Below are 230,686 nucleotides of genomic sequence, written 5' to 3' on the forward strand. Positions count from 1 at the left end.
ATTACGTTTACGCCAGGTTCTGATGCGATCAGCACGATTGTGTTCTCAACGGATGTGAGTAATCTCAGCGGCGGTCTGACTTGGGTACGTGTGTCTGATACACAAATTACAGGTTCCGATGGCGGGGACACGATTGTGACGCTTGATCTGAGCGTTGTGGGTGATGTTGCGACGGTGACCGCAACCTTGAACGACAATTATGATAGCCACCCCAGCTTTACCGCCGATGATCTTCAGGCGTTGGGCAGCGTGACCGTTGTGGCGACCGATACAGATGGGGACGAAGCCGAGGGCACTGTTAATCTGAGCGTATCTGACGATGTACCATCGTCATTCAACCCGCAGAGCGGCACGTTGCTCAACGAAAACGGTGCCACCTATGTTGGTGCGCTCGATTTTGATGGCAATGTTGATAACAATGTGGGTGCGGATCAGAATGGGGCAATCAGTTTCGCAGCGGCGCTAGATGGTGCGGATAGCGGCCTAACATCTGGTGGTTTGGCGATTACATACTACTTGACTGATGGCGGCGCCACGCTGGTTGGCACAACCGGAGGTGATGCGAGTACGGGAATCGTGTTCACTGTTGAACTAAATCACGACACCAGCGATGCAACAGATGATAGCTATACTGTCACAATGTCTGGCACAGTTGATGGTGGCCAAACTGACATCGTTTTTGATGCGAATTCTGGTTATGCATTTGTTGGTGGTAATGATCCTTGGTCTGGCTTTACTGATGGCAGCGGCAATAATCTAGACTTGCTTTTGACGCCTATGGATGGCGGTGTGAGCGACGGAACCACCAACACGAACGCAAACTCTGGCGGTGTTAATGACAGCTTCATTGACGCGGGCGAAGCAATGCGTCTGGACTTTGTGAATGATCTTAGCGGAAACCCAGCCAACTCAGGCGGCGGTTCTGCTGACTATAGTGATGGTTTCAATCAGGACCACACATTTACAGGACATTACAACGTGAATGGTGCAACAGCGACATTTACCGGAATTAGCGGTGGTGGGTCGAACCCAATAAGCGAAATTCGGATAAAAGCATTTGATGATCCAGATGGCGATACAACGGTTGGCGATGGCACGAAAGAGTCCATTACTGCAGTGTCGATTATGTATAACGCCGCTGTGGGTACGCTAACATTTGACGCGATCGGAACAACGGCGACAAACATTACCGTCGGGGGCGTCACTTTTACCGTGCAATTTGTAATGACGGCTGGCACCTATGATGTTTTGATTGACGGTGTTGTTTCCGATACCCAAATCGCCACCTTCACGGCAGATGGGTACAACAGCGTCGAATTTCACCACGAGTCAGGCCAGGATTTCCAAATTGGTGAGTTCGGCACAACTGTGACTGACCCAGGTGAGCCAGTGCAAATTGCATTGGATCTGGAATTGACGGATGCTGATGGTGACAGTTCAACCGGCACCTTGGACATCAACTTGCTGCCGGAAGCACCCGCGACAGTGGATGCGAACTCAGTTTCGGTTACGTCGCCCTATATTTTAGGCACGAACAGTGCGGCAGAGACGCATTTCCTTGGTTCCGGGGCGAATGAGGACATCACCGGCACAGCGGAAACAAACATCATGTTCGGCGGCGGGGGGAATGACACGCTAAACGGTCTTGATGGTCTCGACTTCTTGTCTGGCGGTGATGGTGATGACGTTCTTATTGGTGGCCTTGGCTCCGACACAATGGAAGGTGGTCTCGGCGCTGATACATTCAAGGTGGACAGTGACTCAGCTGGATTGACCATTGAGGATGTGATTGCTGACTACAATTATGGCGAAGGTGACGTTGTCGATCTGTCCGACTTGTTCGGCGCCATAGGTGCTGTGGATTTGGATGATGACGGCTTTGTTTCCATTGCAAGCACTGGCAATCCAAATGAATATACCATCAAAGTTGATACTGATGGCGGTGGAGATTCATATGTCGATGTGGCCATCATCACAATTGACGATGGCAATAAAATCAACATTCTATTTGATACTGGCCAAGATCAAGACGTAGATGTGATTTAAACTTGAAAAGGCTGGTGGCTGCAATGTCGCCAGCCTTTTAGTTTGAGGCGACCAATTGAACTTTTGCAGTGTTTGGTTTGCTGCGGCCATGAATATAGGCAACGTCTGCAACGAATGAGAAAATCGGCATATAGTTTGGAAATGCAGATTGCTCGGCGATATTATTGCTCAAATTATCAAGAATAAATGTGTTGCCGCCAACATGAACTGCCAACACAGCGTGATATAGATTGCGACGGGTGTCTTTCAGAACAATCAACTGAAGCTGAGATTGGTCGTAGCCCAGAGCGCGCAACGCCCAATACTTTGCAATTGCAAAATCTTCACAATCGCCGGCACCGCGTAATGCAAGTTCGGCAGGCGTTGCCCAATAATCGCTTTTGCCAAATGCCTTTATATCATCGCGATAGGTGATGGCTTTATTTACTGTGCGGTTGATTTGGCTAAGCTGCTGAAACGAACTCGCGCGTTGTAGTGCTGGCAAAAGATTCTGCATCTTTTTGGCGAATGGCGTATTGCACGCGCCAGAGGCAAAATTACAACCGTCACCATAAAGCGCCGAAAAGTCGCTGCTAGAGATTGCTTGCCAGCTTTTATTGCTTGGCAGGTTAGGCGCCAATACCGCCACAGAATTGAGCACATCATAAGCAGGAATGTCGAATTCTTGCCGCACAACGGGTGTGGATTTGCGTTGATCAACCAACATCCGAACGCGCTGTGCAAGTTTATGATTGTCATTTGCTTTTGCGCGATCTGCAGCTGTAGTTATAAAATCTTGCATGAAGTTTTGCGCCGCACGGTTCAATAACTCAAAACTTCTCCGTTCTACTTGATTCAAATCGGCGAATTCTGGTGTTTTCGCAGATAGGTTAAAAGTAGAAATAATTAAAAATATAAAGCAAGACGCTGTTTTTATAGCAATTGTTATTTTACTCATGACGCTCTCCATTGAGATTATCATGAGGGTTATTTAATAAATATAGGTCAATTAGTTAGGTTTATTTATATTTACTTAAAATGATAAAATTTTATGCAAATTCAGGTCGGTTGTGTGGTTTTGCCTTTGGGATGGCTTTTGCGGGTGTGATTTCTCCCAGCTTTGGGCTAGGCGAATGTGTTATCGCGGGTGTAACCTGAAGGTATGTGATCTGGTGCATTTGCCGGATGGGGAGCTTTGGAGGAGGCTTTTTGTCGGACGCAGGGAAGTTTGTTGCTGATATTGTTCGGGCGTTAAAGGCTGGGAATGTTCAAGGGGCCGAACGGCTGGTGCTGGAGGCAGGTGGGCCGTTTTTTGCGTTTACTTTAGGCTATGAAACGCTTGACGAAATTTTCTCGTCGGCACCCGAGGGGATTGCTCAAGAAAGCGAAATCTTTTTGGTGGCCATGTGTTTGAGCCTTGTGAAGCACGGGCGGGCACGACGCGCCAAGGCTTTGCTGTATGATGAAGAGCGAAGTTTTGCGCCATCCTATATCTTTGTGCTGACGGAGCTGATGGTGCATATCCATTTGGGCGAGCGGGTGAGCAAAAAGCAACTCAGAGCGTGGGAGCAATTGGAGGGGCGGTTGCCCTTGGGCGAGCATCTGTTCAGCGGGCTCTATTACAATTCAATGCTTGTTGTGTATGGGCGCCTAAACATGATCTCGGAAGCGCGGATGATCGGGGCGCAGGCGCTCGAGACATATGAAAAGGCGAAGCAGCCTTATCTTCAATTTTTCATACATTTGCATTTGGCTGATTTGGCAATAATTGAAGGTAAACTGCGTCAGGCTAAGCAGCATTTAAAGGCAGCCGAGCGATTTTTTAAGATCGCGAATATTTGTATTTCAAGTGAGAAAGAGCTTATCGAGGCGCTGTGGCTGACGATTGATTTCGAGGCAGGGGAGTTTGCCCACATTCCTGAGCGTGCTGCGAAAATCAGGCAAGCTCTTGTTGATGGCGACAGTTGGTCAGAAATCTTTATCGAAGTAAGCCGTATCGGTGCACTGAGCATTTATTTTCTGGAAGGCCGGAAAAAGGCAATTGCGTTTTTGCAGGAATGCCAAGTCGATTTTCACCGTCGCCATGGAGATTTTTCGCTGGCGATTGAGGCGATCCAAGCCCATATCGAGCATATTGACGGGCTGCAAGATCAGGCCAATTACTTTCTGTATGATCTCGATAAAGCGGCAATGTATAGCCCGACCGGGATTGTGATTTCTGAGACCATGTCCCTCAAGCTGAACCCGGAAAAGGTGTTGGACAAATTCTCTATCGATGAACGCAATGTGCGCAGCAACGTCATGTCTGAATTGGCACGCGCTGCAGTTGCTCAATCAGAAAAACAACGGTCGAAAATGCGGCAGCATGTAGAAAATGCCATGCGTATTGCGGCCCATGAGAATTTGGCGTCGATCTTTTTGGAATATCGCGAAGTGGTGTCCAAAGTTTCCTCCCAACTCGCAACAGGCAAATTTGCGCGCGGTCATAAGCGGCTCGCCTACTTCGCGAAGCAGGTGCACCGGATTATTCGCAAAAGCTATATCGCGCCAAAAGAATTCCAGAAATACAATATGTCAGCCCAACAATTGCGCATTTTGAATGCGTTGCAAGATGGCGGATCAAACAAGAAAATCGCAGTAAATCTGGGGCTTACAGAGGCTGCAGTGAAATATCACCTCACCAATTTGTTTAAGATTTTTAACGCAAGGTCGAGAGGTGAATTAATTGAAATTATTGATAAAATTTCCAATAATGAAAAAAGCTATACTTTTAAGAGTTAAACTAGACTGATTAGCGCCTTCCGTTTTGGGTGAGATGCCGCAACCATACCTGTGAGGGAGGATTGCGGTGTTTTATTATTTGCTGAAAAGGGCGGCTTCGCTTTTTCTTGTACTGGTTGGCTTAGCCATTCTCATATTTGTTATTGCACGAATTGTGCCGGGTGATCCTGCGCGGATTGCGCTTGGCCCGCTGGCATCTGCCGAGCAGGTGGCGCAAATGCGCGAGCAAATGGGGCTGGACCTGCCATTCCATACTCAATTGTGGAACTATCTGGTGGGGCTTACCCATGGTGATTTCGGCAAATCCTTGCTGACCAGCCGACCAGTTTCGGCAGATATTATGCAAGCCTTGCCCGCAACGCTTGAATTGGTGCTCTTCACCATCGTCATTCAAATCGTACTGTCCATTCCGCTTGGCGTGTTGGCCGCGATCTATCGTGACACTTGGGTGGACAATGTTTCCCGGATTATTTCGCTGATCGGGGTGGTGACACCGGGCTTTGTGCTCGCGATCATCCTGCAGCTGATGGCGAGCTATGTATTCACCTTTTTCCCTGTGACCGGACGCCTCGATGGCGGGTTGGATTTCAGCGCAGATGTAACGGGCCTTCTGCTGATCGACTCTATTTTAGCTGGTCGGCCAGATGTGTTCGGCGATGCCTTCATGCATCTGATTTTGCCCGCAACGGCACTGGCGGCGGCAGGCATTGGGCAAGTGATGCGGATCACGCGGTCTTCAATGATTGAATTGAGCGGCCGAGACTTTGTGGAAGCGTCGCGGGCCTATGGCGTGCCAGAGCGCGTGGTGACGTTCAAATATATACTGCGGCTCGCCTGTGTGGCACCCTTGACCATCTTGGGCTTGGAATTCGCTTCCCTGATCGGCAACGCCTTTATCGTTGAATTTGTGTTCAGTTGGCCGGGCATTGCCAGCTATGGCGTGCGCACAATCTTGCAGAAAGATTTGAACGCAGTGATCGGCGTGGTGCTGGTATCTGGCCTGTTCTTCGTGATTGCCAATCTGGTGATTGATATTTTGCTGGGCATTTTAGATCCCCGCCATCGGTTAAGAGAGGGGGCGTCCAAATGAGTGTCGACAGCACAACCACCACCCAAGGCACTGCACACCGCAATATGACCAGTGGGCAAATGGCGTGGTATCGCTTCACGCGCAACCCAGCAGCCATGATCGGTGCCTTTATTGTCATCTCCGTGATTGTCGCCGCGATCTTTGCGCCATTTCTTGCGCCATCGCCACAATCTGCCGGGTCATTCGTCGACTTTAGAAATCGGCACACGGCACCCAATGCAGAATTTTGGTTCGGCACCGACAATGTGGGACGTGACATTTTCTCCCGCGTGCTTTTCGGCTACCGCGTTTCGCTGGGCATGGTGATTGGCGTGTTGGGCTTTGCCGTGCCATTCGGGGTGGTGCTTGGCCTTGCCGCGGGCTATTTCGGAGGCTGGATCGAATTTGCCATTATGCGCTTTACAGACGTGATGCTGGCCATTCCGCCTTTGGCGATGGCCCTTGCGATCACGGCGGTGCTTTCACCCAATTTGATCAATGCGATGATCGCCATCACCATGCTGTGGTGGACCTGGCACACGCGCCTGATCTACCGCATCGTAAAGGCGCAAATGAGCGAAGATTATGTGGAAGCCGCGAAAGTGGCGGGCGCAAGCCACACGCACATTATGTTCCGCGAATTGCTGCCTAATTGTGTGTCTGCCATTTCGGTGAAAATCTCACTGGACGCTGGCTTTGTGATCCTGTTCGGCGCAGCGCTCTCTTTCCTTGGTCTTGGCGTGCAACCGCCAACCCCAGATTTGGGCACAATGGTGAGCACCGGCTCCGAATATTTGCCTGAATATTGGTGGGAAGCGCTGATGCCGGGCCTCGCCATTCTGTACGCCATTCTCGGGTTCAACCTGCTGGGCGATGGGCTGCGCGACATGATGGATGTGGAGGTGTGATGATGACGACAACTCCAATTCTCGACATCGACAAGCTCAATATCAGCTTTTCAACTTACGGCCACAAATCTCACACTCTTTTTGATGTGTCGATGACCATCAATGAAGGCGAGCGGGTTGCGCTTATCGGTCAATCTGGTTCCGGCAAAACAGTGACCATGCGCACCATTATCGGCACCTTGCCGATGCCGCCGGCAACCATTGAGAGTGGCTCAATCAAATATAAAGGCAAGGAACTTCTAAGCCTTTCGAAGCGTGAGCGCGACGGATTGAAGGGGGCGGGGATCTCGATCATCTTGCAAGATCCACTACTTTCCTTCAATCCGGTTCTGACCATCGGCAAGCAGATGGACGATATTGTTCGTTTTGCAGACATTCGTTATGGGCAAAACCGCTCTGCCGACGCGCGCAAAAAGCACATCATTGAAACTTTGGCGAAAGTGCAACTGGCCGATGGGGCGCAGATTATGGGGTCTTATCCCATGATGCTTTCTGGCGGGATGCGCCAAAGGGTGTTGATCGCCATGGCGCTGCTGAACAAGCCCAAACTGCTCATCGCCGATGAGCCGGGCACGGCGCTTGATGTGACAACACAACAAGAAATTTTGGACCTGCTGAATGCGCTGGTGCGCGATGAGGGGCTGTCGCTACTGTTGATCACGCACAATTTGGGCGTGGTGCGCGAAATGGCAGACCGGGTCTATGTGATGGAGCGGGGACATATTGTTGAAACGGGCACACTTGAAGAAGTGTTCTCGGCTCCCAAACATCCATACACGATCAAGCTGATGGAAGCAGTGCCACCGCTTTATGGCTCGCGGGTACGCGACATTGAAAACAAGGCGGACAAAAACACAGAAATCAAAATTTCGAACATCAGTAAAACCTTTGTCCGGCGCGGCGGTTTGCTCAATCGGCCAATTGGCGAAGTGCAGGCGGTGAAAAACGTTTCGCTGGAGATCAATCGCGGCGACATTTTTGGCATCGCGGGAGAGTCCGGCTCGGGTAAAACCACCTTAGCCAAAATGCTGCTGGGCCTTTATGGACCGACGTCGGGCGATATTCAGTTCAATGGCAAAAGCCTGAATGAACTACGGGGTACCGTTGAGTTCAGAAAATTGGTGCAGATCGTTTATCAAAATCCCGGTTCGTCTTTGAACCCGAAGAGAACGATTGCCGACCAACTGGCCGTGCCATTGCACTTCACAGGTTACGACAAAGCTCAAATCAAAGGCAGGGTTGCGCAGCTGCTGGATATGGTGGATTTGCCCGCGCATTACGCCTCCATGTATCCGCATGAGCTGAGCGGTGGGCAAAAACAACGGGTCGCCATCGCGCGTGCGCTTTCCGTGGAGCCTGAAATTCTGGTGTTGGACGAGCCAACGTCCGCTTTGGATGTGTTGGTGCAAAACACGGTGATCGAGTTACTACACCGTCTGCGTGAAGAACTCAATCTCACCTATGTGTTCATCTCTCACGATTTGTCGCTGATGCGCAATTTCTGCAACAAAATTGCCGTGATGTTCCGCGGCGAAATGTGTGAGCTTGGCGCCACCAAAGATGTGTTTGCCAACCCGCAGCACAATTACACCCAGGCCCTGATCAGCTCCATTCCGGTGATCAGCGCTGAAGAAGAAAATCTCAAACCAAAACTAACAAAACAAGAACGCGCGGCGGTGCTGGCCACCTCAACCGCGCTTGGTAAGTAAAGCGAGGGGACAATGTACCGAATTGGCATAGATGTAGGCGGCACAAACACCGATGCGGTGATTATGCACGGCGATAAGGTGCTTGTGGGCGTGAAATCGCCAACCACTTCAGATGTGATGTCCGGCGTGGTCAACAGCATCAAAAAAGCCTTGGACGACACACAAATCAGCGCAGACCAAATTTCAGCGGTGATGATCGGCACAACCCACTTCACCAACGCAGTGGTGGAGCGGCGCAATATGTCTGAAACCGCAGCGGTGCGCCTTTGCTTGCCCGCAGCGCAATGCTTGCCGCCTATGGTGGATTGGCCAGATGATATTCGCGAGGCAGTGGGCGGCCATTATTGGATGGCTGCCGGCGGCAATGAATTTGACGGCCGCGAGATTTCGAAAATCGACGAAGATGAACTGACCAAAATCGCTGATGAGATTGCGGCGAAGAACATCGAAACAATTGCCATTTGCTCCGTGTTCAGCCCGGTCAATGACGATATGGAAAAACGCGCAGCTGCGATCATGAAAAAGCGCCTGCCAAATGCCAATTTCACGCTATCGAGCGAGATTGGTCGCTTGGGCATCTTGGAGCGCGAAAACGCGGCCATCATGAATGCATCCTTGCGCAATTTGAGCACGCACACAGTGGATGCATTCCGCCGGGCGCTGCAATCGTTGAAGCTGACATGCCCATATTTCATTACGCAAAATGATGGCACGTTGATGGGCTCAGATTTCGTGCAAGCCTATCCGGTCTTGACCTTTGCCAGTGGTCCAACAAACTCTATGCGCGGCGCGTCGTTCCTGACCGGCGAGCAAAATGCCATCGTGGCGGATGTGGGCGGCACTTCTACTGACGTGGGCGCACTTGTTAAAGGCTTTCCACGGCCAGCCAGCACGTCAGTTGATGTGGGCGGCGTGCGCACAAACTTCCGTATGCCAGATGTGTTTTCCATCGCCTTGGGCGGCGGCACAATTATTGAGCCAACTGATCCAGCGAAAATTGGGCCTAAATCTGTGGGCTATCGCATCCATGAAGAAGGCAAATTGTTTGGCGGCAACACGCTGACCTCTACCGATATTGCTGTTGGCTTGGGCATTGCCGACATCGGTGACGCAGGCCCTGCACGCGAGCTAGGCGAAGAAAAGCTGAAACAGATCAAAGCCCAGATCGACGATATGATCACCAACGCCGTGGAGCGCATGCGTGTTTCACCAGATCCAATCCCAGTTTTGGCAGTGGGCGGCGGTTCAATTCTGATCCCAGATCAAATTGGCGATCTGCCTGTGAAGCGACCTGAAAACTTTGCAGTGGCCAATGCGGTTGGCGCGGCCATTGGCCAGATTAGCGGTGAAGTTGACCGGATTTACAGCCTGTCCGAGATTTCACGCGATCAAGCACTCAGCGAAGCGCGGAAAGAAGCGACAGACAAAGCGATTGCTGCTGGCGCGAAGCCGGATAGCATTGAATTGCTGGACCAAGAAGATGTGCCATTGGCTTATTTGCCAGGCAACGCCACCCGCATTCGCCTCAAAGTTGTGGGGGACCTCAATGGATAAGGTGCGGAAAATTGAAGACAGCGATTTGGACGCTGTTGAAATTGGCGCAGCCATTTTGGGCACGGGCGGCGGCGGCAACCCATATATCGGGAAGTGGCGCTGTCGGCAGGAATTGCGCAAAGGCAATAAGATTGACGTGATCCCGCTCGATGAACTGCCGGATGATGCCTTGGTGGTGTCTCTTGGTGGCATCGGCGCTCCAGTGGTCGGCGTTGAAAAGATCGAACGTGGCGACGAATGTTTGCGCGCCCTGCGGGCTATCGAGCAGGAACTCGATTGCAAGGTGGATGCGCTGATTTCATCGGAAATTGGCGGCGCAAATGCCATGGAGCCGATGTTGACGGCAGCGCAAGCTGGCATTCCCGTTGTAGATGGCGACGGCATGGGCCGGGCATTCCCGGAAATGCAGATGTGCACCTGGTCAATCTATGGCCACAAATCCACACCTGCCGCCATGGCAGATGAGAAGGACAATGTGGTGGTGATCCGCAACACACGCGATGAAGTGTGGGTGGAAACCATTGCGCGGGCCACGGTTGTGTCGATGGGCGCGGCGGCGGCAATCGCCATGGCGCCAATGCGTGGCGAGTTCGTGAAGAAGGCTGCAGTGCCGAACACGATCACACAGGCCTTATCTTTGGGGCAGGCGGTTCTAGACGCGCAAGCGCGCAATCTCGACCCGATTGCCACTGTGCTCAAGCAAGAAACCGGCAAGCTGCTGATGACGGGCAAGATTGTTGATCTTGAACGCCATCTGAAGGGCGGGTTTGCCCGCGGGCATATCCATTTGGAAGGCTTTGGCAACAACCAGGGCGAACGCGGCGAAATTGCCATTCAGAACGAATTTCTGGTGTTTTGGCGTGATGGCGAAATGGAAGTCTGCGTGCCAGACCTGATTGTGGTGCTGGATGCAGATACTGGCCTGCCGATCACAACGGAAGTGCTGCGCTATGGCCAGCGGATCGCTGTGTTGGCGCTGCCTTGCCATGATTTGCTGCGCACGCCACGCGCACTTGAAGTGATCGGGCCAGCCGCTTTTGGCTATCCAGAATTGAGCTTTACACCGCTCGATCGCGCAGAATTGGGAGGAGCATAATGTCCGCTGATATTTTGAAAAAGATCGACCTTGAGGACATGAAAAATATCGCCCTTGGTGGTGCCTTTCTGGGCACTGGCGGCGGCGGTGATCCTTACATCGGGCGGTTGATGGCAGAACAGGCCATACGTGCCAACGGACCAGTAGATGTGGTGGATGTAGACAGCTTGGCAGATGATGCCTTGGTGATCCCCGTTGCCATGATGGGCGCGCCGACAGTTATGTTGGAAAAACTACCCCGTGGCGATGAAGCCAATAATGCATTGAAATCACTGGAAGATTATCTCGGCAAAAAAGCGGATGCGATCTTCTGCATTGAAGCGGGTGGTTTGAATTCCACTATCCCCATCGCAGTTGCCGCAGGCGTAGGCCTGCCCATTGTCGATGGCGATGGCATGGGGCGGGCTTTCCCAGAGTTGCAAATGGTGTCCATGACCATGCACGACATTACGGCATGTCCCATGGTGATGGCCGATGAGAAGGGCAACTCGCTGGTGCTGAACACAGTCGATAATTTGTCGACCGAAAAGTTCGCGCGGGTGATCACCATTGAAATGGGCGGGGCAGGGCTAATCGCCCTTTACCCGATGACAGGTGCGCAGGCCAAAAAGGCGATTTTGCGTGGCTCTATGTCACTGATCAATTCCATTGGCCGCATTATCCATGAGGAACAGGCCGCCAATCGCAACCCAGTGCACAAGCTTTCAAACGACCTTAATGGGGTTTCGCTGTTTGAAGGCCGCGTGATGGATGTGGACCGCAGAACCGAAGGCGGATTTGCACGCGGCTCATGCACCATTGAAGGCTTGGGCTCATATGATGGCGAGAGCATTTCGCTGGAATTTCAAAATGAATTCCTGCTGGCCAAAACGGCTGACGGAAAACCAAAGGCGATCACGCCAGATTTGATCTGCTTGCTGGATTTGGAAACCGGACAACCCATCACGACCGAGCAAATTCGATATGGCTTCCGCGTGATTGTGTTTGGCCTGCCGTGCGACCCGCAATGGCGCACGGACCATGGCATTGAACTCGCGGGGCCACGCTACTTTGGCTACGACCTCGATTATCAAAAATTAGAAGCCCTCAACTAGAGGGACGGGGATAGAACTTAATTTCAAAAGGAGGACTAATATGCGGATTGCAAAGAAACTACTGCTGGGACTGGCAGCGAGTACTGCTATTTCTAGCTATGCCTTACCCTCATTTGCCGACAATGTGGCAACGGTCAATGTGGTGCAGATTTTCGGCACCATCGACCCGGCAAAAATCAACGACTACACAGAATATATGGCTGGCGTGAACCTTTATGACGCGCTGACCACGCTCGATTCAGAGGGCAACATCCTGCCCAATCTGGCAGAGAGCTGGACAGTATCTGAAGACACGCTCACCTACACCTTCACGCTAAAAGAAGGCGCCACTTTCCAAGATGGGTCGCCAGTAGAAGCGAAAGACGTGGCTTATTCTGTGGGCCGTCTGCTGGCACTAAACGAAGGCCCTGCCTATTTGTTCGAAGGCGTGCTGGATGAAAATTCAGTCAAGGCGCTGGATGAACGCACCGTCGAGTTCAAACTGAACAAGGTCTACACACCGTTCTTGACCAACACACCGATCCTGTTTGTGGTCAACTCCGACGTGGCAGACGCCAACAAAACCGATAGCGATCCGTGGGCACAGGATTATTTGGCCAATAACAGCATTGGCGCTGGCGCATACATGATGACCAATTGGGATCGTGGCGCCACCATGACCATCAAGAAATATGATGGCTATCATTTGGGTTGGAGCGATCAACCCGTTGATGAAGTGCGCTTTGTGGTGACCAATGAAGAGGCCACCGTGAAAGCGCTGGCCGCTTCTGGCGAACTGTCTATGTCATCAGACGGGCAGGCGCAGGAAACCTATGACGCGATCAGCAAAATCGAAGGTTATCGCATTGAATCGTTCCCAACGGCGACCAACTTCTATTTGAAACTGAACCACCAAGTTGCGCCAACGGACGATGTGCACATCCGCAAGGCCATTGCCTATGCAACAGACTATGAAACCATCCGGTCTCAATTGTTGCCTGGTGAACCACTTGCCGGCCCAATGCCGAAAGTGTTCGCCGCGGCCTATCTCGATGATCTGGCCATGCCAGAATATAATCTTGAAAAGGCAAAAGAGCATGTGGCCATGAGCAAATATGCCAATGCGGGTGCAATCCCGATTGAGATCATGTTTGTGGCTGGTCTGGCCTTTGAAGAAGAAATCGCGCTGCTGATGAAGTCGAATTTGGACCAAGTTGGGTTCAATACGATCATGAAGCCAGAGCCATGGAACCGGATGACAGAGTTGGCCAGCTCCGCTGAAACAACGCCAGCCATCAACGAAGTGTTCTATGGCGCGACCTATCCATCGCCCGATAGCTTCTTCTATCCCCAATATCACTCACGCGCCCAAGGCACTTGGACCTCCATGGAATGGGTGTTGGACGATAAGGTGGATGAGTTGATCGAACAAGCCCGCGGCGAGGGCGATATCGACGCTCAAAACGAAATCTACAAAGAATTGCAGCGTTATCTGGTGGATCAACAATCAGACGTGTTCTTGCTGACCCAAACCAGCCAAGTGGCCTTCTCAAAATGTCTTGAAGGTTTCTCTTGGGTGCCAATGCAAAGCTTTGAATACAATTTCCACACCATGCGGTGGGTTTGCGAATAAGCTCCTCTTGACCCTAGACGAGCAACTTGGCCCGCTCCTCGGAGCGGGCTTTTTTGTGCGCAGGTAGCTAGGTCGCCTAACTTGTTACGATATTAGTATAAATCGTTAGTACCGTAACGCTCACCTCGACACAACCAGATGCCAGCTGAACAAGTGATGCAGCACTAAAGCTAATGCAAATGATTTGGATAGAAGCTTGACTGATAAATTTTGTAGGTAGTAGTTGTTTGTTGTATTTTGACTTAAAATTTCAGCCAAACTTTGGAACGCTAAGTTCTAGCATAGTTTTTTAATTGAAATAAATTTTGACGGTAATGTTTGTATATGAAGGTTAGACTTAAGAGAACTGGTGAGGAGTTTTTGGTGTTGGCGATAACATGGCCTATCAATGCACCAAAATTCATAGGTTCGAAAAACCAAACACAACTTTCAGGTTATGATGGTAATGGATTGTTTGAGTTTTATTGGGATGAGTGTGAAATCCTCATCGCCGGTCTGAATGATTTTATAATCGTACAAGACGTGGAGCATGATGATCACCTTACAATGCGTTGGCGACCAATATCGGACGTTGAATTTTGGACTTTGGTTAGAGAATTTGACAGAAAAGCACTGTCTAAACTGAAGCAAATGGTTGAAAGTGCTCCGGAATTGATAGGTGAGTATTCGAACGTCCACGACATGTTCGAAACAAGGTTCTCTGCCGCTAATCAGCTGCGTGTTTTGGTTTGCCAATGCAAAATTTTGTCAACTGATCATATCGCCGACGTGCTAAATTTGCTGAATAACGACGAAGTTGAGTTGGCTGGAGAAACATTAGTTGATGCATTTTCTCAGGCGAAATTTAAAATTCCAGCACCGCTGATATTCAGACTTCACCAAGTTATGGATAGTTTAGGTGCGAGACGGTATTTCAAAGATCATTTGCAGTTACCGGAAACCGCCGAGACCTAAGATTTGGGGTGGAGAGTGCGCCTATGAAAAGCGGTAACTTCTCAAAGCCTCATTCAGCTTAAAATGTAACCCGAGCCCATGTAGAAGTCGGTCCGCTTCGTTGGAAACCCAAACGGCCCAATTTACGCGGCATTTGGTAGGTACACCTTTAGGTCCATTGCAATATGTATTGTATTCTCGCGTATCAACTTTTGATTGCTGCCTGAAACTGATGACTTCGCCAACCAAATAAATTAGGAAAAACTAGTGGCCACCAAGGTAAAGAAGCTCGCAGAGGGCGTTTTTTTTACATTGCTTTATATACTGATGTTGGTGTTGCTCTTTCGAACAGCCATTGCCCATCTCCCACGCCCAAGAGGGGCGCCATTTACGCTGACGCTAAGGTTTCTCTTGCATATGTTTTTTGGGCTGGGGCTGGTTGCGTTTTTTACTTTGTTGGTTTCAAGTTTTAAACACGCAGCGGTTTTAACAGCCTTAGCGTCAGCTGCAATATTTGCTTTCGCATTACCGGGAAGGTCGGGGTTGGCACTATATACAACCATTGTTTTCGGCGCGGTTGGATTAATTTTCCTGATTATGGGATTAAGGGCGGTTGCTAAAATATGTTGGAAAAATTGGCGCAAATCGCATGCAAGATAATAGCAAAAATAAACTAGAAGACGTTGAGGCCTAATGCTTTCCGACGCCTACTTGTTGGATGATTGGACTTCCGCCTCTGACATCAGCGAAAGATATTCGCTCACAGCTGAGGACTATCTTGCTCAAGAAGATGCATAATGGGAGGCGGCTAGGGAAATTTTTAGTCGGCTGCAAATTACGAGCTTGACGATATCTGAGGTTGAAATCGAACTCCCGCTGAGACGGTCAGGTATTCCCCGACTTGAAAAGTTATCTGACCATCCGGTTTTGAGGAAACTATCTGAAGGCTCCAATGTCGATATTCTGGAATTTGAAGTGCTTTTTCGATTGAGTTTGCGAGAAATGCTTTGGGTGCGCGCCAACGCCGATAAGAATACCTATGTCCATTTTGGCTATGATTTATATGTATATATTGGATCAGAACAGGAATTTACGGTGCCAGATGTAGAAGGTGTGTTTATCGAACCTTTTGCGTCGCCTTACCATACTGATTGCTTGAATTGATTTTAGAATGTTAAGCGGGCTGACGCTCCAAATGTGCCGTGAATTTGCTTTTGCGATAGATAAACTGAACATCCTCATACTAAATCGTAATCCCACCATCAATATTGATAGCTTGGCCTGTGATGAGCGCGCTTTCATTTGAGGCTAGGAAGGCGCAGATGCCTGCGATTTCTTCGCTGGTGCCGAAGCGGCCTGTGGGTTGGCGGTCTATGAAGAACTGTAGGGCTTGCTCTTCGCTGCCCATCTGCGCGGCCAATTCTGAAATGCGATCACGTAGGCTGGGGCTGTCTACGGTGCCAGGGCACACGCTGTTGCACCGGATGCCGATGCCGACATAGTCAGCGGCGATGGCCTTGGTGAGGCCGATTATGCCGCCTTTGGCTGCGCCATAGGCTACGCGTTTGGGGAAGCCCTTGATGGAGCTGGCGACTGAGCCGATGGTGATGATAGAGCCGCCTCGGGCTTTCATCTTCGGAATTGCGGCGCCAATGACATTATAGGCGCTGGTGAGGGTGATGTCGATAGACCGTTGCCATGCATCCGCATTTGTTTCTTCAATCGTGCCTTGGTGCACGTAGCCCACTGCGTGCACCAAGACGTCAATCTGCTTAAACTGCGCGACATAATCGGCAATCGCAGATTGATCCGTTGCGTCCAAGACATTGTTGGTTGTGCCGTTCAAATCCGTCAGCAAGTCACCATTGATATCGGACGCAAAAACGTCAGCCCCTTCATCCCGCAATCGCTCGGCAATGGCGCGGCCAATACCTTGGCCTGCGGCTGTAACAAGTGCAGTTTTACCTTCTAGTCGGTTTGGCACAATATCCATTTTTCTCTCCGCTAAATCGCCACAACACGCTGGGACTGTGTGCCCAGCTTATCGATGCTGAGTTCAACCTGATCGCCCGGCTTAAGATAAAGCGGCGGGGTTTTGCCCATGCCGACGCCTGGCGGAGTGCCAGTGCAGATCAAATCGCCCGGTTCGAGACGCATAAATTCTGAAAGATAGGCCACGATAAAAGCAGGGTCGAAAATCATGGTGTTGGTGTTGCCGGTTTGCATGCGCTCACCATTCACATCAAGCCACATGGCGAGATTGTCCGCGCCGCCCAACTCGTCTGTCGTTAAGACAAGCGGCCCAGTGGGGCAAAAGTTCGGGAAGCCTTTGCCCTTTGCCCATTGGCCGCCCCGATCCAGCTGCCAAGCACGCTCCGACACATCATTGACCACGGTGTAGCCCAGAATGTGCTCCAACGCCTGATCTTGTGAAATGTTTAGCGCTTGCTTGCCGATCACAATGCCCAGCTCAACTTCCCAATCCAATTTGGTCATTTTGTCTGAAAACAAAATGGGATCATTGGGGCCACAATAGGTGCCGGAAGATTTGTTGAACAAAATCGGTTCTTTCGGCGGCTCCATGCCCGCTTCTTTGGCGTGGTCAGAATAGTTGAGGCCAATACAATAGATGTTTTTCGGCTGTGCCACGGGCGCGCCGATGCGCACATTTTCGAGTGAAACAACGGGCAGGGCGGACAAGTCAAAATCGGCCAATGCCTGCTGCAACCCAGCAATTGTTTCCGGTGTAAAATCGCGCGCAAGGCGTGATACATCGCGTGCTTTACCGTCTTGATCCAGAATGCAGGGCACTTCCTGCCCAATGTCGCCAACGCGCATTAATTTCATGTCTATTGCCCTTTCTGAGCCCAAAATGTGTTGTGAAGCGGCGCGCCTTGCACGAAGGCACCTGCGCCAAGTTGATCTTGAATGCGTAAAACCTCGTTCCACTTCGCCATGCGCTCGGAACGGGTGAAGGAGCCAACCTTGAGTTGGCCAGCACCCAGCCCAACGGCCAAACGGCTGATGGATACATCTTCAGTTTCGCCAGAACGGGCCGACACAATCGATTGCCAACCCTGTTGCGATGCGGCTTCAAATGCCGCGATGGCTTCGCTGACAGTGCCCGCCTGATTGACCTTGATGAGCACGGCGTTGCAAGCGCCCATCTGCTGCGCATCTTTAACCAACTTAGCGTTGGTCACGAGAAAATCGTCGCCAATGATTTGGACCCGGTCGCCAAATCTTTTGGTAAACTCGATCATGCCTTCAGGGTCGTCTTCGCCCAGCGGATCCTCAATGCTGGCGATGGGATAATCGGCAATCCATTGGCCCAACAACTCAATCAGTTGAGCGCTGGACAGGTCGCGATCTTCTAGGGCCAATTTATATTGGCCGTCTTTCCCAAACTCGCTGGCGGCGACATCAAGTGAAATGACCACGCGGTCGCCGGGCTTTTCGCCAGCTTTCTCAATGGCGCGCACCAGAGTTTCTAACGCTTCTTCATTGCTATCGAAGTTGGGCCACCAGCCGCCTTCATCGGCAACACCTGCCAATTGGCCTTTCGCTTTCATCAAATCGCCAGCGGCGAAATAAATCTCATTAGTGATTTCCATCACTTCGTCGAAGCTTTTTGCGCCGGGTACCATCACCATGAAATCTTGAATGTCGACCCGTCGTCCTGCATGGGCACCACCGCCAAAAATTTGAATTTCAGGGAGCGGTAAGCTTGGTGTGCGGCCATAAAGTTTTGATACGCGCTGCCAAAGCGGCTGATCTAAATTTGCGGCGCTGGCGTGCAAAAAGGCGAGGGAGGTTGCCACCATGGCGTTGCCACCCAACTTGGATTTGAGCGGCGAGGGATCTAGCTGCAGCAAAAGCTGATCTAGGTCGGCTTGGTCCTCGATGTTTTTGCCCACAAATTCGGGTGCAATTTGATGATTGAGATGATGCAGCGCCTTTTGCACATCCATGCCGCGCAAATGTTTGCCGCCATCGCGTAGGTCAATGGCTTCGCGCGTGCCACGAGACGCGCCCGCTGGCGCAATGGCGCGACCCAATTTGCCATTCTCTAAGGTGATCTCCACCTCAATGGTGGGGTTGCCGCGAGAATCCCAAACGCGTCGACCCTTAATGTTTTCAATTGCGGTCAAAGTCCGGCTCCCTCGCTAAAGTCGCCTGCTGCAAAAATCTCGCTAAGCTGGCTGGTGTTTTGTTTCAACAGGGAGATTGCGAGTGCGCGTACATATTCCCGTTGAGTGCGGCCCAAATATTCGACGGGCGATTTGCCATCTACACGGGCCAGCATGAGCGCCGGTAAAAGGCGGGCAACGCGACGTTCTAAGTCTCGGCCCGGTTCCCAATTGGCTTGAATGGCATAAAAATCCCAAAACCGATGGGCTTCTTGCACATATTCACGCTGCATCGCTGGCACATGAATAGCCTTCAAAATCAGATGGTTTAGGCAAAAGGCCGCATCAAAAGCAGGATCACCAAAAGTGGCGCATTCAGCGTCTAGAATAATGGGCTGACCATCTCGAAACAGAATATTCTTTGGACTGATGTCCCCATGGATGAGCGCTTTTCGATTGGCACGCACCATGTCAATTACATCGTCCAAATCCGCTTCGAGATTAGGGTGAACCGTTTTGAGGTGCTGCAGATAGGGTTCAATCCGCAGCGCTTCAAAGTCACCCTGATTGTCAAAATCTGCCTTGTTGAAATTTGCCTGGCTGCTGAAAAGATGAAGTTTGGCCAGCAAGGCGCCCAATTTCCCCGCTTCACCGCGCGGCGGTGCGCTGTTGAGAAGGTTAGACTTCCAAACAAACACATCATCGCCTTCAATAAACTCCATGACGAAACCACCCAATTCTTCGGAGTGGCCGTAAAGTTGAGCGCAATTTTCTGGTGCAATTTGGGCGAGAGACTGCAACCACAAATATTCCGCTTTATTGCGGTGAATAGGGGCCTGCCAGTCCTCCGTAACCTTCATTTTAGCAAGCGCAAATTTTGCGCACAGCTTTTGGGTTGGTGTTTCAATAACCGCGATATCAGACGCAACGCCCCCGGTGAGCGGCGTAACGGACAAGATGTCGTTCTTGTCCATCAAACCCAAAGTGCTCACCAAATCTATGCACCGTGTGCTGATATCGCCTTGCATGATCGTGCCGCCTTACATCACGCCAAAGCGTTCATAGGCTTCAACGGTACTCATGCCACCTTCGATCGCCAACCGAACTTTATTTTCGGTGCTGGTCTTTTCAAAGGCGCGCGCAATGGCTTCTTCTTCAGCCGCTTGCGGGATCACCAAAACGCCGTCACGGTCACCAAACATCAAATCACCGGGGTTGATGCGGATTTTGCCGATTTCAATGGGGACGCGATAATCAATCACTTTGCCGCGCGGGCCTTGATCTTGCGCATAGGTGCCATGGCTGAAGGTTGGGAAGTTCAACTTCAAAATGCCTTCACTGTCGCGACAATATCCGTCGCAAATCGCGCCATTGGCTTTTAGATGTATGGCGCGGGTCGACATAAGTTCACCCCAAACTGCATAGTTGGGTGATGCGCCAGCGCAAACATAAACTTCGTTTGGCTTAAGATCATCAAGCGCATGGAACATCAGGCCAAAGCCTTGATGGCTGAACGGACCATTGCCCTGCGAAGGCTCAGGCTCAAAATAATCAGCTTCCAAAACGGTCATGGCACGACCAAGCACCACCATATCGTCGCGAAGCGGCTTAATGTGAGGCGGCAAGAATTGGTGGCGATAGCCCATCACGTCTAAAATGTCGCCGACAACAGCAGTGAAAAGCTTTTCGCGAATAGCGGCGAACAATTCATCATCATTTTTATAGCTGGTCATCCCTATCGCTCCTTGATTTGCATCCGTTGGGCACTGGCGATGCCGTGCATAGCGCCCCGCAATTCGGCCAGGCCGCGCAAACGACCAATGAGCGAATAGCCCGGATAAGTTTCGTCTTTATCGATGTCATCGGCCAACAAGTGCCCATGGTCCGGACGAACAGGAATTTGCCAGTCGGCCCGGCCTTCGGCTTGGCGGCGCTTTTGTTCGTCCAAAAGCGTGTAAAGCACAGCAACAATGTCGCTTGAGCCAGCCAAATGATCTGCCTCATGGAATGAACCATCTTGCTCGCGCTGCACATTGCGCAAATGCGCGAAATGAATGCGAGGGGCAAACTCAGTGGCCATCGCCACCAAATCATTGTCTTCGCGTGTGCCAAACGAACCTGTGCAAAAGGTAAGTCCATTTGCATGATCGTCCACCGCGCCCAAAATTCGACGGGCGTCATCTGCGGTGGAAACAATGCGGGGCAGGCCATATAGCGAGAAAGAGGGGTCATCCGGGTGAATGCACATGCGGAGACCCAATTCTTTTGCAACCGGTATGATTTCATTCAAGAAATGCGCAAGGTTGCTGTGCAAATCCTCATGGCTGACCCCGTCATATTCCTCAACCGCCTGTAAAAAGCTCTCGCGATTGTATTGGCGCTCTGTGGCGGGGAGCCCTGCGATCAAATTGCGCTCAATGCGTTCGATCTTTTCAGGTGTTAGCGCGTTGAACCGCGCTTCGGCGATGGCAATGCCTGTCGGTGCATAGCTGGCTTCCGCATTACGCCGTTTCAAAACAAACAAGTCGTATGCGGCAAAATCGACGGCATCGAACCGTAGCGCAAATGCGCCATTTTCTAACGGATGGGTGAGTTCGGTGCGGGTCCAGTCCACAACGGGCATGAAGTTGTAGCAAATAACCTCTAGGCCGCTTTGGGCCAGATTGCGCATCGTGTCTTTATACCAGCCGATATAGGTATCGCGGGCTTTGGTGCCCAGCTTAATGGAATTATGCACCGGAATGCTTTCGACAACGCTCCACCGCAATCCAGCGTTCTGAATCATGGCGTTGCGCTTTTCAATTTCCTCAGTCGGCCACACGGAACCATCGTAAATATGATGCAGTGCAGAAACCACGCCAGTGGCACCAGTGTGGCGCACGTCGCGCAGTGAAACAGGATCCTCTGGCCCGTACCATCGAAAACACTCTTCCATAAAATTCATGCCGCACTCCCAATTTTCTTTTTGTTGGACCAGATTGAGGCAATAATGGATAAAAAGTTGAAATTTGCAAGATTTAATCAGAAAAAAAGTGTAAATTTGACGAAAATTACAAAAATTTTCATTTTTTCTTGACATATTTTTTCATGTGGTCCAACAAATAAATAAGCGTGGGAGGAAATTTTGAGCGCAATTGATCAAAAGCCAAATCAGGATGCCGTTTCGGAAGAGGGGGCTTCAAAAACCTCTGCTGTTGACCGTGCGGTTGAACAGATTAGAGGGCTTATTGCTGAGCGTGAGTTGACCATTGGCGATGCCTTGCCAACGGAGCGCGAGCTCAGCGAGCAATTTCAGATCGGCCGTAACACAGTGCGCGAAGCCATGCAGGTTTTGCGAGCCTTTGGTATCATCGAAACACGCCCCAAAGTCGGCGCGGTGATCTGTGGCGGTCAATCAGAAGCGCTGAAGCGTCTTTTCTCTTTTCATCAAGGTATCTCGCCTGAATCGTTCCGCGATTTGCAGGACTATCGCCGGATTATTGAAATCGGGGTAGGGGATCGGATTTTGATGAAGGCGAAGGATGAGGACATTGATCATCTCAGCACCATCAATGCTCGCATGTTGAGCTCAAAAACTGCAGAAGATGCGGCGCGTCACGATTTTGAGTTTCATGAAGCGTTGGTCGCGCTATCTGGCAATCGCACCACAGTGGCGGCCTATCGCATGATGCGGCCAGTGATCGAAGAAATCATGCTCATCGGTAAAACTGAGCGTCCCACACAATCGGCAACCTACGAGGCACATGAGGAAATTATTGGCGCGCTGCGCGAGCGCGACAGAATTGCCTATGCCTATTTGGTAAGCCGTCATTTGGAATTTGGTTTGCGGTTTGTTGTGAAAACATAGGACTGAGCCGCAATCAAAAACAGCAGGTGTTTTGCATCTGCAATCACGTGCCAAGCCGGAGGAAGCCCGACACGCCGGTGACAACTATAAAGGGCGTTGTACAAGGAGATTGGAAATGGACAAATCAAAAAGAAACTTTCTTGTCATGGCCGCTTTGGCCGCTGGCGTCAGCTTAACGGGTACTTCTGCTTATGCTGAAGGCAAGTCAATCGCGGGTATTGTGTTCCAGCAGGACCAATATATGCGTGGCGTGCAAATTGGCATGGAGAAAGCAACCGCTGAATCTGACGACCAATTGCTTTCGGCCAACAGCGACAGCAAGCTAGAAAAAGAAGCTCAGTTGATCGACACATATATCGCACGCGGTGTTGATGCGATTGCTGTGACCCCATTGTCAGCCGATGCGTCAATGACAGCCCTGAAAAAGGCGCGTGATGCAGGCGTGATCGTGGTGACATTCGGCACCACAGTAAATGGCGACATTGCACAAGCCAGCGTAACCAGCTCAAACACCGATATCGGTATTGGCACAGGTAAAGCAGCTGTTGAGTTCTTGAAAGAACTGGGTGGTGGCGAGAAAGTGAAAATCGGCACATTGGCCTTTAAGTCACTGTTGCCAGAACAATCAGATGGCCGCGTAAACGGCTTCTTGAGCCAAGTTGAAGACTATGTGGACGTGGTCTCGGCGCAAGATGCGTGGTTGGCTGAAAAAGCGGTGGCGGTAGCCAGCGATATGTTGACCGCTAACCCAGACATTCAAGTGCTTTATGCAGCGAATGAGGGCGGCACAGTTGGTGCGGTGCAAGCCGTGAAACGTGCGGGCCTTGAGGGCAAAGTGTTTGTGTTCGGTACAGACGGTTCTGAGCAATTGGCAAACATGCTGCTTGATGACGACAATGTGTTGCAAGCGGTGACTGCACAGCAACCTCTTGAAGTGGGCCGTTTGGCGATCGACGCTGCAATCAAATTGATTGATGGCGAAGAGGTCGAGAAAGACATTTCTGTGCCTGTATTGCCATTGCAGCGCATCGATCCTGAAGGCGTAAACGCCTTTAAAGAAGGCTTGAAAGCCCTAACCAACTAAAATGAGAATTGGGGCGATTTAACTCGCCCCATTCAACTCTTCTCTGGGCGATGATTATGCAAAAACTCGCGACAAAAACCGACGAAGATGGTGTGCTCGAATTCCACGATGTCACCAAGCTTTATGGTCCAACAAAAGCACTCTCATCCTTTACCCATCGTTTTGATAAGGGGCGTGTACACGCCTTGATGGGAAAGAACGGCTCCGGCAAATCCACTCTTGTGAAGCTGCTGGCGGGTGTTATTCAACCTACATTGGGCACCATGTTCGTAAATGGTGAGCAACGCCAATTTACATCGCCTCACGATTCATTCGCCGCCGGCATTGTGACGGTGCACCAAGAACTGTCTTTGGTGCCAGAGCTGACCGTGGGTGAGAACATCTATTTGGGCCGATTGCCCCAGCGAAATGTGGGCGGCTTATCATTTGTGCATTGGAAAAAACTGCACGCGCAGGCTGATGCCTTGCTGCAAGATATGGGCGTGAACATTAAATCACGCCAAGCTGTTTCCACGCTGAGCGTTGGGCAGCAGCAAGTCGTCGAGATCGCGAAAGCCATGTCCTTCAACCCGTCAATTTTGTTACTTGATGAGCCGACTTCGGCACTCGCAACAAAAGAAGTGAACATGCTGTTTGGTCTGGTGCGCCGCTTGAAAGAGCAGGGCGTGACCATGATTTACATCACCCACCGCATGAGCGAACTGTTTGACATTGCTGACACCTGCACGGTGATCCGCGATGGCCATTATATTGGCAGCGTTGAAATGAAAGACGCTGACCATGCCGACATTGTGGGCATGATGTTTGGCGATGAAGCCCATGCAACCCGGCCGCCGCGTCGCGCCATTGAGCGCAGTAACCCCGTGTTGCAGGTGAAAAATATCTCCCGTACCCACGCCTTCAAAGACATTTCGTTTGAACTGTATCCCGGCGAAATTCTCGGCATTGCGGGGCTGCTCGGCGCGGGCCGCACGGAAGTGATGCGCGCGATCTTTGGCGCTGATCCATTGAATGCGGGCAGTGTGACGCTGAACGGCAAAGATGTGACAGGCTATACGCCACGGCAGATGAGCCAGGCGGGCCTAGGCTATACGCCGGAGAACCGCAAAGAAGTCGGTTTGGTGCAAATGGCGGCGATCACGGACAATTTGTGCATGGCGAGTTTGGACGCAGTGGCAAAGGGCGGCGTCATCACCCGCGCGCAGGAAAAGCCATTTGTCGACAAGCAAATCAAGGATTTGTCGATCAAAACTGACGATCCGGAATTGCCCGTTTCATCCCTTTCTGGCGGCAACCAGCAAAAAGTTGTGATCGGCAAATGGCTGAACACCAAGCCGAACGTAATGTTTTTTGACGAGCCGAGCCGGGGCGTGGACGTACACGCGAAACGGCAGATCTTCGATATTATTTGGGAAGGTGCCGAACATGGTTTGTCGAGCATCTTTGTATCTACGGAATTGGAAGAAGTGTTGGAAGTTGCTGACCGTGTTTTGGTGATGCGGCAGGGTGAAATTGTCACCGAGGTGGACCCAACAAAAACAAATCTTTCTGAGCTTTATGGCTTGTGCATGGAAGGAGCCAAAAATTGACCACAACAACTGAACATGTTGAGCGCAAAGAAAACTTTGCCATTGGCATTCTTCGAAATTACCCGATGGAAATCATCCTCGGGGCGTTGATTGTCTTTTTGATTTTTATGGCGCCAGGCTTCGCCTCAACCCATAATTTGCTGAACGTTTTGCGCACAGTATCCATGCTCGGCATCATCGCCTTTGGCATGACGGCGGTGATCATTTCAGGCGAAATTGACCTTTCCGTTGGTGCGGGCGTTGCGCTCGCGGGCTGTATCGTAGCTTGGTTTGCCGGGGCAATTGGCGGCTGGGGCGGCGTGGCCGTTGGGTTTGCTGTTGCCGTATCGGTCGGCTTCAGCGTTGGCTTTCTCACTGGGCAATTCCGCCGCTGGTTCGACGTGCCAACCTTCATCACCACCTTGGCGCTGTTTGCAGCGCTGCGCGGCGTGGCAAACTTGATCACGGGCGGCTTTCCGCTCACCAACTTCCCATCTGGCTTCGACTTTTTGGGCGGCGGCTATCTGTTTGGCATTCCGTTCCCTGTCTATGTGTTTGCCTTCACTTTCGTGGCGATGCATTTCATCATGAACAACACCAGCTTTGGCCGTGCGGTTTATGCCGTGGGCGGCAATCTGGAAGCTGCACGGCTTTCCGGCATCAATGTGTGGTTGGTGAAAAGCATGACACTGGCCATCACCGGCGTGCTGACAGCTATTTCAGGCACATTGATTGCCTCGCAAATCGGGTCAGGCACCGGCACAACCGCCACAGGCATGGAGTTGGATGTGATCGCCGCGGTGATCATTGGCGGCACCTCGCTGTTTGGTGGCAAAGGCCGGATTTGGGGCACACTGATCGGCGTGCTTTTCCTCGGCTGTATTTCAAACGGCATGACGCTGATGAATGTGAGCGAATATTGGCAATATGTGGTGCGTGGCGGGATCATCCTCGGCGCCGTGCTGCTGAACCAAGTGCTAGAGCGTGTGCGCTAAGGAGGGCGATATGACTGAATTTGAAGGAAAAATTGCACTTGTTACAGGCACGTCCGGCATTGGGCTAACCTCAGCAGTGCGCATGGCGAGTGCCGGGGCGACCGTTGTTGCCTGCGGCATTGACCCGGACGCAAATGCGAAATTCGACGCCATAGCTAAAGAGCAAGGGCTAAACATGTCCGTGCGGCAAGCGGATGTTTCCGATGAGAAAGCGGTGCAGGATGCTGTCGCGGCCATTGTGGCAGCACATGGCGGGCTGGACATTATTGTCAATGCGGCAGCCGTGCATCCGTTTGGCACCGTGACCACCACGGATTGGGCCACATGGCAAAAATGCCTGACGGTCAATGTGGGATCTATCTATCTCACGGCCCATTTTGGCATTCCAGAAATGGAGAAACGCGGCGGTGGTGCCATCGTCAATATTTCTTCCGTGCAAGGTCATAATTGCCAGCAAAATGTTGCGGCTTATGTAGCGTCAAAAGGGGCAATCCACGCGGTAACTCGCGCCATGGCGTTGGATCATGCAGAAGCTGGCATTCGCGTGAATTCCGTGAGCCCAGGTTCAGTGCGCACGCCCATCCTTTCACTTGCAGCTGCCAAATATGGCGGTGAAGGGGTGAGCGAAGAGGAGGCCTTCGCCCGTTTTGGCGCAGCCCACCCAATTGGCCGCATTGGCGAGCCAGAAGAAGTGGCCGAATTGGTGGCCTATCTCGCTTCTGATCGTGCAGGCTTTATCACCGGATCTGACTATAAAATCGATGGGGGGCTCACCGCAGCTATTGGCGTTAAATAGCTGCTGGGCAAAATTTATGAAAATTGGTTTAGGCCTTTATAGAGAACAACTTACGCCTGATAATCTGCAATTCGCAGTGCAGGCAGGGGCCACCCATATTGTGGCGCACCTCACCAATTATTTCCGTGGGGTCGATCCGCGCATTGCGAGCGGAGATGATAGCGGATGGGGCGATTGCTCGGACGATACGCTGTGGACCTATGAAGAATTGCGCGATTTGGTGGAAATGGTGCGCGAAGCCGGGTTGGAACTGGCAGCCATTGAAAACTTCTCGCCGAAATTTTGGCATGACATCCTTCTCGATGGACCAAAGCGCGACGAGCAAATTGAAGATTTAAAGCAACTTGTGCGCGATGCTGGGCGCGCGGGTGTTCCCTGCATTGGCTACAACTTTTCGTTGGCAGGCGTTTATGGGTGGACACGCGGACCTTATGCACGCGGCGGTGCGGAATCTGTTGGCTTTGGCGTGAAGGAAGATCAACACAAACGTCCTGATCCAGATGCGCCCATTTCAGATGGCATGGTGTGGAACATGCGCTATCGCAAACCAGAACCGAACGCGCCGCAAATCACAGCAACATCAGACGAGATGTGGGACCGCTTATCCCGCTTTCTGAATGATCTGGTGCCTGTGGCTGAAGAGGCCGGGGTGGTTTTAGCAGCACACCCGGACGATCCGCCAGCCGAACAATTGCGCGGCACGGCCCGCTTGGTCAATCGACCGGAAAAATATGATCGGTTGATGGGCGTGATCGACTCGCCATCCAACGGGTTAGAACTTTGCCTTGGTTCACTGCAGGAAATGCCGGGCGGTGAGATTTACGAACATGTGCGCCGTTATGCGCGGGCCAACCGCATTGGCTATATCCACTTCAGAAATGTGAAGGGCAAAATTCCACACTATGTGGAGACCTTCGTCGATGAGGGCGATATTGATATGGCGGAAATTGTGCGGGTGCTGCGCGACGAAAATTATCAGGGCGTTTTGATACCAGACCATACGCCAGCCATGCAATGCGCTGCATCCTGGCACGCCGGCAAGGCATTCGCTCTTGGTTATATGAAAGCGCTTGTGCAGAATATGGATGCTCTGGGTCCGTCAAGATCTCGGTCATAGGAGGAGATGATGTCGCAAGAAATTCAATGTGTTGTGCCTGCGGGCGACAAAACCGGCGAAGGCGCTGTTTGGTCTGCAGAGGAGCAGGCTGTTTATTGGTGCGATATCAATCGATTTCTTGTGCATCGTTACGATGAGAAAACCCAAAGCACCCAAAGCTGGCTGTTTGATGAGCCTGTGGTGGCTGTATCACTGACCAGCGAAGCAGGGCGGTTTTTACTGGCGCTTGCGTCCAAACTGATCTGGTGGTGGCCAGAAACGGATCGGCGCGAAGATCATGGCTTCAAGTTAAAAGGCTTTCCGCAGGTGCGCCTGAATGATGGCCGAGCCGACCCGCTGGGCAACTTCTGGGTAGGCTCCATGAAAAACAATGTCTTACCGGATGGCGAACTGGGTGATGCGGGCCCGGGCGAGGGCGTTCTGTTCCGCATCACGCCTTCAGGCGAGGTAACGGAATGGCGCGATAATCTCGGGATTTCGAATACGCTATGTTGGAGTCCTGATCACACCAAGTTCTATTTTGGCGACACGCTGGAAAATCAAATCTATGCCTATGATTACGACAAGGCAGATGGCTCAATTTCGAATGAACGGGTATTCTTTGATGGCTTTGATCGGGGCGGGCCAGATGGGTCGGCTATGGATGCTGAGGGCTATTTGTGGAATTGCCGCTTTGGCGGGGATTGTATCGTGCGCGTCGCACCGGATGGGGCGATTGACAGATTGATCGAAATGCCAATCTCAAATGTCACCACCTGCACGTTTGGCGGTGCAGACTTGCAAACGCTCTACATCACCAGCGCGAGCATATTGTGCCCACCGGGGCAGCGACTGGCGGGGAGCTTGTTCTCTTTGCGTGTCGACGAAAAAGGCATGGCAGAAAATCGATTTAAAGTGCAGGCCTGATGGAAAAGACGTTTGAATGGCGCCACGGTCAATTGAGTGTTCAAGCACTCGGCGGCATGATTGGTCCCGTCGAGTTCAAACTGCCCAATGGTCGACGCGTTTCGCCCTTTCAAGTTGCCCCTTGGGGAGAGGATGATCGGCGGACCGAACTGCCTGGCATTTTGCAGCGCTTGCGGGGCGAATGGCCTTGTGTGCCTTTTGGCACAGACGCATTGCGCGAATTGCCAGAAAACTGGCCAGCGGTCGGCGTCGATAAGAATTTTGCCACTGATCCGCATGGCTTTAGCGCCAATCATAATTGGCAATTTGATCAGGTCAGTTCTGATATGATCAGCATGTCGATCCGTTATCCGGATGAACACCCGATTGAGATGTTGCGCCGGACAATTACACCAGACCCAACTGCGCCAGCCTTGGACTTCGAGCTGGAGGTGATTGTCCGTGAAGCTTGTGACCTGTCATTTGGATTGCATCCGACATTCAAGGTCTTAGGTCGCCCCGGCGATATGCGGATTGATGCCAAACATTATGATTTCGTGCATAGTTTTCCCGGCGATGTAGAGCCTGGAGCAGCACTGTTCGCGCCAAACCAAACATTTGAAAAATTGGAAAATGCAGCAGGCCGAAATGGGCAGCAGATTGACGCCTCGCAGTTGCCATTGCCGGAGGAATGCGAGGACTTGTTGCAGATCGTCGGGATCAACGGTGAGGTTGGCCTAGAATACACCGCAGAAAAATATGCTGTGAATCTGAACTGGCAAAAAGAGCATTTTGGCAGCTTGCTGCTTTGGTATTCCAATAAGGGGCGCAAAGCCTATCCGTGGAATGGCCGACACCAAGCGTTGGGCATGGAGCCAATTTGTGGGGCCTTCGATCTGGGACCAAGCCAATCGAAAGCGGGCAATCCCATCAGTGAGAGCGGCACGCCCACCACAATGAGATTTAAGCCGGGCATTCCGTTTAAAACAAAATATCGAATTGCTGCCGCGCCACTTTAGGCTCAGTCAGCGCAAAGCTCGCCCAACCGTTTGCCAAAATGGTGCGCGGCGGCGCCGATTAACTCATCGGCATTATGTTTGTCGCCAGCGATAATGTGGGGGCGCATATCTTTAGTGATCAGCGAATTTGGGGGCAGAGCTTTATCAAACGCAGCCAGCAGTCGTTTGAAGATCGCTTCATTGTGGGTGAAGGGGCCGGTGAGCACAATTTCGTCAGGGGTGAGCGTGAGCACCACATTGCGCAAGGTGAGGGCCATCAACTCGATTTGCCGCGCGTAATCTTGTTCATTGTCCTTTTGATCAAGATAGGTTTGAAACCGACGCTCATCGATGGGCATATCCGGGTCTGACGATTTTTGCTTGAGTGCCCACAGGCCAGCTTCGGCTTCGACGCAGCCGACCATGCCGCATTTGCAAATGGCTGTGCTGGCCTGATCCACACAGCAATGGCCGATCTCGCCCAAGCTGGAGCGGCGACCATTTTCTTGCGCGCAAACATAGGCGGCGCCGATGCCCAAACCCCAGTGCACGAGCACCATGCTTTGAGTTTTCTGGCTTGATCGCTTGTCAAAGCGCGCATGCAATTCGCAATTCAGGTTTTTGCGCACACCAACTGGGGTTTGCAGCTTTTGTTCGAGAACATTGAGGTCTAGCCCAAGTAGCTTTGGCCAATAGATAGAGTAAACCCATTTCTTCTCGGCCTCATTCACAATGCCGGGCAGGGAGATGGAATAGCCTGCAAACTGTGCGCCTTTGGGTAAATTGGCCATGCACTCGCGATAGAGGGATTCCATGATCGTGATAAAACGGTCCGGGTCGACGCTATCAGCCACGGTTTTTTCACTCGCCACATGCAAAACTTCGCCCGCCAAATTGACTGCGGCGCAATGAATGGTGCGCGAAACAGTGTAGCCAACAAGCGCGACCAACCGATTCACATTTGGGGATAAAACAATCTCCGGACGACCCTTTTGGCTGATTTCTTCAGGGCGTGATTCTTCCACGAGGCCTGTTTCAATCAAATCGAGAACCAGCTTGGAAACCGTGGCAGGTCGAATGCCCGTATCTTCTGCAATTTTCTTTCGGGTTTGGAACGGCTGGGCGCAAATCATTGAAAAAATTCGGCCTTTTCGGCCCGCGGGCATGTCATGCCCGTCAAAATTAAACTGCTTAGAATATTGGCTAAGCATCGGAATAATCGTCATAAATTTAGTCCCATCTCCATCATGCTCACTATGCAGCGAAAATTTTCAAAAAAAAACTCATGAGCGCGATTTTTATTTATTGACAAAAATGTATTTAATTACGAAGATGGAAATAAATAAGGAGTAGCCATGAAAATTTCAATATCTGACACCAAAAAACAAAATGGCGCATTGGCAGCAGAGGCGGGGGTGAAAGCCATCCGCGCAGCGATTGCCGAAAAAGGCCATGCTCGGATTATTTTGGCGACCGGTGCAAGCCAATTCGAAATGCTGGAAGCATTGGTGCAGACGCCAGATATTGATTGGGCCAAATGCGACATCTTCCATTTGGATGAATATGTCGGCGTTGGCGAAGATCATGGCGCAAGCTTTGTGCGCTATTTGCGCGAGCGCTTTATTGCCAAGGTGCCTGCGGTAGCAACATTCCACGCAATTGATGGTCAAGCTGCAGATATGGACCGGCAGATCGAGGCGCTTAACGCCGCGATCTCCGAGGCGCCGATTGATGTTGCCTTTGTTGGCATTGGTGAAAATGGCCATCTTGCCTTCAATGATCCGCCAGCAGATTTCGAAACCGAAGTGCCATATATGATCGTGACGCTTGATGAGGCGTGTCGCCAGCAACAGGCTGGAGAGGGCTGGTTCGAAAATCTTGCCGCTGTGCCAGAGCAGGCGATTTCTATGAGCGTGCGTCAAATTTTGAAATCGAAAGTGATCATCTGCACCGTGCCAGATGAACGTAAATCGGACGCAGTGAAGGGCGCTGTGGAAGGACCTGTGAGCAATCTATGTCCAGCATCAATCATGCAGACGCATGATCAGACCTATGTGTTTTTGGATGCGGCTGCGGCCAGCAAACTGAGCGAAAGCGCAGCATAAGTGGCTGATCAAATGGTTCATATGCCCCAAATCGCGCCCCATAATGCTGATCTGGCACTACTGCAAAAGCAGGCGGAACAGGCTTGTGCGGCTTCAGTGGACGAAGCCGTGCTCAGCTATGGCCTGATTGATCTGCAAGTGAATGGGTTTGCGGGTGTGGATTTCAACCGCGCGCCGATCACAGCGGAACAGCTAGATTTGGCGTTGGCGCAACTGGCGCTGACAGGGGTGACATCGGTTTTGCCAACCCTGATCACCGGGGCAGACGAACATTTGGAGCAAACACTGGTTGCGCTTGAACAGGCAGTGAACCAATCAAAACTTGGCCCTCATATGGTGCTGGGCTATCACATTGAAGGGCCATTCCTTTCCCCACAAGATGGTTTTTCAGGTGCCCATAATGCCAACCATATGGGGCCAGCCCGCATCGCGCTTTATGAGCGGTTGCAAATGGCTGCCAATGGTAAAATCAAACTGGTGACGGTAGCCCCTGAGGTGACAGGCGTGTTGACCCTGATCCCCCAATTGGTGGCGCAAAATATCTGCGTGTCGCTGGGGCATACGGCCGCCAATGGCAAGCAGGTGAGCGATGCAGCGTCTGCCGGGGCAATGCTCTGTACCCATTTGGGCAATGGTTTGCCGCAGCAAATGCACAAAACGGAAAATCCACTCTTTTGGCAACTGGCTGAAGATCGGCTGTTTGCAATGTTCATTGCAGACGGCATCCATGTGACCAAAAGCGCATTGCAAACCATGTTGCGGGCCAAAGGCGTGGAGCGGTCAATTCTATCGACTGACGCTGTGTCAGCGGCAGGGGCGGAAATGCCAACTGGGCTTTACACGCTCGGCGAAGCTGAGGTGGAGCGCGATGCAGGTGGCACAGTGCGCATTCCGGGTTCCAAATATCTTGCCGGTTCATCCACCACAATGGATCAAATGGTGCGCAATGTGATGGATTGGTATGGCTATTCCTTCGCGAATGTGCTGACAATGACCAGAACCAACCCTTTGAAAGTGCTCGGCAAACAGCCGGAGAACTTAAGCTCAAAAACAGAACAGAATTTTGTGGAATGGCAGCGCCATTCGACGGGCCTTGCGGTGAAACGCGCCTATGTGGGCCCCTACAAAATTGAACGTGAATTATCGTGATTGTGAGGAGGAAACTATGTCAAAAATGATCACAAAAAGCAGCCTAATGATGGCGGCAACATTGCTGTTCAGCAGCGCCACATTGGCAAATGCACAAACCGTTTTGCGCTTGGCAGAAAACCAGCCAGAATCCAACCCTGTAACCGTGGCGATGCACCATTTCGCCAAATTGGTGGACGAATATTCTGACGGTAGCGTGAAAGTTGAAGTCTATTCAGGTGCGCAGCTCGGCCAGGAAGTGGAAACCATTGAGCAAACTCAATTGGGCATCATCGATATGGCGCGGGTAAACACTGTGCCGTTGGCCAATGTGTCACCATCTGTCGGCGTGTTCACCTTGCCTTACATTTTTAAAGGCAAAGAGCATAAATATGCGGTGTTGGACGGTGAAATCGGCCAACAAGTGCGCAAAGACATGGAAGCAACAGGCATTGTTGGCTTTGACTTTATGGAAGCGGGCTCACGCAGCTTCTATACCCGCGAAGGTTCACCGATCAATTCAATCGATGATTTGAAGGGCTTGAAAATTCGGGTGCAAAGCTCCCCAATTTCAATCCGCATGGTTGAACTGCTTGGCGGCGTGCCAACACCAATGAACTATGGTGAAGTTTATTCAAGCCTGCAAACTGGCGTGATTGACGGTGCGGAAAACGACTTTGTGAGCTTCCTGACCTCTGGTCATTATGAAGTGACGGCCAACTATGTGATTGATGGTCACTTGAGCCCACCAGCCATTTTGATCATGAACAAAGCCAAGTTCGACAGCTTGTCACAAGAAGATCAGGACGCGATTTCAAAAGCGGCGAAAGATGCAGCTGTTTATGAGCGTGACTTGATGTTCACCGCCAATGACGAAGCGCGGGCGAAAGTTGAAGAAGCGGGCGTAACCGTATCAGAAATTGACAATGGCCCATTCCAAGAAGCCATTTTGCCAATCTATGATGAATTCCCGCATCTTTCTGACTTGATTGAAAAAATTCGCGCAGTTGACGCTGAATAATTCATGGTAAAATGAGTGAGGGCAGGCCTGTGCTTGCCCTCATTTTATGCGGAGGGGAGGCAAATCAATGATCATGATTGCAAAAACAATAGATGGCATAAATGCTGTGGCCGAATTTGTGTGCCACCGTTTGCTTGAATTGATCGTGTGCGTCACCTTTTTGCAGGTGGTGATGCGCTATGTATTCAGCAATCCCACAAAATGGTCTGAAGAAACGGCCATGATCTGCTTGGTTTGGTATGGCATGATCGCCGCAGCAATTTGCGTGCGTCGCCACCAACATATCGCCATCACATTTTTCCGGGATTTAGCCGGACCGCGCATAGCGCGCTTCCTCGATATTGCCGCGCAAGTGGCGGCATTTATCTTCGCGCTGGTGCTGATCTATTCCGGTCTGAAACTAACAGAGCTGACAGGGGCGGTGAAGCTGCCTGCGTCTGGTTTCCCGAAATCTACCCTTTACATGAGTGCGCTTGCAGGCGGTGCTCTGATCTGCCTCAACGTGATTGCAAATCTGATCACAAATTCACTCGATTTGCCTGGTTTTCAAGAGGGGAGCACAAGCGCGTGACCCAACAAACTATCGGTATTTTTCTATTGCTGGGCAGCTTTTTGGGCCTGTTGTTTGCGCGGGTGCCGGTGGCCTTCTCCCTTGGGCTATCCTCGGTGATCACCGCGACATATTTGGGCCTGCCATTGATGATGATCGGCCAACGCATGGTCAATGGCCTGTTCAGCTTTACCTTCCTTGCCGTGCCGTTCTTCATTCTTGTCGGCAACATCATGACCGAAGGCGGCATCTCCGACAGGTTGGTGAAATTTGCCGATGTGCTGGTAGGCCGTTTCCGAGGCGGCTTGGCGCAAGGCAATGTGGTGGCCAGCACCTTCTTTGGCGGCATTTCTGGCTCGTCCGTGGCGGACGTGGCCTCCATCGGATCGTTTTTGATCCCAGCCATGAAAAAGCGAGGCTATAGCTCAGAATATTCCGTGGCAGTTACTGTGACCTCATCGGTGCAGGGCGTGCTGATCCCGCCCAGCCAAAACATGATTTATTATGCCTTGGCCGCTGGGGGCATTCCGATTGGCCAGCTTTTTATCGCTGGCTATGTGCCAGGCATCTTGCTGTCCGTTTCGTTGATGGTGCTGTGCTGGATTGCGGCGATCCGCCATAATCACCCAAAAGGCGACAAATATGGCTTTAAAGAAAGCATCGGCATTATGAGCCGTGCATCCATTGGCCTGTTCACCATTGTGATCATCATTGGCGGCATCATTGCGGGCATTTTCACCGCTACTGAATCTGCTGCTGTGGCCGTGGTTTATGCGCTGTTGGTGACAGTGTTTATTTATCGCACCATGGATCGCACAAAAATGCGCCGCATCATGTCCTCAACACTGTCATCGCTGGGCATGGTCGTGTCGATCATCATGACATCATCCGCATTTGGTTTCTTGCTGTCTTACCTAAAAGTGCCGACCATTTTGGCCGAATTCATTTTGGGCATGTCGTCAAACCCAATCGTGATTTTGCTGTTGATCAATCTGTTGCTGCTGGTGCTGGGCATGTTGATGGATATGGGTGTTCTGATCTTGATCATGACTCCAATCTTATTACCAATCGTGCTGAAAATTGGCGTCGACCCGATCCATTTCGGCATCATCATGATTTTGAATTTGGGGATAGGCGTGTGCACGCCGCCAGTCGGCACCTCGCTCATGGTCGGGTGCGGGATCGGCAAGGTGAAGATTGAAAACACCATCAAAAGCCTGATGCCTTTCTACATGGCCATGGTGATCGTATTGTTGTTGGTCACCTTTATTCCCGCATTTTCCTTGGGCTTATTGTCCATTCTCAACAATTAGCCGCGAGTGAGTGGAGCATTGATATGTTAGAAGCATGGCGCTGGTATGGACCAGCTGACCCGGTTCCGTTGCCCCATATTCAGCAGGCGGGGGCCACTGAAATTGTATCTGCCTTGCACCATGTGCCAGCAGGGCAGGTGTGGACCGATGCGGAGATTGAAAAGCATCAAAGTCACGTGGCGCAGTTTAGCCATCCAGAGGCACCGTTGCGCTGGAGCGTGGTGGAAAGCGTGCCAGTCTCTGACGCGATCAAAGTGGGCAGCGCTGAGGCAGGCGCACATATCGCTGCCTATAAAGACACGCTGCGCAACTTGGCCAAAGCTGGCATCAAAACCATCTGTTATAATTTTATGCCGCTTTTGGACTGGACACGTACCGATTTGGATTTCGCGCTGGCGAACGGCGCAAAAGCACTGCGGTTTGATGCAACTGCGTTCGCCGCGTTTGATTTTTTTATCCTGAAAAGAGATGGCGCTGCAGATGATTATGACTCGGATCGGATTGAAGCGGCTGAAGCCTATTTCCAAAGTTTGTCCCCTGATGAAGCCGAAGCGATTTCCCTCAACATCGTGGCGGGGCTTCCAGGGGGCACTTCTGGCGGACACACGCTCGAAAGTTTCAAAGCCCAACTGGCGCAATATAAGGGCATCACGTCAGCCGATCTGTTTGATCATTTTGTGAGCTTTTTGCGCGAAGTGATTCCCGTTGCTGACGAATTGGGGATGCGCATGGCGGTGCATCCAGACGATCCGCCACGGCCATTGCTCGGCTTGCCGCGTATTGTTTCTACTGCCGCTGACCTTGAAGTACTGTTCAAAGCGGTGCCAAGCGAAGCCAATGGATTGACTTTCTGTACGGGAAGTTTTGGCGTGCGTGCAGACAATGATTTGGTGGCAATGGCGAAAACATTTGCAGACAGAATTTACTTCGCCCATTTGCGCGGCACGGTGCGTGAGCAGGATGCTGAGAGCTTTTATGAAGGCAATCATTTGCAATCTGATGTGGATATGCCGGGCGTGATTACGCAATTGCTGAATGAAGAAACGCGCAGAAAACAGGCAGAATTCAGCGATTTTGCTGAGATCCCGTTCCGACCTGACCACGGCCACCAGATGCTGGATGATTTGGACAAGCAAGGCGTAAACGCAGGCTATACCGCCATTGGCCGCTTGAAGGGGCTAGCCGAATTGCGGGGTGTGATCGCGGGACTTGATCACAGCCGTTCATTTGGAGCGCGATAAATGAAACTCACTCAATCAAATTTTGCGACGCTGAAAAATGTGCAGACGCCAAATTATGATCGCGATGCCATCAGAAGCGGCATTGTGCATCTGGGCGTTGGCGCGTTTCACCGTGGGCACCAAGCTGCCTTTATCGATGATATTTTGACGGATGAGCCCACCTGGGGCATTGTCGGCGCGTCTCTGCGCAGTGCCAGCACGGCAGACGCGCTTAACCCGCAAGACGGGCTTTATAGCCTGATGGTGAAAGAGGGGAATTCGACCCACATTCGTGTGATGGGTAGCCTTTCCCGCGTGCTTGTTGCGCCAGTGGAGCGCGAAGCATTGTTGGCAACAATGGCAGACCCGCAGATTAAAATCGTGTCGCTCACCATCACCGAAAAAGGCTATTGCTATGATGCCGCGCAGGATCGGTTGAACAAGAGCCATCCGGACATTGTGAAAGACCTCGCAAATTCGCGTGAACCGATCAGCGCGCCGGGCTTGATTGTTGAAGCACTGCGGCGGCGCATGGAAAGCGGAGCAGGGCCATTCACAGTGCTATCTTGCGATAATCTGCCCTCAAATGGTCGGGTGGTCCAAAAGATCATTATTGAATTCGCCCATCTGCTTGATGAAAAATTGGCACCGTGGATCGAGGAAAACGTAACTTGCCCAACCACGATGGTGGATCGCATTGTGCCCGCTACAACGGATGCTGACCGCGCATTGTTGAAGTCCACGACCGATATTGAAGACCAATGGCCGATTGTCACGGAACCCTTCCGCCAATGGGTGATTGAAGACAATTTCTGTGCGGGTCGTCCCTCCTTTGAAAGCGTGGGCGTTGAGATGGTGGCTGATGTGACGCCGTTCGAACACATGAAGTTGCGCATGCTCAATGGTAGCCATTCTTTCTTGGCCTATGCCGGACTGCTCAAGGGACATGAATTTGTGGCTGAAGCCATCGCCGATGATGAATTGCGAACCCATGTCCTCATCATGATGACTGATGAAATTATGCCAACGCTTGATTTGCCGGATTCATTTGATTTGCATGCCTATCGCGACGAGTTAATCGAACGGTTTGAAAACCCCGGCATGGCGCACAAGTTGGCGCAAATTGCGATGGATGGCAGCCAAAAACTGCCGCAAAGATTGCTGAACACAATCAGAGATCGCATGGCTGCCAATCAGCCCTTTGGCCATTTGATCAAAGCGGTTGCCGCTTGGGTCAAATTTGTAAGCCAATCAGGTGAGGGGCAAACCTTCGGCCCATTGAATGATCCGATGCGTCAGGCGTTGGAGCAAGATGTACGCACTGCCAATGGCGATCTGCAGCATCTCGCTGAGCTGGTGCTGGCGCGGCAGGAGATTTTTGGCGCTGACCTGTCGCAGTCGGACATCTTTCGCAACGCTCTTCTCGAGAAAATAAAAGCCTAGGACCTATCATGAGAATTTCTCAAAAATTGATGCCGCTCGGCGACGGGCTGGGCATTGCTTTAGCGCGCATTGAAAAAGGTGAGCCATTGACCGCTGATCTAAATGCGGTGGATCGGATTTTGAAGGGGCACAAAGTTGCGCTGCTGCCATTTAAGGCGGGCGAAGTGATCAAGAAGTTTCAGCGGCCAATCGGTGTGGCCAGTGCTGATATTGTCCCCGGACAATGGGTGCACGATCATAATTTGGCGTTTGACGACAGCTTGGCCAGCGCAATGGGCGAAATTGCGCCGTCAACAAGCCAAAAGATGCAATCACAAAAACACAGTTTTCAAGGCTTTGATCGGGGAAAAGGCCGCGTGGGCACCCGCAACTATGTGGGCATCATATCTACGGTCAATTGCTCTGGCACCGTGTGCCGCATTGTGGCGGAACGGGCGAACAAAGAGCTATTAGCTGAATTCCCGAATATCGATGGCTTCGTGCCAATTGTGCATCAGTCTGGCTGTGGCATGGCCAATTACGACATGTCATTTGATCTGCTACAGCGGACACTGAAAGGATATATCGACCACCCAAACTTTGGCGCCGTGATGGTGATCGGGTTGGGCTGTGAAGTGAACCAGATTGGTGCTTATGCTAAGGCGGGCCAAAATGGCGAACAGCTAACTTATTTCAATATGCAGCAGACGGGTGGCACCGCGCAAACAGTTGAATCAGCACTCAAAGCTTTGCAGCCAATTTGTTCTAATCTCAATCAAAATTCAAACCGCACCCCATGCGATGCATCACACTTAATGCTTGGCTTACAATGTGGTGGCTCAGATGGATTTTCCGGCATCAGTGCCAATCCGGCACTTGGAAAAGCCGTTGATCTATTGGTGCAAGCAGGAGGCACGGCTATCCTTTCCGAAACACCTGAGATTTTGGGTGCAGAGCCGCTGCTGCTCGGCGGCGCAAGTGCGGAAACCAAAACGAAGTTAATGGGATGCGTGAAGTGGTGGCAAGACCATGCCCGGGAAAACAGCATCAGTTTGGACAACAACCCATCGCCCGGCAACAAAGCCGGGGGATTGACCACAATTTTGGAGAAATCACTCGGCGCAGTTAGCAAGGCAGGCACGACACCGCTAAACGCATATTATGATTATGCGCAGCAGATCACCCACAAGGGATTGGTGTTTATGGATAGCCCGGGTTATGACCCCGTGTCAGCCACCGGACAAATCGCTGCTGGCGCTAACCTGATCGCCTTCACCACAGGACGTGGCTCATGCTTCGGCGCAAAACCCGCCCCAAGCTTCAAACTTGCCTCCACTTCAGAGCTCTTCACCACCATGGAAGGCGACATGGACTTAGATTGCGGAACGGTCTTAGACGGGCGCCAAGACTTTGACGAGCTAGGCGAAGAGATATTCAACGCCATCCTAGCCTATGCCTCCGGCCAACGCACCAAAAGCGAACTATTAGGTTATGGCGACGATGAATTTATCCCCTGGCGGTTTGGGGCAGTGCTTTAAGCTGCACACTCCAGCCGCAATCCGTCCATTTTTGGCGAAATAGTTGAAATTGATATCGCAATTACTGCGGTCAAATTGTAACTTATGGGCAATTCAAGCTCATAAGATTAAATTGGATAGCCTATGTCTGTTGTGGCGCAGCTCAAGAATATTGTTGGCAATCGCCATGTGAAAACCAGCCCACGCGCCACCAAGCGATTTCGCAAAGGCTTTCGCTCGGGTGAGGGCGAGGTTGAGGCGGTGGTGATCCCCGGTAGTTTGTTGGAACTTTGGCAGATTTTGCAAGTTGCCGTGGCGGCTGATCGGATCATCATCATGCAAGCGGCCAACACCGGATTGACAGAAGGGTCGACGCCAAAAGGTCAATATGATCGCAACGTTATTCTGGTGAGCACGCGGCGGATGAACCAACTGCAATTTATTCAAAATGGCGATCAGGTGATCAGCTTTCCCGGCGCATCCTTATTTGATCTTGAAAAGCAGCTTGGTGAGATGGGGCGGCAACCGCATTCGGTGATTGGCTCATCCTGCATCGGTGCCTCCATTGTTGGCGGCGTGTGCAACAGCTCTGGCGGATCGCTGGTTGAGCGCGGCCCGGCTTACACGGAGCTATCGCTCTACGCGCAAATTGATGAGAATGGGCAACTTAGTTTGGTCAATGAGTTGGGCGTTGAGCTGGGCGATAGCCCGGAAGACATTCTCACCCGTTTGCAGCAGGGCAAATTTGATGAGACCGACGTGGTTGCGGATCACCGTAGCGCGTCTGCCAGCGATTATGTGAAGATTGTCCGTGATGTGGACGCAGATACGCCTGCGCGTTTTAATGCGGATAAATCAAGGCTTTATGGTGCATCCGGCTGTGCGGGTAAACTCGCGGTTTTTGCGGTGCGCGTGGATACATTTCCAAGCTATGCGCGCGAGAAGACATTCTATGTTGGCACCAAGGATGAAGATGTTTTCACCGATCTGCGGCGTGCGATTTTGAGTGAATTCAAAACCTTGCCTGTAAGTGCAGAATATATGCATGCCGAGGCATATGACATCGCGGCCGACTATGGCAAAGACACAATGGTGATGATCGATAAGCTGGGCACAGCACGCTTGCCACAATTCTTTGCGCTTAAAGGCACTGTTGATGCATGGTTGGAAAACATTCCGTTTCTCTCCAAATTTACCGATCAGTTTTTGCAGTTTGCCATGCGGTTCTGGCCAGAAATTTTGCCCAAAAGATCACGCGAATTTCGGCAGAAATATCCGCACCATTTGATCTTGAAAATGCATGATGGCGGAATTGAAGAGGCACAAACTTTGCTGGAAAGTTTGAAGGCACAAGGCAAGCTGGATTTCTTCGAATGTAACCCGCGTGAAGCCAAAATGGTCGGCTTGCATCGATTTGCAGCCGCGGGAGCAGCAATCCGCTATCTGAATGTGCACCCTAAAGAGGCGGGTGACATAATCGCACTTGATATTGCCCTGCGCCGAAATGACAAACATTGGTTTGAGAAACTACCTGCGGACATTAGCAAGCAGATTGTTGCTAAGCTCTATTATGGTCACTTTATGTGCCACGTGCTTCATCAAGATTACATCGTGAAAAAGGGCGCTGACCCTGCGAAAATCAAGGCCGCAATGTTGGATATTCTAGATCAACGCGGCTCGGAATATCCGGCTGAGCACAATGTTGGGCATCTTTATAAGGCAAAACCGGATTTGGCCAATTTCTATAAAGAGTTAGATCCAACAAACTCCATGAATCCCGGCATCGGCAAAATGTCCCGTAATAAACATTATGCGGAGCATTGAAATCAGGCGTCCGGGGGACCTTTCAGGGCTATCTCAACTGTTTTGATGGCACCGTCTAGGGCGTCGCCATTTTCGTCCATTAATGCCGCATCACGCCAACGGCGAACCCAATCTGCAGCATCCGGTAAGTTAGCGACCAGCGGCAAATGTTCGAAGATACGGGCAAACTTGCTCAATGAGCGATGGTGCGTGTCGCTATAACCTTTGATTAGACGGCGGCATTTGATGAGCTCGAGCGCAAGATCAGGATGATCAGCAAGGTGCCGTTCAATCTCTGCCAGCCACGCGGCGCAGTGATCGCGCTCGATCTGATCGCGTAGTGTATGCTTGCGCCACCATTTTAGGCCACCCAGCAGATAAAGCGTGCTGAACCCCCAGAACCCGTTGCTGCGGATGCGGCGGCCTTTATTGACGCGGCGGTCCAGCCAGGCGAAGCGCTTGGGACTGTCCTCAAACCAGCGACCCAACTTTGGCGGCATCAGGCCGCAAATCTCTTCGGCGCGCGGGTGAAAATATTCCGTCAACTTTAACCCGTCCGCCGATTGCAACTGCACTTCGCTTTCAATGCGGGTGAGGCGTTGCCGCCTGGTTTTCAGATCGGCCACGCGGATCAGATCATCATAAGCCATGGCGTTGGCTAAATGTTTTGCCAGTTCGGTCAGAATATCGGGGTGCTTGGCGGGCACTTTTCGCGCGAACCGCTCGAGCGTTGTCAGATAATGCTCGCCATAAGCCACGTCTTGAAATTCAATGGACTTTTTGAGGCCTGCCAGCGCCATATCTTGGCATTCGTTCGGTAATTGCGCGATGCGCTGCTGCAGGGCATCCCATTGGGCCATCAGCTTTTGCGGACCTTGCGCTTTGGCAGCAGTGGAGGTTTGCTCTGACAGTTCCGGTGCGGTAAGTGGTTCGGCCTTTAGCGCCGCCTTGAAGGCAGCGATGCTTCGGGCTGCGGCGCGACCAGATAGTTCGAGGATGGCTTCAAATTGTGTGGGCGTGAACGGTAGTGCTTCGGAGGCGGCGAGGGCGCCGAACAGGCTGGCCGAGATATAGGAGCCATTCTGAATGGCTAGACGATCATAATTGTGCAGCAGCACGGACTGTGCCGATTTGTGGGCAGCATCAAAGATCACTTGATCCTCAGCACGCCCGTCGCCTGGGTTGATTTTTTCGGACACAGCGTGCAGCCGATGGCTGGAGCCGATCAGGCAGGTGCGGTTGGGACTGACAAAGCCACGTTGAATGGCGCGGCCGACTTCCATCAGCTCTGCCGCGATCAGAATATCGACATCGCCGACGCTGGGGGCGAGAGAGAAGATGGGGCGCTTTTCTTGCTGCGGGGCCATTTCCACATAATAGATGGTGGCGCCAGTGCGTTGGGCGACGCCAGCCACAGCGGTGGATTGGGCGACCCATCCGTTCTGCTCGGCCAGATCAACAATCCAATTGGTGAGCACGCCGCCGCCTTGGCCGCCTACGGCGAGAATGGCTAATTTTATGATTTGATCCTGCGCCATAAATTATGCCTCAAAACGCAGTGATTTGCGGTCGCGTCGCGCCTGCAACCAGCTCATAAAACTACTGGAGAGCGTGCGCCAGATTTTGTGGGCTGTGCCCGGATTATGGATGCGCTCGGCTTTATAGAATGAGGGGCACAGAATGGCCGCGTCTGCCACTTCGCCGCAATTGCCGCAACCGACGCAGGATTGGTCAATATAGGCGACGGGATCGTCGCGCAGCGGATCATCAAGCTTCTTGACAGTAAGCGATGGACAACCGGATAGGCGCATACAGGCATGGTCGCCGGTGCAAATGTCCTCATCGACGCCGAATTTTGGCTGGGTGATGGTTTGCCCTTCGGCGATGGCTTTTGCCTTGAGTGGACGTTCGCGCCGTTGACGGTTCAGCATACATTCTGAGGAGGCGACGATGACCTTTGGTCCCGTCTCATCTGTGGTGAGTGCCTCTTTCAACGTCTCGCGCATTTTGACCACATCATAAGTGTTGTCGATTTCGCGCACCCATTTTACGCCCATGCCTTTGACGGCTTTGGCGATGGGGTTGTTGGTGTTGCGGGATTTATTGTTGGCGCGGGACGACAAAATATCCTGCCCACCAGTGGCGGCGGAATAGTAATTGTCAACGATCACCGTCACCCCATCATGATTATTGAATGAGGCATTGCCGATAGAGGAGGTGAGGCCATTGTGCCAAAAGCCGCCATCCCCAACAAAGCTGATCGAGCGGCGCGCGCCTTTGGCATTGAGTGCAGAGGACGACGCAGGGCCGAGGCCGTAGCCCATCGTGGTGCCGCCAATTTCAAAGGGCGGCATAATGGAAAAGAGGTGGCAGCCAATATCTGATGAAATGTGGTGCGGACCGAGTTCTTCTTCTACCAGTTTGGTGGCTGCGAAAATGGGACGTTCGGGACAGCCCGTGCAAAAGCCCGGAGGGCGTGCGGGCACCGTGTCGTCCAACTCCGGCTGTGGTCGGAGTTGTGGCTCGTTTGGTGCGCGGTCTTGATCCTTGACCAGGTGCGGGGCGTGGGTGGTGATAAAGCTGCGCAGGCCGTCTAGCATCACCTGGCCCGTCAACTCGCCCGCCAGTGGTAGCACGCCTTTACCCGACAAATCGGTTTTGATTTTATGTTTGAACAACAGGGCCGCAACGGCTTCTTCAAGGCAAGCGGGGTGCCCTTCTTCCACCATCAGCACCGCCTTTTTGTCGGCGCAGAAGTCCACCACTTCGTCCGGCACCAGCGGGTAGGTGACATTCATGACATAGAGCGGCACTTTGCTGTCGCCGTAAAGATCGGCCAGCCCCATGCGCTGCAAGGCCCGCATCACATTGTTATACATGCCGCCCTGCATGATGATGCCGATGTCGCCCTGGTCCGGGCCAAAATGCTCGTTGAGCTTGTGCTCTTGTATATAGTCGATGGCGGCAGGCAGGCGCTGCTCTACCTTTTCCTTCTCATGCAGATAGGAGGCGGGGGGCAGCACAATCCGGTCCGTTTTGCGCTTAGGGTTTTCCAACGCATCGCGTACGGTGAAGGACGGCGGCACATTGTCTTTGGTGTCAAAATGCCCATGCACATGGCATGCGCGAATGCGCACTTCCAGCATCACCGGGGTGTTGCTGGCCTCGGACAGCGCAAAGCCATGGCCCACCGCATCAACGATTGACGGGAGGTTGGGGCGAGGGTCGAGCAGCCAGATCTGACTTTTTTGCGCAAAGGGATGGCTGCGCTCCTGCATGATGGAGGAGCCTTCACCATAATCTTCGCCAACAATGATCAGCGCGCCGCCTGTGACCCCGCCTGAAGCGAGATTGGCCAAAGCGTCTGACGCCACATTGGTACCAACAGTTGACTTAAAGGAGACTGCGCCGCGAATGGGATAATGCACCGAAGCGGCAAGCATGGCGGCGGCAGTGGCTTCAGAAGCACTGGCTTCGAAACGAACGCCGAGTTCGCTGAGCAAATCTTCCGCGTCGGCAAACACATCCATCAAATGGCTGATGGGGGCGCCTTGATAGCCGCCCACATAACCCACACCATTTTCCAGCAACGCCTTGGTGATCGCCAAAATGCCTTCACCGCGAAATGTATCGCCATTTCCAAGGCGCAGTTTCTCAACTTCTTTGGCAAAGCTCCGTTCAGCCATGGCTTTTCACATTCAGTTTCGGCGCTTTTTCCGGGAACAGTCCGGCGCGGAAGCGTTGCAGTACAAATTGCAGGAACAGCCCGATCAGCAACATGCGGATATAGGATGAACGGGTGGCCCAATCTGGTGGCAATTGCTGGGTGATGATTTCGGTCATCGACCAGATGGCCCAAATGATCAGTGCGCCCGCAACAGCGCCCTTATTATTGCCGCTGCCGCCTGCAATCAGCATGACCCACGCAAGGAAGGTAATGAGCAGTGGTTCGGTGGCATCCGGGCTGAAGAATTTGAAATAATGTGCACTCAACGCCCCGGCGACGCCCATAAAGATCGCGCCGATTACAAAGCTTTGGATGCGGAAAGATTGCACGTCTTTGCCCACGGATTCCGCCGCGGCTTCATTGTCGCGGATAGCGCGCATGACGCGGCCCCAAGGGCTTTTATACAGGCGATGGGCGACCCAGAAGGTGATTGCGACGATGATCCAGACGAAAATGAAAAACACTAGTTCGCTCTCGCGGCCCGTGAAGAAATCTTCCAGTGGACGCGGAATGCGCGACACGCCAAGGCTGCCATTGGTGAGCCATTCTTCATTGATCACGGCCAGGCGGATAATCTCAGCAATGCCGATGGAGGCCATGGCCAGATAGTCTGCTTTTAAGCGCACGCAGATGCGGGCGATGGCCCAGCCGACAATGCCTGATAGGATGCCGGCGACAATGAGGCCGACGACGATTGGCAGGTCAAACCCGCCCACATGGTTGGCTGAATTGGCGGAGGTGATGATGGCGGCTGAATAGGCGCCGACAGCGTAAAAGCCTGCGATGCCTGCGTTGAACAGGCCGCCAAAGCCCCATTGCATATTGAGGGCCAGGCAGATCACCGAATAAATGCCGCCCATGATCAAGAAAGAGACCAGGTAAAAAAGCATACCACTCAGTTCCATTAGAGGAGCCTCCCTTTAAATAGGCCACGGGGGCGGAAAATCAGGATCAACAGCATGATCACGAACGCAACCGCGCTCTTGTAGCTTGGCGAAATCAGGCTCTCGCCCAAAATGGGGTAGGTACAGATTTCTTCGGCGATGCCGATGATCAGGCCGCCCGCGATGGCACCCAAGGGCTTGCCGATGCCGCCCAGCAGCGCGGCGGCGAACATGGGCAGCAACAGGTTCCACCCCATCATGGTGTGCACATCTGTATCGAGGCCAACAAATACGCCTGCGATGGCGGCAAGGCCCGCACCGATGATCCATGTCCAGCGGATGGTCTTTTCCGGATCAAGCCCGGCGACGCTGGCTAGCGCTGGATCGTCTGACACGGCGCGCATGGTTTTACCCATTTGCGTATGGTGTAAAAACCAGTTGAGCGCGACGGTGATGACTGCCGTGGCTGCGATGATTTGAATGTGGCGGGTGGCGATGCGCAAGCTATCGAACAGCACAATCGGCTTTTGGAACCCGACGGAATAGACTTGGCTTTCCGTGCCCCACAAAAGTTGGATTACGGAACGGAAAATGAGCGCCACGCCGAACGAGGCGATCACCGTGTATATGGTCGGCAATTGCCGCAGGGGCTTATAAAAGGCACGATCCGCGAAAAGGGCGACCAAGCAGGTTAGTGCCATCGCAATCGGAATGGCGGCGAGGGCGGGAATGCCCAACAGCCAAACGGCGGAGAGAGCGAAATAGGCCCCAACGGTCATCAAATCGCCATGGGCAAAATGGGCAAAACGCAAAATGCCGAAGATCATGGAAACGCCAACAGCGCCCAAAGCATAAATAGAGCCAAGCGTGATGCCGGGAATGAGATAGAAATTGATGAAATCCATCATTGTGGCGCACCTCCGCCCAAGAATGATTTGCGCACTTCGTCGTCCTGCAGCAATTTTGCGCCTGTGCCTTCATAGGCATTTTTGCCGTTCACCAGCACATAGGCATAGTCGGCAATGCGCAGCGCCTGTTTGGCGTTTTGCTCCACCATCAAAATGGCCACGCCGCTATCGCGCACTTGCAGCAGCAAATCGAAAATGACTTCCAAATAGGCGGGCGACAGGCCCGCTGTTGGTTCGTCGAGCAGGATCAGTTTCGGCTCGCTCATCAGCGCGCGGCCCACAGCCACCATTTGCCGTTGTCCGCCAGAGAGTTCGCCTGCTTGCTGGCCGAGCTTGTCTTTTAGGTCCGGAAACAGGTCGAGTATTTTTGATTTGGTTGCTTTTTTATCCTGCGGCGGGGCAGCGAATGTGCCGACATCAAGATTTTCCTCCACCGTAAGGGTGGGAAACACATTGTGCGATTGCGGCACGGCGGAAATGCCCATGGGCACCAGCTCGGATGTTTTGGCTGTGAAAATCGACTGGCCGTGAAATGTTATATCCCCGTCCATGCGGTTATTGAGCCCAAAAACGGATTTCAGCAAAGTCGATTTGCCCGCACCGTTAGGGCCAACAATCACAACGATTTGCTGGTCGCTCACATTGGTATTGATGTTTTCAATGATCGCTTGCTTGCCATAGCCCGCAGTGAGGTTTTGCACATCGAGAATTTTGTTGCTCATACGGCTTCCTGATATTTTCCGCCACCGAAATAGGCTTCAATGACGCGCTCATCTTTGCGCACTTCATCAACGGTGCCTGTGGTGAGCAGGGTGCCTTGCGCCATCACAATCACGGTGTCGCAGAGGCGAGAAACATAGTCCAAATCATGCTCTATCAAGCAGAATGTGTAGCCATGCTCTTTGTTGAGTTGGATGATCTTTTCGGCAATTTTGCCCAAAAGGGTGCGATTTACGCCCGCGCCAATCTCATCTAGCAAAATGATTTTCGGGTGCTGCATCAGCGCACGGCCAAGTTCCAGCAGCTTCTTTTGTCCGCCGGAAAGGTCGCCAGCCAGCTGGTTTTTCAACTGTTCAATTTCGAGGAATTTCAGCGTTTCCATGGCGCGGTCATAGGCAGCTTGTTCTTGCGCCTTGCATTGGCCCGGGCGGAAGATGGCATTTAAGATGTTTTCGCCCAACTCGTTTTTGGCCGCCACCATCAGATTTTCAACCACGGTCATGCGGTGAAATTCGTGCGCCAATTGAAAGGTGCGGGCAATGCCCTTGGCTTGCCGTTTATGCGCTGGAAGGGCGGTTATGTCTTCGCCTTCCAAAAGGATGCGGCCGGAAGTGGGCTGCAAGTGCCCGGCGATCACATTGAAGGCGGTGGTTTTGCCTGCGCCGTTGGGGCCGATTAGCCCGGTGATCTTGCCGCTTGGTATTTCAAAGCTGCATTGATCCACCGCGGCAACGCCGCCAAAGCGCATGGTGATGTTCTCAAAAGCGATCATGGATTTGTCCTGACCTTAGTGTGCCCGCAGCAGAGGGGGCTGCGAGCACCAAAGCGTTTGACTATTCGAAGATGGCGATTTGCTTGTAGCTATCACCTTCAACTACGAACTTGCCGATGAAGCCGGCGACGTCACCGTTATCGTCAAATTCATGGCTACCAGCGGCGCCTTCATAGTTGATGTCTTTGCCTTCAGCCAAAAGCTTCACAGCTTTTTCCCATTCACCCGGGCCAACAATTTCGCCCGGCGCATTGGCCACAAAGCGCAGCGCGTCTTTAATCGCGGTACGATCTGTGCTGCCTGCTTTTTCAATCGCCAAAGCGATCAGCATGGTGGCATCATAAGATTGATCAACAAATGGCTTGTCTGAGCCTTCGCCATAGACCTCATCAAAGCGCTTATGCAGTGCGTCGCCCGCTGGGTTTTCAGCAGGTGATGTTGGCGCTGAGAAGAAGGAGGTGGCCAATGCTTCGGCGCCCACTTGCTCGATCAAAAGATCGTCGCGCAAACCATCGGTGCCGATGAAGCGGTCAAACAGACCTGCTTCTAGCGATTGCTTTACAATCTTCGCGCCACTGCCGCCCGCATAAGCAATCAAAACCAGCGCTTCTGGATCGCCATTGGCCAAAGTTGCCAATTCACCGCGATAAGAGTTTTTCTTATCTTCGTGCTTTTCATAGCCTGTGATGGTGCCACCGAGCTTTTCAAAGTTTTCTTTGAAGGTGCCCGCAATGCCCACTCCATAATCATTGTTCACATAAGCAACTGCAACTTTGTTGATGCCTTCATCCAGCACGATCCTGGCGAGCACTTCGCCCTGATAATTGTCGCTCGGTACGATGCGATAAAGGAAATCGCCATCGTCCATATCGGTCATGGCAGGTGAGGTGGCAGTGGGTGACACTTGCAACACGCCATTTGGAATGGTGACCGCGTTGGCCGCCGCGATGGTGGCCCCAGATGAAAGGGCACCCATAACGGCCGCCACATTTTCAAGGTTCACAAGCTTGGTGGCCGCATCAACTGATGGCTGCGCCGCCGCTTGGCCGTCTGCAACAACAAGTTCGAATTTGCCACCGCCCAAAATGCCGCCGCCGGCATTCACATCGGCTTCAGCCAATTTGGCAGCGTTCAGAATAGGTGGAATAAAGTTAGCCAATGGGCCAGTGATGCCCATAACAGTGCCAACTTTTACGTCTTCAGCCGCGGCAAAGCCCGCCTGAGCTGCAAGTAGAGCCGATAAAGCAACGGCTAAAATTGGTTTTTTCAATGTCCTTCTCCCTTTTGATGTTCTCCCACAATCCTGCGCTTTAGTCTTTTTATTGCAGTGCGCGCGGATTAAACGGAGACATTTGCGTATTTCGGATCTCGCCAGATCTCCTCTTTGAGGATTTTTTGAAGCCGGCCCACTGCCTCCACAACTTGTGCGTGGGTAAGTGAAACCGGGCTCAAACCAAATCGAATAGCGTCGGGCTTGCGGAAGGAAGAGACGACTTTCGCGTCAATCAACGCTTCCACCACATGGCCTGCGCCGGGGGCCTTAAAGGTCACGTGACCACCCCGTTGATTATAATTGAGCGGTGAGGCGATTTCGACACCAAGATCACCGCAAGATTGTTGCAGCGCCTCAATAAAGAAATTGCTCAGGCTTTCATGCCGGGCCCAAATGTCTTTTGGAGCAAATTTTTGATAAATCTGGGCGGCGCAATGAGCGATCTGATTGGCACCTACCATCGGTGTTCCAGATATGAAACGCCTGATGCCGCCGTGCGGCTCATAATCACCCGCAAAAGCATAAATATCTGCATGTCCCATCCAGCCACAAACGGGTGGCCAAGCTTTCTCGCTCAAGTCTGGACGTACATAAATAAAGGCAGGGCCGCCTGGGCCAGTGCTGAGATATTTGTAGCCACAGCCAACAATGTAATCTGCATTGCTTTCGCGTGCCAAAACCGGTACAGCTCCCGCGGAGTGAGAAACATCCCAAATGGTGAGTACGCCCAATGCCTGCGCGGCGCGGTTGAATTTTTCCATGTTCCAGCGTTGGCCAGACTTGTAGCCAACATGGCTAAAGGTGCACACAGCAACATCTGAAGAGAGGGCGGCAAGCGCTTCTTCTTCCGTTTCTACATAGCGCACTTCCAAGCTGGGGTTGGCGCGCTCAAAGCCCTGCACAACATGAATATCAGTTGGGAAATTGTCTTTTTGCGTCAGAATAATCGTGCGTTCTTGATTAACTGCCAGCGCATGACCCGTCGCCTTATAGAGATTGATGGTCGTGTTGTCGCAAACAACTGTAGTGCCTTTTTCCGCGCCAATCATAGGAGAAAGCAAATCACCCAAAATGGCAGGCATATCCACCCAATCACGTTCCGCCCATCCGCGGCGACGCAAGGCAATCCAATCGTCAATTAAAGCATTGGCTGCAGGGCGCGCTGTTTTAGGCACGGGGCCGACAGAATTAGAGTCAAAGAAGATCCAACCCTCAGGCCGCTCATATTCTTCAACAATGTGCGCGATTGGGTCGTTTCCGTCCAACTCTGATGCGCGTTGTGTCAATTCAGACAAATCTTGCATTTCTCTCGCTCCCCTTGCTTAAAAAAGTTTCATACTTGAAATAACCTGTCAACCGAATTTCACATATGAAGCAAATAATTTTAAACATAAAATACATGGAGGTAAAAATTATTAATATATTTCAATGCTTTATATATTGACAAATTGTCGCATATGAATGTGAACAACGTTAATCTGCCAAATTTACAGTTGCAATTGCAAAATCTTTCAAATATGAAATAAATAGATTTTGTGGGGCGGGTGACTGCATTTGATGTGGTTGCTCAGGAGGAAGAGGCGCATATGCGAGGCGAAGAATCTGTCCGACTGGCGGTAGATATTGGCGGCACTTTTACGGATGTGGTGCTGGAGCTGGGGGACGTGCGCCATAGCGCTAAAGTGTTGACCAATGTGCAAAATCCAGAGCTTGGCCTTTTGGATGGTGTGCGCGTGGTGCTGAAAGAAGCCGCTGTCGCCCCACGAGATATTGATGTTTTTGTGCATGGGACAACCTTGGCCACCAACGCGCTGATTGAACGCAAGGTGGCAAAAACGGCGCTGATCACCACAAAAGGCTTCGAAGATATTTTGGAACTGGGTTATGAAAAGCGCTTCGACCATTATGATTTGATGATCGATATGCCGCCCGCCATTGTGCCCGCTGACTTGCGGTTTGGCGTGACGGAACGTTTGGCGCAAGATGGGTCAATTCTCTCTGCGTTGGACGAAGATGAGCTGGTGGCAATCTGTGCCGAATTGCGTGCTGTCAAAGTTGAGGCCGTTGCTATCGGCTTTTTGCATGCCTATGCCCATAGTGATCACGAAAAGCGTGCGCGAGACATCGTGCTGCGTGAACTGGGCGAGGGGGTGACTATCTGTGTCTCCCATGAAGTTTGCCCGGAAATCCGCGAATATGAGCGCTTTTCAACCACATGCGCCAACGCCTCGGTGCGGCCGCTGATCGAAGGCTATCTCACGCGGTTGGCGAAAGAGCTTTCTGACCTTGGTATTGATGCGCCACTATTTTTGATGATGTCCGGTGGTGGCCTGACAACTCTGGAGAGTGCTTCACGATTTCCCATTCGGTTGGTCGAATCTGGCCCGGCGGGTGGCGCGATTTTGGCCAGCCATATCGCCAAGCAATGTGATTTGGACAATGTCTTGTCGTTCGATATGGGCGGCACAACGGCCAAGATTTGCCTGATCGCTGGCGCTGTCCCCGAACGGGCGCGACATTTTGAGATTGCCCGTACCTATCGCGACACGAAAGGGTCCGGTTGGCCTGTGCGCATTCCGGTGATTGAAATGGTGGAGATTGGCGCGGGTGGCGGTTCCATTGCGCGAATTGACGCGATGCAGCGGATCAAGGTGGGGCCGGATAGCGCCGGGTCTGAACCCGGGCCGGTCAGCTATGGCCGTGGCGGCGAATTAGCGACGGTGACGGATGCCAATTTGGTGCTCGGCAAAATCGATCCTGCCTATTTCGCAGGCGGCAAGTTGCCGCTTTATCCAGACGCAGCGAAGGACGTGTTGGGCCAACAGATTGGTGCACCCCTCGGGTTGGACGAATTTTGGCCAGCTGCTGGTGTGGTGGAAATTGTAGAAGAGAATATGGCCAATGCGGCGCGGGTGCACGCCATTGAGCGTGGCCGCGATATTGCCGCCAGTACCATGATTGCCTTTGGCGGCGGGGCACCGCTGCACCTTTGCCGACTGGCGGAAAAGCTGTCGATCGACAAAATGATTGTGCCTGCCGGGGCCGGGGTTGGCTCGGCCATCGGCTTTTTGCGGGCGCCGATTTCCTATGAAGTGACGCGCAGCTTTCCGATGGTGCTGGACCATCCGGATATGAAGCGGGTCAATCAGATGCTTGACGATATGGCGCGCGAGGCGGGTGATATTGTGCGCCCTGCCGCAGGTGATCGCAAAGTGCAGGTGCAACGCGTCGTAGATATTCGCTATCAGGGGCAGGGGCACGAGCTTCAAGTTGTGCTGCCCGAAGGCACGCTAGATGCTGCCGATGCGCAATGGATTCATGATCAGTTCGAAACACAATATCGCGCCATCTATGGCGTGACCTTGGACAATGTGCCGAGCGAGATTGTTACCTGGTCGGTGACCGTGTTGTGTGAAATTGACGATGGGGTATCGCCCACATTTGGTGAAGGCGAGGCGACTGAGATCGCGCCGCGCAGCCATCGCGAATTATTTGACGGGGCGCAGGGCACGATGTTGGAAACACCTGTATATTGGCGATTTGATTTGCCAGTGGGTGCAAAGATTTCCGGTCCGGCCATCATCGCAGAGCATGAGACGTCGACCATTGTCACCTCGCAATTTGATGCAGAGATTGACGCCCATAGCTACATCATTTTGACCCGCAAGGAGGCTGTCTAATGCGCCAGAATGCTCATGACGCTATTCGCACCCAAGTGATGTGGAACCGCCTGATTTCTGTGGTGGAAGAACAGGCGCAGTCCTTGCTACGCACGGCCTTTGGCGCTGTGGCGCGCGAGGCGGGCGACCTGTCTGCCGGGGTTTATGATTTGAACGGGGCGATGTTGGCGCAGGCGGTGACGGGCACGCCGGGGCATGTGAACACCATGGCCAATGCGGTCGTACATTTCTTGGAACGCTATCCTGTGGAAACGCTAAAGCCGGGCGATGTGTTGGTAAGCAATGACCCATGGATGGGCACCGGGCATTTGTTTGACTTTGTGGTGGTCACACCAGCCTTTTACGACGGCAAAGCGATCGGGCTTTTTGCCTCCACCTGCCACGTTATCGATGTGGGCGGCGTCGGTTTTTCGGCAGACGCGACCTCGATTTATGAAGAGGGCACTTTGGTGCCGCATATGTATTTGCGGCGCGAAGGGCAGCTCAATGAAGATTTGCTCAGTGTGATTTTGGCGAACACGCGCAATCCAGTGGAAGTGCGCGGCGATTTGATGTCGCTGATCAGCGCCAATGATACGGGTGTCAATCGACTGGTCGAGATGATGGAAGAGTTCCAGATCGATGGGCTGGACGATTTGGCCGCACATATTTTGGAAACCTCCAAAGCGGCGACACAAAAGGCGATCCGTGAGGTGCCGGATGGTGTCTATCATTATGATTTGCCATTGGATGGCTATGAAAGCCCGATCACCATCAAAACCGAATTGCGGGTGGAAGGCGATCAGATCACCATCGACCTGTCGGGCAGTTCGCCTGCCTCTAATTATGGAATAAATTCGCCGCGCACCTATAGCCAAGCCTATGTGGTGTTTGGCCTGAAAGCCGTGATCGCGCCAGATGTGCCGAACAATGCAGGCTCGCTGGGCTGTTTTGATCTTATTAGCGAACCGGGGACTTGCGTCGACCCGGTATCTCCCAGTCCGGTTACGGCCCGTCATGTGATCGGCCAAATGCTGCCTGATGCAGTGTTTGGTTGCCTCGCACAGGCGTTGCCGAACCGGGTTCAGGCGGAAAGCGCGGGCAGCATTTGGGTGTTGGCAATGGCCTCTGCCCATGGCCATGCACTGCCAAGCGAGTTGAAAGACACAAGCCGCTTCAACGTGATGAATGTGGCTATTGGCGGCATTGGCGGACGGCCGGGTAAGGACGGGTTGAACGCTATGGCGTTTCCTTCTGGCGTGGGGTCCATTCCGGTGGAGATCACCGAAAGCCAATGTCCATTGTGGTTCAAGCGCAAGCGGATTTTGCGCGACAGTGGCGGCAAGGGCAAATATCGCGGCGGCCATGGGCAGGTCATTGAAGTGGCGAACCGCGAAGCAGCACCCTTTACCATTTCGGCAGCCACGTTTGATCGGTTGCAGAACGCGGCCTCGGGCCGCGAAGGCGGCGAGCCAGGGGCGTTGGGTAAGGCCTACTTGGGTTCAGGGCCAGCTTTGAAGGGCAAAGGCATTCACCTAGTTCCCGCAGGCGACAGCCTGGTGGTAGAATTGCCCGGCGGTGGCGGATTCGGCCACCCGGACGAGAAGGAGCAAAAGAATGGCGACTGACCCCTCACGTAAGCCAAATTTTGAAGATTTAAAGGTTGGCGCACAGGTGAAAGCCTTCCGCAAAGCCAAGAAATATTCGCTGAGCGAATTGGCGCGGATTACCAGCATTTCCGAGGCGACTTTGTCGCGGGTGGAAAATGAGCAGACGCCTGTGAGTGCCCACAATCTTTATATACTTAGCCAGGCGTTGGATGTGGACATAACAGCCTTTTTTGAGGCGGCGGCACAACCGATGCGCACGGGCGTACGCTCGATTTCGCGGGCAGGCGAGCAACCGCCCATCGAGACCGCGCGCTATGTGGCGGAGGTGTTGTCTACGGATCTGGCCAACAAGAAGATGCACCCGGCCGTCAACACGGTGACCAAAAAGTCGTTGGAAGAGGCTGGCGGATTGGCCAGCCATGCGGGCGAGGAATTTCTATATGTACTGGAAGGTCAGTTGATCTTTTATACGGACTTTTATTCGCCGACTTTGCTCAATGAGGGCGACAGCATTTATTTTGATGGCAGCATGGCCCACGCCTATGTGGCGGGGGGCGATGGCCCGGCGAAGATTTTGGTGGTGACCAATATTGATGGCAAATCAGAAGGCTTTATCAATGAGCATTCTTGATAGCCATATCACCTCCATCGTGATTGATGTGCCCCATGACAAGGTGGTGGATTTTGTGGCGTCGCCGCAAAATCTGGACCAATGGACCTTTGGCACATGGGAAATCGAAACGCTTGGCGATGGCGTGACCAAAGGCAAAAGCCTATTTGATCGCAGCGAAATCTACGTCAAAGTCGCCTACGAGCCAGCGTTTCATATGGTGCATTACTTGCTATCTGCCACGGAAGCCGGGCCTTTTGAAGCCCGGATCAGTGCCCGCATTTTGCCCGGCCGGACCATGGGCCTTGGCGCTGACCAGAGCGTTTTTTCGCTGATGGTTTGGCGACAGGCTGACATGGACGATTTCCGCTGGCACAAGCTCAAAACATGCCATGAGACCGAGGTGATGCTGGTGAAAGCGCGCCTTGAACATCAATAGGGAGGAGATGGTCATGGATCCACAAAATGCAGAATTGCAAACCAAGCCGGATTTGGTGAAGGGTGCGGAAATCGTGCTGTCGACGCCGGATTTGAAAAAGGATTTGCCATTTTTCTTGAAGCGGTTGGGTTTTCGGCTGGATAAGATTTTTCCGGCAGATGATCCAAGCGTTGCGGTGATCTCTGGCCATGGCGTCTCTATCCGGCTAGATCGCGATGCGACCAGCACGGTGCATAGTTTGCGCTTGAATTGTGATGATCCTGACAAGTTTGCGGCAGGCGAAACTAGGCTAACCGCACCGAACGGCACCCATATCGAAATTATCGATGCCAACCCACCCTTGGTGCAGCCTGAAACGCAACATAGCTTTTTGGTGCGCCGCTTGAAGGATAGCGACAGCTGGGTGATCGGCCGCGCCGGGATGCGTTATCGCGATTTGATTCCGGATCGGCTGGGCGGCTCTATCATTGCCTCCCACATCCGCATTCCGGATGGTGGCCCTGTGCCGGATATGGTGCACTATCATACGGTTGGGTTTCAGTTGATCTTTTGCTATCGCGGTTGGGTCGACGTGCTTTATGAGGATCAGGGTGACAAAATTCGTCTGACAGCAGGCGACTGCGTGATCCAACCGCCAGAAATCCGGCATCGTGTTATGGAAGCCTCGGACAATGTTGAAGTGGTGGAGATCGGCGTGCCTGCCGACCATGTGACCACCATTGATCATGAGATGACCTTGCCCAATGGCAAAGGCGACCCGGACCGTGAATGGCAGGGTACTAAATTTATTTATGACAAAGTGGCCGAAGCTACTTGGAAGCCGTGGCGCATTCCCGGGTTTGAAGCGCGGGATACGGGTATCGGCACGGCCACCAAAGGTGTTGCGGGCGTGCAAGTTGCGCGGCCGATCAAAGGCGAAGTGGCACCGCGCACCAGCCACAACACCGATATTTTATTCACCTTCGTCAAGGAGGGCAGCATGACCCTGATGGTGGATGGCGAGGAGCCTTATGATTTGGTGGCAGGCGATGCGTTTGTGGTGCCGCCGTTTATGAAGGCGGCCTATCGCAATTGTTCTGACGATTGCGAGTTGCTGGAAATAACCCTGCCGTCAGAGTTTGAAACCGAAGTGGCGGATGATTAGTGCTCGATATTTAGCTCTGCGATAAAATCGTACCGGTCGCCGCGATAGGCGGACATGGTGACTTCAATTGGGCGGCCATTGGCGAGGAAGGAGTGGCGCTCGGTGTGGAAAATTGGTGAGCCAATTTCTATGCCGAGCAGACGGGATTCCTCTTCATTGGCGATGGCCGCATGCATGCGCTGCACCGCGCGAACGGGCATATTGCCACTCTGCCGAAGCGCCTCATAGAGCGAAGCCTCAATAGTTTCAGGCGGGGCGGCATAAAGCGGCACGGTGGCATTTTCAATGCCCAGTGGCTCGCCTTCCGCAAGACGTACACGCGAGAGGCGAACAACTTGTTCGCTGGGCGAAATGCCAAGTTTCAGCGCTTCATTGGCGGTCGGCAAGCCAACTGATTTGTCTAAAAGAATGGAGCTGGATTGCTGCCCACGTCGCTGCATGTCTGCGGTGAAGCCCAAAAGGATAGACAGCGGCTGATCAATCTGGGGCTTCACAAAAGTGCCAGCCCCATGGCGCTTGGAAATCAATCCGTCATTCAAAAGGCTTTCAATGGCTTTGCGTACAGTGATGCGGGAAAAACCAGTGGCTTTGACCAACTCACGCTCGGATGGCAAAGCTTCACCACCGCGCAACGCGCCGCGCTCAATAAGCTCGCGCAAAACGCCTGCCAGCTGGCGATAAAAGGTCTCGTTGCGCTTTTGACTATGCTGAAGTTTCAGCAAAATTTCTTCCATGACGGGATTTCCCGACAAAGCAGAAACAGTTTCCCCGTCAGGCTGTTGTTGGCTTTTATCGGATTTTCCGGTCACTGAAACATTCCTAATTATCAGAGCGTAGACGCGGGTCTAACGTGTCGCGCAGGGCGTCGCCCAAAAGGTTGAAGCCAAACGACAAAAACAAAATAGCAAAGCCAGCAAATATAGCAGGCCATGGCGATAGCAATAAAAAATTGCGGCCTTCGGATAACATCAAACCCAAAGAAGGTATAGGCGGCTGTGCGCCGAGGCCGAGGAAGGACAGGGAGGCCTCCACCAAGATAGCGGCAGAAAGCAACAGGCTGGCCTGCACCAAAATCACAGATGAGAGGTTGGGCAGCAGGTGCGAAAAGATAATCCGCAGGTCTGATGCGCCGATGGCTTTCGCCCCCATCACATATTCGCTTTCAACAATCACAAGGGAAGGGCCGCGCAACAGCCGTGCGAAAATAGGCGTGTAGACAATGGCAATCGCAATGGCAGCGCCCCATGTGCTTGGCCCGATCACAGCGATAACACCGATGGCAAGCAGCAGGATGGGGAAGGCAAAAAGAATATCCATCAATCGCATCACAATGCGATCAAACCAGCCGCGATAATAAGCGGCGAGCATGCCCAACATGCCGCCGACCAACAAAGCCAAGCCCACCGCAGTGAGGCATGTCACCAATGACGTGCGGTAGCCATAAACAATACGCGCCAGCACATCGCGGCCTAGTTGGTCTGTGCCCAGAAAATTGACAGCATTTGGCGCTTTCATCCGCTGGATCATGACCTGCTGATAGGGGTCTTGAAAGCCTAGAATGGGAGCGAAAAGCGCCAGCCCGATCTGCAACGCCACAAACCCAATAGCAAAGCTAAGTAGCTTATTTTGTTTGATAAACTGTCTCATTGGGACACCCGCGGATCAATATATGCGTAAAGCAGGTCGACAAAGAAATTCACCATCACGAAGGAGGCGGTCATCACTAGAATGGATGCCTGTACCAGCGGGTAATTTCGTTCTGCAATGGCCCCAAGCACCAAGCGGCCCAAGCCAGGGATAGCGAACACTTGCTCAACCACAATGGCACCGCCCAGCAAATAGCCCGTGGCCACGCCGACGCTGGTGATGAAGGGGATCAGCGCATTGCGCAACGCATGTTTATAAACAAGGCCCCGTTGCGGCACGCCTTTGGCGCGCGCGGTGCGAATGTAATCCTGGCTAAGCGCATCCAACATTGCGGAGCGGACAAGACGGGATAAATTTGCCAGCATGGGCAAGCCGAGGGCGATCACGGGCAAAATCATGCGCTGCAAATTGCCCAATGGATCTTCGCTAAAGGGCACATAGCCAAGCGCCGACACGCCGGGGAGCAGCTTTGACACCATGAAAATTGAAACAATGCCAAGCCAGAAAGACGGAATGGTGAGGCCAGCAATCGCGCCGATGCGCACAGCGACTTCCGCTCCTTTGCCACGCGCTTCGGCCATAAAACAGCCGATGGGGATGGAAAGACCAGCGCCAAACAGCACGGAAAGAAAAGTGAGTTCTAGAGTAGGCCACAGATTGGCGCTGATTTCGGACATAACCGGACGACCCGTCCAGATCGAGGTGCCGAAATCTCCGCGAACCGCGCCCCAAATCCAATCGAAATATTGCACATATATGGGCTTATCCAACCCAATACGGGCTTCCAATTCGGCGATCCGCTCCGGTGTAATTTCAGTGTTTGCGCCCAACATGATCGCCACGGCGTCGCCGGGGATCAGCCGGATCATCATAAAGACGATGATCGACACACCGAAAAGAACAACGGCAAGATCAATCAATCTGCCAACAATAAATCGAGAAGAAGTGCGCATCTTATGACCCAAAGTAAAAGCGCGGCATCACAAAATGACGCCGCGCTTGCTTATTGGTTATTTCATTGTGGCGTTGACCAAGCTGGTCAAACGGCCCGTTGGGTAAATTTCAAAGCCTTCAACCTTGTTGTTTACCGCAGTGAACAAATTGCCATAGGCAAGGTGCGCAACTGGACCTTCACAAGCAAGCATGCGCTGTACGTCATCGTAAATTTCTTTACGTGCAGCTTGGTCTGTCTCGCTGCGGCCTTTGTCCAACAGATCATTCAGCTCAGGATTGTCATATTGGAACACGTTGGTTGAACCACCTGAATAGAAGGTGCGGTAGAAATATTGGTCGGGGTCTGGATTGCCGCCATTGGCAGAAACGAACATGTCGAAATCTGAATTGCGCCAATCTTGCACAAACTCACCAATTTCCTTGTTCACCAACTCCACTTCAATGCCGCCAGCAGCCAGCTGTTGTTGGATGACCTGCGAGATGTCGCGGGCATCTTGCCGTGGCAACACAAGAATGGAGAGCTTGATTGGCATATCTACGCCAGCTTCTTCCAGCAATGCTTTTGCGCCATCAACATCTGGCGTGTAGCAATCGAACTCAGACGTATCGAGCGCCCATGAGCTGAGAGCAGGGGAAAGCGGGCCGCCTGGCACACCCGCGCCAAACAAAGCGCCATCAATGATTTCCTGCCGGTTCAGCAGCATATTGATCGCACGACGCACTTTAGGCTCCGCCAAAGGACCACGGGTCACATTCATGCCCAGCAGTGTGTAGGCCACGTCCCGTGTATCAAAAACGGAGACGTTAGGCTGCGCATGCAATTGCAATGCAGTTGCCGGGTCAATGCCTGGCAAAATGTCATAATCGCCGCTGGTGAGGCCAACTTGGCGGGTTGCCGCTTCTGGCACAAAGTTCACCCGCACACCATCCAATTTCGGCAAGCCATCTTCGCGATAACCGTCAAATTTGGTCAGGGCGATATAGCCATTGGGCTGCCATTCGTCGAACTTGAAAGGGCCAGTGCCGATTGGTGTTTGCTGAAGCTTCTCAATGTCGTTTTCCAACTCTTCCGGCACGATGGCGATGCCAGCGAGTGCAGATAGAATTGGCGCAAATGGTGCGTCCAATGTCAGCTTAACAGTGGTTGCATCAACAACTTCAATGCCGGTGATCGGCGAAACGCGGCTGGCCAAAGGTGAGCCTGTAGCTTCTGCCTGTACCCGGCGGATAGAGGCCGCCACATCATTGGCATCCATGGTTGAGCCATCATGGAAGGTTACGCCATCATGCAATTTGAATGTGTACGAAAGGCCGTCCTCAGAAACGTCCCATGATTTGGCCAAATCTGGCACAACATCAAGGTCAGCATTGATGTCGGTCAGGCCTTCATAAATATTGCCCTGTACAACTACAACAGAGTTGAACGCAGTGATCAAATGCGGATCAAGGCCCGCAGGCGATGAATCAATTGCCACATTTAAACTGGCCGCAGATGCGCCTGTGGCGAGCATGCTGGATGCAAATAATGCAATCCCGAATTTTTGAATAGACATGGTTCCTCCTAAATCTAAGACTTGCGTTTCAGCGCAAGCATATGTCCGATTTCATGGTTCATCTCTCAGCCATGCCGCGATATATCCACTATAGAACCACTCTGGACAATTTCGACGTTATGGTATTATTCTTTGCTATGCAAGTGGGTCTATAATCGAAAGAAAGCTGCTTTTCTTTTGAGCTATACCCATTCAAAATTGGTCATCAATCGTGACCATTTTCAACGGGAGGAACTATGACCCAATCGCCACTACTCACAATCGATGATTTGTGGATTGATGTTGGGTCGAATCCCGTTATCGAAGGCGTTTCTTTATCGATTAAACCGGGCGAAATGCTAGGATTAGTGGGCGAGTCCGGCTGCGGGAAGTCAGTAACTGCGCTTTCTATCATGCGCCTCTTGGCAGAGCCACCTATGCGCATCAGACAGGGCGCAATTCACTATGACGGTCAGGATATTTTGGCCATGTCTAACGCTGAATTAGAACGGCTGCGCGGCAATCAAATCGCGATGATTTTCCAAGAGCCGATGACCTCGCTAAACCCGGTTTTCACCATCGGTGATCAAATCGCCGAAGTGGTATTGCTTCATAAGACCAGTGATAAGGCGGAAGCAGCGCGACGTGCGGTTGAACTGCTCGAAAGGGTTGGTATTCCAGCCCCGGAAAAAGCGGCGCAAAAATATCCACATGAAATGTCTGGCGGGCAACGACAGCGCGCAATGATTGCCATCGCCTTGGCGTGTGACCCGAAACTGCTGATCGCCGATGAACCTACCACCGCGCTGGATGTTACAGTGCAGGCGCAAATTCTCGAACTGATCGAAGATTTGCGGCGTGAAATGGGGATGGCTGTGCTGTTGATCACCCACGATTTGGGCGTGGTGTCTCAATATTGTGGTCGCGTCGCGGTGATGTATGGCGGACGCGTGGTGGAGGAGGCGCCAGCAGAAGAGCTGTTTGCCAATCCGCGCCATCGCTACACTGAGGCGTTGTTGCGTACAATTCCGGCGGCGAACCCGCCCGGGGTGGAGCTTCCGGCTATTCCCGGGACGGTGCCGCCACCCGGTGCGCGGCCAAGCGGATGTGCTTTCCATCCGCGTTGTTCTGCTTGTCTGGACATCTGCACAGAGGAAATGCCCGAGTTAACCGGGGATGATCACCATCGTTTACGTTGTTGGAATGCGGCCTAATGACTTTGCTTGAAATCAAAAATCTTTCGAAAATCTATCACGGCAAAAATGGCGCGAAAGTGCAGGCCTTGTCAGATGTGTCACTGGACATTACCGCGGGCGAAGTGGTTGGCGTCGTGGGGGAATCCGGTTGTGGTAAATCGACATTGGGACGCTCATTGCTGCGGCTGATTGAACCCAGCGGCGGCCAGTTGCTGTTTGAAGGGCAAGACATTGTGCCGCTGAAAAAATCGGCTCTCAAGCCGATGCGGCGCGATTTGCAGATTATCTTTCAGGATCCGTTCGGATCGCTCAACCCGCGCCATAAAGTGGGCAAGGTGATTGGAGAACCGTTGGAGGTGCATGGCATTGGCACAAAACAGCAGCGGCAGGAGAAAGTGCGCGAATTGCTGGATTTGGTGGGCTTGCCACAAAATGCCATTGATCGGCATCCGCACGAATTTTCCGGCGGCCAGCGGCAACGGATTGCCATTGCCCGCGCGCTGGCGCTTGATCCCAAGCTGATTGTTGCTGACGAAGCAGTGTCGGCATTGGACGTGTCGATCCAAAGCCAGATCATCAATTTGATCGCCAAGCTGCAAAAACAGCTCAACATCTCCATTCTGTTTATCAGTCATGATTTATCTGTCATTCGCCATGTGAGCGACCGGATCGCGATTATGTATCTCGGGCGGATTGTGGAAATGGGCGAAACCGAAGAGGTGATGCAAAACCCGCAGCACCCTTATACGCAGTCGCTTTTGTCTGCCATTCCTCGCGTTGGCGAGAAGCGGGCGCGTACCGTTTTGGCGGGGGAAGTGCCTGATCCGGCAAATCCGCCATCGGGCTGCGCCTTCAACACAAGATGTCCCAAGGTGATGGATGTTTGCAAACAAACCCGTCCTGAGTTGAAGGCGCAAGCACAGGGAGCTGTGGCATGTCATCTCTTTCCGCAATAAGTGATGTTGAATCCATCGCTGAACGGGCGTTTGAACCCGTTCAAGCCGCAATAGATACTGGCAAAATCCCCGGCGGCGTTCTGGGTATTGTGACCGCAGATGGCGCACGCGCCATTTTAAATGCCGGGAACGCGCAGACGGTGCCGAACCAGCGACCTATGGAAAAAGACACCTGGTTCGATCTCGCGTCACTTACCAAGGTGATTTTCACGACCTCGCGCATTCTAGATTATGCCCTTGAGGGGCAGATTGATTTGGATGCGCCCTTGATCAGCGTGTTACCGGATTTGCGGCAATACAATGCCGATGCATGGGAGCGTAAGGTGACGTTCCGCGAATGTTTGGGACACCAAACGCCATTTCCAGCGGTCGAGCCGATCTACACCTATGGCCGCGATCCGGAACTGCTGCGGGCCTTTATCCTGCAACGTGAATGGCGCAAAGGGCCTCCGGTCTATTCTGACATCAATTTCATCCTGCTCGGCTTTGCTTTGGAGCGTATTGAAGGCTGCAAATTGCGCGAGATGGTACCGCCAGAGGGGTTCGCGTTCAGCGCGCCTAAACATGTGAGCGCGGCAACAGAGGATTGCACATGGCGCTCGAAAATCATATGCGGCGAAGTGCATGATGATAATTGCTATGCGTTGCAAGGGGCAGGGCATGCAGGCTTGTTTGGCACGGCGGACGCGGTGCTAAATTTTGCATCTGATCTGCTGGAAAACGCAGACAGCCCAAAAGTAGAGCTGATGCGCACCAAATTGAGTGAGAAGCGCAGCCACGGTTTTGAACATCGCCATGACGGATGGCCCGGCGGCGATAATTGCAGCGATGGAACAATTGGCCATACCGGGTTTACAGGAACGGGTGTGTGGGTGGATTTTGACCGGAAAATCGGGTGGACCTTGCTGACCAACCGTATTCACCCAACGCGACATTTCGATAGCGGTATCGCTGAACTGCGCCGCGCTGTGGGCGATCTAGTCGTGCAATCTTAAGGGGAAACATGATGAGTGCAATTTGGTCTGTTGGCCTGATGACCGGAACGGTTTTGGACGGCTTTATCGATGTGGCTTTGCTGCGCACAGACGGCGAGGAAATTGTTGAGTTCGGCCCCTATGAGCTGATGCCTTATCCCGAACATATCAATGAAATGCTGGTGCAAGCCTTGGCAGAGGCGCGCGAATGGCAGTTTGCTGACGAAGACCCAAAAATCTTTGCTGAAGCCGAAGCCGCGCTGACTGACGCACAGTCAGACGCGGTGAAGGCACTGGTGGCGCAAGCGGGCTTGAAAATGTCTGATATCGGTGCTGTGGGTTTTCACGGACAGACCGTTTTGCACCGCGCCCCGCAGCCAGAAAGGATCGGACAAACCCGCCAGCTTGGGGATGGCCAACGGATGCATGAGCGATTGGGTGTGCCAGTTGTCTATGATTTCCGCAGCGCGGATATGGCCGAAGGCGGGCAGGGCGCGCCACTATCGGCGATCTATCACGCGGCTTTGCTGAAACGCATAAATACGGGTGCAGAAAGTGCGGTGCTCAATCTGGGTGGAGTGGCCAATATTTCATGGATGTCTGCCGCCGGCGATCTGATTGCCTTTGACACCGGGCCAGCCAACGCCCCCACGAATGATTTTATGAAGGCGCGTGGCTTGGGCAAAATGGACGAGGATGGAAAGCTGGCCCTGTCTGGCACAGTGGACGAAGAGCGGCTTGCATCGCTTTTGACCCATCAATACTTGGCGGCAGCCTATCCTAAATCGCTCGACCGCTTTGATTTCGGCCCGGAAATGGCAGACGGGTTAAGCAACGCAGATGGGGCGGCAACTTTGGCGGCGTTCACAGCGGGTGCGGTGGGCAAAGCACTGGATTTGCTGCCAGCAAGACCTGAAAGATTGATCGTTTGTGGCGGTGGCCGCAAAAACCCTGCCATTATGAAAGCACTGGAAGTGCGTACGGGCTGTACCATCGATCGGGCGGAAGATCATGGCTGGCGCGGTGATGCGGTAGAAGCAGAATGTTTTGCTCATCTTGCAGCCCGCACATTGCGCGGACTGCCGATCAGTTTCCCAAAAACAACGGGTGCGCCAAAACCGCTGACCGGAGGCCGGATCGCGCGTTAGAAAGCTAAAGGATTGATTGTCCTGTTGATTTCCAGTCTTTGACGAACGCGTCCAAGCCCTTGTCGGTCAATGGATGTTCAGCCAATTTGCGGATCACCGCTGGTGGAATTGTCGCCACATCAGCACCCGCCAGCGCGCTGTCGCTCACATGGTTGGCAGAGCGGATAGAGGCCGCAAGAATTTCGGTTTCAAAGCCGTAATTGTCATAAACGGTGCGGATATCTTCAATCAGCTGCATGCCATCAAGATTGATGTCGTCTAGGCGACCAATAAATGGTGACACATAAGTTGCGCCAGCTTTGGCGGCCAACAGCGCTTGGTTCACGGAGAAGCACAAGGTGACGTTGGTTTTCACGCCTTTATTGGTGAAATAGCGGCAGGCTTTCAGGCCTTCCATGGTCAAAGGCAATTTGATCACCACATTGTCAGCCAGTGAGGCGAGGTAATCGCCTTCTTTCACCATGCCATCATAATCTGTGGCAGCCACTTCAGCAGAAACTGGACCTTCAATCAGGTCGCAGATTTCTTTCACCACTTCAATAAAGTCACGGCCAGATTTAGCAATAAGGCTTGGATTGGTGGTCACACCATCCAAAAGGCCAGATTCATTGAGTTCTTTAATGTCAGCAACTTCGGCTGTATCGACAAAAAATTTCATGATTTCCTTCCTTAGCGCTGAGTATATTCAGCCAATATTTGGCGCGACCGTTCAACATCGCGCATGGTTTGTTCTTTAAGGGCGTCGACTGATGGAAACACCACCATCTCGCGCAAAAGCGCCACAAAACTCACTTGGATGGCGAAATCATAAAGATCACGATCAAAATCGTGAATATAGGCTTCGAAGCGCCGTTCTTTCACATCATCAAATGTGGGATTGTCGCCAATGCTCATTGTAGCATGATAAATTTGATGCTCGTCTTCAATTGTCACTAAACAGGCATAAACACCATCCGGTGGGGTGGGGGCATCTGCGGCAACAGAAATGTTGGCCGTGGGAAAGCCCAGCACTTGCCCGCGGCCGTGGCCGGAAACCACATGGCCGGATAAGATGATCTCTTGCAATGATAGGGCAGGAGCGGCGGAAATCATGCGTCGTCCATCAATTCGCGGAATTGGCTTTGATGAAACACCAAAGGTGCCTTTGCGGGAAACAGCTCTGCATCGTGTACATCGAGAATGATGATTTCGTGATCACCAGCAGTCACAGCTGCGCTTTGGCTGCATTCGAGCCACAAGGCCCCCCCATTGATCAACACTGCACCATTGTCTTTTTCAGTCCATTCAGCCCCATCAAAGCGATCAGCCGTGCGCGACGCTAATTTGCGGCAGAGTTCGCTGTGCTGCGCGCCCAACACTGTTAGGCCCAACCGCTCTGCCTTTGCCAAAAGGGGCCAAGTGGAGGAGCCATTGCCCACACAGATCGATACAAGTGGCGGATCGAGCGACACCGAATTGAATGAGTTGACCGCAAAACCAACGGGCTTGCCCTCAATCAGCGCACAAACGGCAACGACACCGGTGGGGAAAACGGAAAAGGCGCGGCGCAATTCGCTGGGCGAAATTGCATTTGCTATTTGAGTTTGTGCTGACATTAAATTCTCCCGGACCGTTTGGTGGCCCCTAAACTAAATTTGGTCTTATTTCGTTTGAACTATTCTATCTTGAATGTTCAAAAATGATCACGTAAACATAAGCTTATGTCGAACCTTACACGCCTCATGGTGCTTGGCGCCGTTCATCAATTTCAGCCTGTGCATGGATATTTTCTGCGCCAGGAACTGATCACTTGGCACGTTGACGAATGGGCCAACGTCAACCCCGGTTCCATTTACAATGCGCTGTCGTCGCTCAAAAAAGATGGCTATGTTGAAGAGCATTGCATCGAGACTCAGGGCAAGCGCCCCGAGCGCACGGTTTACAAAATGACGCCCGAGGGCAATGTCGAATTTATTCGCTTGCTGCGGAAAGTCATTTGGACCGTGGATGCGTTCGACACGAAATCCGGCATGGTGCTGACCTCGTTCATGTTCGCTTTGAGCCGACAGGAAGTCATCGAGGTGCTTGAACATCGCGTGCGCGAAATCGACGCGCGTGTGAAAGCCAATGGCTATCATGTTGAAGATGTGGCGCAATCGGAAACCACGCCGCTCTATGTGCGCGAAATTTTTGAGCTGTCCACCACGCGCTTGAAAGGCGAGAAAGAGTGGACCGAGACGCTTCTTCAGCGGCTGCATGATGGCGAATATAGTTTTGCTGGTGAAGAACCCAGCAAGCGCGGACGACATCAGCCGTAACGATTTGACGGCAATCTTAGTCATAAGATCACCTGTTTCGTTTGCGGTGATTTGCTGATCATCGCGTGAATTTTCTCTAGCGACAAGTTGTCGGTTTGTGCGCCCATCGCCATGGCGGTGAGTGCCCCTGCAGCTGACGCATGGCCAATCGCATCTTCAATTGAATGACCTGAGGCTAGAGCCGCAGCAAAGGCCCCACAAAAGGCATCGCCAGAACCTGTTGTATCAACGACATTTATGGGGAATGCAGAGGCAGTCTGCGCCGGAGCATCCTGTTCTGCCCACATTACACCATTGGCCCCCAGCGTCATCACGATGAGGGAAGGGCCGGCTTGCCGCAAGGCATCAAAGCCGCCCAAATCCTCTGCCTCGGTTTCATTTACCACCAAAATATCAGCCAATGCCAAATGCTCGGGGCCAACATCGCGGGACGGGGCTGCATTCAGCAAAGTCAGCACACCAAGATGCTGGCTAATGGCCATGGCGGTTTTTGCTGCCTGAGGGCCAATTTCCATTTGCACCATCATTAAATCAGCATTGCTGAGGGCATGTGGCAGTTGGGTTAGGTCCAACTGTTCATTGGCGCCAGGAACCACAATGATGGAGTTTTCGCCGCCGGATTGGCAGGAAATATAGGCCGTGCCAGTGGGTGCTTGCGGGTTGGTACGCAGATAACGGTCACTTAGGCCGATTTGCGCACAGACCTTGCGCAGATGCTGCGCCTCGTTGTCGGCACCAACTTGCCCCACAAATTGGGTGGAAGCGCCGCAGCGGTGGGCGGCAACGGCTTGGTTGAAGCCCTTGCCACCGGGCATTTTGCCCAGCATTTGCCCCATAATGGTCTCGCCCGGCGCGGGGGCATGATCAACCTGCACCATAAGGTCCAGATTGATGCTGCCCACAACACAGACTTTTCCCAAAGCACCCATGATGGACTAGCCCTTCGCGCTAGCGCGATAGCTCGCGCCCGGGTGATCATCGCGCAATTGTGGTGTGGACGTGCCCACCAAACGCTCGCGCAATGTTGCTTCAGGATAACCTTCACGCGCATAGCCACGTTCACGCAAGATCGGCAACACTTTGGTCGCGAAATCCAAAGTTGAACCGGGCTGCGTGACCGGGGTCAGCAAGAAGCCATCTAGATCGGTGGCGTCGGCCAGCTCGCAAATATGATCCGCAATTTCTTCGGCAGTGCCAACCAATGGTGCTGGTTTTACGCCATGGGCATGCCAATCTGCCAATACATCAGCGACGGTTTTATCGCCAAAACGTGCAATCTGCGTTTGCGACAGTTCGGTGTGCAACGAGCTCATTTTTGTTTCTGGTGCGTAAGACGACAGGTCTAGCCCCGTGAACATGGCATAAGACGCGACAGCAACTTCTGGGTTTTGTGCATCCAAAACCTCTTTATATTTGCGTTCGGCTTCTTCCTTGGTGTCGCCAATCACACATGAAAAGGCGCTCATCAATTTGATGGAATTAGCATCACGCCCAGCTTTTACAGCCTCATCGCGGATGGACTTGACCTGTTCAGCCAATTTTTCTGCCGTGCCACCACCAAGGAAAATACATTCCCCGTGGGTGCCGCCAAATTGGCGACCCCGTGGGGAGGAACCAGCTTGGAACAGAACAGGCGTGCCCTGCGGCGAATAGGACGTGTTGGCATAGCCATCAGAATTGAAGTGTGTGCCCTTATGCTTGACGCGGTGCACTTTTTCAGGATTGGCGAAATGGCCATCCTTATTGCGCTCAATTGCATCTGGCTCCCAAGAACCTTCAAACAATTTATAGGAGAGTTCCATAAATTCATCGGCCATGTCATAGCGATCATCATGGGCGACCATTGGCACACCGAAGGCTTTGACTGCGGTTTCAGCTGTGCCAGTTGTCACCACATTCCAGCCCAAACGGCCCTCGGAGAAATGGTCCAAGCTCGCCATGCGCCGGGCGAACGAATAGGGCTGTTCCAGAAGCGTTGACCCCGTTACCACCAACCCAAGATTTTTGGTTTGGCTGATCAGCGCGGCAGCGACAATAAACGGGTCCATACGCGGTAGATCCAAAGATTCAGTTGAGCAGATATCTGGCCGCTCACCATTCACTTCAGACCACCCCCATGCGTCCGCTAGGAACAGAAAGTCAAGTCCACCTTCTTCGCAAATGCGAGCGACTTCCTGCCAATATTCTAGCCGATCAAAATGATCGCGTTTATTGCCTTTATGGCGCCATGTGGCGGTGCCGGAATCGTTAGCCTGTGCGTTCTCAAACACACCAAAACGGAGTTGTTTCATCTTAAAACTCTTTCATTATTAGGGACGGTGGGCGCAAAAGGAACATTCGTCCTAGCGCCCAACAGCATTCTCGTCGCTCCACCACAGAACCCGCTTGCGGATTATGGCGAGGGCCGCGATCAACACGATGCCCAAAAGGCAAAGCAGTGCGATAGATGCCCAGATCACCGGCAAATTGGCCTGCGCCGCGGCAATGGTGAGCAGGGAGCCAAGGCCCGCTTGCTGACCCGCAGCCACAAATTCCGCCACAGCTGCACCCACCACTGAAAGGGGAAGGGCAATGCGCAAACCGGCAAAGAAGAACGGCATGGAGACAGGGAAGCGCAGATCACGGAAGATCTCCCAACGGCTGGCGTGAAGCGTGCGCAACACGTCCAATGCGCGTGGATCAGCTTCTTTTAACCCTGCAAGCGAGTTCACCAGCATTGGGAAAAAGACAACCAAACCCGTCACAATATATTTGGGCAACATGCCAAAGCCGAACGCCACCACCAGAGCAGGGGCAATCGCCACAACCGGCGTGACCATAATCACCACCATAAGCGGCATAACGGCGCGTTCAATCAGAGGAAATTCGCACATAATGACGGCGAGGATAAATCCGGCAAATATGCCCATACTCGCGCCAATGGCAATTTCTTGCGCGGTGACCAGAAGGTTTGCCCAATACATTTGCGGCGAACTCATCAGGCTGTTGCCGATCGCATCCAATGTGGGGATCACATAAGGATTGGAATAGGCCACAAGCTGCCACAACACGGCAACCGCAATGAAGGTGACAATGGTGGGGAGGGACGAGAGCGCCATGGCCACCAACTTATAGTCTCGCAACGGCCGCAGAGCTGACCCATCCAATTTTGTATCTGTCGGTGTTGTATTAGCCATGAGCTTCCCTCATCACTTTTTTCAAACTATTACGCACATAGCCTTCCAAATCGCGGAACGCGTCCGTTGCATAAGCGGCTTCCTGACGTGGCCGGGGCAGGTCAACTGGAATAATTTCAGCAATGCGTCCGGGATGCGCCGCCATCAAAATAATCCGATCGGACAACATGATTGCTTCTGGCACCGAGTGGGTGACAAACATCACCGACTTCCGGTTGGACTGCCAAAATTCGAGTAAGCCCATGCGCTGTTGATCGCGGTTCATCTCATCAAGTGCTGAAAACGGTTCGTCCATCAGCATAACAGCGGGGTCAAAAACAAAGGCGCGCGCAATCGCAACACGTTGCTGCATCCCGCCAGACAATTGACCGGGAAATTTGTGCATGGCATTGCCCAGCCCAAACGAGCGCAACAAGGCTTCCGGGTCGCGCAAATCGCGACCCTTATTGGCACCTTTGTTGATCAAGAGCGGTAAGCGCACATTGTCCAGCACCGTGCGCCAAGGCAACAATGCCGGGGATTGCGGCACCAAGCCAATTGATTTGGCTTCAGCTGCCGCCTTAACGGGGCTGCCATTGATCTCAACTTGACCGGCATCGGCCTTGGAAAGCCCTGCCACAAGTTTCAACAATGTTGATTTGCCACACCCACTTGGTCCGATAACTGAAACAAATTCGCCCTTTTTGATATCAAAGCTGACATCATCAAGAACCGTGATTTTTGCGCCTTCAGGGCCAAACCCTTTAGACACATTTCTCACCATCACGCCAACATCATCATCCTTAGGAAGTGATGATGCTGGCTGGCTGCTAACATCTTGCATCAACATCACCGATTAGCGTGGCCACTGAAGCTGGCCGTCCTTATACAGGTTGGCCACAAGGTCCGCGTCCATCATTTCGTCAATGGCTGGGAGTTCAGCAAGTTCGCCATATTTGGCGACCATGGCGTGCTCATTTTCCCAATCGGCTGGGGAGTGGGCGCCTGGTGCTTTATTGCTGTTGCGCACCCAAGAGGATTCAACAGCCCAAGTGCGGGCTTGCTGATCAGCAGGGAAGGCTGACCCTTGGTTGTTTGCCGCAGCAAGTGCGCTGATTTGCTCAACACAATCTTGTTCGTTCGCCAAACAATATTCCAATGCACGCAGTGAAGCCCGCATGAAATCAGCCGCAACTTCACGGTTTTCTTCCAAGAACTGCGAGTTGACTTCCATCACATTATAGGTGCCTTGCAGGCCATAATCTTCTGGGCGGAACTCATTGAATGGCATGCCGAGCGAACGCAGTTTCTCAGGCTGGTTTGACGCGTAACCAACAATGGCATCCACTTGGCCGCGTGGCACAACAGTGGGGTCATAATTGGTCATTTTGATCAGGCTGACTTTTGACATATCAACGCCAGCAGCGTCCAACATGGCTTTTGCGATTGGCGTAATATTGATGAAATAGCCAAGCGTGCCGCCTTCCAAATCTTTCAAAGATTTGATTTTCTCATTCGCAAAAATCGAAAAGGGCGAGTTGTTGCCATAAGTGGCAACGGCTTTCAAATTCCGGCTATTTGCAGCCGCCAACATCACATCTGAGGCGGAGCCAAGTGCGGTGAACTGGGCTTGGCCAGATGCCACCAATAATTGGCCATTTGCACCGCCTGCATTGATTTCAACATCAAGGCAAAGCGCATCAAAAAAGCCAAATTCTTTCGCCAAAAACACATCCAGCTGGCCAGCGCTGGCTGAATAACCATAGCCGGATACATAGGTAATAGTGCCTACAGATTGGTTGCGCTCGCACTCTTCAGCGCTGATCGCCACATTGTCTTGCGCCAATGCGCTGCTGGCCATCAAGCTGGCGGGCAGGGACGCAGCCGCCGCAAGAGCAATCGTTCCAAATGTAGACGCAAAGGCACGACCTTTGTGTCCTAAATTACGCGAATCCATTCTCATGATTCATCTCCTCTCCTCGCAATTCATGCAAAAAGTTACATATTTAAATTCAATTAGTCAACTTTGAATAATATGATTGTGAATAATGAGGGTACGCGCACTTGATCTGCAGATTAATCGATAAACTTCAATGAGATATACGCGCGGGAACGCCGAGCGAATGCTCGTCGCTACATGTTCGTATAAATATTTTTGAATGTAAAGCTTGGAGATTTTTTGACAGAATGTCGCAGCGGAAAGTGCGCGTCTAAGTGCAAATTGAAGCCAAAAAAACGGCGCCCAAAATCAATTTGGACGCCGAGAGGAGGAGAAGGGAAATTAGCCCAATGTTGGCATGGAGAATTGCGCATCAGCACGCATACCAGTTGGCCAGCGACTGGTGGTGGTTTTCATGCGGGTATAGAACCGCACGCCTTCCATGCCATGCATGTGATGGTCGCCGAATAGGGAGGCTTTCCAGCCACCAAAGCTGTAAAACGCCATCGGCACAGGGATCGGCACATTGACGCCAACCATGCCTACTTCAATTTCCTCGCTAAAGGAGCGCGCCACATCGCCATCGCGGGTGAAGATGGAAACGCCATTGGCATATTGATGACCATGGATCAGCTCAACAGCATCTTGATAGGAATTGCGGCGGATCATGGTGAGCACCGGACCAAAAATCTCCTCTTTGGAAATGGTCATGTCCGGTTCTGCATGGTCAAACAGCGAGCCGCCAATAAAGAAACCATCTTCATGGCCTTGCGGCTTTTTGAATGTGCGCCCATCCACAACCAGCTTTGCGCCTTCTTCAACGCCCTTATCGATATAAGAGGTGACTTTGGCCAAATGTTCGCCAGTGACAAGTGGACCCATTTCCATGCCTTGTTCAAGCGAAGGGCCAACTTTCAAGGCTTCAATTTTTGGAACTAGTTTTTCCACCAACGCATCTGCAACCGAGTCAGTAACGGGTACGGCCACAGAGATGGCCATGCACCGTTCGCCTGCCGAACCATAGGCTGCGCCCATCAAGGCATTGGCTGCCATGTCCAAATCAGCATCCGGCATGATCACCATATGGTTCTTTGCGCCGCCGAGGGCTTGCACCCGCTTGCCATTGGCCGTGCCTTTTTGGTGGATATATTGCGCGATGGGGGTAGAGCCAACAAAGCTAATGGCTTTCACATCTGGATGCTCAAGCAAGGCATCTACAGCCACTTTATCGCCATTGACCACATTGAACACACCATCAGGCAATCCTGCCTCTTTTAGCAACTCAGCAATCAACATAGGTGCTGATGGATCGCGCTCACTCGGCTTTAGGATGAAGCAATTGCCTGTGGCCAGCGCGACGGGGAACATCCACATTGGCACCATGGCGGGGAAGTTAAACGGGGTGATGCCTGCCACCACGCCCAATGCCTGGCGCACCATATGGCTGTCTACGCCTGTACCAACATTTTCAGAAAACTCACCTTTCAAAAGATGGGGCATTCCAGTTGCAAATTCTACCACTTCAAGCCCACGGGTAACCTCGCCCTGCGCATCGTCAAACGTCTTGCCATGTTCAAGCGACACAACACGAGCGAGTTCATCCAGCCGATCCCATAGAATGGTTTTGAACTTGTCTAGAATACGTACTCGACGCAGGGCAGGCGTTTTAGACCATGCGGGCCATGCAGCTTTGGCTGCTGCAACCGCTTGATCAACTTCCTGCGTGCCGGCCAGCGCGACTTGCGCGCTGATTTCGCCAGTTGATGGGTTGAACACATCCTTTGCCAGGCTCGATGTGCCCGCCACTTGCTGATTAGAAATGAAATGTCCAATAGACGCCATGATAATCGCTCCTTTGCCTTTGGATCACCATATACATTGCAAAAATGGAACTAAACGCGCATAATTGCGTAACTGAATTGCAAAAAACGAAATAAGATATGAATTGGGACGACGCGCGAATGTTCCTCGCGGTGGGGCGCCATGGTCAATTTTTGGCCGCATCCCGCACGCTGGGCATCAACCAGGCCACGTTAAGTCGCCGGATTTCGGCATTGGAAGCTGATGTCGGCAGCAAATTGCTGGTGCGCCGCACCAACGGCTGTGAGCTAACCGAAGCGGGGCGTAAAATGTTGACGGCATTGGAACAGGCCGAAAGTAACATTATGGACGGGCTCGAAAGTGTTTCGCATCAAGATTCTGATGTGAGTGGCACCGTTCGGATCGGTGCCCCAGATGGCTTCGGCATTGGCTTTTTTGCGTCACGACTTGGGGCGCTGGATGCAAAGCACCCCAATTTAAAAATTGAACTGGTGCCCGTGCCGCGCAGTTTTTCACTTTCCCAGCGCGAAGCAGATATCGCGGTGATGGTGGGCCGGCCAGATAAGGGCCGACTGGTGGTCCGCAAGTTAGTTGACTATAGTTTGGGGCTTTATGCTGCCAAGAGCTATTTGGACCAAGCAGGTCGCCCGCATTCGCGCAATGATCTGGCTGATCACAAATTGATCGGCTTTGTAGATGACCTCATTTATGCACCATCACTGGACTATGTGCAGGAATTTTATCGCGGGTGGCGATCTAGCGTCGCCGTGTCGAGTGCGACGGGGCAGGTTGAAGCAGCAAAAGGTGGCGCGGGCATTGCCATTTTACACGATTATCTTGTTTTGCCAGAAAGTGGCCTAGAGCCTGTGTTACCCGATTTGAAGATCAGTCGATCCTATTGGCTGGCGGTGCATGAAAGCCAGCGCAATTTGGCCCGCATTGCTGCGGTGAATGACTTTTTGATTGAGATTGTAGGCAAAGAACGAAATCTATTTGCGTAAATTTTGCATGTAAAAACATATTTGACATTTAAAAATACCTGCCTAGTTTGTGCGGGCTGGATCAAAATGTTGCAAAGGTGCGCCAACGATGAAGCTGATCGATACACATCAACATCTCATTTATCCTAATGATTTGCATTATAGCTGGACCGATGATGTTCCTGTCTTGGCGGGGAAAGCGTTTCAAATAGAAGACTATCAAGCGCTTGTTGGCGAGGCGATTATGGGTACAGTTTTTATGGAGGCCGCGGTGGACGTGGAGCTCTACCAAGATGAAGTGGCGTTTATATCGCAGCTTAGCGCGAAATCAGGAAGTGGAATTTTGGGAATTGTTGCGGCGGCCTATCCGGAGCTGGATGGTTTTGATACATGGTTCCAGCAATCACTCGCCAATACTGACATTGTTGGTTATCGTCGCATATTGCATGTAGTCGACAATGAGATGTCTCAAAGTGAAAGGTTTCGGCAAAATATACGCAAACTAGGAGAGGCGAATAAAAGCTTTGATATGTGCTTCTTACAAAGCCAATTGAGCTTCGCAATCGAGTTTGCGAAGGCTTGCGATAATACTCAATTGATCCTTGATCATTGCGGTAACCCAGTTTTGGAAGCTGAGCAATGGGATGATTGGTATCAGCACATGTTTGAACTCGCGCAGATGGAGCATGTCGCAATCAAAATTTCTGGCATAACTTCAAGTTGCCCGTCAAATGTGGATATGAAGAAAAAAATTACGCCTTATATTGAAGCCTGTATCCAATTGTTTGGTTGGGACCGCTGTGTGTGGGGGGGCGATTGGCCAGTAGTAAATTTGGGACAAGGCTTATCGCATTGGATTGATTTGACACATGAGATATTCGCTGCGGAATGTAGCGATAATCGCAAAAAGCTTTATCAATCCAATGCGAAGCAAATTTATGGTCTTGCCTAAAGCGGTGCGGTGCTTTGCCGGGGGATGAGTTTCACATCTACTTGCTGCACAGGCGTAGTTTGCGGCGGTAAGCGATTAGCGAGTTGGTCCAGAAGATAAGAGGCGGCCAAAACGCCGATTTGTGTGCGGTTCTGCCGGATTGTGGTGAGCGACGGAATAAAACTGCCCGCAATTTCAATATCATCAAAGCCGATCACAGAAATATCATCCGGCACTTTCAGGCCACGACGCGATATTTCGGAAATAAAGCCCATGGCAATCAGGTCGGAGCCGCAGGTAATTGCCGTCGGGCGTTCTGTCATCTCCATAAAGGACCGGGCGGCCTGTGCGCCCGCATCAAGAGAGAATGCGCCGCCATCAATAAAGAAATCGCGGTTGATGGTCAGGTCTAGCTGTTCCATCGCGCTTTCAACGCCGCGCAAACGCTCTTTTGTCAGCACATTGTTGCGCGGGCCTGATATATGGCCGATTTTACGGTGGCCTAAACTGTGCAAATGCTCAACTGCCTGAACAGCGCCACCAAAATTGTCACTGCGGACAGAGGGGAATTCAAACTCAGGTTTCCATTCGCACGCAAAGATAATGCGATTGCCAAAAGCGGAATTTTGCATCTGTGTAAGAACATCACGCGGAATAGCGCCATCGAGAATGATCATGCCATCCGCGCGCATATCCATGAAGTAATCCAAGAGATTGTCTTCACGTATGCCCTTGGTGTCTGACACCAGCAAGCTCAAATCTGAGGTGGTGAAAACACTCTCAATGCCAGATAGAATTTGCGAAAAGAAGGGGTTGCCCAAATCAGGGAGCAGGGCAAGGATCGCATCCGACTGCCGCTTACGAAGGTTTTTCGCAGCGCGATTCACGCGATATCCAGTGCGCTTAACCGCGTCCAAAACCAGTTCGCGGGTTTTCTCGGAGACCAAATCCGGGTTGGAAAGGGCGCGGCTTACCGTGGCTGTGGATACGCCAGCAACGGTTGCAACATCTTGAATTTTGGGGCTTTTCCCGTCCATAAGTTGCGGTCCTTTTCCTCACCTTCTTCCAGTCATAAACAAATTCTTGACAAAATCAAATCTTTGATTGATCGTTTGTAATCGATTACAGAAAACGATTGCAGTTTAATGTAATCGATTGCACAAACTTTGCTGGTAGGAGGCCAGAAAAGCGGGTGCGAACGGTCGATTTTAGGGAGGAACAAATGGACCAATTGAAGAAAATTCTAATCGCAACCTCAGCAATGGGCGCGATGAGCTTAGGCAGCGCAGCGCTGGCCGCTGATCTGGAAGTTACACACTGGTGGACATCGGGCGGTGAAGCAGCAGCTGTGGCTGAATTCGCCAAAGCCTTTAACGAGAAAACAGACCATAATTGGGTGGATGGTGCCATTGCAGGCTCTGGTGGCACAGCGCGGCCAATCATCATCAGCCGTATTTTGGGCGGGGACCCAATGGCGGCAACCCAGTTGAACCACGGTCGTCAGGCGGAAGAGCTGATCGAAGCCGGATTGATGCTGGATTTGACCGATGTGGCTGAAGCTGAAGGCTGGCGTGATGTGGTGCACCCAGTATCATTGCTTGATAGCTGCACCGTTGATGGGCGTGTTTATTGCGTGCCGGTGAACATTCACTCTTGGCAATGGCTGTGGTTGAGCCATCAGGCATATGCCGATGCGGGCGTTGATGTGCCAACAAACTGGAGCGAATTCGTTGCAGCAGCGCCAGCATTGGAAGCCGCAGACAAAGTGCCATTGGCGATGGGCCAGCAAGGGTGGCAAACCTCAGGCGCATTTGGCGTGATCAATGTGGCCATTGGTGGGCTTGATCTGTGGCGCAAAATCAATGTGGACAAAGACGCGGCGGCAGCAGCGAGCCCTGAAATGTTGGAAGTGTTCCAAGCCTTTGCTGAGGCACGTTCATTGTCGTCTGGCTCGAATGTTCAAGATTGGAACTTGGCCACCAACATGGTGATCACTGGACAAGCCGGTGGACAAATCATGGGTGACTGGGCGCAAGGTGAGTTCCAAGTAGCAGGCCAAACTGCAGGCGAAGACTACACCTGTTTGCCAGGTCTGGGCGTGAACGAAATCATCTCAACCGGTGGTGACGCATTCTACTTCCCGAAAACGGATGACCCCGAAACCACCGCTGCACAAAAAGAATTGGCGAGCCTGATGCTCTCTAAAGAAGTGCAGGTGGCGTTCAACTTGAAAAAAGGCTCTCTGCCTGTGCGGGGCGACGTTGACCTGCAAGCAGCAAACGACTGCATGCGTAAAGGCCTCGATATCTTGGCCAAAGGCAACATTATGCCAAGTGGTGACCAGCTGTTGACTGCGGATACCTCGTCGCAAATCGAAGATTTGCTGGTCGAGTTCTGGAGTGACACCAGCATGACGGCAGAAATGGCGCAGGAACGCTACGCCGACATTATCGCCAACGCTGACTAATTGCTCCCGCGACCGGGGCTGGTTCTTCGCCTAATAGGCATAAGAGCCAGCTCTGTGCTCAAGGTTCGCGCGTCGATTAAACGTGCGAACCCTTTCGCAAGACTTGAGAGGCATTTCACATGGCGGGCGCAAAACAACCCGTGCGCATTTTGCGCAATTTGAATGCGAAAATCGCAGCGCTGCCCATGATCGCCACGGCATTGGTGATTTTTGTGGGCTGCACAGTCTGGACGATTGTACATTCATTCACAAAATCCAGATTGCTGCCGAAACTCGAATTTGTAGGCTTCGATCAATATGAACGGCTTTGGAGCACGCGCCGCTGGCTGATCTCCATTGAGAATTTGGCTTATTATGGTATTGGCTCACTTGTGTTCTCGCTCACCATCGGCTTTTTACTCGCAGCTTTGCTTGATCAAAAAATCCGGTTCGAAAACACATTTCGCACAATCATCCTCTATCCATTTGCCTTGAGCTTCATTGTGACTGGCCTTGTTTGGCAGTGGATACTCAACCCTGAATTTGGCATACAGCACATTGTGCGCTCGCTCGGTTTCGAAAGCTTTGTGTTCGATCCGCTTTATACGCCAGACATTGTGATCTTCGGCGTTTTGATTGCTGGGCTTTGGCAGGGGACAGGGTTCATCATGGTGATCATGCTTTCCGGCTTGAGGGGCATTGATGGTGAAATTTGGAAAGCGGCGCGCATCGACGGCATTCCGAAATGGAAAACCTATCTTTTCATCGTCATCCCGATGATGCGCCCAACCTTCGTGACCGCGCTCGTGTTGATCTCGGCCGGCATCATCAAAGTTTATGACCTTGTTGTGGCGCAAACCAATGGCGGGCCGGGCATCGCTTCTGAAGTGCCAGCTAAATATGTTTATGACGCCATGTTTAGAAGCCAGAATTTGGGGCAGGGCTTTGCTGCTTCCACCATGATGCTGCTTAGCGTGCTGGTGGTGCTGATCCCCTGGGCATATCTAGAATTTGGGGGCCGCAAAAATGGCAAATAACGCAAAAACAATAAGCGCATCAGGCGTAGAGCCACGCGGGCCGAAACCACGCCCCATGCTATCGCCGCGCAACATCATGATTTACGGCACCTTGTTCATCGTCGCGATCTACTACGCATTGCCACTTTATGTGATGGTGGTCACCAGCCTGAAAGGCATGCCCGAAATCCGCCTAGGCAACATATTCGCGCCACCAGTTGAGGTGACGTTTGAACCTTGGGTAAAGGCGTGGGCTGAAGCTTGCACAGGCCTAAACTGTAATGGGCTGAGCCAAGGCTTTTGGAATTCAGTAAAAATTCTCATCCCATCGGCAGCACTTTCGATCCTGATCGCTTCGATCAATGGCTACGCTTTGGCCAATTGGAAGTTCAAAGGCTCGGAGGTGTTTTTCACTATCCTGATTTTTGGTGCTTTTGTGCCTTATCAGGTGATCATCTATCCAATCGTGATCATTTTGCGGGAACTGAACCTGTTCGGCAAATTGGGTGGCCTTGTTATGGTGCACGTGATTTTCGGCATGCCAATCCTCACCTTGCTGTTCCGCAATTATTTCACTTCACTCCCCGAAGAGCTGTTTAAAGCAGCGCGCGTGGATGGGGCAGGGTTCTGGGGCATCTATTTCCGGATCATGCTGCCTATGTCTTTGCCCATCTTTGTAGTGGCGCTGATTTTGCAGGTCACTGGGATTTGGAACGACTTTCTGTTTGGCGTGATCTACACCAAGCCAGACAATTACCCGATGACAGTGCAACTCAACAATATCGTCAATTCGGTGCAGGGCGTGAAGGAATATAACGTCAATATGGCCGCGACCATGCTCACGGGCATTGTGCCGCTCATTATCTATTTCGCATCAGGCAAACTATTCGTGCGCGGCATCGCTGCTGGCGCGGTGAAAGGTTGATCATGACCAGTGTTTCTATTCAAAATCTTGATCTTAATTTCGGCAGCGTAAACGTGCTGAAACAGTTGAACCTCTCCATCGAAGAAGGAGAGTTTCTGGTGCTGCTTGGCGCTTCAGGCTGCGGCAAATCCACTTTGCTCAATTGCATCGCTGGCTTGTTAGATGTGAGTGACGGGCAGATATTCATCAATGGCAAAAACGTAACTTGGGCCGAACCAAGCGAGCGTGGCATCGGCATGGTGTTTCAATCCTATGCACTTTATCCGCAAATGACGGTGAAGGGTAATCTCAGCTTTGGATTGAAAAATGCCCGTATGCCGAAGCAGGAGATTGAAGCGCGTGTGGCACGTGCTGCTGAAATTTTACAGATTGAACCCTTGCTAGATCGCAAGCCCGGCGCGCTTTCCGGCGGGCAACGACAGCGGGTCGCCATTGGCCGTGCCTTGGTCCGCGATGTGGATGTATTTCTATTTGATGAGCCGCTCTCAAACCTGGATGCCAAGCTGAGGGCTGAACTACGGGTGGAAATCAAACGACTTCACCAGAAGCTTGGCAACACCATGATCTATGTGACCCATGATCAGGTGGAGGCGATGACGTTGGCTGATCGCATTGCCATCATGCGCGGAGGGCTAGTGCAGCAGTTGGCCAGCCCGGACGAGATCTATAATCGCCCAGCCAACAAATATGTCGCCGATTTTATCGGGTCGCCCGCCATGAATTTCTTTGAGGGGCAAATTGATGCGGATGGCAAATTCAATGTCGGTAAACTGACGATAGACCTCAAAAACTATGATTTCGCTGATGGTACGGCCAAAGGCGAGCATTGGCTGGGATATCGACCGGAACATGTTGTGCTGGGCGAAGCAGCGCTGAGCATGCCTGTGCATGTGGAAGCTGTGGCAGACATTGTAGAGCCAATGGGATCTGATACGTTGATCTGGACCAAGATCGAAGGGCATGATTTCCGCATTCGCACAGACGGACAGCAAAAAGTGGCCGCAGGTGATCGGCTTGTCGTGGGCATGGACCCGCGCTTTGCCTCAATTTTTGATAAAACAACCGAAGAACGCGTTTAGGACGAATAAAATGGATTTGAGTTTTCAATTATATAGCGCCCGCAATTTTCAACCTTGGAGCAAGGTTTTTGCAGCTTTGGCGGATTATGGCTATGCCCAGGTTGAGGGTTTTGGCGGGATGTTTGACCAGCCGGATCAATTGGCGGAACTGCTAAAAGCCACGGGTCTGCGCATGGATTCCGCGCATTTTGGCCTAGACCAACTGGAAGATGATTTCGACAATAGTCTCGCCATCATCAAACAACTTGGCATCAAATCTGTCTTTTGCCCGTATCTGGATGAAGCAGAGCGCCCGAATAGCGCCGCGGGTTGGGAAACATTTGCCCAACGGTTGGCCTCAATCGGCGACAAACTGGCCTCCAACCACATTGCTTTTGGCTGGCACAATCACGATTTTGAGTTCAAGGCGCTGGATGATGGGCAATTGCCGATGGACATCATCTTGCAAAGTGCGCCCACTTTAGAGTGGGAGGCAGATATTGCTTGGGTGCATGTGGGCGGACACAACCCACTAGACTGGATTGAAAAATATAAAGACCGCATGACCGCCATCCACGTGAAAGACCGGGCGCCCGAGGGTGAAAATCTTGACCAAGATGGCTGGTGCGATGTGGGTGACGGTGTGTTGAACTGGCAGGAGATTTTGGATGCGGTACGCAGCAAAACCAATGTCAAAATTTTCTGCGTCGAGCACGATAATCCGGCAGATGCATTTGCCTTTGCACAAAACTCATTCAACAATATTCAGAAATTTTAGGGGGCAATATGGCCAATAAACTTGGTGTCGGCATCATCGGATGCGGCAATATCTCTGCAGCCTATATGCGCCTTGCGCCCATGTTCAACTCCATTGAAGTGCGCGCATGTGCCGATTTGAACCGTGAGGCAAGCGCCGCGCGTGCGGCCGAATTTGGTTTGCGTGACCTATCAATTGATGAGCTTCTCGCCGCAGACGATATCGATATTATCGTCAACCTAACAGTGCCCGCGGCGCACTTTGAGGTGAGTAAAAGCATTTTGGAGGCAGGCAAACACGCCTATTCCGAAAAACCATTTGTGTTGAGCGTGGAAGAGGGCAAAGAACTTGCGGCAATCGCCAAAGCGCGAAACCTCTATGTTGGCAGCGCGCCAGATACTTTTATGGGCGGGGCCCATCAATTGGCGCGACATCTGATTGATAAAGGTGAAATTGGCAAGGTGATTGCTGGGTCTTGCCATGTGATGAGCCACGGCATGGAGGATTGGCACCCCAATCCGGATTTCTTTTTCCAGCCGGGTGGTGGCCCCGTTTTGGACCTCGCACCATATTACATCACCAATTTGGTGAATATGATTGGGCCAGTGAAACGCGTTGCGGCATTGGCTACTAAGGGGTCGGATACCCGCACCATCGGCAATGGGCCACGCGATGGCGAGAAAATTCCAGTGGACACGCCAACCAATATCCATGCGCTACTTGAATTTGAGAATGGTGCCACCATCACCATGTCCAATTCGTGGGACGTGTGGGCGCACCGCCACGCAGAAATGGAAATCTATGGGGCTGAAGGCAGCCTGTTTGTGCCGGACCCGAACTTCTTTGGCGGCGATGTGGAACTGGCCAAATCTGACGGTCAAATCAACAAGGTGCCCATGTGGGACCATGCATTTGCGAAGCCAAATGAAGAAGATGGCGCGAACTACCGCACCGTAGGACTTGCAGATATGGCCGACGCAATCATCCACAACCGACCATTCCGGTGCTCAATCGACTTGGCATTGCATGTGGTCGATGTGATGCTAGGGATCTTGAAATCTGGCGAAACAGGCGAGTTTGTCGCCATGACAACAAGTTGCACGCGACCAGCAGCGTTTAACCCCGAACAGGCTAAATCGCTTTTGGCTGATTGAAGGGAACAATAATGACAAAGAATATGAAGGGGCCGGGCATCTTTCTGGCTCAATTTCTAGGTGACGAAGCCCCCTTTAACAGCCTTGAAGGCATGACCAAATGGGCTGCCAATTATGGCTATAAAGGCGTGCAAATTCCCGTTTGGGACAAGCGTGTTTTTGATTTGGATAGAGCGGCGACGTCTCAAGCCTATTGCGACGAAATTAACGGCATTTGCGCGGATAATGGGGTCGAGATTACCGAGCTTTCAACCCATATGTTAGGGCAGCTGGTTGCAGTGCACCCGGCCTATGATCTCCAGTTTGATGGTCTTGTGCCAGAAGAGATGCAGAACAACCCAAAGGCGCGGCAACAATGGGCCATTGATGGGGTGAAGAAAGCCGCGAAGGCGTCTCGCAATTTAGGGTTAGATGTCACCGTGTCCTTTACCGGTTCGCTGGCATTTCCTTACATCTATCCTTGGCCGCAGCGCCCAGATGGGCTGATTGATGAGGCCTTCACCGAACTGGCGAAACGCTGGCACCCCATATTTGATGAATATGAGGAGCAGGGTGTCGACATTGGCTTTGAGCTACACCCCGGCGAAGATGTGTTCGACGGCATTACCTTTGAAATGTTTTTGGACAAGGTGAAGGGCCATAAGCGCTGCACCATCAATTACGACCCGTCACACTTTTTGCTGCAACAGCTCGACTATCTCGACTTCATTGACATCTATCACGAGCGGATCACCGCCTTTCATGTGAAGGATGCTGAATTCACTCCATCGGGTCGCCAAGGCGTTTATTCCGGCTATCAGCCATGGTTGAACCGGGCAGGGCGTTTCCGCTCGCTTGGTGACGGCCATGTGGATTTCAGCGGCATCTTTTCACGCTTGGCCACCCATGGCTATGAGGGCTGGGCTGTGTTGGAATGGGAATGCTGTTTGAAGCACCCTGAAGATGGCGCGCGCGAAGGTGCGCCTTTCATTGCCGACCATATGATCCGCTTGACTGAACAAGCGTTTGATGACTTTGCGGGTGGTGAAACTGACCGCGCCGCGCTCAAAAAAATGATGGGCATAGACTAGGAGCATCGCGATGCACAAAAGATTGAAACTTGGCATGGTGGGCGGCGGCCAAGGCGCCTTTATTGGTGCAGTGCATCGCATTGCAGCCCGCATTGATGACGAATTTGAGCTGGTGGCAGGGGCATTGTCTTCCAAGCCAGAGGTCGCGCAACAATCCGCTGCCCAGCTCGGCATCGCGCCAGATCGCGCCTATGCAGACTTCAAAGAAATGGCCAAGGCTGAAGCCGCGCGAGCTGACGGCATCGATGCGGTGTCGGTTGTCACGCCCAACCATATGCACTTTCCGGTCGCCAAAGCTTTTCTGGAACAGGGCATCCACGTCGTCTGCGACAAGCCGCTCACCGCCAATTTGGATGAGGCCAAGCAATTGGCCGAAATCGGCAAAGCCAGCAAAGTAGAATTTGTGCTGACCCATAATTACTCTGGCTATCCCATGGTGCGGGAAGCAAGGCATTTGGTGCAAAGTGGCGCGCTGGGCAAATTGCGGCGGGTCAATGTGGAATATGCACAAGATTGGCTAAGCGAGGCAATCACCGATCCGGAGAACAAGCAGGCCAGTTGGCGGGCAGACCCAAAACAAGCAGGCAAAGGCGGTGCAATTGCCGACATCGGCACCCATGCCATGCAATTGGCAAACTTTATAACGTTGCAAACGCCTGAAATCCTTGCGGCGGATCTAACCAGCTTTGTTAAGGGACGTTTGGTGGATGATGATGCCCATATGATGTTGCGCTATGCCAGTGGTGCAAAAGGTTATCTGCTCGCCACACAGGTGGCACCGGGCAATGAAAACAATCTCCGCATCCAAATCTATGGCGAAAAGGCAGGACTGACTTGGGCGCAGGAAAACCCAAACCAACTTTGGTTTGCACCGCTCAATGCGCCAAAGCAATTGCTGACCAGAGGTGGGCATGGCACATCTGCGCAAACACAAGGCCAAATACGCGTGCCACCGGGACATCCAGAAGGCTACCTTGAAGGCTTCGCCACCATTTACCGAGATGCGGCAGATTTAATCCGAAACGGACGTTGCGAAAATTGCCTGTTACCGACGCTGGAAGATGGCCTGCTGGGAATGCAGTTTATTGAAGCCGCGATCCAATCATCTGCACACGATTCAGCTTGGACAAGAATTGGCGATTGATATGCCAACGGAAAAGGCGGCCCCTTAGGGCCGCCAGTTTTTTACGGCATTGGTGTGAATTGGCGCCCAGCAATATGCGTGGTCAACAAATCTAAATTCAGCTCCAGGGCGGAGAATGAATAGCCAAATGCGGCGTAAGGGAAAAAGATCATCTGATCATTTTCGCAAGCGTGTAGCTGAGCGCACCAGTTTGGCAGGAACTTCTCCAAACCAGCTCGGACTTCTTCCGGGCCAGCGCTCGCTTCGTTGCCATAGAAATTAATGATGAAATCGCCATCGATCAGCTGGATTTGCTCAGGGCTAACGCTAAAGCTGCGCTTTTCTTCGTCAAGGATTGGCTGTGGAAGATTTAGCCCCAAATCATCAAGCGCCACGGTGAGCGCGCCTAAATCGGTGTAGGCGTAAAGTGTTTCACCTGCTGGGAAGGAGAAGCTGACGCTAACTGTGATGTCCTGCTCCTTAGGAAAGTGATTTTGAACTGTGGTGAGTTTATTCTCGTAATTCTCCAACAACCGCTCATATTCGTCCATACGGCCAGCCGCGTCGGCCAGTTTTTTCATGCCGTCTTTGACAGGATAGTTGTTTGGATCAATGTAAAGCGTAGGCGCAATGCGGGACAATGGCTCCACAAATTCATCGCGTTGTGTGAAGATCAGATCAGGCTTTAGTCCGGCGATCTTTTCATAATCCAAATCATTGTAAGTGCCCAAAAACTCAATATCCGAATTGGCCAAGCTGATGCCCAACAAATCTGGGACGGTGCGCAAAAATGGGGTACCATTGCCAGCCAATCGACCAGCGCTGCCCACAATAGGCACGCCTAGCTCCAACAGAGGCAGGGTGAGGCGGTTGTCATTTTGAGAGATAACGCGCTCAGCCTGTACAGGCACTTCGACCTGCCGACCTGCATCATCAGTAAAAATTCTCGTCTCCGTGGCAGAAGCTGTATGCACCACCAAGCTCAGCAAAATGGTGAGCGGTAAGAGTAATGTTCGCATGATTTTTTTCCCTATTGTTGTGCGACCTAATTGAAAATTTAAAGTTCGGTGCGGGCCTGCTGGCGCATGATGAGCCAAACGAAAAGCGGCACGCCAATAATGGCCGTGACCAAGCCCGCAGGGATTTGCACCGGAGCGAATGCGGTGCGTCCAAACAAATCGGCAACCGCGACCAAAAGGCCGCCAATTGCTGCCGTGATGAGAAGATGCACACCAACACCAGAATGGGTGAGGCGGCGCGTAACATGCGGTGCAACCAGCCCGACAAAGCCGAGAGGTCCCACGGCTGCTACGGCGAAAGCCGCCAACGCCACGGACAGCATGATCAAGCCCCAGCGCGCAATTGAAACATTCACGCCCAAACCAGTGGCGGTATCCGGCCCCATGCGCATGGCAGCCATTGGGCGGCTTGCCCACATCAAGATGGGCAGCAAGGCGAACAGACAGGCACTAGTGAGCCAAACATCTTGCCAGTTTGAAGCATGCACCGAACCGGCGAGCCAACCCAACGCGGCTGTGGCGCGGTTGATGTCGCCATAGGTCAAAAGGGCTGATGTGCCAGCGGAAATGAACGCCGCGACGCCTACGCCGGTGAGAATAAACCGCATGGTGGAGCTGCCCGTGCGACCAGCAGAAATCCATTGGATGATAATCGCGACAACCAACGCGCCGCCAAAGGCGTAAAGCGGGCGATAATAATAGCCAAGCTCCGGCATCAACACGGTGAGAGCAACAACGGCAAATCCAGCACCTTGGCTGACGCCGACCAAAGATGGATCCGCCAAGGGGTTGCGGGTTATATTTTGCAAGGTTGCGCCAGAAAGACCCAATAGTGCGCCGACCATGATCGATACCAGCACTCGAGGGAACCGAAACTCCCAGACAATAGTGGTGCCTGTTTCGTCGGCGGGGCGTTGCCACAGAATATCCAAAACCTGACTGGCACTTAGCGGATAGCTGCCGAGCATCAGCGATAGGCCGATAATGAACAGCAACGCGATCATCATGCCGAGCAGCACCCATAAAGCGCGGACCGGCAGGCGCAATGCGAGTTTTTGGCTTGGTGTGCGAACAATAATATCCGGCTTCATAATTTTGCCCTCACCAGCCACACGAAGAAGGGGGCGCCCAAAAGGGACGTGACCAGCCCGGTCGAAATTTCAATCGGTGCCAAAGCAATGCGGGCGACAATATCGACGAACAATAAATAGGCTGCGCCTACCAGAGCGGAATAGGGCACAACGAAACGATAGTCGGTGCCGACAAACAAGCGCACAGCATGGGGAATGACTAGCCCGATAAAACCCAAAGGGCCGGACAGAGTGACCGCTGATGCGGTGAGAGCAACAACTGCAATTAAGCTTAAGATTTTCACCTGAGCCACGTTCACGCCCAAACCGATTGCCACCTCATCGCCCATCGCCAGAGATGTGATCTGCCGTGCAACAGCGAAAGAAACAAGAAAGCCAACCAACAGCCAGGGCAGACACCACATCATGTAAGACATACGGTTGCCATTGATGGTACCTGTCAACCAAACCCGTAATTGGTCAAAATTATCTTGGTCAAGCAACTGCACCGCAGCAATGATGGCGCCAAGAAACGCAGTGATGGCGGCACCTGCCAAAATCAAGGTGAGGGGACGTGCGCCGCCGGGCGCGGAAGACGCAATCCAAAACACCAGCGCAGAGGCCGCCAAGGCGCCCCCAGCAGCAACCAAAGGCATGATAGGTACAATGGCGCTTCCCCAAATGCCGAAGCCGACAACAACGGCGAATGACGCGCCTGCCAAAAGCCCCAATAGGCCGGGGTCGGCGAGTGGGTTGCGCGTAAGGCCTTGCATCAAAGCCCCGGAGACAGCCAAGGCGGCACCCACCACCATGGCGATCAGCGCACGTGGCATACGCAAATTCCATACAACGATGTGATCAAACACAGTTTCATCTCGTGCGATCAGCGCCGTGAACACATCAGATAGCGGGATAGCCTTGGCACCGATTGAAATGTGTAAGGCAAAGAACAGGGATATGACCACAGCCATCAAGCCGAGGCGTCCAACTTCGCCAAATTTTTGAATTGTCATTATTTCGCGGCGTCCATCAGCCATTCAGATTGGGCATGCACACCGGACGGCCCGCTTCTGCGTCAAAGATAACGCGTGCATCTAGGCCGAAAACGGCGCGTAAATTTTCGCGTGTGAAAATGTCATTCACATCGCCTTGCGCAATGATTTCACCACTGCGCATCATCACCAAGTTATCAGCGTAAGCAGCTGCGATGTTCAGTTCATGCAATACAATGACCATGGTTTTGCCTGCCTCTTTGGCAGTCTTGGTCAGCAAGTTCATCACATCGACCTGGACCTTCAAATCCAAAAAGGTCGTGGGTTCGTCCAGAAGCACCAAATCCGTTTCCTGCGCCAAGGCCATGGCGATCCAGCAACGTTGACGCTGCCCGCCGGACAGGGCGTCGATGGGGCGTTCAGCAAACTGCGAAATGTTGGTCACTTCCATTGCCCAATCAACTGCGACGCTATCATCCTTCGTCCATTGTTTCAGCAATGTTTGGTGGGGGAAACGCCCTTGCGCCACCAATTCACGCACCTTTAAGCCTTCCGGCGCAATCGGCCCCTGGGCGAGTAATGCCATTTGCTGCGCAACTTGGCGCGTGGGCAATTGGTGCACATTTTGCCCGTTAAGGCTGACGCTCCCTTCGCTAGGCGTCAGAATGCGGGCCATGGTTTTCAGTAAGGTAGATTTGCCACACCCATTTGGTCCCACAAGGATGGTGATTTCACCCTCTGGGACATCCAAATCGATATGCTTCAGAATTGGTGTTTCACCATAGCCCGCGCTGATATTTTGCGCCCGCAAACTGATTGGCTTTTGCGTCGCTGGTTTTTGCGCCAGCGGCAAGACCTTCACTTTTTCATTGTGATAAAAATCTTTCGCCATTTGGGCCATGTGAAACTCCAATTCAAAAGGGGTGGGCCATTGGCCCACTAATTGCGCGTAACGTGCCTTACGGACGGTCGTCTTCATGTGTGTTTGGGTCACCATCAAGAGCCATCTCAATGGCTGCTTCCAGCCGATCAATGGTGTAGGGCAGGCTCAACAAAGAGGCATGGGAGAATGCGCCTGTGACCTCTTTGCCCAAAAACACTTCCCGACCGTCTTTCACCACATTAAGGAAAGGCCGTGCTGCCAACTCTTCGATAGGGCCAAACTCGCCAGTTGAGGAAAGCCAGATCAAAACGTCAGTATCCAGCGGCGTTAAATCTTCGGGAGACAATTCCGCCCAGAATGCATCGCCAACCGCATCATCAATTTTTTGCGGAGTGCCGAGCCCCATATTGGCCAGCAGAAGCGGGCGAATATCGTTGGAGGCATAAACGCCGGGCGTGCCATCCCATGCCGTCGCCACAGCAACATTTTTGCCTTGCCATTCAGGGTGATTTGCTTTCACGTCCGCCAATTGGTCGCGGATTTTTTGCACCTTTTCTTGGCCAAGTTCTTCCATTCCTGCCGCACGCGCGGCGATCATCGCGCGTTCGTCCCACGGCAAGGCATAGTCGCCAACGCCATCAGGCACAGCCACAACAGGCGCAATAAGGCTGAGGCGCTCATAATCTTCAGCGCTAATGCCGGACCAAAGGCCGATGATCACGTCAGGCCGTGCCGCCGCAATGGCTTCAAAATCCAACTCGCCCCGTAAAATGGTTGGCTCCGTTGTGAGCGAGGGGGCCGCCCATGGCCAAACCACACTGTCATAATCGCCATACCAATAGCGTATGGTGACGGGCTGGATACCCAGCGCCAGCAAATCATCTGCCCCGGCATAATCGATGGACGCCACGCGTTCGGGCTTTTCTTCAATGATAGTGGTGCCAAATTTGTGCTCTATTGAGAGAGGGAACTCTTGGGCCATCGCTGTGGTGCAGGAGACAACCAGCATGGCAGCGACACCAAGATATCGAATTGCTTTTTGCATTGTGAAATTCCTATTTGCTTACGACAATTGTCGCAGGGTCGCCATCGATCGCCGCTTCAATCTGCGGCACCAACGCATCAATCGCAGCGTCAAGGCTAATCAAAGAGCCATGCGAAAGGGCGCCATTGGTGATGGAGTTTGTAGACATCATAATTTCGCGTCCCTCTTGCGCGGCTTTAAGCGTGGGGCGCAGCGGCAAGTTTTTGATCTGCTCTTCAGACTCTGGCGTGGTGAACCAAAACAACACATCAGCATCGAGAATGGGCAGCTCTTCTTCAGAGATAGTGATGTAGAACTCGCCCTTTTTGGAGATGTTCTGCACGCTAGGCGCAACCGTGAGGCCCAAGCCTTCGATAAATTTCACGCTTGAATCATAGGCGGAATACACGCCAACACTGCCGTTCCAATAGGTGGCCATGGCGAAGGTCTTACCGTCCCATTCAGGATGTGAGGCTGAGACAGACTTAATTTTCGCGCGTATCTCATCAATCTTGGCGAGCGCTTCATCTTCTTTGCCCAGCACGCGGCCTGCTAATTGTGCCTGCTCATGCCATTGCAATTCATAATCGCCATAGCCCGGCGGTACTGCGACAACAGGCGCAATTTCGCTTAGCTTTTTATATTCTTCTGCGCTGATGCCAGATCGAATAGCCATAATCACATCTGGATTGGTTTTGGCAATTTGCTCGAAATTCAACTGGCCGCTCAACACCTCCGGTTCGACGGAAAGCAGGTCTTGCGCCCACGGCCACACTGCATTTGGATAATTGCCAAACCACAGTCGTGTCGTCAGCGGCTGCTCGCCAAGCGCCAAAATATTGTCATGCCCCGCATAATCAACGGTTGCAATTTGCTCAGGTTGCGCCTCAAGCACCGTTGTGCCGAATTTATGGTCGATTGTGAGCGGATATGTCTGCGCAAAAGTGGGCACAACCAGTGCCAAAAAAGCGCCCAAAATCGCAATATTCTTATTCATTATTTTCCTTTCGGCTGCCGCTGCAGCGCTGGTTATGCGACCTTTGAACTGTGGGATTAGGCGGCGTGTTCTTCTGCATATTTATCGCGCAAATGTGTTTGCAGCCGCGTGATCATGCTGTCTTCATCACGCAGCACGCAGGTGGAGCAATATTCACCGCCATCTGAAGTGTAATAGCGGCAGCAACCGCCACGCTTGCGAAACCATTCTGAGATTTCAGGCCGTTCGGGCAGTTTGATTTGAATAAATCCGCTCTGTTTGGCGAAAAGCTTGCTGCCTTTGGTTTTTAAGATCTGCTCTGCAATCCGCATTGCAGGCATCATGCTGTTGAAATTGTCGCCCTGCACCAGAAAGGCAGTTGCCAAACTGTCGCCCACAAGCCGCCACAGCGCAGGCTTCGCGAGGCCGGACGCTGCATGATGTGCCTCAACAAGCGGGGTGAACAATTGCTCAAGCAATTGCGTGAAGCGGGCGACGACGTCCTCATCAGATGTCGCCAAGCGCCAAGCGGTTTGCGCGCTGTCTAGACTGATATCGGCTGCACCCATGGTGCCGCTTTGCCCATTCTTGTGCCAAGACACTTGACGCAAATGCAGACTGAATGCGGCGAGTTCGGTCTCATCCAGCCACATATTGTTCATGGCATAGCCTGCAATCGGGCGAAGGATCGCCCATGACATGCGACCCATAGAAAAGGCTGCGCCCATTTTAATGTCGGCGCTCGGATAATGTGCTGTCGCCAGCTTAAACAAACGTGGCAAATCCGCGGGCGTTAAAGCGCCAATATTCTGTCCCTCACGACCATTGGGCGCAAAAGTAAGGCGAGGGGAGAACGCACTTTCATCGCGGTTGATGGCACTCAGTAAGTGAACCAGCTTATCTTGGGTCGTTGCAGGAGCGATTGGCATATCGGCCTCACAGTTTCGAATAACTGGAGTTCAATAATCATAATAGAGTGGCGTACGCAAGTTTAACTGGAGTAATTTGGTATAGTTTAATTTTAGATGGCTTCGCAAAGGTTTTGCTGCTCTCCGAATTATGAAATTACGATTATATATCAATGTGTTGAGAATGATCCCAGCGGTTGGTGTTATGGTGGATTTCGGTGAAAAATGAATCTGTAGTCCACAAGATGCCCAAAAATTCAGAAAATTTTTTCCTGTTTAGAACCTGTCTAATCTTTGGCATCTTCAAAGAGAAATACTAATTATATATCAGTAGGTTATGCTGTAAATCAGAATCATTTTATCATAAATTCTGTCAAATCTTCTACTCGCAGTATAGGGCACGCAACTGCTGCGGCGCCGAATAAGCGCTTGTGATTTTGAAAAATAACAATCAAAATATAAACGTTTATATTTCGAAAAATATATGCCATAACCAATGAAGTGTTTGATTCCGGCTGACGCGTAATTCGTGCAGTTGGTGGATGGTGAGGAGAGTTTATGCTTGAGTTGGGCGTGTGTTATTATCCGGAACAATGGCCGGAACATATGTGGGAACGCGATGCCCAACGCATGGTTGAACTTGGCCTGACATGGGTGCGTGTGGGCGAGTTTGCCTGGTCTCTTATCGAAGAGGAAGAGGGTAAATTCAACTGGACGTGGCTGGACCGCGCCGTTGATATTCTTGGCAAAGCGGGCCTGAAGGTGGTGATGTGTACGCCATCGGCTGCACCACCAAAATGGTTGATCGACAAACATCCCGAAATTTTGCCTGTAGACGCAGAAGGACATGTGCGCAAATTCGGCGCGCGTCGTCATTACTGTTTCTCAAGCGATATTTATCGCGAACATGCCGTCCGTATCGCTGGCGAATATGCCAAGCGTTATGGCGCCAATCCCTTTGTAAATGCGTGGCAAATTGACAATGAATATGGTGACCACGACACCATTCATAGCTATTCAGAAAGCGCGAAAAAGGCATTCCAGAGCTGGCTGACCAGCCGCTATCACGACATTGAGGCGTTGAATCAGGCCTGGGGCACTGTTTTTTGGAGTATGAAATATAATCGTTTTGATCAGATTGAACTGCCGAACAGCTTGGTTGAAGAGCCAAGCCCGACACACCTGCTCGATTATCAGCGATTTGCTTCCGACGAAGTGATTAAGTTCAACCGCGCACAGGTCGATATTGTCCGGAAACATGCGCCTGATCGGCCAGTTACCCATAACTTTATGGGGCATAATACCGACTTTGATCATTATGAACTGGGCCAGGATTTGGATTTTGCGTCATGGGACAGCTATCCAATGGGCGCGCTTATTCATGGTAAAATGGATGATGCCGAGAAAGCGCGCTTGCTTCGCACAGGGATTATCGACCAACCAGCCTTTAACAATGATCTTTATCGTCAAGCTGGGCAGGGGCGTGCGTGGATTATGGAGCAGCAACCCGGGCCAGTGAACTGGGCGGCCCATAATCAATCGCCCCATGATGGCATGGTGCGGCTGTGGACGTGGTTGGCATTCGCCCACGGGATCGATGTTGTGGTCTATTTCCGTTGGCGTCAGTCGAAATTCGCGCAAGAACAATTCCATGCGGGACTATTGCTGCCAAATGATGAGCCGGATCAGGCCTATTTCGAGGTGGCGCAAGTGGCCAAAGAAATTGCTCAGTTGCCGCAAGAGATTGCTGACCGGAAAACTGCTAAAGTTGCGCTGATGCTTGACTATGCATCACGTTGGGCGGCGCTGAGCTTGCCGCAGGGCAAGGATTATTCGAGCGCCCGCAATATGATGAATTGGTATCAGGCGCTATCTGCTAAGGGCGTAGATGTTGATATCGTCGGGCCGCATAATGATTTAAGTGCATATGATCTGGTGATTTTGCCCGACATTATTTTGGAAAATGCTGAGTTGGTGCAAAAGCTAAAAGCGAGCAATGCCAAAATCTATCTCGGCGCACGCACGGGCAGCAAAACGCAGAATATGCACATTCCAGACAATCTGCCGCCGGGCGAATTCGCCCAACTTATCAATGTGAAAGTCAAGCGTGTTGAATCTTTGCCTGAATATAATCAGGACCTTATCGTAATGGATGAGCAGCGTTTCGCTGTTGGCAATTGGCGCGAATGTATCGAAAGTGATGAGCCCGTTTTGGCGCGCTTTGAATCAAACCATCGAGATCAATCGCCCGCATTGGTGGGCAATGAGAAATGCTGGTACGGCACCGCCAATTTTTCGGGTGCGGCATTGGAGCATTTGGTTGATAGATTGTTGAGTTGGGCAGGTGTCCCAATGAGTTCATTAGACCGCGATGTGCGGGTGACTAAAAGAGGCCCATTGCATTTTGCTTTTAACTTTGGCGAACGATCTGCTGAGGTGCAGATGCCAGAAGGGGCGGAGATATTGCTCGGAAGGGCGGAGATTGCGCCGCGCGACGTTGTGATTTGGCGCGAGTAGAGAATGAATCGATCTGAAAAGTCAGATTGGTAAAATACTGAAAAACAATAATAAAAACTCATTTTAAAACACATTTCTAAATTAATTGAATTAACACTTTACAACTTAAGTTAAACGTTTATATTTTTGACAAATGCCAGGGAGAGGGACGAAGCATGGCGGGCGTAAAAATCGATGGGCTGGAAAAGAAATTTGGTAGCCTTCGGGTCCTGAAGGGGATTGATCTCGATATTCGCGATGGCGAGTTTGTCAGTTTCCTTGGGCCGTCAGGTTGCGGCAAAACTACGCTTTTGCGGTCCATTGCAGGTCTTGAAGAGATCGATGGCGGGCGGGTTGTGTTGGGTGGTCAGCCCATCAGTAAATTGCCGCCAGCTAAGCGCGATATTGCCATGGTGTTCCAGAACTACGCGCTCTATCCGCATATGAATGTCTACAAGAATTTGTCATTCGGCTTATCGCTGAATGGCGTGCCAAAGGCAGAAATTGACGAGCGGGTGCAAAATGCAGCCCGCATCCTGCAAATTACCGAGCTTCTGAAGCGGCGACCTAAGCAATTGTCGGGCGGGCAGCGTCAACGTGTGGCGATTGGTCGGGCGATTGTGCGCGATCCAAAGCTTTTCCTGCTGGATGAGCCATTGTCGAACCTTGATGCTGGCTTGCGGGTGACCATGCGGGTGGAACTTGCAAATCTACATAAGCGCCTTGGCGTCACCATGATTTACGTGACCCACGACCAAGTAGAGGCGATGACCTTGTCTGATCGTGTGGTGGTGCTGGACCAAGGTAAAGTTGCCCAATTCGGCACGCCGCTCGAGCTATTTTATGCGCCGCGAAATCTATTTGTGGCCAGCTTTATCGGCTCGCCCAAAATGAACTTTTTGGACGTGTCGGTCAAAATCTCTGGAGAAAAAGAACTTACTGTAAGCGCCGAGGAATTGTCCGGTGAAATCAAAGTGGCGCTCGAAGCCGCTGCGAAAGATGTTGCTGGCCCACACACTCTCGGCATTCGTCCGGATAATATCGAACTGGTCGCGCAAGACGAGGCGCATATGAGTGGCCAAGTGCTGCTGGTGGAGCGCTTAGGCACTGAAAGCCAAGTGCATATCAAACTCGAAAATGGCCAAACATTTGTAGCGATTGCCCGCGGCACCCATCCGGCGGCGACGGGCGACCGCGTTTACCTGAAATTTCCTGCTCAACATTGCCACATTTTCAATGGGGAGGGGCAGGCATATCCGCGTGAACTGGATGCGGAAACCCGATCACTGATTGATCGACAAAAGTCGCTGCATGGTGCGGCGCAAAGAGGAGAGGAAAAATGAAGCATTTGAAGAAACTGGCCTTGGCGTCTGTTTTGTCAGTCGCGGCGCTATCAGGCACGGCTCTTGGGGAGGAAACCATTCGCTTTGCCACGTGGGATAGCGATGAAAGCCTTGAAATTCAAAAAGAAATTGCACGTCGCTTTGAAGCGGCCAATCCCGGCGTGAAGGTGCAAGTTGAGCCATATGCAGATGGCTACGACCAGAAGCTGATTGCTTCATTCGGTGCCGGCAACCCGCCGGATGTGATGTATATGTGGAACTATCCCAAATATTACACATCATTGATGCCACTTGACGATTTTATGGCGCGCGACGCTGAAGCCATGAATTTGGATGACATCCCGCCGGGCCTGATCAATACGACGCGGATCGACGGCAAAGCTTACGGCATGCCAGCGGGCTTCACCACCCATGTGGTGTTCTACAATAAGGACATGTTCGAGGCCGCAGGCGTTGAAATGCCAAGCGAAGATTGGACATGGGCTGAGCTGCGCGAAAAAGCAGCGAAATTCCGTGATGAAGAAAGCAAAGTCTACGGCTTTGCGGTTGAGGCCAAACCCGACCCATTTGATTATGAGCAATTCTTCTGGTCAAACGGCACGCGCTTTATCGCAAAAGATGGCTCTGCAGTTGATGGCTATATGAACAGCCCAGAAGCTGTGGAAGTGCTGACCATGTTTGCGGATATGGCTGCAAATGAAGAAGCAGTTGTGCTCGGCATTGGCGACAATAGCTCAGGTTCTGCGCTGTTTAAGGGCGAAAAGCTGGCCATGTATCAATCGGCTATGTGGTCAAAAGGCGGCTTTGACGAAGCTGGCATCAATTATGGCGTGGCAAAGCTACCATCCTTTGGTGACAAGCCTGTGCATTCGTCCATCGGCGCGTCAGCCATGTCCATGGCCAAAGACACAAAGAACCCAGATTTGGCATGGGAGTTCATCAAGTTCTTCTCATCAGCTGAAGCGGTGAAGTTGCGCACAAATGATTTGCCAATCCGCACCAGCGTTGCTGAAGAAATGGAAATGACCACCGATCCAATCTTCAAGCCATTCTTTGACATGTTGGCGGTTTCCGACAGCGAGTCAAACGCATTCCTGAAACACGAAAATTGGGGCAAAATCCAAGCGAACCTAGAACGCGCGATTGAGGCCACGATGATCGAAAAAGGCAATGCAAAGAAACATCTTGATGACGCTGTTGCTCGTTCGCAGCGCCACCTAAACTAACCCACGATAGGGGGGATGGATATTATGTCTGGAGTTCAAGATCGGCAGTATCAACGACAAAAGTTTGTTGAGAAACTCACGCCATATTTGTTCATCTCCCCTTGGATATTGGGCTTTTTCTTCTTCACCCTTGGCCCGTTAGTGTTCTCCTTTGTGATGAGCTTTTACGATTGGCCAGTGGTGGGGGAGCGCGAATTTATCGGCACTCAGAATTATGAAGTGATGCTGACTCAAGACCCGCTTTTCTGGGACAGCCTGTGGGTCACCATCAAATTCGGCCTGTTCTTTGTGCCGTTCAATATTATTCTTGGCCTGCTGTTGGCGGTTTTGCTCAACCAAAAGGTGATCGGCAGCGGCATTTTCCGCACCATCTTTTACCTTCCGAGTGTGATTTCCGGCGTTGCTTTGGTGACGATCTGGGCGTGGATCTACAGCCATGAATATGGAATTTTGAATTTCCTTTTGGGATTGGCAGGCATTGATGGGCCGAACTGGCTCGGTGATCCAAGCTGGGCACTGCTGGCCATCGTCATCGCGTCGCTTTGGGGCCTTGGCGGCACCATGCTGATCTTGTTGACCGGTCTGCAATCCATTCCGAAAGAACTTTACGAAGCGGCAAAAATCTCCGGTGTCCCCGGCTGGGCGCGGTTGATCTTTATCACTATTCCTATGCTGTCGCCGATGCTGCTTTTCACCTTCATCACCTCAATCATTGCGGCATTCCAGCAATTGACCATTGCCTTGTTGCTGACAGGCGGCGGGCCGCTCGAAAGCACCTATTTCTTCGCGATGTATATTTACGACAATGCGTTCAAGCATTTCGAAATGGGCTATGCCGCGGCTAATAGCTGGGTGATGTTTCTGATCATTCTGGCGCTCTCCATGATGGTGATGAAATCTTCGTCTGCCTGGGTTTATTACGAAGGCGAGATGAAAAAGGGAGGCAATAAAGATGCTTAGAACCTTCACATATGGCGCGCTGATTTTTCTTTCTGCGCTGTTCATTCTGCCTTTCTATTGGACCTTTATCACCGCAGTGAAAAGCGTTTCTGAGCTATATCAATATCCGCCTGTGTTCTGGCCATCGGACGTGCAGTGGGAAAACTTCATCACCGCATGGTTCAAGCAACCTTTTGATGTGTATTTCAAAAACTCTGCCATCGTGGTGGTGATGTCCACCATCGGGCAGCTCTTTTCATCCTCGCTGGTGGCCTATGGCTTTGCCCGGTTCCAGTTTAAAGGGCGTGACGTGATCTTCATCATTTTGCTGGCCACCATGATGATCCCATGGGACGTAAAAATGATCCCGCTCTATATGGAATTTAACATGCTGGGCTGGATCAATACACTTAAGCCCTTAATCGTACCTGCCTATTTCGCTGAAGCATTCTTCGTCTTCTTGCTGCGGCAGTATATTATGACGGTGCCAATTGAGATTGATGAGGCAGCGCGAATGGATGGGGCGAATAGCTGGCAGATTTACTGGCGTATTCATTTGCCCTTGATGATGCCTGCATTGGTGCTGGTGGGCACGTTCCACTTTATGAACGCGTGGAACGACTATCTAGGGCCGCTAATCTTCCTCAATGATCAATCGAAATATACGCTTACGCTTGGTCTTTCCATGTTCAAAGGGCTGCATGAAACTGACATCACGTCTATTGCGGCGATCACCGTGCTGCTGTGTATCCCGCCTCTGATCCTGTTCTTCTTCGCTCAGCGCTACATTATGGATGGGGCCATCGGATCATCGGTGAAAGGTTAGGCAATGCTGTTTGATTTCGACAAGGTGCCATTTTCAAAGCACCAACGTTTCACCACATTGTCGATGATGGGTGAGGGCACAGATCGCGCCCTTTACCTCCGTTATGTGGCGGGCGGCGACGAACGGCCAAGCCTTGGCAAACTAAGCCGCGTTCGCTTTGAAGATGAGGCGGGTCATGATTTATCACCGAAGTATGACCTTACGCCTGCTGCATTGAAGGTCAGCTTGTTCAACGGCGCAGAACAAGTCGGCATCGCGGCTTTTGCCATCGGCGAAGGCGAGACTTTGCATGTTAAGGCTGAAAATATTGCGGTGATCTTCGCTTTAGAAGGATCGCGCTATGATTATGCATACAAAACAGCTCATGGCGCTGACTGCGTCGTGGCCGCCGGGGAAAATCTTCGCCTAACGCCATTTGTACATCAGGGGCAAATGAACGTGAGCGGCCAATGGCGGCGCGATCATGCGGATAATGTAGAGCTGCGTTTCGCTGGCACGATGCTTGACGCTGGAATTATGTTGCATGAACGTTTGGCCCCTAAGGCACCAACGGCAAGTTTCGAAGACGCGCAAGCGCAATCAGTCATTGCATTCGAGGCATGGCGTACAGCAGATAAAGGCGAAGCGGCGCTTCTGGCTAATTATCTGTTGTGGGCCAATTGCGTGCCGAAGCGGGGCTATTTGACCGCACCCGCCATCTACATGTCCAAAAATCATATGATCAACATATGGAGTTGGGACAATGCATTTTCCGCACTTGGCGTGGTGGAAAATGATCCGCAACTTGCTTTTGATCAGTTTGCGGCCATCTTTGATCATCAGGATGAAAGCGGCTTATTGCCTGACTTCGTGCACGATAAGGGCGCGTCTTATAGTTTCACCAAGCCGCCTGTGCATGGTTGGGCGATCAGTTTGATGCTGCAGCGCAATCCAGATATTTTCACTGAACCGCAATTGGCTTATTTGCGGGAAAAGTTGGCACGGCAGTTCAATTATTGGATGGAACATACGCGTGCAGATGAGCACTCACTGCCCAGCTATGCCCATGGCAATGATAGCGGATGGGACAATGCGAGCTTTTTTGCCGAAGGTGGCCCAGTTATCGGCCCGGACCTGCCAACATTTCTGGCGCACACCGCCCGCACCATTGCACATTTGGCTAAGCGTGCAGGAGATATTTCGCAGGTCGCAGAGTTTACGCAGCATGAGGATCAATTGATTTCGATTCTGCTTTCGCAATTGTGGGATGGCAACACCTTCCAAGTGCGCTTGGTCCATAATCAGGCAAAGCCTTTGCCCGATCAAAGTCTTATTCAATTTATGCCACTTCTGCTGGGCGATAAGCTGCCCACAGAAATCACGGCTAAATTGCTCCAGCGATTTGATGAATTGGGCATGGTGACGGCATGGGGGCCTGCAACAGAATCGCCAAGCAGCACATTTTATGAAGCAGATGGATATTGGCGTGGCCCGATTTGGGCGCCGACAACATTGCTGATTGTCGAGGGCTTATTGGCGCAAAATGAACGTAAGCGCGCTCGTGAAATTATGCAAAAATACCAGCATTTATGCGAGACTTCCGGCATGGCTGAGAACTTCGATGCACTAAGCGGCGCTGGCCTGCGTGACAAAGCTTTTGCTTGGACATCAGCGGTTTATTTGCGTTTTGCCCAACTATTGGCTAACGATTTTGGGGAAGAAATTTGAGCACACTTATGTCACCGCGCCCCACAATTAAGACCATTGCCAAAGAAACTGGCCTTTCGACGGCCACCGTGTCCAAAGCCCTGAACGGCTCGCCGCAAGTGCGTCCGGACACGCGCGATAAGATTTTGGATGTCGCCAAAAAGCTTGGCTATGAAATGAATTTGAGCGGTGTGCAACTGCGCACGGGCAAAACCCACCAAATTGCCATGATCACCGTGATCTCGTCGCCCCATGACGATGAATGGGGCGGGGTAGGCTATGCCCAACTTGTTTATGGAGTTTCAGATGTGCTGCACGACACGCCTTATCGCGTGGTGCAATACCAAGCCAGCTCTTATGAGGAGAGCTTTGACATCATTAAGCGCATCGTGGCCAACCGTAAAGCGGATGGTATTATTTTGCCCGGCACGCGAGTGAAAGATAAGCGCGTTGAATTTATGCAAGCGCAAGATTTCCCGTTTGTGACCTATGGCCTCACCGAAGCCGAAGTGCCCCACGCTTATGTCGATACCCACAACCAACGCATTGTTTCTATTTGCGTGGAACGTTTGATTGCTAAGGGGCATAAGCGCATCGCCATGCTCAACGCTGATATGGTGCTGATGTATTCGCGGGACCGTGAAAATGCCTATCGGCAAACATTGCAGGATGCCGGATTGAAGTTTGATCCAAGCCTTGTGGCCAATGGCGAACTTACGCCGGCATTTGGGCGTGAGCAGTTTTTTGAAATGTCGATGTTTGACGATCCGCCAACTGCTTATTTCTGCGCCAATGAGGCGACAGCCATGGGCGTTTTGTCAGGTTTTCATGTGCGCGGTTATGAGCATGGGCGCGATGCGGTGGTGATTGCTACGGACGATTTGAACGTATCGCAATATTTCTCACCACCAATCACAACTTGCTATTTGCCCATTTCAAAGCCCAGCCAAGTTCTAGGCGAATTTATGCTGAAACTGCTGAATGGCGAAGCACCCGAAAAGCTACAAAAGCTATTCGTGCCCGATTTGATTGAGCGCAGCTCAGATGAACTGCGCAAATAATCAGACTACCAAGCAGTATATCCACCATCGATGACAAAGTTTGATCCGGTGACATAGCTTGAGGCGGGCGAGGCGAGGTAAAGTGCGAGGCCCGCAATTTCGCGCGGATTACCCGCACGCCCCATCGGCGTGCACGAAACAAACTTCTCAATCGCTTCCGGTGCTTTCTTTGTCCACGCTTGATTAGGCTCGGTCATAAACAGGCCCGGGCTGATGCAGTTTGCATTGATATTATGTGGCGCCCAATCCACCGCCAAAGCTTTGGTGAAATGAATGATCGCGGCTTTGCCCGCTTCATAATGTCGGCCCGCAACGCCTTGGTTGATGATCATGCCGGAAATGGACCCCATATTGATAATGCGGCCGCCCTTGCCACGCTCGATCATGGCTTCGCCAATCAAACGTGTCATCAAAAAGCAATGGTCAACGTTCAGCGCGAAACCTTCTCGCCACTCATCATCGCTGGTTTCTTCAATCTTGGTATTTGGTTTCCGCCCACCCACATTATTGACCAGAATATCGATGCCGCCGGGCAGGGCGAGGGCCTCTTGTGCCGCGCGTTTACATTCATCTGGCACAGTGACGTCTGCGATGATGATTTGGGCTGAGGCACCGCGTGCCTCAATTTCGGCGGCCGTCTCTTTCAAACTGTCCTCGCCACGCCCCACCAACACGATCTCAGCACCTGCGTCAGCATAAGCAAGGGCGATCTCGCGCCCCAGACCACGGCTGCCGCCAGTGATCAGCGCACGTTGGCCGGTGAGTTTAAAATCATCAAAGATAGAAGCAGGCATTGGGACACTCCAAAATTAGGGGAAGCCTTGCGCGCTGGCGCAAGGCGAATTTGCACGACCCTATATTTATGACAATGCCCCGGCCAGACAGCAAGTCTTTTAAAGACCAATTTTATACCTTTAGGTATTCGCTTTGATGAAGCGTGCCGCACGTTCTGCAATCATCATCACTGGCGCATTGGTGTTGCCTGACACCAAAGTCGGCATAATAGAAGCGTCTGCGACCCGAAGTCCTTGCACACTCTTGACCCGCAATTGCTCATCAACAACCGCCATTCTGTCGTGGTCCGGTCCCATTTTTGCAGTTCCTGAGGGATGGAAAACTGTTTTCGCGGTTTGTCGTACATAATCGCGCAGCGCATCGTCATCTTTCTCAATGCCGGGTTTTGGCAAGGCGCGGCGATCAATCAATTCAGCTAGGGCTGGGGCTTCCAAAATCTCAATCGACTTTTTAACGCCGCGCACCAAAACTTCCAAATCAGCCTCATCAGAAAAGCTACCCGCATCAAATAGCGCGCTGTCTTTGGGGTTGTTTGAGCGCAGTTTAACCGAGCCGCGCGACTTTGGGCGCAGGAAGCATGGTGCAATTGCAATGCCGTGTTCAGGAATGGGCTCACGATCTGCCCAGCCCACCATAAATGGTAAGACGTGGAATTGTAGATCTGGCATGCCCGCATTCGACACGTCTACAAATCCGCCAGACTCCACAACATTGGAAGTCAGCAATCCCGTGCGGAACATCAAATATTGCGCCATATGTTTGACGGCGTTGAAACCCTTATCTTGCTTAAAGAACGAAATCGGCGCTTTGGAAACACCTTGCACCGTTGTTTCAAGGTGATCCTGATAGTTCTCACCAACGCCGGGTAGGTCGGCTACGACGTCAATGCCATGTTGCGTGAGCTCAGTTGCTGCACCCAAGCCAGACAATTGCATCAAGCGTGGGGTTTCAATCGCTCCTGCACACAAGATGATCTCGGCACCGGCGGTGATATTTTCGCCGCTTTCAAGTTCGACACCAACCGCTTTTTGTCCGTCAAACAAGATGCGGGCAACGCGCGTCTCCGTCATGATCTTGAGGTTTGGGCGTTTTTCAGCCTTCCGCAAAAAGGCTTCAGCGGCAGACCAGCGCCGCCCATTGTGGGTTGTTGTTTGATAAAATCCAACGCCTTCCTGCACCTTGCCGTTAAAATCAGGATTATAGGGCACACCAGTTTGCTGAGCGGCGCGAATAAAGGCGCGGGAGAGGGGATGATGATAGCCAGTCTCGGAAACATGCAATTCACCCACGGTGCCATGCATCTCATCCGCAATTTCCATATTGTTTTCAATGTCGCGGAAAACGGGCAATACGTCGTCGAATGACCAACCTTTATTGCCGGCCTGTGCCCAACTGTCATAGTCCTCTGCTTGACCCCTTATATATAGCATTGCATTGACCGATGAACCGCCACCAATCACATGCCCCTGGATTACAACTGATGGTCTGCCATTTAGCCGGTCTGACGGTTCCCCAATATAAGAGACAATATCGCGCCCTTTTTCGATTACTTTAAAGAAGGTCGCAGGCATCTTGATATAGGGCGATCTATCTTGCCGACCGCTCTCAATCAGCAAAACTCTGTTTTTAGGATTCTCAGTAAGGCGCGACGCCACTACGCAACCTGAAGAACCGCCGCCAACAACAATATAGTCAAAACTGTCCATAATTCCTCCCAAACAGCTTGTTTGGTCGGTACACTATTTTCAACACGATTAAGCGTCTTGCCTGAGCGCGCCTTTGGTGTTGGCCAGGCGGGTCATAAAATTGAATCAGCGCAAATACTTCTGAAGAACAATTAGATTTGACGACAAATAAGTCGACGAACCAGAAGAAAAGCGTTAATGAAGTGTTAAATTTATCAAGGAGATAGGGCAAATTGCGTGGCAAAATCTGCCGCATATGCCTTAATTTTGACGGTCTAGTGCATAAATTGTGTCCAAAATGCAACATGGTCAGCAGAACAGACATTTCGCACGCCAAAATTTGAATTCTTAACTTGTATGTTTTCCTTTCATGGGTAGTTTGTGTCTTGCGAATCCATGCATGGAATCGTTTGTCGGTCGCGAATGCGACGTCAAACACACCCTCATAAGTGTGGTCGCGTTTCGACAAACAGCCGGAAAAACCGGCAAAATGAAAAACAAACTGATTTTGGAGGTCAGTACTATGAAAGTTAAGAGCCTATTTCTCGGTTCTGCAGCAGCGGTAGCGCTTTCTTCAGGCGCAATGGCAGCTGATCCAATCGGCGTAGCTTTGGACACATGTTCATTGTTGAACATCACTGGTTTGACAGTTTCTTCTGAAAGCAATTGCTTGAAGTTCTCTGGTGAAGTTTCTTACGATTGGGATTGGGATCTCGACGCAGAAACAACAACTAGCGAATTTGGATGGGAATTCACAATGGAAGCCACTGCAGACAGCGACTTCGGTCCTGCCAAAGCAGTTGTAACTTTGATTGATGAAAGCGGAACCTCTACATCTTCAGATGTTGACATCGATGAAGCTTACGTAGCGATCGGTGATCAAACCGTGATCATGGCTGGTCAAAAGGGTTCTGTTGCTAAAGATGGCGACGACGAAACTTTCACAGCTCTGTTCGATCTTGACGGCCGTGACGGTAACGATGAAGGTATCGACCTAGGTGGCGGCCAAGGTGGTCACGTGATTCAAGTGACTTCTGATCTGGGCAATGGCGTGGACGTCGCTTTGGGTCTGGAAGACTTGAGCACTAACGACAATGCTTCATTGGTTGCTGGCCTTGGTGTTGATCAAGATTGGGGTACTGCACACGTTGGTATGGTATTTGACGATATTATCGATCCAGGTACTAACGATTGGTTCTTGCATGCTGGTGCAACAATTAATGTTGACGACATGTCATTCCGCGGTGCTTTCAGCACGGACGATGCTGGCGAATGGGCTATCATGGTTGCTGGTAAAGCGACATTTGATATGTTCACATTGGCTGCTGGCGTAGAGTTCTTCGAAGACGATCACTCTACTACACTTGGCGGACCTGACGCCGACACTGACGTTGAGTGGGAAGCTGCCGTTTCCGGTGAAGCTGCAGTTAACGATGCTGTGACCATCACAGTTGCTGGCCGTTGGGACGACAACGACGAGTGGGATGTTGCTGCTCAAGGCGTATTCGCAGTGTCTGATAATCTCGACTTGACTGCAAAAGTCAACTTCGACGAAGCTAACGTTACAACATTCAATGCTGATCTTGATTGGGCACCTGGTGGTGGCTTCGAGGCTGGCGTAGGTGTTGAAATTGATAGCAACAGCAACTCTGCTTTGTCTGCTTCATTCTCTAAAGCTTTCGAATAAGTCTTATAGACTTTATCGAGATGGAAGGCCCGGCAATTTGCCGGGCCTTTTTTTGTGCGAAATTTCTGCGATAAATCCGTTAAATCATTGAAATTTGTCTGGTGATTTGAATTAGAAGCGTTACACTTTCGCGCGGATGGGATCGTTGTTCGGCATTGCTGATCGACGGTTGAGGTTTGACCAAACGTTGCGGGGAAGTGCTGTGAAGTGGATTAATGTTTTGGTTGTTGGCGCTGTTGTGGCGCTCGGCGGCGGTATGTTCGCGGTTTCGCAAAACCAGAATAATATGGAGCAGGCGATTAAAGCCCAATTGCTTCAAAACCCACAATTGCCCGTTGCAACTTGGGCAGACATTTCAATTGAAGCGCGCGATTTGACGCTTAATGGTGTGACGACCGATAAGGCAGAACTGGAAAAACTTATTTCCGGCCTATCCGCAATGCCAGAAATTGCCTCAATTTCGAACAATGCAAAACTTGCACCGCTTGCTGATCCTTTTGAATTCAATGCGCAAATTGAAGTTGGTACTGTAAAACTGAGTGGGCATATGCCCAGTGCTCAGGTGCAGCAAGACTTTCTTTCGCAAATGCCGGAAAATGTGGAAGCGGAGTTTACCCTTGCGTCAGGTGGTCCTGCCGCGAAGGATTGGCGCGAACTACTTGATTATAGCACGCGCTTATTTGACCATTTTGATCAAGGTGAGATCAGTGCACGTGGTTTGAAGGTATCTTTTGCAGGCCGCGCAAAAAACCATGAGTCATTCCGTGATCTTGATTTGATCGCAAATGCCGGTTTCCCTGATAATTTGAAGCGAGGCACTGCAGAAATCATACCGCCATATGAAGAAGATTTTGCCCTGAAGGCTTCGGTTGGTGGGAATGGGCTTGTGCTTGATGGATTTGTGCCGAGCAGTGACACGCGTGCAGCCCTGAAAGAGCAGGGTGCAGATATTTCAAATGTGCTTATCGCTTCGGGCGCACCGGAGAATTTTGAACGTGACATAAACCGGCTCATTCAGCAGCTTACATTGTTGAATCAAGGTGAATTTTCAATCTCCGAAGCCGAGCTGAATTTTACCGGACACACCGATAATTTTGAAGTTTATGATCAGGTGAATGTTGTGCTGAATGCGATATCTCGTGATCAAAAGAATATCGACCTACCATTGCCAACAGTTGCGCCATTTACATTTTCACTTGCGGGAACTGCCGATGCAGTCAAGGCAAACGGATATATTCCAGCGGAGATGCCTGAAGATCTCTCCACCAAAATTGATTTGAGTGAAACGCGTGCAGCAAACGGCGCACCTGAGAATTTCGATGAAATTGCTGCTTGGATGGGCAATAGCCAGGCACATTTGGCTGATAACTGGGCGCTAGAGCTGCAGGGAAATATCGTGAATGTGACCGGGCAAGCGAAAACACCTGAAGCTTATATGGATTTATTGGCCCATGCCGCCCAACCGCCTGCAGGCGTGACGATTGACTTGTCTAATCTCGATTTGGCTGTCGCGGAGCCATATATTTGGACGCTTGATAAATCCGGCAGTGGCAAAGTGCAAATGGCTGGCTATTTGCCAGACAGTCAGTTGCGCCAGACAATTTATGCGGTTTTAGATACAAAAGCTGACGACACGACATTGTTGGCCGCAGGCGCGCCAGAGGATTTTGGCGTAATGGCAACCCTAGCTGCGAAAACAATCAATATCGCGGATTCAGGTCAGGCGATCCACGATCAATTGGGCTGGACGACAGATGTAACTGCGCGCGACCTTTATAATAAAAACAATATATTACAGCTGTTTTCTAATGAAGAGATTCAACCTGAGCAATTGGGTCTGCAAGTCGCTCAATTGCCGCCGCCATTGCAAGATCCATATCGATTTGCGGTGACCAAAACAGCTGATGGGGCGCGGTCGTTTGAAGGCTTTGTGCCAAGCGAAGCGATGCTGATCAATTTGGCTGATCAGGGCACGCTGGAATTGGAAATAGCGCGCGGCGCGCCGAGCCAATTTGAAGAGTTCGTTGCTTTGGGCAATTCAGTGCTTTCTGGTCTCGAAACAGGGAAATTGCAGCTGAATGGCGACAAATGGACCTTGGAAGGCACTGCTGAAAGCTTTGAAAAGAAGCAAGGCTTGTTGACGCAAATTGAAGAAGCTGGCCTGAACAGCGAGAACTGGACAATCGAGATCAATTCGCCAGCGCAAACCATTTCTCCTTATCTCTTCTCGGCAGAGAAGCAGTTGAACGGCGATTTGAGCGCGAGTGGATTTGCTCCTTCGCAAGAGATTATTGACCAGTGGGCACAAGATTTCGGGTGGCGCGCGCAACTGCAAGTTGGGGCAGGTGCGTCTGATCAATTTATGCCTCGTGCAGCGGTTGGGCTGGAGGCGCTGAAGAAGCTGGATGCTGGTCGCCTCAGCTTGGTTGATGGGCAATGGGCGCTGATTGGCCGCGCCTCATCTGACGATGATTTGGCCGAGATTGTTGAAATCTTGGCACCGGAAAGCGAGGCTTTCCTCGTTGATGTTCAAATTTTGCCACCAGTGGAAGCACTGTCTTTGCAGATTAAAAAATCTGCGGAGGGAGTGTTCGAGTGGTCAGGCTATCTGAGCGATAAAACCTATTGGGATCAAAGCGGCGACTTGCCCGTGAACACTGAAAATAACCTGCCGGAGCGCGCTGAATTCAACCAAATGGTTGCCTTAGGTATTGATGCACTGTCCATGCTCAATACGGGTGAAGTCATCCATGCGGGTGGGCAATGGAGCATTTCTGGCGAAGCGCCTGATCGTGCTGTGTTGTCGGCTGTTAAACTCATTCTGAGCAATGCGCCGCTTGGTAGTTTTTACACGACATTGACGGTGCCCGCAGAGCCAGAGACGGCAACGCCTGATCCTGAAATGGAGGAGCCTGCCGCTGAGGAAGCTGCTGAAGTCGAAGCAGAAGAACCGCAGGAAACGGAACAGAACGATCAGCCGCAAGAACCTATTGTGGAAGACGCTGAACCGATTGTGGAACAAGACGCTGAAGAAGCGGAGGCGACGCCAGTTGAGGAAGAGGCCGCACCTGTTGTTGATGAGGCCAACGATGCTGAAACTGCACCTGCTGAAGAGGTGGCAGCACCGGAAGAGGTTGTTGAGCCTGAAGTTGAAGCAGAAACGCCTGCTGTTGACACAAATGAAGAAGCAATGCCTGCAGAAAGTGAGCCTGAGGTAGAGGGAGTTGTTGAAAGTGCTGAGCCTTTCACAACCCTGTTGAGCAAAGAAGCAGGCGCGCCACTGACGATTTCAGGCAATGTACCGGATGCAACCGCGCGCTACGCATTGGAACTCAGCGCTGGTGAAGGTGCAGTGCTTGACGACATCTCAACAGCTGAAGGTGCTCCAGAGCGGTTTTTGGATCAAGCTTTGACAATCACACAGGCTTTCGGTGCTCTGGCAAGCGGCGAAGCGAGCTTAAACGACGGCGAATGGCGCGTTGTTGGCAAAGTTGATAGTTTTGATGCGCGTGACAAGGCTTTAGCCGCACTTGGCAGATTGCCGAATGCGCAGATCACCATCAACACGCCACCAGCGCACAAATTGTGCAATGTGAATGTTGAGCAAGTTATTGCCGAACAAGCTATTTTGTTCGAATCCGGCAGTGCCCGCATCACAGCAGGGTCGCGTAGCGTTTTGGAAAAAATCGCCGCAGAATTGGCCAATTGTCCGAATTCAGTTGTGGAAGTAGAAGGCCATACAGATGCTGATGGCGATGATCTGATCAATCTGTCACTCTCTGTGCAACGTGCGGAAACAGTGGTCAGTGAGCTAGTTGAAATGGGTGTAAATGCCGATCGGCTATACGCCTTAGGGTTTGGCGAAACTCTACCGATCGCGGATAATGATACGCGCGCGGGCAAAGCGCAGAATCGTCGCATTGTGTTTACAGTGCGGCCACCGCTAGAGTAGATTGCAGAAAAAAGGGAGGATCGGATGTTTTTCCAAACCATCGGATTTCTGATTTCACAATATTGGCTATATTTTAGCCTCGCGCTGGTTATTGGCTTATTGACCGGATGGATGAGCGTTTCTGTTGAGCAAAACAAAGAATAGCCGGGGAGAGCAACATGCCACATTTGATTGAGATCGTTTTGCTAATGATGGCCTTCTTTTTGGTGGGCTGTCTGATTGGCTATTATCTGCGTCGCGCGACCATGAGCAACGACACCGCACCCGAGTTGGCACCAAACGTAACGCCGTCTGGCCGTTCAACGGGAAGCGAAACTGCGCCAAACGAAGAAACGCCAGCTGCTGCGCCAAAAACAGCGTCTGCTGAAACTGTGACTGAAAAGCCAAAGCCTGCGCCAAAACCGGCACCGACGGCCAAACCAGCTGACAAAAAGCCCGCTGCTAAGGCGCCTGCAAAGAAAACAGCTGCGCGCAAACCTGCAGCGGCTGCCAAGGCAGCTACTGATGATAAGCCAGAGCTTTTGTCCGCTCCGCGCGATGGCAAAAAAGATGATTTGAAAAACATCAAAGGCATCGGTCCGAAAATCGAGACGATTTTGAACGAGAAGGGCATTTACCATTACGATCAAATCGCTGCTTGGAAGCGCAAAGATGTGAATTGGGTAGATGGTGAGCTTTCATTCAAGGGCCGCATTGATCGTGAAGAATGGGTCAAACAGGCCAAGGCGCTGGCGAAAGCGCAAAAGTAGTTTTCGAGAAAGCCTAAGAACAATTAAACGCGGCGCTCAGCCGCGTTTTTTGTGCCATTTGCAAGTGTGCAGCACAAAATCGGCAATCACGCCCAACTCGTCGGCGCCTTCCAGCAGCGCAGGTGAGCCTTCGCCCATAATCTCATAATTGAGGCAATCAGGGCGTTTCTTACACATCATTTGAAACACTTCTGCTCGAAGTAAATCGGTGTGCTGGGTTCGCAAAAGAAGCAATGGTGTCTTGTTCAAGGCATCAAATAAATGCCAGTTGGCTTGCAAAACATCGTCATTATCAAATGCATTGAGCTGTTCAGCGAGCCGCATATCAAACTGCGGTTCCAAACGGGCCTTGGCTGTTTCCTGATGTGTGCGCGCGCCAATTTGATCAAGAAGACCATCGCCCAAATTGGGATAATCTACCCGCAAAATGCGCCGTAATGAATCGCGCACGGCATTCTTACCTCTGATTTTGCTGAGATAGGCAAGGTTGTTGCGCAAGCGCACAAGGCCGCGTGCATTGATGATTGGCCCTGCGTCACAAAGCACAGCGCCCGAAATTATGCCCGGTTGCAACGCCGCCAACGCCATAATCACCTGGCCACCATGGCCTTGCCCGAGCCAAATCGCACTTTCAATGCCCATGGCGCGGCAAAATTCGGCCATATCTGTTGCATCGTGAAGGGTAGAGTAGGCGCGGTCTTTCCGCTCTCTGCGGGCTTTGCCGCGTCCTATCAGGTCCACCTGAACGATGGGCCAGTTGCGCTTGGCAAAGCTGGAAAAACGTTCCGCAAATGCGTCAAAGTCCGACATATTGCGTTGATAGCCGGCCAAACAGATGATCGGCAGTTTCAGCGGATCATCAAAATCACCCTGCAGTCGATAAGCAATTTGCCGCGCGCCATCTCCACAAGTGAGGTGGCGCACATCGGCATTTTGACTGGATGTAGTGGTCTGCGCTTGGTCCATAAATTGGCTATACCAGCTTTTGGAGCCGGGCAATAGATGTAAGATCGGCCAGAATTAGTCGATCTTCATCAAATAGTTGGCCAAACGCAGACGATTGTCGCCCAGGCGCACACGATAGACCTGATAGTTCGCGAGAACCTTTTGCACATAACCGCGAGTTTCGGTGAACGGGATCAATTCAATCCAATCCACAACGTCGATTTTGCCAGACCGTGGGTCGCCGAACCGCTTGAGCCATTTGTTCACATTGCCAGCACCAGCATTGTAAGCCGCCGCTGCCAAAACCAAAGAACCGTCATAGCGTTCCAACTGCGCTTTCAAATAGGTAGAACCTAACAATGCATTGTAAGACGGGTCACTAGTTAAGCGAGATTTCGAATAGCTTAGGCCTAGTTTTCCGGCAGTCTCTTTCGCGGTGCCCGGCATCAATTGCATCAAGCCCAATGCGCCAGAATGTGACTGCGCTGTGCGGTCAAAGCGGCTCTCTTGCCGGGCAACGGCATAAACCGCCGCAGCGTCGATTGCAGCCAATTGATTGCGCGGCAAGCCATCCTTTGGAAATTCAAACAGATCGAGGTCGACGCCGCGGTTGCTGGAGATGCTCGCCATCAAAATTGCCAGATCATGAGCTTCAATATCTTGAGCCAAACGGGCAGTGAGCAACATCTCGCCAGGCGACTTCACCTGATAGATCAAGCGGCGCAGCAATGGGCGGGCAAAACCATAAGTTTTATTGCCTTCAAACAAGCGGATGGCCTGTACCAATTCGCGCCGATTAAAGCCAGCTTCAGCATCTTGCCATGCTGGCAATGGGGAAAGCTGCAATTGCTGCACATTCAATTTGTGCGAAGCCAATTGACCGTAATAATAATCATCATGTTTGGCGGCGCGTTGATATTTCACGCGTGCATTTTCAATTTGGCCCATCGCTTCATAGGCGCGGCCCCACCAATAGTGAGATTCGCTGACGGATGAGGGCAGGGTCGACAAGGACGCCATTTTCTCAAAATGCTTGGCCGCAGTGGCTGCATCACCGATAAAGCGCAGTGCGATCCAACCCGCATGGAACTGGGCATCAACCACTCGGCCTTCTGGGCCGTTGGTATATCCAGCCGCCGCGAGATAGGCATTTTGCTTATCGCCAACTTCCAAAAGTTCACGCGCCAAATAGCGGCGTTTGTACCACCACAAATGGCTTTCCGGCAGTTCGCCGGCTGCGCGGTTCAAATGCGCCACAGCACCCGCGTTAGAGCCCTTTGCCTGTGCCCATTCAGCATTGGCCCAATGGAACAGATTATGATTGCGGAATTGCGGATCAACGCGATCTAGCAATGTCTGCGAGTTATTATCTTTCCGCGCAACAGCAATGACAGCCCGAAGCAAGCTTTGCTGTGCGGGCGAATATTCATTGAAAATGCGTTCCACCGCACGCGCACGGTCATGCATCAACAATCGGTTGGCGCGAGCCCAATGGTCTGCATTGGTCAATTGGCCTTTATAGCGGGCATAAAGATCTTGCTCCGTACCCGCATCAAGGAAGTTGTTGATCCAAACGTGCTTGATGATGCGGCCAGCGCGGGCGACTTGCCCATCGCGCACATATGCATCGGCCAAAGCGATTTGCGCGTCCACCAAATTCGGCATTTGGCCGCCGAGCAGATCAATAACCTCATTATAAGGCAAATCACGCTTGAGCATGGCTTGCTCTAGACGTGTTTTATAGGTGCTATCGCTGGCAAAATGAGGGGCGTCTGCCTGAAACCGCAAGATGGTCTGATGGTCAATATCATCTTTGCCAAAATAAATGGCTGCCCATTGAACTGCACGACGCTCTACATCGTTGGAAAAACCACGCGCCGCATTATACGCGTCTGCATAATTGCCAGCTTTGAGCGCGCCAATAGCATTTTGAAATGGGCTGCTTCCCTTAGCGCCTTGCATGATCACGCTACCAGCACCACCGATTGAACTGGTGGTGGTCGGATCAATCTGAGCTTGAGCAAATGTAGGCGCGGTGAGCGCTCCAGACATCATGAGTGCAGATCCCATCAGCAGCGCCCGCAAAGATGCCGCGCGGCGAGGGAAAAATTGGCGAAGTGAAAAAGTGCTTTGAGAAAGCATGTGTAAACCTGTCAAATTACGCAATACAATTTTTGACGGCATATTCTTGGGGCTGCCGAACCCACACATGAAGGCTAGCAAATTAAGGTGAATGATTGGTTTAGATTGAATTTTAATCAATTTGTTTTATCCAATCAGCGAAACAGGGCTTGTTGCCATCTTTTCAGCTCATTATGGTGCGCAACTCGGGTCTTTCTGCGTTAAAAGCGCGGAAAAAGTTTGACCTTTTTGCGCCAACATGGTGTCAACATGCCAATGAACGAAAAGAAAAAAGGATGTGAAGGGATGTTTCGCGCCTCAATTACCGCATTGATCACGCCATTTAATAACGGCGAGGTTGATGAAGCCGCGTTTAGACGCTTTATCGACTGGCAGATCAATGAAGGCACGTCTGGATTGGTTCCTGTGGGAACCACTGGTGAATCACCAACCGTTAGCCATGAAGAGCACAAACGGATCATCAAGATATGTGTTGAGGCGGCAGACAAACGGGTGCCCGTGATCGCGGGCGCAGGCTCTAATTCTACGCGCGAAGCCATTGGCTTTGCCGAATTTGCTGAAGAAGCAGGGGCTGACGCAATCCTTTCCGTTTCGCCTTATTACAATAAGCCAAATCAAGAAGGCTTGTTTGCGCATTTCAGCGCGATTGCGAAATCAACCAAATTGCCTGTGATCCTTTACAATATCCCGGGCCGTTCAATCGTAGACATCAATGTTGAAACCATGAAGCGTTTGGTGGATGAGTGCCCGAATATCGTTGGGGTGAAAGATGCAACGGCTGATATGGCGCGGGTGTCGCAACAGCGTCACGTTTTGGGCAAAGAGTTTGTTCAACTTTCTGGTGAAGACATTTCCGCACTTGGTTTCAACGCTCATGGCGGGGTGGGGTGCATCTCTGTAACGTCAAATATTGCCCCGCGGCTTTGCGCTGAAATGCAACAAGCTTCGCTGGACGGCAATTATGAAGCTGCTTTGGCCATTCAAGATCGCTTGGCTCCACTGCATAAGGCATTGTTCTTGGATCCAAGCCCTGTGCCAGTGAAATATGCGGCTGAGCGTCTTGGGTTGTGTAAATCAGATACACGTTTGCCATTGTCGCCGATCACGCCGCAAACCAAGTTGGCGGTAGATGAAGCGCTGATTCATGCAGGATTGATCAATTAATCTATGGCGGCCAAGAAGAAAAATTCATTGAAAAGCACTGGTGTCGTGGCGGAGAACCGCCGCGCCCGCTTTGATTATGAAATTTTGGATACGATGGAAGCTGGCTTGGTGCTGGAAGGCACTGAGGTGAAAAGCCTGCGCAATGGCAAGGCGCAAATTACCGAAAGCTACGCGACGCCAGAAGAGGGCGAGATCTGGTTGATCAATGCCCACATTCCAGAATATTTGCAGGCCAACCGCTTCAACCATGACGAGCGTCGTCGGCGCAAATTGCTGCTGAAAAAACGCGAAATGAGTCGCATCATGGCGGCGGTTGAAAAGCAGGGGCAAACGGTTGTGCCGCTCAAGCTTTACTTTAACGATCGTGGCATCGCAAAGCTGCAGATCGGCATTGCCAAGGGTAAAAAGCAACACGATAAACGCGAGACCGAGCAGAAACGCGATTGGTCACGCCAGAAGAATCGATTGTTGAAAGACTTGGGCTAAGCGATTCTATTCGCTCAATAATTCCCGAACAGTTTTAAAGACATCATCAAACATCTGCGATGTGAGCACGTTGGTGTTCACATTGTAGCGCGAGCAATGATAGCTGGCGATTAGCTTCTGGCCTGTCGGGAGCTCGTATGCCGCACCATGGCCGAAGGCAAAGTCCTTTTTGCGTACATCAAAGCAGGTCAAAAACGAATTATGGGCAATGCCGCCAAGCGTGACGAAAACTTCTACATCGGAGAAATGCTTGAGCGTAGCTAGCAAATAACGGCGGCAATTGTTCACTTCTTGTGCAGTGGGCTTGTTCTGCGGCGGCACGCAACGCACCACATTGATGATGGCGCAATCTACCAGCGCTAAACCATCGTCTGCACTGTTGCCATATTCACCGGCTGCAAAACCGTTTTGAAGCAAAATGTCGAAGAGGAGATCTCCCGCAAAATCGCCGGTGAAGGGGCGTCCAGTACGGTTCGCACCCTTAAGGCCAGGGGCCATGCCCACAATCATGACACGCGGATTGGGCGCGGCCCAATTTGGAACCGGCGCGTTGAAAAAGTGCGGAAACTTTTTTTGATTATCCTTGCGGAAAGACTTTAGCCGCGGGCACTTGCTACAATTTGGAGCAGGGTCAAAAGCGACCAAAATCTAACCTCAAGTCATCATTACATTGCAAAAAGGGCGTGACGATTAAGCGTCACGACCCACAGATTTTGCAAGATCTGCAATATCCATAAAATAGTCAGCCTGCCGCCGAAGATCGTCCGAAATCATCGGGGTGGAGGTTGCTTTTGTGGATACAACAGTCACTTTCTTGCCCTTGCGCTGCAATGCCGCAACAAGCGCAGTGAAATCGCCATCACCGGAAAATAGAACCAGGTGGTCGTAATTATCGGCCATATCTAGCGCATCAATGGTAATCTCAATATCCATATTACCTTTGATTTTGCGCCGACCTTGATGGTCCGTATATTCTTTCGCTGGCTTTGTAATAACAGTGTAACCGTTATAGTCTAGCCAATCGATAAGGGGGCGGATCGAGGAATATTCCTGATCTTCCACCAGAGCCGTATAATAATAGGCGCGTAATAAATAGGCCTGACTTTGGAATTCTGAGAGCATACGCCGATAGTCCAATTCGGCGCCCAATGCCTTAGCAGTGGCATAAAGGTTTGCTCCATCCATAATCAGGATAACCTTTTCGCGAGGATCAAACATTAAACAATAGCCTTACTTTGCTTATCAGGCGAATATTACCTGTATTCGTTTGATAAAACATTACTGGAGCCTGAACTCAATAAAAAGGCGCAAAGCTCGCGGCAATTAAATGCGAACAAACACCTCCCAATGGAGATCAGACCGTTGGTCTTTAAGCACAATGCCATATGAATGCTAAGCACCGCACACGGCAAAAAGGCCACCCTTGTCCAAGAGGTGACCTCAGTACTTAACGTAGTCATAAATCATATTTGGTGAATATGTCGATTCAATTATATGAAACAATGTTAATTCATTTATTGGGTTGTAAATTTTAACAGCTTGGTGTAGATCAGCCCACTGATTACCCAAAATTGCGGAGATTTGCTTTGGCGCGCGTTACCGTTGAAGATTGCATTGAAAAAATCCCTAACCGTTTTGAGCTGGTTTTGCTGTCTGCACACCGTGCTCGGCTTATTTCGTCAGGGGCTCCAATCACTGTTGATCGCGACAATGACAAAAACCCTGTTGTGGCTTTGCGCGAAATCGGCGATGGCACAATCTCACCAGGCGATCTTAAAGAAGATCTGATCCACTCACTACAAAAATATGTTGAAGTGGATGAGCCTGAGGCCGAAACAGCGCCGATGATCGAAAGCCAAGGTGGCGACGATGAGGGCATGGTGTTTGACACAATGAGTGAAGAAGACCTTCTGCGCGGCATTGAAGGCCTTTCCCCACCAGACCGTCGGGACGATTAATCTTGCATCTTTCACTGAGCTGCATGATAATGGAAGGGCGCCTTGATCGGCGCCTTTTTTGTGATTCTTACCATGGTTTATACCGACCAACGGAGCTGAATTTCCGACCATGATGCGCCAATATGAACTTGTTGAGCTGGTGCAGGCTTATAATCCAAATGCGGATGAAGCCCTGCTCAACAAAGCCTATGTCTACGCCATGCAAAAACATGGTAGCCAGCGCCGCGCATCAGGCGATCCTTATTTTGCCCACCCGTTGGAAGTGGCCGCTATTCTCACCAAATTGCATTTGGATGATGCCACCATTGCCGTGGCTCTGCTGCACGATACCATTGAAGATACGGACGCGACCCGCGCTGAAATTGACCAGGTTTTCGGCCAGGAAATCGGCGCGATTGTGGACGGGCTCACCAAAATTGATCGGCTAAACCTTGGCTCGCGCGAAGAGGCGCAGGCCGAGAACTTGCGCAAGCTGCTGCTGGCAATTGCGGAAGATGTGCGGGTGCTATTGGTGAAACTGGCTGACCGCTTGCACAATATGCGCACGCTGGAATTTGTGCCGGAGCATAAGAAACGCCGTATCGCGCAAGAAACAATGGAAATTTACGCCCCATTGGCTGGACGCATGGGTATGCAGGATATGCGGTCTGAGCTGGAGGACTTATCCTTCCAAACGCTGCATCCTGAGCAATATCAAGTCATCCGCAACCATTTGGACGCTTACGCGAAAGACAATCGGGCAGTCGTGGATGAAATCCGCATGGAGCTGGCGCAACGCTTTGTGGATGCCGGGATCATTGCCGATGTGACCTCACGGCTGAAAGCACCATTTTCCGTGTTTAAAAAGATGGAGCGCAAATCCATCAGCCTCGAACAATTATCCGACATTATCGGGTTCCGCGTTATCGTGGATAGTGTTGACCTTTGCTACAAAACGCTTGGTGTGGTGCACCAAACTTGGTCTGTGGTGCCGGGTCGATTTAAAGATTACATCTCTACACCCAAGCAGAATGACTATCGCTCTATCCACACCACCATTGTTGGGCCTGAACGTGAGCGGGTGGAACTGCAAATTCGCACCAGCGAAATGAATTCTATCGCCGAAATGGGCATCGCTGCGCACGCGCTCTATAAAGACGAAATTTCTGGCGATATGAAACGGCTGGAGCATGAAAGCCGAGCCTATGCGTGGTTGCGCAACACCATTAAGCACCTGACCGAAGGCGAGAACCCACAGGAATTTTTGGAGCATACCAAACTTGAACTGTTCCAAGATCAGGTCTTTTGCTTTACCCCGCGCGGTCGCCTGATTGCATTGCCACGGGGCGCAACGCCAATTGACTTTGCCTTTGCTGTGCACACAGACATCGGCAATAGCTGCGTCAGTTGTCGCATCAATGGCACCGCCATGCCGCTAACAACAAAGTTGCGCAATGGCGATGAAGTGCAGATCGACCGTGACGAGAATCATCGGCCGCCGCCAAACTGGGAAAATATCGCTGTTACCGGCAAGGCGAGGGCGGCGATCCGCCGTTCACTTCGACTTGCAGCGCAAGAACGGGCTGAGCGGTTGGGTAAGCAAATTTATGATGCCCTGTTGGAGCGTGAGGCGTTCTCAGTCAATCGCAAAGAGCAAGATGAATTGCTGAAGCGGCTGAAAATGCGTAGCATCCGCAGCCTTTATGTCGCGCTAGGTGAGGCACAGCTTTCTGGCGAAGATCTGGTGCATGAGCTGGATGAGTTGAAGGGCTATGAGCGGACGCGGAAGCGCAAGCCGCTTGGCTTGCCTGTTGGCGCAAGCAAGGATGGCTGGTTCTCACTGGCTCAAGGCGAAAACTTCAAATTCCGTATTCCCGGCGGTCAAACGGTGGACGCAGACATTTTGGGTGGTGCCCATCTCGAATTTGGCACGCCAGTAAAAGTGTCAGCTGAAGGTGTGCTGCCCGGTGATCGCATGGTCGGGATTTTGCCAGAGAATGGCATTTTGACCATCTATCCCATTGGGTCAGAAGCATTGCTTGAATATCAAGACAAAGATGCACTCTGGGTTGACGTGCTGTGGGATTTGGACGCGGAGCGGCATCAAAACTTCCCCGTTGTGATGGTGGTGCAATCAGTCAATAAACCCGGCATATTGGGGCAGATCTCATCTTCCATCGCGTCTTGCGATGCGAACATTGTGAACCTGTTTTTCCGCACCGTTCGGTCTGACTTTTCTGATATGTTGTTCTGCATCGAAGTGCAGGATATCGCCCAGTTTAATGATGTAACAACAACCCTGAAGCGCATTGTGGGGATATCCAATGTGCGCCGCGCAACATGCGAAGAGGGCGAGTTGATCGATAATTTGACACAGCAATATAAACAGCTTGAGACAAAGGTGAACTGATGAACCAGCAAGAAGTGCTCGATATTTTCCGCTCCTGTAACGCTCTTTTGGAAGGGCATTTCATTTTGTCATCTGGCTTGCGCTCACCTGTGTTTTTGCAAAAAGCAAAAGTGTTTATGCATGCGGATAAATCCGAAATCTTGTGCAAAGCCTTGGCTGAAAAAATCCGCGCAGAAGGTTATGGCGATGTGTCTCAAATCGTTTCTCCAGCTGTTGGCGGCATTATCCCCGGATATGAAACATCGCGTCACCTAGGCGTGCCGGCCATTTTCACAGAGCGGGTGAATGGCGAGTTTGAGCTGCGCCGCGGTTTCCATGTTGAAAAGGGCGAAAAAGTGATTGTGGTGGAGGACATTGTGTCCACTGGCCTTTCCATCCGCGAATGTGTCAAATGCTTGCAAGATTTGGGCGCCGATGTTGTGGCTGCCGCTTGCTTGGTAGACCGTTCTGACGGCGAGGCGGATGTGGGCGTGCCGTTGGTGGCGCTAACTGGCTACAAAGTGCCAGCTTATGCAGCGGACCAATTGCCGCCAGAATTGGAAAATATACCTGCAATCAAACCAGGTAGCCGCGGACTGCAATAGGGGGCAAAGATTTGATCATCGGGATTGGCAACGATATTTGCGAAATTGAACGGGTCGAAAAAACGCTAGAGCGTTTTGGCGATCGGTTCGTGCAACGTTGCTTCACCGAGATTGAACAAAAGAAATCTGACCGCAGGGCACAACGCGCCGCAAGCTATGCCAAACGTTTCGCCGCGAAAGAAGCCTGCGCCAAAGCACTTGGCACAGGCATGTCGCACGCGGTCTATTGGCGCGATATTGGCGTGGTGAACTTGCCCTCAGGTAAGCCGACGCTGGAACTGACCAATGGCGCGCAAAAAGCATTGGAAAGGCTTGTGCCTAGCGGCTACACACCCTATCTGCATTTAACAATCACAGATGATAATGGTATGGCTCAAGCCATCGTTATCATCGAGGCAGAGCCGACGCGCGCCTAAACTTAGAAGCAAAGCGAAATTTATGTCTGATCCGGAAATCAAATCCTCAAAGCAAAAAGCCAAGGCAGATGCGCCTAAAAATGAGGTCTGGGAAACCATTGTTGTTCTTGTGCAGGCACTGATCATCGCCTTGGTGATCCGCAGCTTCTTGTGGCAGCCATTTTCAATTCCCACCGCGTCGCTGCAATCAAACCTGTTGATCGGTGATTATATTTTGGCGTCAAAATATACCTATGGCTATTCAAGCTATTCGTTCCCGTTCAAAGCTGTGCCGATCAATGGCCGCATTTTTGGCCGCACGCCTGAGCGTGGTGAAATCGCTGTGTTCGAGCCTGTGCCGCAAAAAGATGCCTATATTAAGCGTGTGATCGGGTTGCCGGGCGATGAAATTCAAATGAAAAATGGTGTGCTGCACATCAATGGTGAACCCGTGCAAAAAGAACGCACTGGCACTGCAATTGATACGGACAGCAATGGCATTTCAGTTGAGGTGATCACCTATAAAGAAACCTTGCCGAATGGCGTGAGCTACACTGTGCAGGAGATTTCTGACACGGGCGCATTTGACAATACCGCTGTTTATAAAGTGCCCGCAGATCATTATTTCATGATGGGCGATAACCGTGACCGTTCACTGGATTCACGTTCGCTGTCAGCCGTGGGCTATGTGCCGTTTGCCAACTTTATCGGCAAAGCTGACGTACGTTATTTCTCCATCAAGGATAATCTAAACCCATGGGCGGTTTGGAACTGGCCGGGCAATGTGCGCTGGGATCGTATGTTTGAGTCTATCTATCAATGACCCAGATTTCGCCCAAAATCCAAAAACTGACAGAACGGCTCAATTATCAGTTCAACGATACTGAATTATTGATCCGGGCGCTCACACATTCCAGTGCGATCGCGCCATCTAACCGGACACGCCAATCCTATCAGCGGTTGGAGTTTTTGGGTGACCGTGTGTTGGGCCTTGTGGTGGCTGAATATTTGCATCTGCACCACAAAAGCGCCAATGAGGGTGAATTGTCGCGCGCGTTGAACGCTGTCGTGCGCAAAGAGAGCTGTGCAGCTGTAGCGCGGCAACTGAACGTGCCTGCTGCACTGGCTTTGGGCCAATCAGAAGCCCGCACAGGCGGCGCGCAAAAAGAAGCAATTTTGGGCGATGTCTGCGAAGCCATTATTGGTGCCATCTATCTCGATGGCGGACTAACACCAGCCAAAACCTTTATTGAGCGCGAATTTGCGAGCTTCTTCAAATCTTCCATGAGTGGGCGCGGGGACGCGAAAACCACGCTGCAAGAATGGGCGCAATCGCGCAGCTTGGCGCTGCCGCAATATCAAGAATTGTCACGGGAAGGGCCAGACCATGCGCCCGTTTTCACCATTGCCGTGAAGCTGGAAAATCACGAACCAGCACAAGCCGTTGGCAAATCCAAAAAAATAGCAGAACATGAAGCCGCGACCGCCTTTTTGGTGCGCGAAGGCATTTGGGAACAAGATGACGAATAATATCGAAACAAAATGCGGCTTTGTGGCGCTCGTGGGCGCGCCGAACGCAGGCAAATCAACATTGCTGAACGCGTTGGTGGGCACCAAAGTTTCCATCGTAACGCACAAGGCACAAACCACCCGCACACAGGTGCGTGGCGTGGTGACCCTTGATCAAAGCCAAATGATCTTTGTGGACACCCCGGGTATTTTTAAGCCCAAGCGCCGCTTGGACCGCGCCATGGTGCATTCCGCATGGTCTGGCGCTGCAGATGCAGACGTGCTTGCGCTGATCATTGATTGTAAAAAAGGCTTGAATGATCAAATTGAAGAGCTGATCGAAGGCCTGAGCGACTATAAGCAGCCAAAAGTGTTGATCCTCAACAAAATTGATCAGGTTGAGCGCAGCACCTTGCTGGCCTTGTCGCAAAAGCTGAACGAAAAGTTGAATTTTGACCAAACCTTTATGGTGTCGGCCCTTAAAGGCGATGGCGTGAAGGACTTTGTTGATTATTGCGCCGAAGCAATGCCAGTTGAACCTTGGCACTTCCCAGAAGATCATTTGACGGATTTGACCTTGGCGCTGACAGCTGCCGAAGTGACACGCGAAAAACTGTTTCTGCGTATTCACGAAGAAATTCCATATGCAGCGACTGTCGAAACAGAACAGTTTAAAACGCAAAAAGATGGGTCATACCGCATCCAGCAAGTAGTTTATGTGTCGCGCGATGGTCACAAGAAGATTGTGTTGGGCAAAAATGGCCAAACCATCAAAAAGATTGGCGAAGAATCGCGCAAGGAATTGAGCGAAATCTTCGAAACCAAAGTTCACCTCTTCCTGTTCGTGAAAGTGCGCGAAAAATGGGCAGACGACCCATCGCGATATCGCGAAATGGGCCTTGAGTTCCCACAATAGGCACAAAATGGAATGGCAGGCTGAAGGTTTAATCATCGGCACCCGTAGGCACGGGGAGAATGCTGTGATCATTGAAACCATGACAGCCGAACATGGCCGCCATTTGGGACTGGTGAAGGGTGGTCGCTCGCGCAAATATGCGGCATTGCTGCAACCTGGCAACTCGGTCCAACTTGTGTGGCGTGCGCGATTGGCCGACCATTTGGGCATGTTCACCGTCGAAGCCGTGAAATTGCGCGCAGCCAGCCTGATGGAAAGCCGCCAGCGCTTGGCGCTCAGCCAATTGCTTTGCGAGCATATGCGGCTATTGCCTGAACGTGATCCACATCCGCGGCTATATGCTGAAGCCTTAGCTATGCACGACAATGATGCGGACGGTGAAACCTTGGCACGCGCCTTGGCTAAATTTGAAATGAGGCTATTGAACGAGCTTGGTTTCGGCATTGATGTTTCTGCCTGCGCGATTACGGGGGAAGAAGAGGGGCTTTGCTATGTGTCGCCCCGCACTGGTCGCGCAGTGACCAAAGAAGCTGGCGAAGACTATAAGGATAAGCTGTTTGCCCTGCCGGAAATGCTTGGTGGCAGCCTGAAAATGGGCCCGGCCGAAGCCATTGACGCTGCTTTTCGGCTCACGGGACACTTTTTACACCTACATATTTGGTCTCCACGGCAATTATCCCCACCTTCTATGCGTCAGGCCCTCATCGAAGGCTTGGTAAAGGCGCTATAATCAAAGTGATTCGGAACGACTAAACCAAAGGGATCCCCATGGGAGATCAAACGCCTGTTGATGGCGGCGGCGAGCTGCCAACAATCGATTTGCGCGGCGCGCTTGAAGAACGCTATTTGAGCTATGCGCTTTCCACCATTACCCAGCGGGCCTTGCCCGACGTGCGCGACGGCTTGAAGCCAGTACATCGGCGCATTCTGCACGCCATGCGCTTGCTGAAGCTCGATCCCGGCCAAGGATACAAAAAGTCTGCCCGTGTGGTTGGTGATGTGATCGGTAAATTCCACCCCCACGGCGACCAGGCTGTTTATGACGCATTGGTGCGCTTAGCACAGGATTTTGCCGTGCGTTATCCGCTGGCGGATGGGCAAGGCAACTTCGGCAATATCGATGGCGATAGTGCAGCGGCCATGCGTTACACAGAGGCGCGCCTGACCAGTGTAGCCGCACGACTTTTGGAAGGCATCACCGAAGATGCCGTCGATTTCCGTGAAACCTATGATGGGGAAGATGAAGAACCCATCGTTTTGCCGTCCAACTTCCCGAATCTGTTGGCCAACGGTTCTTCAGGCATTGCCGTGGGCATGGCCACATCCATCCCGCCGCACAATGTTGCTGAATTGTGCGATGCAGCGCTGCATTTGATCAAAACACCAAATGCACGCACTGAAACACTTGTGAATTATGTGCAAGGCCCGGATTTCCCAACTGGCGGCATTTTGGTGGATGATCGCGAAACCATCATCCAAGCCTATGAAACGGGCCGAGGCGGTTTCCGCTGTCGTGCGCGTTGGGAAACGGAAGATCAGGGCCGGGGCGGCTATCAGATCGTTGTGACCGAAATTCCCTATCAGGTACAAAAATCTCGCTTGGTGGAAAAAATCGCAGATTTGCTGCTGGCGAAAAAGCTGCCGCTTTTGCGCGATGTGCGAGACGAATCTGACGAAAATATCCGTTTGGTGTTGGAGCCGAAAAGCCGCACAGTTGATCCTGTGCTGTTGATGGAATCCTTGTTTAAGCTCACCGATTTGGAGAGCCGGATTTCGCTTAACATGAACGTTTTGGCCCACGGCACAGTGCCCAAAGTGATGGGGTTGGGCGAGGCGCTGCTTTCTTGGTTGGAACACCGTAAGGAAGTTTTAGTTCGTCGATCTAACTATCGCTTGGGGCAAATCGAGCACCGCCTGAACGTGCTTGGCGGCTATTTAATCGCCTATCTCAATATTGATGAGGTCATTCACATCATCCGGGAAGAGGATGATGCCAAAGCGGCTTTGATGAAGCGGTTTGAATTGAATGAAGTGCAGGCCGAAGCCATTTTGAACATGCGCTTGCGGGCGTTGCGCAAACTGGAAGAGTTTGAAATTCGCAAAGAGTTCGACAAGCTAAGCGAAGAAAAAGCTGGGCTGGTTGAATTGTTGGGCTCCACTGATAAACAATGGGAAGTTGTTGCGGATCAGGTGCGGGAGATCAAAAAAGAATTCGGCAAAGACACAAAAATGGGTGCACGACGCACCACATTTGAAAATGCGCCGGAAGCCAATTTGGACGACATTCAAACCGCAATGATTGAGCGCGAGCCAATCACAGTAATCTTGTCAGAAAAAGGCTGGATCAGAGCGCTTAAAGGTCACACAACGGATTTGAGCTCAGTGACCTTTAAAACAGGCGATAAGCTGAAATTGTGGGCACATGCGCAAACCACCGATAAATTGCTGATGCTGTCCACCAATGGCCGAATCTACACCATCTTGGGCGATAAATTGCCCGGTGGTCGCGGTCATGGTGAGCCTGTGCGTATCTTGGTGGATATGGACGAAGGCACGGATATTGTTGATCTGGTTGTGTATAAAGCTGGCGCCAAGCGTTTGATTGCATCTGATTTGGGCAATGGCTTTATCGTGCCAGAAGATGGGCTGATCGCGAACACCCGCAAAGGCAAGCAGGTGCTCAATGTTTCCGGCAAAGTCGAAGCAAAAATCTTTGCGCCGATTGAAGGCGATATGGTCGCTGTGATCGGGCAAAACCGCAAGTTGCTGGTGTTCCCGCTGGATCAGTTGCCCGAAATGGGCCGTGGCAAAGGCGTGCGCTTGCAACGCTATAAAGATGGCGGCGTGTCAGACGTGAAAACCTTCAATAGAGAAGAGGGGCTCAGTTGGACCGACAGTTCAGGCCGCACTTACAAGCGTGAATCTGATGAGCTGATGGAATGGCATGGCGAACGGGCCCATGCGGGTCGTCAGCCGCCTCCAGGCTTCCCACGGAACAATAAGTTCAAGGGTTAGTGATTGAAAATCCCCGTGCATTGCGCGGGGATTTTTTTAATTCTCAGTTTGAATGATGAAGTCTGTATAAAGCGGGTAATGGTCCGAACCACCGCTTGGCCCTTTGCGGGCAGGCGTTGCAACCACGCCGCCGCGCCTCATTAATTGATCCAACTGCAACCATGCGGGCATCGGAACAGGATAGGTTGGTGGCGCAGGCCAAGTGGGTATGCCCTTCGCAACCCGCTCAAGCGAGGCACGTTCAATCAAACCTTTCAAGGAATAAGAATAGGGCGTCGAGTTAAAATCGCCCGCCACCAACATTGGTCCCTGAACCTGCTGAAGCGCCGCCACAAAAACGTCTACCTGCTCGCGCTGCCGTTCAATCGGCACCGGCCAATCAAAATGGGTGGTAACCACGCTAAAGCTTTCATGGGTTTCCGTTGCGGGAAACTTCACTGAAATGATGGAGGTCCGTTGGTTCGCTGCCAAGCTGTCCAAGCAATCATTGCCCGGCTGTGGGGCAAATGGAATTTTCGCATAGAGCGCCACAAAGGACCTGCGCCCGCCTTGGCAATGCAAAGTATATGGGTAGGTTTCGGTCAAGCGTTCTTCAAGCCCGGCGCGGTGCCAGCGCCAAAACTCTTGAAACACCACAATATCTGGGTCGACTTCGAGCACACTTAGCGCCAGCGCGTTCAAATCATCATTTTTTGCATAGATGTTGAACGTCATTAGCCGAAGGCTTTTTTCGGTATCGATCTGAGGTGTTTCTTGCCGCACACCAGCAAGAAATTCTGGCAAAACCACTGAAGTTGCCGCCAAAAAACCAGTCGCGCTGATGGCGATGATAAAGCCGCGAACAGGTTGGCGACGAAGCAACAATGGTGACAGCAGCAAGCAGCCCAAGCTGCCGATCAACCAGATAGGTTGCAAATGATTGAAAATATCAAATGGCCAAAAAGCGAATCCCAAAAAGCCGACAATGGCGGACAAAGCAAAAAAGCCCGCCGCAGCAGAAAAGCCAAAAATAATCAGGCTAGTCAGCGCTTTGCCCATAGAATCCTCATCATTTATCGGGAAGATTAGTCTTCCAGCGGCACCCAGCGGTCAGCATCGGTCAACACTTCCAGCGGAGTATATTCTGCTTTATATGCCATTTTGGGCGAGTTTTTGACCCAATATCCCAAATAAAGATGCGGCAAACCTGCAGCTTTGGCGCGACTAATCTGATCAAGAATCATGTAAGCGCCCAAACTGCGTTTATTGGCTTCAGGATCAAAGAAACTGTAGACCATGGAAAGGCCATCAGGCAGCACATCTACCAAGGCAACCGCCAGCAACGAATTGATTTGATCTGCGTCCAAAGATCGCTTGCGATATTCCACAACAATGGTGTGCACCGGTGTATCTTCGATCATATATTCGTAGTCGAAGGCTGACATATCCGACATGCCGCCGCCCGCATGGCGCGCATTGAGATATTTGCGGAACAGCCGATATTGCTCACGCGTGGCAGCGGGGAACACATCCTGCGAGCTTAAGTCAGCATTTTTGCGCAAAATGCGCCGCTGTCGCGCGTTCGGATCAAATTCGTCCACAATAACCCGTGCACTTTGACAAGCTGTGCATCCTTGGCAGGCAGGTTTATAGACAATGTTTTGGCTGCGCCGAAATCCATGAAGTGACAATAAATCATGCACTTCCGCAGCGCGACGACCACCCAAATGGGTGAACACTTTGCGCTCTGTCCGGTTTGGAAGATAGGGGCAGGGGCTGTCCGTGGTCAGATAGAACTGAAGTTCAGCGGTGCGATGTTCTGTCATCGTCCGGACCTTGTTTTGTTTGTGTGTCGAAATTTAGTCTAAACGCCATAATAGATTGGCGCAACAATACTGAACACCAACCAAACAATCACGATAAGCGGAATGCCTGCGATGAAGAAATGCTTGAACCGATAGTGGCCGGGCCCCATGACCAACAAGTTGGTTTGATAGCCAATCGGGGTCGCAAAACTCGCATTCGCGCCCAAAATCACCGCAATGACAAATGGCAACGGATCAATGCCGAACGCTTGCGCCGTGGAAATGGCAATCGGGGTGAACAGCACCGCTGTTGCATTGTTAGACAAGAAGTTGGTGAGCACCGCCACAATCAAGAAGATCAGCGACATCACCATCGCCGGGCTGACATTGGAAAGGGCCATAGCCGTCCAATCCGCGATCATGGTGGCACCGCCTGTGGTTTCCAGCGCGGTGGACATGGCAATGGCCGACCCCACCAGCAAGAAAATACGCCGATCAATCGCACGCGTGGCTTGCCGCACATTTAAGCAGCCGCCAGCCAACATGCCGAATGCACCCGCGATGGCAGCAAACACGATGGGCACCATGCCTGTGGCAATGGCGGCAACCGTTGCGGCGAAAATAAGCTGTGCGCGTGAGGCAAAACGGTGCGGGCGCACTTCGGAGGCGCTCCATTCGATCACCACCACATCTTGCTGCCCGCGCAAATTGTTGATGGCGCTTGAGCGACCAGCAATCAACAACACATCACCCGCATCTAAGCGGATTTCAGAAAGGCTTTCGCGCGGCATGCGGCTGCGGCGCTCAATGCCCAAAATCAAACAGCCATGCTGAGAAAGGAAACCGCGCTGATCAATGCCGTTGTTGATCAAACGAGAGCCGGGGGGCACCAATGCTTCACACAAAACAATGCCATGGTCCGTTGGGCCGTCCTGATCTTCAGAAATGCGTGGATTGTCGAACGCACGCCATTCTTTTAGCGCGTCGGTCAACTGATCGCGCGTTGCGGCCAAAATCAACACGTCGCCCGTGCGCAGTGTCAAATCTTCGAACGGCGGCACATAGCGCTCATATCCCCGCATCACCGCACGCACGGTCATTTTGGTGAATTTAGGAAACATGCCCGCCACGGTTTTTTCGCCGATTAGCGGGTGCCCTTCATAAAGGCGAATTTCGGTGATGAATTGCAGATTGCGGGCCTGAACTTCCTGTCCCTTTTCGTTCATCCGGCTGGGCAGGATGCGCGGCATCAAAAAGATAACATAAAGCGCACCAATGCCCGCCATAATCGTGCCCGGCACGGTGAAGGCAAAGAAATCAATGGTGACGCCATAGCCTAGTGCAATGCCGGCTGCCAGCAAGTTGGTGGACGAGCCAATCAATGTGGTCATGCCACCAAGGATTGAAATAAAGCTGAGCGGCATCATGATCTTAGGCGTTGCCAACTTTCGGCGGGCCGCCACAGCGGTCAAAAGCGGAATAAACATCACCACAACAGGTGTATTGTTGATTACCGCGCTCGAAATGCCTGCAATCAGCAAGATAATTGGGATAACGCGAGAAGGGTGACGCGGCCAAAGTCGCTCAAATGCCTTGGTGATTCCACCCAGCGCATCTGTTTGGAAAAGCGCTTGCCCGATCACCAACAACGCAATGATGGTCAACAAAGCGGGATTGGCAAATCCGGAAAGCAAACTTTCAGTTGTGAGATTGGTCTCAGGTGCCAACAGGCCAATGGCCATCAGCAGCACCAAAACCCCAAGCGAAACAATTTCTAGGCTAACCAGTTCAGTGGCAAATAGCACAATGGCCGCGAGAATCACGGCAATGGTCAACCACATGGCCACAGGCATCGAAAGCATGCCCGCTTGGAGAATAGTGTCTATCATAGTGGCGCATTTTGCCGCTAAATCACTGCGCCACCAAGTCTTATTTCTTTAAATTAAGAACTTTCTTCAATAAAAATTCCTACCGGCCAACATCAACCCAAGGGGCTTCGTAATTTTCATATTCGCTATGCCAAAAACGATCCATGGGTGAACGGCGCACCATTAATGTGCCTACCACCAAATCATGCACCAATTGGCGGCGCGCGGTGAACAGCCCGGCCAACAAGATAAAAGGTGTAAACAAGGTGATGCTGACCCAGCCCACAATCGGGTGAAGAATGGCCAACCAACCCTCCAGCGGGGTTGCGCGGGTCGGAGTAAGCACAATGTCCATCATCTGCATGCCCAAAGTTGCCCGCACTGGTGTGCCCAAGGTGAGCGCATAATAGCCGATCCAAACGCCCGGCACCAAAATGAAATACCCCAGCCAAGCAATGCCAAGGGTCAACACCCCAAGAATGCCCAACAAAACAGAAGCGATGACGATCAAAATCGTCACAACAATCAAATCAATGACAAAAGCCAAAATACGGCGCAGCAATACACCGTCAAAAAGCTCTGGCGCTGAATGTGGGTCTGGCAAATCGTCTCGCACAAACCAACCAAATGAATTCTTTCCCATAATAAGGTCTCCACAGTCCCGTTCATTTTAAGATGGCAACAAATAGATGAATTACAAGGGGAACTTATAGTAAGGCTCGACAGTTTCTTTTAGGACTGACAAACTGATCTTGTTAACAAGGAGGGAATTTATGGATATTGGAAGCTTGTTGATTTTGCTCCTCATCGGGGCGGTTGCGGGTTGGCTTGCAGGTCTAATCGTAAAAGGATTCGGCTTCGGGCTCATTGGCAACATTGTTGTGGGCATTTTGGGTGCGGTGATCGCTGGCTATTTATTGCCAATGGTCGGCATCGCGATTGGTGGGGGCATCATCGCCTCGATCATAAATGCCACAATTGGCGCGGTGATCTTACTGTTCGTCATCAGCCTCATCAAAAAGGCATAAATAAAAATGGCGGGGACTTCCCCGCCATTTTATTATTCTCATTTAGCCACGAATCTTCTTCGCTGCATCCAGAGCGAAATAGGTGAGGATGCCAGAACAGCCAGCGCGCTTAAACGCGATTAGGCTTTCCATCATTGCACCATCCCGGTCCAAGGCACCCGCCGCCGCCGCAAATTCGATTTGCGCATATTCACCGGACACTTGGTAAGCAAACACAGGCACTTCAAACCGATCTTTCACCTCCCGCACAATATCGAGATATGCCATGCCTGGCTTGACCATCACCCAGTCTGCGGCTTCCAGCAAATCTTGCTCAACTTCGCGCAGGGCTTCTTCGCGGTTGAACGGTTCAAGCTGATAAGTCTTTTTGTCGCCTTTCAAGCGGGCACCTGAACCCACCGCATCGCGGAATGGGCCATAAAAGGCAGAGGCAAACTTGGCGGCATAAGAGAGGAGAATGACATTTTCATACCCTTCTGCATCCAATGCTTCGCGCAATGCGCCGATGCGCCCGTCCATCATATCTGATGGCGCAATAATATCGGCACCGGCAGCAGCCTGATTAAGCGCCTGTTTGATCAATACCGCCACGCTTTCGTCGTTGAGAATTATTTCGCCATCCATCAACCCGTCATGCCCATGGCTTGTGTAAGGATCTAGCGCCACATCGGCGATCAGACCGATATCTGGCACCGCCTTTTTAATGGCACGCAGTGCCTGACACATCAAATTGTCCGGATTATAGCTTTCACGACCATCCTCGGTGCGCCGATCATTTTGCGTGCAGGGGAATAATGCCAATGCGGGAATGCCAAGGTCGCGGGCTTCTTTTGCCACTTCAATGGCCAAATCAATGCTCAACCGCTCAACACCGGGCATAGTGGCGATTTTTTCGCGCTGATTTTCACCTTCTAATATAAAGAGCGGCAAGATCAGGTCGCGACTGGTCAAATCTGTTTCTTGCACCATGGCGCGGCTCCAGCCGGTTTGCCGGGTGCGACGCATGCGTTTACCCGCTAGAAAATCCAAATCGGCTCGTTCACGTGTGGATTGTGTCATAGTGACTCCTTCGCCCGTTATATCGACAAGTGTTCAGTCAAAGCATAAATTGAACTCAGCTTCTATATGGCATGACGCACAAATGCCGATAAAAAATGCGGCACCTTGCCACGGCGTGTGCCAAAGGTTATGGCACTGGAAGGCTGAAGGGGGAAGTGATTTGGCATTTTCTGACAAACCATATTCATTTGTGGCGCGAATATTGGCGCTTTTGGCAATGGCGCATGGCCTAATCGCTATTTTTTACAATTTTGGCGCCACCCGAGATGTAAATGTTCCTGCCGAGGCGTTAGGAAATATTGCGTTCGCCATTATCATTTTATGCGCATTGTTGCGATTGCTGGCGGCTGTTGGTTTATGGAGTCTAACCGCCTGGGGCGGTGTTTTACTAATTATTGCCAATATTACCGAGCTGATTGGCGCTTTTTGGTCCCCCAAAATTCTCTCATTTTCGCCTGTGGAAATCGGCTTCAGAATCCTTGTTTTACTGGCGATTTCGGCACTTTTGATATGGGCAAATTGGGCGCATAAAAAGCGTGGTCACTATTTGTAAGGGTTTCTAATTCGTAACCTAAGGTAAGAAGTTAGAAAGCTAAAAATCCTAATTTTATCAGTAACATATTTTTAAGTCTGTATTTTAAACTGATCTTATTTGCTGGTCGGTAGATTAGCCTCATAGACACGAAAAATCGTGCGACCAATAACAGTGAGGCTAAAATGGGTATCAACACAATGAAAGTGCAGGCACATACGCCTGTTGAAGAAGAAGGTCTTAAACCGCGTTACTTGGAGGCGGTGTCACGCGTTGAACGTTTGCACCGTCGTTTGCTTGATCTTGTTAAAGACGAGTTTGACCGGATGGGCTGGGACGACATTAATCCTGTACAAGCGATCATGATGTTCAACATCGGCAATTCAGAGCTGACTGCTGGCGAATTGCGCTCTCGCGGCTACTATTTGGGATCAAATGTTTCTTATAATCTGAAAAAGTTGGTCGATACCGGTTATATTTTCCAGACCAAATCAAAAACCGACCGTCGCTCAGTGCGCATCCGCTTGACACCTAAAGGTGAAGAAGTGGCTGAAGTGATCGACGAACTTTATGACCGTCACTTGAAATCAATTGCAGAAGTTGGCGGCTTGGACGAAAAAGAATTTGAAGGCTTGAACTCAGCATTGGCGCGCTTGGAGCGTTTCTGGGTCGACCAAATTCTCTATAAACTTTAAGCACTTTTGCAAACTGATTGGTCGAAGTGTGTGGCGTTTATATTCTAACGCCACACCTACCAATCTCGACCAGAGAGCCGACAATTGACGATCTACGCATCGTCAATTCATCTTTTTGTGGCAAATGAAAAGGTGAGGGGCACAAAAATTTCAAGATTTCATCTTTTGGCCCAAAAGAAATAGAAACTGAGTTCGAATCGTTAGTTGTGACCATTTAAGCAAACTGCTATGGGTTGCGCAGGATTTGGGCTGAACTATTTCATATTTGGGGTCAAAAACATGAATCGACTGAACTGGCTGGCAAGTTGGAGCAATACAATGCGTGCAATGTGCGGTGTGGCCGCGCTTGGTGCTTTGATTTCTATGCCCCAATTGGCAATTGCTGACGAAGAGTCAAACAGCGTTGCAGCACAACAAGCCATCAACAGTTCAGAACCTATCCTTTCCTACGAAACATCTTATAATTTGATCGCCGCAACTCAGCGATATGAGCAAATTGTTGCCAATGGCGGCTGGGAAGAAATGACCCGCGGAGCCTACGGCCTGCAAAAAGGTGATGATCGCGGACATGTGCGGGCACTGCGCCGCCGATTGATTGCATCTGGCGATTTGGAAGATACAGGGCGTCTGTCGAGTGAGTTTGACGATGAATTGGATGGCGCGCTGCGCCGCTTTCAAGCGCGTCACGGCCTTCAAATCACGGGTATTCTCGACCAAGAGACCTATTTGACCCTTAATATCCCAGCTGATGTAAAGCTTGCGCAACTTCGGTTGAATTTGGAGCGGGTAAACCAAGTGGTGGGCGAATTGTCGAACCGCTATATTTTGGTGAATATCCCGGCAGCAAGCATTGAAGCCGTTGAGAATGGCGTTGTTGAGCGCCGTCACACCGCAATTGTTGGGCGTATCGACCGTCAAACACCGATTTTGACGTCAAAAGTGCACCAGATCAATTTCAACCCTTATTGGCACGTGCCAAAAAGCATTATCCGTCGTGACATCATCAAATATATGAACCAAGACCCGAACTATCTTACTGATTTTCGGATCAAGATTTATGATGCGAATGGCGACGAATTGGACCCGCGTTCAGTCGATTGGTCAACCGATGAGGCTGTGCAATATCTGTTCCGCCAAGAGCCAGGTGGCGAAAACTCAATGGGTCATGTGAAAATCAATTTCCACAACCCACATGCTGTCTATCTTCATGATACACCGCAAAAATCACTGTTCGGCCAAAATCGTCGTTTCCACTCTTCTGGTTGCGTACGCGTCGAAAATGTTGATGAGCTTGTATCTTGGCTGCTGCGCGAAAATGAAACCGATTGGAGCTTGCCAGCGGTGGATGCGGCCTTTGATTCAGGCGAGCGGCTGGATGTTAATTTGGAAAAACCTGTGCCGATCATCACCACTTACATTACCGCTTGGGCAAATCGCGAAGGCGTCGTAAGCTTCCGTACTGACATTTATGGTTTTGACGAAGCGGGCAGGGTGGATTTCGCCAGCGCACAATAAGTTAGCGCGGCTTGTGCCGCAATGATTGGCACAGCGATGAGGCAACAGGCGAGATGAAAGACCGGGACATTGCCCCAAATATGGGGGAGGTTTTGTTCGAATTTGTGCAAATGGGTGGGCAAATGCGGGTTGCGGCCGTCCACGCCAAATCCGGCACAGAAGTCACCATAATTGCGCCGCTAACTGCCAGCGAACTGCAAATGAAAAATCTTGCTTTGGCTAAGTTGCGCCGTGCGCTTGTACGCAATTCGTCTTAGCGGTCCCGTTTTAGCCAAAAGGCGGCTTGGATAAACCAAAGGCCTGTGCTAAGCGATCTCCACCGAAACGAGGGCTAGACTCAATTGGGAGGTGGAATTTTGTTGCAAGCAGTTTGACGATGTTCAAACACGGCGCTTCATGGTGTCCAAACCGCTCAAAGTGCCTTTCGATTTGTTGAGCCTTGCGCGCACAGAATTCAACTCCCTTTTACGATGGTCCTAAATCTCATCCATCTTGGGGATTATAATGACTGAGATTTTTCCAAACTTTTTCTCGAATTCGCTCGCTCAAACAGACAATGATGTTGCGCAAGCGGTAGCTGCTGAATTGAACCGTCAGCAAAATGAAATCGAATTGATTGCTTCTGAAAACATCGTGTCAAAAGCGGTAATGGAAGCTCAAGGTTCTGTATTGACCAACAAATATGCTGAGGGTTACCCAGGCAAACGCTATTATGGCGGTTGTCAGCATGTTGATGTGGTTGAGAACTTGGCGATTGATCGCGCAAAACAATTGTTTGGCTGTGATTTTGTGAACGTGCAGCCTAACTCTGGCTCACAGGCCAACCAAGGCGTGTTCCAAGCGCTGATCCAGCCAGGCGACACCATTTTGGGTATGAGCCTTGATGCCGGTGGTCACTTGACCCACGGTGCGCGGCCAAACCAGTCTGGTAAATGGTTTAATGCAGTGCATTACGGCGTGCGCAAGGAAGATGGTCTTTTGGACATGGACCAAGTGCGTGACCTTGCAAAAGAACATCAGCCAAAATTGATTATCGCAGGTTTCTCTGCTTACTCACGTGTGTTGGACTTTAAAGCTTTCCGCGAGATCGCAGACGAAGTTGGCGCATTCTTCATGGTGGATATGGCTCACGTTGCGGGCCTTGTGGCCGGCGGCCAATATCCAAGCCCTTTCCCACATGCGCATGTGGCAACAACCACAACCCACAAAACTTTGCGTGGTCCGCGCGGCGGCATGATCATGACCAATGATGCAGATATCGCGAAAAAGCTGAACTCTGCGATTTTCCCTGGTATTCAGGGTGGTCCTTTGATGCATGTGATCGCAGGTAAAGCAGTGGCTTTCGGCGAAGCGCTAACAGATGACTTTAAGAACTACACAAAACAAGTTGTTTTGAATGCGAAAAGTCTTGCTGATGCATTGATGAAGGGCGGTCTTGATATCGTTTCTGGCGGCACAGACAACCACTTGATGTTGGTTGATTTGCGTCCAAAAGGCGTGACCGGCAAGGCGACCGAAGCATCATTGGAGCGGGCACACATCACCTGCAACAAAAATGCTATTCCGTTCGATCCGGAAAAGCCATTCGTAACTTCAGGCATTCGTGTGGGTACGCCAGCGGCGACGTCACGCGGCTTTGACGAAGCAGACTTCGCACGTGTTGGCGAGCTGATCGTTCAAGTTGTTGATGGCTTGAGCCAAAATGGTGAAGACGGCAATGCTGAAGTGGAAGCACAGGTGCGGGCTGAAGTGAAGAAACTCACTGACGCGCACCCAATCTATTCGGCATAAGGTTCTTCAATGCGTTGTCCCTATTGCGGAAATCAAGACACACAAGTCAAAGATTCCCGTCCAACAGAAGACTATAATTCCATTCGTCGCCGCCGGGTTTGTTCCGGCTGCGGCGGGCGGTTCACCACGTTTGAGCGTGTGCAATTGCGCGATATTGTGGTGGCCAAAAAATCTGGCCGCAAAGTTCCATTTGATCGCGAGAAATTGGCGCGTTCCATCAGCACCGCGTTGCGTAAGCGCGAGGTTGAGCCAGAGCGCGTGGAACGTTTGATCTCAGGCGTTGTGCGTCGTTTGGAAAGCCTTGGCGATGGCGAAGTGCCATCTGAAACAATCGGCTTGCTGGTGATGGATGGACTTAAAGAACTTGATGATGTCGCCTTCGTGCGCTTTGCCTCGGTCTATAAGAACTTTTCTGCCGCCGACGACTTCAAAGCGTTTCTATCAACATTGAATGATGTTGATGACGAACAGTCGGACGAGAATTAAGTCGTTACGTCGCAAACTACTGACAATTCGCGCCACAAATCCAAGCGGAATAAACTTTTTTGTCGCATTGCGCGTCTCGGTCTGATATGCGCAAGCTATGAATATGCGCGCCTTTTGGTGCGCAATTAGCCGTTTCCCGACACCGGAAGAGTTGATGAGCAGTTCTAAATCATCCCCAAATTCAAATTCTACAGCCAAAAAAGCCAACCAGCGCGGCGCAGCTCGCCTTGCAGCTGTTCAGGCGCTTTATCAAATGGATATTGGCCGTACTTCTTTGGACCATACATTGTCACAATTCATGACATTTTATATGGGGCAGGAGATTGAAGGGGACGAATATCTGCCTGCAGATAAAAACTTCTTCAAGCAAATCGTTGAAGGCGTTGCCAAAAACCAACTTCAAATCGATCCACTGATCGACAAATCTTTGGTGGAAGGTTGGCCTGTAACGCGCATTGATAGCACCCTGCGTGCCATACTGCGCGGCGCAACATTTGAGTTGCTGCACAAAAAAGACATTCCCGCCAAAGTGATCATCACCGAATATGTTGATATCGCGCGCGCATTTTTTGAAAAAGATGAGCCACGCGTAGCCAACGGTGTTTTAGACAATATTGCCCGCCAACACCGGAGCGCCGATTTGGGCGACGGTGCTAAAAACTAACCGCGACTGGGCTGGCATTTCTTAAGGTTCCCCCCTCAAGCCAGCCAATTATGGAGATTGAAGTATGAGTGAGCCAACTGACGTGCGGCCCTTTGTGGCCAGAAATATTAGCTTGTTGGCCCTCATGCAGGCCATTGTTGGGTCCAACCAAGCCATCATTATGGCCGTGGGCGCGTTGACCGCAGCCTCGTTGGCACCCGATAAATCAATGGCCACTTTGCCCACCACCTTTATGATTTTAGGCTTGGCGCTGATGGCAGCACCGGCAACCAAAATCATCTACGCACTTGGCCGCCGCAATGGCTTTATGCTGGGCGCATCAATCGGCATTATCGCTGGCTTTATCGCGGGCCTTGCCGTGTATCTTGGCTCTTTCTGGCTGTTCGCAATTGCATTGGCGGTTGTTGGGGCATCGGCAGCATTTGGTCAGCAAATTCGCTTTGCTATTGCAGATAGTGTGCCTGAAAATATTCAGGCGAAAGCCATTTCATGGGTTTTGCTTGGCGGTGTTGCCGCTGGCTTCCTAGGGCCGCGCCTCTCTTACATCACCAAAGATTGGGTGGGGGACGTAGAGTTCACCGGATCTTTCTTGATCATTGCGGTTCTGTCTGCACTGGGCGTGCTGATTTTGAGCCAAACCAAGCTGGCACCAGTACGTGTGAAAAGAGAAGAAGATCCTGTGGGTCGCACCGCACGTGAACTGATCCGTGTACCGGAAATCTTCATTCCGTTGGCCACCGGCATGGCCACATACGCATTGATGACATTTGTGATGGTCGCAGCGCCGCTGGCTATGGTGCATGTGTGTGGCCATTCGCCTGAAGCGGCCACAACAACAATCCAATGGCATATCATTTCCATGTTCCTGCCCAGCCTGTTCACAGGGAGCATCATCACCCGTATCGGCAGCCACGCTGTTGTGGGCATTGGCATGTTGTTGATGTTGGGCTGTGCGCTGATCAATTTGAACGGCACAAGCACGCTGCATTTTGATATTGCGTTGATTTTGCTCGGCGTTGGCTGGAACTTTGGCTTTATCGGCTCAACAACCATGTTGGCCAAAGCTTATCGCCCAGAAGAAGCTTCAACTGCGCAAGCATTGAACGAGCCTTTAGTGTTTGGCACCATGGCGATTGCATCCATCAGCTCAGGTTTTCTGCTGGAAAATATCGGCTGGGAATCAATCAATGTGATGGTGTTGCCCGTTGCAACCGCGGCATTGGCCTTGTTGGCCTGGGGCGATCTTCGCCAACGCAAGGCAAAGCGCGCATAAGTTTTCACAACAAAGAAAGTTTGGGGCACTGACCCCAACAAAATGGGGGCGCAAAAGCGCCCCCAATTTTTTTAATTCGTTTGATTTGCTCGCGCAAATTAGAAGGACAATGAGCCCAACAATTGCTGCAAGAATGAGCGGTCTTGGCCAAAGCCCGGTGTACGGCGAGAAACAATGTCCACCACTTTACCGTCTTCCAAGCCATAAACAGCCTTGTCAGTCACACGGTCTTTCTTATCAAAATAAACCGCCAAAACTGTGCGTGATTTCACGGTGGTTAGGCCAAAGGCAGTCTTATCAACCTTTGTTTCCACATAATAATAGGCTTTTTCTTCACCAAATGTGTTGGTGGTTTGTGGTGAGCCCAAAACAAACTCAACCAACTCCTTAGACACGCCGGGGCGCACTTGTTCAAGACTGTCCTCAGGAATGTCATAGCCTTGTGTGCGTTGTTGTGTCAGGCAGCCGGAAAGGCCCACTGCGACAAAAACAACGAATAAAATGGAGAGAAAACGATTTGCAGAACGCAGGACCATCATATAATTGGCTTTCTGTGACAATCTCGATTAACTAGTCTAAACACAAATTGAGTGCGTAACACTGTTTAGCTGGCATAAGGCCGATTTGGCAAGCCAACAAACAGTAATGACACTGAACAACAGCTTTGCGGCATCAAACGACGAAAAGAAGATGATTTTCAACCCCTTTCGTAAAAACCCACATGCTGACGCTGCTTACGCGGTTTATAATGCCATTGTGGCGCAATCTCGGCATCCCGACTTTTATTTACATTACGGGATCAAAGATAATGTGACTGGGCGTTTCGATATGATTGCCTTGCATCTTTCTTTGGTTTTCCATCGTCTGCACGAAGAAGATGAGAAAACCAAGGCATTTGCTCAAACCCTATTTGACTTGTTTTTCAAAGATATGGACCGCTCTTTGCGCGAAATGGGGGTAGGCGATTTGACCGTGCCAAAAAAGGTCAAAAAAATGTCCGAACTCTTTTATGGACTGCTTGGCGCAATCAAAGATCATTTTGACCCGAAAGATGTGGATGGACTGACGCAGGCACTATCGCGCAATCTATTTGATCCAGAAGACCCAGAAAATGCCAAGATGTTGGCGCACTATTGCTTTGGGCAACTAGATCATTTAGACCCGCAAGGTCAAATTGACAAAGGAACGCTCAATCTATTGCCGCCAAATGACGCGATTAAAGCTGGCGGCGGGCAAGGTTAGACTATGGTGGCGCAAGACGTACACAAGCTGCTCGATCTGGAAGTGCGCCTTTCTGAGGTGCCAAAAGACGGGCGCGACTATGAATTTCAGGCCGACCAAATGACCAAAGAGGCATTGGTGGCCGAAACAAAACTTGATGGTGTTGATAGCCTGAATGGCAAAATCTCCGTCCGCCCCTTCCGCGGCGGCTATCAAGCAAAAGGCAAGGGCCAAGCCACAGTGCAACAAGCCTGTGTGGTGACTTTGGACCCCGTTACCGAACATGTTGAGTTGGAGTTTGAACGCATCTACATGCCTGGCAAGCCGCCAGAAATGGATGTGGCACCCAACGCAGAGGTTTTCGTCAATCTGGACAGTGAGCCAGATCAGGATTGGTTTGAGGGCGATTATATCGATCTAGCACCTATGGTGGTGGAAACGCTTCTTTTGTCGCTTAATCCTTATCCGCGCAAACAAGATGCTGAATTTGCCGACGTTGAAGAAGATGTCCGCGATGAAAGCGAGTCGCCATTCGCTGCGCTTGCAGCATTGAAGGACAAGAAATAAGTTGGAATTATCTGAAAATTACTTGTTTCATGGCCTGTCTTGGCTAAGCTGCGCCATAACGGAGTGCAATTAAAGAAAAATAATGTCAGATTCTATCACCATTTCCGTTGATGCCATGGGTGGCGACAATGGGCCAAAAATCGTGGTGGAGGGTGCTGCCCTCGCACTGATTGAGCGCCCAAACGCCAAATATATTTTTCACGGTCGTGAAGATGAGCTGAAGCCGCTTTTGGCTCAGCACGAAAAATTGCAAGCTGTTTCCGAAATTCGTCATTGCGACAATGTGATTTCAATGGACGACAAACCATCCCAAGCCTTGCGCAAGGGGCGGGGCGATTCTTCCATGTGGAACGCATTGCAATCTGTCAAAGATGGTGAGGCGCAAGCCGCCATTTCTGGCGGCAACACAGGCGCGCTGATGGCCATGGCCACATTTTGCCTGCGCCCAATGGATGGCATTTCGCGGCCTGCTTTGGCAGCTCTATGGCCAACATTGCGCAGCGAAAGCGTGGTGCTTGACGTCGGTGCCACCGTTGGCGCTGATGAAGAGCAATTGATCGACTTTTCCATTCTTGGTGCCGCAATGGCGCGGGCTTTGTTCGATGTGGATTTGCCCACCATCGGCTTGCTCAATGTTGGCGTGGAAGAAGTGAAGGGCCTAGAGGCAGTTAAAGACGCCTCCAAACAATTGCACGCCCATTCTGGCCAAGGCTTTAAATATCATGGCTTTGTGGAAGGTGATGATTTGGGCAAAGGCACTGTCGATGTGGTGGTGACCGAAGGCTTCACCGGCAACATCGCGCTCAAAACGGCAGAAGGCACCGCCCGGCAGGTAGCAACATATCTGCGCACCGCGCTCAGCCAAAGCTGGTTGTCCAAACTCGGCGCGCTGCTTGCGATGGGAGCTATGCGCACTTTGCGGTCTAAAATGGATCCGCGCACAGCAAATGGCGCGGTGTTTCTGGGCGTAAATGGCATTGTGATTAAAAGCCACGGCGGCACCGATGAGATCGGGTTTAAAAGCGCCTTGGGCTTAACATATGAAATGGCACATAATCAGTTGATCAATAAAATCAGCGAAGGGTTGCGCGAATATGCTGCCCATGATGAAGCCAATAAAGACAAGAATAACAATGAGGTAGGTTCAGCGTGACCAATTTGAAAACGATTGTGCGTGGCGTTGGCCATTATTTGCCAGAACGAGTTGTAACCAACGATGAACTGGCCAAACGCGTAGACACGTCTGACGAATGGATTGTGCAGCGCACAGGCATTAAACAGCGCCATGTGGCCGCTGAAGGCGAATATACATCAGATTTAGCCACCAAAGCCGCTGAGCGGGCCATTGCCGCTGCGGGCCTTACGCCAAATGATATTGATTTGATCGTGATGGGCACCACCACGCCAGACCGTACGTTCCCAGCCACGGCCACTTTGGTGCAAAACAATCTTGGCATTCGTCATGGCGCTGCGTTTGATGTGCAAGCAGTTTGCTCCGGCTTTGTGTTTGCTGTGACCACAGCCGACAGTCATTTGAAAAATGGCATGGGCACCCGTGCACTTGTGATTGGCGCTGAAACCTGTTCGCGCATTCTGGATTGGGACGACCGCACAACTTGCGTATTGTTTGGTGACGGGGCAGGCGCAATGGTGCTTGAAGCCGTGCCAGAAGATCAGGAAGATGATCGCGGTATTCTTTCCTCTTGCATCCGCTCTGACGGCGCACATTGGAACAAGCTTTATATTGACGGCGGCCCATCTTTGACTGGCACAGTCGGCCATTTGCGCATGGAAGGCAAAGAAGTGTTCCGCCACGCAGTGGGCATGATCTCCGATGTGGTGGAAGGTGCTTTTGAAAAAGCCAACAAAAATGTTGAAGATTTGGATTGGTTCGTGCCGCACCAGGCCAATCGACGGATTATTGAAGGCGCTGGGAAAAAATTAAATATCCCGGAAGAAAAAGTGATCATCACTGTGGATAAGCACGCCAACACGTCCGCTGCGTCAGTGCCTATGGCCCTTAGCGTGGCTGTGGAAGATGGTCGGATCAAAAAAGGTGATCTGGTGATGATTGAGGCCATGGGCGGCGGGTTTACCTGGGCTGCATCTCTAATTCGGTGGTAATTGAGTAAAACTCACACATTGACCGATACAAAACGTGGTTCTATGCTCATAAAATTATTGATCTTTTTTGCGGGGGAGACATGAGCGGAAAAACACTAACGCGCGCTGATTTAAGCGAGGCTGTTTACCAGCAAGTCGGCCTGTCACGGGCTGAATCAGCTGAATTGGTTGAGCGCGTATTGGAACTGATGAGCGATTCTTTGGTTGAAGGCGAAAGCGTGAAATTGTCTTCATTTGGCTCATTTTTGGTGCGATCAAAGAATGAGCGCGTGGGTCGAAACCCGAAAACTGGCGAAGAAGTGCCTATTTTGCCTCGCCGCGTTTTGGTGTTTAAGCCCAGTAATGTGCTTAAAAGTAAGATCAACAAATCTATGCTTTCACGCAAGAAATAAGCGGAGCGAGGGGTCAGTTGCAGAAGTCGCCAGACGCTTTTCGAACCATTTCAGAAGCTGCTGACGAGCTTGATCTCCCGCAGCATGTATTACGTTTCTGGGAAACGCGCTTTAAACAAATCAAACCGCTGAAGCGCGGCGGTGGACGGCGATATTATCGCCCAGATGACGTGCAGCTTTTGCGCGGTATCCGATATTTGCTCTATGATGAAGGTTTCACCATCAAGGGCGTTCAAAAAATTCTCAAAGAAAATGGCGCACGCCATGTTATCGCAATCGGCGAAACCGGCGCGATTGAGCCCGTTGTGCCCGTTGGTGCCTTGACCAATGGCACAAATGACCAAATCGACACTGACGAGAATACAGGCACATCAGAACAGAATGACAATACGCCGAACTTGCCGAGCGAAATCACCGTAAATGAAGCGATTGAAATTGCGAAGAAAGCCGGTGTTACAGATACTTATTCGCGCGCACGGTTGAATGAGGCGCTAACCGAATTGCTTGAATGTAAGCGTATCTTAGAAGATGCAGTAAATTCAAAGTCTGACTGACGACAATTAAATAGATCGAAGTTCAGGCCCATCTGGAACCAACCAGTTGGGCCTTTCTTTTTGGGAGGATCAAGATGCCGACAAGACGAGGCGGATGTTTTTGTGGCGCAGTTCAATATGAACTCACCGGAGAGGTGTTTGGCGCGCGCTCATGCCATTGTTCGCGCTGCCGAAAAGCGTTCAGTGCTCAGGCAAATTCATATGCTGTGATCACACCCGGCAGCCTTAAATGGTTGAGCGGCGAAGACAATCTTAAAAAATACCCAGAAGAAGGACATGAGGGACGATTATTCTGTTCAACCTGTGGTTCAAGTCTTTGCGGCGTGGTGCAGGGTGAAATCCACGGCATTACCCTTGGCTGCCTGGAAGATGATCAAGATATTGAAATCAAAGCCCATATTTTTGTCGGCTCTAAAGCACCTTGGGAAGTCATGCCTGAAAACGTGCCGCAATATGACCAGTTTCCGGACAATATCGAGATATTGACCAAACCATAGCAATGGATCTGGCTGTACCGTCTATTTCTATATGTTTTGGAAATGGTCGGAGCGGCCGGATTTGAACCGACGACCCTCTGTCCCCCAGACAGATGCGCTACCAGGCTGCGCTACGCCCCGACGTGGGGCAATGTCTAACCAAGTTTTGGATAGGGCGCAAGTCAAACGAAGCTCGGCATGGCAAAAATCTACAAACGAATAAAGCTTCACTTTCATTTTGGCATTTGCAAAGAAGTGCGCTATGGCCACTGGCAAGGAGAGCAGGGCACCCAATGAGTGATCAGATCGCACAAACAGAAATCAGTTCAACAAAATTGGCTAAGTCGCTTGTGCTGTGGCCAGAATGGGCTGATGCAACATTTGAGCTGATCAATCATACGGAAAATGCCACCTTTTTGATGACCCGAGCAGACGGCGCAAAAACCGTGCTGCGCGTGCATCGATATGGTTACAACAGCGCGGCCGCCATTCAATCAGAACTGGCTTGGATGCAGGCATTGCGGCAAGATCAGCAGATGTTCACGCCAACGCCTATCGCAGGCGCAAATGGCACCTTGCTTCAATCCGCTGCTGTGAACATAGACCCGGCGGTACCGTCGCAATTTATGGTGCTGTTCGAGTTTGAAACTGGCCGCGAGCCGCAAGAGAATGATGATTTAGAGAACTCATTTGTCGAGTTGGGGCGGCTGGCTGCCAAGGCGCACAATCACGTGCAAAGCTGGACTTTTCCTGCTGGATTTGAGCGGTTGAGATGGACTGAAAACACCATTTTAGATGCTGACGGTCTTTGGGGCGACTGGCGCAAAGCACCGCTGATGGACGCGCATTTCGACCTTTACCAGCATCTGGACCAACTCTTGCGTGAGCGACTAGCCCATTTCGGCAAAGGAGCCGATCGCTATGGCCTGATCCATGCCGATATGCGACTGGCCAATCTGCTGATTGATGGCAACCAAACAAAGCTGATCGACTTTGACGATTGCGGCTATTGCTGGTTCTTATACGATTTCGCCGCCGCCATCTCTTTTATGGAAGACAGTCCAAAAGTACCCGCGCTCAAAACCGCGTGGCTTAAAGGCTACCGTGAAATCAAAGAACTATCCGTTGAAGACGAGGCGGAGTTAGACACGATGATCATGCTGCGGCGCATGGCGCTGACGGCTTGGATTGGATCGCATATCGCCTCACCATTCGCGGCAGAGACTGCGCGTGATTTTGTGCCGCGTGGTGTGCCGTTGATTGAGGAATATCTCAGCAAATTTGGCTAAGGCAAATAGCGCTCCGCACGCGGCGGTGGTACCTTGTCATAGCCCGCTGTAATGCCCCAAATAATCCCCATAATCAGGAAATAATGCCGCCAGTGATCCACGTCGATAATCGCAGCTTCGATGCTCATAGGCACAAAGCTGGCCAACGCAGGGATCAGCAACAAGCGGTTGGGTGAGGGGATCGCCATGCAGCGGATGCCGCGATTGAGCGTCATCAAAATCATCCACACAAACGCCATGCCGCCAAACCAGCCATAATCCAAAAATACTTTGAGGTAAGTGTTATGCGGCTCTTCGGTAATGCGCATTGAAGAAAATTGCGACGGCCCTGTGCCCAGCGGTGTTTGCAACGCCAGCGCATAGCCCCATGCTTGACGGCCAAACCGGCCCGTTTCGCCACCATCATAGCTTTGCACCAGTGCAAACCGCTGCACAAACAATTCCTGCACTTCTGGAATGGACAACAGGCCAAGCAAAGCGACAAACAAGCCAACCGTGCCCAGAATCGCCAGAACAATCATGCGCATTTTTTCGCGGGCAGTCGCTTCCAACATAAAGTTGAGCAAAAACACCAAGCCTGCAGTTGCCACCAAATGGCCCCAAGCACCGCGCGAGAAGGACACGAAAATGCCCACAAACAAAATCAGAAAGAATATGCAGTTCACCAGCATATCTTTAGGCTTGCCCAGCAAAATGCGCTGAAACACATAAGCCGTTGGCAACATCAAAAACGGGCCATAAACGTTGGGATCGTTAAACATGGCCTTGGCGCGGCCAAACCGCAAAAACACGTCTCCACCTGGCAATACGCCCAAATAGGCTGTGATGCCGATTATCGCGCTTAACATCGCTGCAAACAGATAGGCCTTATTGATGGTGCGCATACGCCGCCATGGGCTTTCGCTGATGTAATTGGCGATAAAATAGCCCGTCAGCATCAAGAACAGCGTGACCGTGGTGAAGATCAACGCTTCCATCAGCGTGCCATATTTAATCTGTGTTACGGCGATATAGGCCGGCGGGATAAAGCAAAGAATGGCGAGCAACAAATTGTTGGTGCGCCAGTGCATTTTCATGCCGCCAACCATGGCCAAGGCGAACACGGCGAAGAACAGCAGCTCATAGGGCGCAGGTTCGAACAGAACAAAAAAGCCGCTCCCAATCCACACCGGCACCAAAAAGCGCATCGCTGCATGCGCCAAAAGGGGCACGCCGCGATCTGTGGTGTCGATTGATGTGGGGGAGGTGACGCTCATATCATTTCGCCTAACGCAAGAGAAGCGCCTTAGTAGGCGCCCTCATTTTTGCTGACCAATGAAATTGGCGTCATGAATAGAATGTAGATATCCATAAAGATCGACCAATTTTCGATATAGTGCAGATCGTGGCTCACCCGCTGTAACAGCTTTTCCGTGGTATCTGTTTCGCCGCGCCAGCCATGAATTTGCGCCCAGCCTGTGATGCCCGGCTTCACCCGGTGACGGGCGAAATAGCCATCCACAGCATCATGATAAAGCTGGTTCGCTGCTTTGGCCTGCAATGCGTGCGGGCGAGGGCCACAAATGGAAAGCTCACCGCGCAACACATTGAAAAATTGGGGTAATTCATCAATGGAAGTTTTGCGGATAAACCGACCAACCTTGGTCACGCGCGGATCGTCTTTTGTCACCAGTTTAGAAGCTTGCGCGTCTGACATGTCGGTGTACATGGACCGGAACTTATAAACCTCGATCAGCTCATTGTTAAAGCCATGCCGCTTTTGTTTGAAGAACACAGGGCCTTTGCTGTCGAGCTTGATCATGATGGCGGTGACCAACATAACGGGCGACAACAGCAGCAAAGCCAACAGCGCAACAATTTTGTCGAACAACCATTTAACCACCAAATTCCAGTCCGAAATCGGCTTGTCGGCCATGTCGAACACAGGTACGTCGCCTAGGAAGGAGTAGGCACGGTTCTTAAACTTGAGTTTGCTCATGTGGGCAGACAGGCGAATGTCGACTGGCAACACCCAAAGCTGTTTGACCATGTGCAACACCCGCGCTTCCGCGGAAACGGGAAGTGACACGATGATCAGATCAACACGTGTTTGCCGCGCAAATTCCAACAAATCGGCAACTTTGCCAAGCTTGGGACAATCGGCAACCATATCTGGCGAACGCTTGTCAGCGCGATCATCAAACATGCCAAGCAATTCAATGTCATTGACCGCGGTCTGGCGAATGCTTTCGATCAAAAACTCTGCTTCTTGGCCGCCACCAACAATCACCGTGCGCCGCTTCAAACGGCCATGATTGGTCCATTGCATGATTTTTTCGCGCACGACATAGCGGAATAGCACAATGGAAACAGCACCAAGCGCAAACCAGCTGACAATCCAAACACGAGAAAAATATTCACCTAGCTTGACCATAAACAAGCCTACAAGCACCAAGCCCAGTGTGGCCGCCCAGGCCCCAAAAGCGCGACTGGTTTGCAGAATTCGCGTGCGATAAACGCCAATTTCGTGGGATTTAGCAATGTTGAAGGCAAATAGCGAAATCAGCAAAGCTGTGCCGATCAGCGCTGCATAGTGGCTAAATTCTTCATTGCCGACATAAGCAAAATAGATACCGAAACCGAGCAAGCCAAGCATAGCCGTTTCAAGCGCTTGCACCGTACCCACAATCACCATGCTGGACAATGCAGGCTCAACGGGTGCGTCTACAATTTTCTGCGCAAGCTTTGATAATTTTGGCGCGCCTTGACCATTATTGTTGCCGACATATTCTGCAACGACGCGCTTCGGATCTATTTGAAACATACTCTTCCCCAAACTCTATTGTCGCAAATAATAGAGCTCGAGAGTGAAAAGCGAGTGAAAGCAAAGGGTTAATATTCTATTTCGCCAAACGGTATTGGTCTAGAATCGATGCTACCATTCGGCTGGTCACAAATTCGCTTTTTACGTGAGAATAGAGTTGTTTATCTGCCGGACCTTCAGTTTCAGGCATATCCAGTGCTTCACGCATTTTTTGGTGCAATGCGGCACTATCACCGGCGGGGAGAAGTTGATTGGCGCAGGGGCCATATATTTCCGAAATGCCGCCCACATCTGTCGCGATCACATGTTTTCCGGCAGCAATGCCTTCCATCACGATGTAAGGCAGCGATTCTTTGAGCGAAGGCACAATCAGCGTGCGGGCTTTCTCAAATCCATATTGCGCGGGGCGAGCACCGGCAAAAACAACATGATCTTGAATGTTAAGCTCTTGCACCTGTTGTTCAAATTGTTGGCGGTGGGGGCCATCTCCAATCAAAAGCAAACGTAATCCATTTGGGCGCTCCGCATTAAGCGCAGCAAATGCATCGAGCAAAAAGGCAATGCCTTTCAAATCACGCAATTCGCCTACAAATACGAAATCAAATGAGTCATCGCTGGCAATCGGCGTGAACTCTGCCTCGTCGAGCCCGTTATGGATCACAACGCCACGTTCTCCCACGGCGGTGATTGCCTCATTATAGGTGCGCTCAGCATAGGCGCTTTCGAAAATGATTTTGCTGCTGGCCGGCACCAACGCTTTTTCCAATTGATGAAACACAAAGCCCGCAGGTGAACGGCCAGAAAAATGCAGTGCTCCGCCGTGTGGCGTGTAGAATGCCTTGGCCCCTAGGCCGATGGTGCCCAAACGAGCATGAAAACCGCCTTTGGCCCCATGTCCATGCACTATATCTATGTCAAGCGCGCGAACCAGAGCACGAACTTTGAATGGCGTGGTGATATCAGCGACGCCGAACAACCGTGGAATCGGCATTTCGTGAATGCCCAGCGTGGCGTAAGGCGAAAGGGCTGATAGTTTTTCATCAGTTTGCGCATCTTTCGACAATGTGTCGACGATCACACCAACTTCATGACCCTTTTCATGAAGTCCTTTTGTTAAGTCATTGACATGCCGAAATAGTCCGCCAACCGGCGCACGCAATATTTGCAGGATTTTCACGATCAACTCGCTTTAAATTGGAAATCTATAACCAGCGTTCATGCACAACAATGGTGTCGCTTGGCATCAACACGAAATCTAGCGCAACCCGTTGTTCAACCACTTTGCCATCATATTTGCGGTAAAGCGTTACGCTTGTGCGCTGCGCCACATCGGTGAACCCGCCTGCAACCGCAATCGCGTCCCGCACTGTCATGCCATATACATAGGCAAACTGCCCGGAACTGGCCACTTCACCTTCAATAAAGAAGGGGCGGTAGGTTGCCACTTCAACAGCAACATTTGGATCGCGCAAATAGCCTTCGGCCAATCGCGCGGTAATCAAAGCACTGGCTTGATTGGTCGTTTTGCCCCGCAAATAGATTCGGCCCACCAAAGGAATCGAAGTGTGACCAGAATCGTCAATGCCGTATGTGTTGGTCAGTTGTTCGTCGTTATAGACAGAAACGCGGATAACATCGCCTGTATCCAAGCGGTACGGCGCGTTTGCTGGTGTAGGGTCTAACGCAGGTTTGCCCACATTAGCGCAACCGCCAAGCGCAACTAGAGCAGCCAAAAGCAAAATCTGAACAAAACGCATGATCAAACCCATCTGATTTCAATTGCTCTATCCATGCAGGATTATAGTTAACAATAAGCAAAGTTTCGCGATTTTGTGTTCACCAAAAGGGTGAGTGCAAACCTCCGAATTAACGAAATACTTACTATAACGAGGCATCTATGTGGGGAAAGCTGCACGCATATCAATGAAGGATTCGGCGCATGACCCAGAATGGGGCCTCGAGCTACGAAGATGTTCAAATCAATATCCATCATCTGCTCGGCGCTATTTTAAAGCGTCTGCCACGGATTCTTATTGTTACGGCATTGCTGGCCGTAAGCGTTTATGTGCTCACATCTATGATGACACCTAAATATGACGCGACGGCGTCGATTTTGGTTGAGCCACGCCTCGATACATTCGTCAGCACGAACGATCGCCAGCAGGCGGGTTCTCGCCCAGGTGCGGATGATGCAGCAATTGCCAGTCAAATTCAGCTTTTGAAATCTCGAGAAACATTGTTGCAAGTGGTGGACCAGTTGGATCTGCGTTCAGACCCTGAATTCACCCAATCAAGCGGTGGCTTGATGTCGACCATTATGGGCTTGCTGGGGCGCGAACAGAAGGCTTCAACAAAAAGCCTTGATGATCGTATCGTCAATAAACTTAATGAAAATATTGTGGCAGCGCGTGCGCGTGACAGCCGTGTGATTGACATCACATATCGTTCAGAAAGCCGGCAGACGGCTGCTGATGTCGCGAATGCGCTTGCTGCCGCGTTGGAAAAACGTCGCTCGAACCTCACCATTGAAGATACTGCAAATGCCACCCGCTGGCTGGAGCAGGAAATTGACCGTCTGCGCCGCGATGTAACTGAGGCCGAAAACAAGGTCGCCGACTTCCGGGTAAATAATGACCTGTTCACGGGCCAAAGTGACAATTCATTGTTGGGGCAACAGCTATCTGAAATTTCTAGGCAGATCAGTGCCGCGTCAGAACGTAAAAATGCGGCAGCAACACGTTCACGCTTGATCCAGGATTTGCTGGCCAAAGGTCAAGCGCTTGAGTCTGTTCCTGACGTGCGAGAATCGCCAATCGTGCAGCGTATGCTAGAGCAGAAGGCCAACTTCCAAGCATCGCGTGCGCAAAGCGCGGCAACTTTATTGGATAACCATCCTACCATTCAAGCACTTGATGCGCAGATTCGTGACATTAACAGCCAAATCGCAGGCGAGGGACGTCGTATCGCCCAAGCATTGGCCACCCAAGCAGAAATTGAGGCTGAACTTGAAAAGTCATTGCAAGATGATCTGACCCGCTTAAAGCTTTCTGCCTCGAATGCGGAGCGCTCAGGGGTCACCCTAGCAGAGTTGGAGCGCGAAGCGAGTGCGCAACGCGATTTGTTGAACACGTTTCTTGCGCGATTGAGTGAAGCTACAGCCCGCACCAACAGCGGCGCGACATTCCCTGACGTGCGCACGATTTCAACAGCCAGCGTACCAAACTCTCCGGCGGCACCGAAAAAGACCATGTTGACCATTGTCGCAGCGGCATTGGCTCTAGTGGTACAAGTCGGCTCAATCATCGTCGGCGAACTTGCTTCAGGCCGTTTGGTGCATTTGCGCCAAGCTAAGGCAGAAGATGAAGGGCGTAGTGTAGCTGCTGAACCTGCACTGGTTGCAGTGCCATCAGAGCCCATCAAACCTGAAGTAGCCGAAAGCGAGAAGCCAACACCAGAAGCGGCGAGCCATGATGAAATGTTCGGCCAGGGTGAAGTGCATAAGATCGCAAAACATGATCCCAAATTGGCAGATGATTTGCCTGTGGTGTTGAGCGAGCTTTCTTTATCACAACAGCATATTGTGTTGGTGGCGACACCAAAGTCTGGCCGTGCGGATCAGCGCTTGGCCGCTGAACTTATGGCACACATTGCGGAGAGCAATCACACTGCCGTTGTGGTGAATGCTGGCGGCGCTGATCATCTGCCCGATACGCTTGGTCTAACGGACTTGTGTGAAGGTGAGGCTGAGTTTGGCGATGTAATCCACGGCGGACGGGATGAGAACCTATTTTTTGTGCCTTGGGGCACAAAAGATCGCCTGCGCTTCAATTCGCAAGACTTCATGTTGCTTATCGACGCCTTGGGCGCACTATATGACTATGTGATTGTCGAATGTGGTCAATTGGGCGCACGTTCACCGATTGTGGCTTTTGCCGACAGTGGCGCCCATTTGGTGCTGCCAAGCGATGGCATTAATCGCGCGCAATTCGATAAAATCCGCGCTGATGCCCAAAGCCTTGGTTTAGGATTCTGCCGCATAACTGATGTCGAAAATCGCGACACCCACGTCGCCTAATCGCTAAAGAATGAGCATTTTGTGTCTGGATTGAAATATAAAATCTTGCAGGCCGGCTTTGAAGTGCTGGCCGCAACCCGTTTGAGCGGACTAATCCGGCAATTCTCTGCATCCAAAGGCGTTATTTTCACGCTACATCGTGTCTTGCCCGACACGCCAGCAGCCTTTGCACCCAATGCGATTTTGCAAATCACGCCTGAATTTCTGGAACAGGCCATTTTGGCATGCCGCGAGAAAGATATTGATATTGTCGACCTAACTGAAGCGCGCAAACGCATTCAGGACCCCGGCAAAACAAAGAAGTTCGCGGTGTTCACCTTTGATGATGCCTATCGCGATAATCTGCAATTTGCGCTCCCGATTTTGCAAAAACATCAATGCCCGTTCACCCTGTTTGTGCCAACAGCATTTCCAGATGGCGAGGGAGATATTTGGTGGCAGGCGCTTGAAGATATCATCGCCCAAAATCCCAGCATCGAAATTGATTTGGCAGACGCTCAAACCCAATTTAGTACGCAAAACGCGGAAGAAATGTCTGCCGCTTTTGATGAGATTTATTGGCACATGCGCAAAATGCCAGAGCATGACCGGGTAAAGCTGATGCGTAAGCTCGCTGAGCGATATGGATATGACCTGCGCAAGCAATGTCAGGACTTGATCATGTCGTGGGAAGAGTTGCGTACCTTTGCGCAAAACCCGCTTTGCACCATCGGCGCACACACGATGTGCCACTATGAATTGAAAAAACTGTCCGCCGATGAGGCGAAAGCCGAAATCCAAACATCATTCGATGTGTTGGAGGAGAAGCTAGGCAAACGCCCAACGCATTTCTCTTATCCCTTGGGTGGCCCGCTGTCGGCCGGGAAGCGGGAATTTGATATGGCTGCGGAAATGGGCATCGAAACGGCAGTTACCACGCGCCCTGGCGGACTTTATCATGACCATGCGGAGCATCTCACGGCGTTGCCGCGGGTGTCGCTCAATGGTCATTTTCAAAAACAGCGTTTCTTAGATGTGTTTCTCACGGGTGCGATTTTTACCGCGCAAGCGGGCATGAAGCGCGTCAATATTGATTAGAGATCGGCGTAAGGATCTTCATTTTCACCGGGGCCAGGGGCGGACATCCACTTGATCGCCCAGGCGGCAGGGAAAAACCAACCAAAGCCAGCCACAGCAAAATAGATCACTTGCGCCCAGTTTGGCAGGGTCATAAAGCCAAGTTCATAAATGAACACGCCGAGCCATGAATATAGGATCAGGATCAACACAATCAGCGGAATGCCCAATAGTTTTTTCGTGCGTCGATTCATTTCAACCTCATCAATTGCCGCCCCTGCGGCAAAAACTAGCATTGCACCGCAGCGCCAAAGGCTTTACCACACTCAACCAAATTAACAAGTTGTGAGTGCCCCATGAGCCAGACAGCATCCCCATCCGACCAATCTCAAGATATTTTGCGGCCCGTCCGCATTTGGCTATATGTGTTGGCCGTGCTCATCTTGATTATGGTGGCCGTTGGCGGCGCGACACGGCTCACCGATTCCGGTCTTTCCATCACAGAATGGAAGCCGATTTCTGGCATGATCCCGCCACTTACAATGGAAGACTGGCAAGCTGAGCTTGAAGCATATCGCCAAATTCCAGAATATCAGCTCATCAATAAGGGCATGAGCTTAGAAGAGTTTAAGTTCATCTTCTGGTGGGAGTGGGGTCACCGCTTTCTTGGCCGCATCATCGGCTTGGTCTTTGCCATTCCATTCGTGATCTTCTTGTTCCAAAAACGGTTGAATTGGCAACTTGCGCCATCCTTGTTCATTCTGTTCCTGCTTGGCGGCTTCCAAGGCTTCTTGGGCTGGTGGATGGTCAGCTCCGGGCTTACTGAGCGCGTGGATGTTTCTCAATACCGGTTGGCAACACACTTAAGCGCGGCTTGTATTCTATTTCTAGCCATCGTTTGGGTGGTCCGCCGATTGCGCCAAGTTGATCCAATCTGGGTTGAGAAGGGCTGGCGCCCAGTCATGTGGTTGTTTGGCGGCATGGTGTTTATCCAGCTTATTGCCGGGGCCTTTGTCGCTGGCATGGATGCGGGACTGACCTACAATACGTGGCCACTGATGGACGGTGCGCTAATCCCGGATAATATTTACACCTCGACGCCAGCTTGGCTTGATGCGTTTGAGGACATCACGACAGCTCAATTCAATCACCGCACCTTTGCTTATGTCATCGCCATCTTTGCGGCATTCCTGCTCTATAAAGCATGGAAGAACACGCAGTTTGCGGGCGTTCACGGCTGGATGTTGATCATTGGTGCATTGGTGCTGGTGCAAATTCTATTGGGTATTTTCACCCTTATTTATGTCGTACCATTGGGCCTTGCACTTGCACACCAAATTACAGCATTTTTGCTGCTCGGCTCAATTGTAGCTTATCTTGCTGATATGAAAGCAGAAAATAAGCGGTAATTTAATACCGCTAAATTAAGTATTTGATTTTGCTAGATAAAATATTTTCTGTTGACGTGCTTGGATTTTTGGCCTAAATGCTGAGCCGAACCGACAGAATAGGGGCGTTTGCTCCATTCTTGACCAATCAAGGAATTTAATAATGAAGACCTACTCGGCGAAACCGAGCGAGATCGAGAAAAAGTGGATCTTGATCGACGCAACTGACGTGGTTGTGGGCCGCTTGGCAGCTATCGTTGCCACTCGTTTGCGCGGCAAGCACAAGCCATCTTACACGCCGCACATGGATTGCGGTGACAACGTCATCATCATCAATGCGGACAAGGTAAAATACACCGGTAAGAAGCTTGATGACAAAATTTTCTACTGGCACACTGGTCACCCAGGCGGCATTAAAGAGCGCTCAATGCGTGATTTGTTGACTGGCAAATATCCAGAGCGCGTGTTGGAAAAAGCAATCGAACGCATGATGCCACGCGGTCCTTTGGCCCGTCAGCAGTTGAAAAACTTGCGTGTATATGCTGGTGCAGAGCACCCACACGAAGCTCAGTCTCCAGAAGTGCTGGACGCTGCCTCTATCAACGCCAAAAACAAGCGGGTGAACTAATATGGCCGAACAAGAGACCATCAATTCGCTTGAGGAACTCGGCGAAGTAAACACAGCAGTTGCAGCAGATGATGCGCCTGTACACGTTCAGAAATTGGACGAGCACGGCCGCGCCTATGCAACTGGTAAACGTAAAGATGCGATTGCACGCGTATGGATTAAGCCAGGCGCAGGCAAAATCACTGTAAACGGCCGTGAAATGAATGCTTATTTCGCACGTCCAGTTTTGCAAATGGTTTTGCAACAGCCAATCGTTGCTGCTGAGCGTAAAGACCAATATGACATCGTGGCCACAGTTTCTGGCGGCGGTTTGTCTGGTCAAGCTGGTGCGGTACGTCACGGCATTTCAAAAGCTTTGACATATTTCGAGCCTGAGCTGCGCGCAGTATTGAAAAAAGGCGGCTTCCTTACTCGGGACAGCCGTGTTGTTGAACGGAAAAAGTTCGGTCGCGCAAAAGCTCGTCGTTCATTCCAGTTCTCAAAACGCTAATCACAACGCGTTTCGAATTTCAGGGTCGCCTTTGGCGGCCCTTTTTTGTATTTAACTGAATATTCAAATTTGCATTGGGAGATTCGGCGTGAATCAGGTTGATCAACGTCCGCAATATGATGAAATTGATCTTGGCGATTTGCTTGTTGGCCTTTGGGACGGCAAGTGGATTATCATTGGCTGCACATTGCTAGGGCTTATCTTTGGCCTTGCCTATATCTTGGTGCCCAATCATCCTGAAAAGGCGTCGATTGAATTGTTTCCCGTAAGCACAATCGAGCAGAACACTTACGCGCCGTTGAACCGCACGGAATTCATCTCCGTCACGCGCGGTCGTTTAATGAACGATTTTGTGCAGGAACTTCAGTTGCGTGATGTCATTGTTGAAGCCGCACGCGAAGTGCTTGTGGACCCAGATGGCACCAACCCAGACAGAAGCGCTGTCGGTTTCGCCAATGCAGTTAAATTGGTCGCGCCTGAGCCCGAGGAAGGTGCGCGCCCAAATTGGCAAATGAGTTTCACCGTACCGTCTGAAGAAGCAGGTATTGCCGTTATGACAGAGATTGTGAAAGCTGGCACAGCCCGCGTGCAACGCAATCTCGTTCAACTATTTGAGCAGCAGCTGCAATTCTCCCAACAAAGCCGCCAGTTGCAGTTGGAAGATCTGCGCGAAGATCGCCAAAATGCAATCGCAGATTATGACCAGCGCGTGAATGAACGTTTGGCGTTTCTTGAGGAGCAGGCAGCTTTGGCGCGCTCGCAAGATTTGGCGCAAAGTGCTTTGCTGGAAGGGAACACTTTTGGCCGTAATGCAACGGTGACGCAAATTCAGGCTGATGTGCCATATTATTTCGCTGGCTATATTGCGATTGAAAAAGAAATTGAAATGATGCGCAGCCGTGAAAACAAAGAGAATTTTGTCGCACAATTGGCTGAAATTGATCGTCAAATTCGCGAACTTGAGCAAGACCGCTCAATCGAACGTGCTCGTGTCGCTTTTGAAGCGACACCGTTGGCAGGTGATAATTTCCGCGCCATCAATTTTGATCCGCGCGACATGCAATTTGCGAGTACCGCGCGAAAATCCCTTATTTTGGCGGGGGCGATCATGTTTGGCGGTTTTCTTGGCTTGATGGTGCTGATTATGCGCAATGCGCTGCGCAATCGCAAAGCTGCCTAACCGAGCAGATCATTATCTAAATTTTAGCAAAGCCGCTTTTTTAAAGCGGCTTTCTTTTTACCTCTTGACTCTAGTTAGATGAATATCTAATTAGATTATTATCTAAATAGGTGAAAAATGAACGCAGTATTTGAAGCATTGTCACATCCGGTGCGACGTAAAATTATTCAACAACTGAAGAAGGGCCCGCAGTCAGCGGGGGAGTTGGCGGATATGTTTGAACTGACCAAACCGACCATGTCGACCCATTTTGCAAAACTGAAAAAGGCAAACTTGGTCAGCACAAAGCGCGACAAAAACACGATCATCTACAGCCTGAATATGAGCATTCTCGAGCGGGCACTCGCCGAGCTAATTGATTTTGGTGGAGAGAAAAATTGACCACAAATAGAATCTTAAATCGTGTCCATGTGGCACAGCTTATCGTGATTTTTGCCGTTGCTGGTTTGGGCTATTTATCGCTCGATCTGGATCAATTGGTGCCAATCCATTGGAACATCTGGGGAGAGGCTGACAATCTTTGGCCAGCGAAATGGGCGCTGTTGATTGGACCATTTCTAGCGCTTGTCTTTTTAGGGCTATTTGCGGCAATTAGCGTGAAAGAAGAGGGCGCATGGCTCGCGCCACTCACCACGTCCATTTTGGCTTTGTTCTTGCTGATCGAAGTGATCATGCTGTTGTCAGGCCATGGTGTAGAGCTGAATGTGCCACGCATAGTGACGATGGCCGTCGGCTTGCTGCTAGCGGTCGTGGGCAATTATTTGCCTAAAACACAGCCCAACAAATTGTTCGGCATCCGTTTCCCGTGGACCCTAAACGATGAGCAGACATGGGCGCAGGCCAATCTATTTGCTGGCTGGTTCTTCATGTTGGTTGGATTGGCCACCGCATTGTTCGCTGCCCTGTTTGAAGTGGCAGCGCCGCTCTATTTCGTCTTTTTGATTGCTGGTGTGGCTGCGGCCTTGATCATCACCACAGCCTACAGCCATCAAATCAGCAAGAAATAAATAGCGCTAGAGATGTGCGGACCGCTGTGGCTGAACCATTGATTGAGGTTGATAGCGGTCCATCATATCCTCAATAATATCACAAGCGTTGGCACAACCATCTTCTTGCTGAAGTTGAGCGGCCAGCGCTTGAGCATTTTGAGCATATTCTGGTGTGTTTGCCAAAAGCCGCAATGCATCCGCCAAATCATCAGCCGTTAGCTTGCGCAAGCGCACAGGCTTCGGCCCGCAGCCCAAATCATAAACACGGCGGCCCCAATAAGGTTGGTCAACCGTTTGCGGCACAACGAAGGTGGGCAAACCCTGGTGCAAGCCGGCAGACGTGGTGCCTGCGCCACCATGATGCACAACGCCGCGCACATACTGGAACAATTTGTCGTGCGGCGCCTTGCGGATGGCGTAAATGGTTTCGGGTAAATCATCAGGGTTGATGCCACCCCAGCCGCGCGCAACAACCACGCGGCCGCCCCATTTGGCAACGGCTTCTTTCAAAATTTCAGTATTGCGCTGAGCGCCAAAAGGCATGGAGCCAAAGCCAACATAAATCGGCTTTTCGCCCTCGGCGAGAAACGCTTTAAAGCGGTCGCTTGGTTCCCAGCCCGTATTGTCATTCAACTGCCAGTAACCGGTTACCTTGGCGCTTTCTGGCCAATCTGAAGGACGTGGCGACACATGTTCGGAGTAGGCATAGAGCGTATCCAAATCATTGCCTTGCGTATCCTTGAAGAAGCCGCCTTTTTTGCGCGGCTTCAAGCCCAAAAGCTCCTTGCGCAATCGGTTGCGCGGCAAATCGTAATAAAGCTGTTGCACATGCATGATGGAGTAAGACAGCTTATTAAAGGTCTTGCCCAAATCAGGCCCATAGTAGGCGCAAAGCGGAAATTCTTCAGTGGAATTAAGCGGTTGCAACGCGGCCATGACGGATGGGATATCCAATGCCTCAGCAATATCAATGCCGAAACTGGTGTTCATGTTCAACACAAGCGCATCGGCACCTTGGCACATCTCCCAAGAGTGGCGCGCAGCCGTTTCCACAATCTGTTGCCCCTTGGCCAGCAGAGAGGGCATGTTCACCAACATGTTCTGACTCATGGCGTTTTCAAAGTCAGATTGCTGCAGAAAATTTTGAATCTTGTCGCCCAAGGAATAAAATTCTAAGCCGCGACTTTCGATCATATCTTTGAAATCGTCCGGCGCGCCGACCACAACATCGTAACCACGATCCTGCAGGGCCATAGCCAGAGCCACATAAGGCTGGACGTCACCTTGCGTGCCAATGGTGGCAACAGCAATGCGTTTTGCCATTTGTACCCTCACTTCCACCGAATAGCCGAACCATATCCAAGGTTCTGCCCATTTACTTTACATATTCAAGCAAGTAGAACGGCTTTCTGGACAATTTCTTTCGCATAATCAACCAAGAAGGGCAAGAGATATGAGCAACAAGCTCAAAGCAGCACTCCTGGGCGCATCAGGTTATACCGGAGCGGATTTATTGCGAATAGGTGTCCTCCATCCTCAGCTTGAATTCACTGCTTTAACTGCCAATACCCATGCAGGGAAGCCCTTGGGCACGGTATTTCCCCACCTAGATGGGTTGGGTTTACCCCGATTACAACAGACTGATGACATGAAATGGCAAGATTTTGACGTTGTGTTTTGTGGCTTGCCCCACGCCACGTCGCAGGAAATCATTGCTGAGATTGTGGAAAACCATGACCGTCCGCGCATCATCGATATGTCAGCAGACTATCGCTTGCGCGATCCCGATTCTTATCAAAAATGGTATGGCAACAAGCATATTGCGCCTCATTTGCAGGAAAAAGCGGTCTATGGCCTGTCCGAGCATTATCGGGAACAGATCAAAGATGCCCGCATCATTGCTTGCCCCGGCTGTTATCCAACTGCTGCACTTATGGCGCTGATTCCATTGGCGAAAGCGGCTCTGATCGATCCTGCAGATATTATCATTGACGCGAAATCTGGCGTTAGCGGAGCAGGGCGTGGCCTTAAACAAAACACGCTCTTCACAGAAGCAGGCGAAAGCTTGTCCCCTTATGCTGTCGCGTCGCACCGGCATAGCGCAGAACTTGATCAGGAAATCAGCTTGGCAGCAGAGCAGCAAGTTGCTGTTGGCTTCACGCCACACCTGATCCCCATGAGTCGCGGCGAGTTGGTGACGTGCCATCTGCGCCTTGCAGAAGGCAAATCTGCCGCAGACTTACGTGCCGCCCTGAAAGCGAAATATGACGTCGAGCCATTCGTACATATTTTGGACGAAGGCGTCATGCCATCCACCAGCATGGTGCGTGGCTCAAACCTTTGCAAAATCAATGTGTTTGAAGACCGTATTCCCGGCCGCGCCATCGTGATCGCCACGCTCGACAACCTTGTTAAAGGCAGCGCAGGACAAGCGATCCAAAACTTCAACATTGCTTTCGGCATTGAAGAAACCACCGGCCTGCAACAAGTGGCGATGTTCCCGTAGCGCTTGACTTTATGGCAGGGCGGCGTAGCCTTGAGACAGGTTTACGCCACCTGCCTGCGCAATCCCGCTGGGAATGGTGAAGGCGTTTAAAGTGTAATAATCGTCACATCAGCGACGATGTTCAGTAATTTGCGCAACTGGCTACAATCGTCGCGAATGAGGCGATCATGACTTATTATTCTGACCATGCCAAAGCGCTGGCCAAAAGGCTGCGCCAGTCTCTAAAACAGCGCGATATTGACCTGTCTCACAGTCAATGTCTCGAGATATTCTCCGAATTGACCGGGGAAATCAGTTGGAATCATTTAAACGCCAAGCTGAACACAAATCGAGACCGGGATAGCTTGCCATACGGCTGGTTTGCCCACGGAGAATATCTCAGCTCTTGCTATCAATTTGCGTTTGAAGAAGCGTCACGAACGATATCAATAGAGTGCGAAAAACAGCGTCCTAGAACTTATGCGACGCTGATGCAGTTTTTCTCAGCGGACCGCTTTAAAGACGAAGCTTTGAAGTTTTCAGGAAAAATCAAGACCAAGGACGCCGACAGCGCGTGCCTTTGGATGCGTGCCGATGGTGCTGATCGAGAAGTGCTGGCGTTCGACAATATGCAAACACCGGAACTGGATCGCTCGATTAAAGGAGACTCTAATTGGCAGGATGTCGCCATCGAGCTATTCATCCCAAAAGAAACGGAGAAGGTCTTCTTCGGTGTGTTGCTGTCGGGCAAAGGCAAAGCCAGCTTCCGCAATCTCAAGATGATTGCGCAAAATGGGGAGCCTTTACCCCTTGATTATGACGACACTGAATCGCTTTATCCTATTAATCTGGGTATGTTCGCTAGCCAAACAATGTGAGTTGTGAGGCGTCGAATTCGGCTTGTTTTGCCGCGTCCGCCGCCTCTTTTGCTTTTTGAGAGTCAGACTTCTTCTTGGTTTTTTCCGTCTGCTCTTTTGCTTTTGGCGATGCTTCTGGAGCTGGTGCGTCGACTGCCGTAATGGTGCCTAGATCTAAATCAGCAACGGTGGCCTCTAGCGCGGCATAGGCAGCTTTACCAGCAACCCGAAGCTCTTCGCCTTTGGCGGTCAAAACAATATGTTGCGCACGCGCATCTTTCTTGCATGGCTTGCGTTTTACCAGCTTTCGCTTCTCCAGCTTGTCCATCATGGCGCTGGCAGAGGCTTTGTTCACGCCCATGGAACGCACAATATCGTGCAAATGCTGGCCGTGAAATTCTTTGTCTTTGGCCAGTTCCGCTTGCTCAAAAATAGCACTCAAATATTCGAACTCGCTGTGGCTCATGCCCAATTCGGACGTGTGTTTCATCCAATAGCGGTGGGCAAGGCGGTGGAGCAATTCCAAATGTTCGGCACGCATAATCAACTCATTATCTTTGTACGCTTTCCGTACTAATTGCAGGCGGCGCCGAGAAATCAATTTGAATTTTAAATATTTTGCGACAATTTTCCAGTTTTCAACGGAAAATCGTATCTTGCGGGCTGACTATCGAGCGGGTGGGCAGTTTAGGCCAAGGCTCACGCGAATTGCATTCACCTGCCGAACGGAACTGCAAACATTTTCACAGGGGATACCATCCCCATCGCCATCTGCTCGCGGGTGCCGACCCTCACACCAATTGACGACAGCTTGTTGGCAGGCGCTATAGCTTTTGCAGGTGATGGCCGATGCGGGAAGGGCCGTGGCGCTAGAAACCAAGAATGTAGCAAAAAACAGAATAAAAATACGCATCTTAAACACCCCGTCGGCGAATGGCCGAGATCAATATTGTTGACACATACACTAGCTTGAAAATTCGCTGTCTGGTGAAAATATTGGGTTCCTCAAGTCAAATTTGATAGAAATCGGCTTTGCAAATTTTCTTATCCATTTAAAAACCACAATTTGTTACAATTCTAAGATGAGCGCGTCGCAAGGTGCTTCGCGCATTCCTGAGAGGTCGAAAGAGGAACCATGACCGAAGAATTTCACCGTATTCGCAGACTACCCCCTTACGTGTTTGAGCATATCAATCCGATCAAGGCGGCGGCGCGAGCGGCGGGCGTGGATATTATCGACCTCGGCATGGGCAATCCGGATCTGCCAACACCTAAGCATATCGTTGAAAAGCTACAGGAAACGGTGAAAGACCCACGGGCGCACCGTTATTCCTCATCGCAAGGTATTCCCGGGCTGCGTAAAGCGCAGGCGAGCTATTATGGTCGCCGCTTTGGCGTAAAGCTTGATCCAGATACACAGGTGGTGGCCACACTTGGCTCCAAAGAAGGCTTTGCCAATATGGCGTCTGCCATCACCGCCCCGGGCGATGTGGTGTTGGTGCCAAACCCGACATATCCGATCCATTCATTCGGCTTTATCATGTCTGGCGGCGTTGTGCGCTCTATGCCCGCTGAGCCAAATGAGGAATTTATGCGCGCGCTTGATCGTTCCGTGCGCCATTCAATTCCAAAGCCAATCGCGTTGATTCTGAACTATCCAGCCAACCCAACGGCTTACACAGCTGATTTGGATTTCTATAAGGAAGTGGTAGATTATTGCCGCGAGCACGAAATCTTTATCCTGTCCGATTTGGCCTATTCCGAGATTTATTTCGACGGCACACCGCCACCTTCAATTTTGGAAATTGAAGGGGCAATGGATATCGCGGTTGAATTCACCTCAATGTCGAAAACTTTCTCCATGCCCGGTTGGCGCATGGGTTTTGCGGTGGGTAATGAGCGCTTGATCAAAGCGTTGAAGCGCGTGAAGTCATATCTCGATTATGGCGCGTTTACGCCAATCCAAGTTGCAGCAGCAGCCGCACTCAATGGGCCGGACGATTGCGTGGCGGAAGTGCGCAATATCTACCAGCACCGCCGCGATGTGCTGGTGGAGAGCTTTGGTCGAGCAGGCTGGGAAGTTAATTCACCACCAGCGACAATGTTTGCTTGGACCCCAATTCCGGATCAATTTGCACATTTGGGCTCACTCGAATTTGCCAAATTGCTGATAAAGGAAGCGGACGTTGCGGTCGCGCCGGGGCTGGGCTTTGGTGAATATGGCGACAATTATGTGCGCATTGCGCTTGTGGAAAATGAACAGCGGATTCGCCAAGCAGCGCGAAATGTGAAGCGCTTCATGCAAAAGCATGGCGGCATGGGCGATAACATCGTGAAGCTAAAAAGCTAAACGGCCAGCCCAACTGTTCTAAAAATGTTACGGCGCTGCACATTTTATGTGTGGCGCCTTTTTTTGCCGCAAATTGGTCCGAATCTAAATCTTATGTCTCCGCATTAGGGGAGACGCGAACACGCACCGCGTAAATGTGCGTTATTAAAGAGGTTTCTAATGAAAAAGATATTCCTTTCAATTTTGGCAGTTGGGCTGCTTGCGGCCTGCGATAACCCGCAAGAAACGCCAGAAGTCAACGAAGCGCCGCAGACAGAAGTTGAAGTTCAGGTTGAAACTGAGCAGCAAAATGATGCGACCACCGAGCAACCTGAAGCGGAAACGGAGCAGACTGGCGATCTCATCCAGGATTTGCAGAACCAGGCTGATCAAGTGAGCAAAGACATTGAAAACAATGTCAACACGCTGACAGAGCAGGGCCAAGAAGCCGTTGAGCAGTTGGGCCGCGATGCACAGGACGCGCTTGAGCAAACCCAAACCAGCGCACAAGATTTGGCGAAAGAAGCTGAAAAGGCTTTGGATGCGCTGACAGATGGCAACACTGAAGATTCGCAACAGGTGATCGGCCCGGATGGTGAAGTGCTGACATTGGAATCATGTGCAGCTTTCACTTACGATCCAGAAAATATGGATGCGAAAACGCGTGCGAAAGTTGAAGCCTGTGAGGCTCTGTTCGCAGCAGCGCAGGATGAAGAGGGCGAAAGCCAATAATTCTTCAGCCAGCTGATTTGATTTAAGGCCGCGCTTTATGCGCGGCTTTTTTGTGTTCGATTCACTTTTCCTACAATCAATTCTTGACCTGTAGGACTTTTCCTATTTATAGCTGCGCAAGTAATCTAATGTAGGATTTGTAGGATATGTCTGAGCAGGCTGAATTTTTGGCGCAGGTCGAGCGCTTTCTGGCGGAAACGGGGTGTTCACCCAGCCGTTTTGGCCGAGAATTCGCGGCAGATCCCTTGTTTGTTTTCAACTTACGCAAGGGCCGTGAGCCACGTTCAGACACACGAAATAGGATTTTAGCGCAGATGCGTGAATCGGAAAGGCAAGATATGAACGACGATGCTCCCCTCCGTGTAGGCATTGCTGGTGTAGGCACAGTTGGCGCCTCACTCATTTCAATGCTGGTGAATGAGCAAGAGCGCATGACCCAACGTTTCGGGCGCCAAATCGTTGTCACGGGCATTGCCGCGCGCTCACGCTCCAAAGATCGTGGGGTTGATCTTTCTGAAATGACTTGGTTCGACGATCCTGTCGCTTTGGCCAAATCTGACGACATTGATCTTTTTGTGGAGCTGATGGGCGGTGAAGATGGTCCGGCCCTCGCATCAATCCGTGCGGCGCTTGAATTGGGCAAACCTGTTGTCACTGCCAACAAGGCGTTGATCGCCAAACATGGTGTTGATATTGCGCGCTTGGCTGAACAAACCAATACACAGTTTGGCTTTGAAGCAGCGGTCGCTGGCGGTATCCCGATCATTAAAACATTGCGCGAAGGTTTGGGGCTTGCTCAGGTGCAGCGCGTTTATGGCATCATGAACGGCACCTGCAACTATATCCTGACTCGCATGACCAATGAGGGGATCAATTTCCAAGCTTGCTTGAAAGATGCGCAGGAACTTGGCTATGCCGAGGCAGACCCGACTTTTGACATTGAAGGGTTTGACACGGCTCACAAGCTGGCCATTCTCACCAGCCTTTGCTTTGGCTGCAAAATCGCTGCCGACCAAATGTATGTTGAAGGCATCACCCGCATTGATCAAGCCGACATTAAAGTAGCCAGCGATTTGGGCTTTGATATCAAACTGCTTGGCGTTGCCCAGCGCACTCCAGACGGCATTGAGCAGCGCGTGCACCCGACGTTGGTGCCGAAAAGCAGCACCATTGCTGGCATTGATGGCGTTTTGAACGCGGTGTCGCTGGAAACGGATCATGTGGAAGAGTTGCTGCTGGCTGGCCCTGGTGCAGGCGGCGATGCAACCGCGGCCTCTGTGATCTCAGATATTTTCGACTGTGCACGTGGCACCCATGTGCCGCCGCTTGGTTTGCCGGTGGATGAATTGGTGCCTTATGATAAAGCGCGGATGCGTGAGCATGAGGGCGGCTACTTTATTCGACTAAATGCTAGGGACATTCCTGGCGCACTTGCTGCTATAGCGTCTCGCATGGGGGAAAGTGATATTTCGCTTGAAAGTGTCATTCAACGTCCAGACTTGGTTGTTAATGATCCTGAGACCAAAAGCGAGGCAACACGCACCGTGGTGTTGATCACGCAAAAGACCCTTGAGCAGTCAGTGCGGCAAACCATTGATCGGATTGCAGCAGATGGCTTTATTGTTGGAAAACCGCAGGTGATCAGAATCGAGCGGTTTTAACGCCAAAGTTGAAAAGGCAGAGGCATCAAAATGGCAGTGACAGCTAAATCCACAATCACCGCTGAGGCGATTGTTGATCGTAATTTGACCCTTGAAATTGTGCGCGTAACCGAAAATGCGGCTATTGCAGCGGCCCATTGGCGCGGCAAGGGCGACGAAAAATCAGCAGACCGCGCGGCCGTGGAAGCCATGCGCGAAGAGCTGGGCAAAATCTCAGTTGATGGCCGTGTGGTGATCGGTGAGGGCGAGCGTGACGAAGCGCCAATGTTGTTCATCGGCGAAGAAGTTGGCATCGGCAAAGGTGCAAAAGTGGACATTGCTGTTGATCCGCTTGAGGGCACAACTTTGTGCGCCAAAAACCAGCACGACTCATTGGCTGTTTTGGCCATGGCAGAACGTGGTGGCCTGTTGCACGCACCTGACGTTTACATGGAAAAAATTGCCGTTGGCCCGGGTTACGAACCAGGCATTATCGATTTGGACCGCACCCCAACTGAAAATGTTGAGGCCATTGCCAAAGCGCGCGGTGTTTCGGTTGCTGACGTAACAGTGTGCGTGCTTGATCGCCCGCGTCACGCTCACATTATCGACGAGTTGCGCGAGATTGGCGCGTCGATCAAATTGATCAATGACGGTGATATTGCTGGCGTTATTCACACCACAGATCGCGATGAAACCGGAATCGACCTTTATATGGGCACAGGCGGTGCGCCGGAGGGCGTGCTGGCGGCTGCGGCATTGCGTTGCGTTGGCGGCCAGATGCAGGGGCGTTTGGTGCTGGATAGCGACGAAAAGCGTGTCCGCGCGACCCGTTTGGGCATCACTGATCACAAGCGCAAATATGCGGTTGATGAACTGGCGTCTGGCGATGTGTTGTTTGCCGCAACAGGCGTAACAGATGGTTCTATGTTGGATGGCGTGAAAATCCGCCCAAAACATGTGGAAACTTCAACCATTGTAATGCGCTCATGGTCAAAGACTGTGCGCCAAATCAATGCACGGCATTTGCGCGATATTTAATCGTCCAAATTCAGTTTCAAGGCGCGCAATTCTCTGCGCGCCTTTTTTTGTGCCATTATTTGCTTCAATCAAAGGGCGACAACAGGTAAGTTCGCGTTATGTTTGAAGAAAAAGACTTCTTTTTAAATGTCGAAAAGTCAGTGAATGGCCGCGCTTGGATTGACCGGTTGAGCGCCGCTCAAATGCGCACGGCAACAGCGATGGCGCAACAATATGGCATAAGCGAAATCCTTGCCCGCATTTTGGCCGCGCGAGACGTGCCGTTGGACGGGACAGAAGAATTTTTGCTGCCCACTTTGCGCGACTTGATGCCAGACCCGAGCACCATCACCCAAATGGATGAGCTGGTGGATCGGCTGGTTGTGGCTGTGGAGCGTGGCGAGAACATAGCCTTGTTCGGCGATTACGATGTCGATGGTGCGTCGTCCTGCGCTTTGATGACCCGATATTTGCGGGGCGTTGGCCTTGCACCCGCCACCTATATCCCTGATCGGATATTTGAGGGATACGGCCCCAACATTCCGGCGATGGATCAATTGATCGACGAGGGCGCCCAATTGATCGTCACGCTCGATTGCGGTGCAACCTCTTTTGAACCCATAGCCCATGCGCGGGAACGCGGCGTGGATGTCTTGGTGATCGATCACCACCAAGTGGCGCACGAATTGCCGAACGCCAATGCGGTGGTGAACCCCAATCGGCCAGACGATATTTCTGGCTTAGGCCATCTCGCTGCAGCAGGCGTCACCTTTATGGTGTTGGTCGCGCTCAATCGGGTGCTGAAGGAACGCGGCAATTTCCCACAATTGCCAAATTTGATGCAGCTCACCGATCTGGTCGCCTTGGCCACCATTTGCGATGTGGTTCCGCTGCAAGGGCTGAACCGCGCATTTGTGCAGCGTGGACTGGATGTGATGCGTTCCGGTAAAAATCCGGGCTTGGCTGCCTTGGCGCTGGCGGCGCGAGTTTCCGGCCCACTCAATGCCTATCATCTTGGTTTTCTGCTTGGCCCGCGGATCAATGCCGGCGGGCGTATTGGCGATGCCTCATTGGGCGCGCGCCTGCTTTCTTGCGATGATCAGCATGAGGCAATGCACATTGCAGAGCAATTGGAGGGCCTAAATGCAGAACGGCAAGCTATTGAAAAGCGGGCTGTTGAAGAGGCCGTCGCTGTGGCCGATGCGGAAATCGGCGACGGAGAAGGGCCGCCAGTTATTGTTGTTGCCTCGCCTGATTGGCATCAGGGTGTTGTTGGGCTTGTGGCCGCACGGTTGAAGGAGCGGTTTAATCGTCCGGCCTTTGCCATTGCGCAAAAAGCCGATGGATCTGGCACAGGCTCTGGTCGATCCATTCCCGGTGTGGATCTCGGCAAAGCGGTGATAGCTGCCGTGGATGAGAATTTGCTCACCAAAGGCGGCGGCCATGCCATGGCAGCGGGCATATCAATCGGATCAGGCGAAATTGGCCATTTTCGCGCTTTCTTAGCCGAAAAACTGGCTGAAAATGTGCATGAGGCGCGCAAGCAAAACACCATCAAAATTGATGCTGCAATGACCGCCAGAGGCGCTACAACAGATTTCATCCATCAAATTGAACGAGCAGGGCCCTATGGCGCGGGCAATCCCGGCCCATTGTTCGCATTTCCTGCCCACCGCGTCGCTTTTGCAGATATCGTTGGCGTTGGCGGCCATGTGCGGATTACGCTGAATTCGCCAGACCGCGCACGGCTGAATGGCATTTGCTTCCGCGCGGCGGATACGCCTTTGGGGCAAATGCTATTAAATGCAAAAAATGGTGATCCAATTCATATAGTTGGCGCGTTGAACATTAACCATTGGCAAGGACGTGAAGAACCTCAATTAAGAATATTGGATGCCGCAAAATCATCCTAGTTTTTGTCTATGGTTGTCTTGAGCGGGGAAATTGCTGTTTAAAAACAATGCGTTTTTTAAAGGGCTTGAAATTTTCCCATTCACCGATAGAATTTTGGACATTATTAGGGAGGTCTTGAACCGTAGGCCAAAGGTTAATTCCATGCAGATGGAAAAAGGTTCAGGAGTGTAGCGTATGAGTGATTTGGCATTTGACCAACAGCGGTCGTCACCGACCCTCGCGTCGAAATTTTTATCGTTTATTTTATACCGTGCCGCGCGCCGGATCATTAAAGATGTGCCGCATGGCAGCATAAAAGTCATTTTGCCTTCTGGCCGCGTTGGCTATATCGGCAATCCGCAAAATAGCGGGCCGAAAGCCACGCTGAAGCTCAACAATTTCAATTTGCTGTTTGAAGCGGCGCGCCGGGGCACTGTGGGCTTTGCTTCCGCCTATATGAATAAAGACATTGAATGCGATGACCTTCTCGCCGTGTTCAAATTCTTCTTGATGAACCGCGATCAGCTTTCAGCGGCAAAACCGGGCTTTTTCCACCGCGCTGCAAAAGACATGGCCTACCACATCTCGCGCCGAAACACGCGGGAGGGCTCAAAGAAAAACATCGCTGAACATTATGATCTCGGCAATGATTTCTATGATTTGTGGCTTGATGAATCGATGATCTATTCGTCAGCTTATTTTACGGACGAAAATCAATCTCTGACTGATGCGCAATGGGCGAAGAATCGCTTGGTTGCAGATCTGGCAGGGGTAAAGCCCGGCAGCGACGTGCTTGAAATTGGCTGTGGTTGGGGCGCTTTTGCCGAAACAATCGCTAAGGATTATCAGGCAAATCTGCGTGGTATCACCCTGTCCAAAGAGCAGCTAAAATATGGCCTTAAGCGACTTTCTGACAAAGGTTTAGACAAGTTTTCTAAACTAGTGATTGAAGACTATCGCGACACACAAGGTCAGTTTGACCATATTTGCTCAATTGAGATGATTGAGGCCGTGGGCGAAGATCACTGGCCAACTTATTTCCAAACTGTGCATGATCGGTTAAAGCCAGGCGGCACTGCCTCAATTCAAGCCATCGTGATCGACGAGGACGACTTTGAAGAATATCGCAGCAATGTTGATTTCATCCAGCGCTATATTTTCCCGGGCGGCATGCTGCTCACCAACAAGGTGATGCGTGAGCAGGGCGAAAATGTTGGCCTAAAGCTGGAACGGCAGGAAATGTTTGGCCAATCCTACGCCAAAACATTGGCCATGTGGCGCGATGCGTTTCTGGCTAACTGGGATGAGATTGAAAAACTTGGCTTCGACGAGACTTTCAAACGCAAATGGGTCTACTATCTGACATATTGCGAAGCTGGCTTTGCAGAGCAGATGATTGATGTTGGCGTATATCAATATAAGCGCATCGACTAAGGCTTAAAGTTTCGACCCACATAGAGCTGATAGCGATAAATCTCCACGCCGAATCTGGTGATCGACAACTCATCGAGCAACTCAACCGCGTCAAAACGGCTTTCCAATAGGCCGTTTGGCGCAACCTCATCTTTCAAGATCAGCACATCTTGCCCTGCCGCCTTTTGCGGCATCTGCCAATAGTCAAATTGCGTTGGGCGGCTATCAATGGCGAACACATCCACATCATTCATGGCCAAGCTCAGCATGCTGGTCGATTGAAAGCGCAGGGCTGCAATTTGATCTAAATTCTGCTTTTGCGAAGTGGTTTCCACCCACTCAGCAATTTCTGACCAGCCATAAACGCTTGAAGCTTCTTTGTCATAACCCGGCACCCACACTGTGATCGGCGCAACGATATAGTGAAAGCTAGTCAGGGCGATAAGCAAAATCCCAAACACATAATGCGCCCAAATCATCAACTTTGTACGCATCAGATAGGGGATCAGCAGCAATAGGCCGAGATAGGCCAAATCGCTCCAATACCAAAGCGTATAGGCAAAAGCGGATACGGTGGCAAAAGCGAGCGTTGATAGAACAAAGGTGTATTGAGCAAGGCGCATCAAATAGCGCGGCGCGTGTTGGGTATATTTCCGACGAAATTGATTGACAATGGCGACAATCAGAAAGGGTCCGAACAATATCCAAGTTGCAGCGACGAAGTTGAACAATGCAATGGGATTAAACCGCTCAAGCCAGCCTTGTCCGTGGCGTTGATCCAAATGGAAGCCAAACGACGCCCAATCATTGGCATAATTCCACGCCAGCAAAGGCAACATGCAGGCGAAGGTCAGTAATGCAGCCAGATAAAGATGCGGTGACTTTAGCTGCCACCGCAATTTGCTGGAAAACAGAATAACAAACGCCAACGCCAACCCGAGGAACACCGAGCTATATTTTGTCAGTCCCATAAGCCCGAGAAAAAGAGCGCCAATATAGAGCCCCGCAAGATCATTCTGCTGCCTTCCGGCACGATCCAAATAACGACCAAGATAGAAGAACGCGCCACTGGCTAGAAAGATCAGTAAATGGTCGTGATAGATGAGGCTGGACCATACTAATATGGTCGGTGAGGCAAACATCATGGTGGCGACAAATAAAAACAAGTGCCGATGGGAAACATGCGCGTCATTGCTGCGATAGTGGCCGATAATCTGCCAGATGAAATAGAGCGTGCCAGCAGTCGTTAGCAATGTAACCGCGCGAATCCCGAACAGAGCATTGAGACCTAGCGCCTGAGCCGCCGCAATCAACCAAGCGCCAAGCGGCGGGTGATCGAAATAGGAAAGCTCTGGCGTTTGCGCCCAGCGCCAATAATAGGCTTCGTCCCCCAATGGGGCCATACCAAAGGTCACCAACAGCTTTAGCAGCAGCAAAAGGCCTGCAACCACACCAAGTGAGCGAATAGACGGCAGATAAGCGTGCGGGGTGGTCAGTTGCATAGGATCAATCTTCTTGAGGCTGGTAATTGGTGCCGAAATAGAGCTGATAGCGATAGATGGGATAGCCATATCGCTCGATGATGATTTCATCTACAAGCTGAATTTGTTCAAATTGGCCCGTCAGCTTTTCAATATTGGCCTGTTCATCATGCAGCACCAACCCATTTTGGCCAGCAAGCGCATTGAGGTCTTGCCAGAAATCGAACTGGGAGGGCTGTGGGGATAGCTCATATATATCCTGCCGCTTGGCGTGATAATTGAGCTGTGCCACTGTCTTAAAGCGACTGGTGCCGATAAAGTCGGCCCGATACTGATCTTCTGCGGCTTCGACTGTACGCACAACTTGATCCCAGCCGAACGTCTTGCCCGTTTCCACATCATGCACGCCGAAAAGCGCAGCCAATGGTAATATGCTGTAATTGATGGTGACCAATATGGCCGCAACCAGCCCAAGGCTGATATGCGCCCATAGAAGCCACCCGCTGCCCATCAACACAGGTGCTAAAACAATCAGGCCAAGATAGGCTAAGTCTGTCCAATACCAATGGCTGGAGACAGTCATCACCATAGACAGCAGAAACGCCATAGTCGTGCCGCCAACGAATAGCAACAGCCAAGCCAGCGTGCGCGTGAACTGGTTCTCAGTTCGGATCAAACGCACGCGGAATAAGCTAAGCGCAAGGAAGGGACTAAACAGGATAAAGGTATAAAGGAAGTAGCGAATGAAATAATGTGCCGCATAGCTTTGCCACCAAGGGCCAGAGTGCCGATCATAAAGGTGGAAGCTAAATGATGCGAAATCATTCTGCATATTCCAAATCAGGGTCGGCGCTTGCATCACCAGCGCCAATAGGGCCGCAAGATAAAGATGTGGCCGCAGTAAGCGTGACCAATAGGCAGGCGTGAGCAAAATGGCCAATGCAAAGCCCAATCCGACAAAGAGCGCGCTATATTTCGTCAGTGCCGCCAAACCAAGATAGAACGCCGCCCAATAAAGGGCAGATATGTTCGCTTCACCATCCTGTGGGGCATCTAGATAGCGCCCATAATTATAGATTGCAGCAAGGCACAAAAGGATCAGCAAATGATCGAAATAGACAATAGTGGTCCAGGCAAAGAAAGTCGGCGAGGCGAGTAGAACAATCTCTGCCACCAGAAAAGCACGTAAAGGTGCCTCAGGACGCATACGATGCGCAAATAGCCACAACAGGTAACTCGTGCCCGCAAAGCTGATCAACGCGCTCATACGTGCGCCTAAAATGCCTTCACCAAATATCAGGCGCGTGACACCGATAAACCAAGCGCCAAGCGCGGGATGGTCAAAATAGGCAAGCTGGGGGCGATGTCCCCAAACCCAATAATATGCTTCATCGTCAAGCAGACCGGTCTGGGTCATTAAGGCAAGTTTGATCAGTACAAATATCGCAATCAGCGAAACCAGCACGCGATCAAAGGGGGTGAATTTTAGCTGTTGACCCAATCGGTCCATAAATGCCTGCTCGAATGCCGTTTGTTTCGCGGCAATATAGGTAGGGACAGATCAATTGGCCAGTGCCTAAGCCTATCTTTCAATCGTGCCTGTGCGCCTTATCTTCTTTTGCAACAGCATAACGCTGTAGAGTAAGGCTTCTGCAGTCGGCGGGCAGCCCGGCACATAAATGTCCACGGGGATAATTCGGTCGCACCCGCGCACCACGGAATAGCTATAATGGTAATACCCACCGCCATTGGCACAAGAGCCCATAGAGATCACATAGCGCGGTTCGGGCATCTGATCATATATACGCCTTAGCGCCGGAGCCATCTTGTTGGTGACCGTGCCTGCTACGATCATAAGGTCCGCTTGCCGGGGAGACGCGGGGAAAGCCATGCCAAACCGTTCGAAGTCATAGCGAGGCGTAATATAGTGCATCATCTCAATGGCGCAGCAGGCAAGGCCAAAGCATAATTGGTGCATGGAGCCGGTTCGCGCCCAATTGATCAGCTTAGAGGTGTTGGTCACCACATAACCTTTATCGGCCAACTGGTCGGAGAAAGTGTCAAATGAGTAGGGGCCGTAATTTGCTTGCTTGTCCATATCGCGCCTCAAGATTAAACTTGGCGACATGATGCGCAATTGTGGCGCTGGATATAGAACGAATACGACATGGCACACCCAACCCAGAACGCGCAGATCATTGGCAAAACTCGATCAGAGCTAATAGAACCAGTTCAAGCCTTGAGCAGTTGCCTTTTGTTGGGGCTGATACGCGACACGCGCAGCGCCCAACTCAAAGCCGAAGATCGATACAATCACTTTTTTACTTCGCCCTATTGCGGCATTAGCTGCTTTATCGAGGGCGAAACCCGAATGGTGTCGCCAAATTGGAATAATGGGGAAGCTTTGCCACGCATCAGTGTGCAGGGGCCAAACACCGTGCCGCTGCTATCTTACAATCCAAGGCCGCTTTACGTTATCGGGTTTGCCTTTCGAAACGATGCCTTTTTCGCGCTAACCGGCATCTCGCCGGAAAAGATCAAAGACCAAATATTGGACGGTCAACAAATCTTGCCGCCCAAATTGCTTGAGCTGATAAATGTTAGCTTGCTCTATAAAGCGCTGGATGAGGCTGAGCGTCTGACCGCCTTTCAATCTGGACTGGAAAAGCTATGGGCGCAGACGCGCACTTCTAATTTTGGACGCTTTGGCGATCGCGTGTCCGACTGGACAAATTATATGGTTGGTCAACTCGCTAAAAGCTCCAGTGCAAAAAGCGCAAGACAATTTCAGCGCACACTTAAAAAAATATCTGGGCTGAGTCAGCGAGATCTGAAGCAGTTTACACGGCAGGAAAAAATGTTCGAACGCACCATTTCCATGCGCGGAGGTGAGCAATCAGATTTATCTCAGATCGCGCTGGAAGTTGGATTTTCAGACCAGTCTCATATGGGACGTGAGGTGCGACGCATCACTGGAAAATCGCCGCTGCAAATCAATAGGTTGATCCAAACTAAGGAAAGTTATTGGTGTTATCGGCTGATGGAAAGCTATTATGGCTAAGCTTTTAGAATATCAATAAAATTTGCGCACAAAAAAACCGGCCAGAAGCCGGTTTCTTGTCGTTCATTTGGTCCCCAATTTATGAGGACCGTTGGTACGCCCTACGGGACTCGAACCCGTGTTTCCGCCGTGAAAGGGCGGCGTCCTAGACCGCTAGACGAAGGGCGCCTCGAACGGTGCCTGTCGTATATTTGCGTTCTTCAAAAGACGCAAGAGGCTTTTTCAATTTTTTTCGTTTTTTTTCAAAAAAACGTCAAAAAAAGCAATTTTCGCCCTTATATCAACAGCCTTTAAATTGCACCGGATGTTTATAGCCTGAAGGACGGCCACGAATATCCACGTGAATGAACTTTCGGCCCGGATAACATCCCAATCCACCCACTTGCGATTGTGAACGCATAAAGGCGATCAATTTTGATTTTGGTACACCGGGAATAAAAATATCGGCCGCCATACATTTTTGATGATAGGAGCCCCACGCGCCCCCCACCATATAATTATGGATGGGATTGCGGAAACCTGAAGTCACCACAACAGGGCGCCCAAAGCGCATTTCGGCTTTCCACAGCACATAGCGCAGCTTCGGCAGCAGGCAAAATGTGTTCACCTTGCTGTGCTCAACATGCAAGCCATATTTTTTGTCGTAATTGCGTGCAGCGTCAAACCCGCCCAATGAGGCGCAACCTGCCAACAAAGCGGCAGAGAGCAGGGCAGCGATTAGAGGACGCGCATATTTTGTGAAAAATGCCATTGGCCAAGCCAGTTCCAAAAATTTGGAGTGTGTTTTGCGTTTGGCCATAAAATAAACCGGCGATGCCTAATCGCCGGTTTAAACAAATGGTTAATTTTTTATTTTCAATTTTACCATTCGCCCGTGTTGGCCATGCTCGCCCAAGGCTCTTTCGGTTCCAAATGGTCGCCTTCTTGCAGCAACTCAATGGAAATATTGTCTGGCGAACGAACAAAGGCCATATGCCCGTCACGTGGGGGGCGGTTGATGGTATAGCCCATATCCATCAAATGCTGACAAAGCGCATAAATATCTTCAACCCGATAGGCGAGATGGCCAAAATTGCGACCGCCATCATAGGTTTCAGGATCCCAGTTATAGGTCAATTCAACCTGCGCGCTCTCGTCGCCCGGGGCAGAAAGAAAGATCAGCGTGAAGCGACCTTTTTCATTTTCGATCCGGCGGTTCTCTTGCAAGCCCAGCCCTTCACAATAGAATTTTAGGCTGTCTTCAATGTTCGAAACGCGAACCATCGTGTGTAAATATCTCATAATTTGCCTTACATTTTGTGAGGTGAAAACCGACTAATTCATAAACGATTTGAGCACAAAAACTGTTCCGGTGAAACAGGTCTGCAGCGATCATTGGTCAAAAAAGCTTGAACAATCAGTCGTTTGGTTGAATGGTTAATAAAATGCAATTAAACTCTTAACAAATCGCTTTGAATCGGACAAACTCGTTCAATTAGGAGTAATTGAGTAACCTAGCTGTGGCGGGCAGGTCAATTTAAGAGGACATGGCAAAATGGGGGCCAAGAGCACACCGGATCTAAATTCCGATTTGGAATATGAGCGCGACCAAAGCAATCTAGACCGGGCGCGCAGCGACGCGGAAGATGGCTCGGTTGATGTCATTGAAGTTTCGGGCACGATCAAATGGTTTGACGTGGCCAAAGGTTTTGGTTTCATCGTGCCAGATAATGGCATGCCCGATGTGCTTGTTCATGTGACATGTTTGCGCCGCGATGGTTATAAAACGGCCTATGAAGGCGCGCGCATCGTTTGCGAAGCGCTTGATCGCCCTGGTGGCCTACAGGCATTCCGCATCCTCTCCATGGACGAATCTACCGCAAAACATCCGTCTCAAATGCCCGCACCACGCACTCATGTCGTGGTGGAGCCGACTTCTCGGTTGGAACGTTTGGAAGTGAAATGGTTCAATCGCCTGCGTGGCTTTGGCTTTTTGTCAAAAGGCGAGGGGCATCCTGACATTTTTATTCACATGGAAACATTGCGCCGCTTCGGCCTGACAGAATTGCGCCCTGGCCAATTTGTATTGGCGCGCTATGGCGATGGCCCAAAAGGCCTGATGGTCGCAGAGATTCGTCCGGATGGATGGGGCGAGGCGCCTTCTTCTCATTAGATTGGGCACAATGATGCTGTTCAAAATGTTGCAACGCTCGGTAAAATTGCTGAGCGTTATTTTTTTGACCCTGTTCTTGGTTGGCTGTTTAGGTAACGACAATAAATTGGTGCTGCAAACAGAGCTGGGCGATATTCCCATTAAGGTGGAAGTTGCAGACACGCCAGAATTGCGGCGGCGCGGCCTAATGTTCCGCACCAAAATGCCGCGTGATGAGGGCATGTTGTTCGATTTTCAGGAAACGCGCGAAGTCGCCTTTTGGATGCGCAACACGTTCATTCCGCTTGATATGATTTTCATTGATGAGCGCGGCTATATTAAACACATCCACCAAAACGCCATCCCGCAAGACCCAACCAGCATTCCATCGCAACATCCGGTGCGCTTTGTGCTGGAAATCAATGGCGGCTTGTCAGCGCAATATGGGCTGAAGGTTGGTGATCAAGTGCGCCATCCGCGCATGAACAGCTAAGCAAAAGCAATGAATTGGCTGCGCGGCAAAATCGATGCTGATCAATTGCGGCGAGGGGCAAAGTCCAAAAAGGCCTACAGCCTTTTGGCCGCAACCTCCTTTCTGGAAAGTGCGTTGCTGCCGCTTTCAGTGGACATAATTGCCCTGCCCATGATGGTTGGCTCGCCCAAAAGAGCATTCAAAGTTGCCCATGTGGCACTTCTGGCCTCATTGGCGGGCGGCTTGCTGGGTTATTTGATCGGCTTTGCCTTTCTCGAAACGCTGGGACAGTGGATCATTTCCACCTACCGCCTCGAGACCGCATTTCATGAATTCCAACAGCAAGCTGCCGAAAATGTTTGGGCGGCGGTCACCGCAATTTTCCTTGGTGCCGTCACCCCGATTCCATTCAAACTCGTCTGCATTGGCGCCGGCGTGTTGAAAATCAATTTGGCGATATTTCTAGCTGCCGCATTTGCCGGGCGCGCATTGCGATTCTATGCCTTTGCGCTCGCCTTCAAACTGTTCGGCCCCTATGTGCGCACATGGGCGGAGCAGCATCTGAAATGGTTTGGGCTAATTGTGCTCGCGGTGACAATTCTGGGCTTTATTGCCGTTATTTATTGGCCCCACTGAGCGGATTCGCCGCTTGACAGTTATGGCCTGCCAAACCATCAATGCGGGGCAAAGGGGATGTTATGTCAGGTCAATCGTCAGATTTGCCCAAAATTTTGGTGCGCACTGTAGATGCTTTTGCACTGTCCGGTGGCATGATTCTGGCGCTCGTGGTGCTGGTCAATGTTTTGGCCACTGTAATGAACGCGCTTTCCATTGGCTTTGCAGGCGATTTTGAATTGACCGAAATGGGCGTTGCCATGGCCGCCTTCTGCTTTCTGCCCATGTGCCAGCGCGACGGTGCCCATGTCGCCGCCGATATTTTTACCCAAAATCTGGGCGAAGTGCCGCGCCGCTTTTTAGAACAGGTTGCAACCCTTGTCTCACTCATCATCGCGATCATTCTGCTGTGGCGCATGAGCTATGGGTTCTGGGATCAATGGCGCTATGGCTATCAAACCGCCATTTTGCAATTGCCACATTGGCTGGCCTATATCCCGATTTTGCTGTCATTGGCGTTGTGGAGCCTTGTTGCGCTGCTGCAATTAGGCGCCAGACTAAAAGGAAACGCCCATGATTGAGTGGTTCACCAGTGCATTCGGCTTGGGTCTTCTGGGCACTTTCTTTTTGATTCTACTGATCATTCTGCGCATGCCGATCGCTTTCGCCATGATTCTGGTGGGCGGCATTGGTGTTACGCTGCTCAACGGCCCCGCGATCTTTCTCGCCCAACTGAAAACCTTGGCTTACGGCCAATTCTCCATTTACGATTTGAGCGTGGTGCCAATGTTCCTGCTGATGGGGGCTTTGGCCACAAAAATCGGCATGGGCCGAGATCTGTTTCAAGCCGCGCAAGCTTGGCTCGGCTGGCTGCGCGGCGGTGCTGCCATGTCCGCTGTGGCTGCCTGTGCAACCTTCGGTGCTGTGTGTGGCTCGTCACTCGCCACGGCCACCACAATGGGTAAGGTGGCGTTGCCAGAGTTGGAGCGGCTGAATTATTCAGGACGGTTAGCCACAGGCACCATCGCCGCTGGCGGGGTGTTGGGCATTTTGATTCCGCCTTCGGTGGTTTTGGTGATCTACGCCATTATCGTGGAAGCCAATATTGTCACCATGTTTATGGCCGCTTTGGTGCCGGGCATAATTGCCGTACTGTTGTTTCTGGTCGCGATTGCTGTTGTGGTGCGCATATGGCCACACACAGCGCCGCAAACCACCAGCATGAGCAAATCCGAACGCAAAGGCGCAACGCGCGCCGTGCTGCCGGTTCTGTTGATTTTTGCTATCGTAATTGGCGGCATTTATGCCGGGTTTTACAATCCAACCCCCGCCGCAGCCATCGGCGTGTTTCTCGTGGCGGCATATGGGCTGGTGCGCAAGCAACTCAATTGGCTTGATGGAAAGGCTGCCTTGTTCGACACCGCCCGCACCGCAGGCATGATCTATTTAATTCTGCTGGGCGCAGAAATGTTGAAAATTTTCATGTCGCGGGCAGGGGTGCCGCAAGCCGCGGCAAGCTGGGCCATCGAAAGCGGTTTGCCTGCTTTCACGATCTTGATCGTGCTGCTGCTCGCCCTGATCATTTTGGGCTGTCTTATGGATTCGCTGTCCATGATTCTGTTGGTGGTGCCGTTTTTCTGGCCTGTGCTGGTTGAAGTGAATGGCGGCCTGTATCAAGGCGCAGACGGCGCCGCATTCGGCATGAGCACAGAAGATTTAAAAATCTGGTTCGGCATCCTTGCGCTTATTGTCGTCGAGCTTGGACTCATCACGCCACCAGTGGGCATGAATGTATTTGTGATTTCCGGTTTGAGCAAAAACACGCCCATGTCAGAAACCTATAAAGGCATTCTGCCATTCTTCACTGTAGAAATCTTGCGCGTCGCCCTGCTGCTGGCGCTGCCAGGGCTGGTGCTGTTCTTACCCAAGCTTTTGCAAGGCTAGGGCGCTCGGCAAGCGAAAACACGCCCAGCGCCCCTTAAATCCGTTTCTAGCCGCCAACCATCGGCGCGAAATGGCTGCCGAGATAATAAGGCCACACCAAAAGCCCCAACAGGCCCTGAATAAAATTCAGATTCAAATAGCCAATTGTAAACAACCAACCAGCAAACCAAAGCATCCCGGTGCCAGAATGCTGCGTGATATTGATTTTACGTTCCATTTTCTCCCCCAGAGATAAGTACACTTAATCATGTGGGGAAAATTGAACTGATTTCAATGGGAGAGGTGGAGGAGGTGGTACGAGCTTATTAGACGGATATATGGCTGTATCTTCCGCTTATAGGTCGTGGATGATGCCGTACAGTTCTACAAAGAATGTGATCAATGGCAGCTCTGCGGACATTTCGGTCGTTCATTATGATACTCGAATTGGCCAATCGGGCCGTCTCTGGCTATTGCAAGGTTTTGGCAGTGTTAGACAGGCCAAAGCACTTCTGCATCTTTAGCGGGCTTCTTGAAGTCCTTCAGATCTCGTTTGGCGCTATCGGTAACACAGGTCTGGTAGAGGCTTAGTCTTTTCTTGTCGCCCCATTCCGTAGCGCGCGCTGCAAAGCCGCTTCTCTCGCCATGCCTTTCCCAAGTGATGACCTTAACTTGCTGTCCGTCAGGCAGCGTTTTAAGCATTCGTTCAAAGGTCAGAAGCGTGTCTGACCGACGCTTCCGTGCGTCAAGGTAGTGATAGTGATACCCCCATTGCCCATGAATTTCCCTCTTAAGAAATTTCTTGAGACCAGGGATTTTCACGAATAGTGCGATTACGTTTTCGGGTAGACCGGGAGCCACGACGAAACGAGAAATAGGCTCAAGGTTTCCCCGCAGGAAGGGTATGAGCGGCTCGCGAATTTCTTCTGCGCCCAATGACCAGTGACCATCACGTACGGCTGAGAAGTCCTTTTGCCCTGCCCTTAAATCAAGATCAGATTGCTCCATGGCGTCCTGCACGTAGATGACCTGGTTGTCGATTTCGCGCAAAAGTCCTCGAACTTCTTCTTCGGAGTTTTCTTGGGTATAGTTTTCCCATCTTGCGTTGCGGATTGCTTGCAGCATTTTGCGCTTCGAGACAATATCGTCAATGCATTTCCTGACTTTGTCTCGTTCGACAAATTCTATAAGTGGATCTTTTTGCATAAAGTTGAAGTCAATCTCGCTCAATTATCATAGGCAAAGTGAGGTTTCGGAATATTCCTACTAAAATATATAGCTTCTACTCGATTCATTCCACATGCCGCCAGCATATTTTGGCCTGCAGAACGGTCAGAGCCGCAGAGATTCGATAAGCGGCTTGGTCAGTAAACCAATGCCATCGACCGAAATTACAGCACTATGGACGACTGGCCGCTCCGCGGACAAAGATACCGTTTGTTGCCGACTTACACATGCGCTATTCTGCACAGAATTTTCCGTCGAGAAGTCGAAATTAACGTTTTAAGAACACTACATTTAAGCTGGCTTTGATGAGGCGCATCCCTCATTTGGCGCATTAATCGAGTAAATATTTCATGCTGGACACCAACGACATAGATACATTTGTCGCACTCTTTATAAAAGCAGAAATTGGCAACGCTAGTGAAATTACAAAAATAGCAAAAACGCTGCACACCGAGTCGAATGATGGACTAGACGCCGCCGAGTTTTGGAGACTTGCCCAATCAATGCAGATAGCAGCTCACTTGGGGGAGGTTGCACAAGAAGAAGCAAACGTTGCTACCATAATCGCCGATAACCTAGAAAGCGGAGTTTGCCACCCGTTTTCGCAGGATCAAGCATGGCTAGATGCGATCTCCATTGCAAAAGCGATAAACGGCCGCTCACCAAGACCTAGGATACCCGAACGTACAATTGGAGTGGCAGCATCCTGCGCCAGATTGAAGAAAAACGGTCGATCCATCTCGGTCAACGCATTCGGTCCATCTTGGGATCAACAGTCACTTAAAGACGCGTGTAGGGAAATAGATAGTTTAGCGCAGCTGATTGGGGGTGAAGTAATCATCAAACAACTTGGTTACGCCAAAGATAAGACTAATCAAATCTACGACGAGTTGTGGTTGTTCGGCGAGACTGGCCTTGGTGTACTTGAAATGAAAGAACCCTCATTGCCGGAGGGTTGGTTGTTAGCGTTGGCGGCCAAGCATATGGGTCAAGCAAATATTGCGCGCAAACCTGAGAAATGTTGGCAATCTTTAAGAACCAAGATGAGCGATGTGGCATCGACTTTCGACTGCGAGCGTTACAGTCAATTCGAACAATTAGACATCCATCCGGCTGACTTTTTTAGATCGGTGCAAAGCGCACTACTTTGGAAGGAGCTTTTTACTGCAGCGCAAGCTCCGAGTAGGGCCTTACCCTATATTCGCGACGCATTTAACAAACTTCTCGTGCTTGACAAACACGCAGACTTCTTGGCGTTGCTTAAACTACTGTGGTCAGAGTTCGATGCCCTTTCGAGACAAACCGTATACGGCGGCAGTCTAAGCATGACGGTAGTTGAGGCCAATCGGGACTTTCCAAACCTTATGGAACATTCGTATGCAAGAAATGGTGACATTAACCGCAACTACATTGTGCCATTTGACGAATGTGCGACAAATGATGGCAGATTCGTTCTGTTTCAAGGACCAACTGAAAAGGTCCTTGTGAGACCCACCTCAATCACAAACTCAGCATTTCTAGAAACTGTCTTTCGCCTTATGTGGAGACTCTTGAAGAAAGACGCAGAAAAGCTCAGCGGAGGTGTCGTCGAGTTTGCGTTAAAGCTAGCTTGCACCAACAAAGCAGATAAGCTGCTTTCTTGCGAAAAGTACACCGTCGGAAAAGAAACATTTGAAATGGATATTGCTGCACGATCGCAGTCAAATGTTACGTTGATCGAAGCGAAGTCCAAGTCATTGACTGATCAGTCTCGGAGTGGAGACATGTTTTCATTTCTATCTGACTTGTCCAAAAGCTATTTCCCGATGATGACTCAGTTGGCGAGGCATGAAAAGCACCTAAAAGCGGGCCTAACCGCACTTGCTTCCATCGGAGATCCAATTGGCGAATTGAAAATTGAGAAAATTGCTGTTTCACCACTTTCATATGGTCCTGTCGGCGATAAAATTCTCGCGAGCGCGATTCATCGATCGCTTGTAAACTACAATTTGGTGTCTATTGAAGATGATCCCCAAAAGGCGAAGATCATTTCTGATTTCAACAACGCCTATAAGGATTCAATCAACGAGATCAAAACTGTTGCACCCAAACAGGATGACCGAGTTGAATTTCACGCCTACTTTCTTCACACCAATTGGGTCGACTTAGGACAGATGTTGTATGCTCTAGACCGAGCAAACAGCGTTGCGGATGCTCTGGGACCAATGCGACACATTAGCTTTATGTCCAGAGACTTTTGGACCGAAGTGGCCTACAGCGACAAACAGACACTTTTATCGGGACGCTGGAAGTCACTAGAAGAATGATCTACTATACAATTGCTGTGACAACAATTCGCTCACATCTCATAAACTGCGACTGTTTCAGAATGAATCTCCAAGTGTAGCCCAAATTATTGAAGGACCGAGAAGGGCTCACAACTGTCGTCGGCAATGCGGACAAACCGTATGGCGACTGAAACTAGGACAATGTCCGCATATTTCCATTTAGCCCGCGAATTGATTTGTCAAAGAATACTGCGTTGGCTGACCAGCATAGTATTCCTCATTCAATCTGTTTAGCTCATCAAAGGCTGCCTCAAATATTTCGAACATCTGAGATTCTGTAAATTCTACTTTGTCACCGACCTCAATCATGTTCAGTAGTTTCGTTTTGGTGTCCAATCTACCCCCAGCATGAAGAATTGCCTGTCGGTATTTGTTGATATCAAAGAAATAGTCACTCATGATTTCGTTTTTGTGTTCTTTACTGCACTCTTTCGCAATAATCGCTCTGTACTTATCCTCCCAAAGGCTGCAAATGTGGGCCACCATCATTCCCCTGTGATATTTTTGAAGAATCCCGTCCTTTTTTGAACGCAAAAGCATTTCCTGAATTGTTTGTGAGTGATGATACTTTGCACCTTTATTGTTTGGGTCTTCCCTTCCAAAATAGGTTACATTTAGGGGTGTCGATTTTCCGTTCCTCAGCTGTAAACGTATGTTTTGATTACCCTGAAAGATGGCATAGTCAGTTTCAACAATTGTGCCCACTGCGTCTCTCAGCTCTTGTGCGAAGCTATCTAATGCGCTCAATCTTTGAACTCCTTACATCCAAACTGTAGCCAGTTTACAAAGCAAAAAGGCAACTGCCTACTAAAAAACAATGCGGGAAATGTGGGCAAAAGATGGGATTTTGCGTCCGACCCGTTTCACGATCGAATGTCTAGGTTGGGCTCAAAGCGGACATTTAAACGCAGGAGCTAAATGGGCTGGCCACGGCGAGCAAAAACGCATTGTGTTTCAATAGAATTGTTTTTAGGGGTTAGCAATTGCAAGCCTCTAAAACCCATAGGTTGTGGCGATCCCGGCAGGACTCGAACCTGCAACCTATTGATTAGAAGTCAATTGCTCTATCCAGTTGAGCTACGGGACCCAAACAATGCGAGGATGAATTAGTGGGTCCAAGGCGCTTTGCGGTCAGACCTGAAATTATCCGCATAAGCGACTTTTTTCGGCGCTGTTTCGTGGGGCTGCTGCACCACATATTCAATGCCTTTGCGCTTTGCATAATTTTCTGCATCTTCAAGGCTGTCAAAACGCAGCTTGATTTGCGAGGTCATATCTGTGGAGGAGGTGTAGCCCATGAGGGGGTCAATTTCACGCGGAGCCTGAGGTTCAAAAACCAACACCCAATGTTTCGATTTGCCTTTGCCAGATTGCATGGCGTTTTTGGCTGGACGAAAAATACGTGCTGTCATGATCTTCGTTGTCCTCATTTTCCCGTGATGGTCGGAGCAGCAAGATTCGAACTTGCGACCCCTGGTACCCAAAACCAGTGCTCTACCAGGCTGAGCTATGCTCCGACGTTTCACACGAGATGTGATCACCGGACAGGGCTTTACACATTCTTGTGACATCAGGCAAGTCATGATAGTTGCCCTTTTTGAAAAAAATGCGTTTTTTTCCAAATTAATACACAAGGAAACATAAATGATAAAGCTGTTCCAAGCCCACATCAATCCCTCAAACCGCGCGCTGGCTTGGCTTTCAGCCTTTTATCTCTGTTTTTTAACGATAATTTTGATCGTCGCGATTTTTTTCGACAAATCTCTCTCAAATTTTTTCACCACCGCGCCAGAACCCGTAATTTCGTTTTTTGAATGGACGACAGACGTCGGAAAATCCAATTGGATGCTGATTCCCAGTCTCCTGATTTGGCTTTTGACGCCAATAATTGGATTTTTGGGGCTGAAATATTCGCTTTATTGGAAAGCGCGCGCCATTACGGGCCTATCTGGTTTTATCTTTTTGGGAATCGGCTTGCCGGGTTTGGCCACAAATTTGATGAAACGCGCCATCGGTCGCGCACGCCCGATGCATTTGGAAGAATTTGGCACCACATATTTTCAGCCACACTTTTTGATGGATAAGGCGTGGACCTTCCAATCCTTCCCCTCTGGGCACACCACCACGTCTTTTGCGGCGGCAGTTGTGGTGTTTTTGCTGGCTGGGCGGCGTTGGGGCGCTGTGGCGTTTATGTTGGCTGGCTTTGTCGCCATTTCGCGCCTTGTGATCGGCGCACATTTTGTGACGGATGTTTTGGCAGGCTCTTTGGTGGGTACCATGGGTGCGCTGGCTGTGCACTATCTATATGTGCGCAAGCTAGGGGGCTTTAAATTGATAAACGGCGCAAACCATGTGCAATGGTACGCGCCGTTCAAATTACATAGAGTCAAAGGCTAGATCTTAAAATTAGCCAATTGCGCATAGCGTTTCATGCCTTCGGCCAAATCAGTTTGAAGATCATCAATATCTTCCAGGCCGATATTCACACGAATCAAGTTGCCAGCGTGCGGCCACTGAGTCGCTGAACGCTGCGATGCAATTTTGACGGGCAGAATAAGGCTTTCATATCCGCCCCAGCTATAACCCATGCCGAAAAGCGACATCTCATCCACCATGGCGGCAATGGCATCTTCGCCAGCCGGCTTAAGGATAAAGGCGAACAGAGAGCCTGAACCCTTAAAGTCACGCTTAAAAATATCGTGCTGAGAATGTTGCGGCAGCGCAGGATGCAGCACCGTTTCCACAAGCGGATGATCTGCCAGCCACTTAGCGAGTTTAAGCGCCTTTTGGCCCTGTTCGCGCATTCGCAGCTCCAATGTGCGGAGGCCACGCCCAATCAGGAAACTGTCCTCCGGCGAAACGCACACGCCGAGGGCGCGATAAGTCTGTTTTACCACCTTTGCGTATTTTTCATCGGCGGTGATGGTGCCAAACATCACGTCTGAATGGCCTGCAAACATTTTAGTCCCGGCGTGAATCACAATATTCGCGCCATGGTCTAGGGGGTTATAATAAAGCGGCGAGGCCCAGCTATTATCTGCAAGAATGGCAATGTCCCGCGGCGCACATACTTTTGCAATGGCGGGCAAGTCCTGCACTTCAAAGGTGAGGGAGCCGGGTGATTCTGTCATCACCGCCCGCGTGTTCGGCTGGAGCAGCGCTTCGATTCCCGCGCCAATTGTTGGGTCATAATAGCGCGTCGTGATTCCCATCTTGGCGAGAATAATGTCGCAAAACTGGCGAGTGGGTTCATAAACCGTGTCGCACATCAGCAAATCATCGCCTGCGCTCAGCACAGACATTAACGCTGTGGTGATGGCACTCACGCCCGATGGCGCCAAAAGCGTATCCGCACCATGCTCCAGCTCGGTGATGACGTGGCGCACCGCATCGTCTGTCGGGTTGCCATGCCGACCGTAGGCATATTCCCGCTTATTGCCTTTAATTTGGTCATAGCTGTCAAAGATCACCGTGGAGCCGCGGACAATTGGTGTATTCACAAAGCCAAACTGCTTTTCTGGGTTCCGCCCATGGTGAGTGACAATTGTTGCAGGCTTTTTTGGTGCTGAATTGGTATCGTTTTTACTCATTTATTTTGCCATTACCAAAATTTTTTTTACAGATTTGAGATTTACTTACCCAGAAGTGGGTGTGATTTACATTAGTTTTATCAACACTCTTGACCCAAAAGCAAAAGTGCTTTTCGATAGTGCCTGCGTACACGATAGACTGTGTAGCGCAAAGTCTCCATCCAAGGAGGGGGAGACATAAAAATTAAAAGGGTTAGGAAAAAAGGCAACGTTATGAATAAAAAAATCGTAACAATCGCTCTTGGAGCTGCGTTGAGCCTTTCAGCGTCAGCGGCAATGGCGGACACTTTGGAAGATGTGCAGGCTAAAGGCTACCTGCAGTGTGGTGTTGCACCAAGCACACCAGGCTTTGCATCTCCAGATGAAAACAACAACTGGTCAGGTATCGACGTAGACTATTGCCGTGCAATGGCTGCAGCGATCTTTGATGATCCAGAAGCTGTTCGCTTCACACCGTTGACATCTAAAGAGCGTTTCACAGCGCTTTCTTCAGGTGAAATTGATGTGTTGTCACGCACAACAACTTGGACAATGAGCCGCGACACCAACTTGGGCATCTCCTTTACAGGCGTAATGTTCTATGATGGTCAGGGCTTTATGGTGCCAAAAGATCTTGGCGTGAATTCAGCACTTGAGCTTTCAGACGCTGCTGTATGTATCGAAGCTGGTACAACAACAGAATTGAACGCTGCTGACTACTTCGCAACAAATGGCATGAACTACAACCCAGTTGTGTTCGAAGACCAAGACGAAGTTGTTAAAGCTTATGACGATGGCCGTTGTGACGTGTTCACAACAGACTCATCTGCATTGGCTGCTGAGCGTTTGTCATTGGCTGATCCAGATTCACACAAAATCTTGCCAGAAATCATCTCAAAAGAGCCATTGGGCCCATCAGTACGTCAAGGTGACGACCTGTGGTTCAACATCTCTCGCTGGGTATATTTCGCATTGCTCGAAGCTGAAGAATATGGCGTGACTCAGGCAAATGTTGACGAAATGCTTGGTTCTGAAAACCCATCTGTACGTCGTTTGCTCGGCGTTGAAGGTGAGTTTGGTAAGGCAATCGGTCTTTCAGACGATTGGGCATACCGCATCATCAAGCACACCGGTAACTACGGTGAAATCTATGAGCGCAACGTGACACCAATCGGTATCGACCGTGCAGGCTCATTGAATGACCTTTGGACACGTGGTGGTCTTCAGTACTCACCACCAATTCGCTAAGTCGGATTGAGTTGTTTGGCTCGGCGCACTGCGCCGGGCCATTTTTTCGGGGGAGGGCATTGCCCGCCAATAGGTGAAAAACACCTAGTAAGACTACTCAACAATAAGAAAAAGGGTAGCCATGGCCAAGAGTCAGGAACAGCTGCAGCAGAGCCGCAGCTTATCATCATTAATTTACGACCCAAAATTCCGCTCCTACGCGTTTCAAATCTTGTTGCTGTTGGTGCTGGTCGGATTTGGCTGGTGGATTGTTCAAAACACCATCGTCAACCTGCAGGCGCAAAACAAAACAACGGGTTTTGACTTTTTGGGCGTAACGTCCGGTTTCGATATCGGATTTTCACTCATAGAATATAGCCGTTCATCGACCTATTTAGATGTGTTTATCGTGGGGATACTGAACACATTGTTGGTGGCGGTTACCGGTATTGTTCTTGCAACAATGCTTGGTTTTGTCCTCGGCGTCGCGCGCCTTTCATCCAACTGGATCATTGCGCGTATGGCCACAATCTACATTGAAGTGATCCGGAACATTCCATTGCTCTTGCAATTGTTCTTCTGGTACTTCGCGGTGCTGAAGTCCATGCCATCTGTGCGGGACAGCCTCGAAGTAATCAGCGGCGCAGTGTTCTTGAACAACCGCGGTCTATATTTCCCAGATCCAAATCCAAACGATGCATTCTTGTGGGTGCAGATTGCAGTGGTTCTGGTTTTGATTGGCGGCTTCTTCTTGCAGCGTTGGTCAGTTCGTCGCCTTGAGCAAACAGGCGAACGTTTTCCCTATATCCCAGTATTTATTGGGCTTTTGATCGTTGTTCCAGCCATTGTCTGGTTCATTTCTGGTGCAGGGCTGGATGTCAGCTACCCAGAGCGCAATCGTTTCAACTTCCAAGGCGGCATTCAATTGCCACCTGAATTTGTGGCCTTGCTATTTGGTTTGGTGATCTACACAGCTGCCTTTATTGCTGAAATTGTACGGGCTGGTATCGTTTCGGTGAATAAGGGGCAAACAGAAGCAGCTCAATCGCTAGGGTTGAAGGATAATGATCGGCTCAACCTTGTGGTTATTCCACAAGCGATGCGGGTGATCGTGCCACCTTTGACCAGCCAATATCTGAACTTGACCAAAAACTCATCGCTCGCGGTGGCAATTGGTTATCCAGATATTGTGAACGTGTTTATGGGCACCGCGCTGAACCAATCAGGTAAAGCGGTGGAAGTGATCTTTATGACCATGGCTGTGTATCTCACATTGTCATTGCTCACATCGGTCATCATGAACATCTACAATGCGCGTATTGCGCTGACAGAGCGGTAGAGGGAGGCTGTTATGTCGAATAAATTCGCTTATGTGCGAACAGAAATGGCGCAAGCCATGCCACCACCTGTCACGCAAACTGGCGTTGTAGGGTGGATGCGGAAAAATCTGTTCTCAGATATTCCTAACACCATCATGACATTGCTGGCATTTGCCTTCCTGGTTTGGACAGTGCCAACCTTGTATAACTTCTTGATCGGCAACGCGATTTTTGTGGCTGAAGATGGTACACCTTGTCGTGCACCAGAAGCAGGCGCATGCTGGGCATATGTGATCGATCGGTTTGACTTCTATATTTACGGCTTTTATCCAGAGTCTGAATATTGGCGTCCAAACCTTGTATTTGTGGTTGCTGCCGCATTAATCACCCATTTGCTATGGCCAGAATTGCCGTTCAAAGGCATTTCAGCGATTGCGTTCTTTGTGGGTTTGCCCATCTTCGCAGTTATCTTGCTGAATGGCGGTAGCTTTGGTTTGCCTCAGGTCACCACTGAAAAGTGGGGCGGCTTGATGCTGACTTTGATCATCGCATCAGTGGGTATCGTTGTGTCATTGCCGTTGGGGGTCGTTCTGGCGCTCGGTCGGCGGTCGCACATGCCATTTGTCAAATATGTGTCCATTGCCTTTATTGAATTGTGGCGTGCAGTGCCGTTGATCACGGTATTGTTCATGGCATCTGTGATGCTGCCGCTCTTCTTGCCTGAAGGCACAACAATCGACAAAATCCTACGTGCACTTGTGGGCGTGGCGCTCTTCCAAACTGCCTATATGGCTGAGGTGGTGCGCGGCGGTTTGCAAGCTCTGCCCAAAGGACAATATGAAGCTGCACACGCATTGGGCTTGAACTATTTCAAATCCATGTACTTCATCATTCTGCCGCAGGCGTTGAAACACGTCATTCCCGGCATTGTGAACAGCTTTATCTCATTGTTCAAAGATACCTCATTGGTATCGATCGTGGGTCTGTTTGACCTGTTGGGCACAGTGCAAGCCACCTCTGCGCTTGTAGAATGGAAAGCACCGCATCAGGCAACAACAGGCTATTTGTTCGCCGCGGCTGTTTTTTGGATTTTCTGTTTCGGCATGTCGCGCTATTCTATCTATATGGAGCGCCGCTTGGACACGGGACATAAGGAGTAAATAATGTCAGAAGTTAAAGAAGAAGATATCTCTGTAGATCGCTCAAAGATGACCGTGTCTGAAACTGATGTGGCTATTGAGATCAATGACATGAATAAATGGTATGGTGACTTTCACGTGTTGAAAGACATCAATCTCAAAGTCATGAAAGGCGAACGGATCGTTATCGCCGGGCCATCTGGTTCAGGTAAATCGACCCTCATTCGCTGCATCAATCGGTTGGAAGAGCACCAGCAAGGTCAAATCATTGTTGATGGCATCGAGTTGACATCAGACTTGAAGCGTATTGATGAAGTGCGTCGCGAAGTGGGCATGGTGTTCCAGCACTTTAACCTCTTCCCGCATTTGACCATCATGGAAAACTGTACATTGGCTCCAATGTGGGTGCGCGGTATTCCAAAGGCCGAAGCTGAAGAAACTGCAATGCATTATCTTGAGCGGGTTAAAATTCCAGAGCAGGCTCACAAATATCCTGGCCAGCTTTCTGGTGGTCAGCAACAACGTGTGGCGATTGCGCGCTCTTTGTGCATGAACCCAAACATCATGTTGTTCGATGAGCCAACTTCTGCCCTTGACCCTGAGATGATCAAGGAAGTGTTGGAAGTGATGGTGAATTTGGCTGAAACAGGCATGACCATGCTGTGCGTAACCCACGAAATGGGCTTTGCCCGCCAAGTGGCGAACCGGGTTATCTTTATGGACCAAGGGCAAATCATCGAGCAAAATGAGCCTGAAGAGTTCTTCAATAATCCACAGCATGAGCGGACAAAATTGTTCCTAAGCCAGATTTTGCATTAGAATCTCTTGCTTTATTGATGGTTATTCGCTTTGCTGAATAACCATCGGGGAATTAATTAGGCGGCCCCACGGGCCGCCTTTTGCATATTGGGTGTTCATGTGCGTACCTTTCTAACTTTGATCCTGCTTTTAATTGGCTTCAGCACATCTGCGTTCGCAGATACGCTTGAAACCGTGCGCGAGCGTGGCTTTGTTAAATGTGGCGCGAACCAAGGGCACCGCGGGTTCTCAAATCTCTCAACTGATGGATTTTGGACTGGCTTCGATGTTGATCTTTGCCGCGCCGTTTCCGCAGCGATATTTTCTGAGCCTAACCGCGTAGAATTCGCCGAATATCCCGGTGACGTACGCATGACTCCGCTTCGGGTAGGGGAAGTCGACCTGATGGCGCGAAACGGCTATTGGAACCTGCCGCGCGACAATCAATATGACGTGGTTTACACAGGCATCGGTTATTACGATGGCCAAGCCATCATGGTGCGCAACGAAACCCAAGTTATCTCAGCGCTTGAGTTAAAGAATGTATCGGTCTGTGTTGTCGCAGATTCACCGCAACATAACGCGATTGAACGCTTTTTCTTCAATAACCAGATCACTTATGAAGAAGTGATGGTGGAAGATGAAGCTGATTTGCCTGGCGCATATATGTCCGGCCTCTGCGATGCGATCACCGCATCAGCAACCGTACTGCAGGGCATCAAAATCAACGCAGTAGACCCGTCATTGCACCGTATTTTACCAGAACGTTTGAGCAAAGAACCCATGGGGCCAGTTGTGCGCAAGGGTGATATGCAGTGGCAAACAATTGTCCGCTGGGTGCTATTTGCCATGATCAATGCCGAAGAATTGGGCGTAAATTCACGCAATATCGATACGATGATGGAAACCAAAAACCCAAGATTGCGGCGCTTGCTGGGGTTAGATGGAGAGTTTGGTCAGGCACTTGGCCTCAACGCCACGTGGGCGCAAGACATCATCCGCAATGTCGGCAATTATGGCGAGGTCTATGAGCGCAATTTTGGCAGTACGTCCGGATTGATGATCCCGCGTGGCTCTAACGAATTGTGGACCAAAGGCGGCCTGCAATACGCACCGCCAATCCGCTAAGGCGATCTCAATTCTCTGCAGTGCTTAGTTGTGAGCCGAAGGCTTGCTCGACTCCAACTGAATCGAAATCAACACCATCAAGACAATAAAGGTTCACTCCATAATGCTCGGGCAGGGACCTTTTGCGGTGGAATATGTAAATGCCGCAAATTTTGCAAAAATGATGCTTTGCGATCTTCATGTTCCATTGGTAGGTGCCTAAACACTCTTCGCCAGCCAACAGTTTGAAATGGTCTTGATGCACATCGACCATCACCGCATTTCTTTTACGGCATAGCGAACAATCGCACTTCATCACCGTGCTGAGATCACTTTCAATCTCAAATTTCACAGCCCCGCAATGACAAGATCCCTGATAAGTGGTCATTTACTCATCCGCAAAATGTATCGCAACGCGACGATTCTGCTTGCCCTTTTTTTCCACTTTGCCCAAGCGCATGCGGCCAATTTCTTCTGTGTTGGCAACGTGCGTGCCGCCGCATGGCTGCCAGTCAATCGTTTGGTCGCCATCCAAAATGCGGATCATCCGAATTTTCCCCTGACCGGATGGTGGCTTAACCGACATGGTTTTCACGAGGTCCGGATTGGCTTCAAGCTCTTCTTCGCTGATCCATTCCTCACGCACATCGAGATTGCGCTCAATCAGGGCATTGAGCTGTTCTGCCAAGGCGTCCTTATCCTCTGGCGGTTCAGGCATCTGAAAGTCCAGTCGCGACTTCGCAGCGCCGATTGAGCCGCCTGTGACGGGTAGTGGAATGACAACTGACAGCAAATGCAGTGCTGTGTGCATGCGCATAAATTTATAGCGATTGTCCCAATCAATGTGTGCGGTGATCTGCTCACCGGGTTGCAGACCATGCTCGGCGCTCTCGGGCACCAAAAGACATTGGGTTTTATCCCCATCGGGATGCACGCATGTAGTGATGGCGATCTTGTCGCCATTCTCGCGTTCCAAAAAGCCGTTGTCTCCCGGCTGACCGCCGGAAGTGGCATAAAAGTTTGAGCGATCTAAAATGATGCCGCCATCCTCGTTGATAAACGAGATCGTGGCGGCAGCAGTTGTTAGGTAAGCATCTTCACGAAAAAGAAAATCAGTCTGCGTCATTCTCAAAAACCGTACTCATGTCAATTTCATGAGTGTGGCTTAAGAAATCAGGCACTGGCAAGTCCTTCTCCCGCAAAAACATTGGATTATAAAGCTTGGATTGGTAGCGATTGCCATAGTCACAAAGAATAGTGACAATGGTTTTGCCCGGCCCCAAATCACGCGCCAGTTTCACTGCGCCAGCGATGTTGATCGCGCTTGAGCCGCCCAAGCAAATGCCTTCATCCTTCAACAGATCGAAGATATAGGGCAGGGCTTCCGCGTCAGAGATTTGATAGGCGTGGTCCGGCTTGAAACCATCAAGATTAGCTGTAATCCGGCCTTGGCCAATGCCTTCGGTAATCGAACCGCCTTGCGAAGCAAATTCACCACTCGTGTAAAAGCTATAGAGCGCGGCACCCATCGGGTCCGCCAAGCCAATTTGAATGTCTTTATTGCGTTCTTTAAGCGCGTGTGAAACACCCGCCAACGTGCCGCCGGAGCCAACTGCACAAATAAACCCGTCAACTTTGCCACCAGTTTGCTCAAAGATTTCAGGGCCGGTGGTCTCAATGTGCGCTTGACGGTTGGCCACATTGTCAAACTGATTGGCCCAAATTGCCCCTTCAGGCAATTCGTTTGCCAATTTCTCGGCCAGACGACCGGAAACCTTCACATAATTGTTTGGATTCTTATAAGGCTTCGCCGGCACTTCAATCAGCGTGGCACCAGCCAAGCGCAGCGAATCCTTTTTCTCTTTTGATTGGGTTTCTGGAATAACGATCACAGATTTATAGCCCAAAGCGTTCGCAACCATGGAAAGGCCGATGCCTGTGTTACCCGCAGTGCCTTCCACAATAGTGCCGCCGGGCTTCAACAAGCCCTTGCGCTCTGCATCACGCACAATATAAAGCGCGGCCCGGTCTTTCACAGACTGACCGGGGTTCAAAAACTCTGCCTTGCCCCAAATTTCGCAGCCGGTTGCTTCGGAAACGGCGTTCAAGCGAATAAGTGGCGTGTTGCCAATCGCGCCCAGAATATCTTTGTGCATGTCATTGTGCTCTGTCATTGGAAAATCCTCTGGTGTGTTAGGCTCAAAACTAAGGAGAAGCAGAGCGCTGATCAAGCCTAGAGTGAAGAAAAGAAAAGCCTTTTTCCATTTCGCCAATAAGACAATGCGAAAAAACTAATATGGCTCGAAAACGCAAAAATCTCATTGCGCCAATCTTTGCTTTTAAAGTGCAGTGGCCCCAACCGTTAGCGCTATTCAAGGCATATCCAGCGGGGAAATAGTTTACCCGTATAAAGTGAAATTGCGCGAAATGATTTTCCTGATCTTTAGGGGTGCTAGAGCAAAAAACCATGGAAGTTGGACTGCACGAAAAATCGACATATACAATCATAAACCTTTGAATTTACTGCTTGTTTTGTCGTGGTGCGCTAATTATTTTGAAGTCTGTTTAAACAAGCGGACTTTAATTATGCCAGAAATACGTCACAGTCACCTTGACGCTTTGGAAGCGGAGAGCATTGAGATTTTTCGCGAGGTCGCGGCCAGTTTTGAGCGGCCGGTGATGATGTATTCGATTGGCAAGGATTCAAGTGTTTTGCTGCATGTGGCACGCAAGGCGTTTTTTCCATCGAAAATTCCATTTCCGCTTTTGCATGTGGATACCACTTTCAAGTTCCGCGAAATGATCGCTTTTCGTGATCGCATGGCCGAGCAATATGGTTTTGATTTGATCACGCACACCAACCAAGAAGGTGTGGTGGAAAACATCAATCCGTTTGACCATGGCTCCGCACGTTACACTGACATTATGAAAACCGTGGCTCTGCGTCAGGCGCTTAACGCTGGCCAATATGATGCAGCGATTGGCGGGGCGCGGCGCGATGAAGAAAAGTCTCGCGCCAAGGAACGTGTGTTCTCGCACCGCAATGCGCAACATGCGTGGGACCCGAAAAACCAGCGACCAGAACTTTGGCGCTTGTTCAACACCCGTATCTCACCGGGTGAAAGCATGCGTGTGTTTCCACTGTCCAATTGGACTGAGCTGGACATCTGGACCTATATCTACAAAGAAGAAATCGAAATCCCGTCGCTTTATCTGGCCAAGCTGCGTCCCGTGGTGGAGCGCTCTGGCACGTTGATCATGGTCGATGATGAACGCTTGCCGCTCAATGAAGGGGAAACACCGCAAGAAAAAATGGTGCGGTTTAGAACCCTTGGCTGCTATCCGCTCACTGGCGCGATTGAATCAGAAGCTGCCACCTTGCCCGAAATCATTATGGAGATGAATGCCTCACGCACGTCTGAGCGGGAAGGGCGTTTGATCGATAGTGATCAGGCTGGGTCAATGGAGAAGAAAAAACAAGAGGGCTATTTCTAATGAGCATCACACAACAGGCCCCACAACTGGATATTGAACAATGGCTTAGCGCCCAGACCGATAAAAGCATTTTGCGCTTTTTGACCTGCGGATCGGTGGATGATGGCAAATCAACCCTGATTGGCCGTCTTCTTTATGATAGCCAGTTGATCTTGGATGATCAGTTGGCATCGCTGCAAAAAGAAAGTCATAACCGGACCACGGGCGATGAAGGCATTGACTTCTCGCTGCTGGTGGATGGCCTAACCGCTGAGCGCGAGCAGGGCATCACCATTGACGTAGCCTATCGCTTCTTCACCACCGAAAAGCGCAAATTTATCGTCGCTGATACGCCTGGCCATGAGCAATATACCCGCAACATGGCCACTGGCGCGTCTAATGCTGACTTGGCCATTGTGTTGATCGATGCGCGCAAAGGTGTGTTGACCCAAACCAAACGCCATAGCTTTATTTTGTCTTTGATTGGCGTCAAGCATGTGGTGGCTGTGGTCAATAAGATCGACCTAGTTGATTATGACAAAGCCGTGTTTGACAAAATCGATGCAGAATATCGCGAATTTGCCGCTCAGCTGGGCTTTAAGAGCTTGGTCACTGTGCCAATCTCCGCGCTGCGCGGCGACAATATTGTCAGCAAAAGCACGCAAATGGATTGGTATAACGGTCCACAGCTGGTGCCATATCTTGAAGAGATAGATGTGGCCGAAGATCGGGTGGAACAGCCGTTCCGCTTCCCCGTACAATGGGTCAACCGCGCCAGCCTCGACTTTCGCGGATTCTCCGGCACAGTTGCGTCTGGTCAAATTAAGCCGGACGACGATGTGCTGATTGCCGCCTCGCGCAAGCCTGCCAAAATCAAACGCATTGTCACCATGGATGGTGATTTAAATGCTGCGCGGGCAGGGGATGCGGTGACCTTGGTGCTTGACCGTGAGGTGGATATCTCCCGCGGCGATGTGCTGTCCGCGCCGGGCGAAACGCCAGAATTTTCCAATCAGTTCCAAGCGCGCCTGATCTGGATGCACGAAAACCCAGCCATGGCTGGGCGGTCTTATCTGATCAAGATTGGCAGCCAAATGGTGCCGGCGACCATCACCAAGATTAAGCAAAAAACCAATGTGAACACTTTGGAGCAGAACCCGGCCAAATGTTTGGAACTCAACGAAGTGGGCACGGTGACCATCGCGACCGACAAGCCTATTGCCTTTGATGCCTATGCGGAAAACCCACTCACAGGCGGCTTTATCCTGATTGACCGCTTGTCCAACGCCACTTTGGGCGCAGGCACCATTGAGTTTGGTTTGCGGCGCGCGCAAAACCTGACCTATCAGGACTTTGATGTAAACCGTCAGGTGCGGGCTGATATGAAAGGGCAAACCCCACGCATTGTGTGGTTCACCGGCCTGTCCGGCTCTGGCAAATCCACCATTGCTAATCTGCTCGAAAAGCGCATCACAGCCGAAGGTAAGCACACCTACATTCTCGACGGCGACAATGTGCGCCACGGCCTCAATAAAGACTTGGGCTTTACCGATGAAGACCGCGTGGAAAACATCCGTCGAGTGGCAGAAGTGGCCAAACTGATGGCTGACGCAGGCTTAATCGTCCTCGTCTCTTTCATCTCGCCCTTCAAAAACGAACGCCGCTTGGCACGCGAAGTGGCTGGCGACATCCAGTTCATCGAAGCCTATGTGAACACCCCGCTGGAAGTATGCGCACAACGCGATCCAAAGGGCCTTTACGCCCGCGCCAAAGCAGGTGAAATCAAAAACTTCACCGGGCTAGATTCGCCATTTGAAGCCCCCGAACAAGCAGACATCACCCTCAATGCTGCAGAAAACGACCCCGTAGACCTCGCAAACGAACTCTATGATTTGCTGTTTGAAGGTCATCAATATAGCGCACTTTAACGTTCGGATAGCGAACAATAATAATACTGAATAAGGCGGCCAAATGGCCGCCTTTTTTATTGAACAAAATTCACTTCAAGTTCCATGAGCCTTTGGTCAAGCATTGCACGGTCGTAAAACTGGCCCGCCAACATAACGCCCTCGATTGTTTTCACATTTGCGATGTCATCAATTGGGTTATGATTGAGCAGGATTACATCTGCCAGCTTCCCATCATTGATACCGCCAAGTTCTTCAGTTCGCTTGAGATATTCGGCAGGAATGCTTGTGGCGCTGCGGAGTGCATCCATTGGCGAAAGACCAGCACGCACCAGCAACTCCAATTCGTGATGTGCCGAGAAGCCAGGCACCACCATACTGTCATTCGCATCTGTGCCCATCATGACTTTGACGCCTTGATCATGGGCAAGCTTTGTCAGCTCTAACCCGCGTTCAAAGAAAGCTGGGTAGTGTTTCCGAGTGTCTTCTGGCTCATTCGCCATGTTATCGATGTCGCGTTTCCATTCGCCCCATTGCATTTCGCCGATATATTTCAACTCATCAAGCTTGAGATAATCTGGGTCAGTGACGCGCACATCAAACTCGCGCGTAATGTGGGTTGGGACATAATAAACATCATGCTCAACCATTGCGCTTATGGTGGCGTCGCACTGTGCTTCATCTGCAGTGGCAAGGCTTTGCTCCAATGCCATTTGATCGGTGGGATACTCAACCGATTGGTCACCCTGTGTCAGCTTAATAAAACGCGCCTTATATTCTTGCCCCCACAGGCTACAATCCCAAACAAGATCGCGCGCATGCTCCACACTGTCTATGCCCATTGCTGCGGCGTCTGCGATATCCATGGTCAGCGGAACATGGCCGCCAATTTGCAGATTATGCACCTTCGCTTGTTCAAAAATGCCCTTGGCTGCCTCGAGTGTTGTCGGGTGGTAGACTTTGATTAGATCAATATCACTTTCCGTCAGCAGGTCGACCACTGCGCGGCCCTGTTCTTCGGTGAACGGCATATATTTATCTTGGCCCTCACTGGGCAGGCGTGGCGACTTATCAGACATGACAGGTGCACTCGACACCTGCAAAATACGTGGCCCAAAACTCTCATGTGCAACATTGCTTTTATGCGCATCCTGTAAGGCATTGGCACAAAGGAACACTGGGGGACCGCCCGGCAAACAATCGCCAGCCATGTCACGCACACCGGTCACGCCATTGGCCAAAAGGAGTGTCTGGCTGGTTTCAAAAACAGGGGCAATTGTGAGATGAACATGCATGTCCACCAGCCCTGGGATCAGATAACGCCCAGTACCATCAATCTTTTGCGTCACGCCTTCCATTGGCGCGTCACCATCTAGGATTTGGGCAATTTTTCCATCGCGAATATAAACATCTTGGTGCGCATTGACCTGTCGGCTTTCCGGGTCAATCACCGTCACATTGTCGAAAACATAATCAAATGAAACAGTGTTTTCAGTTGCCAATGCGCTTTGCGCCAAGCTGAACCCAGCGATGACCGCACAGGCACCAGCGCCAATAGATTTTAGTGAGTGTGATTTAAACATTTTGCCGTCCTCCAATATATGGAAGAGGTGGGCGACGTTCTCACGCTTTCAAGCATTCCCATGGCGGAAAAATACAGCAATGGCGGCTAACTGGCTGAAATATATATCTGAAAAATTTTCATTGAAGGTATCGCCGCCGAGCAGTCAGAAAGTTGGAGGTTCTGACAGAGAGAAGAGAGGCTCAGCGGCGAATTCCTATTCGGCGGGCACTTTGTCGTGCCATTCATATCCCGGACGTTGATGATAAAATCCGTTGGAGAAGGGGGCATCTACGCAGTCGTCACGCATCTTCTTCAATGCTTCTGAAGGACTGATGCGCCCATTCAACACATCGTTAAACGCGTGAATAGCGGTGAAGGTGCCTACGCTCTGGGGTGAAATGCGGAATCGGTTCACGCCAATAGATTGTAAGTCATCCAAACAATCGATCAAATTGAGCACTGAGTGAGACTGCGTTTGAATACCGTTCACCGTGAGAAACTTATCGCCCTCCAATGTGTCCAGCCGCATGCCATCCGGGTCTTCATCGCACACGAACAGGCAGGAATCTTTGGTGCGATTGTGGGCGCGAGCATGGTAACAGCGTGCCGAAAGCGCCAGTGAAACGCGGCCATAAACTTGGACTTCAAGTTCAACACCAAGCGGCTCAGCCGCTTGCGCAAGTGCAGCAAGACCATCGCGCGGAATTTCAGGGTTGAGACAAATTGTTGTTGCGCCATTGGCCGCATAAACCTCAAGTGCTTCCTCATTATAGCAATTCATCAGCGGGCCAATATGGTGCGGCCCTTTGGCCATTTGCTGTAGGGCGGACACATCATTTGCTTCAATCGGAAACCCTTCAGAAATGGCAACGCGTTTGACCAAACGACGATCAATATCAGTAGTGACTTCCGAAAGCGTCGAAAAGATCACATGCTTGCCCGCATCGTGAAGGCGCTCCACCACGTCCGGTAATTGATTGTCATAAAGCGGTGCCCGCTTCGAGCAGATAACTTCGCCGATAAAAACGGTCTTTACCGGCGTTTCATCGGCAATCTTAAAGTAGAAATCCCGCCAGTCCTCCGGCGCCCAATTATATTGCACCGGGCCAAGGGTCAGCTGTGCACTCATTTCTATCTCCAGCTCTTCGATTTAAATGCACCTTGGGTTTCTTTATGTCCCTCGGTCAGCGCGATCAGTTCGGTGATGTCTGGCTCGTCGCCAGCCGCATAAGCATCAACCGCATCGCGGAATGCCGAAACGACCGACCGGATATAGGCGCGAGACCGCTGGCGCCCCTCAATCTTGAGGGCCGTAACACCAGCCCGCATCAAGTCGGGCAGCAGGCGGGTCAGGTTAAGGCTGATCGGCTCTTCAAATGCGTAATAGTTTTTCTTGTGCGCTGTGTCATAACGGCCTTTGCAGATGGTAGGGTATCCCGCGGTTTCGCCACATGAAATGCAATCAATGGCGAAATCGCCAAGCCGGGTCGTCAGCCCGTCATCATCATCCGGCTCATAATCCACATGGCTGGCGGGCGAGCACACGCCATCCATATTGGTGGAAATACCGGTGACATAATTGGTCAGCGAACAGCGCCCTTCGGCCATCATGCCTATATTGCCGAACACAAAGGCCTCAATCTCGCAATCAATCGCGTCATGCACCCGCTTGATTTCAGGCACGGTCAGAATGCGCGGCAATACCACGCGTTTCACATTAAACCGCTCGACGTAAAAATTGATCGCTTCAGGCGAGGAGGCCCCAGCCTGAACTGAAAGATGCAAGCGCTGATTTGGATGCTGTTCGGCGACATATTTGGCCATGCCGATATCGGCAATAATCACCGCATCCACGCCGATTTCAACTGCGTCATCAACGGCTTGCTTCCAGATATCGGTGCGTCCCGCTGTGGGAAATGAGTTTATCGCCGCCAGCACCATTGCGTCTTTGTCGTGCGCATATTTCACGCTTTCCGAAAGCTCCTTTTTCGAAAAGTTCAGGCCGGGAAAATTCCGCGCATTGGTGGGGCCCTTAAAGCCGCAATAAACCGAGTTTGCGCCCGCATCAACGGCAGTGCGCAAGCTGGCAGGCGTGCCAGCGGGACACACCAATTCAGGTTTGATCAAATCACTCATGTTCTGGAACCTACAATTTTTGTCGCTGCATCAATGCTGGCGCGTACCGGGCCGCGTAGTGGGCCAAAAGCCGTCGCGACGTCATCGGCCAATGTCGCATCCATATCGTCAAGCGCATTGCGTAGAGCGACAATGGCTTCTGTGTCGCCTGTCACCATGATGTCGCGGTTGAAAAACAGCGCGTCGCTATCGGTTTTGCTGTCGATCATGCGCAGCAAAGTTTTAAACTTGCCGCTCACCAGCACATCATAGGGAATTTCTTCGTGGCGCGATTTTGCCACCAGCATCAGATTGTCTGGATCTGGACGCAAAAGCAGCAAAAAGGGCATGCCTTTCGCGTCGATCAAAAAATGTTTCCGGCAGCTATCTTCCAGCCGCTCAAAAAGCTCAGGATGCAGCGTCGCCACATGCCGAACAATGCGCCGCAATATGGGTTGCATCGCAAAAAGGGGCATGGCTTTAGACACTGGCCCAGCTTGAGAATCCTTGAAGATTCGAGGTTGGTCGCGTTTATGTTTGTCTCGCATGCCTATTGATTAAGCTGCGAAATCCTCCGCCAATTTGCAAAAATGCAAATAAATTACATTTTTAGCATCCAGTGACGGCTTGTGTTGAACTAGAATCGATCCCGCAACGCATAATAGGTCATGGCCAGATAGAGCAGGGCACCGCGCATCGTCTCGCCGCCAGGAAAGCGAGGGCTAGGCAAACCCGCCATCAAATCAAACCGTTCCGCTTGGCCCTGCGTAATCTCTGCCAAAATTTTGCCCGCCATTGTGGCCATGCCCAATCCATGCCCAGAAAAGCCCGCGGCTGAATATATATTGGGGCCTAACCGCGCAAAGTGTGGCAGCCGCTGCATGGTGATGCCCAATGTGCCACCCCACGCATAATTGATCTTTGCATCCGCCAATTGCGGAAACACATTCAGCATCGGCTTGCGCGAAATAGTTTCGAGGTCAGCTGGGAAGCGAAGGCTATAGGTTTCGCCTCCGCCGAACAAAAGCCTATGGTCTGGTGTGCGGCGGAAGTAATTCACCACAAAACGGCTGTCAGCAACGGCCTCATTATGTGGAATCAATGTCTTGGCACGTTCTTCGCCAAGCGGTTCAGTTGCCACAATAAAGCTATTGATCGGCATCACACGAGCGCTGATATCCTTGTTCAAGCCACCAATATAGCCATTACACCCAAGAATAAGATGGTCCGCTTCAATTGTACCCTCAGCGGTTGTAACGCGTACCTTGTTGCCAGGTTCAATTTGTGTCACGCGGCTTTGTTCATAAATCCGAGTGCCGGATTTGTGCGCCAATGCGGCCAACCCAAAACAGAAAGCAAGCGGGTCCAAATGCCCCGCACCTTTATCCAGTGTGCCACCAAAATATTGGGTGCTCGCTACATGTTCGCGCACCTCAGCCTTGCTGAGAGCAGAAATCGCGTCATAGCCATAATCGCGGTTGAGCTTTTCAACGTAGCGGTGGGAGTCGGCAACAAATCTTTGCTTATGATCCGCCTCGATAATGCCAGAACGATAGTCGCAATCGATCCCATTGTCGAAAATCAGGCTTTTGACCAACTGTTTACTGGCCTCGGCGATATCCCAAAGTGCATGTGCACTCTGTTCGCCAACCAAACATTCTAATGTGATCTGATCAAGTCGTTGGCCGCTGCCCAATTGCCCGCCATTGCGGCCAGACGCGCCCCAGCCAATGCGATGCGCCTCCAACAGCGCCACGTCAAATCCAGCTTGCGCCAAATGATAAGCCGCCGAAAGGCCGGTGAAACCGCCGCCGATGATGCAAACATCAGCGGACTTATGGCCTTTCAACTGTGCATGAGGTGCGGGCGCAGGGCGCTGCGCCGCATAATAGGAAAGCGGATATTGGCCCTGCACATCATTGGCGGTCAGAATATCAATCATCACACATTCAGCAAAAGATGCTCACGTTCCCATGGGCTGATTTCACCTAGGAACTCTTCAAGTTCCTGCCTCTTGATCGCTTCATAAACCAAGCAGAAATCCTCACCGAGCAGATCACGCAAATCGCGATCTTCCTGAAACGCCTCCAATGCGTCCATCAAGGCATAGGGCAGGGTAACCCCATCCTCATAGGCATCGCCCTGCCGCATGGGGCGGGGCGTAAGCTGATTGATCATGCCCAGATAACCACAGGCCAAGCTGGCGGCAATCGCGAGATATGGGTTGCTGTCCATGCCCACAATGCGGTTCTCAATGCGCCGCGCTTCTGGTGTTGAAATGGGTATGCGCAACCCGGTTGTCCGGTTGTCTTGCCCCCATTCCACGTTCGCTGCCGCAGAATCGTCTGCTTTAAAGCGGCGATAGCTGTTCACATAAGGTGCAAAGATCGGCATCATCGCATCAATATGCGTCTGCAAGCCGCCCAAGAATCCATAGAAATAAGGTGTGGGCTCGCCCTGATCGTCAGAGAAAATGTTCTTACCGGTTTTCACATCCACAATCGATTGATGCAAATGCATAGCGCTGCCCGGCTCATCGCGCATGGGCTTGGCCATAAAGGTGGCAAAACAATTGTTTTTCAACGCGGCTTCGCGGATGGATCGTTTGAAATAGAACACTTCATCTGCAAGTTTCAGCGGGTCGCCATGCTGCAAATTGATTTCAATTTGCCCAGCGCCGCCTTCTTGGATCAGGGTGTCAATTTCCAAACCCTGCGCTTCGGCAAAGTCATAGATATCGTCGATCACTTCGCCATATTCATCAACCGCCACCATGGAATAAGCTTGGCGGCCAATACCCTTGCGTCCAGTCCGGCCAATCGGCGGCTCAATCGCCTCATTTGGATCTGTATGGGGACGTGTGAGATAAAACTCGATTTCAGGCGCGACAACGGGCCGCCAGCCCTTATCTGCATAAAGTGAAAGCACACGTTTCAACACATTACGGGGAGCCACAGGTACGGGCTCACCCTGCGTGGTTTCAAGATCATGGATTACCTGAAGAATCACATCGTCTGTCCATGGCGCGGCGCAGGCGGTGCTTAAATCAGGTTTCAGCACCATATCGGTTTCCATCCACTGATCTTTTATGTCCATATCGGCATAAGCGCCGGTGATGGTTTGATAAAAAATCGAGGTGGGAAGATAGAAGAATGCATCGCTCGAAAACTTCTTGGCGGGCATGGTTTTGCCCCGCGAAATGCCCACAAGGTCAGGCACAATACATTCAACCTCTTCAACGCGGCGGCCTTCCAGCCATTCCAACGCTGCATCGGGAAGCAGTTTCACCCATTCCTGTTTGTCGACCATATTTCAGCCTTGCTGTTTGTTATGCTCAAACGCACCATTTCGGATACGCCGCAAATCAATTATCAATTACGCGCAACTGTAGGTGAGTAAAGGAGAATCGCCAATGACCTTCTGGAAAAGACATGAATTCTTTATCAATGGCGATTGGGTAGATGCGTCAGATGCAAAAAGCATGGATGTGATCAATCCAGCGACCGAACAACCTATCGGTTCCATCGCCATGGGCGATGCGAAAACGATTGATGCGGCGGTGGCGGCGGCCAAGGCGGCATTCCCATCCTTTTCGCGCACCACCGTTGCTGAGCGGAAGGAGCTTTTGCGTTCAATTCTGTCGGTTTACCGCCAACGCCGGGATGAGGTGGCCCATGCCATTCAGCTGGAACTGGGTGCCCCACGCCATTTGGCCTATGGCGCCCAAACTGCTGTAGGCGAAGGCCATTTGGATGGATTTCTGCAAGCACTAGGCACATTTGAGTTTGAGGAAACGTTGCTTAATGGTGATCTGGTGATCCGCGAACCCATCGGTGTTTGCGGCTTAATCACGCCGTGGAATTGGCCAATCAACCAAATCGCCCTCAAAGTGCTGCCCGCTTTGGCCGCAGGGTGTACGATGGTGTTGAAACCAAGTGAATTTACCCCGTTCAACGCCATGCTTTATGCCGAGATTTTGGCTGAGGCTGGCGTGCCGAAAGGTGTGTTCAATCTGGTGAATGGCGAAGGACCTGAAGTTGGGGCAGCGCTCTCTCGTCATCCAGATGTGGCGATGATGTCTTTCACCGGGTCATCACGTGCAGGCGCTGCTGTCAGCCGAGATGCGGCCGAAGGCGCAAAAAAGGTAGCGCTTGAACTGGGCGGCAAGTCACCAAACTTGGTCTTTGCTGATTCAGATTTATCTGGAGCGGTGAAACGTGGTGTGCGCCACATGTTCAACAATACGGGGCAGTCCTGCAACGCACCATCGCGTATGTTGGTAGAGCGCAGCGTATATGACGAAGCAAAAGAAATTGCACTTAAAACCGCCCAGCAACAACAAGTTGGTGATCCGGATGAGGCAGGGCGGCACATTGGGCCGTTGGTCAATCACATTCAGTTTGACCGCGTGCAGGAGCTGATCAAAGCGGGCATGGATGAGGGCGCCACTGTGCTGATTGGCGGCTTGGGCAAACCGGATGGCATGAATGAAGGTTACTTCGTCAAACCAACCATTTTTGTCGATGTGGATAATGAGATGCGAGTCGCACGCGAAGAAATCTTCGGTCCAGTGCTGTGTATGATCCCGTTTGATGAGGAGGATGAGGCCATTTCCATCGCCAATGATACGGAATATGGGTTGGCCGCCTATGTTCAAACCGAAGATCAGGATCGGGCAATGCGCGTTGCCCGTCAGCTCCGCGCGGGCATGGTGCACATAAATGGCAGTGACATCGAGTATGGCACACCGTTTGGCGGCTACAAAAAATCCGGCGTGGGGCGCGAAGGCGGCACTTTTGGCTTAGAAGAATTTTTGGAAGTCAAAGCCATCGCACGCCCAAAAGAAACTGCCTGATCCATCTCAACCCACCTCTCGTAGCTAAAATAAAAAATGCGAGGTGGATATGTTAGATCAAGTAGCAGAAATCAATGCGATTATTGTTGGGGCGAATGGCGGCATTGGCCAAGCGCTGAAAGCGAATCTATCCGAGCGCCCCAACTTCAAAAGCGTTGTCAGCTTTGATCGGCAAACCTATCCCAAATACGACATTACCAAGCCAGAAAGCTTCGTGCCCGAATTTGCCAAATGGCAGCGGGAAGGACGTAAGTTCAATTTAGCGATCATTGCGACTGGCGCGTTGATCATCGATGGCGTGCCACCGGAACGGCGCTTTGCGGAGCTGGACGCCAAAAATATGGCAAACCACTTTGCGTTGAATGCCACGGGCCCCGCAATCATGATCCAACAGCTTCTGCCATTAATGCAGCGGCACGAACCGGCGGTCATGGCAGCGCTATCTGCCCGTGTCGGCTCTATCGGCGACAATGAGTTAGGCGGATGGGTTTCTTACCGAGCGGCAAAATCAGCTTTGAATCAGATTGTGCGCACAGCGTCCATCGAGTGGGCGCGCAAGAACCAAGAATCGGCGCTGCTGGCGATTCACCCTGGCACAGTAGATACTCGGCTGACCGCAGACTATGCGCACCCAAAAAAAGTGAGTGCTGATGTCGCCGCGCAAAAGATTATGGATACAATTTATAAAGCCAAACCACCAATGACAGGTGGCTTTTACGACAATCAGGGCGTTGCAATAGAGTTTTGACACAGCAAAGCGAGTTCACAAAGTGAATCAAGAAACTTAAGCAACATATTGATGTTTTGGGAAAAGTGGCTCCCCGGGCAAGACTCGAACTTGCGACAAAGCGGTTAACAGCCGCTCGCTCTACCAACTGAGCTACCGGGGATCACGATGTGTGTATCTAACGAGTAGATGAGGCGGTGTTTAGCGTTTTTGATCGCGCTTGCCAAGACCTTTTTTGAAAAAATAATCGCCTTTTTGTGAAAAATTTCTGACAGCCAATAAATTGAGCATTTTTACCGTTGAAGCTGCCTGCTCAAAGCCAACAGATCTGACATCTTGTTTGCATTAGCAAACGGGTTCTGCGGATAAAATTGTTGGAAATCAATTTCTTGCGCCCGAAGCGCCCTCAGCATAGGGCGCAGTGCATAGCCATTCTGCTTTTCCAACTGGGCAGGGATGTCCAATGCCATTTTCAATGGCCACAGCCCGCAAATCGGATAAAGATCGTTGCCATACCGTGCAATAATGGGAGTTCGTGCAGCCATCATCGGTTCAGCATGTTGCACAAAATCAGTTGGAAATATCGGCCCATCCACCGGCGCAGTTAAAATCCAATAATGACAAGGGCGATCGCTAAGGTCACTTGCCCATTTGGCACCTGCATATATGCCACCGAGTGGGCCGATGGGAGGATCATACCCATCTGACAGATGAATCACAGCTTGGGGCAGAGGTGCATTTGTTTGGCCAACCAGTGCGATTTGCGCTGTTTGCGAATCGAGGCGGCTGACGAGATGGTGAACGAGCGGCATGTTTTTGAGGCGCAAAGCGGCCTTGTCTACACAACCAAAACGTGTGCCTTCACCACCTGCTAAAATTACGCCAAATATGCTCATATACTTATAGTGCCCAGCCATAAGGGCTTTGCCTAGCATTATATGCAAAATATTGAAAGTTATGGGAAAATTTGGAGGCCACGCCCGGAATCGAACCGGGGTACACGGATTTGCAATCCGCTGCGTCACCACTCCGCCACGTGGCCTCACTGGAAGGAGGTTGCTATAGCAATCGGAAGCAAAATTCAAGCATCCATTCTCAAAAACTTCACGAAATCGTGAGGCTCACACTAACCTTTAGCTCCTAAGTGCTGATATCGTCTTGCATAGACGCGGCAAGATGGCTATTGAACAAACTGGTTTTAACTTCTCAGAATGGGTGCTCCAATGGATTTCGAACACGCACGCAAGTCAATGGTGGACTGTCAGCTCCGCCCCAACGCGATCACTGATTATCGCATTTTGGCTGCGATGAGCGAAATCCCGCGTGAGAATTTCACCCCGGCTGCAAAAAAGCCTCTTTCTTATCTGGATGAAGATTTGCCGCTTGACCCAATGGGTGCCCGCAAAATGATGGAGCCAATGTATTTTGGCCGTTTGGCGCAATTGGCTGAAATCAAATCAACTGACTTTGTGCTTCATGTGGCCTGCAACACAGGTTACGGCACAGCGGTTCTATCAAAGTTTGCCGATTCAATTGTCGCGATAGACGATAATGAAGACTTTGTCGAAATGGCCAATGATGCGCTGGCAGATTTGGAAATCGGCAATGCGGCTGTGTTGTCTGGTGATTTGAAAGAAGGGTTGGCAAAAGAGGCGCCCTTCGACGTGATCTTTATCGAAGGTCACATTGATGAATTGCCAGAAACATTCTTCAAGCAATTGAAGCAAGATGGCCGTTTGGTATGCGTAGAAGTTGAAAATGGTGTGCCAAGCGCTGTTTGCTATGTCAAAACCGCATCAGGCGTAAGCCGCCGCGTGGCATTTAATGCCATCGTGCCAAAGCTAATTGCCTTCGAAAAACAAAAAACTTTCACATTATAGAGCCTGCGCTCTTGAACTTTGTGTGATAATAGCCACATGACGCTTGATATATCGGTCCGTTATATGGAATTAACGAAAAGTTAATTTTATTTGTGGGCCGAAACATGCATACTGGGCGGCATAATAGTTCTGGGGTGAGTAAGGTGCTTTTAAAGAAGAGTGTTGTAATTGCGGCGATTTTTTCCGCGGCAATGGGTGGAGCTGCGCAGGCTGAAAGTCTGACTGAGGCGTTGGCGCGTGCTTATGTGAAAAATCCGGCCATCGCATCGGCGCTGGTCAGCGTTAAAATGGCCTCCGAAGATATTGTGATGCGCAAGTCTGGCTTGCGCCCCAAAATTGGCCTTTCCGCAACGTCGCAATATGGGTTCACCATGGTAGGTGGCTCAACCACCACCAGCAGTTCAACAACGCTAAACGTTTCTTACAATCAGCGCCTGTTCGACAATTTGCAAACCACGGCGCAAATTGACCAAGCCCGCGCTTACGCTGACGCGGCCAAATATGGCTTGCGCAACACTGAGCAAAATGTGCTCTTGTCTGCAGCAACGGCCTATATGGATGTGGTGCAAAACACCAATCTCGCCTCGTTACGGGCGGACAATGTGAAATTCTTGCGCGCGCAGGTTGATAATGCCCGCAGCCGTTTGAATGTAGGTGAGGGCACCAAGATTGACGTTGCGCAAGCCGAAGCCCGCTTGGCGCAAGCTGTGGCGTCCTATAAATCTGCCGTGAACTCATTGCGTACTTCCCAAGCCTCTTATGTTCGCTGGATTGGCGCGAAGCCTTCCGGCCTGAACTCGAATTTCCGCTTTGGCAATGTGATGCCAAAAAGCATTGATTCAGCGTTGCAATCAGCGCGCCGCAATCACCCAGCTATTTTGACAGCACGTGCGCAAGTTGAAGCGGCACGTTACGGCACCGAAGCCGCGTTGCGCGCATTCGGCCCAACGCTAGATCTTATTGGCTCTATTTGTGCCATTGATTGTTTGGGCGGTGGTGCGCAGCCAAACGCCACGCAAGGCTCACTTCGTCTCACATTGTCGATCCCAATTTACCAGGGCGGCATGCTGGGGGCCTCTGCGCGTAAGGCAAACCTTGGCCACATCAAATCTGAAATTGACGCTCAAGTGGCGGCCAACCAAGTTGAAGAGAGCGTGATCTCTGCATGGTCTGGCCTACAATCTTCCATCGCAGCTATTGAATCCGCGCAAGCGGCGGTTCGTTCAGGTCAAATTGCTTTGGATGGTGTGATCGAAGAGCGCAATGTTGGGCAGCGCACCACATTGGACGTGTTGAATGCCCGGGCCGAGCTGACCAGTGCAAAAGAAGCGCTTTACACAGCTGAGCGCAGCCGTGTTGTTGCAGCATTCTCATTGATCGCGGCAACTGGTCGCTTGGATGCGGCTTCACTAAATCTACCAGTGCAACTTCAATCGAGCGATGGATATCGCGCCCGCATTGAAGATGTTTGGGCAGAATTACGTGAATAACAGCAGTCGTGGATAAGTGCTAAATAGTGCTTAGCTGGACTAACGGCCAAATATTCATCACAATACTATAATTAAGTGCGAATCGCATTTCGGTGCGACTCGCGCCGCACAGCAGATGGCAATTGCCTTGTGTGTGGTTGGGTGAGTGCGGTGCACCGACCACATATGTCCTTAATCGGACAGCTTGAGTGGCCAGATGTGATGCGGTTTGAAGTGTGTTTGCGCTGAATATGCCGTATATTGGGCGCTTAAGGCACATAGAGTAGTTTAATGTATCTCGAGTTTTGCTCGAAGGTGAGGCCATTATGAACCGACCTGCGTCTAAAGAACCGTCAATGGACGAAATCCTGTCGTCTATCCGACAGATCATTGCCGATGATGAGCCGCAGCAGGAAGATGCCGCACCAACCCAACAGCAAGATGAAGAGGCAACCGCGCGCGGCAAGTTAAGCGATATGCTTGACGATGTGGACGCCGATGGCGAGGCCACCACCATCGAAGTCGAAGATGGGCCCCATCCAGATATTGAAGCAGCGCCGATTGAGCGCAAAGACGTTGCAGCAGAAGCATTAGCTGAAGCGCAACAGCCCAATATTGAGCCAGAGGGCGATGCTGAAGAGCCGTTGGCCCTGTCCATCGATCAGATGCTCAAACCATCAAACAGCAATTTTGGTCATGACCCAGCGGATGAAGAGCTAATTGCCGACCCAGGCGAAGTGGTGCCGACCACAGATGAAGAAATCGATATGGCATCGTTGCTTTTGCAAGAAAGCGCTGCACAAGAATCTCCCGCCGAGGATGATGCCAAGTCGATTGAAGATTTAGTGCCTGACGAAGTGGCGCAAGTTGTGCCGGACGATATTGCCTTCATCAATGATGATGACGCTGAAGAGCAGGGCGACGATACAGATAGCACCGATCCATTTGCTGGCATGGGCATTGACGAAGAAGCCGAAAGCGAAACGCAACCGCTCGCCGCAGCAGAGCCTGAGCCAATGTTGCAGACGCAGCCTGAGGCCGCTCAGCAGCCAGAACCAGAAAGCCCGCTGCCTGACAAAGATCTTTCGAGCGATATTGCAGACAGTTTGCTGGAACCAACCGCGCAAGCGGCAACCAGCCATGCCTTCAGCCAGTTGGATAATTTGATCCTGTCACAAAAGCAGGGCCAAACCATTGAAGATTTGATCCGCGAAATGCTGCGCCCGATGTTGAAAGCTTGGCTAGATGAAAATCTGCCAGGTGTTGTGGAACAGCTTGTGCAGCGCGAAATTGAGCGTGTTTCTCGCGGAAAGCGCTAAGCACCACCACAATTTAGCCGCTTAGCGGTTGACTTGTCCCACCAGCTTCGCTTTTAAACCAGTTAGATGAATTTTTCTCCCGCCCATCATTTGGGCGGGCAAAAGGTAATGGGCAAATATGATCGATAAAAATTATAACCCGCAAGACGTTGAAGGCCGCATCTATGATGAGTGGGTTCAACAAAACACATTTGCCGCCGGCGCTGGCGCTAAGGAAGGCGCGGAAAGCTACTGCATTCCAATGCCACCACCAAATGTGACGGGTGATTTGCATGTGGGTCACGCCCTTACTTTTACTGTGCAAGATATGATCACCCGCTTTGAGCGGATGCGCGGCAAAAATGTGCTTTGGCAACCCGGCACCGACCATGCGGGCATCGCCACCCAAATGATCGTGGAACGCAAGTTGATGGAACAGCAATTGCCATCACGCCGCGAAATGGGCCGCGAAAAGTTCCTCGAAAAAGTTTGGGAATGGAAAGAAGAGTCTGGCGGCAATATTGTGCGCCAATTGCGCCGCTTAGGCGCATCGGCAGACTGGTCGCGTGAACGCTTCACCATGGATGATGGTCTTTCGCGCGCGGTCGTGAAAGTGTTCACAGAGCTCTACAAGCAGGGGCTGATCTATAAAGATAAGCGCCTTGTGAACTGGCATCCTGTTTTGCAAACTGCCATCTCTGATCTTGAAGTGGAAAATATCGAGATCAACGGCCATATGTGGCATCTGCGCTACCCGATTGAGGGCACTGATGAAACCATCACCGTGGCGACAACGCGGCCTGAAACCATGTTGGGCGATACAGGCGTTGCCGTTCATCCGGAAGATGAGCGCTATAAGCACTTGGTTGGCAAAATGGTGATCTTGCCGCTCACCGGTCGCAAAATCCCGATTGTCACCGACGAACATGCTGACCCAGAGCAAGGCTCAGGTGCCGTGAAAATCACGCCCGCACACGACTTTAATGACTTTGAAGTTGGCAAGCGCAACAATCTGGATCAAATCAACATCTTCACAGCCGAAGCCAAAATCAATGATGAGGCACCAGAAGCTTATCGTGGTTTGGATCGCTTTGAAGCGCGTAAGAAAATCGTTGCAGATTTGGATGCGCTCGGCGTGTTGGTTGAAATCGAAGATAAAGTCATCTCCGTGCCGCACGACGAGAAGTCAAAGCAGGTGGTTATTGAGCCTTATTTGACCGACCAATGGTATGTGGATGCGGAAACGCTGGCCAAACCAGCCTTGGCTGCGGTGAAAGAAGGCCGTACCAAATTTGTGCCGAAAAACTGGGAAAACACCTATTACTCATGGATGGAAAACATTCAGCCTTGGTGTATTTCACGTCAATTGTGGTGGGGTCACCAAATCCCAGCATGGTACGGGCCAGATGGCGAGTATTTCGTAGCGGAAGACGAGGCGGAAGCACAGGCTTTGGCTGACGCGCATTATGGCGCACCGACGCCAATCAAGCGTGATGAAGATGTGTTGGACACATGGTTCTCATCAGCACTTTGGCCGTTCTCAACTTTGGGTTGGCCGGACAAAACGCCAGAACTTGAAACCTATTATCAAACGACAACCTTGGTGACAGGCTTCGACATCATCTTCTTCTGGGTTGCCCGGATGATGATGTTCGGCATCCACTTTATGGACGAAGAGCCGTTTGAAAATGTTTACGTGCATGCCTTGGTGCGCGATGAGCATGGGCAGAAAATGTCCAAAACCAAAGGCAATGTGATCGATCCGCTCACCTTGTTCGACGAATATGGCGCAGACGCTACACGCTTCACATTGGCTGCAATGGCTGCGCAAGGGCGTGACTTGAAACTCGCCATTTCTCGAGTTGAGGGCTATCGCAACTTCGTCACGAAGATTTGGAACGCTTCGCGCTTCTTGGAGATGAATGAGTGTGTTCGCGTTGAAGGTTTCGAGCCAAAAGGCGTGAACTCAACATTGAACAAATGGATTCTGAGCCGTGCAGCGAAAACCGTTGCCGAAGTTGAAAAATCCTTGGAAGCTTTCCGCTTTAACGAAGCCGCCAACGCGGCTTATGATTTTGTATGGGGCACATTCTGCGACTGGTTCGTGGAATTGGCTAAGCCTGTGTTCAACGGTGATGATGAGGCCTTGAAAGCCGAAACCCGCGCCACAGCGGCCTTCACGCTGGATCAAATCTTGAAGCTGTTGCACCCATTTATGCCATTTGTGACCGAAGAGCTTTGGGCGCAAACCGGTCAAACAGGGCCGAAACGCGACAAGCTGTTGATTGTTAGCGAGTGGCCACAATTGGCTGAGTTGATCAATGAAGACGCCGAAGCTGAGCTGGGCTGGATGATCGATTTGATCACAGGTATCCGGTCTCTACGCGTTGAAATGAACGTGCCAGCAGGCGCCAAGGTGCCATTGGTTGTTGTGGATGCAAATGCTGAAACCAAATCACGTTTGGCCACACAAGACCCGATGATCAAGCGTTTGGCACGTGTCGAAACAATCGATTTCGCAGATGAGGTGCCGGGTGAATCAGCGCAGCTTGTGTTGGGCGAGGCGACCTTTGCGATGCCATTAGCTGGCGTGATTGATGTTGCGGCAGAAAAAGAGCGTCTTAACAAAGAGCTGGCGAAATTGGACAAAGAAATTGACGGCGTGGCGAAGAAATTGGCCAACGAGCAGTTTATTTCCAAAGCACCAGCACATGTGATTGACGATCAAAAACAGCGCAAAACCGACGCAGAAGAGAAGAAAGAGCGGGTTCAAGCCGCGCTCATGCGTCTCGGATAAGCTGTTGCATTTCGGCAACTAAATTCTGAAATTCATATTTCGGTAAGGCTGGCCTCAATCTATAGTTGGGGCCGCCTTTTTTTTAACCAATTCACAGCGCAAAACTGAATATGTTGACAGCGAGCAACGGGGCGGATGTTGCGCGAAAAGGTTGGATGCGGCGATTAGCGCCGCCAATTGGACGCGCACGCCTTAATGTGCCCTTGCATCAAACAGCAGCACGATTAAAAGTTTAGGCTGAAATTGTGCCTGCATGCAGGGGAAAGGTTTTATAATGGACGCGAAAAACGTAGATAAATCAAAACTGCCAAGTCGCCACGTAACTGAAGGGCCGGCGCGCGCGCCGCACCGCTCTTATTATTACGCGATGGGGCTGACACCAGGTCAAATTCACCAGCCATTTGTTGGCGTGGCGACCTGTTGGAACGAGGCAGCGCCCTGCAACATCGCGCTGATGCGTCAAGCGCAAGCCGTTAAAAAAGGCGTTGCCGCTGCACACGGCACACCGCGTGAATTCACCACGATCACCGTGACCGACGGTATCGCCATGGGCCACCAGGGCATGAAGTCTTCATTAGTTTCTCGTGATGTGATCACCGATTCCGTAGAATTGACCATGCGCGGCCACTGCTATGATGCACTTGTTGGCCTTGCTGGTTGCGATAAATCTTTGCCTGGCATGATGATGGCGATGGTGCGGTTGAACGTGCCTTCTGTGTTCTTATATGGCGGCTCAATCTTGCCCGGCACTTTCAAAGGCAAGCCTGTTACCGTTCAAGATGTATTTGAAGCCGTTGGCCGCTACTCTGTTGGCGACTTTTCTGACGAAGATTTGGAAGAGTTGGAAAAGAATGCTTGTCCATCTGCGGGTGCGTGTGGCGCGCAATTCACCGCCAACACAATGGCAACCGTGTCTGAAGCGATTGGTCTTGCATTGCCATATTCTGCAGGTGCACCAGCACCTTACGAAATTCGCGACCAATTCTGCGCCACCGCTGGTGAGCAAGTGATGGAATTGCTGAAGCAAAATATCCGTCCGCGCGATATTGTGACCCGCAAAGCCTTGGAAAATGCGGCAACCGTTGTGGCTGCTTCTGGCGGCTCTACAAATGCTGCCTTGCACTTGCCAGCGATTGCCCACGAAGCAGGCATTGAATTTGACTTGTTCGACGTGGCCGAGATCTTCAAAAAAACGCCTTATATTGCTGATCTAAAACCAGGCGGCAAATATGTGGCCAAAGATATGTTTGAAGCAGGCGGCATTCCGCTTTTGATGAAAACATTGTTGGATCAAGGCTATTTGCACGGCGACTGCATGACCGTGACAGGCCGCACCATTGCGGAAAACATGGAAAAAGTGAAATGGAATGATGAGCAGGACGTGGTGCGTCCAGCCAACACCCCAATCACAAAAACAGGTGGTGTTGTAGGTCTTTCCGGCAATTTGGCACCTGATGGCGCGATTGTAAAAGTCGCTGGCATGTCCAACTTGGTGTTTAAAGGCCCAGCACGTTGCTTCGATAGCGAAGAAGAGTGCTTTAAAGCTGTCACCAAGCGCGAATATAAAGAAGGCGAAGTGCTGGTTATCCGTTACGAAGGGCCAAAAGGTGGTCCAGGCATGCGGGAAATGTTGGCAACAACCGCCGCGCTTTATGGCCAAGGCATGGGCGACAAAGTGGCTTTGATCACTGATGGCCGCTTCTCTGGCGCAACCCGCGGGTTCTGCATCGGCCATGTTGGTCCAGAAGCAGCCGTTGGCGGCCCAATCGCTTTGATCGAAAATGGCGACATTATCGAAATCGATGCAAATACAGGCTCAATCTCAGTTGAGTTGAGCGATGACGAGCTGAAAGCTCGCCACGAAAAATGGGAACCACGTGAGACCGACTTCGGCTCTGGCGTGATTTGGAAATATGCCCAGCTGGTGGGGTCAGCCCGTTATGGCGCTTTGACCCATCCCGGTGCGAAGGCAGAAAAGGAGTGCTATGCAGATATTTAGTGCGAATTTGATTGGCTTGGTGCGCGCAACTTCGGTTGCGCTCATCCTGTCAACATGTTCTGCATTTGCCCAAGATGAATCGGCAGATATTCTGTCGGTCTTCGGGCAGTTCGATACAGATGTGTCGAACGAAAATCTGCTTGCGGCTTTGGAAGATGCGGCGGCGGCTGGCCAGCCTATTGCTCTGTGGCGCTTGGGCGTCATGTATGAAAATGGGGAAGGGGTCGCCCCCGACCGCTCCAAAGCGTTCCAATATTTCTCTCAATTGGCCGATGGCCACGCCAACACCCCGCCCAAATCTTTGGAAGCGGATATTGTGGCGCAAAGCTTCTTGAAAGTGGGCGAATATTATCGCGAGGGCGTGCCAGATGCTGGCGTGCCAGCCAATGATGATTTGTCCCGCAAATTGTGGCTTCACGCGGCATCTTACTTTGGTGACCCAGAAGCCCAGTTCAAAGTGGGCCAACTCTATCTTGATGAAAATGAGTTGGGATACTCACCGCTGCAAAGTGCCCGCTGGTTGGCGCTTGCGTCCCGCAAAGGCCATGCCGCTGCGCAAGCAACTCTGGGCAATTTAATGTTCAATGGCGATGGCATCCCCGCCGATCCGGTGGAGGGGCTGATGTGGCTAACTTTGGCAGACCGAAATTCCCACGGTACCGAAGATGAACCGTGGATTGCTGAGCTGTTTGACCGCGCCGTGTCCATTGCATCGCAAGATCAACGCGAGCAGGCCATTGCTGCTGCGGATTCTCTTGGCAGTCGATTTGGCGGCTAACGCCTTAATCTAAATGTTGAAATGCCCAACCACAGGCACGTGGTCCGATGGTTTGTCGCGGCCGCGCATATCTTTGTGGATTTCGACCGTTTCCAAAATATCTGCTGCTTGTGGTGAAAGCATCAAATGGTCGATGCGAATGCCGTTATTTCGGCGCCAAGCACCTGCTTGAAAGTCCCAGAACGTATAAGCCTCTTCACCATTCACAGCGCGCAAACCGTCGGTAAAGCCAAGATTGGCTAGCGCGCGGAAACGTTCCAAGCTTTCCGGACGGAACAGGGCGTCGCCCCACCAATCCTTGGCGCTGTGCGTGTCTGCACCTGTGGGGATAATGTTGTAATCCCCTAGAATGATAAATGGCTCTTCAAGCTTTAGGCGCTCTTCAGCCCAATCAATCAGGCGGTCCATCCATGCTAGCTTGTATGGGAACTTCTCAGTGTCAACTGGGTTGCCGTTCGGCAGGTAAATGCCTGCGACGCGCACGGCACCTTCTGGTCGGGAGATAACGGTTTCGATAAAACGCGCTTGCTCGTCACTATCATCGCCCGGCAATCCGCGATTGATCTCGTCAAATGGGTGCAAAGAGAGCAGGGCAACACCGTTAAAGCTTTTCTGCCCATGGGTGGCGACGTTATAGCCTAGCGCTTCAATCGCTTCGCGTGGAAAATTCTCATCAATGCTTTTGATTTCCTGCAGCGCCACAAGGTCTGGCTTATATTCGTTAAGCCAATATTCAACCTCATTAAGGCGTGCTTTAATGCCATTAATGTTCCAAGTTGCGATTTTCACTATGCTTTTCCGATCCGAAAGGAAGTTGCCACGCGAGTCGCAATCATCCTATCGGGGCAGTCGCTAGAAAACAATCATGAGATGGCGGGTTTAAACCGCAAAGCTGGTCCCGCAGCCGCAAGACGCAACCGCATTTGGATTATTGATTTGGAAGCTCTGGCCAATCAGATCATTCACAAAATCAATCTCAGCACCCTGCATAAATTCGAGGCTAAGCGAATCGATCAACACAGTGGCGTTTTTCTTTTGCAGCACCACATCATCGTCCGTGGCGCTTTCTTGCACCAAATTATATTCATATTGGAAACCAGAACAGCCGCCACCGGAAACCGCCACGCGCAAAACCGTGCCTTCTGGCTGCTTTTCCAGGATTTTCGCTATGCGCTCGGCAGCGCGATCTGTAAGCTGAACCTGTGTTTCTGCCATTTGCGTGTCAGACATTTGCCCTATCCTTATCCTGATGGCTTTTTTATAAGCCATCCAATTGCTAACACATAGATAAGCTTCATCATCGCCTTTGAAAAGAACCCTAAGGGTATAAAGGGTACAAATTTATGTCATCAAAGCTCAATCTGGCACCATATGCCGCAGACCCGTTTAACAGTTTGGGGCGTCGTCACCAAGCTGACGATAGTGCCACGCGGAACGAGTTTCAGCGCGATCGCGACCGGATTATCCATTCTAACGCCTTTCGTCGCTTAAAGCACAAAACCCAGGTCTTTTTGCACCATGAAGGCAATCATTATCGCACAAGACTGACGCATACATTGGAAGTGGCGCAAATTGCCCGTTCAATCGCGCGGTCGCTCAATTTGTGTGAAGATTTAGCCGAAGCCTTGGCCTTGGCTCACGATCTTGGCCACACGCCATTCGGTCACGCAGGCGAGCGCGTTTTGCATGAAAAAATGCACGATCTTGGGGGCTTTGACCACAACATCCAAGCCTTGCGTTTGGTCACACGGTTGGAAAACCGCTATGCGGAACATGACGGGTTGAACCTGACTTGGGAAACCCTAGAAGGCATCATCAAACATAATGGTCCTTTGATGGATAGCGAGGGCAATCCGACGCCAAAATATCAAAAGGAAGGTTTGCCCGGCGGCCTTGACGAGCCGTGGGCAGTCGCAGACCTAAGATATGACAGCTATGCCAGCCTTGAAGCGCAGGCAGCGGCGATTGCAGACGATATTGCCTACAATGCCCATGACATTGATGACGCCTTGCGGGCAGGCCTTCTGTCGCTGGAAGAGCTGCGCGATGTGCCGCTTGTCGGCCCGATTGTTCAGGAAGTGCAGGGCAAATATCCGTTGGTTGATCAGGATCGGCAAACCCACGAAGTTGTTCGTCGCTTGCTCACCCGCACCATCGAAGATGTTATCGCCGACGCCAAATCCCGTTTGGCCGAAGCAAACATTGAAACAGCAGAAGATATTCGGCAGGCGAACCAAACTTTGATTGGCTTTTCACCTGAGATGGCTTTGGCCGAAAAAGGGCTGAAAACCTTCTTATTTGCGAAAGTCTATCGCCACAAAAGCGTCATGGATCAAGTTGATCGGGCGCAGCATATTGTGTCCAAACTCTTTGATGCCTATCTCGCCGGGGAAGAATTGCCAGGCGAATGGAAGGAACGTGCTAAAGTCATCGAAAAACAAAAGATGCCGCGCCTTGTTTCCGACTTTATTGCCGGTATGACAGACCCATATGCGACGGCAGAATATAACCGTTTGTTTGACGCGGACGAGGATTTCCGCTAACCGCAATGCGCTAACAACAAAATGGAATGACCATCAATGGATTTATTCGCTTTATATCAATCGCGTATCGCAGATGCTTTATCTGCATTGTTCCCTCAATTGGCAGACGCTCCTGAGCTGTTGCGCCGATTTGTGGTTGAGCCTCCGCGCGATGCGTCACATGGCGATATGTCCACCAACGCGGCCATGGTTTTGGCCAAGCCGCTGAAATCCAATCCACGGGCGATTGCAGAGCAATTGGCTGAAAAGATTGGCGAATTCGATGGCATTGAGGCTGTGGACATTGCAGGCCCGGGCTTCATCAACATGCGGTTGGCCGCAAACGTGTGGCAGGACATGATCGCCACCATCAATGCTGAGAGCGCCGACTATGGCCGCCCGAAAGAAGCACCAAGCGGTAAGGTGAATGTTGAGTTTGTTTCAGCAAACCCAACGGGACCTCTGCATGTGGGCCATACACGTGGCACCGTCTTCGGCGATGCATTGGCGCGTCTAATGGCATTTTCGCGGTACGATCTGTCGAAAGAATATTATATCAACGATGCTGGCGGCCAGATTGGCGTTCTCGCCAAGTCAGTCATGCTGCGCTATTGCGAAGCGTTGGGCCATGAAATCGGCGAAATCCCGAAAGGGCTTTATCCGGGCGCTTATCTGGTGCCAATCGGCAAAAAACTTGCCGATCAGTTTGGCGATGAATTGTTGAATATGGATGAAGCCGCTGCCATCGACAAAATCAAGCCAATCGTTCTTGATGAAATGATGGGCTTAATCAAAGCAGATTTGGCCAAACTGAACGTGCATCACGATCATTTCTTCTCCGAAAAACAACTACACGGCGAAGATGGCGATATCCGCAAGACTTTGGATTGGCTGCGTGAAGAGGGCCTTGTTTATCAAGGCACATTGGAGCCACCAAAAGGTAAAACGCCAGAAGATTGGGAAGACCGCGAGCAAACCCTGTTCAAAGCCACCGACTTTGGTGACGATACAGACCGGGCCTTGGTGAAATCTGACGGGTCATACACCTATTTTGCCGCTGACATTGCCTATCACCGCAACAAATATCTGCGTGGATTTAACGAGCAGATCGTTGTGCTCGGCGCAGACCATGCGGGCTATGTAAAGCGGCTGAAAGCGGCAGGGAAAGCCGTTTCCGGCGGTGAAGCTAATGTAGATGTGAAAATTTGCCAGTTGGTGAATTTGTTGCGCAATGGCGAGCCAGCTAAAATGTCCAAGCGGGCAGGGACCTTTGTAACTCTCGGCGATCTGGTCGACGAAGTTGGCCCAGATGTGGTGCGTTTCATTATGCTGTTCCGCAGAAATGATGCCCCGCTGGACTTCGACTTTGATGTAGTTACAGCGCAGACACGCGATAATCCGGTGTTCTATGTGCAATATGCTCATGCACGGGCATGTTCGGTGTTCCGGAACGCAAAGCGTGACTTGCCAGATTTGGATATTTCGCTGGCCGCATTGCAAAAAGCAGACCTGAGTTTGCTTAATGATCCAGCAGAAATCGAGCTGATTAAAGTCGCATCACAATTCTCGCGGGTGGTGGCTGGAGCCACCGAAGCGCACGAGCCGCATCGGATTGCATTCTATGTGCACGAGCTGGCCAGCGCCTTTCACGCCTTCTGGACAAAAGGTAAAGAACGGCCAGAGTTACGATTTGTTAACCTTGATGAACAGACAATAACATTGTCGCGACTCGCTTTGGTGAATGCAGTTCGGCAAGTATTGGCAAATAGCCTGGAGATTTTGGGAGTATCTGCTCCTGAAGAGCTATCATAATTCAGGCACAATGCTGTGCTGACTTACGTTCGGGGCGAATACTTATTCTAACTATAGGGGCAGCGCGGTTGCGCGCTGACCGTTAAATGGCAGATTCAAAAAAACCTGCAGACCAAGGTCTGGATCAATCTGATGATCTGATTGCAGAATTGGCCCGCATTGTGGCAGACGACGCGAAACGCGCATCGGTGTCACAATCTATTGAGCAACGTGCGCAACAAGAGCGTCCGGTGGAACCGAGCAGACCTGCTGCCTCTTCCAGTGGGCAAACTGGTGCTGCGCCCATGTCTGCCTTTTCTGGCCAGCAAGATCGACAGCAACAAAATCAGCAGCAGCGCCAAGAGCCGACTTTTTCTGCGCCAGCAGAGCCAAAGCAGGCTGAAACAGAAAAAGCAGCTGATCCGTTTGAGTTTGACTTTGCCAGCAGCTACCGCGAAAGCGCGGCCGCCCAGTCAACCCAATCAACAGCTCAAGATGCGCTAGATCGCATTGAAAATGCGCAAAATGATTTTAGCGCTGAAGTTGAGCAATTGGTGGCTGAGGCTGAGCAAGAGCAACGCCCCGAACCGATTGCGCCTGAAACGCAAACACGCGAACAACGCCAATCAGCAGAAGCATTGAAGCAAGAAGTCAACGCTGCAGCTGCGGTGGACGAAATCGCTGACCTTATTTCAAAGGCTGATGAAGCTGAAGAAACAGGCGCGTCATATGCTGAGCCTAGTGCGCCAGCGCCGGTTGAGCCGAAATATGACCATGAAAGCGATGCGCTATTTGCTGAAGAGCCTTATATGCAAGCGCAGGAAGAACCTGCGCCACAGCCACAACAGGCACCAGCGGCTCCTGTTCGGTCAACGCCAGAACAGCCAGCGCCAACTGCGCCTGCACAACCGCAGCAGCCTGCGGCACAGCAAACCCAGACATCTGCCTATGATCCATTGGCGGAAATTGAGCGCCTGATTGAGGACACTTCAGACGGTCGTCCGTCACGTTCGCATCATTCTTATTTGGATAGCCAAAGCAGCACTGAGCAACCAACTGCAAGCAGCAAGGACGATTCTTCTAATGCTGCAGAGGCAGCTATATTGGCTGCAATGGCTGCGGCGCGCCCGTCGTCAGAGCCAGCAGAAGCGCCAAGAGCGCAAGCCCCAGTCGGTCCTGCACCGGAAGCAGCACCAACCGCTGCCGCAGCGGCAAGCCAGAAACCAACTGCACCATATTTGAACGCAGATGATCAACGCGCCTCATATGAAGAGGTTGAGCCAAAGCCAGAAACCAACAAAGAGCGCAGCAAACATTTGCCACTCTATGCTGGCGGCTTGGCAGCGATCCTGTTGTTGGCCCTTGGTGGTATGACGCTTTGGAACTTCATCGGCGGCGGCCAAACCGACGGCGATGTGCCGCTGGTGACCGCGCAAAATACCGATGTGAAACAAACACCAGAAACAACAGATACTGGCGAAGAATCTCCGTCTGTATTTTCCGCGCTTGAAGGTCAGCCTGAAGATACGTCTAGCGAGCAACTGGTTTCGCGCGACGATACGCAGGGCGCGTCAGGCGAAGGCGTTTCTCGTGTAATCACACCGTCAAACACTGGCGAATCCAGCAGTGGCTTGACCAACCGCAAGGTGAAAACCGTCACGGTTTTGGCTGACGGCACCATCGTCACAGGCGATGAAGCTTCTGCAGGCGCGCAGCAGTTGCCAGATATCCGGCCAAACGTACCTGCTGTAAGTGGTAGCCAAACTGGCGAAGCCACCACCAGCACGGACCCAATTGGCGATGCGATTGCTGATGCACAGGCTACAACGCCAGACAGCAGCACCGAAACCGCCACAACCGATCAAACAACGACTGACGAACCGGCCACGACGGAAGAAGATTCAACAGCGCAAATTGATGAAACGGCTCCAACACCACCGGCACGTCCAGCAGGCTTGGGCACCGACCAGCCTTTGGCATCAGCCGTGCTGAACAATTCCGTACCAACGAACGGCTCGACTGATAGCAATGATCAGCCTTTAGGCTTGGTGCCAAATTCACAGCCAGCAACGTCTACGCCAGCGCCACAAACAAGCTCAGCGCCAGTGAACGCGTCGACCAACGAGGTGAATGCGCCATTCTATGTACAGTTGGCATCGCAACGCACCGCCGCAGATGCGCAATCAACTGTGACGACAGTTACGCGCCAATTTGGCAGCGCATTGGGTGGTCAAACCGTTGGCGTCAATCGGGTTGATCTTGGCGATCGCGGCATTTTCTACCGCGTGTTGGTCCCCGCAAACTCAATCGAAGCGGCAAATGCCATCTGTAACAATGTAAAAGTTGCTGGCGGCGATTGCTTCGTGCGGAACAACTAATCACTGGCAAATTGCCATTATTTCGTTGATGAGCGCAGGGTTTTGTTGACCCTGCGCTTTTTTTTGCGCCATGATTTATTCAAACAGCCAAACAAAGCGAACCAGATGCCTTTTCAAGACAATGATTTCACTCAACAGCCAGAACCGCCCCGCCAGGGCGTGATGTATGTTGATGTGAAAGGCTATGAAGGACCGTTGGATTTGTTGCTGGATTTGGCGCGCAAACAGAAAGTGGATTTAGCCCATATTTCTGTGCTGTCGCTTGCCGAGCAATATTTGGGCTTCATCGAAACCCTGAAAGAACGGCGCATTGAAGTCGCTGCAGATTATCTGGTGATGGCGGCGTGGCTTGCCTATTTGAAAAGTCGCCTGATGGTACCACACGATGATGAGGATGAAGAACCAAGCGGTGAAGAAATGGCTGCTTTGCTCCAATTCCGATTGAAGCGCTTGGAAGCGATGCGCGATGCGGCGGGTAAATTGGTCAATCGCCCGCGTTTGGGGCGTGAAATTCACATGCGCGGTGATCCAGAAACAATCGTCACCACCAAAACCAAGCAATGGCAGGCCACTTATTATGATTTGCTGCGCGCCTATGTAATTCAGCGCGAGAAGGCACTACCGAAAGACTATTCCGTCAAAGTGCGCACTGTATGGTCGTTGAGTGAGGCTGAAGAGATTTTAGAGCGCTTGATCGGCCAATCGGCAGAATGGGTGCCGCTTCAATCTTATTTGGCTGAATATCTGACTTCTGGTGAAGAACGGCAAACTGCGCTGGCGTCGTCATTCACTGCCAGTTTGGAAATGGTTCGCCAAGGTCATATTGAATTGCGCCAATCGGCACCATTTTCGCCACTCATGGTGCGACGAAAGCGTCAATCTGAGGGGTCTTAGGTCAACTTACGCTTGGACAATTTTTCTAAAATTGATAGATAAAGGCACAAGTGGATATTCCACATAACGGCCTGTTCAACTCGGAAAGTATGCCTAATGGAGCCAGAAATCCCTGAAAGTGATATCCAAACGCGCAATTTGCGGGTGTTGGAAGCATTGCTTTTTGCGGCAAAAGAGCCATTAGGCGCTGAGGATATGCATCCATTTTTGTCGGATAATGCCGATTTGGCCGATCTGCTGGATCAATTGCAGCAGCGTTATCAGCATGCGGGCGTCAATTTGGTGAAGCGCGGCGAAAAATATGCATTTCGAACCGCTGAAGATTTGTCCTTCTTGCTACGGCGCGACGATGTAGAGCAAAAGCCTTTATCCCGCGCGGCATTGGAAACCTTGTCCATCATCGCATATCACCAGCCGGTCACACGGTCTGAAATTGAAGAGGTGCGTGGCGTTGCAACGTCTAAGGGAACCTTAGATGTGCTGATGGAAGCAGGGTGGGTGCGTATGCGGGGCAGGCGGCGCACGCCGGGTCGTCCGGTAACCTATGGCACCACCCTTGAGTTTCTGGATCATTTTGGGTTAGAGCAAATTTCAGATTTGCCGGGGCTTGGCGAGCTTAAAGGGGCAGGGCTATTGTCCTCAACTTTGCCGCCAGATTTTAGCGTGCCCAAACCTGTTGATGGCGATTTGACTCCAGACGAAGATCCGCTTGAACCGGATGACACAGGCGATGATTTGCTCAGCGAGTTAGAAGCCGCCAATAAACCGAGTGACGTGTAATTTATGACCCAACAAAAAATTGAGACCACTCGGGGCGCAACAGATGTGAATTGGGGCCCACGCGGCACCGCGGGCATCAGCTTCGCTGCAGCTCTCGAATTTCAAGATGTTAGCTGCAATGTCGGTGCGACTCACGTGCTCAAGGACACAAATTTCGAAACTGCACCGGGTGAAATCCTGTGCCTGTTGGGCGAAAGCGGTTCCGGCAAGTCCACCATTTTGCGCGCCACAGCAGGTCTACAGGAAATTGATTCAGGGCGAATTCTGATTAACAAGCGCATCATGTCCGCGAAGGGCGTCACCGTGCCGCCCGATAAGCGTGGCATTGGCTTGATGTTTCAAGATTTTGCGCTTTTCCCACATTTGTCGATTTTGCAAAATGTAGAATATGGCCTCAAATCATTGGGTCGCGAAGAAGCAAAAAAACAAGCCTTGCAGGCGTTGAAGCGGGTGGGGCTTGATGGTCGCGCAATGGATTATCCATCGCAGCTCTCAGGTGGCCAACAGCAGCGTTTGGCGCTCGCGCGATCCATCGCACCAAAGCCGGGCCTTTTGTTGTTGGATGAGCCGTTTTCTTCATTGGATGCGCGCTTGCGTGAAAGCGTGCGGGCGGAAACTTTGGCCGTGCTGCGCGAAACCCAAGCAACCTGTATTCTGGTGACACACGATCCGGAAGAAGCAATGATCTTTGGTGACAAGATTGCCTTGCTGCGTGATGGTCAGATCGCCCAAATCGGCACATCAGACGAGATTTACAATCATCCAAAAGATATTGATGTCGCTCGGTTCTTCTCCCCCGTCAGTGAAATTCCAACGATTGTACAAAACGGTGTAGCCACAACGCCATTCGGTAATGTGGAAGCCAAAGGCCGCCCTGATGGTGCGCGGGTGATTGTGGCCATGCGCCCAATTGGCGCAGTCTATATCGATGCATCTGGAAACGGCACGCCGGGTCGCATTGTCGCCAAGCGCGATGCGTTGGGCGTGGATACCTTGGAAGTTGCTGTTGCGGGCATCGATAATACAATTCGGTTGAGACAACCTACAAATGTCAATATTCGTCCGGGTTTGGATGTTAATATTGCTATTAATCCCGAACACGTGCTTGTGTTTGATGCGATTTGACCATATTTGATGGAGTGTAGATCGTAATAGATCACCAGTTAAAGGAGTAAGAGAATGAATCCGGGTCCATGGGGTATTCTCATCATCGCCGTTGCCGCTTTGCTTTTGTTTGGCCGTGGCAAAATTTCTGGCATGATGGGCGAAGTCGCTTCTGGCATTAAAGCCTTCCGCAAAGGCATGCAGGACGACGATCAAAAAACCGGCGAAATCGAGAGCAACAATACTGTCGATGCAACTGCCAACGAAAAAGAAAAAGACAAGCAAGGCTAATAAGCTAAGCATGTCGCCTGTTTTCAGCGACCATTCATAAGAGGAGCATTATGCTCAATATCGGCTGGAGCGAGATGTTGATTATCGCAGCAATCGCATTGATTGTTGTGGGGCCCAAAGATTTGCCCGCATTGTTGCGCCAATTGGGCCGCATATTCTCTTCAGTGCGTCGCATGGGGAACGAATTCAAATCAGAGCTGAACAAAGTTGCAGCGATTGATGAATTCAAAGAAGCCAAAAAATCAATCACTGACCCATTGAATCAGACCTCCAAACAGATTTCTGATGAATTCAACAAAGTGAGCGAAAATGGCAGCGTTGAACCAACAGGCAAAATCAAGCCTAAGGTTGAGGGGAGTGAAAGCGTCGCTGATGAAATTCGCGAGGCGGCGGGCCTTCCTCCTGTGCCCCAACCTGATCCTGAGGCGGCTGCCGCCTCAATGAAAGAAGCGGTAAAACGCGGGCAAGAACGCGCCGCCGAAGCTGCTGCACAAGCAGAGGCAGCTAAAGCTGCTGCCAAGGCAAAAACAGCCGCGCCAGCAGAGCAAAGCGATGCCGCTGAAGCCAAGCCTGCATCTGCGACCGCGAAAAAAGCGCCAGCTAAGCGCAAACCTGCGGCACGCAAAACCACAGCTGCAAAAACGGCCAGCACCGCGACCAAGACCAGCAAAGCGACCACAGCTAAAAAGCCTGCGACCCGCGCGGCGGCCAAGAAGCCAACAACGCGCAGCACCGCAGCTAAAAAGCCCGCGGCGAAGAAACCTGCCGCACCGCGCAAAATAACAAAGGCCAGCACGGCCAAATCTAAGGAGCAATCATCATGAGCAAGCTCCTAGAAAATCCAGAGGCACAGCAAGAAGCTGACGATATGGAAGTGGCGCAGAGCGAAGCGCCCTTGATGGAACATTTGGTAGAATTGCGCCAAAGGCTGATTTATTCGCTGGCCGCAATCGCCGTATTGTTCGTCGTCTGCTTTTTCTTCGCAGGCCAAATTTTTAACGTGTTGCTTGGGCCGTTTGAACGGGCCGTTGGCAATATCGAAGATGTTGAACTGATCTACACAGCACCGCAAGAATTCTTCTTTACGCAGCTTAAAGTTGCACTGTTTTCCGCGATATTCTTGGCATTCCCCGTGATAGCCATTCAAATTTATCGTTTCATTGCACCAGGGCTCTATAAGCGCGAACGCAAGGCATTCCTGCCATTTATGTTCGCCACGCCAATCCTATTTGTGCTGGGCGCAAGCCTCGTTTATTTCGGTGTGATGCCGCTGGCGCTGAAGTTCTTCATTTCATTGGAGCAAACAGGTTCCGGCCAAGCCTCCATTCAAATGGTCACGCGGGTTTCTGAATATCTGTCATTGACCATGACATTGCTTTTGGCCTTTGGCTTTTGCTTCCAACTGCCTGTGGTGTTGGTTCTTTTGGCCAGTGCCGAATTGATCAG

Annotated in this window: 213 protein-coding genes and 6 tRNA genes (1 of these 219 cut by a window edge); 135 read left to right on the forward strand and 84 right to left on the reverse strand. The window is 51.2% G+C overall.

The annotated features are described in order from the left end of the window. Nucleotides 1-2,046: type I secretion C-terminal target domain-containing protein (locus ATL17_RS00005; protein WP_133570744.1), on the forward strand; the 2,046-nt coding region annotated here is incomplete at its 5' end. Between the two features lie 37 nt (nucleotides 2,047-2,083). On the opposite strand, the gene ATL17_RS00010 is transcribed toward ATL17_RS00005, so the two are convergent. Continuing rightward, nucleotides 2,084-2,983 carry a transglutaminase-like cysteine peptidase gene (locus ATL17_RS00010; RefSeq protein WP_166638821.1) on the reverse strand — a complete coding sequence of 300 codons (900 nt, stop codon included), beginning with the start codon at nucleotides 2,981-2,983 and terminating at the stop codon, nucleotides 2,084-2,086. 251 nt (nucleotides 2,984-3,234) lie between these two features. Here ATL17_RS00010 and ATL17_RS00015 point away from each other — a divergent pair, with 251 nt between their 5' ends. The 11 genes from ATL17_RS00015 to ATL17_RS00065 all read left to right on the forward strand — a co-directional run bounded on the left by ATL17_RS00015 (nucleotide 3,235) and on the right by ATL17_RS00065 (nucleotide 15,945). Further along, nucleotides 3,235-4,806: a helix-turn-helix transcriptional regulator gene (locus ATL17_RS00015; RefSeq protein ID WP_166638822.1), complete on the forward strand. Its 1,572-nt coding sequence runs from the start codon at nucleotides 3,235-3,237 to the stop codon at nucleotides 4,804-4,806. Nucleotides 4,807-4,867: 61 nt separating this feature from the next. After that, nucleotides 4,868-5,896 (forward strand): ABC transporter permease, encoded by a 1,029-nt coding sequence (locus ATL17_RS00020; RefSeq protein WP_208111135.1) that lies wholly within the window; start codon nucleotides 4,868-4,870, stop codon nucleotides 5,894-5,896. After that, nucleotides 5,893-6,783, forward strand: coding sequence for an ABC transporter permease (locus ATL17_RS00025; RefSeq protein WP_133570748.1), 891 nt, complete (start codon nucleotides 5,893-5,895; stop codon nucleotides 6,781-6,783). The genes ATL17_RS00020 and ATL17_RS00025 overlap by 4 nt, the downstream gene beginning before the upstream one ends. Then, on the forward strand, nucleotides 6,783-8,492 hold the full coding sequence (locus ATL17_RS00030; protein ID WP_246028597.1) for a dipeptide ABC transporter ATP-binding protein: 1,710 nt from the start codon (nucleotides 6,783-6,785) through the stop codon (nucleotides 8,490-8,492). The genes ATL17_RS00025 and ATL17_RS00030 overlap by 1 nt, the downstream gene beginning before the upstream one ends. A 12-nt stretch (nucleotides 8,493-8,504) precedes the next feature. Next, the gene (locus ATL17_RS00035) at nucleotides 8,505-10,046 is read left to right on the forward strand and encodes a hydantoinase/oxoprolinase family protein (RefSeq protein ID WP_133570749.1); all 1,542 of its coding nucleotides are present in this window, start codon (nucleotides 8,505-8,507) and stop codon (nucleotides 10,044-10,046) included. Continuing rightward, nucleotides 10,039-11,142, forward strand: a complete 1,104-nt coding sequence (locus ATL17_RS00040) for an S-methyl thiohydantoin desulfurase family protein (protein WP_133570750.1) — start codon at nucleotides 10,039-10,041, stop codon at nucleotides 11,140-11,142. Before ATL17_RS00035 ends, ATL17_RS00040 begins: the two co-directional genes overlap by 8 nt. Continuing rightward, on the forward strand, nucleotides 11,142-12,236 hold the full coding sequence (locus ATL17_RS00045; RefSeq protein ID WP_166638823.1) for an S-methyl thiohydantoin desulfurase family protein: 1,095 nt from the start codon (nucleotides 11,142-11,144) through the stop codon (nucleotides 12,234-12,236). Before ATL17_RS00040 ends, ATL17_RS00045 begins: the two co-directional genes overlap by 1 nt. Before the next feature lie 40 nt (nucleotides 12,237-12,276). Beyond that, complete coding sequence (locus tag ATL17_RS00050) at nucleotides 12,277-13,848, forward strand: ABC transporter substrate-binding protein (RefSeq protein ID WP_133570751.1); 1,572 nt, start codon at nucleotides 12,277-12,279, stop codon at nucleotides 13,846-13,848. A 363-nt stretch (nucleotides 13,849-14,211) separates the two neighbouring features. After that, entirely contained in the window at nucleotides 14,212-14,802 is a 591-nt protein-coding gene (locus ATL17_RS00055) for a hypothetical protein (RefSeq protein ID WP_166638824.1), read from the forward strand. A 246-nt stretch (nucleotides 14,803-15,048) separates the two neighbouring features. Continuing rightward, a complete protein-coding gene (locus tag ATL17_RS00060; protein ID WP_133570753.1) occupies nucleotides 15,049-15,441 on the forward strand; it encodes a hypothetical protein in 393 nt (130 codons plus the stop codon). 183 nt (nucleotides 15,442-15,624) lie between these two features. Further along, nucleotides 15,625-15,945: a hypothetical protein gene (locus ATL17_RS00065; protein ID WP_133570754.1), complete on the forward strand. Its 321-nt coding sequence runs from the start codon at nucleotides 15,625-15,627 to the stop codon at nucleotides 15,943-15,945. Nucleotides 15,946-16,024: 79 nt separating this feature from the next. On the opposite strand, the gene ATL17_RS00070 is transcribed toward ATL17_RS00065, so the two are convergent. From ATL17_RS00070 to uxuA (ATL17_RS00095), 6 genes are read right to left on the reverse strand one after another with little or no spacing between them, the layout of a single operon-like run. Further along, nucleotides 16,025-16,774, reverse strand: coding sequence for an SDR family oxidoreductase (locus ATL17_RS00070; protein WP_246028598.1), 750 nt, complete (start codon nucleotides 16,772-16,774; stop codon nucleotides 16,025-16,027). Nucleotides 16,775-16,785: 11 nt separating this feature from the next. Further along, nucleotides 16,786-17,628 carry a fumarylacetoacetate hydrolase family protein gene (locus tag ATL17_RS00075; RefSeq protein ID WP_133570755.1) on the reverse strand — a complete coding sequence of 281 codons (843 nt, stop codon included), beginning with the start codon at nucleotides 17,626-17,628 and terminating at the stop codon, nucleotides 16,786-16,788. Nucleotides 17,629-17,630: 2 nt separating this feature from the next. Beyond that, a complete protein-coding gene (eno, locus tag ATL17_RS00080; protein WP_133570756.1) occupies nucleotides 17,631-18,932 on the reverse strand; it encodes a phosphopyruvate hydratase in 1,302 nt (433 codons plus the stop codon). Further along, nucleotides 18,929-19,939, reverse strand: coding sequence for a phosphotransferase family protein (locus tag ATL17_RS00085; protein ID WP_133570757.1), 1,011 nt, complete (start codon nucleotides 19,937-19,939; stop codon nucleotides 18,929-18,931). The genes eno and ATL17_RS00085 overlap by 4 nt, the downstream gene beginning before the upstream one ends. 12 nt (nucleotides 19,940-19,951) lie before the next feature. Beyond that, complete coding sequence (locus ATL17_RS00090) at nucleotides 19,952-20,644, reverse strand: RraA family protein (RefSeq protein WP_133570758.1); 693 nt, start codon at nucleotides 20,642-20,644, stop codon at nucleotides 19,952-19,954. 2 nt (nucleotides 20,645-20,646) lie between these two features. After that, the gene (gene uxuA, locus ATL17_RS00095) at nucleotides 20,647-21,846 is read right to left on the reverse strand and encodes a mannonate dehydratase (protein WP_133572141.1); all 1,200 of its coding nucleotides are present in this window, start codon (nucleotides 21,844-21,846) and stop codon (nucleotides 20,647-20,649) included. A gap of 189 nt (nucleotides 21,847-22,035) precedes the next feature. Between uxuA (ATL17_RS00095) and ATL17_RS00100 the strand changes: the two genes are divergently transcribed. From ATL17_RS00100 to ATL17_RS00135, 8 genes are all read left to right on the forward strand, one after another. Next, on the forward strand, nucleotides 22,036-22,758 hold the full coding sequence (locus tag ATL17_RS00100) for a FadR/GntR family transcriptional regulator (protein ID WP_133570759.1): 723 nt from the start codon (nucleotides 22,036-22,038) through the stop codon (nucleotides 22,756-22,758). 115 nt (nucleotides 22,759-22,873) lie between these two features. After that, on the forward strand, nucleotides 22,874-23,842 hold the full coding sequence (locus ATL17_RS00105) for a substrate-binding domain-containing protein (RefSeq protein WP_133570760.1): 969 nt from the start codon (nucleotides 22,874-22,876) through the stop codon (nucleotides 23,840-23,842). A gap of 56 nt (nucleotides 23,843-23,898) precedes the next feature. Beyond that, a complete protein-coding gene (locus ATL17_RS00110; protein ID WP_133570761.1) occupies nucleotides 23,899-25,431 on the forward strand; it encodes a sugar ABC transporter ATP-binding protein in 1,533 nt (510 codons plus the stop codon). Further along, a complete protein-coding gene (locus ATL17_RS00115; RefSeq protein WP_133570762.1) occupies nucleotides 25,428-26,405 on the forward strand; it encodes an ABC transporter permease in 978 nt (325 codons plus the stop codon). The genes ATL17_RS00110 and ATL17_RS00115 overlap by 4 nt, the downstream gene beginning before the upstream one ends. A gap of 10 nt (nucleotides 26,406-26,415) precedes the next feature. Next, the gene (locus tag ATL17_RS00120; protein WP_133570763.1) at nucleotides 26,416-27,201 is read left to right on the forward strand and encodes an SDR family NAD(P)-dependent oxidoreductase; all 786 of its coding nucleotides are present in this window, start codon (nucleotides 26,416-26,418) and stop codon (nucleotides 27,199-27,201) included. Nucleotides 27,202-27,217: 16 nt separating this feature from the next. Then, nucleotides 27,218-28,318, forward strand: a complete 1,101-nt coding sequence (locus ATL17_RS00125; protein WP_133570764.1) for a mannonate dehydratase — start codon at nucleotides 27,218-27,220, stop codon at nucleotides 28,316-28,318. 6 nt (nucleotides 28,319-28,324) lie between these two features. Further along, a complete protein-coding gene (locus ATL17_RS00130; protein ID WP_246028599.1) occupies nucleotides 28,325-29,224 on the forward strand; it encodes an SMP-30/gluconolactonase/LRE family protein in 900 nt (299 codons plus the stop codon). After that, a complete protein-coding gene (locus tag ATL17_RS00135; protein WP_133570765.1) occupies nucleotides 29,224-30,222 on the forward strand; it encodes a hypothetical protein in 999 nt (332 codons plus the stop codon). Before ATL17_RS00130 ends, ATL17_RS00135 begins: the two co-directional genes overlap by 1 nt. A 2-nt stretch (nucleotides 30,223-30,224) precedes the next feature. Here ATL17_RS00135 and ATL17_RS00140 read toward each other — a convergent pair whose 3' ends face one another. Then, a complete protein-coding gene (locus tag ATL17_RS00140; protein ID WP_133570766.1) occupies nucleotides 30,225-31,427 on the reverse strand; it encodes an ROK family transcriptional regulator in 1,203 nt (400 codons plus the stop codon). Nucleotides 31,428-31,556: 129 nt separating this feature from the next. On the opposite strand from ATL17_RS00140, the gene ATL17_RS00145 reads away from it, so the two are divergent. The 9 genes from ATL17_RS00145 (at nucleotide 31,557) to dld (ending at nucleotide 42,301) form a co-directional block, all read left to right on the forward strand. After that, nucleotides 31,557-32,306, forward strand: coding sequence for a glucosamine-6-phosphate deaminase (locus ATL17_RS00145; protein ID WP_133570767.1), 750 nt, complete (start codon nucleotides 31,557-31,559; stop codon nucleotides 32,304-32,306). Nucleotides 32,307-32,318: 12 nt separating this feature from the next. Continuing rightward, complete coding sequence (locus ATL17_RS00150) at nucleotides 32,319-33,455, forward strand: N-acetylglucosamine-6-phosphate deacetylase (RefSeq protein WP_166638825.1); 1,137 nt, start codon at nucleotides 32,319-32,321, stop codon at nucleotides 33,453-33,455. Between the two features lie 16 nt (nucleotides 33,456-33,471). Then, entirely contained in the window at nucleotides 33,472-34,455 is a 984-nt protein-coding gene (locus ATL17_RS00155; protein ID WP_166638826.1) for a TRAP transporter substrate-binding protein, read from the forward strand. Between the two features lie 67 nt (nucleotides 34,456-34,522). Continuing rightward, entirely contained in the window at nucleotides 34,523-35,026 is a 504-nt protein-coding gene (locus tag ATL17_RS00160; protein WP_166638827.1) for a TRAP transporter small permease, read from the forward strand. Then, on the forward strand, nucleotides 35,023-36,318 hold the full coding sequence (locus tag ATL17_RS00165; RefSeq protein ID WP_208111090.1) for a TRAP transporter large permease: 1,296 nt from the start codon (nucleotides 35,023-35,025) through the stop codon (nucleotides 36,316-36,318). The genes ATL17_RS00160 and ATL17_RS00165 overlap by 4 nt, the downstream gene beginning before the upstream one ends. A 23-nt stretch (nucleotides 36,319-36,341) precedes the next feature. Then, entirely contained in the window at nucleotides 36,342-37,559 is a 1,218-nt protein-coding gene (gene uxuA, locus ATL17_RS00170) for a mannonate dehydratase (RefSeq protein ID WP_133570770.1), read from the forward strand. After that, nucleotides 37,560-38,981 carry a mannitol dehydrogenase family protein gene (locus tag ATL17_RS00175; protein WP_133570771.1) on the forward strand — a complete coding sequence of 474 codons (1,422 nt, stop codon included), beginning with the start codon at nucleotides 37,560-37,562 and terminating at the stop codon, nucleotides 38,979-38,981. An 8-nt stretch (nucleotides 38,982-38,989) separates the two neighbouring features. Further along, complete coding sequence (locus ATL17_RS00180) at nucleotides 38,990-40,498, forward strand: UxaA family hydrolase (protein ID WP_133570772.1); 1,509 nt, start codon at nucleotides 38,990-38,992, stop codon at nucleotides 40,496-40,498. A 123-nt stretch (nucleotides 40,499-40,621) separates the two neighbouring features. Next, a complete protein-coding gene (gene dld, locus ATL17_RS00185; protein ID WP_133570773.1) occupies nucleotides 40,622-42,301 on the forward strand; it encodes a D-lactate dehydrogenase in 1,680 nt (559 codons plus the stop codon). A 2-nt stretch (nucleotides 42,302-42,303) separates the two neighbouring features. Here dld and ATL17_RS00190 read toward each other — a convergent pair whose 3' ends face one another. The 8 genes from ATL17_RS00190 to ATL17_RS00225 form a co-directional block, all read right to left on the reverse strand. Continuing rightward, nucleotides 42,304-43,818: an indolepyruvate oxidoreductase subunit beta family protein gene (locus ATL17_RS00190; protein WP_133570774.1), complete on the reverse strand. Its 1,515-nt coding sequence runs from the start codon at nucleotides 43,816-43,818 to the stop codon at nucleotides 42,304-42,306. Between the two features lie 3 nt (nucleotides 43,819-43,821). Continuing rightward, a complete protein-coding gene (locus ATL17_RS00195) occupies nucleotides 43,822-45,966 on the reverse strand; it encodes a thiamine pyrophosphate-dependent enzyme (RefSeq protein ID WP_133570775.1) in 2,145 nt (714 codons plus the stop codon). After that, a complete protein-coding gene (locus tag ATL17_RS00200; protein WP_133570776.1) occupies nucleotides 45,959-46,912 on the reverse strand; it encodes a branched-chain amino acid ABC transporter permease in 954 nt (317 codons plus the stop codon). Before ATL17_RS00200 ends, ATL17_RS00195 begins: the two co-directional genes overlap by 8 nt. Next, nucleotides 46,912-47,799, reverse strand: a complete 888-nt coding sequence (locus ATL17_RS00205) for a branched-chain amino acid ABC transporter permease (protein ID WP_133570777.1) — start codon at nucleotides 47,797-47,799, stop codon at nucleotides 46,912-46,914. Before ATL17_RS00205 ends, ATL17_RS00200 begins: the two co-directional genes overlap by 1 nt. Next, complete coding sequence (locus ATL17_RS00210) at nucleotides 47,796-48,521, reverse strand: ABC transporter ATP-binding protein (protein ID WP_133570778.1); 726 nt, start codon at nucleotides 48,519-48,521, stop codon at nucleotides 47,796-47,798. Before ATL17_RS00210 ends, ATL17_RS00205 begins: the two co-directional genes overlap by 4 nt. Beyond that, entirely contained in the window at nucleotides 48,518-49,291 is a 774-nt protein-coding gene (locus tag ATL17_RS00215) for an ABC transporter ATP-binding protein (protein ID WP_133570779.1), read from the reverse strand. The genes ATL17_RS00210 and ATL17_RS00215 overlap by 4 nt, the downstream gene beginning before the upstream one ends. A 61-nt stretch (nucleotides 49,292-49,352) precedes the next feature. Then, nucleotides 49,353-50,561: an ABC transporter substrate-binding protein gene (locus ATL17_RS00220; protein WP_246028600.1), complete on the reverse strand. Its 1,209-nt coding sequence runs from the start codon at nucleotides 50,559-50,561 to the stop codon at nucleotides 49,353-49,355. Between the two features lie 68 nt (nucleotides 50,562-50,629). Continuing rightward, the gene (locus ATL17_RS00225) at nucleotides 50,630-51,868 is read right to left on the reverse strand and encodes an aminotransferase class V-fold PLP-dependent enzyme (protein WP_133570780.1); all 1,239 of its coding nucleotides are present in this window, start codon (nucleotides 51,866-51,868) and stop codon (nucleotides 50,630-50,632) included. 240 nt (nucleotides 51,869-52,108) lie between these two features. On the opposite strand from ATL17_RS00225, the gene ATL17_RS00230 reads away from it, so the two are divergent. The 5 genes from ATL17_RS00230 to ATL17_RS00250 are packed head-to-tail and all read left to right on the forward strand — an operon-like array spanning nucleotide 52,109 to nucleotide 58,026. Continuing rightward, nucleotides 52,109-54,244, forward strand: coding sequence for a hydantoinase/oxoprolinase family protein (locus ATL17_RS00230; RefSeq protein WP_425462411.1), 2,136 nt, complete (start codon nucleotides 52,109-52,111; stop codon nucleotides 54,242-54,244). After that, nucleotides 54,244-55,851, forward strand: coding sequence for a hydantoinase B/oxoprolinase family protein (locus ATL17_RS00235; protein WP_133570781.1), 1,608 nt, complete (start codon nucleotides 54,244-54,246; stop codon nucleotides 55,849-55,851). The genes ATL17_RS00230 and ATL17_RS00235 overlap by 1 nt, the downstream gene beginning before the upstream one ends. Beyond that, complete coding sequence (locus ATL17_RS00240; protein WP_133570782.1) at nucleotides 55,841-56,464, forward strand: helix-turn-helix domain-containing protein; 624 nt, start codon at nucleotides 55,841-55,843, stop codon at nucleotides 56,462-56,464. The genes ATL17_RS00235 and ATL17_RS00240 overlap by 11 nt, the downstream gene beginning before the upstream one ends. Continuing rightward, nucleotides 56,451-56,882, forward strand: coding sequence for an SRPBCC family protein (locus tag ATL17_RS00245; RefSeq protein WP_133570783.1), 432 nt, complete (start codon nucleotides 56,451-56,453; stop codon nucleotides 56,880-56,882). Before ATL17_RS00240 ends, ATL17_RS00245 begins: the two co-directional genes overlap by 14 nt. A 13-nt stretch (nucleotides 56,883-56,895) precedes the next feature. Then, nucleotides 56,896-58,026, forward strand: a complete 1,131-nt coding sequence (locus ATL17_RS00250; RefSeq protein WP_208111091.1) for a cupin domain-containing protein — start codon at nucleotides 56,896-56,898, stop codon at nucleotides 58,024-58,026. On the opposite strand, the gene ATL17_RS00255 is transcribed toward ATL17_RS00250, so the two are convergent. From ATL17_RS00255 to ATL17_RS00270, 4 genes are read right to left on the reverse strand one after another with little or no spacing between them, the layout of a single operon-like run. Then, on the reverse strand, nucleotides 58,023-58,835 hold the full coding sequence (locus ATL17_RS00255) for a GntR family transcriptional regulator (protein ID WP_133570785.1): 813 nt from the start codon (nucleotides 58,833-58,835) through the stop codon (nucleotides 58,023-58,025). The two genes, ATL17_RS00250 and ATL17_RS00255, sit on opposite strands and share 4 nt — an antisense overlap. A 10-nt stretch (nucleotides 58,836-58,845) precedes the next feature. Beyond that, a complete protein-coding gene (locus ATL17_RS00260) occupies nucleotides 58,846-59,673 on the reverse strand; it encodes an ABC transporter permease (RefSeq protein WP_133570786.1) in 828 nt (275 codons plus the stop codon). Next, on the reverse strand, nucleotides 59,670-60,626 hold the full coding sequence (locus ATL17_RS00265) for an ABC transporter permease (protein WP_133570787.1): 957 nt from the start codon (nucleotides 60,624-60,626) through the stop codon (nucleotides 59,670-59,672). The genes ATL17_RS00260 and ATL17_RS00265 overlap by 4 nt, the downstream gene beginning before the upstream one ends. Before the next feature lie 57 nt (nucleotides 60,627-60,683). After that, nucleotides 60,684-62,180, reverse strand: a complete 1,497-nt coding sequence (locus ATL17_RS00270) for an ABC transporter substrate-binding protein (RefSeq protein ID WP_133570788.1) — start codon at nucleotides 62,178-62,180, stop codon at nucleotides 60,684-60,686. A gap of 236 nt (nucleotides 62,181-62,416) precedes the next feature. On the opposite strand from ATL17_RS00270, the gene ATL17_RS00275 reads away from it, so the two are divergent. Genes ATL17_RS00275 through ATL17_RS00290 form a run of 4 tightly spaced genes read left to right on the forward strand, consistent with a single transcriptional unit; the run spans nucleotide 62,417 to nucleotide 66,433 of the window. Beyond that, on the forward strand, nucleotides 62,417-63,373 hold the full coding sequence (locus ATL17_RS00275) for an ABC transporter ATP-binding protein (protein WP_133570789.1): 957 nt from the start codon (nucleotides 62,417-62,419) through the stop codon (nucleotides 63,371-63,373). Continuing rightward, the gene (locus ATL17_RS00280; RefSeq protein ID WP_133570790.1) at nucleotides 63,373-64,311 is read left to right on the forward strand and encodes an ABC transporter ATP-binding protein; all 939 of its coding nucleotides are present in this window, start codon (nucleotides 63,373-63,375) and stop codon (nucleotides 64,309-64,311) included. The genes ATL17_RS00275 and ATL17_RS00280 overlap by 1 nt, the downstream gene beginning before the upstream one ends. After that, nucleotides 64,290-65,306, forward strand: a complete 1,017-nt coding sequence (locus ATL17_RS00285; protein WP_133570791.1) for a serine hydrolase domain-containing protein — start codon at nucleotides 64,290-64,292, stop codon at nucleotides 65,304-65,306. Before ATL17_RS00280 ends, ATL17_RS00285 begins: the two co-directional genes overlap by 22 nt. Before the next feature lie 11 nt (nucleotides 65,307-65,317). Beyond that, on the forward strand, nucleotides 65,318-66,433 hold the full coding sequence (locus ATL17_RS00290; RefSeq protein WP_133572147.1) for an anhydro-N-acetylmuramic acid kinase: 1,116 nt from the start codon (nucleotides 65,318-65,320) through the stop codon (nucleotides 66,431-66,433). A gap of 4 nt (nucleotides 66,434-66,437) precedes the next feature. On the opposite strand, the gene fsa is transcribed toward ATL17_RS00290, so the two are convergent. From fsa to ATL17_RS00305, 3 genes are read right to left on the reverse strand one after another with little or no spacing between them, the layout of a single operon-like run. Continuing rightward, nucleotides 66,438-67,091: a fructose-6-phosphate aldolase gene (gene fsa, locus ATL17_RS00295; RefSeq protein WP_133570792.1), complete on the reverse strand. Its 654-nt coding sequence runs from the start codon at nucleotides 67,089-67,091 to the stop codon at nucleotides 66,438-66,440. A gap of 11 nt (nucleotides 67,092-67,102) precedes the next feature. After that, nucleotides 67,103-67,525 carry a riboflavin kinase gene (locus ATL17_RS00300; protein ID WP_133570793.1) on the reverse strand — a complete coding sequence of 141 codons (423 nt, stop codon included), beginning with the start codon at nucleotides 67,523-67,525 and terminating at the stop codon, nucleotides 67,103-67,105. Continuing rightward, nucleotides 67,522-68,028 carry a flavin reductase family protein gene (locus ATL17_RS00305; RefSeq protein WP_133570794.1) on the reverse strand — a complete coding sequence of 169 codons (507 nt, stop codon included), beginning with the start codon at nucleotides 68,026-68,028 and terminating at the stop codon, nucleotides 67,522-67,524. The genes ATL17_RS00300 and ATL17_RS00305 overlap by 4 nt, the downstream gene beginning before the upstream one ends. Before the next feature lie 105 nt (nucleotides 68,029-68,133). Here ATL17_RS00305 and ATL17_RS00310 point away from each other — a divergent pair, with 105 nt between their 5' ends. Further along, nucleotides 68,134-68,730, forward strand: a complete 597-nt coding sequence (locus ATL17_RS00310) for a PadR family transcriptional regulator (RefSeq protein ID WP_133570795.1) — start codon at nucleotides 68,134-68,136, stop codon at nucleotides 68,728-68,730. Between the two features lie 20 nt (nucleotides 68,731-68,750). On the opposite strand, the gene ATL17_RS00315 is transcribed toward ATL17_RS00310, so the two are convergent. The 6 genes from ATL17_RS00315 to ATL17_RS00340 all read right to left on the reverse strand — a co-directional run bounded on the left by ATL17_RS00315 (nucleotide 68,751) and on the right by ATL17_RS00340 (nucleotide 75,666). Further along, a complete protein-coding gene (locus ATL17_RS00315) occupies nucleotides 68,751-69,659 on the reverse strand; it encodes a ribokinase (RefSeq protein ID WP_133570796.1) in 909 nt (302 codons plus the stop codon). A 6-nt stretch (nucleotides 69,660-69,665) separates the two neighbouring features. Next, nucleotides 69,666-71,021, reverse strand: a complete 1,356-nt coding sequence (locus ATL17_RS00320; protein ID WP_133570797.1) for an NtaA/DmoA family FMN-dependent monooxygenase — start codon at nucleotides 71,019-71,021, stop codon at nucleotides 69,666-69,668. A 51-nt stretch (nucleotides 71,022-71,072) separates the two neighbouring features. Further along, complete coding sequence (locus tag ATL17_RS00325; protein WP_133570798.1) at nucleotides 71,073-71,906, reverse strand: ABC transporter permease; 834 nt, start codon at nucleotides 71,904-71,906, stop codon at nucleotides 71,073-71,075. Next, nucleotides 71,899-72,729 carry an ABC transporter ATP-binding protein gene (locus ATL17_RS00330; RefSeq protein WP_133570799.1) on the reverse strand — a complete coding sequence of 277 codons (831 nt, stop codon included), beginning with the start codon at nucleotides 72,727-72,729 and terminating at the stop codon, nucleotides 71,899-71,901. The genes ATL17_RS00325 and ATL17_RS00330 overlap by 8 nt, the downstream gene beginning before the upstream one ends. 12 nt (nucleotides 72,730-72,741) lie before the next feature. Beyond that, complete coding sequence (locus ATL17_RS00335) at nucleotides 72,742-73,848, reverse strand: ABC transporter substrate-binding protein (protein ID WP_133570800.1); 1,107 nt, start codon at nucleotides 73,846-73,848, stop codon at nucleotides 72,742-72,744. A gap of 318 nt (nucleotides 73,849-74,166) precedes the next feature. After that, the gene (locus ATL17_RS00340) at nucleotides 74,167-75,666 is read right to left on the reverse strand and encodes a CoA-acylating methylmalonate-semialdehyde dehydrogenase (RefSeq protein ID WP_133570801.1); all 1,500 of its coding nucleotides are present in this window, start codon (nucleotides 75,664-75,666) and stop codon (nucleotides 74,167-74,169) included. 98 nt (nucleotides 75,667-75,764) lie between these two features. Between ATL17_RS00340 and ATL17_RS00345 the strand changes: the two genes are divergently transcribed. Both ATL17_RS00345 and ATL17_RS00350 read left to right on the forward strand, forming a co-directional pair. Beyond that, nucleotides 75,765-76,646, forward strand: a complete 882-nt coding sequence (locus tag ATL17_RS00345) for a LysR family transcriptional regulator (protein ID WP_133570802.1) — start codon at nucleotides 75,765-75,767, stop codon at nucleotides 76,644-76,646. 88 nt (nucleotides 76,647-76,734) lie between these two features. Beyond that, nucleotides 76,735-77,577: an amidohydrolase family protein gene (locus ATL17_RS00350; protein WP_133570803.1), complete on the forward strand. Its 843-nt coding sequence runs from the start codon at nucleotides 76,735-76,737 to the stop codon at nucleotides 77,575-77,577. Here the strand turns inward: ATL17_RS00350 and ATL17_RS00355 are convergent. Next, the gene (locus tag ATL17_RS00355; protein ID WP_133570804.1) at nucleotides 77,574-78,593 is read right to left on the reverse strand and encodes a LacI family DNA-binding transcriptional regulator; all 1,020 of its coding nucleotides are present in this window, start codon (nucleotides 78,591-78,593) and stop codon (nucleotides 77,574-77,576) included. The two genes, ATL17_RS00350 and ATL17_RS00355, sit on opposite strands and share 4 nt — an antisense overlap. A 185-nt stretch (nucleotides 78,594-78,778) precedes the next feature. Between ATL17_RS00355 and ATL17_RS00360 the strand changes: the two genes are divergently transcribed. The 8 genes from ATL17_RS00360 (at nucleotide 78,779) to ATL17_RS00395 (ending at nucleotide 87,126) form a co-directional block, all read left to right on the forward strand. Further along, nucleotides 78,779-80,023, forward strand: a complete 1,245-nt coding sequence (locus ATL17_RS00360) for an ABC transporter substrate-binding protein (RefSeq protein ID WP_133570805.1) — start codon at nucleotides 78,779-78,781, stop codon at nucleotides 80,021-80,023. 119 nt (nucleotides 80,024-80,142) lie between these two features. Beyond that, nucleotides 80,143-81,039, forward strand: a complete 897-nt coding sequence (locus tag ATL17_RS00365) for a carbohydrate ABC transporter permease (RefSeq protein WP_133570806.1) — start codon at nucleotides 80,143-80,145, stop codon at nucleotides 81,037-81,039. Then, on the forward strand, nucleotides 81,029-81,943 hold the full coding sequence (locus ATL17_RS00370) for a carbohydrate ABC transporter permease (RefSeq protein ID WP_133570807.1): 915 nt from the start codon (nucleotides 81,029-81,031) through the stop codon (nucleotides 81,941-81,943). Before ATL17_RS00365 ends, ATL17_RS00370 begins: the two co-directional genes overlap by 11 nt. A gap of 2 nt (nucleotides 81,944-81,945) precedes the next feature. After that, on the forward strand, nucleotides 81,946-83,022 hold the full coding sequence (locus tag ATL17_RS00375; protein WP_133570808.1) for an ABC transporter ATP-binding protein: 1,077 nt from the start codon (nucleotides 81,946-81,948) through the stop codon (nucleotides 83,020-83,022). Nucleotides 83,023-83,032: 10 nt separating this feature from the next. Further along, nucleotides 83,033-83,779, forward strand: coding sequence for a sugar phosphate isomerase/epimerase family protein (locus tag ATL17_RS00380; protein ID WP_133570809.1), 747 nt, complete (start codon nucleotides 83,033-83,035; stop codon nucleotides 83,777-83,779). 8 nt (nucleotides 83,780-83,787) lie between these two features. After that, on the forward strand, nucleotides 83,788-84,912 hold the full coding sequence (locus tag ATL17_RS00385) for a Gfo/Idh/MocA family protein (RefSeq protein WP_133570810.1): 1,125 nt from the start codon (nucleotides 83,788-83,790) through the stop codon (nucleotides 84,910-84,912). A gap of 11 nt (nucleotides 84,913-84,923) precedes the next feature. After that, nucleotides 84,924-85,982: a sugar phosphate isomerase/epimerase family protein gene (locus ATL17_RS00390; protein WP_133570811.1), complete on the forward strand. Its 1,059-nt coding sequence runs from the start codon at nucleotides 84,924-84,926 to the stop codon at nucleotides 85,980-85,982. Nucleotides 85,983-85,992: 10 nt separating this feature from the next. Continuing rightward, a complete protein-coding gene (locus ATL17_RS00395) occupies nucleotides 85,993-87,126 on the forward strand; it encodes a Gfo/Idh/MocA family protein (RefSeq protein WP_133570812.1) in 1,134 nt (377 codons plus the stop codon). A 41-nt stretch (nucleotides 87,127-87,167) separates the two neighbouring features. On the opposite strand, the gene ATL17_RS00400 is transcribed toward ATL17_RS00395, so the two are convergent. From ATL17_RS00400 to ATL17_RS00430, 7 genes are read right to left on the reverse strand one after another with little or no spacing between them, the layout of a single operon-like run. Continuing rightward, nucleotides 87,168-88,124 (reverse strand): ABC transporter substrate-binding protein, encoded by a 957-nt coding sequence (locus tag ATL17_RS00400; RefSeq protein WP_133570813.1) that lies wholly within the window; start codon nucleotides 88,122-88,124, stop codon nucleotides 87,168-87,170. A 38-nt stretch (nucleotides 88,125-88,162) separates the two neighbouring features. Then, entirely contained in the window at nucleotides 88,163-89,215 is a 1,053-nt protein-coding gene (locus ATL17_RS00405) for a FecCD family ABC transporter permease (protein WP_133570814.1), read from the reverse strand. Further along, nucleotides 89,212-90,207, reverse strand: coding sequence for a FecCD family ABC transporter permease (locus ATL17_RS00410; RefSeq protein ID WP_133570815.1), 996 nt, complete (start codon nucleotides 90,205-90,207; stop codon nucleotides 89,212-89,214). Before ATL17_RS00410 ends, ATL17_RS00405 begins: the two co-directional genes overlap by 4 nt. A gap of 16 nt (nucleotides 90,208-90,223) precedes the next feature. After that, a complete protein-coding gene (locus tag ATL17_RS00415) occupies nucleotides 90,224-91,087 on the reverse strand; it encodes an ABC transporter ATP-binding protein (RefSeq protein WP_246028601.1) in 864 nt (287 codons plus the stop codon). Between the two features lie 58 nt (nucleotides 91,088-91,145). Beyond that, the gene (locus ATL17_RS00420; protein ID WP_208111093.1) at nucleotides 91,146-92,114 is read right to left on the reverse strand and encodes an ABC transporter substrate-binding protein; all 969 of its coding nucleotides are present in this window, start codon (nucleotides 92,112-92,114) and stop codon (nucleotides 91,146-91,148) included. A gap of 10 nt (nucleotides 92,115-92,124) precedes the next feature. Next, nucleotides 92,125-93,090, reverse strand: coding sequence for an ABC transporter substrate-binding protein (locus tag ATL17_RS00425; protein WP_133570816.1), 966 nt, complete (start codon nucleotides 93,088-93,090; stop codon nucleotides 92,125-92,127). A gap of 56 nt (nucleotides 93,091-93,146) precedes the next feature. Beyond that, nucleotides 93,147-93,998, reverse strand: coding sequence for a (2Fe-2S)-binding protein (locus ATL17_RS00430; RefSeq protein ID WP_133570817.1), 852 nt, complete (start codon nucleotides 93,996-93,998; stop codon nucleotides 93,147-93,149). A gap of 537 nt (nucleotides 93,999-94,535) precedes the next feature. Here ATL17_RS00430 and ATL17_RS00435 point away from each other — a divergent pair. The 7 genes from ATL17_RS00435 (at nucleotide 94,536) to ATL17_RS00465 (ending at nucleotide 103,554) form a co-directional block, all read left to right on the forward strand. Further along, a complete protein-coding gene (locus ATL17_RS00435) occupies nucleotides 94,536-96,494 on the forward strand; it encodes a beta-galactosidase (RefSeq protein ID WP_133570818.1) in 1,959 nt (652 codons plus the stop codon). Between the two features lie 155 nt (nucleotides 96,495-96,649). After that, the gene (locus ATL17_RS00440) at nucleotides 96,650-97,816 is read left to right on the forward strand and encodes an ABC transporter ATP-binding protein (protein ID WP_133570819.1); all 1,167 of its coding nucleotides are present in this window, start codon (nucleotides 96,650-96,652) and stop codon (nucleotides 97,814-97,816) included. Further along, nucleotides 97,813-99,042, forward strand: coding sequence for an ABC transporter substrate-binding protein (locus tag ATL17_RS00445; protein ID WP_133570820.1), 1,230 nt, complete (start codon nucleotides 97,813-97,815; stop codon nucleotides 99,040-99,042). The genes ATL17_RS00440 and ATL17_RS00445 overlap by 4 nt, the downstream gene beginning before the upstream one ends. Before the next feature lie 24 nt (nucleotides 99,043-99,066). Then, nucleotides 99,067-100,002 (forward strand): carbohydrate ABC transporter permease, encoded by a 936-nt coding sequence (locus tag ATL17_RS00450; protein ID WP_246028602.1) that lies wholly within the window; start codon nucleotides 99,067-99,069, stop codon nucleotides 100,000-100,002. Next, nucleotides 99,995-100,807, forward strand: coding sequence for a carbohydrate ABC transporter permease (locus ATL17_RS00455; RefSeq protein ID WP_133570822.1), 813 nt, complete (start codon nucleotides 99,995-99,997; stop codon nucleotides 100,805-100,807). Before ATL17_RS00450 ends, ATL17_RS00455 begins: the two co-directional genes overlap by 8 nt. A gap of 3 nt (nucleotides 100,808-100,810) precedes the next feature. Beyond that, a complete protein-coding gene (locus tag ATL17_RS00460; protein WP_133570823.1) occupies nucleotides 100,811-102,514 on the forward strand; it encodes an amylo-alpha-1,6-glucosidase in 1,704 nt (567 codons plus the stop codon). A gap of 8 nt (nucleotides 102,515-102,522) precedes the next feature. Beyond that, nucleotides 102,523-103,554 carry a LacI family DNA-binding transcriptional regulator gene (locus tag ATL17_RS00465; protein WP_133570824.1) on the forward strand — a complete coding sequence of 344 codons (1,032 nt, stop codon included), beginning with the start codon at nucleotides 102,523-102,525 and terminating at the stop codon, nucleotides 103,552-103,554. Between the two features lie 5 nt (nucleotides 103,555-103,559). On the opposite strand, the gene ATL17_RS00470 is transcribed toward ATL17_RS00465, so the two are convergent. Together ATL17_RS00470 and ATL17_RS00475 are read right to left on the reverse strand one after the other, a co-directional pair. Then, entirely contained in the window at nucleotides 103,560-104,348 is a 789-nt protein-coding gene (locus tag ATL17_RS00470; protein ID WP_133570825.1) for an SDR family NAD(P)-dependent oxidoreductase, read from the reverse strand. A gap of 120 nt (nucleotides 104,349-104,468) precedes the next feature. Then, nucleotides 104,469-106,055: a GMC family oxidoreductase gene (locus ATL17_RS00475; protein WP_133570826.1), complete on the reverse strand. Its 1,587-nt coding sequence runs from the start codon at nucleotides 106,053-106,055 to the stop codon at nucleotides 104,469-104,471. A gap of 379 nt (nucleotides 106,056-106,434) precedes the next feature. Between ATL17_RS00475 and ATL17_RS00480 the strand changes: the two genes are divergently transcribed. The 3 genes from ATL17_RS00480 to ATL17_RS16835 all read left to right on the forward strand — a co-directional run bounded on the left by ATL17_RS00480 (nucleotide 106,435) and on the right by ATL17_RS16835 (nucleotide 112,422). Continuing rightward, nucleotides 106,435-107,721, forward strand: coding sequence for a hypothetical protein (locus ATL17_RS00480; protein WP_133570827.1), 1,287 nt, complete (start codon nucleotides 106,435-106,437; stop codon nucleotides 107,719-107,721). Nucleotides 107,722-107,923: 202 nt separating this feature from the next. After that, nucleotides 107,924-111,673: an OmpA family protein gene (locus ATL17_RS00485; protein ID WP_166638828.1), complete on the forward strand. Its 3,750-nt coding sequence runs from the start codon at nucleotides 107,924-107,926 to the stop codon at nucleotides 111,671-111,673. A gap of 158 nt (nucleotides 111,674-111,831) precedes the next feature. Beyond that, the gene (locus tag ATL17_RS16835; protein WP_166638829.1) at nucleotides 111,832-112,422 is read left to right on the forward strand and encodes an NADH-quinone oxidoreductase subunit E; all 591 of its coding nucleotides are present in this window, start codon (nucleotides 111,832-111,834) and stop codon (nucleotides 112,420-112,422) included. Nucleotides 112,423-112,458: 36 nt separating this feature from the next. On the opposite strand, the gene ATL17_RS00500 is transcribed toward ATL17_RS16835, so the two are convergent. Together ATL17_RS00500 and ATL17_RS00505 are read right to left on the reverse strand one after the other, a co-directional pair. Continuing rightward, on the reverse strand, nucleotides 112,459-113,388 hold the full coding sequence (locus ATL17_RS00500; protein WP_133570831.1) for an alpha/beta fold hydrolase: 930 nt from the start codon (nucleotides 113,386-113,388) through the stop codon (nucleotides 112,459-112,461). 54 nt (nucleotides 113,389-113,442) lie between these two features. Next, a complete protein-coding gene (locus ATL17_RS00505; RefSeq protein ID WP_166638830.1) occupies nucleotides 113,443-115,437 on the reverse strand; it encodes a lytic transglycosylase domain-containing protein in 1,995 nt (664 codons plus the stop codon). A gap of 357 nt (nucleotides 115,438-115,794) precedes the next feature. On the opposite strand from ATL17_RS00505, the gene dapA reads away from it, so the two are divergent. Together dapA and smpB are read left to right on the forward strand one after the other, a co-directional pair. Further along, entirely contained in the window at nucleotides 115,795-116,673 is an 879-nt protein-coding gene (gene dapA, locus ATL17_RS00510; RefSeq protein ID WP_133570833.1) for a 4-hydroxy-tetrahydrodipicolinate synthase, read from the forward strand. Nucleotides 116,674-116,676: 3 nt separating this feature from the next. Next, the gene (smpB, locus tag ATL17_RS00515; protein ID WP_133570834.1) at nucleotides 116,677-117,159 is read left to right on the forward strand and encodes an SsrA-binding protein SmpB; all 483 of its coding nucleotides are present in this window, start codon (nucleotides 116,677-116,679) and stop codon (nucleotides 117,157-117,159) included. A 6-nt stretch (nucleotides 117,160-117,165) separates the two neighbouring features. On the opposite strand, the gene ATL17_RS00520 is transcribed toward smpB, so the two are convergent. Both ATL17_RS00520 and ATL17_RS00525 read right to left on the reverse strand, forming a co-directional pair. After that, nucleotides 117,166-117,807, reverse strand: a complete 642-nt coding sequence (locus ATL17_RS00520; protein WP_133570835.1) for a uracil-DNA glycosylase — start codon at nucleotides 117,805-117,807, stop codon at nucleotides 117,166-117,168. Nucleotides 117,808-117,849: 42 nt separating this feature from the next. Further along, nucleotides 117,850-118,377, reverse strand: a complete 528-nt coding sequence (locus tag ATL17_RS00525) for a LabA-like NYN domain-containing protein (protein ID WP_133570836.1) — start codon at nucleotides 118,375-118,377, stop codon at nucleotides 117,850-117,852. A gap of 368 nt (nucleotides 118,378-118,745) precedes the next feature. On the opposite strand from ATL17_RS00525, the gene rpoZ reads away from it, so the two are divergent. From rpoZ to parC, 9 genes are all read left to right on the forward strand, one after another. Then, the gene (rpoZ, locus tag ATL17_RS00530) at nucleotides 118,746-119,117 is read left to right on the forward strand and encodes a DNA-directed RNA polymerase subunit omega (RefSeq protein WP_133570837.1); all 372 of its coding nucleotides are present in this window, start codon (nucleotides 118,746-118,748) and stop codon (nucleotides 119,115-119,117) included. A gap of 109 nt (nucleotides 119,118-119,226) precedes the next feature. Continuing rightward, nucleotides 119,227-121,506 (forward strand): RelA/SpoT family protein, encoded by a 2,280-nt coding sequence (locus ATL17_RS00535; protein WP_133570838.1) that lies wholly within the window; start codon nucleotides 119,227-119,229, stop codon nucleotides 121,504-121,506. Then, a complete protein-coding gene (pyrE, locus tag ATL17_RS00540; RefSeq protein ID WP_133570839.1) occupies nucleotides 121,506-122,090 on the forward strand; it encodes an orotate phosphoribosyltransferase in 585 nt (194 codons plus the stop codon). Before ATL17_RS00535 ends, pyrE begins: the two co-directional genes overlap by 1 nt. A gap of 11 nt (nucleotides 122,091-122,101) precedes the next feature. Then, nucleotides 122,102-122,506, forward strand: coding sequence for a holo-ACP synthase (gene acpS, locus ATL17_RS00545; RefSeq protein ID WP_133570840.1), 405 nt, complete (start codon nucleotides 122,102-122,104; stop codon nucleotides 122,504-122,506). A gap of 22 nt (nucleotides 122,507-122,528) precedes the next feature. Further along, nucleotides 122,529-123,308, forward strand: coding sequence for a signal peptidase I (gene lepB, locus ATL17_RS00550; RefSeq protein ID WP_133570841.1), 780 nt, complete (start codon nucleotides 122,529-122,531; stop codon nucleotides 123,306-123,308). Further along, nucleotides 123,305-124,015, forward strand: a complete 711-nt coding sequence (gene rnc / locus ATL17_RS00555; RefSeq protein WP_133570842.1) for a ribonuclease III — start codon at nucleotides 123,305-123,307, stop codon at nucleotides 124,013-124,015. Before lepB ends, rnc begins: the two co-directional genes overlap by 4 nt. Beyond that, nucleotides 124,005-124,910 (forward strand): GTPase Era, encoded by a 906-nt coding sequence (era, locus tag ATL17_RS00560; protein WP_133570843.1) that lies wholly within the window; start codon nucleotides 124,005-124,007, stop codon nucleotides 124,908-124,910. The genes rnc and era overlap by 11 nt, the downstream gene beginning before the upstream one ends. A gap of 7 nt (nucleotides 124,911-124,917) precedes the next feature. Further along, nucleotides 124,918-125,640 carry a DNA repair protein RecO gene (gene recO, locus ATL17_RS00565; RefSeq protein ID WP_133570844.1) on the forward strand — a complete coding sequence of 241 codons (723 nt, stop codon included), beginning with the start codon at nucleotides 124,918-124,920 and terminating at the stop codon, nucleotides 125,638-125,640. A 38-nt stretch (nucleotides 125,641-125,678) separates the two neighbouring features. Further along, the gene (parC, locus tag ATL17_RS00570) at nucleotides 125,679-127,925 is read left to right on the forward strand and encodes a DNA topoisomerase IV subunit A (RefSeq protein ID WP_133570845.1); all 2,247 of its coding nucleotides are present in this window, start codon (nucleotides 125,679-125,681) and stop codon (nucleotides 127,923-127,925) included. A 36-nt stretch (nucleotides 127,926-127,961) separates the two neighbouring features. Here parC and ATL17_RS00575 read toward each other — a convergent pair whose 3' ends face one another. The 4 genes from ATL17_RS00575 to ATL17_RS00590 all read right to left on the reverse strand — a co-directional run bounded on the left by ATL17_RS00575 (nucleotide 127,962) and on the right by ATL17_RS00590 (nucleotide 132,220). Further along, complete coding sequence (locus tag ATL17_RS00575; protein WP_133570846.1) at nucleotides 127,962-128,963, reverse strand: endonuclease/exonuclease/phosphatase family protein; 1,002 nt, start codon at nucleotides 128,961-128,963, stop codon at nucleotides 127,962-127,964. A gap of 26 nt (nucleotides 128,964-128,989) precedes the next feature. Continuing rightward, complete coding sequence (locus ATL17_RS00580) at nucleotides 128,990-129,730, reverse strand: arginyltransferase (RefSeq protein ID WP_133570847.1); 741 nt, start codon at nucleotides 129,728-129,730, stop codon at nucleotides 128,990-128,992. Nucleotides 129,731-129,768: 38 nt separating this feature from the next. After that, nucleotides 129,769-131,598 (reverse strand): SLC13 family permease, encoded by a 1,830-nt coding sequence (locus ATL17_RS00585; protein ID WP_246028604.1) that lies wholly within the window; start codon nucleotides 131,596-131,598, stop codon nucleotides 129,769-129,771. 79 nt (nucleotides 131,599-131,677) lie between these two features. Further along, entirely contained in the window at nucleotides 131,678-132,220 is a 543-nt protein-coding gene (locus tag ATL17_RS00590) for an RDD family protein (RefSeq protein ID WP_133570848.1), read from the reverse strand. Between the two features lie 130 nt (nucleotides 132,221-132,350). Here ATL17_RS00590 and ATL17_RS00595 point away from each other — a divergent pair, with 130 nt between their 5' ends. Continuing rightward, the gene (locus tag ATL17_RS00595; protein ID WP_133570849.1) at nucleotides 132,351-132,605 is read left to right on the forward strand and encodes a GlsB/YeaQ/YmgE family stress response membrane protein; all 255 of its coding nucleotides are present in this window, start codon (nucleotides 132,351-132,353) and stop codon (nucleotides 132,603-132,605) included. A gap of 42 nt (nucleotides 132,606-132,647) precedes the next feature. Here ATL17_RS00595 and hemB read toward each other — a convergent pair whose 3' ends face one another. Continuing rightward, a complete protein-coding gene (gene hemB, locus ATL17_RS00600) occupies nucleotides 132,648-133,664 on the reverse strand; it encodes a porphobilinogen synthase (RefSeq protein ID WP_133570850.1) in 1,017 nt (338 codons plus the stop codon). Between the two features lie 82 nt (nucleotides 133,665-133,746). On the opposite strand from hemB, the gene ATL17_RS00605 reads away from it, so the two are divergent. The 8 genes from ATL17_RS00605 (at nucleotide 133,747) to ATL17_RS00640 (ending at nucleotide 140,620) form a co-directional block, all read left to right on the forward strand. Further along, nucleotides 133,747-134,217 (forward strand): DUF6163 family protein, encoded by a 471-nt coding sequence (locus ATL17_RS00605; protein ID WP_166638831.1) that lies wholly within the window; start codon nucleotides 133,747-133,749, stop codon nucleotides 134,215-134,217. Nucleotides 134,218-134,381: 164 nt separating this feature from the next. Further along, nucleotides 134,382-134,891, forward strand: a complete 510-nt coding sequence (gene ldtR / locus ATL17_RS00610) for a transcriptional regulator LdtR (RefSeq protein WP_133570852.1) — start codon at nucleotides 134,382-134,384, stop codon at nucleotides 134,889-134,891. Between the two features lie 279 nt (nucleotides 134,892-135,170). Continuing rightward, complete coding sequence (locus tag ATL17_RS00615) at nucleotides 135,171-136,406, forward strand: L,D-transpeptidase family protein (RefSeq protein ID WP_166638832.1); 1,236 nt, start codon at nucleotides 135,171-135,173, stop codon at nucleotides 136,404-136,406. 53 nt (nucleotides 136,407-136,459) lie between these two features. Then, entirely contained in the window at nucleotides 136,460-136,663 is a 204-nt protein-coding gene (locus ATL17_RS00620; RefSeq protein ID WP_166638833.1) for a DUF6898 family protein, read from the forward strand. Nucleotides 136,664-136,910: 247 nt separating this feature from the next. Beyond that, on the forward strand, nucleotides 136,911-138,197 hold the full coding sequence (gene glyA / locus ATL17_RS00625) for a serine hydroxymethyltransferase (protein ID WP_133570855.1): 1,287 nt from the start codon (nucleotides 136,911-136,913) through the stop codon (nucleotides 138,195-138,197). Nucleotides 138,198-138,206: 9 nt separating this feature from the next. Beyond that, entirely contained in the window at nucleotides 138,207-138,683 is a 477-nt protein-coding gene (nrdR, locus tag ATL17_RS00630; RefSeq protein WP_133570856.1) for a transcriptional regulator NrdR, read from the forward strand. A gap of 154 nt (nucleotides 138,684-138,837) precedes the next feature. Further along, nucleotides 138,838-139,347, forward strand: a complete 510-nt coding sequence (gene nusB, locus ATL17_RS00635; RefSeq protein WP_133570857.1) for a transcription antitermination factor NusB — start codon at nucleotides 138,838-138,840, stop codon at nucleotides 139,345-139,347. Between the two features lie 64 nt (nucleotides 139,348-139,411). Continuing rightward, entirely contained in the window at nucleotides 139,412-140,620 is a 1,209-nt protein-coding gene (locus ATL17_RS00640; protein ID WP_133570858.1) for an MFS transporter, read from the forward strand. A gap of 98 nt (nucleotides 140,621-140,718) precedes the next feature. Here ATL17_RS00640 and ATL17_RS00645 read toward each other — a convergent pair whose 3' ends face one another. Further along, complete coding sequence (locus tag ATL17_RS00645) at nucleotides 140,719-141,159, reverse strand: outer membrane protein assembly factor BamE (protein ID WP_133570859.1); 441 nt, start codon at nucleotides 141,157-141,159, stop codon at nucleotides 140,719-140,721. Between the two features lie 106 nt (nucleotides 141,160-141,265). Between ATL17_RS00645 and ATL17_RS00650 the strand changes: the two genes are divergently transcribed. From ATL17_RS00650 to ATL17_RS00680, 7 genes are all read left to right on the forward strand, one after another. Further along, a complete protein-coding gene (locus ATL17_RS00650) occupies nucleotides 141,266-141,862 on the forward strand; it encodes a ubiquinol-cytochrome C chaperone family protein (RefSeq protein WP_133570860.1) in 597 nt (198 codons plus the stop codon). A gap of 3 nt (nucleotides 141,863-141,865) precedes the next feature. Continuing rightward, nucleotides 141,866-142,408 carry a YceD family protein gene (locus ATL17_RS00655; RefSeq protein WP_133570861.1) on the forward strand — a complete coding sequence of 181 codons (543 nt, stop codon included), beginning with the start codon at nucleotides 141,866-141,868 and terminating at the stop codon, nucleotides 142,406-142,408. An 82-nt stretch (nucleotides 142,409-142,490) separates the two neighbouring features. Further along, nucleotides 142,491-143,561: a phosphate acyltransferase PlsX gene (gene plsX / locus ATL17_RS00660; RefSeq protein ID WP_133570862.1), complete on the forward strand. Its 1,071-nt coding sequence runs from the start codon at nucleotides 142,491-142,493 to the stop codon at nucleotides 143,559-143,561. A 5-nt stretch (nucleotides 143,562-143,566) separates the two neighbouring features. Beyond that, the gene (locus ATL17_RS00665) at nucleotides 143,567-144,532 is read left to right on the forward strand and encodes a beta-ketoacyl-ACP synthase III (protein WP_425462418.1); all 966 of its coding nucleotides are present in this window, start codon (nucleotides 143,567-143,569) and stop codon (nucleotides 144,530-144,532) included. A gap of 80 nt (nucleotides 144,533-144,612) precedes the next feature. Then, nucleotides 144,613-144,924 (forward strand): integration host factor subunit alpha, encoded by a 312-nt coding sequence (locus tag ATL17_RS00670; RefSeq protein ID WP_133570864.1) that lies wholly within the window; start codon nucleotides 144,613-144,615, stop codon nucleotides 144,922-144,924. Nucleotides 144,925-144,941: 17 nt separating this feature from the next. Then, entirely contained in the window at nucleotides 144,942-145,478 is a 537-nt protein-coding gene (locus tag ATL17_RS00675; RefSeq protein WP_133570865.1) for a MerR family transcriptional regulator, read from the forward strand. A 74-nt stretch (nucleotides 145,479-145,552) separates the two neighbouring features. Continuing rightward, a complete protein-coding gene (locus ATL17_RS00680) occupies nucleotides 145,553-145,975 on the forward strand; it encodes a GFA family protein (protein ID WP_133570866.1) in 423 nt (140 codons plus the stop codon). A 43-nt stretch (nucleotides 145,976-146,018) separates the two neighbouring features. On the opposite strand, the gene ATL17_RS00685 is transcribed toward ATL17_RS00680, so the two are convergent. Then, nucleotides 146,019-146,095: transfer RNA gene (locus ATL17_RS00685), tRNA-Pro, on the reverse strand. A 152-nt stretch (nucleotides 146,096-146,247) separates the two neighbouring features. Between ATL17_RS00685 and ATL17_RS00690 the strand changes: the two genes are divergently transcribed. Continuing rightward, entirely contained in the window at nucleotides 146,248-147,243 is a 996-nt protein-coding gene (locus ATL17_RS00690) for a phosphotransferase enzyme family protein (protein ID WP_166638834.1), read from the forward strand. Here ATL17_RS00690 and ATL17_RS00695 read toward each other — a convergent pair. The 4 genes from ATL17_RS00695 to ATL17_RS00710 form a co-directional block, all read right to left on the reverse strand. Next, nucleotides 147,240-148,499 carry an O-antigen ligase family protein gene (locus ATL17_RS00695; RefSeq protein ID WP_133570868.1) on the reverse strand — a complete coding sequence of 420 codons (1,260 nt, stop codon included), beginning with the start codon at nucleotides 148,497-148,499 and terminating at the stop codon, nucleotides 147,240-147,242. The two genes, ATL17_RS00690 and ATL17_RS00695, sit on opposite strands and share 4 nt — an antisense overlap. A 29-nt stretch (nucleotides 148,500-148,528) precedes the next feature. Continuing rightward, nucleotides 148,529-150,046, reverse strand: coding sequence for an undecaprenyl-phosphate glucose phosphotransferase (locus ATL17_RS00700; RefSeq protein WP_133570869.1), 1,518 nt, complete (start codon nucleotides 150,044-150,046; stop codon nucleotides 148,529-148,531). Between the two features lie 76 nt (nucleotides 150,047-150,122). Next, nucleotides 150,123-151,223, reverse strand: coding sequence for a glycosyltransferase family 4 protein (locus ATL17_RS00705; protein ID WP_166638835.1), 1,101 nt, complete (start codon nucleotides 151,221-151,223; stop codon nucleotides 150,123-150,125). A 25-nt stretch (nucleotides 151,224-151,248) separates the two neighbouring features. Further along, nucleotides 151,249-151,803: a polysaccharide biosynthesis/export family protein gene (locus tag ATL17_RS00710; protein ID WP_166638836.1), complete on the reverse strand. Its 555-nt coding sequence runs from the start codon at nucleotides 151,801-151,803 to the stop codon at nucleotides 151,249-151,251. A 182-nt stretch (nucleotides 151,804-151,985) separates the two neighbouring features. Between ATL17_RS00710 and ATL17_RS00715 the strand changes: the two genes are divergently transcribed. Both ATL17_RS00715 and ATL17_RS00720 read left to right on the forward strand, forming a co-directional pair. Continuing rightward, nucleotides 151,986-154,121 carry a GumC family protein gene (locus tag ATL17_RS00715; protein WP_133570872.1) on the forward strand — a complete coding sequence of 712 codons (2,136 nt, stop codon included), beginning with the start codon at nucleotides 151,986-151,988 and terminating at the stop codon, nucleotides 154,119-154,121. A gap of 21 nt (nucleotides 154,122-154,142) precedes the next feature. Then, nucleotides 154,143-155,198, forward strand: coding sequence for a polysaccharide deacetylase family protein (locus ATL17_RS00720; RefSeq protein ID WP_133570873.1), 1,056 nt, complete (start codon nucleotides 154,143-154,145; stop codon nucleotides 155,196-155,198). On the opposite strand, the gene ATL17_RS00725 is transcribed toward ATL17_RS00720, so the two are convergent. Then, entirely contained in the window at nucleotides 155,195-155,431 is a 237-nt protein-coding gene (locus ATL17_RS00725) for a DUF2842 domain-containing protein (protein ID WP_166638837.1), read from the reverse strand. The genes ATL17_RS00720 and ATL17_RS00725 overlap by 4 nt on opposite strands. Before the next feature lie 102 nt (nucleotides 155,432-155,533). Between ATL17_RS00725 and ATL17_RS00730 the strand changes: the two genes are divergently transcribed. The 6 genes from ATL17_RS00730 to ATL17_RS00755 all read left to right on the forward strand — a co-directional run bounded on the left by ATL17_RS00730 (nucleotide 155,534) and on the right by ATL17_RS00755 (nucleotide 159,870). Continuing rightward, on the forward strand, nucleotides 155,534-156,586 hold the full coding sequence (locus ATL17_RS00730) for a COX15/CtaA family protein (protein ID WP_133570875.1): 1,053 nt from the start codon (nucleotides 155,534-155,536) through the stop codon (nucleotides 156,584-156,586). 142 nt (nucleotides 156,587-156,728) lie between these two features. Next, nucleotides 156,729-157,193: a 50S ribosomal protein L13 gene (rplM, locus tag ATL17_RS00735; RefSeq protein ID WP_133570876.1), complete on the forward strand. Its 465-nt coding sequence runs from the start codon at nucleotides 156,729-156,731 to the stop codon at nucleotides 157,191-157,193. Between the two features lies 1 nt (nucleotide 157,194). Then, the gene (gene rpsI, locus ATL17_RS00740) at nucleotides 157,195-157,683 is read left to right on the forward strand and encodes a 30S ribosomal protein S9 (RefSeq protein ID WP_133570877.1); all 489 of its coding nucleotides are present in this window, start codon (nucleotides 157,195-157,197) and stop codon (nucleotides 157,681-157,683) included. An 88-nt stretch (nucleotides 157,684-157,771) separates the two neighbouring features. Beyond that, complete coding sequence (locus tag ATL17_RS00745; RefSeq protein ID WP_166638838.1) at nucleotides 157,772-158,863, forward strand: Wzz/FepE/Etk N-terminal domain-containing protein; 1,092 nt, start codon at nucleotides 157,772-157,774, stop codon at nucleotides 158,861-158,863. 117 nt (nucleotides 158,864-158,980) lie between these two features. Next, the gene (locus tag ATL17_RS00750) at nucleotides 158,981-159,244 is read left to right on the forward strand and encodes a metalloregulator ArsR/SmtB family transcription factor (protein ID WP_133570879.1); all 264 of its coding nucleotides are present in this window, start codon (nucleotides 158,981-158,983) and stop codon (nucleotides 159,242-159,244) included. Further along, a complete protein-coding gene (locus ATL17_RS00755) occupies nucleotides 159,241-159,870 on the forward strand; it encodes an SdpI family protein (protein WP_133570880.1) in 630 nt (209 codons plus the stop codon). The genes ATL17_RS00750 and ATL17_RS00755 overlap by 4 nt, the downstream gene beginning before the upstream one ends. A 6-nt stretch (nucleotides 159,871-159,876) precedes the next feature. Here ATL17_RS00755 and ATL17_RS00760 read toward each other — a convergent pair whose 3' ends face one another. Further along, complete coding sequence (locus ATL17_RS00760; RefSeq protein ID WP_133570881.1) at nucleotides 159,877-161,175, reverse strand: glycosyltransferase; 1,299 nt, start codon at nucleotides 161,173-161,175, stop codon at nucleotides 159,877-159,879. Between the two features lie 130 nt (nucleotides 161,176-161,305). Between ATL17_RS00760 and argC the strand changes: the two genes are divergently transcribed. After that, nucleotides 161,306-162,358 (forward strand): N-acetyl-gamma-glutamyl-phosphate reductase, encoded by a 1,053-nt coding sequence (gene argC, locus ATL17_RS00765; protein ID WP_133570882.1) that lies wholly within the window; start codon nucleotides 161,306-161,308, stop codon nucleotides 162,356-162,358. Nucleotides 162,359-162,525: 167 nt separating this feature from the next. After that, nucleotides 162,526-163,215: a glyoxalase superfamily protein gene (locus ATL17_RS00770; RefSeq protein WP_133570883.1), complete on the forward strand. Its 690-nt coding sequence runs from the start codon at nucleotides 162,526-162,528 to the stop codon at nucleotides 163,213-163,215. Here the strand turns inward: ATL17_RS00770 and ATL17_RS00775 are convergent. Further along, complete coding sequence (locus tag ATL17_RS00775; protein ID WP_133570884.1) at nucleotides 163,199-163,735, reverse strand: MarR family winged helix-turn-helix transcriptional regulator; 537 nt, start codon at nucleotides 163,733-163,735, stop codon at nucleotides 163,199-163,201. The genes ATL17_RS00770 and ATL17_RS00775 overlap by 17 nt on opposite strands. Nucleotides 163,736-164,329: 594 nt before the next feature. On the opposite strand from ATL17_RS00775, the gene ATL17_RS00785 reads away from it, so the two are divergent. The 6 genes from ATL17_RS00785 to ATL17_RS00810 all read left to right on the forward strand — a co-directional run bounded on the left by ATL17_RS00785 (nucleotide 164,330) and on the right by ATL17_RS00810 (nucleotide 172,242). Next, on the forward strand, nucleotides 164,330-165,544 hold the full coding sequence (locus tag ATL17_RS00785) for an LL-diaminopimelate aminotransferase (protein WP_133570886.1): 1,215 nt from the start codon (nucleotides 164,330-164,332) through the stop codon (nucleotides 165,542-165,544). A 159-nt stretch (nucleotides 165,545-165,703) separates the two neighbouring features. Next, on the forward strand, nucleotides 165,704-166,255 hold the full coding sequence (locus ATL17_RS00790; protein WP_133570887.1) for a hypothetical protein: 552 nt from the start codon (nucleotides 165,704-165,706) through the stop codon (nucleotides 166,253-166,255). Between the two features lie 338 nt (nucleotides 166,256-166,593). Then, entirely contained in the window at nucleotides 166,594-167,916 is a 1,323-nt protein-coding gene (locus ATL17_RS00795; protein ID WP_133572151.1) for a homoserine dehydrogenase, read from the forward strand. 30 nt (nucleotides 167,917-167,946) lie between these two features. Beyond that, the gene (gene glpX, locus ATL17_RS00800) at nucleotides 167,947-168,936 is read left to right on the forward strand and encodes a class II fructose-bisphosphatase (protein ID WP_133570888.1); all 990 of its coding nucleotides are present in this window, start codon (nucleotides 167,947-167,949) and stop codon (nucleotides 168,934-168,936) included. A gap of 98 nt (nucleotides 168,937-169,034) precedes the next feature. Beyond that, entirely contained in the window at nucleotides 169,035-170,828 is a 1,794-nt protein-coding gene (gene recJ / locus ATL17_RS00805) for a single-stranded-DNA-specific exonuclease RecJ (RefSeq protein WP_133570889.1), read from the forward strand. A 175-nt stretch (nucleotides 170,829-171,003) separates the two neighbouring features. After that, a complete protein-coding gene (locus tag ATL17_RS00810; protein ID WP_133570890.1) occupies nucleotides 171,004-172,242 on the forward strand; it encodes an SAM-dependent methyltransferase in 1,239 nt (412 codons plus the stop codon). Here ATL17_RS00810 and ATL17_RS00815 read toward each other — a convergent pair. The 3 genes from ATL17_RS00815 to ATL17_RS00825 form a co-directional block, all read right to left on the reverse strand. After that, entirely contained in the window at nucleotides 172,239-173,723 is a 1,485-nt protein-coding gene (locus ATL17_RS00815) for an ArnT family glycosyltransferase (RefSeq protein WP_166638839.1), read from the reverse strand. The genes ATL17_RS00810 and ATL17_RS00815 overlap by 4 nt on opposite strands. A 4-nt stretch (nucleotides 173,724-173,727) precedes the next feature. Continuing rightward, nucleotides 173,728-175,212 carry an ArnT family glycosyltransferase gene (locus tag ATL17_RS00820; protein WP_133570892.1) on the reverse strand — a complete coding sequence of 495 codons (1,485 nt, stop codon included), beginning with the start codon at nucleotides 175,210-175,212 and terminating at the stop codon, nucleotides 173,728-173,730. Nucleotides 175,213-175,284: 72 nt separating this feature from the next. Continuing rightward, on the reverse strand, nucleotides 175,285-175,800 hold the full coding sequence (locus ATL17_RS00825; protein WP_246028605.1) for a NuoB/complex I 20 kDa subunit family protein: 516 nt from the start codon (nucleotides 175,798-175,800) through the stop codon (nucleotides 175,285-175,287). 69 nt (nucleotides 175,801-175,869) lie between these two features. Between ATL17_RS00825 and ATL17_RS00830 the strand changes: the two genes are divergently transcribed. Continuing rightward, nucleotides 175,870-176,763: a helix-turn-helix domain-containing protein gene (locus ATL17_RS00830; protein ID WP_133570894.1), complete on the forward strand. Its 894-nt coding sequence runs from the start codon at nucleotides 175,870-175,872 to the stop codon at nucleotides 176,761-176,763. A gap of 92 nt (nucleotides 176,764-176,855) precedes the next feature. On the opposite strand, the gene ATL17_RS00835 is transcribed toward ATL17_RS00830, so the two are convergent. The 3 genes from ATL17_RS00835 to ATL17_RS00845 all read right to left on the reverse strand — a co-directional run bounded on the left by ATL17_RS00835 (nucleotide 176,856) and on the right by ATL17_RS00845 (nucleotide 178,044). Then, a tRNA-Glu gene (locus ATL17_RS00835) sits at nucleotides 176,856-176,931 on the reverse strand. A 112-nt stretch (nucleotides 176,932-177,043) separates the two neighbouring features. After that, nucleotides 177,044-177,514, reverse strand: a complete 471-nt coding sequence (locus ATL17_RS00840; protein ID WP_166638840.1) for a YcbK family protein — start codon at nucleotides 177,512-177,514, stop codon at nucleotides 177,044-177,046. Nucleotides 177,515-177,624: 110 nt separating this feature from the next. Beyond that, complete coding sequence (locus ATL17_RS00845; RefSeq protein ID WP_133570896.1) at nucleotides 177,625-178,044, reverse strand: VOC family protein; 420 nt, start codon at nucleotides 178,042-178,044, stop codon at nucleotides 177,625-177,627. 253 nt (nucleotides 178,045-178,297) lie between these two features. Here ATL17_RS00845 and ATL17_RS00850 point away from each other — a divergent pair, with 253 nt between their 5' ends. The 5 genes from ATL17_RS00850 (at nucleotide 178,298) to ATL17_RS00870 (ending at nucleotide 181,925) form a co-directional block, all read left to right on the forward strand. Next, the gene (locus ATL17_RS00850; protein WP_133570897.1) at nucleotides 178,298-178,915 is read left to right on the forward strand and encodes a cold-shock protein; all 618 of its coding nucleotides are present in this window, start codon (nucleotides 178,298-178,300) and stop codon (nucleotides 178,913-178,915) included. A 10-nt stretch (nucleotides 178,916-178,925) separates the two neighbouring features. Continuing rightward, the gene (locus ATL17_RS00855) at nucleotides 178,926-179,387 is read left to right on the forward strand and encodes a DUF192 domain-containing protein (protein WP_166638841.1); all 462 of its coding nucleotides are present in this window, start codon (nucleotides 178,926-178,928) and stop codon (nucleotides 179,385-179,387) included. Between the two features lie 9 nt (nucleotides 179,388-179,396). Then, a complete protein-coding gene (locus ATL17_RS00860) occupies nucleotides 179,397-180,002 on the forward strand; it encodes a YqaA family protein (RefSeq protein WP_133570899.1) in 606 nt (201 codons plus the stop codon). A gap of 62 nt (nucleotides 180,003-180,064) precedes the next feature. Continuing rightward, nucleotides 180,065-180,562 (forward strand): TRAP transporter small permease, encoded by a 498-nt coding sequence (locus ATL17_RS00865; protein ID WP_133570900.1) that lies wholly within the window; start codon nucleotides 180,065-180,067, stop codon nucleotides 180,560-180,562. Next, the gene (locus tag ATL17_RS00870; RefSeq protein ID WP_133570901.1) at nucleotides 180,555-181,925 is read left to right on the forward strand and encodes a TRAP transporter large permease; all 1,371 of its coding nucleotides are present in this window, start codon (nucleotides 180,555-180,557) and stop codon (nucleotides 181,923-181,925) included. The genes ATL17_RS00865 and ATL17_RS00870 overlap by 8 nt, the downstream gene beginning before the upstream one ends. Before the next feature lie 46 nt (nucleotides 181,926-181,971). Here the strand turns inward: ATL17_RS00870 and ATL17_RS16845 are convergent, their stop codons facing one another. Continuing rightward, complete coding sequence (locus tag ATL17_RS16845; RefSeq protein ID WP_166638842.1) at nucleotides 181,972-182,142, reverse strand: hypothetical protein; 171 nt, start codon at nucleotides 182,140-182,142, stop codon at nucleotides 181,972-181,974. Nucleotides 182,143-182,396: 254 nt separating this feature from the next. Then, nucleotides 182,397-183,134, reverse strand: coding sequence for a hypothetical protein (locus ATL17_RS00875; protein WP_133570902.1), 738 nt, complete (start codon nucleotides 183,132-183,134; stop codon nucleotides 182,397-182,399). A gap of 347 nt (nucleotides 183,135-183,481) precedes the next feature. Between ATL17_RS00875 and ATL17_RS00880 the strand changes: the two genes are divergently transcribed. Then, a complete protein-coding gene (locus tag ATL17_RS00880; RefSeq protein ID WP_133570903.1) occupies nucleotides 183,482-185,437 on the forward strand; it encodes a hypothetical protein in 1,956 nt (651 codons plus the stop codon). Between the two features lie 180 nt (nucleotides 185,438-185,617). Here the strand turns inward: ATL17_RS00880 and ATL17_RS00885 are convergent, their stop codons facing one another. The 4 genes from ATL17_RS00885 to ATL17_RS00900 all read right to left on the reverse strand — a co-directional run bounded on the left by ATL17_RS00885 (nucleotide 185,618) and on the right by ATL17_RS00900 (nucleotide 186,975). Then, a complete protein-coding gene (locus tag ATL17_RS00885) occupies nucleotides 185,618-186,205 on the reverse strand; it encodes a hypothetical protein (RefSeq protein ID WP_133570904.1) in 588 nt (195 codons plus the stop codon). Between the two features lie 263 nt (nucleotides 186,206-186,468). Further along, a tRNA-Arg gene (locus ATL17_RS00890) sits at nucleotides 186,469-186,545 on the reverse strand. Between the two features lie 19 nt (nucleotides 186,546-186,564). Beyond that, the gene (locus ATL17_RS00895) at nucleotides 186,565-186,870 is read right to left on the reverse strand and encodes an ETC complex I subunit (RefSeq protein WP_166638843.1); all 306 of its coding nucleotides are present in this window, start codon (nucleotides 186,868-186,870) and stop codon (nucleotides 186,565-186,567) included. Nucleotides 186,871-186,898: 28 nt separating this feature from the next. Next, a tRNA-Pro gene (locus tag ATL17_RS00900) sits at nucleotides 186,899-186,975 on the reverse strand. A 328-nt stretch (nucleotides 186,976-187,303) separates the two neighbouring features. On the opposite strand from ATL17_RS00900, the gene ATL17_RS00905 reads away from it, so the two are divergent. Further along, a complete protein-coding gene (locus ATL17_RS00905; RefSeq protein WP_166638844.1) occupies nucleotides 187,304-187,855 on the forward strand; it encodes a phosphatase PAP2 family protein in 552 nt (183 codons plus the stop codon). Here ATL17_RS00905 and metC read toward each other — a convergent pair. Next, nucleotides 187,852-189,048 carry a cystathionine beta-lyase gene (metC, locus tag ATL17_RS00910; RefSeq protein ID WP_133570907.1) on the reverse strand — a complete coding sequence of 399 codons (1,197 nt, stop codon included), beginning with the start codon at nucleotides 189,046-189,048 and terminating at the stop codon, nucleotides 187,852-187,854. The two genes, ATL17_RS00905 and metC, sit on opposite strands and share 4 nt — an antisense overlap. 213 nt (nucleotides 189,049-189,261) lie before the next feature. Here metC and ATL17_RS00915 point away from each other — a divergent pair, with 213 nt between their 5' ends. The 5 genes from ATL17_RS00915 (at nucleotide 189,262) to ATL17_RS00935 (ending at nucleotide 194,638) form a co-directional block, all read left to right on the forward strand. After that, nucleotides 189,262-190,275 (forward strand): amino acid ABC transporter substrate-binding protein, encoded by a 1,014-nt coding sequence (locus ATL17_RS00915; RefSeq protein ID WP_133570908.1) that lies wholly within the window; start codon nucleotides 189,262-189,264, stop codon nucleotides 190,273-190,275. Between the two features lie 121 nt (nucleotides 190,276-190,396). Next, nucleotides 190,397-191,593, forward strand: a complete 1,197-nt coding sequence (locus ATL17_RS00920; protein WP_133570909.1) for an amino acid ABC transporter permease — start codon at nucleotides 190,397-190,399, stop codon at nucleotides 191,591-191,593. Nucleotides 191,594-191,605: 12 nt separating this feature from the next. After that, on the forward strand, nucleotides 191,606-192,733 hold the full coding sequence (locus tag ATL17_RS00925; RefSeq protein ID WP_133570910.1) for an amino acid ABC transporter permease: 1,128 nt from the start codon (nucleotides 191,606-191,608) through the stop codon (nucleotides 192,731-192,733). Between the two features lie 3 nt (nucleotides 192,734-192,736). Next, the gene (locus tag ATL17_RS00930; RefSeq protein WP_133570911.1) at nucleotides 192,737-193,531 is read left to right on the forward strand and encodes an amino acid ABC transporter ATP-binding protein; all 795 of its coding nucleotides are present in this window, start codon (nucleotides 192,737-192,739) and stop codon (nucleotides 193,529-193,531) included. A 99-nt stretch (nucleotides 193,532-193,630) separates the two neighbouring features. Beyond that, on the forward strand, nucleotides 193,631-194,638 hold the full coding sequence (locus ATL17_RS00935) for a transporter substrate-binding domain-containing protein (protein WP_166638845.1): 1,008 nt from the start codon (nucleotides 193,631-193,633) through the stop codon (nucleotides 194,636-194,638). Between the two features lie 7 nt (nucleotides 194,639-194,645). Here the strand turns inward: ATL17_RS00935 and ATL17_RS00940 are convergent, their stop codons facing one another. Genes ATL17_RS00940 through ATL17_RS00950 form a run of 3 tightly spaced genes read right to left on the reverse strand, consistent with a single transcriptional unit; the run spans nucleotide 194,646 to nucleotide 196,791 of the window. After that, a complete protein-coding gene (locus ATL17_RS00940) occupies nucleotides 194,646-195,005 on the reverse strand; it encodes a GFA family protein (RefSeq protein WP_133570913.1) in 360 nt (119 codons plus the stop codon). Next, on the reverse strand, nucleotides 195,006-195,743 hold the full coding sequence (locus tag ATL17_RS00945; RefSeq protein ID WP_133570914.1) for an alanyl-tRNA editing protein: 738 nt from the start codon (nucleotides 195,741-195,743) through the stop codon (nucleotides 195,006-195,008). Further along, a complete protein-coding gene (locus ATL17_RS00950) occupies nucleotides 195,730-196,791 on the reverse strand; it encodes a cysteine synthase A (protein ID WP_246028606.1) in 1,062 nt (353 codons plus the stop codon). The genes ATL17_RS00945 and ATL17_RS00950 overlap by 14 nt, the downstream gene beginning before the upstream one ends. A 412-nt stretch (nucleotides 196,792-197,203) precedes the next feature. Between ATL17_RS00950 and cysD the strand changes: the two genes are divergently transcribed. After that, complete coding sequence (gene cysD / locus ATL17_RS00955; protein WP_133570915.1) at nucleotides 197,204-198,112, forward strand: sulfate adenylyltransferase subunit CysD; 909 nt, start codon at nucleotides 197,204-197,206, stop codon at nucleotides 198,110-198,112. Then, nucleotides 198,112-200,019 (forward strand): sulfate adenylyltransferase subunit CysN, encoded by a 1,908-nt coding sequence (gene cysN / locus ATL17_RS00960; RefSeq protein ID WP_133570916.1) that lies wholly within the window; start codon nucleotides 198,112-198,114, stop codon nucleotides 200,017-200,019. Before cysD ends, cysN begins: the two co-directional genes overlap by 1 nt. A 56-nt stretch (nucleotides 200,020-200,075) precedes the next feature. Here cysN and ATL17_RS00965 read toward each other — a convergent pair whose 3' ends face one another. The 6 genes from ATL17_RS00965 to ATL17_RS00990 all read right to left on the reverse strand — a co-directional run bounded on the left by ATL17_RS00965 (nucleotide 200,076) and on the right by ATL17_RS00990 (nucleotide 206,986). After that, entirely contained in the window at nucleotides 200,076-201,581 is a 1,506-nt protein-coding gene (locus tag ATL17_RS00965) for an amidohydrolase family protein (RefSeq protein WP_133570917.1), read from the reverse strand. Nucleotides 201,582-201,776: 195 nt separating this feature from the next. Beyond that, the gene (gene ubiV, locus ATL17_RS00970; RefSeq protein ID WP_133570918.1) at nucleotides 201,777-202,691 is read right to left on the reverse strand and encodes a ubiquinone anaerobic biosynthesis protein UbiV; all 915 of its coding nucleotides are present in this window, start codon (nucleotides 202,689-202,691) and stop codon (nucleotides 201,777-201,779) included. A 2-nt stretch (nucleotides 202,692-202,693) separates the two neighbouring features. After that, nucleotides 202,694-203,698, reverse strand: a complete 1,005-nt coding sequence (ubiU, locus tag ATL17_RS00975) for a ubiquinone anaerobic biosynthesis protein UbiU (protein ID WP_133570919.1) — start codon at nucleotides 203,696-203,698, stop codon at nucleotides 202,694-202,696. After that, a complete protein-coding gene (gene ubiT / locus ATL17_RS00980) occupies nucleotides 203,695-204,165 on the reverse strand; it encodes a ubiquinone anaerobic biosynthesis accessory factor UbiT (protein ID WP_166638846.1) in 471 nt (156 codons plus the stop codon). Before ubiT ends, ubiU begins: the two co-directional genes overlap by 4 nt. Before the next feature lie 149 nt (nucleotides 204,166-204,314). Then, nucleotides 204,315-205,619 carry an NAD(P)/FAD-dependent oxidoreductase gene (locus ATL17_RS00985; protein ID WP_208111094.1) on the reverse strand — a complete coding sequence of 435 codons (1,305 nt, stop codon included), beginning with the start codon at nucleotides 205,617-205,619 and terminating at the stop codon, nucleotides 204,315-204,317. Beyond that, nucleotides 205,619-206,986, reverse strand: a complete 1,368-nt coding sequence (locus ATL17_RS00990; RefSeq protein ID WP_133570921.1) for a glutamine synthetase family protein — start codon at nucleotides 206,984-206,986, stop codon at nucleotides 205,619-205,621. The genes ATL17_RS00985 and ATL17_RS00990 overlap by 1 nt, the downstream gene beginning before the upstream one ends. Before the next feature lie 103 nt (nucleotides 206,987-207,089). Here ATL17_RS00990 and ATL17_RS00995 point away from each other — a divergent pair, with 103 nt between their 5' ends. Both ATL17_RS00995 and ATL17_RS01000 read left to right on the forward strand, forming a co-directional pair. Further along, nucleotides 207,090-208,532 carry an aldehyde dehydrogenase family protein gene (locus tag ATL17_RS00995; RefSeq protein ID WP_133570922.1) on the forward strand — a complete coding sequence of 481 codons (1,443 nt, stop codon included), beginning with the start codon at nucleotides 207,090-207,092 and terminating at the stop codon, nucleotides 208,530-208,532. Nucleotides 208,533-208,581: 49 nt separating this feature from the next. Then, the gene (locus tag ATL17_RS01000; RefSeq protein WP_133570923.1) at nucleotides 208,582-209,280 is read left to right on the forward strand and encodes an SDR family NAD(P)-dependent oxidoreductase; all 699 of its coding nucleotides are present in this window, start codon (nucleotides 208,582-208,584) and stop codon (nucleotides 209,278-209,280) included. 66 nt (nucleotides 209,281-209,346) lie between these two features. On the opposite strand, the gene ATL17_RS01005 is transcribed toward ATL17_RS01000, so the two are convergent. The 3 genes from ATL17_RS01005 to ATL17_RS01015 form a co-directional block, all read right to left on the reverse strand. Then, nucleotides 209,347-209,422, reverse strand: a tRNA-Asn gene (locus ATL17_RS01005). A gap of 130 nt (nucleotides 209,423-209,552) precedes the next feature. Then, nucleotides 209,553-210,155 carry a molybdenum cofactor guanylyltransferase gene (gene mobA / locus ATL17_RS01010; protein WP_166638847.1) on the reverse strand — a complete coding sequence of 201 codons (603 nt, stop codon included), beginning with the start codon at nucleotides 210,153-210,155 and terminating at the stop codon, nucleotides 209,553-209,555. 72 nt (nucleotides 210,156-210,227) lie between these two features. Next, nucleotides 210,228-210,301, reverse strand: a tRNA-Cys gene (locus tag ATL17_RS01015). A gap of 181 nt (nucleotides 210,302-210,482) precedes the next feature. Between ATL17_RS01015 and ATL17_RS01020 the strand changes: the two genes are divergently transcribed. The 6 genes from ATL17_RS01020 to ATL17_RS01045 all read left to right on the forward strand — a co-directional run bounded on the left by ATL17_RS01020 (nucleotide 210,483) and on the right by ATL17_RS01045 (nucleotide 219,480). After that, nucleotides 210,483-211,139 (forward strand): protein-L-isoaspartate O-methyltransferase family protein, encoded by a 657-nt coding sequence (locus tag ATL17_RS01020; protein WP_133570925.1) that lies wholly within the window; start codon nucleotides 210,483-210,485, stop codon nucleotides 211,137-211,139. Between the two features lie 143 nt (nucleotides 211,140-211,282). After that, nucleotides 211,283-212,629, forward strand: coding sequence for a TolC family outer membrane protein (locus ATL17_RS01025; RefSeq protein ID WP_166638848.1), 1,347 nt, complete (start codon nucleotides 211,283-211,285; stop codon nucleotides 212,627-212,629). Between the two features lie 305 nt (nucleotides 212,630-212,934). Beyond that, on the forward strand, nucleotides 212,935-213,927 hold the full coding sequence (locus tag ATL17_RS01030) for a DUF2497 domain-containing protein (protein WP_246028607.1): 993 nt from the start codon (nucleotides 212,935-212,937) through the stop codon (nucleotides 213,925-213,927). A gap of 118 nt (nucleotides 213,928-214,045) precedes the next feature. Beyond that, a complete protein-coding gene (locus ATL17_RS01035) occupies nucleotides 214,046-216,703 on the forward strand; it encodes a valine--tRNA ligase (RefSeq protein WP_133570927.1) in 2,658 nt (885 codons plus the stop codon). Between the two features lie 274 nt (nucleotides 216,704-216,977). Then, complete coding sequence (gene ilvD / locus ATL17_RS01040; RefSeq protein WP_133570928.1) at nucleotides 216,978-218,702, forward strand: dihydroxy-acid dehydratase; 1,725 nt, start codon at nucleotides 216,978-216,980, stop codon at nucleotides 218,700-218,702. After that, nucleotides 218,689-219,480: a tetratricopeptide repeat protein gene (locus tag ATL17_RS01045; RefSeq protein WP_133570929.1), complete on the forward strand. Its 792-nt coding sequence runs from the start codon at nucleotides 218,689-218,691 to the stop codon at nucleotides 219,478-219,480. Before ilvD ends, ATL17_RS01045 begins: the two co-directional genes overlap by 14 nt. 9 nt (nucleotides 219,481-219,489) lie before the next feature. On the opposite strand, the gene xth is transcribed toward ATL17_RS01045, so the two are convergent. Then, a complete protein-coding gene (gene xth / locus ATL17_RS01050) occupies nucleotides 219,490-220,269 on the reverse strand; it encodes an exodeoxyribonuclease III (RefSeq protein ID WP_133570930.1) in 780 nt (259 codons plus the stop codon). 90 nt (nucleotides 220,270-220,359) lie between these two features. Next, complete coding sequence (gene erpA, locus ATL17_RS01055; protein ID WP_133572155.1) at nucleotides 220,360-220,695, reverse strand: iron-sulfur cluster insertion protein ErpA; 336 nt, start codon at nucleotides 220,693-220,695, stop codon at nucleotides 220,360-220,362. Nucleotides 220,696-220,823: 128 nt separating this feature from the next. On the opposite strand from erpA, the gene ATL17_RS01060 reads away from it, so the two are divergent. The 9 genes from ATL17_RS01060 to tatC form a co-directional block, all read left to right on the forward strand. Further along, nucleotides 220,824-222,023 carry a deoxyguanosinetriphosphate triphosphohydrolase gene (locus ATL17_RS01060; RefSeq protein ID WP_133570931.1) on the forward strand — a complete coding sequence of 400 codons (1,200 nt, stop codon included), beginning with the start codon at nucleotides 220,824-220,826 and terminating at the stop codon, nucleotides 222,021-222,023. Nucleotides 222,024-222,059: 36 nt separating this feature from the next. Beyond that, nucleotides 222,060-223,814 carry an arginine--tRNA ligase gene (gene argS / locus ATL17_RS01065; RefSeq protein WP_133570932.1) on the forward strand — a complete coding sequence of 585 codons (1,755 nt, stop codon included), beginning with the start codon at nucleotides 222,060-222,062 and terminating at the stop codon, nucleotides 223,812-223,814. 86 nt (nucleotides 223,815-223,900) lie between these two features. Next, nucleotides 223,901-226,171: an SPOR domain-containing protein gene (locus ATL17_RS01070; RefSeq protein WP_133570933.1), complete on the forward strand. Its 2,271-nt coding sequence runs from the start codon at nucleotides 223,901-223,903 to the stop codon at nucleotides 226,169-226,171. A 105-nt stretch (nucleotides 226,172-226,276) separates the two neighbouring features. Continuing rightward, nucleotides 226,277-227,065 (forward strand): segregation and condensation protein A, encoded by a 789-nt coding sequence (locus ATL17_RS01075; protein WP_133570934.1) that lies wholly within the window; start codon nucleotides 226,277-226,279, stop codon nucleotides 227,063-227,065. Nucleotides 227,066-227,161: 96 nt separating this feature from the next. Then, nucleotides 227,162-227,845: an SMC-Scp complex subunit ScpB gene (scpB, locus tag ATL17_RS01080; RefSeq protein ID WP_133570935.1), complete on the forward strand. Its 684-nt coding sequence runs from the start codon at nucleotides 227,162-227,164 to the stop codon at nucleotides 227,843-227,845. 3 nt (nucleotides 227,846-227,848) lie between these two features. Then, a complete protein-coding gene (locus ATL17_RS01085) occupies nucleotides 227,849-228,970 on the forward strand; it encodes an ABC transporter ATP-binding protein (RefSeq protein WP_133570936.1) in 1,122 nt (373 codons plus the stop codon). Nucleotides 228,971-229,024: 54 nt separating this feature from the next. Continuing rightward, the gene (locus tag ATL17_RS01090; RefSeq protein ID WP_133570937.1) at nucleotides 229,025-229,240 is read left to right on the forward strand and encodes a twin-arginine translocase TatA/TatE family subunit; all 216 of its coding nucleotides are present in this window, start codon (nucleotides 229,025-229,027) and stop codon (nucleotides 229,238-229,240) included. A gap of 50 nt (nucleotides 229,241-229,290) precedes the next feature. Continuing rightward, nucleotides 229,291-230,064, forward strand: coding sequence for a Sec-independent protein translocase protein TatB (gene tatB, locus ATL17_RS01095; RefSeq protein ID WP_133570938.1), 774 nt, complete (start codon nucleotides 229,291-229,293; stop codon nucleotides 230,062-230,064). Further along, nucleotides 230,061-230,686 carry the 5' portion of a twin-arginine translocase subunit TatC gene (tatC, locus tag ATL17_RS01100; RefSeq protein WP_133570939.1) on the forward strand. Its footprint extends 202 nt past the window's final position, so the window shows 626 of its 828 coding nt (coding positions 1-626); the start codon lies at nucleotides 230,061-230,063; the stop codon falls past the right edge of the window. The genes tatB and tatC overlap by 4 nt, the downstream gene beginning before the upstream one ends.

The sequence above is a fragment of the Maritalea mobilis genome, assembly GCF_004363175.1.
Lineage (GTDB): Bacteria > Pseudomonadota > Alphaproteobacteria > Rhizobiales > Devosiaceae > Maritalea > Maritalea mobilis.

What these genes read in the sequence shown, in the direction of transcription:
- ATL17_RS00075 (WP_133570755.1), bottom strand. Translation starts at nt 17,628, where the DNA reads ATGAAATTAATGCGCGTTGGCGACATTGGGCAGGAAGTGCCCTGCATT.
- ATL17_RS00130 (WP_246028599.1), top strand. Translation starts at nt 28,325, where the DNA reads ATGATGTCGCAAGAAATTCAATGTGTTGTGCCTGCGGGCGACAAAACC.
- ATL17_RS00420 (WP_208111093.1), bottom strand. Translation starts at nt 92,114, where the DNA reads ATGCAAAAAGCAATTCGATATCTTGGTGTCGCTGCCATGCTGGTTGTC.
- hemB (WP_133570850.1), bottom strand. Translation starts at nt 133,664, where the DNA reads ATGACACAATCCACACGTGAACGAGCCGATTTGGATTTTCTAGCGGGT.
- nrdR (WP_133570856.1), top strand. Translation starts at nt 138,207, where the DNA reads ATGCGTTGTCCCTATTGCGGAAATCAAGACACACAAGTCAAAGATTCC.
- ATL17_RS00195 (WP_133570775.1), bottom strand. Translation starts at nt 45,966, where the DNA reads ATGGCTGAACGGAGCTTTGCCAAAGAAGTTGAGAAACTGCGCCTTGGA.
- ATL17_RS00850 (WP_133570897.1), top strand. Translation starts at nt 178,298, where the DNA reads ATGGGGGCCAAGAGCACACCGGATCTAAATTCCGATTTGGAATATGAG.
- ATL17_RS00790 (WP_133570887.1), top strand. Translation starts at nt 165,704, where the DNA reads ATGAAAAAGATATTCCTTTCAATTTTGGCAGTTGGGCTGCTTGCGGCC.
- ATL17_RS00695 (WP_133570868.1), bottom strand. Translation starts at nt 148,499, where the DNA reads ATGAGCGTCACCTCCCCCACATCAATCGACACCACAGATCGCGGCGTG.
- glpX (WP_133570888.1), top strand. Translation starts at nt 167,947, where the DNA reads ATGGCAGTGACAGCTAAATCCACAATCACCGCTGAGGCGATTGTTGAT.
- nusB (WP_133570857.1), top strand. Translation starts at nt 138,838, where the DNA reads ATGAGCAGTTCTAAATCATCCCCAAATTCAAATTCTACAGCCAAAAAA.
- ATL17_RS01070 (WP_133570933.1), top strand. Translation starts at nt 223,901, where the DNA reads ATGGCAGATTCAAAAAAACCTGCAGACCAAGGTCTGGATCAATCTGAT.
- ATL17_RS00670 (WP_133570864.1), top strand. Translation starts at nt 144,613, where the DNA reads ATGAGCGGAAAAACACTAACGCGCGCTGATTTAAGCGAGGCTGTTTAC.
- ATL17_RS00285 (WP_133570791.1), top strand. Translation starts at nt 64,290, where the DNA reads ATGTCATCTCTTTCCGCAATAAGTGATGTTGAATCCATCGCTGAACGG.
- cysN (WP_133570916.1), top strand. Translation starts at nt 198,112, where the DNA reads ATGAGCATCACACAACAGGCCCCACAACTGGATATTGAACAATGGCTT.
- ATL17_RS00035 (WP_133570749.1), top strand. Translation starts at nt 8,505, where the DNA reads ATGTACCGAATTGGCATAGATGTAGGCGGCACAAACACCGATGCGGTG.
- ATL17_RS00370 (WP_133570807.1), top strand. Translation starts at nt 81,029, where the DNA reads ATGGCAAATAACGCAAAAACAATAAGCGCATCAGGCGTAGAGCCACGC.
- ATL17_RS00585 (WP_246028604.1), bottom strand. Translation starts at nt 131,598, where the DNA reads ATGATAGACACTATTCTCCAAGCGGGCATGCTTTCGATGCCTGTGGCC.
- ATL17_RS00150 (WP_166638825.1), top strand. Translation starts at nt 32,319, where the DNA reads ATGGTTCATATGCCCCAAATCGCGCCCCATAATGCTGATCTGGCACTA.
- ATL17_RS00045 (WP_166638823.1), top strand. Translation starts at nt 11,142, where the DNA reads ATGTCCGCTGATATTTTGAAAAAGATCGACCTTGAGGACATGAAAAAT.
- mobA (WP_166638847.1), bottom strand. Translation starts at nt 210,155, where the DNA reads ATGAGCATATTTGGCGTAATTTTAGCAGGTGGTGAAGGCACACGTTTT.
- argC (WP_133570882.1), top strand. Translation starts at nt 161,306, where the DNA reads ATGAGCAACAAGCTCAAAGCAGCACTCCTGGGCGCATCAGGTTATACC.
- ATL17_RS00620 (WP_166638833.1), top strand. Translation starts at nt 136,460, where the DNA reads ATGAAAGACCGGGACATTGCCCCAAATATGGGGGAGGTTTTGTTCGAA.
- ATL17_RS00795 (WP_133572151.1), top strand. Translation starts at nt 166,594, where the DNA reads ATGAACGACGATGCTCCCCTCCGTGTAGGCATTGCTGGTGTAGGCACA.
- ATL17_RS00325 (WP_133570798.1), bottom strand. Translation starts at nt 71,906, where the DNA reads ATGGCTAATACAACACCGACAGATACAAAATTGGATGGGTCAGCTCTG.
- ATL17_RS01075 (WP_133570934.1), top strand. Translation starts at nt 226,277, where the DNA reads ATGCCTTTTCAAGACAATGATTTCACTCAACAGCCAGAACCGCCCCGC.
- ATL17_RS00580 (WP_133570847.1), bottom strand. Translation starts at nt 129,730, where the DNA reads ATGACAGAACATCGCACCGCTGAACTTCAGTTCTATCTGACCACGGAC.
- ATL17_RS00760 (WP_133570881.1), bottom strand. Translation starts at nt 161,175, where the DNA reads ATGGCAAAACGCATTGCTGTTGCCACCATTGGCACGCAAGGTGACGTC.
- ATL17_RS00840 (WP_166638840.1), bottom strand. Translation starts at nt 177,514, where the DNA reads ATGGCATTTTTCACAAAATATGCGCGTCCTCTAATCGCTGCCCTGCTC.
- ATL17_RS00500 (WP_133570831.1), bottom strand. Translation starts at nt 113,388, where the DNA reads ATGGACCAAGCGCAGACCACTACATCCAGTCAAAATGCCGATGTGCGC.
- ATL17_RS00460 (WP_133570823.1), top strand. Translation starts at nt 100,811, where the DNA reads ATGCTGTTTGATTTCGACAAGGTGCCATTTTCAAAGCACCAACGTTTC.
- ilvD (WP_133570928.1), top strand. Translation starts at nt 216,978, where the DNA reads ATGGACGCGAAAAACGTAGATAAATCAAAACTGCCAAGTCGCCACGTA.
- ATL17_RS00155 (WP_166638826.1), top strand. Translation starts at nt 33,472, where the DNA reads ATGTCAAAAATGATCACAAAAAGCAGCCTAATGATGGCGGCAACATTG.
- rnc (WP_133570842.1), top strand. Translation starts at nt 123,305, where the DNA reads ATGACCCAGATTTCGCCCAAAATCCAAAAACTGACAGAACGGCTCAAT.
- ldtR (WP_133570852.1), top strand. Translation starts at nt 134,382, where the DNA reads ATGGGTATCAACACAATGAAAGTGCAGGCACATACGCCTGTTGAAGAA.
- ATL17_RS00430 (WP_133570817.1), bottom strand. Translation starts at nt 93,998, where the DNA reads ATGCCAATCGCTCCTGCAACGACCCAAGATAAGCTGGTTCACTTACTG.
- ATL17_RS00700 (WP_133570869.1), bottom strand. Translation starts at nt 150,046, where the DNA reads ATGTTTCAAATAGATCCGAAGCGCGTCGTTGCAGAATATGTCGGCAAC.
- ATL17_RS00730 (WP_133570875.1), top strand. Translation starts at nt 155,534, where the DNA reads ATGAGCCAGACAGCATCCCCATCCGACCAATCTCAAGATATTTTGCGG.
- ATL17_RS00945 (WP_133570914.1), bottom strand. Translation starts at nt 195,743, where the DNA reads ATGACGCAGACTGATTTTCTTTTTCGTGAAGATGCTTACCTAACAACT.
- ATL17_RS00535 (WP_133570838.1), top strand. Translation starts at nt 119,227, where the DNA reads ATGATGCGCCAATATGAACTTGTTGAGCTGGTGCAGGCTTATAATCCA.
- ATL17_RS00275 (WP_133570789.1), top strand. Translation starts at nt 62,417, where the DNA reads ATGACCCAATCGCCACTACTCACAATCGATGATTTGTGGATTGATGTT.
- ATL17_RS00380 (WP_133570809.1), top strand. Translation starts at nt 83,033, where the DNA reads ATGGATTTGAGTTTTCAATTATATAGCGCCCGCAATTTTCAACCTTGG.
- ATL17_RS00865 (WP_133570900.1), top strand. Translation starts at nt 180,065, where the DNA reads ATGTCAGGTCAATCGTCAGATTTGCCCAAAATTTTGGTGCGCACTGTA.
- ATL17_RS00375 (WP_133570808.1), top strand. Translation starts at nt 81,946, where the DNA reads ATGACCAGTGTTTCTATTCAAAATCTTGATCTTAATTTCGGCAGCGTA.
- scpB (WP_133570935.1), top strand. Translation starts at nt 227,162, where the DNA reads ATGGAGCCAGAAATCCCTGAAAGTGATATCCAAACGCGCAATTTGCGG.
- ATL17_RS01030 (WP_246028607.1), top strand. Translation starts at nt 212,935, where the DNA reads ATGAACCGACCTGCGTCTAAAGAACCGTCAATGGACGAAATCCTGTCG.
- ATL17_RS00235 (WP_133570781.1), top strand. Translation starts at nt 54,244, where the DNA reads ATGCGCCAGAATGCTCATGACGCTATTCGCACCCAAGTGATGTGGAAC.
- smpB (WP_133570834.1), top strand. Translation starts at nt 116,677, where the DNA reads ATGGCGGCCAAGAAGAAAAATTCATTGAAAAGCACTGGTGTCGTGGCG.
- plsX (WP_133570862.1), top strand. Translation starts at nt 142,491, where the DNA reads ATGTCAGATTCTATCACCATTTCCGTTGATGCCATGGGTGGCGACAAT.
- ATL17_RS00085 (WP_133570757.1), bottom strand. Translation starts at nt 19,939, where the DNA reads ATGCAAGGCGATATCAGCACACGGTGCATAGATTTGGTGAGCACTTTG.
- ATL17_RS00860 (WP_133570899.1), top strand. Translation starts at nt 179,397, where the DNA reads ATGAATTGGCTGCGCGGCAAAATCGATGCTGATCAATTGCGGCGAGGG.
- ATL17_RS01060 (WP_133570931.1), top strand. Translation starts at nt 220,824, where the DNA reads ATGTCATCAAAGCTCAATCTGGCACCATATGCCGCAGACCCGTTTAAC.
- ATL17_RS00770 (WP_133570883.1), top strand. Translation starts at nt 162,526, where the DNA reads ATGACTTATTATTCTGACCATGCCAAAGCGCTGGCCAAAAGGCTGCGC.
- ATL17_RS00445 (WP_133570820.1), top strand. Translation starts at nt 97,813, where the DNA reads ATGAAGCATTTGAAGAAACTGGCCTTGGCGTCTGTTTTGTCAGTCGCG.
- ATL17_RS00280 (WP_133570790.1), top strand. Translation starts at nt 63,373, where the DNA reads ATGACTTTGCTTGAAATCAAAAATCTTTCGAAAATCTATCACGGCAAA.
- ATL17_RS00400 (WP_133570813.1), bottom strand. Translation starts at nt 88,124, where the DNA reads ATGCGAACATTACTCTTACCGCTCACCATTTTGCTGAGCTTGGTGGTG.
- ATL17_RS00350 (WP_133570803.1), top strand. Translation starts at nt 76,735, where the DNA reads ATGAAGCTGATCGATACACATCAACATCTCATTTATCCTAATGATTTG.
- ATL17_RS00345 (WP_133570802.1), top strand. Translation starts at nt 75,765, where the DNA reads ATGAATTGGGACGACGCGCGAATGTTCCTCGCGGTGGGGCGCCATGGT.
- ATL17_RS00950 (WP_246028606.1), bottom strand. Translation starts at nt 196,791, where the DNA reads ATGACAGAGCACAATGACATGCACAAAGATATTCTGGGCGCGATTGGC.
- dld (WP_133570773.1), top strand. Translation starts at nt 40,622, where the DNA reads ATGTCTGTTGTGGCGCAGCTCAAGAATATTGTTGGCAATCGCCATGTG.
- ATL17_RS00270 (WP_133570788.1), bottom strand. Translation starts at nt 62,180, where the DNA reads ATGTCTATTCAAAAATTCGGGATTGCATTATTTGCATCCAGCATGCTC.
- ATL17_RS00645 (WP_133570859.1), bottom strand. Translation starts at nt 141,159, where the DNA reads ATGATGGTCCTGCGTTCTGCAAATCGTTTTCTCTCCATTTTATTCGTT.
- ATL17_RS00470 (WP_133570825.1), bottom strand. Translation starts at nt 104,348, where the DNA reads ATGCCTGCTTCTATCTTTGATGATTTTAAACTCACCGGCCAACGTGCG.
- ATL17_RS00395 (WP_133570812.1), top strand. Translation starts at nt 85,993, where the DNA reads ATGCACAAAAGATTGAAACTTGGCATGGTGGGCGGCGGCCAAGGCGCC.
- ATL17_RS00815 (WP_166638839.1), bottom strand. Translation starts at nt 173,723, where the DNA reads ATGCAACTGACCACCCCGCACGCTTATCTGCCGTCTATTCGCTCACTT.
- ATL17_RS00435 (WP_133570818.1), top strand. Translation starts at nt 94,536, where the DNA reads ATGCTTGAGTTGGGCGTGTGTTATTATCCGGAACAATGGCCGGAACAT.
- lepB (WP_133570841.1), top strand. Translation starts at nt 122,529, where the DNA reads ATGTCTGATCCGGAAATCAAATCCTCAAAGCAAAAAGCCAAGGCAGAT.
- ATL17_RS00205 (WP_133570777.1), bottom strand. Translation starts at nt 47,799, where the DNA reads ATGATGGATTTCATCAATTTCTATCTCATTCCCGGCATCACGCTTGGC.
- ATL17_RS00180 (WP_133570772.1), top strand. Translation starts at nt 38,990, where the DNA reads ATGAGAATTTCTCAAAAATTGATGCCGCTCGGCGACGGGCTGGGCATT.
- ATL17_RS00405 (WP_133570814.1), bottom strand. Translation starts at nt 89,215, where the DNA reads ATGAAGCCGGATATTATTGTTCGCACACCAAGCCAAAAACTCGCATTG.
- ATL17_RS00775 (WP_133570884.1), bottom strand. Translation starts at nt 163,735, where the DNA reads ATGCGTGCCGAACATTTGGAATTGCTCCACCGCCTTGCCCACCGCTAT.
- ATL17_RS00315 (WP_133570796.1), bottom strand. Translation starts at nt 69,659, where the DNA reads ATGGGTGCTTTGGGAAAAGTCTGTGTTGTGGGCAGCATCAATCTGGAC.
- ATL17_RS00125 (WP_133570764.1), top strand. Translation starts at nt 27,218, where the DNA reads ATGAAAATTGGTTTAGGCCTTTATAGAGAACAACTTACGCCTGATAAT.
- ATL17_RS00855 (WP_166638841.1), top strand. Translation starts at nt 178,926, where the DNA reads ATGATGCTGTTCAAAATGTTGCAACGCTCGGTAAAATTGCTGAGCGTT.
- ATL17_RS00905 (WP_166638844.1), top strand. Translation starts at nt 187,304, where the DNA reads ATGCTGATTCCCAGTCTCCTGATTTGGCTTTTGACGCCAATAATTGGA.
- ATL17_RS00725 (WP_166638837.1), bottom strand. Translation starts at nt 155,431, where the DNA reads ATGAATCGACGCACGAAAAAACTATTGGGCATTCCGCTGATTGTGTTG.
- ATL17_RS00810 (WP_133570890.1), top strand. Translation starts at nt 171,004, where the DNA reads ATGAGTGATTTGGCATTTGACCAACAGCGGTCGTCACCGACCCTCGCG.
- ATL17_RS00410 (WP_133570815.1), bottom strand. Translation starts at nt 90,207, where the DNA reads ATGACAATTCAAAAATTTGGCGAAGTTGGACGCCTCGGCTTGATGGCT.
- ATL17_RS00785 (WP_133570886.1), top strand. Translation starts at nt 164,330, where the DNA reads ATGACCGAAGAATTTCACCGTATTCGCAGACTACCCCCTTACGTGTTT.
- ATL17_RS00880 (WP_133570903.1), top strand. Translation starts at nt 183,482, where the DNA reads ATGCTGGACACCAACGACATAGATACATTTGTCGCACTCTTTATAAAA.
- ATL17_RS00360 (WP_133570805.1), top strand. Translation starts at nt 78,779, where the DNA reads ATGGACCAATTGAAGAAAATTCTAATCGCAACCTCAGCAATGGGCGCG.
- ATL17_RS00160 (WP_166638827.1), top strand. Translation starts at nt 34,523, where the DNA reads ATGATCATGATTGCAAAAACAATAGATGGCATAAATGCTGTGGCCGAA.
- ATL17_RS00240 (WP_133570782.1), top strand. Translation starts at nt 55,841, where the DNA reads ATGGCGACTGACCCCTCACGTAAGCCAAATTTTGAAGATTTAAAGGTT.
- ATL17_RS00385 (WP_133570810.1), top strand. Translation starts at nt 83,788, where the DNA reads ATGGCCAATAAACTTGGTGTCGGCATCATCGGATGCGGCAATATCTCT.
- rpsI (WP_133570877.1), top strand. Translation starts at nt 157,195, where the DNA reads ATGGCCGAACAAGAGACCATCAATTCGCTTGAGGAACTCGGCGAAGTA.
- recO (WP_133570844.1), top strand. Translation starts at nt 124,918, where the DNA reads ATGGAATGGCAGGCTGAAGGTTTAATCATCGGCACCCGTAGGCACGGG.
- ATL17_RS16845 (WP_166638842.1), bottom strand. Translation starts at nt 182,142, where the DNA reads ATGGAACGTAAAATCAATATCACGCAGCATTCTGGCACCGGGATGCTT.
- ATL17_RS00415 (WP_246028601.1), bottom strand. Translation starts at nt 91,087, where the DNA reads ATGGCCCAAATGGCGAAAGATTTTTATCACAATGAAAAAGTGAAGGTC.
- glyA (WP_133570855.1), top strand. Translation starts at nt 136,911, where the DNA reads ATGACTGAGATTTTTCCAAACTTTTTCTCGAATTCGCTCGCTCAAACA.
- ATL17_RS00365 (WP_133570806.1), top strand. Translation starts at nt 80,143, where the DNA reads ATGGCGGGCGCAAAACAACCCGTGCGCATTTTGCGCAATTTGAATGCG.
- recJ (WP_133570889.1), top strand. Translation starts at nt 169,035, where the DNA reads ATGTTTGAAGAAAAAGACTTCTTTTTAAATGTCGAAAAGTCAGTGAAT.
- pyrE (WP_133570839.1), top strand. Translation starts at nt 121,506, where the DNA reads ATGAACCAGCAAGAAGTGCTCGATATTTTCCGCTCCTGTAACGCTCTT.
- uxuA (WP_133572141.1), bottom strand. Translation starts at nt 21,846, where the DNA reads ATGGAAGAGTGTTTTCGATGGTACGGGCCAGAGGATCCTGTTTCACTG.
- ATL17_RS00245 (WP_133570783.1), top strand. Translation starts at nt 56,451, where the DNA reads ATGAGCATTCTTGATAGCCATATCACCTCCATCGTGATTGATGTGCCC.
- ATL17_RS00190 (WP_133570774.1), bottom strand. Translation starts at nt 43,818, where the DNA reads ATGGCGCAGGATCAAATCATAAAATTAGCCATTCTCGCCGTAGGCGGC.
- ATL17_RS00475 (WP_133570826.1), bottom strand. Translation starts at nt 106,055, where the DNA reads ATGGACAGTTTTGACTATATTGTTGTTGGCGGCGGTTCTTCAGGTTGC.
- tatB (WP_133570938.1), top strand. Translation starts at nt 229,291, where the DNA reads ATGCTCAATATCGGCTGGAGCGAGATGTTGATTATCGCAGCAATCGCA.
- ATL17_RS00290 (WP_133572147.1), top strand. Translation starts at nt 65,318, where the DNA reads ATGAGTGCAATTTGGTCTGTTGGCCTGATGACCGGAACGGTTTTGGAC.
- ATL17_RS00200 (WP_133570776.1), bottom strand. Translation starts at nt 46,912, where the DNA reads ATGGAACTGAGTGGTATGCTTTTTTACCTGGTCTCTTTCTTGATCATG.
- ATL17_RS00425 (WP_133570816.1), bottom strand. Translation starts at nt 93,090, where the DNA reads ATGAATAAGAATATTGCGATTTTGGGCGCTTTTTTGGCACTGGTTGTG.
- ATL17_RS00525 (WP_133570836.1), bottom strand. Translation starts at nt 118,377, where the DNA reads ATGTTTGATCCTCGCGAAAAGGTTATCCTGATTATGGATGGAGCAAAC.
- ATL17_RS00715 (WP_133570872.1), top strand. Translation starts at nt 151,986, where the DNA reads ATGACCCAGAATGGGGCCTCGAGCTACGAAGATGTTCAAATCAATATC.
- ATL17_RS00090 (WP_133570758.1), bottom strand. Translation starts at nt 20,644, where the DNA reads ATGACCAGCTATAAAAATGATGATGAATTGTTCGCCGCTATTCGCGAA.
- ATL17_RS00390 (WP_133570811.1), top strand. Translation starts at nt 84,924, where the DNA reads ATGACAAAGAATATGAAGGGGCCGGGCATCTTTCTGGCTCAATTTCTA.
- ATL17_RS00440 (WP_133570819.1), top strand. Translation starts at nt 96,650, where the DNA reads ATGGCGGGCGTAAAAATCGATGGGCTGGAAAAGAAATTTGGTAGCCTT.
- ATL17_RS00655 (WP_133570861.1), top strand. Translation starts at nt 141,866, where the DNA reads ATGGTGGCGCAAGACGTACACAAGCTGCTCGATCTGGAAGTGCGCCTT.
- ATL17_RS00650 (WP_133570860.1), top strand. Translation starts at nt 141,266, where the DNA reads ATGACACTGAACAACAGCTTTGCGGCATCAAACGACGAAAAGAAGATG.
- ATL17_RS00340 (WP_133570801.1), bottom strand. Translation starts at nt 75,666, where the DNA reads ATGGCGTCTATTGGACATTTCATTTCTAATCAGCAAGTGGCGGGCACA.
- argS (WP_133570932.1), top strand. Translation starts at nt 222,060, where the DNA reads ATGGATTTATTCGCTTTATATCAATCGCGTATCGCAGATGCTTTATCT.
- ATL17_RS01090 (WP_133570937.1), top strand. Translation starts at nt 229,025, where the DNA reads ATGAATCCGGGTCCATGGGGTATTCTCATCATCGCCGTTGCCGCTTTG.
- fsa (WP_133570792.1), bottom strand. Translation starts at nt 67,091, where the DNA reads ATGAAATTTTTTGTCGATACAGCCGAAGTTGCTGACATTAAAGAACTC.
- ATL17_RS16835 (WP_166638829.1), top strand. Translation starts at nt 111,832, where the DNA reads ATGCCACATTTGATTGAGATCGTTTTGCTAATGATGGCCTTCTTTTTG.
- uxuA (WP_133570770.1), top strand. Translation starts at nt 36,342, where the DNA reads ATGTTAGAAGCATGGCGCTGGTATGGACCAGCTGACCCGGTTCCGTTG.
- rplM (WP_133570876.1), top strand. Translation starts at nt 156,729, where the DNA reads ATGAAGACCTACTCGGCGAAACCGAGCGAGATCGAGAAAAAGTGGATC.
- ATL17_RS00710 (WP_166638836.1), bottom strand. Translation starts at nt 151,803, where the DNA reads ATGCGTTTTGTTCAGATTTTGCTTTTGGCTGCTCTAGTTGCGCTTGGC.
- metC (WP_133570907.1), bottom strand. Translation starts at nt 189,048, where the DNA reads ATGAGTAAAAACGATACCAATTCAGCACCAAAAAAGCCTGCAACAATT.
- ATL17_RS00025 (WP_133570748.1), top strand. Translation starts at nt 5,893, where the DNA reads ATGAGTGTCGACAGCACAACCACCACCCAAGGCACTGCACACCGCAAT.
- ATL17_RS00140 (WP_133570766.1), bottom strand. Translation starts at nt 31,427, where the DNA reads ATGACGATTATTCCGATGCTTAGCCAATATTCTAAGCAGTTTAATTTT.
- dapA (WP_133570833.1), top strand. Translation starts at nt 115,795, where the DNA reads ATGTTTCGCGCCTCAATTACCGCATTGATCACGCCATTTAATAACGGC.
- ATL17_RS00300 (WP_133570793.1), bottom strand. Translation starts at nt 67,525, where the DNA reads ATGATTTCCGCCGCTCCTGCCCTATCATTGCAAGAGATCATCTTATCC.
- ATL17_RS00450 (WP_246028602.1), top strand. Translation starts at nt 99,067, where the DNA reads ATGTCTGGAGTTCAAGATCGGCAGTATCAACGACAAAAGTTTGTTGAG.
- ATL17_RS00985 (WP_208111094.1), bottom strand. Translation starts at nt 205,619, where the DNA reads ATGATTGATATTCTGACCGCCAATGATGTGCAGGGCCAATATCCGCTT.
- ATL17_RS00250 (WP_208111091.1), top strand. Translation starts at nt 56,896, where the DNA reads ATGGATCCACAAAATGCAGAATTGCAAACCAAGCCGGATTTGGTGAAG.
- ATL17_RS00175 (WP_133570771.1), top strand. Translation starts at nt 37,560, where the DNA reads ATGAAACTCACTCAATCAAATTTTGCGACGCTGAAAAATGTGCAGACG.
- ATL17_RS01000 (WP_133570923.1), top strand. Translation starts at nt 208,582, where the DNA reads ATGTTAGATCAAGTAGCAGAAATCAATGCGATTATTGTTGGGGCGAAT.
- era (WP_133570843.1), top strand. Translation starts at nt 124,005, where the DNA reads ATGACGAATAATATCGAAACAAAATGCGGCTTTGTGGCGCTCGTGGGC.
- ATL17_RS00870 (WP_133570901.1), top strand. Translation starts at nt 180,555, where the DNA reads ATGATTGAGTGGTTCACCAGTGCATTCGGCTTGGGTCTTCTGGGCACT.
- ubiV (WP_133570918.1), bottom strand. Translation starts at nt 202,691, where the DNA reads ATGAGTGCACAGCTGACCCTTGGCCCGGTGCAATATAATTGGGCGCCG.
- ATL17_RS00595 (WP_133570849.1), top strand. Translation starts at nt 132,351, where the DNA reads ATGGATATTGGAAGCTTGTTGATTTTGCTCCTCATCGGGGCGGTTGCG.
- ubiU (WP_133570919.1), bottom strand. Translation starts at nt 203,698, where the DNA reads ATGAGTGATTTGATCAAACCTGAATTGGTGTGTCCCGCTGGCACGCCT.
- ATL17_RS00895 (WP_166638843.1), bottom strand. Translation starts at nt 186,870, where the DNA reads ATGACAGCACGTATTTTTCGTCCAGCCAAAAACGCCATGCAATCTGGC.
- cysD (WP_133570915.1), top strand. Translation starts at nt 197,204, where the DNA reads ATGCCAGAAATACGTCACAGTCACCTTGACGCTTTGGAAGCGGAGAGC.
- ATL17_RS00010 (WP_166638821.1), bottom strand. Translation starts at nt 2,983, where the DNA reads ATGAGTAAAATAACAATTGCTATAAAAACAGCGTCTTGCTTTATATTT.
- ATL17_RS00830 (WP_133570894.1), top strand. Translation starts at nt 175,870, where the DNA reads ATGGCACACCCAACCCAGAACGCGCAGATCATTGGCAAAACTCGATCA.
- erpA (WP_133572155.1), bottom strand. Translation starts at nt 220,695, where the DNA reads ATGGCAGAAACACAGGTTCAGCTTACAGATCGCGCTGCCGAGCGCATA.
- ATL17_RS00845 (WP_133570896.1), bottom strand. Translation starts at nt 178,044, where the DNA reads ATGAGATATTTACACACGATGGTTCGCGTTTCGAACATTGAAGACAGC.
- ATL17_RS01035 (WP_133570927.1), top strand. Translation starts at nt 214,046, where the DNA reads ATGATCGATAAAAATTATAACCCGCAAGACGTTGAAGGCCGCATCTAT.
- ATL17_RS00940 (WP_133570913.1), bottom strand. Translation starts at nt 195,005, where the DNA reads ATGACCACTTATCAGGGATCTTGTCATTGCGGGGCTGTGAAATTTGAG.
- ATL17_RS00210 (WP_133570778.1), bottom strand. Translation starts at nt 48,521, where the DNA reads ATGAGCAACAAAATTCTCGATGTGCAAAACCTCACTGCGGGCTATGGC.
- ATL17_RS00310 (WP_133570795.1), top strand. Translation starts at nt 68,134, where the DNA reads ATGTCGAACCTTACACGCCTCATGGTGCTTGGCGCCGTTCATCAATTT.
- ATL17_RS00265 (WP_133570787.1), bottom strand. Translation starts at nt 60,626, where the DNA reads ATGCGCACTTCTTCTCGATTTATTGTTGGCAGATTGATTGATCTTGCC.
- ATL17_RS00590 (WP_133570848.1), bottom strand. Translation starts at nt 132,220, where the DNA reads ATGGGAAAGAATTCATTTGGTTGGTTTGTGCGAGACGATTTGCCAGAC.
- ATL17_RS00820 (WP_133570892.1), bottom strand. Translation starts at nt 175,212, where the DNA reads ATGGACCGATTGGGTCAACAGCTAAAATTCACCCCCTTTGATCGCGTG.
- parC (WP_133570845.1), top strand. Translation starts at nt 125,679, where the DNA reads ATGGGAGATCAAACGCCTGTTGATGGCGGCGGCGAGCTGCCAACAATC.
- ATL17_RS00825 (WP_246028605.1), bottom strand. Translation starts at nt 175,800, where the DNA reads ATGGACAAGCAAGCAAATTACGGCCCCTACTCATTTGACACTTTCTCC.
- ATL17_RS00575 (WP_133570846.1), bottom strand. Translation starts at nt 128,963, where the DNA reads ATGGGCAAAGCGCTGACTAGCCTGATTATTTTTGGCTTTTCTGCTGCG.
- ATL17_RS00355 (WP_133570804.1), bottom strand. Translation starts at nt 78,593, where the DNA reads ATGGACGGGAAAAGCCCCAAAATTCAAGATGTTGCAACCGTTGCTGGC.
- ATL17_RS00605 (WP_166638831.1), top strand. Translation starts at nt 133,747, where the DNA reads ATGCCGATAAAAAATGCGGCACCTTGCCACGGCGTGTGCCAAAGGTTA.
- ATL17_RS00920 (WP_133570909.1), top strand. Translation starts at nt 190,397, where the DNA reads ATGGCCAAGAGTCAGGAACAGCTGCAGCAGAGCCGCAGCTTATCATCA.
- ATL17_RS00455 (WP_133570822.1), top strand. Translation starts at nt 99,995, where the DNA reads ATGCTTAGAACCTTCACATATGGCGCGCTGATTTTTCTTTCTGCGCTG.
- ATL17_RS00335 (WP_133570800.1), bottom strand. Translation starts at nt 73,848, where the DNA reads ATGAGAATGGATTCGCGTAATTTAGGACACAAAGGTCGTGCCTTTGCG.
- ATL17_RS00305 (WP_133570794.1), bottom strand. Translation starts at nt 68,028, where the DNA reads ATGTCAGCACAAACTCAAATAGCAAATGCAATTTCGCCCAGCGAATTG.
- ATL17_RS00030 (WP_246028597.1), top strand. Translation starts at nt 6,783, where the DNA reads ATGATGACGACAACTCCAATTCTCGACATCGACAAGCTCAATATCAGC.
- ATL17_RS00110 (WP_133570761.1), top strand. Translation starts at nt 23,899, where the DNA reads ATGCAAAAACTCGCGACAAAAACCGACGAAGATGGTGTGCTCGAATTC.
- ATL17_RS00915 (WP_133570908.1), top strand. Translation starts at nt 189,262, where the DNA reads ATGAATAAAAAAATCGTAACAATCGCTCTTGGAGCTGCGTTGAGCCTT.
- ATL17_RS00145 (WP_133570767.1), top strand. Translation starts at nt 31,557, where the DNA reads ATGAAAATTTCAATATCTGACACCAAAAAACAAAATGGCGCATTGGCA.
- ATL17_RS00050 (WP_133570751.1), top strand. Translation starts at nt 12,277, where the DNA reads ATGCGGATTGCAAAGAAACTACTGCTGGGACTGGCAGCGAGTACTGCT.
- ATL17_RS00215 (WP_133570779.1), bottom strand. Translation starts at nt 49,291, where the DNA reads ATGATCGCTTTTGAGAACATCACCATGCGCTTTGGCGGCGTTGCCGCG.
- ATL17_RS00995 (WP_133570922.1), top strand. Translation starts at nt 207,090, where the DNA reads ATGACCTTCTGGAAAAGACATGAATTCTTTATCAATGGCGATTGGGTA.
- ATL17_RS00930 (WP_133570911.1), top strand. Translation starts at nt 192,737, where the DNA reads ATGTCAGAAGTTAAAGAAGAAGATATCTCTGTAGATCGCTCAAAGATG.
- ATL17_RS00965 (WP_133570917.1), bottom strand. Translation starts at nt 201,581, where the DNA reads ATGTTTAAATCACACTCACTAAAATCTATTGGCGCTGGTGCCTGTGCG.
- ATL17_RS01085 (WP_133570936.1), top strand. Translation starts at nt 227,849, where the DNA reads ATGACCCAACAAAAAATTGAGACCACTCGGGGCGCAACAGATGTGAAT.
- ATL17_RS00225 (WP_133570780.1), bottom strand. Translation starts at nt 51,868, where the DNA reads ATGCAAGATTTGTCTGAATTGACACAACGCGCATCAGAGTTGGACGGA.
- ATL17_RS00465 (WP_133570824.1), top strand. Translation starts at nt 102,523, where the DNA reads ATGTCACCGCGCCCCACAATTAAGACCATTGCCAAAGAAACTGGCCTT.
- ATL17_RS00120 (WP_133570763.1), top strand. Translation starts at nt 26,416, where the DNA reads ATGACTGAATTTGAAGGAAAAATTGCACTTGTTACAGGCACGTCCGGC.
- ATL17_RS00135 (WP_133570765.1), top strand. Translation starts at nt 29,224, where the DNA reads ATGGAAAAGACGTTTGAATGGCGCCACGGTCAATTGAGTGTTCAAGCA.
- ATL17_RS00990 (WP_133570921.1), bottom strand. Translation starts at nt 206,986, where the DNA reads ATGGTCGACAAACAGGAATGGGTGAAACTGCTTCCCGATGCAGCGTTG.
- ATL17_RS00480 (WP_133570827.1), top strand. Translation starts at nt 106,435, where the DNA reads ATGGAATCGTTTGTCGGTCGCGAATGCGACGTCAAACACACCCTCATA.
- ATL17_RS00070 (WP_246028598.1), bottom strand. Translation starts at nt 16,774, where the DNA reads ATGGATATTGTGCCAAACCGACTAGAAGGTAAAACTGCACTTGTTACA.
- ATL17_RS00505 (WP_166638830.1), bottom strand. Translation starts at nt 115,437, where the DNA reads ATGGGATCTGCACTCATGATGTCTGGAGCGCTCACCGCGCCTACATTT.
- ATL17_RS00925 (WP_133570910.1), top strand. Translation starts at nt 191,606, where the DNA reads ATGTCGAATAAATTCGCTTATGTGCGAACAGAAATGGCGCAAGCCATG.
- ATL17_RS00690 (WP_166638834.1), top strand. Translation starts at nt 146,248, where the DNA reads ATGAGTGATCAGATCGCACAAACAGAAATCAGTTCAACAAAATTGGCT.
- ATL17_RS00040 (WP_133570750.1), top strand. Translation starts at nt 10,039, where the DNA reads ATGGATAAGGTGCGGAAAATTGAAGACAGCGATTTGGACGCTGTTGAA.
- ATL17_RS01020 (WP_133570925.1), top strand. Translation starts at nt 210,483, where the DNA reads ATGGATTTCGAACACGCACGCAAGTCAATGGTGGACTGTCAGCTCCGC.
- ATL17_RS00640 (WP_133570858.1), top strand. Translation starts at nt 139,412, where the DNA reads ATGAGTGAGCCAACTGACGTGCGGCCCTTTGTGGCCAGAAATATTAGC.
- ATL17_RS00260 (WP_133570786.1), bottom strand. Translation starts at nt 59,673, where the DNA reads ATGAGACAGTTTATCAAACAAAATAAGCTACTTAGCTTTGCTATTGGG.
- ATL17_RS00105 (WP_133570760.1), top strand. Translation starts at nt 22,874, where the DNA reads ATGGACAAATCAAAAAGAAACTTTCTTGTCATGGCCGCTTTGGCCGCT.
- ATL17_RS00750 (WP_133570879.1), top strand. Translation starts at nt 158,981, where the DNA reads ATGAACGCAGTATTTGAAGCATTGTCACATCCGGTGCGACGTAAAATT.
- ATL17_RS00330 (WP_133570799.1), bottom strand. Translation starts at nt 72,729, where the DNA reads ATGCAAGATGTTAGCAGCCAGCCAGCATCATCACTTCCTAAGGATGAT.
- ATL17_RS00615 (WP_166638832.1), top strand. Translation starts at nt 135,171, where the DNA reads ATGAATCGACTGAACTGGCTGGCAAGTTGGAGCAATACAATGCGTGCA.
- ATL17_RS00320 (WP_133570797.1), bottom strand. Translation starts at nt 71,021, where the DNA reads ATGAAACAACTCCGTTTTGGTGTGTTTGAGAACGCACAGGCTAACGAT.
- ATL17_RS01045 (WP_133570929.1), top strand. Translation starts at nt 218,689, where the DNA reads ATGCAGATATTTAGTGCGAATTTGATTGGCTTGGTGCGCGCAACTTCG.
- ATL17_RS00680 (WP_133570866.1), top strand. Translation starts at nt 145,553, where the DNA reads ATGCCGACAAGACGAGGCGGATGTTTTTGTGGCGCAGTTCAATATGAA.